Source organism: Sphingobacterium chungjuense, from assembly GCF_011316935.1.
GTDB classification, from domain to species: Bacteria; Bacteroidota; Bacteroidia; order Sphingobacteriales; family Sphingobacteriaceae; genus Sphingobacterium; species Sphingobacterium chungjuense.
In genome coordinates, this window is the sequence record NZ_WLYS01000005.1 from 1 (window position 1) to 218,859 (window position 218,859).

The following is a 218,859-nucleotide window of genomic DNA, read 5'->3' on the forward strand; positions in this document are numbered from 1 at the left end:
TGCGGGTCGCAAACTATCCCTCCGGCTCCACAAAACGAAAGCTCAACTGCAAAGTTGGGCTTTTGTTTTTGGCGGAGGTGATGAGCGCCCGATAAGAGGGTTCGAACAATTTCTTTGCGGGTTGCGTGCGGGGATTGCGGGTCGCAAACTATCCCTCCGGCTCCACAAAACGAAAGCTCAACTGCAAAGTTGGGCTTTTGTTTTTGGCGGAGGTGATGAGCGCCCGATAAGAGGGTTCGAACAATTTCTTTGCGGGTTGCGTACGGGGATTGCGGGCCGCAAAAATCCCTCCGGCTCCACAAAAGTAAAAGCTCAACTGCAAAGTTGAGCTTTTACTTTTGATCAGAAAGGCGTTATCCAAGTGCTAACTCACTAAAACAAGCCAAAAAGCTCAGCTTCTATCTTTTGGATTACCATGCCCAGATCTTCCGGATTTTGAGCGAAGTCCAAATTATCTTTATCCAAAATCAAAAGTTTTCCTTCTTTATAATTGCCAATCCACTTTTCGTATTTCTCATTGAGTTTAGAAAGGTAATCTAGGCGAATTCCCGATTCGTAATCACGGCCACGCTTCTGTATATTATTGACTAATGTAGGCACAGAAGCACGTAGGTAGATCAACAAATCCGGTGGTTGGATGTAGTGTACTATGCTCTGAAAAATATTGCTATAGTTTTCGAAATCTCGGGCAGACATCAGCCCCATATCGAATAGATTTTCTGCAAATATATAGGCGTCTTCATAGATCGTACGATCTTGAATCATGTCGATGTTTCTATTTTGCAACTCCACGATATGGCGGAATCGGCTATTCAAGAAGAATATTTGCAGATTGAAAGCCCAGCGTTTCATATCGCTGTAAAAATCTTCGAGGTACGGATTGTTTTCTACCGCTTCAAACTGTGGCTCATATTTGAGATGACGAGCCAATAATTCCGTCAAGGTTGTCTTTCCGGCTCCTATATTTCCTACTACAGCTATATGCATTTTTATATCTTCTTCAATCCAATAATTTCACGAACATCTTTGATGGTACGGTCTGCACTTGCGGCAGCTTTTTCTGCACCTAACTTGATGACTTTACTTAGGTAATCTTCATCCGCAGATATTTCTTCGATACGCGAACGCACGGGCTCTGTTGCCAATACCATATCTTCTGCCAATTGCTTCTTGAAGTCTCCGTAACGAATTGCACAATTGTTGTATAAATCATCGAAATGCGTATACGTATCTGCAGAAGATACTACTTTCATTAAGTCAAAAAGATTCTGAATAGATTCAGGTTTAGGTTGGTTTTCGATGGTTGGTCCGGAGTCAGAGACCGCACGCATTACCTTTTTACGAATTACCTCAGGGCTATCCGACAAATACACGCAACTGGCGTCGCCATTGGATTTACCCATTTTTCCTTGACCATCCAATCCCGGTATTTTCACGAGTTTGTCGGAATAGCTAAACGCAAAAGATTCTTTAAAATAATCTACCTCATACAAGCGGTTGAAGCGATTGCCAAAAGTACGCGTCATTTCCAAGTGCTGCTCTTGATCTTTGCCAACAGGAACTTTAGTGGCGTGATGGATCAAAATATCACAAGCCATCAATACAGGGTAGGTAAGTAGTCCCGCATTTACATTATCCGGATTAGCTCTTACTTTATCTTTAAATGCCGTTGCGCGCTCTAGTTCACCTAGATAGGCATTCATATTCATATAGAGATAGAGTTCGGCAACTTGTGGTACATCAGACTGTACATAGATAGTCGATTTCTCAGGATCGATTCCTGCTGCCAAATACTCTACCACTACTTGGCGTACGGTACGACTTAAATCACCCGGTGTCGGGTGCGTGGTCAACGAATGTAAATCTGCAATAAAGAAGAAACAATTGTATTCTTCCTGCATCTTTACAAAATTGCTCAGCGCTCCATAATAATTGCCCAGGTGCAACTTTCCAGTACTTCTAATTCCACTAACTACGGTTTCCATAATAAGGCGAAATTAAGAAAAAATCAGGTCTTCTGAAAGCTTAAAAGTCAAACTTGATCCGTGCACGTATGCCCCAAGTAGGTACATTGGGATGATCTAGGTAAGACAATCTTTTCACAGCATCTACGCGCAATATTTTGAAGATATTGGCCACACCAAAACTAGCTTCCATATAAGGAGACCCATCAAAGGTATATGAAGATACTACACCATCGGAATTGCGTTGCCAAGCATACACTTGGTCGCTCAAGTCTGGGTTGTTGCTGTCTCGTAAACCACCATAAATACCTTTAAAACTGAAAACTTCACGTAACTTTAGTCTTTTTAATAAAGGGATTTTGTTAAACAGAAATCCATTCATATAATACTGCACTTGCAAAGCAGCATGATGATCGGACACGAACTCCATAAAATTCATCAAGTTGTATGAACTCAACTGGTAAGCATATGTCTGGTTGGCGCGGTGTATCGTAAGCAATGGATAAGGAATGTTATTTCCCAAAATATAGGTGCCATCAATATTTACATCAGCATAACCAAACTGTGAAAGATATACGCGTTTAAAAGCTCCGGCTGTAAAGTTGTGGTAGTTATACTCTCCGTTCAATACATTCTTAAGACCAGCAGTATAATTTATATTGAATATCGGATATTCGTTGAATATCGGTGTACGGTAGGTTTTTCCTTGATAAAACTGTTCGTTAGGAGCCCAGCGAAATCCTAAGTTGAATTCTGTTGTATTTAGCTCTGAGATAGTACGCAGGCTACCGTCCGGTTGCATTTGCTGATACGAAAGTACACCGGCAGGCATCTGTTTCCAAACATTAATTCCTGATGTAATCGCAAAATTGCCTTCAAATTCGGCTTTATAATCCAAACGGTACTGGTAATTATAAAGATAGCTTAAATCTTCGCCACGTTTGAAAGAAAGCAATACGTTATCTTCCTGAATGAAGTCTAAGTTCTGACCAGGAATCTTGGTATCATACGAAGCCGATGCCCGGATATAGTGCTGTGGAAATTTATAAGGTGATTTTTTATTAAGGGCATAGGTGCCACTTACAAAATACTTCCATTGCTCATCCCTAGTTCCGTAAGCACCGAATGCTTCCATGTAAAAGCGTTCGCTGAACTGTTCTGTAGTTCGTCCACCGACGCGCAAACGTAATCCTTCTACAGGATTGTATGAATAAAAGGTATTGACAGGTCCGACTTCTACGGGACCAAATTGCTTATAACCTGCTAGGATTAATGCCGAGATATCCATCACTCGCTTAAAAGAAGACATGGTCTGTAATCCTTCAATATTAGCATACACATTAGCTTCGTTTTGCGAAAGTGGTTCTGGACGAAGGGTGTTCCAATCTATAGGTACTTCCTCTTTTGCAGACTTTGCTGGGGTGTTTTTTGCGATTTGATAGACGCTATCCGGCCGCACAAGTCCGCTTGTATAATCTTCGATCATCACTACACGCGTACCTCGAATACCTTTTCCCTTTTCGGAAAGTGAGAATTCGATATCTAAATGACTTTTAGCCAAGTAATACTTTTCTTGATTGTCGTTATTAAAGAAAAGCTCAATATTCAATCCGCGCACAAAGTTGAGGTTAATTTCCTTGTTTACAGTCATATTCGCATATTTCACCGCGTAATGACCGTCCATCGTGACGTGAAGCTTTCCTTTAAAAAGCAGGTTACTCTTATTGCGTGGGAAAAAGCTCAACTCCACTAATTTTTCATTGCCAACTGTCACCGTATCGGTGATATAAAATCGATAAAATGTCGGCGCTGTATTAGCAATAGGGCTCAGAAATTGATTGGTGAGAATGGTGACGTTGTTATCATAAATTTCAACTTCGTCATAAAGTCTCTGCAAGTAGCTACTTAACCCAGAATTGTCTACAAAGCGAGGGTCGAAATCGGCCTGTTTGTGAGCCAAGATCTCCTGCGCGGAAGTTTTAGGATCTTTACGGTAGTAATTCTTCGAATATTTTTCTTCCATAAATGCTGGAAGAACATAGGATGAATCGCTTGTACCTAAAGTATCTGATTGAAAAAGAAACTGATAATTCTTAAAGATCTTACGATTTTTAAACTTCTCGCTAAGGTTGCTCAAACCTAATACGAGCTTTTCATATTGGTTGTATTCTACATAATCTTGTCCCGTCAATCGGTTTTCATCCCGATGTGCGACCACCTGACGAATAAGCTCTACAGCTGGATTATTTTTATTAGAATATTTTACTTTTGGCGGTTTGACAGATACGGCTTCGATAGAATTTTGAGCATAAAGGAAGATATCTTCATATTGTTCTTTTTCGTCACTTAAGTCAACCTCGCGTGAATCGTAACCCACCGAACTAACCAACAACTTGCGTTGTGGACCTGAAATTTGTAAAGTAAATTCGCCTCGCTCATTGCTCGCAGTACCATATGATGTTAATCCTACTACATTAATACTTGCATAAGGAATTGCTTCCAAAGAATATCCATCCTTGATTTTGCCTTTTATGGTAATCGTTTGAGCAGCTCCTGAAAGTGCTGACAGTGCAGCTACAATTGCCGTTAATACTGTCCTAATATATGACCTATTCATAAATATAAAATACTATCTGACTATTATGGTATAAAGTTCAGCCAGATTAGTAATGCAAAGGAAACGCTATTTTGTCAATTAAAGAAGCAAGTTTTACACTTTGACTTTTTTATGATAATGGGTCAGTTGTTTGGTGCTTAATGCGCTTTATGTATACAATTAGTACGAACTTGTATAAAAAATGATTAATCAAATATTAAATGAATACGTGATCTGTCATCGACCCTCAGCTCGCAGCACCTAAAACTATAGAATTCAAATTAAATTCGCTATTGTCATCCCGCGAATATAACATGCTCATTGCAAATGTGCGAAACTGATTGTCCAGAATCCTGTTGCGATAAAATCTAGATGATTTGCGACTCGCTAAACTCACCCTTGGTCATTGTCTCTACATGATAAATTTAATATCTGTAACTGTTTTTAGAGAAGATAACACTCGAGCTGCAAGCAAGCGTAAAGTTTAGATAACGCATTTTATTAGGTACTACCAAGATTCACCGTCACCGGTATCTTTGCTCTTATTATCTTCTCTTTTGATAGGTGCGGAAGTCTTAGGTTGTCGTACATTTTCAGAATGAGCAGCAATCCAATGTTCAGTTGCAATTGCGTCAACTTGAATATTTGGGGCAATGTATTTAGATTTCTTTTTGTCTTTCATGGATATGGCAGTGCGGGATTCAGATTAGTAAAACCCAGAGTTAAAGTTTAAAAATTACAATTCAATGGTATTAAGGTGGTAATGTATCTAAATGCAAAATCATTTTCAATGCGCATGCCGCAAAACATAAATTTATAACATGTTCATGTCAGTTTCGATCCGTTGAATAGCAAAATATTGTTAGTGAAGTAGAAGGAAGAGTCGGCCTTGTTTATAATTTTAACTTGACCGCCTTAAATATCAGCATAAATCTATTTATTTAATGGCAACTAAAATGTCGTTCACCGTCCAAATGTGTTTTTAGATGACTTATAACCTGTTAAGATATTCCAACTGGGCAGTTTTAGAGACATAGTCATCTTGCGACAATAGCGTAACACCAAACAGAATAAATTTCTGGCTTTTATTTAGCGAGATAATACGTTAAATGATCAGCCCAACAGTGCTTTACTATCGAAGTATATGCTTTGAAAAGTGTACTAGTTTGTTGGTCAGATACATGATGTGTGCTACTACACCTATTTTCGTATTCATTTTTATCACTATCGGTGTCTAAATTATCATTTAGAATTTTATCGATGTATGCCTTACTATTTTCAAGTGTATCTTCGAGGCATAAGAAACCTTCTACATGCGGAGCAAGTTGCATGTTGGCTCTATACTCAGTTAGAGTGTTTACCACAAGTATAATACGCACGGTAGGTTGCAGATTTCGTATTGTCTCTATATGTTTTATAGCATGACCTTCCAGTATATTTAAATTTATAAATAATGTGAGTACTTTTTCAGCAGTTAGAATGACATTTACCTCATATAATGCTTCGGCCTCAAGCACTGTAATAGTATCAAAAGATTGTCTAGCCACAAGAATTGTACTATAGCGACATAGGCTGCTGGCGTCCGCGAATAAAACTTTCATACATGTAAGCTAATAATTACCCGAGAAAATTTGCAAATCATAATTATCTGTAATATCAATATTACAAATCAACTTCGCATTATAGCTAATTTTTGTCATTTTTTATTGCAAAAAAAATTACATAGTTGATTATCAGATAATAAGATTTTAAAACACGTATTAGTAGCCTTTTTTTATCACGGATAATTGCGATAAATACCTGTCGTATAGTTACTTTATGTTTGATTGTTCAATAATGGGATTAGCAGACCTGTTGACCGTTCAAAATTAAATGATACGCTATCTATGATTATGCTGAATGAGTTGTCTGCTAGGGGCCTGCTTCTCAACTTGTACCTGTGTTGGTATGCTAAAGCAAAATGTAGATCCTTTGCCTAGCTCACTGTTCGCCCAAATCTTTCCATTATGTCTTTCGATAATTTCAGCACTTATATATAAACCGATTCCGAAACCGGAAACAAATTCAGAACGCACGCGATAAAAGCGTTCAAATATTTTTCCAATATTGTCCTTGCTGATACCGATACCTTGATCGATTACACAAAACTCGATCTGGCCGTCCACCTCCTTGCAACTTATATTGATTTCGCTATCATTGGGCGAATATTTAATAGCATTATTGAGTAAATTAGATATAACAATACCAATTTTTATGCGGTCAGCACTTACGTCAAATTTGAACGGTTGACTAAAATTTATTTGACGTGTGCTCATCGTTACTTGATGCTCTTCAATTATTTCTTGTACGAGTTCTCCCATATTAAAAATACTTTGATCTAAAGTGATCTTACCAGATTCAAATCGCGAAAGATTTAGAAAGCCATTGATCATGGCTGTCATTTTTGATAACTGAACGACAGTTGATCCGGCAATCTTCTTTACAAATGTATTATGGTGTTCCTCGCCATGTCGACTCAACAATTGCACATAGCTATTTACAGATGTTAGTGGAGTTTTTAATTCGTGACTTACCATACCGATAAAGTCATTCTTACGTTGCTCATCTTTGATGTCTTCTGTTATATCCATCACAAAGCCTGAAAAAGCTTCAGTATAATCAGAGGTTTCCGCTATTTTGCCAAACGCCCTTAGCCATATTAGCCCATTATCATCAAAACGGCGCTGCGAATACGTCAAGTCAAATGGTGATTTTTTAGATCGTGCTAATTCAATTTCTTCGAGCACTATTTCTCGATAATCGTCACTTACTTGCGCCATAATCATCTCAAAGGTAATTGGTTCGCTATTTTTATAACCGAAAATACGTAGTAATGCTTCATTGTATATGAGTTTTTTACTGTGAGGCTCTATTTGCCAAGTGCCTAAGTTCGCTGCATTGATGGCCATATCCATCATAGTTTTGGTCTGTTGTATCTCTAACCTTGCCATTACTTGATCCGTCACTTCGGTAACAACCTGTAGTACACCCGTAATTCTGCCATCGCCACTCCAGAACGGTTGACAATCAAAATTGAAATAACCTTCTACGATTTTGCCTCCACGTTCAATCTGTGCCCAGCTCTCTTGACCGTAATATGGTTTTCCAGTAAGAAAGACATTGACTAATATTCCGATAAATGGTTGTCCTTCTAACTCGGGCATTGCATCCGATAGTGGCTTCCCAATGATCTGGCTATCTTTTCCCCATATTTCTAACATTTTTGGATTTACGATGTCTATAATCAATTGTTCGCCATGTAGTACCGTAATCGCAACAGGTGCTTGTTGTACCAATTCCCGAAATAAAGATGCTTGATAATGTGCCTCCTCCTTACTTTTCACCTTTTCGGTTACATCCAGAGCGGTTTGCATGATAGCATATATCTCACCAGCTTCATTCTTTATTGCTTTGTATTCATAATCAAAATAATAACGTTGTAATTGTCCAGCAGTAACCAGATCGGCGGCAATTGCTTCGCCGATATCATCAATACCTGTATTCCAGACGCGGCGTAACATGGAAACGAAAGGTTGATTGGCTATTTCTGGAAGTGCCTCAGACAATGTCTTTCCTATTACATCCCTCGGTTTGCCCCACGCTGCCAGCATTGCAGGATTAGCAAACTCAATTAGAATTTCTTCACCAGTATATACAGCAACAGGATGACTTGATTGGTTCAAAATCTCTAATATTTGTAAGGATTCTAATCTGTTATTATTCATTCTTCACAACGATAATTATTTTTTAATTATTGATTTAAAGTTTAAAATTGTTAAAATATTTTTCTTTATAGAAATATTTGAACTAGTTTTTTAATACTTTAACCAAATTTTTTTCCTACTTCCCGTATCGGTGCTAATGGTAACCTTTAAAATGGAAGTTTAAATGCTGTCATAGCTAAAGAATGAAATTATTATATTTAGCACTTAATTTGTAAGTAACAATTATCAAGCATGTTCATGATTTTCACATTGAATCGTTTTTACTGCCTAACCCTTGTAGGGATTGCTGGTATTTTAATATTTTCCTGTCAAGATTCAGAAAGCAATAGTAAAGCACAATTTAGTGCTGAACCAGCTATTCAGAAATTTCAATTAAGCGCTGAGCAAGCGAAAACAATCTTTGATATGCCGGTTCACTGTATTACGGTAGAATATCCGAATAAGCTAGGGCAATCTATTGGTAGCGATTCCGATCTAAAGCCGCCACGCGTCTTGCGACCGATATTCTATGGCTGTTACGACTGGCATTCTTCGGTACATGGTTATTGGTCTATCGTTAAATTAATGAAATCATTTAACGATCTGGATCAGCAAGGTGAGGTACGTGCTACATTAAACACGTTAATTACCGATAAGAATGCAGCTATTGAAAAATCTTTTTTTGAGGATAAAAACAATCTTTCTTTTGAGCGTACGTACGGCTGGGCTTGGTTGTTTAAGTTGCAAGAAGAACTGATTACTTGGAATGATGCCGATGCTAAAAGATGGAGCCAATCCTTGCAACCGATGGTGGATCTTTTGCGCGGTAAATTATTAGATTACTTACCTAAATTAGTTTATCCCATACGTAGTGGTAAGCATGATAATACGGCATTCGGATTGTCCTTGATGTACGATTATGCTCTCACGGCGAAAGATAAGGCATTGGCCGATGCCATTACAGAGCATGCGATACGCTTGTATCAAGAGGATAAAAACTGTGATTTCTCCTATGAGCCGAGCGGATCAGACTTTCTCTCACCATGTTTGGAAGAAGCTTACCTCATGAGTAAAGTGTTAGATACTAAAGCCTATAAAACTTGGCTCAACGAATTTTTACCCCAAATGTACCGTGAAGACTTTAAGTTGGAACCAGCTATTGTCAAAGATCGGACTGATGGACAATTGGTACATCTTGATGGCCTAAATTATAGTCGTGCAGCTTGTCTTTATGGTATAGCGCATCAAGTTCCAGAGCTTGCGCATCTGCGAGAAGTGGCAGACGCGCATTTAGCTTTTACCTTGCCTAATCTCGGTAAGGATGATGATTACATGGGGTCACATTGGTTAGGCACCTTCGCACTATATGCGATCACGCATCAATAAATAGTGTTAGCAGGCGAGGGGAATCAACGTGTTGTCCTCGCCTAATTCTACGGCTACCAATTGTACTGTTGTAAATCCGTCATCATGTGAAATGATGCGCGACAAATTTACGCCTTTGCGCGCAAGACTATTTAATACTGCAGTTCTAAAGGCGGCCTTTTGCGTGCCCCAAGAAGCATTTCGGACAAGATCGTTGTTTAAGTTTACCAGTTCCTTGATAGAGTAGTGGTGAAAATTTTGAACCAGATGCTGGTAAAGTTCGTGTGGAGTTTGCATACAATACAATTCTTAAAGGTGAAACCATCAATCGTATTCTGAACGGCCATTTAATCTGTTTTGGAATAGTTCCCGTATTAATAAGACCACCGTGGTTTGACTAACTCGGTTGGTATTGCACCGTGCAATTCTGAATACTCTACAAACTTAGTAGACTATTCGTTATTCTCCAAAAAAACTTTAAAATAATTTGTCAGCATTTGGTAATTTCAGATTCAAATCAAATGTCTTATTCATCAATTTGATGAAATGATCAGCAAGGAGCGGAGATTCTTCTTCCATATTTTGGTGAATGAAGAAATACAATTTCTGCAAACCAGCCTTTCGCCATTCACTAATGCGTGCTATCCACTCATCCAGTCGAGTGTAATCCGATGGTGCATTGGCTCCGACATAGCGCACGAATGCGATTGGCGTCGTAAGGCGCATATGCAATAAATCTCGTCGTCCTGCCGTATCTACAATGACATTGGTTTTATTTGTTTTCTCCAGCAAAGCGTAATAACGCTCGGCTACTTCCTTATCTGCAAACCAGCTTTCGTTGCGCACTTCTACCGCTAAGGGATAGCCAGCAGGGAAGTTTTCTAGAAAAGATTCCAGACGATCAAAATCTTTAGGTTTGTAATTATCGTGCATTTGAAGAAATGCCATACCCAACTTCTCTTCAAACAACACGGTTGAATCTACAAATGCTTTTACCTTTTCATCTGTATTTAGCAGGCGGCCATAGTGACTAATCGACTGGGGGATTTTTGGGAAAAACTTAAAATCTTTACCTGTTTTATCTTTCCAAGTTTCTACTTGATCCTTAGAGGGAGAGTTATAAAATGTGGCATTCAACTCGATCGAATTAAATTTCGTGGCATAATATGCCAATTCATCTTTGGTGCCTCTCGGATAAAATCCTTTCAATTCCTTTTTGTTCCATTTGGCGCAGCCAACATATACTTCAAAAGGCTCATCAGATTGATGCGCTTTTAGCAATTCTAGGGTAGCAGAAGGGGTTTTTGGTAAAGAAAAATCAATGGAAGAAGGGTCTGTAACGCTGCCAAATTTCATGTCTATTTATTTTGAAAAGTGTAAATGCTAAGGTAAGAAGAATTCGCCGTGTAAAAATCATCCTGAATATGTAACTTTGCGCCATGTCAGAAAAAATTATTATCCTCGATTTTGGGTCACAATATACGCAGTTGATCGCGCGTCGTGTGCGCGAACTGAATGTGTATTGTGAAATTCATCCATTTAATAACATTCCTGCCTTCGATGAGACGGTTAAAGGCATTATTTTTTCAGGTAGCCCTTATTCGGTTCGTCAGGAAGATGCACCACAGGTAGATTATGCTACCATGATGCGCGATTATCCTGTTTTAGGTGTTTGTTATGGTGCCCAATATCTAGCACAACATTCTGGCGGTGAAGTATTGCCTTCCGAAATTCGTGAATACGGAAGAGCAAATTTATTATTTGTTGATCAGGAAAACCCGTTGCTGACTGGCATTCCGACACAATCACAGGTGTGGATGTCGCACGGAGATACGATTAAAGATGTGCCTGCTACCTTTCGCGTAATCGCCAGTACGGATAAAGTACGCGTAGCAGCCTATCATATCGAAGGTACGCGCACGTATGGAATTCAATTTCACCCTGAAGTAACGCATAGTACAGACGGTCAAGTTTTGGTGAAGAATTTTGTGGTTAATATCTGTGGATGTACGCAAGATTGGACGGCTGATGCTTTCGTAGAGATGACTATTGCCGATCTGAAAACACAATTGGGTGACGATCACGTCATCATGGCGCTATCGGGTGGTGTTGATTCTACAGTAGCGGCTGTGCTATTGCATCATGCGATCGGTGATAAGTTGCACTGTTTCTTTGTTGATCACGGTTTATTGCGCAAAAATGAATTCCAAGAGGTATTGGATTCGTACGAGCACATGGGCTTGAATATTAAAGGTGTCAATGCGAAAGACCAATTTTATAGCAAATTGGCCGGCGTTTCTGACCCAGAACAAAAACGTAAAATCATTGGTGCATCTTTCATTGATGTATTTGATGATGCAGCAAAACAGATCCAAGCTGAATTGCCGGATGGCGTAGAAGCAAAATGGTTGGGTCAAGGTACGATCTATCCAGATGTCATCGAGTCCATCTCGGTGAATGGTCCATCGGCTACGATCAAATCGCATCACAATGTGGGCGGATTGCCAGATTATATGAAACTGAATGTCATTGAGCCCCTAAGAACCTTGTTCAAAGATGAGGTAAGACGCGTAGGAAAGACGTTGGAAGTAGATCCTAAAATCTTAGGAAGACATCCTTTCCCTGGTCCAGGCTTCGGTATTCGTATTTTAGGGGATGTAACGGCAGAAAAGGTACGGATTTTGCAAGAAGCTGATGACATCTACATTCGTAATCTTCGTGAGTCGGGTTGGTATGATAAGATCTGGCAAGCTGGTACGATTTTCTTGCCAGTACAATCCGTTGGTGTCATGGGAGATGAGCGTACGTACGAACATGTGGTCGCTTTGCGTGCTGTAGGTTCTTTGGATGGTATGACGGCAGACTGGATTCATTTGCCATACGACTTGTTAGCAAAGATTTCTAACGAGATCATCAACCACGTCAAAGGTATCAACCGCGTCGTATACGATATTAGTTCAAAACCACCTGCAACCATTGAGTGGGAATAAAATTAAAACAAAAATGAAGTGTACTTATCTAATAGGTTTTTTTGCAGCTGCTTTGGCAGTATCATCTTGTTCACCAAAAACGACAACAGGCGTTTTGCGTGCGCCTGGCCAATCGACGGGAAGAGTAGATGGCAAAAACGATCAATCAGAGGCTGATCGTGAAGATAAGTCGCGAGATACAGAAGTAGCGGTTAGTAGCAAAGCGAGAATGTATCCTGGCGGTACGATTGCTTTGCTTTTGCCATTTCAATTAGATCGTGTAGCATCTAGCGCGGTATCAGAAGAGGATGTGAAACGATCTGCTTTAGCGCTGGATTTTTACCAAGGTTTTCAGATGGGTTTGCAGCAGACTGCAAAATCGAATAAACGGGTCGAATTGCAGGTGTTGGATTCGAGAGATAACGCTGGGCATAATGCTAATTTGGCGCTCTCACAAGAGATTAAAGAAGCAAGTTTAATCGTTGGTCCGATTTATCCGGCCGAAATCAAAGCATTCAGCGCAAGTTTGCCTCCTAATAAACGGGTATTGCAAGTAAATCCATTGGCAGCTACCATGCCGACTGAGTTTAATTTGCCAAACTTAGTATCTGTAACGCCACCGATTAGTATTCATATGCGCGCCATATCTGCTGAGTTAGCCAAAAGTTACAAGGAAGGCGATGTTATTTTGATCTACAACTCAGCCAACAGCGATCACCAACAGTTTATCCAAGGGTTCCCGGCCGATATTAAAGAGCGTTTGCCTTATGCCGAGGTTATTTCGGTATCATCGCCATCAGAGCTAAACGACAAATTGAATTCACGCGTGGTTTATCACGTTGTTAGCGGTACTACGGATAGGAATCAGCTCAAAGCTATGCTTAATGTGATGGATGAGCGCTCACTGTCTGATAATTTGGAGTTTCGTCTGTACGGGCATCCACTTTGGAGCCGAGTAGATTTTAGTTCATACAGCAACTTTACCTTTTATCGTCCAGTTATTACTTCTGAGAGTCATCTAAATCCACTGTCATCAGCTGCACGAGATTTTCAGTCTGCATACAAGAATGCGTACAGTGTAGATCCATCGGATCATGCCTATAAAGGATATGATTCGGGTAGATATTTTGGCAATTTATTGCAGAAATATGGATCAGATTATGCGGAATACATCAACAAAGAAACGTTTGAAGGTTTGTATAGCAATTACAAATTCAATCGTAATGACCGTTGGGGTTACGTGAATTTTGGAGTAAGCCTAATGGAATATCGCTTCGGGCAATTTCAAGCTCGCTAAGAATAGGATATGCTGGAAAAACGGGTGATGCATCAAATCCGGAATGCCGTTAAGGCGCTGGAGGGTTATCAGTATGGCGAGCCACTGTCGCGATTTCTGACAAAGTTCTACAAATCGAATCGTCAAATGGGTTCGACTGATAGACGCGTGACATCACGTCTTTGCTACAATTACTTTCGACTTGGTCGCGCATTTACAGATCTAGCTATAGAGGAGAAGTTGGTCATCGCGGAGTTTTTGTGCGAGCAGCAAAGCGATGTGGTGGCCGTTCATTATCCTGCATGGAATTCGGAGATTACCAAATCAGTCACTGAAAAAATTGCTCTGGTCGAAGAACGCTATGGCAAATTCATCCACGAAGTTTTCCCTGAGCTAACGAACTTGTCTTCTGCCATAGACCCAGCTGAATTTTTGCCTAGCTTATTTATACAGCCCAAATTATTTATTCGGGTAAAACGCGAAAAGCTAGCTGAAGTATTGCAGATATTGAAACGTGCTGAGGTGGCTCATGCACATTTAGGTGAGCAAACAATTGCTTTTCCAAATGGATTTAATGTCGCTAGTATTCGCAAGATAGATGGTATGTACGAAGTACAGGATCTTTCTTCGCAAAAAACTCAATCCGATTTTCGTCTGCAAGCGGATCAGAAGTGGTGGGATTGCTGTGCTGCTTCCGGAGGAAAATCATTAATGCTACTGGATCGTTGTCCAGATATCCAGTTATTAGTTTCCGATGTGCGATTTACGATCTTGCGCAATTTGGAAGAGCGCTTTCAGCAAGCCGGCTTTCGACCAACAGATTACCGCCAAAAGATCTTAGATTTGTCCAAACCTGTCACTTATTTGATGCAAGGCGAGCAATTCGATGGCATTTTGGTAGACGCTCCTTGTAGTGGTTCGGGCACTTGGGGTCGAACGCCTGAAATGATGGTGCAGTTTGATCCAACATCTCTGAAACGTTTTACAGACTTACAGCGCAATATCACAAAAAATGTCCTCCCGTTTTTGAAGTCAGGAGGACAGCTTATTTATATAACTTGTTCGGTATTTTCCGAAGAAAACGAAGGGATGACTAACTATATCCAACAAGATCTCGGTTTGAAATTAACCAAACAAGAACATTTGCTAGGTTATAATGACCAAGCAGATTCCATGTATGTAGCTCACTTTCAGAAAGTCTAAAATAAGCGTCTAATCTTCTTCCTCATCAGCAGGGATGACCAATACCGGGCATTTCGATTTTCGAACGACAGATTCTGCCACTGATCCTGACAAGAAATGATCGAATCCAGTCCGCCCATTCGTGCCCATAATAATCAGATCTGCTTGCCATTCTGCTGCTGTCGTCAATATTTCATCGCGCACCGTACCTACGGTGTTAAATATCTGCACTTCTTTGGCTCCTGAAAATTGACTACGAAGACTTTCTAAACGCCGTTCCGCCGCATTGTGTTGTACTTCAGACACTTCGGGTACCACGATTGCTTGTTGTCCTAATAAGGGGTCTGCACCAAAGCTAGCTGGTGCTGTTACTGGTGTCACAGTCAATAGCGCTAATGTCGATTGCCATCCATCAACCAGTTGTTTGGCATATGCTGCTGCTTTATCAGAACAGGGACTATCGTCCAATGCGATCAGTATTCTTTCAAATTTGTTCTCCATTACCTAAGTAGCTTTAGTTATCTACTTAATAACACAAGCGATCGGGTAATTTGTTTGTTTTTGCATTACTAAAAATTGGGAGATATTAAGGAAAATCATCTTAGGAAGTAATCACAAATTACCAGTAACTTGCCGTAATGAAAAAACAAGCCGTTTGTAGTTTATCCGTGATTCCGCTTCGGTCGGAACCCTCGCATCGTAGTGAGCAAGTTTCCCAATTACTTTTTGGAGAATACTTTAGTGTATTGGAAGAGCGAGAGGATTGGATCATGATAAAATGTGCCGATCCGGCCTACGAAGGTTGGATACAACGCGGTCAATATGCCACGATAGCGGAAAGTTCCAACGATTTTCATATTGTTGACGTATGTGATGCCCTAGTGCAGATAGGCGATCATAAGCCATTTCCACTGCTGCACGGGTGTGTCTTGCCAAGTGCAGAACAACTGGTGTTAGATGAAGCAGCTTGCCGAATAGAAGGATCATTGCGCAAACCTTCGTTGTTAGACTTTGCGGACGAATTCCCAAAATTAATTGATTATTACCTCGGTGCGCCTTATTTGTGGGGCGGTCGCAGCCGCTTTGGCATAGATTGCTCCGGTCTGGTGCAACTAATCTATCGACATTTCGCGATTTCACTTTACAGAGATGCTTCTCAGCAAGCTTCTCAAGGAGACGTGGTCGATTTTTTGCAAGAAGTAAGATCAGGTGATTTGGCCTTTTTTGATAATGAAGAAGGGCATATTATGCATGTCGGAATATTGATCGATAAGGAAACAATTTTACATGCGTCAAGCTCTGTACGAATTGATCGCATTGATACCACAGGTATTTATCATAGCGAACTGAAAACATATACGCATCGCTTGCGCATCATTAAACGGATGCTCACAGATGAGCTGTTAAAACCAGAAGATCCTGTTAAATAATTATTCAACAGGATCTTTAGATCTTTTTTCGGAAATCCTACGTTATGCTGATGTAGTCGTTCTTCCCGGATAAGCGGCTAACGCTTTTTCCAAACAGACTAAGGCTTTCTTCAACTCGTCGGTATGCAATACATAGGCCAGACGAACCTCGTCTTTTCCGGCATCACTTGAGCTATAAAAGCCTGCTGCTGGTGCCATCATCACTGTTTCGTTTTCGTACTCGAATGATTCTAGCATCCATTGGCAGAACTTATCCGAATTATCAATCGGAAAGCGAGCTACTACGTAAAATGCGCCTCCTGGGTTAGGACAGAATACACCAGGCAAAGCATTCAATCCGGCTACCAACAAATCTCGTCTTTCCGTATATTCTTCTAAAACCTCATCAAAATAAGTTTGTGGCGTATCTACCGCGGCTGTCGCCGCAATCTGCGCTACGGCAGGAGGAGATAAGCGTGCTTGGGCAAACTTCAATGCGACTTGGTATAACTCTTTATTTTTGGTAATCAAACATCCCAATCGTGCACCACAAGCAGAATAACGCTTGGAAACCGTATCAAATATCACCACATGGTTTTCTAATCCATCCAAATGCATCGGTGAGATGAATTCTTTACCGTCATAACAGAATTCACGATAAGCTTCATCCGCAAAGAGATATAAATCGTATTTCAAGCAAAGCACTTTCAACGCTTCTAACTCTTCCCGTGAGTATAAGTAACCGGTTGGATTGTTTGGGTTACAGATCACAATGGCTTTAGTTTTGTCGTTGATGACTTTCTCAAAGGCTGCAATGCTTGGCAATGCGAATCCATCTTCGATGTGCGACATGATCGGGCGGATCACCACATCTGCCGGACAAGCAAAACCATTGTAATTCGCATAGAAAGGTTCTGGAATAATGATTTCATCGCCGGGATTTAAGCAAGCTTGCATCGCGATCGAGATCGCTTCTGATCCACCATTGGTTACTAAGATCTGATTCGCCGTGACATTGTAGGCCAATTTATTATAGTATTCAACCAACTTATTGCGATACGTACTCGTGCCTTCAGAAGGTGTATACGCCCACACATCAAAATCAATATCACGAATAGCTTGCAGCATGCCGGCTGGTGTCTTGATGTCAGGTTGACCGATGTTTAGGTGATATATTTTTTTTCCATCTTTCTTTGCCTGATCGGCAAAAGGCGTCAGCTTACGGATAGGAGAAGCGGGCATCTGATGTCCGCGCGATGATATAGTTGGCATAGTACTGTTTAATTTTGCGCTAAGTTACTAAATTCAGTGTTTAGGAAGTTGAGAGAGTTAACAAAGTTGATAAGGAAGTTGATAAACAAAAAAAGCTACTCTTATTAAAAGAGTAGCTTCTAGCTGTATTTTAATGCGCAGAGTTCTTTATTCTACGTTCCCTTTGATGGTCAAATTTTTAACCGGTGTATTGGTGTTGGATTTAACGATAAATGATTTTGTAAACGGACCTTTCACACTGGCGTCGTACGTCACGTTGATGGCACCAGTATCGCCTGGCTTAACAGGTGCTTTGGTAAAATCCGCTACCGAACATCCGCAAGTTGGTCTTACCTCCGAGATAATGATCGGCGAATCACCGCTATTGGTGAAAGTAAATTCGTACGATGCAGGCTTGTTGTGTGGAATCTTACCGAAATCGTGTGTCTCTGTATTAAAATTAAATGTGCCTTGTACCAACGACATCGATGTCAATGCTACGACGGCTACTAATGCTACAATTACACTGCTTATCTTTTTCATCTTAACTAGTTGTTTTACGTTTATTCTCTTCAATTCTTAGACCAAAAGTATATTTTTGAGTTGGTAAATTGTATTTTTTCGGCTTTTACATATAGAAATATTACACTATGTGGACGCAACACGAATCACTTTTATTTTTGATTTGGGTTGTAGTAAGCTCGCATCAGGCTAGAAATGTGTGATCATCAGTACGATAACCATTTCAGGTTTCGTATTGGTTTTCCATCAAAAAATCTGTAATTTTATTTTACTGTATTTGGGACGTGCAAGCGCGATTTAGTGTAATGCACACATCTATATATTTCATCTAATTCTATGGATATAGAAAAATCACTGTTTGATAACTTGCAAGAATTTTTTGGGTTTGATACGTTCAAAGGTGATCAAGAAGCGATTATTACGAATGTTTTAAACAAGAAAGACACCTTTGTCATCATGCCAACGGGTGGTGGCAAATCTATTTGTTATCAACTACCTGCCTTGATGAGCCAAGGAACTGCTATTGTCATTTCTCCATTAATCGCGCTGATGAAAAATCAAGTCGATCAGTTGCGTGCATTTGGTGGGAGTGATAGCATCGCACATTTCTTAAATTCGTCGTTGACCAAAAGTGATATAGCACGTGTAAAAGATGATGTGGTTTCGGGTAAAACCAAATTGCTCTACGTAGCTCCAGAATCTTTAGGCAAAGAAGATAATATTCAGTTTTTGCGCAATATTACCGTCTCCTTTGTCGCGGTAGATGAGGCACATTGTATTTCGGAGTGGGGGCATGATTTTCGTCCGGAATACCGAAAAATTAGACAAGTAATCAATGGGATTGGACAAGGAATTCCCATTATAGCATTGACAGCTACCGCTACACCAAAGGTACAATCGGATATCCGTAAGAATTTGCAGATGAACGACGCGGCGCTGTTCAAGTCGTCGTTCAACCGTACCAATCTCTATTATGAAGTACGTCCAAAACGCGACGTCGTGAAAGAGATTGTGCGTTTCATTCGCAACAATGCTGGTAAAACAGGCATTGTGTATTGTTTGAGCCGCAAAAAGGTTGAAGAAATTGCAGAAGTGCTTAATATTAATGGTATCAAAGCTTTGCCTTATCATGCAGGATTGGATGCCAAAGTACGTGCGGAAACGCAGGATAAGTTTTTGATGGAAGATGTGGAAGTCATTGTGGCAACGATCGCTTTCGGAATGGGAATCGACAAACCGGATGTGCGTTTCGTCATTCATCATGATATTCCAAAATCCATGGAAGGCTATTATCAGGAAACTGGTCGCGCTGGGCGAGATGGTGGTGAAGGAGTTTGTGTTGCTTTTTACTCTGAAAAAGATATCGAGAAGCTGACCAAATTCATGAAAGATAAACCTGTAGCCGAACGGGAAATTGGTACTCAGATTCTCAAAGAAGTTATTGATTATTCGGAATCTGCCGTTTGCCGCAGGAAGCAGATTTTGCATTACTTTGGTGAATCTTTTGACGAAACCGGCTGTAATAATATGTGCGACAATTGTCGCTCTTCGCGCACTTATCTGGATGCAGAAGCACCCATATTGCAAGTATTAGGATTTATCAAAGAGCAAGGTGATAAGTTTGATGATCATCATGTTATCAACGTGTTGATGGGGCAAAATAACCAACCCGTATCTTCTTACAAGCATGATACGCATCCACTTTTTGGCACGGGCAAGGAGCAAGGGGTGATTTATTGGAAATCTGTCATTCGGCAGGCCGAATTAGCAGATTTCATCAAGAAAGATATCGATCACTACGGGTTGTTGATGTTGACAGAGTCGGGAAGCAAGTATTTGTTAAATCCGTACCCGATGAAATTCGTTTTAAACAAACCTTTTGAAGCTGCCGAATCATCTGGTACTACTATGGGTTTGGTAAATCCTAATGATAGTGCCTTAGATACGGCGCTGCTACAATTATTGAAGGATTTGCGTAAGAAGATTGCCAAACAAAAATCTTTGCCGCCATTTGTGATCTTTCAAGATCCTTCTTTGGACGAAATGTGTACGCATTATCCGATCACAATCGATGAATTGAAACAAATTCATGGGGTAGGTAGCGGAAAGGCCATAAAGTTTGGCGCGCCTTTCGCAGAGCTGATCCGAAAATACGTAGACGATAATGGTATAGATCGGCCACAAGATTTAGTCATCAAAAGTACCGCCAACAGATCGGCCTTAAAGGTGTCGATCATTCAAAATATAGATCGAAAGATTGGGTTAGACGATATTGCTTCATCAAAAGGCATTAGCTACGAAGATATGTTGCGCGAGGTGGAATCGATTGTGAACTCGGGTACGAAGTTAAATATCTCGTATTTCGTGGATGAAATGATTGATCAAGATCGCCAAGATGAAGTGTACGAATATTTCTTATCGGCAGATATTGATACGGTAAAAAGTGCTCTTGATGAACTAGGAGAGGCTGATTATACGTACGAAGAGATTCAATTGATGCGCATCAAATTTATGTCGGAATTAGGCAACTAATCTGATGCGCAAAGACTTTTGGTTTAGCGCACGCGCCAAGCCAAAAGTCTTGATATTTTCTGCCCTTGCTGCATCGGGATAATCTCGACCTGCGGAACTTTATGATATTCTAACACCGAAACCAACGGTTTTAAATGATCTTTGTCGGCCACCAAAGCGGTACACCATTTCAATTGCTCTTTGTATTCCAAGCTATCGTAAATCAATTGAGTGACAAAAGCCTTTTCACCGCCTTCTCGCCACAATTCGTTCGCCAAGCCACCGAAATTCTGAACAGGTAAGCTTTTTCCTTTATGCAACTTCTCATTTTTATGGATCACTTTGTTCCAATGCTGCTCGCGTGAACTATAAAAAGGTGGGTTGCAGATGATGGCGTCAAATTGATCATTCGGACGAATGATTCCTTTTAGAATCTGTGCCGAATCTGGCTGATGACGCAATAGAATTCTTTTTTTCAATTCGGGATTGGCTTCTAGAATTTCATACGCATTATCAAGCGATGGCGCGTGTGTATCTGTTGCTACAAAGCTCCATGGGAATAACGAAGCCCCCAACAAAGGATATATCAAACTCGACCCCGTGCCGATGTCCAAGACACGCATGGGCTGATCATCTGGAATAAGATCGGCTAAATAATGCAAATAATCAGCACGTCCCGGAATCGGTGGACACAAACTATTGGCCAACAGTTTCCAGCCTTTTACCTGGTAATAAGCTGCTAATAGCGCTTTGTTCAGTATAAAAACAGATTCCGGATTTTTAAAATCAATGGATTGAGTGCCACGCGGAGTAGTTACTACGTGTTCAATTAATGCAGGCTCTGCTTTGAATAATTTTTTGAAATCGTATCCGTCAAGATGTCGGCTATTGTAATGGAAGGTCTGTGCTGTATTTGCCATAAGAATATTTTACGGGACAAAGATACCAATTCTGTTGCGTGTTTACCGATGTGTATCATATTCCATAGAAAAAGGCGGAGAAATTGAATTTATCCGCCTTAGATGTTTTCTAAAATATTTTTTACTCTCTTCTGCCGCCTGGGGTTTTATTAGTAATTGGCCCATTGTGCTCTCTTGAATTTTGTGCAGATGGGACTTCTGGGGTCGGTGGTACATAACCATCACCTTTTTCAGATTCGTGCTGTGCTTTTTTAGGGTCTTTATCTTCTGCCAATTTCGGGTCTTTGTTTGCATGATCTTGTGTGCTCATAATAATCTCCTTTTTTTGTTGTTCATTAGAAGAACAGGTAGAAGCACTAAATTGTTTTTTCTGTATGTTTACGTTTATGATCAGATGGTTTCTACTTATGCTCCTGTTGTCGGTGCAGTATATTGGTCAAGCGCAACAGGAGGAGTCCATTCAAAAGCTTTTTCAGGAATCTGCTGTTCTACGGCAGCACTTACATGGTTTCTCCCTCTACGATATAGAGGAACAGCGGTACGTTCATAGTGTAAATCAGAATGTACATTTTACACCAGCATCCAATACCAAAGTATTTACCCTTTTGCAAAGCTTGCAGCATGTCGGAGATTCCATTCCGGGCTTGGCTTATGTGGTACGAGGTGATTCCTTGATATTCTGGGGGACGGGAGATCCAACTTTTTTGCACCGTAAACTAGATACCCGAAAAGTCTATCACTTTCTACAAAAAACACCTTATAAATTATTTTATGCACCTGCGCAAGTACTGGAATCAGCGTATAGAGATGGTTGGGCAGCAGAAGATTATCAAAATGATTTTCAACCTGATATTAGTAGCTTTCCCATTTACGGCAATACCGTGCAATTTAAAAATGTACGAGGACAGTTGCGTGCAACTCCGCGTTATTTCGAAGCCAATATCAGTGTAAAGCCCGGTATTGGAGGTTTTGATATCATTCGGCATCCGCATGAAAACTATTTTGATGCCACGAGTTATCGCGTGCGTTCGGGCTTTGTATTTCATAAACCATTTATCTACAGTTCGGATATGTTTGTAACCTTGTTACAAGATACCTTGCATCGCCCAATCACGGTGCTTGCTGGCTATAGCATGCCGTCTGATGTGCAATATGTGTATTCTATGTCTACACGGAAATTGCTTCGCGAAATGATGTTGTACAGTGACAATTTTTTAGCAGAACAATTGTGCTATACGGCGTCCTTTCTGATGTTTACCCAATTTAATGCGGAGCGGATGCGCGAATACATGGCTACTACGTATTATTCGCTATTCACCGACAAGATTGCTCTTTATGATGGCAGTGGTTTATCTTTTTACAACAAGGTCACGCCAAGAAGCATGGTGGAGCTATTATTGATGATTCAGAAAAATGCTGGTTCCGACGAAGACTTACTTTGGTTGTTTCCAGCGGGAAGATCCAGCGGCACCTTACGTAATTTGTACTCACTGGTCAACGGCAAACCATTTGTTTGGGCAAAAACAGGTACCATTAATAGCGTATATGCACAGAGTGGATTTTTGCTAGGAGCGAGTGGCAAGCGCTATGCGTTTTCCTTTATGAATAACAATTATTTCGACAACTTAAAAGAAGTAAAACAGGAAATGGTACGCATTATGACCTACATCCACCAAAATTATTGATCGGGTCCCTTGCTCAAATTGTGGTATATTCGCTTTCAACTCTATGGATATTCAAACTTTACAAAAGGACAACCCCAAAACGATCCGTTCTTGGGCCATGTTTGACTGGGCAAATTCTGCCTATAATTTAGTCATCACCTCAACGATTTTCCCAGCCTACTACACGGCGATTACCTATACTGAGATGCACGGTGATGTGGTGTACTTCTTTGGTTATCCGATTGTTAACACCGCTTTGTCTAATTTTGCATTATCCATTGCCTATTTGATTATGGCTTTTGCGCTGCCTTTTGTTTCCGCGTATGCGGATGTACGCGGACGCAAGAAGTACTTTATGAAGTTCTTTACCTATTTAGGTGCTTTGGCGTGTATGGGGCTATTCTTTTTTCGGTTAGAGACCCTTGAACTTAGTATCTTTTTATACGCTTTTGCGGCAGCAGGATATATTGGCGGTCTGGCATTTAATAATTCTTATTTGCCATTGATTGCCAGCGTTGAGCAGCAAGATCGTGTTAGTGCGCAAGGTTTTGCCTACGGATATGTGGGCTGTGTGACACTGCAAATCATTTGTTTTGTGTTCGTACTAAAACCAGAATGGTTTGGCATTACCGACGCCTCTTTGCCAGCAAGACTTTCGTTCTTTTTGGTCGGATTGTGGTGGTTAGGTTTCTCTCAGATCCCTTTTCGTCGTTTGCCAGAAAGCCGACCTTCGGCGATGCCATCCGGTTGGACAATTGGCCAGAAAGTGCGTCAAGAATTTGGTAGCGTATGGCAGCGTATTCAAGAGATTCCAGCGATTAAACGCTTTCTCTTTCCATATTTCTTCTACTCTATGGGCGTACAAACGGTGATGATCGTTGCGACAGCTTTCGGCATGAAAGAGATTGGTCTAGAAATGTCGGAACTAATTGCAGCAATATTACTAATACAACTTATCGCAATAGGAGGCGCTTACCTCATGTCAAAATTGGCGAAACCATTAGGCAATACGACGGTGTTGATTGGTGTGGTTTGCGTGTGGATTTTTATTTGTGTGGCCGCATTTTTCATACAAACAAAAACAGAGTTTTACATTCTCGCGATGCTGGTGGGTGCGATGATGGGCGGTATACAATCCTTATCGCGATCCACCTATTCTAAGCTGCTACCTAGCAATATAGAAGATACGACCTCATTCTTTAGTTTCTATGATGTAACCGAGAAAGTTGCCATCGTGCTAGGCTTGTTTAGCTTCGCGATCATTGAGCAGGTAAGCCACAATATTCGGTATTCGGCACTGTTTATGTCGGTGTTTTTCATTGTAGGACTCATCCTCTTGATCAGTCTATATAGATTCGAACGTAAAGTCACAAAAAATACACATGCATAAAGTAGAATTATCTATTCCTGGAGTTATTGATCAATTTTATCCGCAAACCGCTTTCAACACGCTTCGTTTGCTAGAGCGTGCAGGATGTGAGGTTTCTTATAACCCACAGCAAACTACCTGTGGCATAGATCTGTATGAGGCAGGATATTGGGAAGAGGCGAAGGAGGTTGGGTCCAAGTATCTGCATGACTTTGAAGGTATCGATTATATTGTGTCACCTTCGCTGACCGAAGTGGGGATGGTACGCGATGGATTCAACGATTTGTTTACCAATTCTACCGATCACAACAAATGTCGGCAGATGCAACGTAATATCTTTGAAATCACTGATTTCTTAGTGAATGTCGTTCGAAAAGAGTATTTTGGAGCAGAGTTCGTGTCGTCGGCCGTGTTTCATTCCGCCTGCGCGCGTTGGAATGGCTATCAATTGCAAGACGAAGCGCTGCGCTTATTGAATCAAGTAGGGGGATTGGATTTGATCGTATCTGACTCAGACCATACTTGCAAAATAGGGAAAGCCACAAAAGCAGAGTATGTACCGCTGTCGGTATCTTGGGGAAGTGCCGTCGTACAGCACGCTTTGGACAAGAAAGCCGATTATATTATTTGTCAAGATCACACCTGCTTAATGCACCTGCAGGCAATTATTGAAAAACAAGGACTACCGATTCAGGCAATTCACTTGGTGGATGTGCTCACGGCCGGATGGCCTAATATATAGCGAGAATATCCATGTAAACCCTAAATAATATGAGTATGCAATCAAGAAAAACATTTTTACAAAACATGGGTCTGTTGGGAGCAGGCCTAGCATTGGCACCCATCAATAATCTATTTGGTCATTCCGTCAACAAACCTTGGTTCAGTATTTCGCTAGCACAATGGTCGCTGCACCGTACGCTGTTCAAAGGTGATTTAAAGAACATTGACTTTCCGGCATTCGCTGCCAAAGAATTTGATATTCACGCCGTAGAGTATGTGAGCCGCTTCTTTAAAGATGAGGTGCGAAATGCAACGTATTTAAAAGATCTAAATGCTAGAGCAGCGGATCACGATGTGAAAAATGTGTTGATTATGGTCGATGGAGAAGGCGAATTGGGCAATGCAGATGTATCCAAAAGAAAAACAGCCGTTGAAAATCATTATCAATGGATAGATGCTGCACAACAGTTGGGCTGCCACGCTATTCGTGTCAATGCGGCGGGCAAGGGTACACCAGAGGAAGTGGCCAAGCGCGTCGTAGAAAGTCTGAGAACTTTGGCTGTTTATGGTAAAGATGCGGGCATCAGTGTGGTCGTCGAGAATCATGGTGGTATTTCATCAGACGGTGCATGGTTGTCGAATGTGCTTAAGAATGTGGGTCACAAATATTGCGGTTCGCTGCCTGATTTTGGAAATTTCTATGAATATGATCGCTATCAGGGTGTGACAGATCTCATGCCATTCGCCAAAGGCGTAAGTGCCAAATCAAATGTTTTCGATGCGCAAGGCAATGAGGCCAATATCGATTACGCACGCATGATGAAGATTGTGCGCGATGCCGGTTATACGGGTTATGTAGGTATCGAGTACGAGGGAGATAAGCATAGTGAAATGGAAGGCATCAAACTGACCAAAAAATTACTACAGCGATTTCAAATGGCCTAATAGGTAAAAGATCTATGACATTGCAGCAGATGTGGCGTTATTTTTCTTTTCTTTGTAGACCTCACACCGCCTACCAATGTGCTCCGAAAGTCGTAGCATAGCGATGTGAGGCTAACAACTAATTAGAGATTGTTTTAAAACTTATATGAACCAACACAACGATGAAGGCCTAGTTCAACACTTGGCTAAGAAGGGTATTGACGACAAGATGGTCTTTGGGCATCCAGCAGGTTTGCTGGTGCTGTTTTTTACGGAAATGTGGGAGCGTTTCAGTTATTACGGAATGCGAGCCTTATTGACCGTGTTTTTAGTGTCAGAAATCGCCAAGGGCGGATGGGGCTGGAACAATGAAGAAGCGCTTTCTTTGTACAAATGGTACACCACTTTGGTGTACTTTACACCGCTCATCGGTGGTATTTTAGCCGACAAATTAACCGGTTATAAAAAGGCGATCTTAATCGGTGCCTTTGTGATGACCTTGGGTCATGCTTCCATGGCGTTAGAAGGCATTTCTGAGAATTTCTTTTACCTAGGTTTAGCCTTTATGGTATTAGGTAACGGTATGTTCAAACCCAATATTTCGTCCATGGTTGGTCAATTATATCCAGATTCAAGTGCTAAAAAAGATGCTGGTTACACGATTTTCTATATGGGGATCAATGCAGGTGCTTTTCTAGGATCGTTACTTTGCGGATATATCGGAGAGAAAGTAGGTTGGCATTATGGATTTGGATTAGCCGGTGTATTTATGTTTTTTGGCATGCTGCAATTCTATTTTGGACAGCGCATCTTTGGTGTAGTAGGAGATAAACCAGGACATCAGATTCCGTTGGAGACAGAAGTGTCGGAAATAATTGAAGAGGAAGTAACACCCAATCACGTGGTACGCGATCGCTTAATTGTGGCTGGCGTATTAATGGTTGCGAGTATTTTATTCTTTTTCGCGTTCGAGCAGGCTGGTGGGTCTATGACCATCTTTGCCAAAGATTATACACAACGCATACTTTCTGGTTCAGCAGCTACGAGCTTTAAATGGATCGATGCCTTGTTGACTCTAATGCCGATCGTGATTGTGACTTATGTACTCATCAGTTTGGCACGTAAAATAGTTCGGAAGTATCCTCTAACCATTTTCTTTACCATGTTATCTTTTGCTTCGATAGCGGTGCTAGGTTTTTGGAAGATCAATAATGAATTTAATTCGGAGGCGACTGAAGTAACGGTTTCTTGGTTTCAGATCTTAAATGCGTTCTTTATCGTGACCTGCGCTTCCATGTTCAGCAAGCTATGGGAAAAAGTATGGAATCCATCTGGTCCAATCAAGTTCGCGCTCGGTTTAGTATTAGTAGCGCTTGGTTTCGTTGCGATGGCTTATGGTAGCCGCGATATCCCGCAAGGAGCGTTAACAGCATCTGTAAGTATGTTGTGGCTGGTATTAGCCTATTTCTTCCACACGATGGGTGAGCTATGTATTTCTCCGGTTGGATTATCGTATATCAGTAAATTATCTCCAAAAAACTTGGTCGGATTGATTTTTGGATTCTGGTTTATGGCAACAGCGATTGCTAGTTATTTGGCTGGATGGTTAGGTGGCTATATCGATCAAATTGCCAATGCATATTCTATTTCGATTTTCTTTCTTATCATCGCCAGTTTACCGATTATCGTAGCCATCTTGTTAGTAATGTTTAACCCGATGCTAAAACGGATGATGCATGGAATTAAATAAGTGATCAAAATCAACATATACAGAAGCGCCTTCCAAAGGCGCTTTTTTTGTTTTTTAGAAGTAGATAAGTGTCTTCACTTATTTTTTTAACTTTGGGACTTGAAAATACATCCTTTTTATATCTTATGATTCCATCTTCACCTATAAATCCAATAGGCGCTACCGATAGCGAGCCGGAGAAGTTGCTATTGGGGCACTTTCCAGGATTATTTGTGTTGTTTTTCACAGAAATGTGGGAGCGATTCTCTTTTTATGGTATGCGCGTCTTGCTGATACAATTCCTCACCGCTTCCGTATTAACGACCAATCCAGGTTGGGGCTGGTCTGCTGAGCAAGCTGGTGCGTTATACGGTACGTATGCCATGTTATTGTACATCACCCCGATCTTTGGTGGTGTGATTGCTGATAAGTACATTGGATCGCGTGCTGCCGTCATTATTGGTGCGATTATTATGACTTTGGGACACGCATCCATGGCATTCAATTCGCCGATCATGTTTTTTATTGGATTGGCTGGTTTGGTGATTGGTACAGGCTTTTTCAAACCGAATATGCCCGCTATTCTGGGCGAAATGTATCGTTATCGACCGGAGAAGAAAGATGGTGCTTATACGATCTTCTACATGGGAGTGAATGCGGGAGCATTTTTTGGAATGATGCTTTGCGGTTATCTGGGCGAAACGGTGGGTTGGCATTGGGGATTTGGTCTTGCTGGTGTATTTATGCTTTTAGGTACGATTCAATTTTGGTTAGCAAAACCGATTACGGGCGATTTGGGTGTGCTGAAGAAGTCGACTACTTCCGAACAAAAAGAAGTGACGAATCTAGAAGAGGGCGAAACGAGTTACAATCGTTTTACCAAATTGGATTTCTTCCTAATCGTGTTGGTTTCTATCGTCGGCTTGACGTATGCGTTCAATGATCCTTTGTCTAAAAACAACGTGCTAGACATGTTTGCTTTCTTGGATACGGATAGCCTGCGCGGCCAGACTATTGTGGTCTTAGTAGCACTTGTTATCTTTTTAGGCTTAGTAGTTTCTCGTATTGTCCGGTATGCAAAGGTGGTAAGAGATCGCATGTTTGGTGTTATTCTATTGGCGGTATTCCTGATCTTTTTCTTCATGAGCTTTGAGCAAGGTGCTACATCGCTCGTACTGGTTGCACGGGATTACGTGGATCGGGAGTTGACAGGAAATAGCTTGTATGTATTTAATACCATTAATACCTTATTGACCATTGTGCCACTCATCATTATTTCTTGGGTGTTGGTTCGTTTGTCGATCATTACTTGGTCGAAGACGGCTGCTTCTAATATCATTCTCTTTATTTGTTTTATACTGATTTGGGGATCAGGGATCTGGATGTTGTACCGTGAATTCACAGCAGAAGTTTCTGCCATTAAAGTATCTTGGTTTTCTATTCTTAACTCCTTCTTTATTATATCATTAGCATCGACTATCTCCAGAATTTGGGATTCTAAATACAATCCGTCGGCAGCGGTGAAATACGGCTTGGGTTTGTTCTTTGTAGCGATCGGATTCTTAATTTTAGGTATGGGTTCACTGCAAGTCGGTTCTGGTGTGAAGATGTCGATGATATTCTTGGTATTGACCTATTTATTTCACACCATCGGAGAGCTCTTTATATCTCCAGTAGGCTTGTCTTACGTTTCCAAATTGGTGCCTGCGCGAATGTTGGCCTTCATGTTTGGGATGTGGTATTTGGCGATTGCTATTGCGCAAAAGCTAGCCGCTATTCTAGGTGGACAAGTAGAGGTTATTCAGCAGAATTATTCATTGAGTCATTTCTTTTTTCTCTTTACCATTATTCCGGCAGCAGGCGGTTTATTGGTGATCTTATTGAATCCATTGATCAAAAAACTGATGCACGGCGTCAAATAGCCTCATCTTAAAAATTACGTATGTCTAAAGAATTGACGTTAGAAGATATTCAGAATTTTGACGGGAAATACCCGAAACAACTGTGGTATCTCTTTTTAGTAGAAATGTGGGAACGCTTCTGTTTTTACGGAATGCGTGGGGTATTGGCCATCTTTATGGTCGACCAATTATTGTTGTCTGATCGCGATGCTAACCTAAAATATGGGGCGATTCAGGCCTTTGTATATGCCTTTACCTTTGTAGGAGGTATCTTTGCAGATAAGTTTTTAGGATTCAAACGCTCGTTGATCTTTGGTGCTTCGATGATGTTGCTGGGCAACGGATTAATTGCTTTATCACCACACGATTATTTCTACTTTGGAATAGCGCTAACCATTATCGGTACAGGTTTCTTTAAGCCCAATATCTCTTCGATGGTGGGCGACCTCTATAAAGAAGATGATCCGCGAAGAGATGCTGGTTTTGGGATGTTCTATTCTGGGATTAATGTCGGTGCATTATTAGGTGGTATTCTATGTGTTTATTTAGGGAAAAACTATTCATGGAATTATGCCTTTGGTGCTGCAGCTCTGGTGATGTTGATTGGATTAATCATCTTTTTGGCGACTAAAAGACATATCAAACCGATTGGAAATAGTCCGCTACTACACATGCCGAATTCAACGCGTATACGGACCGAGCTATTTGTGTATTTGGCGGCGCTGGCTAGTATTCCACTCATCTTTACGATGATTAACAATACGCGGTACACCGATTACTTTATGTACATCATCGGTCCGATTGCACTAGGCTACTTCTTCTTGCAGATGAAGAGAGAAAACGACTCGAAAGCGCGTCAGCAATTGATGGCTGCCCTGATTCTGATTCTATTTTCCATCTTGTTTTTTGCGATCTTCGAACAGGCAGGCGGTTCTTTAGCGCTCTTTGCGAATAACAACCTGCATGATAACCTATTCTTCTTCAATATAGATCCCAACGTGGTCAATAATGGAGCAAATTCCCTGTTTGTAATCGTTTTCAGTCCATTGTTAGGTTTGCTTTGGTTGGCCATGGCGCGGAAGAAAGCGGAGCCCAATACGGTGATCAAATTTGCTTTAGGTTTCGTGTTTTTAGGATTGGCCTACTATCTGTTTTTCGGAACACGCTTTTTTGCGGATGCTGAAGGCAAAACCTCTTTGGGCGTGTTTACCTTAGCGTATCTGGCGGTTACCATCGGAGAATTATGTCTGTCGCCGATCGGTCTATCCATGATTACGAAGCTCTCGCCAAAGCGTTTAGGAGGTATGATGATGGGTTTGTGGTTTTTGGCTAGTGCTTACGGACAATATGTAGCCGGATTGTTAGGTGCAGGGATGTCTTCTCCAGATGACAATGCTACTGCGTTAGACAAATTGATGGCGTACACAGATGGTTACCAGCAGTTGGCGATCTATTCTATCGTGGCGGCGATTATCTTATTTGCCCTTTCTCCATTCATCAAACGATTGATGCACGGCGTTAGATAGCAGATTTTATTTAGTACTTTTATCTTTTAGATCAATAATATACCGTGGCAGACAGTCTGATAATCATTCCTACATACAATGAAAAGGAAAACATAGAACGCATCATTCGTAAAGTGTTTTCGTTGGAAGGTGACTTTCATATTTTAATTGTAGATGATGGTTCACCAGACGGCACCGGGGTGATTGTGAAGGAATTGTGCGAATCTTTTCCGGATCGACTGTTTATAGAAGAACGTCGCGGAAAACTGGGCTTAGGTACGGCCTATATCCATGGTTTTCGTTGGGCACTAGCACGATCTTATGCGTATATTTTTGAGATGGATGCCGATTTCAGTCATAACCCAGACGATCTATTGCGCTTAAAAGAAGCCTGCATCACGGGAGCTGATATGGCGGTGGGATCGCGTTATATTCAAGGCGTAAATGTCGTGAATTGGCCGATGAAGCGGGTGCTGTTATCTTATTTCGCTTCCATGTATGTGCGCGCGATTATGCGTATTGATATTCAAGATGCGACGGCCGGTTTTGTCTGTTTCCGACGCGAAGTGTTGGAAACAATTCCGTTGGATAAAATTCGTTTTGTGGGTTATGCGTTTCAGATCGAAATGAAGTTCAAAGCCATCCAAGATGGATTCCGAGTGGTAGAAGTGCCAATTATCTTTACCGATCGTACGCACGGTACCTCGAAGATGAGTACCAAGATTTTTAGGGAAGCATTTTGGGGCGTTATAAGCTTGAAATGGGCGAGTTTGTTTAAGAAATCGAATAAAAGGGGGAGTAACTGATGAACGAAAATCTAGATCCAAATGCGGAAAGGCTAAGCCACACCGACAAAGACCTGGAACGTGTATTGCGTCCACAAACCTTTGAAGATTTCACGGGTCAAGCCAAGATCTTGGAAAACCTATCTATCTTCGTAAGAGCGGCAAAATTACGTAGCGAAGCTTTAGATCACGTCTTGTTGCATGGCCCTCCGGGCCTTGGAAAGACGACGCTTTCCCATATCATTGCTAACGAAATGGGAGTCGGCATCAAAATTACTTCTGGTCCGGTATTGGACAAGCCGGGCGATCTGGCTGGATTACTCACTGGCTTAGACGAAGGTGATATTCTATTTATCGATGAGATACATCGTTTAAGTCCTTTGGTCGAAGAATATTTGTATTCGGCCATGGAGGATTTCAAGATCGATATCATGCTCGAAACTGGCCCCAATGCACGTTCTGTGCAAATTAGTCTAAATCCCTTCACTTTAGTAGGAGCAACGACCCGCTCGGGTTTATTGACGGCTCCATTACGCGCTCGTTTTGGTATCAATTCTCGCTTGCAATATTACGATGTGAAGTTGCTGACGACGATTGTCGAGCGTTCTGCGCATATTATCCGCGTGCCGATTACCGAAGAAGGCGCTTATGAAATTGCTCGACGCAGTCGCGGTACGCCGCGTATTGCCAATGCCTTGTTGCGCCGTACGCGAGATTTTGCGCAAATCAAAGGGACAGGTAATATCGATAAAGCCATTGCACAGTTTGCTTTGAACGCGCTGAATGTCGATGAACATGGTTTGGATGAGATGGACAACCGCATATTATCTACTATTATCGACAAATTTAAAGGTGGTCCTGTCGGTCTTAAAACCATCGCGACAGCAGTAGGCGAGGATGAAGGAACTATTGAAGATGTATACGAGCCTTATTTGATTCAGGAAGGTTATTTGATGCGTACTTCTCGCGGTCGTGAATGCACGGAGTTAGCCTTTAAACATTTGGGGAAGCTTTATCCTCGGGGTAATACCCTCTTTTAGACGTATCACTGTTTTGTGAAGTGACTGCACTTCGCACCTAAGCACAAGATCTCTCCTAAAACAGCGCATCAGGCTGTTTTTGAAAAAAAATCCTTACAACTGGCTTTATTTAAGTGAATATTTATTAATTTTCACTTAATATTTCTATGCGCTATAGCGATATTGAATCGGTTATAAACCCAATTGTACACTAAAATCTCTAAAAATGGAATTTCTAGACGGCATGAATGCCCTAACGTTGGTCTTTGTCGCATTGCTCGTGTTGGCTATTGGCTACCGGTTTTATGGACTTTTCTTGGCTAGCAAAGTACTTCGATTAAACGCAGAAGTCGTTACTCCAGCCGTTGAATTTGCAGATGGTCGTGATTATGTAAAAACTGATAAGAACGTCTTGTTTGGTCATCATTTTGCGGCGATTGCTGCTGCTGGTCCATTAGTGGGTCCTGTTTTGGCGGCACAATTTGGGTATTTGCCCGGTACATTGTGGATTTTGATTGGCTGTGTGCTGGCTGGTGGCGTGCACGATATGGTGGTGCTATTTGCCTCTATGCGACACAAAGGGCAAAGTTTGGCTTCGATCGCTTCGAAAGAAATTGGTCCAGTGACGGGCACAATTGCTGGCGTTGCCGTGCTATTTATCCTTATTCTGACTTTAGCTGGCTTGTCGCTGGCTTGTATCAGCGCGATGCATGAAGCGTCTTGGTCACTCTTCACCGTAATCATTACTATGCCGATTGCGATTATTATGGGATTGATAATGCGTTATCGGAAAGACAGCGTTACATTTGCCAGTATCTTGGGCGGTATACTGCTGATTGCTGGTATCGTTGGTGGACATAATTTAATGCAAAATCCGTTTCTCAATGATCTATTTCACTGGGATGTATCCACCATATCCATCGCGATTGCCATCTATGGTTTTCTAGCGTCTGTATTACCTATTTGGTTTTTGCTCGTTCCACGTGATTATTTGTCCACCTATTTGAAAATTGGTACAATACTGATGTTGGCTGTCGGAATCATATTTGTGCATCCGACCTTAGAGATGCCGGCTTTGACCGAATTTATTCATGGTGGAGGCCCAGTAATTGGAGGTCCAGTATTGCCATTTATCTTTATTGTGATCGCTTGTGGTGCTATTTCTGGTTTTCACGCCGTTATCGCGACAGGTACGACGCCAAAAATGATTGGTAACGAAAAAGAAATACTTTTTGTCGGCTATGGTGCCATGTTAGTAGAAGGTTTTGTAGCCTTGATGGCGCTTATAGCTGCGTGTACGCTGATGCCTGGTGATTATTTTGCGATCAATACGCCTACGGCCGGTTATGCGCAATTTCTGATTGACAATCCACATCTTCATACCGTAGATCTTCCGCATTTTATGGAGAAAATCGGTGTTGATTTGCAAGGTCGTACAGGTGGCGCAGTTTCCTTAGCCGTAGGTATGGCGCATATTTTTAATAGTATTCCGTACATGGACGAAGTGATGGCGTACTGGTACAATTTCGCCATTATGTTTGAGGCGGTATTTATCCTGACAGCGATTGATGCCGGCACGCGTGTTGGTCGGTTTTTCTTACAAGAAATGCTGGGAAGCGTAATTCCCAAGTTCCGCGACAAAGACTGGATGCCAGGCGTTATCGTTGCCAGCTTTTTATTCACTTTTGCGTGGGGCTATCTTGTCTATACGGGAAATGTAAGCAGCATTTGGCCTTTATTTGGTATTAGTAATCAATTATTGGCGGCTTGTGGCTTGATTGTCTGTACGACCATGCTTTTGCGGATGGATCGAGGAAAATATGCTTTGTGTGCCGCTGTACCTGGCGTGATGATGGCACTGATCACTTTTTGGGCAGGTTATCTGCAAGTTGCGAATATTTATATTCCGGCAGGCGACTACCTATTGGCTAGTTTGGCCATTATTGCGATGGCATTGATGCTGATTGTATTTATATCCGCTTTCAGAAAGTGGTACGAGCTTTCGAAGAAAGTGCCGACCGAAGTAGATTTCTACGGCGAAAAGGTAAAAGAGCTGGTAGAACGATAGTCTATTAGGATCAGGATTTTGGGTTGCGATGTAATTGTTTCAATACTTTCTGTCCTCTGGATCGGATAGCGGGTGTGGTGCCACGCTCAAGCAATAAACTGATCTCTGATTCGAGCGCTTTTTTAATCCAATCGCTGCGAAGCGATAAAAAGTATAGCAATTCGATGGAATTGGCGACGACAGCGATGGATTTATCTGGTGTAGTTAACCAGTCGAATCCACAATTAATGAGTTCTTCTTCTTGATCTTCGGTGGTTGTATAGGAAGAACTATTGAGCGCCTGTAGATAGATATTACCTAGAATACGCTGCGCACCTTCTATGGTAATTCGTAAGCGATTATCTAGCAGAAAGTGGAAGATGGTAGGAAGATCTTCCGTATGTGCCAGTGCATATTTTTCCAAAAACCAGATGGCATGCAGTGCCAAATTACTTTTTGTCTGCTCGACTACGCAAAGCGATAACAATTTTTCCAGGTCGACATCCTTTTCGCGCAATGGGCTGATATCCGCGAGTTCATATTTTTGCAACCACAACATAAATCGCGTTTTCTGAATCTGATAGGCTTCGGATGCATTCATTAGCTAGGAGGTTGGAAAAAATTCGGGTGGAAGTTAACGAGGTACAACTCTTGGGTAGCACGCGTCAAAGCTGTGTAAAGCCAGCGCAGAAACTCCGTGGTGAGCATTTCATCATTCAAATAACCCTGATCGATAAATACCGCTGGCCACTGTCCACCTTGCGCTTTGTGGCAAGTGATGGCATAAGCAAATTTAATTTGCAAGGCGTTAAAATAGGGGTCTTTCTTGATAGCTTCTGCTCTTTTATTGCGATCTAGAATATCCGCATAATCTGCTGAAATCGATTCGTACAACTTTTGTAGCTGTTCTTGCGGCAGGTTAGGACTATCCACATATAGACTATCCAATAGAATCCGACATTGTATCGTGTCATGCTCATTGCCGTCCAGAAAATCAATCATCACATCGGCAAATCGGAAATCGTGCATCTCGTGTACATTAGATACTTTTCGGATTTGTGCCATATCGCCATTGGCAATAAAACCCGTATGCGATTCGTCGTGCTGCTGTAGCCAATAATAATTGTTTTTGACCACCATGATCAGATCGCCGCCCGTAATTTCTTCGTCCCGAAATAGGATCTGGTTACGAATATGCTGGTTGTACAAATTTGCTGCTTTGTTAGAGCGACAAATGACCATAGTATTCTCCAATCCAAATTTATCATAGCTGTAATGCAAGCCATCGATCAGGCGTTCGCCTGTCATTTGAAAGACGTCTCTATATGGACGGGTGATGAATTGTGGAAATGGGTATTCTGCTGTTTCATCTTCCAGTTTTATTTCCTGTCGGATTTTGGTAGCGTTGAATAAAATGCCGGAATTCTTGTTTTGCCGCACCACGTCTGTCAGCTCAAAATGAGACACATAAAGGTCGTAGCGGCTGGCCATATAATCCGGCCGCAAGGCCGGACTTTGCAGCATACCAACTGGCGGTAATTGCGCGGTATCTCCCACAAAAAGTAGCACGCAGCGCTCACCGCTTTGAACATACGTTATCAGATCTTTCAATAAACTACTTTGAAATACAGTAGCCGGATCATCCGATAGCATAGATGCTTCATCCACAATAAATAAGGTATCTTCATGTGGATTATCTGCTAAGGTGAAATCCATGGCAACAGAGGCGGCTGATTTCTTACGATAAATCTTTTTGTGAATAGTCAGTGCTGTACGTCCTGAGTAGCGACTAATGACTTTAGCAGCTCGACCAGTAGGAGCAAGTAGAACCGTCTTTTTTTGTAGTCTTGGTAGTACTTTTACCAATGCGCTGATGATGGTGGTTTTTCCTGTACCGGCATATCCTTTTAAAATAAATAGACTACGAGGATCAAAACGCGCTAGAAATTCTTCTAGCAGTCCAAACACCGCGCGCTGCTGTTCGGTTGGATTTTGTTGAAAGTATTGCTCTAAATAATCCCGTATTTGCACGTTCAAAGTTATTTAAAAGGTTGATCAATCCAATTTTAAAAGCTATTTTTGTTTATACTGTTGTTGTGTTATGCTACAAGACATGAACTATATTTCCGAAGATTTTCGTATTCAGCATTTGTCTTATTACAAATTGGTTATCCAAGCCGGTCATCAGGAGGATGTTTTGATGATTCTGGATGAAAATAATGCGGTGCAAGCTTATATCCGGTATGCGTCGGCAAGTCCCACTATGGATGCGACGCGCTTATTGGCTTTGCCTTTTCGGCATGTCTCTATCATGATTCCACAACATAGCTTCACTTTTGTGCCAGCGGAAGCGTACCAAGAAGAAGATGAAGATATTTATGGCGAATACCTCGTCAACAAAAACGATCAGGATATCTATACGCTAGATATGCTACGATTTGGTTCGCACGCGATCTATCAATTGGATTCTTTGTTGTATCAACGCTGGTTTGCCTTGTTCCCAGATGCTACTTACCTACCTGTCTTTCAAGTTTTATTTGACTTGATCCCAGAGCAGCTACCTACAAAAGGTGCGCAGTTGTTCATATACGAGCAAGCAAACTATATGCATGTGATTTTGCTGAAAGACGGTCAATTTTTGTTCTATAACAATTTTTACGTCACGAATGCGGAGGATTTAGGCTACTATGTACGTCGTATTATGAGTGATTTTTCTATCGATTCGTTGGAAAATATCAAGTTGGCTAATCTTGATAAAGATCATCCACTTTTGGCATTTGTACAAGAGTTTTCCAAACGGCTGGATAAAAATGATTTGACAATGGGTGAAAATGACAGTTCCAAAGTACATCCAAGTTCCCCCTTATTTGGTTTCTTATTTCAGCGTGAAGTATGCGCATAATTGGTGGTCGTATTGGCGGAATACGGATAAATCCGCCAGCTAATCTTCCTGTCCGTCCGACGACGGATATTGCCAAAGAAGCGCTATTTAATATTCTACAACATCGCCTCGATTGGGATGGTGCTATATGTCTGGATTTGTTTGCAGGTACGGGTAACATTTCTTTTGAATTGGCTTCGCGCGGAGCGAAATCTGTACTATCGGTCGACGCACATTTCAAATGCTTGAAATACATCGCCGAAATGGCGAAAGAACATCAGCTCGATGGCATTAGTACGCGCAAGGCAGATGTGTTCAAATTTGTGCAGCAGGAGCAAGGAGTGTATGATTTTATATTTGCCGATCCGCCTTACGATATCGATCGTTTGCCGCAACTAGCGCATATGATTTTGGATAATAATTTGTTGAAGCCCGAAGGAATTTTGGTCATCGAACATCCTTCTACACGGCAGATGCTGAGCCATCCTTTATTGCGCGAGGTGCGCAAATACGGATACTCTTCTTTTAGTTTCTACAGTCAGGACGACCTTTAATCTACGATGATGAAAAAGATAGCTGTATTTCCCGGTTCTTTCGACCCATTCACCCGTGCACATCAGGATTTGGTATTAAGGGCTTTGCCGTTGTTTGATGAAATCGTTATTGCCATTGGTGTGAATAATTCCAAGCAAGGCTTACTTCCTTTTGAAGTACGCGAAGAGGCAATTAAAGCTGTTTTTAAAGATGAATCGAAAGTACAGGTACAACGTATTCAAGGGTTGACGGTCAACTTTTGTCGCGAAGTGGGTGCACAATTTATGTTGAGAGGTTTGCGAAATGGGATAGACCTCGAATTCGAGAATGCCATTGCCCAGAACAATCTAATCTTAGCGCCAGAAGTCGAATCGCTCTTTTTACTTGCTCGAAGTGGGCTCGGCCATATCTCTTCCACGATTGTACGTGATATTTTGAAAAATGGCGGTGATGTATCTGCCTTGGTACCAGACGCGATTTTACCATTTCTTAAAACACCTGAATAAGGATAAGCTGCTTAACTGCGTAGTATCCGCACTTTCGTTCCTTTGATCTTCCCGTTATTTCCTTTTTGCAAAATAGTCGTGACGCTACTGCGCGTCACCGCTACAAAGGCATTTTTCTCTTTGACTTCGATCATGCCCACTTCATCTTTAGCGATGCCTGCTATTTTAAGTAAATAACCTACAATATCACCTTTACTCACTTTATCTCGCTTGCCAGCCGTGATCATTAAAGTAGTCATTTTGCTATTAGCAGGTAGTGGATATTCTTCTTCCAAAATCTCCTCTTGCATCGCATCCGTTAGGTATGGGAAGTCATCCTCCGGTTTGAGCATCAAATACACAGTACCTTTGGCCTGCATACGCGCGGTACGTCCGTTGCGATGTACAAAAGCATCTTGCTTGTAAGGAAGTTGATAGTGAATAATGGCGTCCACTTCAGGAATATCCAATCCACGCGCGGCCAAATCAGTGGTGAGTAAAATATGCGTACTGCCATTCCGAAATTTAAGCAGCGCCAGCTCGCGATCCGCTTGTTCCAGTCCGCCATGAAAAACATCATGAATAATATCGCGATCGGCCAATAGTTCACTAATGTGATCTACCGCTTCGCGATGATTGCAGAATATCAAGGTTTTCTGCTCGCTACCCAACTTGCAGATTAGTTTTAATAATGCTTTGAGCTTGTTCTGGGGACTAGCGGTCACCGTGCGGAAAGTTAAGTCGGGCGCATAGCCTTTTTCGTGCAGGTAATTGATCGTCTCTACGTTCTTTAGCGTAAGAAATGGAGGGATTTCTTCCAGTTCTGTAGCCGAAGTAAGCATCTGAAATGGAGTTCCCGTTTCTGCAACGATTTGTTCCATTTGCTCATGGAAACCCAATTCCAAGGACTTGTCAAACTCGTCCAATACCAATGTATCCAATTCCGAAAGATCAATATTATGACGCTCCAAGTGGTAAATGATTCGACCTGGCGTTCCTACCAATATTTGTGGTGCTTCTTTGAGTTTGTTTTTCTCAGTGCGGAGGTCGTTACCACCATACAGACAAGTTACTTTCGGATGGTTAGGCATTTTTCTAAGTACCTGCTCAATTTGCAAAGCCAACTCGCGCGTGGGGGCGATGATCAATGCTTGAATTTTTCCAGTAGCTTCATCACTTAACCTTTTTTGAATAATCAGGGAGAAGGCTAGCGTTTTTCCACTTCCAGTTGGAGACAACAGAAGCAAATCATTAGCGGCGTTGTACGTGCTCGATACTTGTTGCTGCATCTCGTTTAATGCCGTGATGCCCAAATTGGCTAAATATTGTTGTTCTCCCATAGCGGCAAAGGTAGCACAAATTAATGTAATGACATGCTAGGTGGTCTATAGCTTTATCAACGGTCGTTTTACATAATAATTAGCATCAACGAAGAGAAGATCACCAAACTCATAATGACCCAGCGGAAATGTTGTTCTTTGAGTACTTTTACGAGTTTAATGCCGATCAAACCACCCAGAAGAATAAAAGGTATGGAAGTGATATTTAGCAACAGGCCAGAAATCGTAAGATTCTGCCAGACAAAGGCCTGCAATGGAATCTTAATATAATTGAGAATCATAATAAACCAAGCACCTGTTGCTACGAAAGTTAATTTAGACATGCGTTTGGTCAATAAATAAACGGATAGTGCAGGGCCTGCCGCATTGCCAATCATCGTCGTAAAACCAACAATAAAGCCAAACAAGGGCGAATACCATTTTTTAGCGACAAGCTCTTCTGTACTTTCCTCCGTTTGTCGGGAAGACCACAGCATGATGCCAACACCAACTAGTATGCAGATTCCCATGGCTAATTTAAATATGCGGTCATCTATGCTATTTCCAAGCGCCAAACCAACCAACAAGCCAACTAATGCAGATGGCAATAATTTTGTGACTTCGGACCAAATTAGTGATTTACGGTAGTAAATCACTGCGATAAGATCTGCCATACACAGCATAATGAGCACGATACCCGTGGAATATTTAGCGCCGAATAATAACGCAAAAAATGGCACAGATACGGTGCCAATATTTTGTATGCCGGTCTTCGACATCCCGATCAGCACGGCACAAATGAGGTATAGAGACCAAGCTTGAGGCGAAGGAAGTAATTGTAATGCATCCTCCCAGGCAGTTTCTAGCATATTATTTTAGCAATGATTTGACCGTAGCAGCATCGATGTCTCTGTAATCCCGAATGTAAGCCGCGCAGGGTGGCAATTCTTCTTTTTTGTGAGATGTCAATACGCCTGTCACTTTCATGCCCGCGGCATTACCAGCGGTTACGCCAGAGAAAGAGTCTTCGAAAACCATGGCATTTTGTACAGGTACGCCTAGTGCTTCTGCTGACTTCAAATATACTTCCGGGTGCGGTTTGTGCAATTTCACATCTCCGCTAGAAAGAGTAGATTGAAATAAATCTCGAATTTCTAGCGCATCCAGTACCAAATCCATATTCGCCTGCGGTGCTGAAGTCGCTACTCCTAGCAAAAAGTTGTGCTGCTTGAGGTCGTGCAGAAATTCTACCAGACCTAATACCGGCGTAGCTACCGATTTATAAATTTCCCTAAACATCCCTTCTTTTTCCTGTTCTAGTTTAGCGATCTCTTGTGGTGATAATGGTTTTCCGAAGAAATGTTGCATGATATAGCTGTTGTGCTTACCATACATATGTTGCTCAAATGCCTCTTGTGTGTATGCTACGCTGTATTTGTCAAAGAATGCCTCGAATGCTTTTGCATGATAGGGGTTGGTGTCGGCAATTACGCCATCCATATCGAATATAACGGCAAAATTATTAGAGTTAGTATTTTTAGATTGTAAAGACATGTAATTTGGTTTTAAAGTCAACATCATACGATATGCATGACAATTGATACTGCATATTGGGTCACTTCTTACCATATCAAATACGCAGAAATCGGTCAAATATAGGGCAATTAGCAGCAATATTATAATCGATTTTTGAATAATTGATATTTGAAACGATTGGGTAAAATTCCATTCGAATCGCGCGATATTTCAAGTAAGTATATGGTGTACAAATGGGTTTTTCTCTGTCTAATATGGTATATTGTCATCTATTTTCTCCAAAAACAGAACTACTATGATCCAAAATTCGAATTCCTCTTCGGTGAAATGGCCAAATGCTGTCATACTACTGCTGATGGCTTTGCTTACTATTTTCGCAATTAGCCCTTGGTCGGCTTGGAGTTTCGATAAAAACTCCCATGCATATGGCTGGAACTTATTTAGTTATTTTACCATTCAAAGCAATTTTTTGGCAGTAATTACCTATGTGCTTGCCGCACTTTACATCTTCAAGCGGCAGGCCGCCACTAATTGGTTTCGCTATCTGCGTGGTGGGGCGGTGTTATATATGACTATAACTGGCCTGGTCGCGGCTACGCTCTTGCAAGGAGCTGAGGTGAACGCTACACCAGAAGTCTTTGATTGGAAAAACTTCGTACTCCACGAATTTGGGCCACTTTTTATTGTGTTGTGGTGGTTGATGTGGCCATCTAAATCTCCAACAACTTCTAGCCAAGCATTCGTCTGGTTAATATTTCCTCTACTGTGGACGATTTATACATTTATTCGCGCTCAGCTGACAGGTTGGTATCCATATCCATTTCTCAATCCGGAAAGAGTGGGAGGTTGGATGGGTGTGGCGATTTACGTATTCGCTATAACGATTGGTTTTCTTATCATTTCGCAGCTGATTGCCTGGATTAGTCGTGTGCGTGCTAATAATCATACGTTTTATTAAGCCGACGTTTTAAAGCACCACTCTAACTCATATATTTATTATAAATTTTTAAAAACTGCTTGCCAGCATACTCCGCTATGCTGGCCGTTTTGTAAGTAAATCGTACTCCTATACCAGCTGTTTTTCCACCAAAAATGTATGAAAATCCTTGAGGCGAACTTACAGAATAAAAGTACGGAAAAAAGGCACGCTTGTCCTTATTGGTATACTCTGAGTTTTCGCAGGTATTTAGTGCTTTAGATATAATGCGCAATTGCATGTAAGCATACGCATCATCCGGTAAGGATTGGTGCTCTACATGAAAGGCTTGTTCACTGATGCCGAGTGCTTCACATGCATTTTTGAAGGTCTTGATATCTGTGTAGTCTTTAAATACCTTCCTTTTAGAAGTTAAGTTGGTCGGTTGCGAAAGCTTAACTCCGTTAATAAATCTGTCGAATATATCGATAAACTGTCTGCCGACATAGGTTGCTTTTTCGGATGTTTCAGTACAAAGTCGTGAACCTACAAATGCACCAGCACTACCATAACCAAAGTCGCAATAGCTAAATCCTAAGGAAGAATGAACAGATGTGAACCAAGGGTAATACCAAAATTCGCCGAGCTCGTTCCCCTGTCGTATAGCCTGGCAAATCACTTCCAGCTCCTTATAAGCTTTTTGAGCATCGTCATCAAAAGTAGTCCGTTGTTCAAAGGACGCGGTCGTTTCGCCTAGGTAGGCGAGAGCATCCGCTAATGTTTTTATATCGGTATATGATATAGACTGACGCATAGCACGTTGAATTTGCTGTGGAGTCAAATCAATCTCCACATCCTTTCCCTTGTAATTTATCTTTTGTTTCATTTCACCGATATTTAAAGTGTGTATGTCCAAGAGCCGTGTCGTATGTAGTAAAATTGCAACTCCAACAAGAATTATCAATGCCGAGTACCGGATAGTAAAGCGATTTTATATCTATAAAGAAATTAATTATTTTTTTAGTTATTTAATAATCTAAATTACAAATTTTCCTATTTGTGAAGTATACCTAATATTTGCTATATTTAGTTATATCAAGATAGTTTCATCAACCTGTGACAAAAAAAGCAGATCTTGAGCGAGTTTCCACTCAAGTCTAATTATGTAAAAAAATTCGGATTATGGTGTTACCGAGTGATTCGATCCCGTATAACCAATTCGGAAGACGGGTCTATTCGTAGATTTCTTTTTTGCTGCAATAAAGTTTCCCAACTGACTAGACTGATTAAGACTAGTCGATCTTTTAATAATTTTTCGTGACCAATAGATTCACCCGCAAAAAGATCAATGCGCTGATGGCAGGTGGGATCTTGGCTTTTTACTTCGCTTAGCAAATCTACTTCTGCAAACTGAGTATCCACATCCCACAATATTAATCGACCTTGTGGGTTGGCGCCTATGAGCTTATCGACATATTTTAACAAGAATAAGTCTTCTTTAAAAAAGATGGGCATCACGACCTGATCTATTTTCTCCAAGCCTTTGTCAATCAAGACACCAACGGGAATATCTACTTTGGATAGCAAGCGATTGGTACGCTCATAGAATTTACTGCTGTATACGCCAGTTTTGCTGGTAAACAATTTCTCTGGATGTATGATGTTGGAGGTAAAACCAATGATTTTACCTAACAAACTGCCTTCGTAAATAGATTCACTTGTGCCAATCAATAGCATATCATATTGTCCTGACTCTACCTCATCTACGATCTCGTGATCAATATCACTCGAAATTCTAAATAAGGTCTTGATTGGCCTTTTCAACACTTTACTATCGTCCAGTATTTTACGAAAACATTCTGTTTCCTGTTCCTCTACTTCGTAATGGTGTAATTCGTTCGCAGGCGATACATGCAGTGCCGCTACTTGACACTTTTCTGGAGTGCCAGCTGTCAGCGCATTGGACAAGCGAAGTAAGGCTTGTCCAGATTCTGTTTTTCCAAAGCTAAATAAGATATTGAATTGGCTTTCAATCTTTTCAACAAACGCTGGTTTTTCCTTATCGCGGAAAGCCCAATTGATGAGGTCTAAAGCTGGGCCAGTCATAAACGTAGTGACCAAAGCCATCACGACCATCATCGAAAATAATTCGGCAGATAATACGCCCAAATCATAGCCGATATTTAACACCACCAATTCCATTAATCCACGCGTATTCATCAACGCACCAATGCTCAAACTGTCTTTCCAACCTTGCCCCATAAAGCGAGCTGCCAAAGCGCTACCAACAAATTTGCCTACGACAGCAACTAAGATGATCAAGCCAGTAATCAGCCACAGCGACGGATCATTCAATAAGCCAATCTGTGTACGCAAACCGGTAAATACAAAGAACAAAGGCAGTAATAATACTAAAGCGACGTCTTCTATTTTCTCAATAAAGATATTTCGAAATTTATTGTTTTCCGGCATAATAGCCCCTGCCATAAATGCACCAAACAAGGCGTGAATACCAATCACTTCGGTCGTGTAAGCCGAAAGAATCAACATCAGAAAAAAGATAGCCACAACAGGTTTGCTCAAGGTTTCTTTGGTTGAGTTTACCTGACCAATGCGTTGGAAAAAAGGTCTAACGATCTTGATCATGATCAAAACATAAGCTAATGCCAAACCAATGTTGTATAAGGCTGATACAAAAGAACCTGCCTTCACGATTGCAATCACGACGGCTAAAATACACCAAGCGGTAATATCATCTGCGGCAGCGCAAGTAATGACAACGGTGCCCAAGCGTGTTTTTTGCAAGCCACGTTCTTGTACGATCCGCGCCAATACCGGGAATGCTGTTATACTCATCGCAATACCGATAAACAAACTATAGGAAAGGAATTGCACATTATCTGGCGCATGATTTTCGTAAAGGAAATACGCTAGGCCAATTCCTAAGGCAAAAGGCAGCATAATACTGGCGTGACTGATGACGACGGCGTCGTGTGCCTTATTGCGCAATACATGCAAATCCAGTTCCATCCCCACGATAAACATAAACAAGATCAGTCCGATCTGACTCAAGAATTGCAAATTGCCTAAGGATTGCTGCGGAAACAATGCCCCAAAAAAATCAGGAAAAAAGAGTCCCAATAAGGAGGGGCCTAAGATAATACCAGCCAACATCTCACCAATCACGATGGGTTGCTTGATTTTCACACAGATCCATCCAAATAAACGGGCAGTCAGTATGATAGCTACGATCTGTATCAGTAAGATTGATAGCGGATATTGTAAACTTTCTTTGATCGATTTGACAAAATCAGCCCAAGCACCATTTTCTGAAGTTGGGATGAATACATCTCGTCCAGATTCTAATGCACTTCCTTGCTGGATGATCCAGTACATAAAGAAGCTAAATAAAATGACTATGGCAATATAGAAAACAGTCGAACGTAAGTTTTTCATGAACACGCTTATCAATAATTTTTTTGGATAATTCCATCCCAAGAATACGAATTAAATATTAATGGCAGCGTCATCAATTTTCAAATTCACGTAAAATCTATGTGGTCATGTTTGAAAAAGCCTAATAAATACGTCATATCGATACACAACTTTTGGTCAGGCAGAGAGATGTTTCGTACCTTTGTAATCAAATTTTACATTTGTACATATCATCATGGAATTGAACTTACGCCGTCCGTTGGCATTTTTTGATTTAGAAACTACCGGAGTCAATATCGCTACCGATAGGATCGTAGAAATTGCCATTCTCAAGGTATTGCCTGGTGGTGGTGAAGAGGTATTGTCCATGCGCGTCAATCCGAAACGTCCTATTCCTGCCGAGTCCACCTTTTTTCACGGAATCCGTGATGAAGATGTCAAGGATCTGAAAGGATTCGATGAGATCGGGCAGGAGGTAGCAGATTTTATTGGTGATGCCGACTTGGCTGGCTATAACTCCAACAAATTCGATGTGCCGATGTTGATGGAAGAATTCTTGCGCGCAAAGATTGCGTTTTCATTAGAAGGTCGATCTTTTGTAGATGTACAGAATATTTTCCACCAGATGGAGCAACGTACCTTAAAAGCAGCGTACAAATTCTATTGCCAAGATGATTTGACGAATGCACATACCGCAGAGGCCGATGTGCGCGCTACCTATTCGGTGCTAAAAGCACAATTGGATAAATACGAAGGAGTATCATTTGAAAATAAAGAAGGTGCCGTATCTACACCAGTAGTCAATGATGTAGAAGCGTTACATCAGTTCACTAATCTTAGCAAACCAGTGGATTTTGCAGGTCGATTGGTCTATGATCAAGACGGCGATCCTACTATTAATTTTGGTAAGCACAAAGGCAAAAAGGTGGTCGATGTGTTTGAAGTAGAACCAAGTTACTACGCGTGGATGCAAAACGGCGATTTCCCATTATACACAAAAAAGGTGTTGGAAAATATCTGGAATGAATACCGCAATGCACGCAAGGAACAAAAGGCCGCAGCACCGAAGAATACCGAGGCAGCACAGACGGCTAGCCGCCCAACAACGGATGCTAAAGGAAAAGTAGAGCGTACAAACGCACCACAATACAAGAAGAAGGAAAAGGCGGTACCCGTTACTTCCGACATGCTGAAGGCCTTACAAGGCAAATTTGGAAAAGAATAATAGCATACATTACATATGGAAACCAAACAAGAAATAGAACACGTACCTTGCCTGATTATAGGCTCAGGACCAGCAGGATATACTGCTGCAATATACGCTGCGCGTGCAGACCTCAAACCGGTAATCTATACCGGTATGGTACCCGGTGGACAGTTGACGCAAACAACTGAAGTAGATAATTTTCCGGGATATCCCCAAGGAATAACTGGCCCCGTGATGATGGAAGATTTGCGTGCTCAAGCCGAGCGTTTTGGTACACAGGTACGTTTTGGATATGTCAACAAAGTAGATTTTTCTACCGATGGCGGCATTCACACCGTAGAAATCGATAATACAAAAACGGTTACCGCAGATACGGTGATTATTTCTACAGGTGCTACTGCCAAATGGTTGGGTTTAGATTCGGAGCAAAAATACAATGGCTTTGGTGTTTCTGCCTGCGCCGTGTGTGACGGATTTTTCTTCAAAGAACAGGATGTGGCGATCGTTGGTGCTGGTGATACGGCCGCCGAAGAAGCGACTTACTTGGCAAAATTATGTAAGAAAGTACACATGTTAGTACGTCGTGATGAGTTTAGAGCTTCTAAAGCAATGGTGCACCGCGTGCTCAATACGCCAAATATCGAAGTACACTACAATTCGGAAGCACAAGAAGTGTTAGGTGATGGACAAGTGGTTACGGGATTACGCGTTATCAACAATGTTTCTCAGGAAGTCAAAGATCTAGATATTACAGGTTTCTTCGTTGCGATTGGGCATACGCCGAATACTGATTTGTTTAAAGGAATTTTGGATATGGACGAAACCGGTTATCTCATTACAAAACCCGATGCGACGGCTACGAATATCCCAGGCGTATTTGCCTGTGGTGATGTGCAAGATCATGTGTACCGCCAAGCTATCACGGCAGCTGGTACAGGTTGTATGGCCGCATTAGAAGCCGAACGTTATTTAGCGGCTAAAGAAGTTTTTGCATAGAACTTTCATAGCTTAACCAAACAAAACGCAAAAAGCGTCGTTTCCCTTAAAAGAAACGACGCTTTTTGTGTTTCTATATCACACTAATTAAAAATACGAATATGAAATCATTACTATTCATGTTGCCATTGGCTCTGGCCATATCTTGTACATCGGCTAATAAAAATAAAGCTGAATCAAATGATGGACCAGAAGTAAATCCAGCGATAGATTCGCTTCATGCGGCGAGCAATTTTTTAGATTGGCCCGGTAATTACAAAGGCACCATACCGGGAAAAGGTAAAGACAGTACGATTATGGAAGTAACTATCAATCGGGATAATACCTTTGCGGTAAAAGTGAGTATGAATGGTGGGGCAGAAATAATTGAAGATAAAGGCGAAATCAAATGGGAGAGCAATGAAACCTATATCGTGCTAAAAGGCAGTAAAGTAGATTATTCCTTTCGCTTAGGAGACGATGAAATAACGTTCTTGGATAATCCGGAAAATGTATCTGAAACAGCAACTCCGCAAGAATACCGATTGGTGAAACAGCAGGAATATGCTACGCACGATAAGCATCAGCGTTTCCCGACAGAATAGGGCAAGATGAGTGACCAATAATTTCTATAAAATTGTGTAACTTTGCCCTTATTTTTAGAAGCGTAGCTCTGTAGGCCACGTGGACTTAATTTTTTGAAAAACGATGAAATTATCTCAATTTAACTTTGATCTACCTGAATCGCTCTTGGCATCAGAGCCTAGCGAAAACCGTGACGAATCCCGATTAATGGTTCTTCACCGCGAAACAGGACAGATCGAGCATAAGATCTTTAAAGACGTATTAGACTATTTTGATGACAAAGATGTCATGATCCTGAACAATACAAAAGTGTTTCCGGCACGGATGTATGGTAATAAGGAAAAAACGGGCGCTACGATTGAGGTTTTCTTATTGCGTGAATTGAATAAAGAACTTCGTTTGTGGGATGTATTGGTAGACCCAGCACGTAAGATTCGTGTCGGTAATAAGTTGTATTTCGGTGAAGATGATTTATTGGTAGCAGAGGTGGTAGATAATACTACATCACGTGGCCGCACGATTCGTTTTCTTTTTGATGGTACAGATGAAGAATTTCGTCGTAATATCGAGATTTTGGGTGAGACACCCTTGCCAAAATACATTACCCGTAAAGCAACTCCAGAAGATAAATACCGCTACCAGACGATTTATGCTAAGAACGAAGGTGCAGTGGCTGCTCCAACAGCGGGATTGCATTTCTCTCGCGAGTTGATGAAGCGTCTAGAGTTGAAAGGAATTGATTTTGCTGAAATTACTTTACACGTCGGTCTAGGTACATTCCGTACAGTAGAGGTAGAAGATTTGACTAAGCACAAAATGGATTCGGAGCAAATCATCATTACGGATGAAGCGGCTCGCATCGTAAACAAAGCAATCGATGGCAAAAGACGTGTATGTGCTGTAGGCACGACATCTATGCGTGCTATTGAATCTGCGGTATCTGCCGATAAACATTTGAAAGCGAGTGATGATTGGACAAGTAAATTCATCTACCCGCCTTATGATTTCAGTATCGCGAATTCGATGATTACCAACTTCCACACGCCAGAATCTACACTTTTGGTGATGATCGCAGCGTTCGCTGGATATGAAAATACCATGAGAGCATACGAAGTGGCTGTAAAGGAGAAATACCGTTTCTATAGCTATGGAGACGCCATGTTGATTATCTAAATTAGCAAAATAATAATAACTTTGAGCGCAAGTCCTAATTCGACTTGCGCTTTTTTTATGTCCGACAAGTTTGTTATCATCGTTGCTGGAGGAGTGGGTTCGCGAATGAACAGCACTTTGCCCAAGCAATTTCATCTGCTGCGAAATTTGCCCGTATTAATGCACACGATTCGTCGGTTTGAGCAGGCAGACGTAGGATTGCATATTATAGTGGTATTATCGGCTAGCATGCAAATGTATTGGGAAGAACTTTGTCAACAACATCAGTTCACGGCAGTACATCATGTAGTCGTCGGCGGAGCGACAAGATTTCAGTCGGTGAGAAATGGCCTTGATTTTATCAAACGAAACTATACAGACACGCAATTAGCTAACGCACTCATTGCGGTACACGATGGCGCCCGTCCGCTTGTATCTGGTAGATTAATTCAGAATTTGTTCGCAGCAGCGCATACATTACATGCAGTCATTCCTGCCGTACAAAGTACCAATAGCATTCGCATTGGTGAAGTCGATAATAGTAAGTCGGTGAGGAGGGATCAGGTTTGGCAAGTGCAAACACCACAGATTTTTGCAGCCACTTTATTCTTTGAAGCTTACCAGCAGATGGAGGTAGATGATTTTACAGACGACGCTTCCGTGGTCGAAAAAATGGGCAATATCGTCAGCATCTTAGAAGGTGATCATTTCAATTTGAAAATCACACACCCTGAAGACCTCGATATTGCCCAGATATACTTGGATAAACTATCTACTTAGTTACGCATTTCCTCGTATTACACGTAATAGCACCACGATAATTGCGATAACTAATAGGGCGTGAATAATTCCGCCTGTGGCATATCCGCCCAAAAAGCTGATTGCCCAGATAATGACTAAAATAACTGCGATTAAATACAATATGTTTCCCATAGTGATTGATGTTTAATAAAACCTTTATTTGTTTAAATGTATCTTATCAACAAATAATCACCATATAGGTTTTTGAATAATTGCAAAAAACTAAAAATTGGGTTTGAGCAGATATTTATCGTAAAATCTAAAGATATGTTCCACCGCCTCTTCGGCGGTGTCTACCATTCGATACAGGTTTAGATCTTCTTCGCTGATGTAATGATTGCCCAACATCGTCTTCTGAATCCATTCAAACAAACCCGACCAGTACTCGCTGCCTACCATCACAATAGGGAAGCGCGCAATTTTACCGGTTTGAATTAAAGTAATTGCTTCGAAAAGTTCATCCATTGTGCCAAAGCCACCTGGCATCACAATATAGCCTTGCGAATACTTCATAAACATGACTTTACGCACGAAGAAGTAGTTAAATTCCAGCAGCTTATCGCGGTCAATATATTTGTTATGAAACTGTTCAAAAGGCAAATCAATATTCAATCCTACCGATTTTCCACCAGCTTCGTAAGCACCTTTATTAGCTGCCTCCATAATTCCAGGACCACCGCCAGAGATCACTCCATAGCCACGCTCGGCAAGCAATCCTGCAATATCTACCGCTAGTCTATAATATTGATGATCATTGGGCGTACGTGCTGATCCAAAAATGGACACACAAGGCCCAATTTTAGCTAACTTCTCGAATCCGTCTACGAATTCGGACATAATTTTAAAAATTTGCCAAGAGTCTTTTACTTTAATTTCTTGCCACGTTTTGTTCGCGAAGGAACGGCTTATTCTATCGTCTTTTGCCATAAAAAATATCGAAATCTCACTTTTATAATCTATAATTCTATTTTCTTGTCACGCTCGTTAGGCCGACATAAGCAATATAAGTATTTTCGTTGTCATTAAAAAAAGAACTGCCATTACCAGTTCTAAGGCTTATTCGGATATCTATTTTCTTTTGTAAATTTGTGCATGCATTTCTCATCTAAACTATTGGAGCAGGCTGTGGAAGAGTTTGGAAAGTTGCCTGGCGTGGGCAAAAAGACGGCTTTACGCTTGGTGCTACATCTACTCAAACAATCTAAGGAAGACGTCAACCGTTTTTCTCAAGCCTTCACGCAGTTGAAGGAGCATATCAAATACTGTAAACAATGCTTTAATATATCGGATACTGATACCTGCGAGATCTGCCAATCTCCGAAACGGGATCGCACAACGATATGTGTGGTAGAAGATACGCGCGATGTCATGGCGATTGAAAATACCAATCAATATCAAGGTGTGTATCATGTGTTGGGCGGATTGATTTCACCCATGGATGGCGTAGGACCTGCAGATTTACGAATCGATGGATTGGTAGATCGTGTGCGACAAGGGGATATCAAAGAAGTTATCTTAGCACTTAGCGCTACAATGGAAGGTGATACGACGATTTTTTACCTCTATCGCAAGTTGCAGGAGTTTTCGATTGAAGTATCCACCATCGCGCGTGGTATTGCATTTGGCGGCGAGCTAGAATATGTAGATGAAGTCACATTAGGTCGCTCCATCATGACTCGTGTGCCTTATGAACGTAAGGTAGGATAAGATGTATAAGTTGATCGTAAAAAATGGCGGTGATTTTTCCCAATCACCGCCATTTTTATTAGCTCCACATCTGCTGATCTTCGCGCAAGCTCGGATCGACCGTATAATGCTGTGCCAGATAGCGCTTGCTGCCGCTCTTTTTATCGAAGTAATAATCGATACGCCCAAGATTGACGCCTCCATATCCCATCTGGTTTACCAACGTGATTTCGCCATCCAGATTTTTTACTTCTGTCGGTCTGTCTAAGAAAGTGTGCGTATGTCCGCCGATGATCAAGTCAATTCCACGCGTTTGCGAAGCCATCACTAAATCAGAAACCTGATCCGTCTTGTATTCGTACCCGATGTGCGATAGGCAGATCACCATATCACATTTTTCTTCGCTACGCAATTTTTTGCTCAAATGGTTGGCAACAGGTATGGGATCTAAATATTTAACACCCTTGTGGTTATTCGGATCTACCATGCCGTCTAGTTTAATCCCGACCGCAAAGACACCGATTTTTAAGCCTGATCTTTCCAGAATGATGTATTCCTTCGTTTTACCAGCTAATATGGTATCACTAAAATCATAATTTGAGGTAATGAATGGGAAATTAGCTTTGTCGAAATGCTTGAGCAAACCTTTCAAGCCATTATCAAACTCATGATTGCCAAACGTGCCGGCATCATAGCCCATCTTAGACATCAGTTCCAATTCCACCTTTCCTTCAAATAGGTTGAAGTAAGGTGTGCCTTGAAACATATCTCCGGCATCAAGTAAGAGCACGTTTTGCTCTTCTTGGCGAATATTTTTAAGCAATGTACTTCTGCGAGCCACTCCACCTAAGCCTTGTAGCCTTGAGCCATCCATCGGGAATGGTTCAATACGACTATGTACATCATTGGTATGCAATATGGTAAGTTTAATTTCCTTTCCACGCTTTCCTTTTCCGAAGCTTGGTAACGTGCCTAACGTTGCTAATGCGCCTAGCGCACCTGCTTTCTTGATAAAGTTGCGTCTATTGTACAATGATAATTCTTTCATCGCGTTGTGCATTAACTAGTTTTCCTTGTTTGCTTAGAGATTCAATGTATGCGATCAATCCTTCGCGTACTCGCATTGACGTATCTAGACGTGCTACGGGCGTTCCGATGCCTTCGATATTATCACCACCATTGGCTAAGTAATCGTAGGTGACTAATTTGTAGGTTTTGTTTTTGTCTACTGGTTTGTCCTGTATTTTCATCGATACTAGTTGCTGATCTTTGATCGTAACAGACATGCCTGCGACCGGTTGTCCGTTGGTCTTCGCAATGAATTTACCAAGGACTAAAAGATCTTCTCCGCTCAACGTAAGTACCGTAATGGAATTCTCAAAGGGCATCAACTCAAAGACTTTACCGACCTGAATATCTCCCTGTGCGATATCTACTCGAATCCCACCTTGGGTGCCTAATGCACAGGAAACTTCCGGATCCAAGACTTTTCCGAGCGCTAATAGAGCATCTGCAAAGAAATTACCTGCCAAGCTCTGTCCATTCACAGTAGATCGCGGCAACATTTGTGCGGTTTGGCCAATCACGGTATCCATTTGCGCTTGCAAGCGTTGTTTGTATGGCGCAATGTAATTGGTAAAACTGGAATCGGGTTCTATGTGCTGATCGATTGCTAGCTTGGTGGGTTGATAGTTATTCTTCTGCCAATGTGTCGTCTTACAACCGCTGATAGCGAATAATAGAGCAGCACTACAGGGCAAAATAGATTTAAACGAAATATATATCATATTAAATGGTAATACGAGGCAAAACTATTAAGAATTATCGAAACAGTAGTCCGCCGTCCTATTATTTTTACGATAAATGAGAGGGAACTATTGCACTAGCAAATTGCAACCGCGAATATCGCTGTGGTCAAATCGACCTAGAATCTCGAATCGTCCATCGGAGTGCAATTTCCCTAAATCTTGGGTAGCGATAAAGGCACAGGAATGCGTGTTGGCTAGATCTATAATATTGATCGCACCTGTCTGCCGATTTTGTAACAACGTGAGTGGATCGTTGGTGTCACGCATCAACACTTTCATCCACGGGGGAGTTTGAAAAAGCCCATCTTGCTTGGCATAAGCCTGACTAAGCAGTTCGGTCATACCATATTCGGAATGTACATGCGGTACACCAAAACCCGCTCGCAGCAGATCGTGTAATTCTGTCCGAATCAGCTCACGACGGCGACCTTTCATCCCGCCAGTCTCCATCACAATCAGATCGGGAAAATCAATCGGATAGGCATCTATAAAATCGAGTAGGGCGTAGGTCACGCCGAACAGCATTGTTTTTATACCTCTATCTTTCAGCGTAGTAAGCGTTTGAAATAAGGCTTGATGATCTGATAGGAAATAACCGCTTTCTGGCACTCGGCTTTGGGAAATAAGGTCATTGACCATATAGATCAGCGAAGATCCTTCGCGTTCTTGATACGATGGCAATAAGGCCAAAATGGCCATTTCCGAAGGATCGCCATAAAATAGTTGAAAAGCTTGATTGTAACTTTGTTCATAGATCGAAGGATCGGCTACCAAGTGCTTACTGGTTACAGATCCTGTCGTGCCCGAACTCGTAAAAGTGATTTGAGGCTTTTGCCCTTCCGCGATCACGGATTGTGTTTTGAAAAACTCAATGGGTAGAAATGGAATCTCTGTATAATGATGTACATCAGATACATTTCTACCCAGATAAGTGATATATCGCCTGTAAATAGCGATATGTGCAGCCTGAAAGCGAAAAACTGCTAGCGCTTGGGCATTAAATGCTTCATCGTCACGAATGGTGAATATAGCGTTTGCTTCCGGCAACATTTCTTTATTTATTATAACATACCGCCGTCTACCGCCAATACTTGGCCGTTGACATAGCTAGATAAGTCTGAAGCCAAGAACAAACAAGCGTTCGCCACTTCTTCTGTCTCACCAGCACGTTTCATTGGAATACCAGCTTCCCATCCAGAAACCACTTTTTCATCCAAAATATCGGTCATTTCCGTACGGATAAAACCTGGCGCGATTACATTGGTACGAATATTACGAGAACCCAATTCTTTTGCAATGGATTTTGAAAAACCGATGATGCCTGCTTTAGAAGCAGCATAGTTTGATTGTCCTGCATTTCCCTGGATACCGACTACCGAGCTCATATTGATGATAGATCCTTTGCGACTTTTCATCATCACTTTGGTAGCTGCTTTGGTCACATTGAAAACAGATTTAAGGTTAATGTCAATTACATCGTTCCAAGCATCTTCACCCATACGCATCAATAAGCCATCTTTCGTAATACCTGCGTTGTTAACTACAATATCCAACGAACCAAAATCCGTCACAATATTAGCAATTAATTGTTCCGACTCATCAAATTTAGATGCATCCGAACGATAACCTTTGATCTGCGTACCATGCTCTTGTAACGCAACTTCCAAAGCTTGCCCCTTTTCTACCGAGGAAAGGTACGTGAATGCCACATTGGCACCATGCTGTGCGAATACCTCAGCGATTTTACGGCCTATTCCTTTTGAAGCGCCCGTTATTAATGCGGTTTTACCTGCAAGTAGTTTCATTTGTAATTTTTATTAGATTTTTTGTTTTGCATAGATTAAACGGCTCAAACTGTTTAAAATTGCAGGTGCAAAAATGTTAAATAATTGTTATAATAGCAACTTAACAGAATAATGATCGTCCGTAGATGGTCTTCTCATCTTCGCTTTGCTGTTTTAAAACTTAGTATTTCGAGCAAGCAGATATTGGGAAATTCTTATAATTAATGAAAGATTTGTGACAATTTGATTCGCAGAATCCTGCTTCAAATGTTAAATTTGCATCACACAAGATTACGATGGGTAAAAAGACGACAAAGACAGAAGTAGATGTAGTGTTGATCGGGGCGGGCATCATGAGTGCAACCTTAGGTACACTCATCCACGAGCTAAGTCCTGATATCAAAATTGAAATTCTAGAAAGATTGGATACGGTAGCTGCTGAAAGTTCAGATGCTTGGAACAACGCCGGTACAGGACACTCTGCTCTATGTGAATTGAATTACACGCCACAGCGTCCCGATGGCTCTGTGGATATCAGCAAAGCAATTTCCATTGCCGAGCAATATGAAGTTTCTAAGCAATTTTGGTCGTATTTGGTAGAACATAATGTGATCAAGAACCCCGAAGAGTTCATTCGTCGTGTACCGCATATGTCTGCGGTGTTTGGTGAGAAAGACGTTCAGTTCCTAAAAACACGTTACGATGCGTTAACGCAGCACAATCTATTTAAAGGAATGGAATACTCGGAAGACAAATCTTTGTTGAACGATTGGATCCCATTGATGATGCAAGAGCGTGATGCCCAGGAGCAGATAGCGGCTACTAAAATGGATATTGGTACCGATGTGAATTTTGGAACGTTGACGCGTGATCTGATCTCTTACTTAGATAAAAAAGAAAATATCAACCTTTCTACAGGCAGCGAAGTGAAAGATATCGAACGTTTGCCTGATGGTAGATGGCAGGTGGAAACCAAAGATCTTAAAACGGGAGCTAGAAAAAATATTCAAGCAAAATTCGTATTTATTGGGGCTGGCGGACATTCATTACTTTTGCTAGAAAAATCAGGTATACCAGAATCAAAAGGTTATGGTGGCTTTCCCGTTGGCGGACAATGGCTGCGTTGTACCAACGAAGAAGTGATTGCGCAACATCACGCCAAAGTATATGGAAAAGCTTCCGTAGGAGCACCACCTATGTCTGTACCACATTTGGACACGCGTTATATAGATGGTAAACAAGCTTTACTATTTGGTCCTTACGCTGGATTCTCTACCAAATTCCTCAAAAAAGGTTCTTACTTTGACCTCCCTGCGTCAATCAAATTATCGAACATACGTCCAATGCTATCCGCTGGATTAGATAACCTACCGTTGACCAAATACCTCATTACGGAAGTGATGAAAAAACCAAAGGATAAATTGGATGCCTTAAAGCAATTCATGCCGACGGCGAAGATGGAAGATTGGGAGATTGAGAAGGCTGGACAACGTGTTCAAGTGATTAAAAAACATCCGGTTCATGGCGGGATTTTAGAATTCGGAACAGAAGTAGTTTCTAGCGCAGATGGGTCGATTGCAGCGCTTTTAGGAGCTTCTCCAGGTGCTTCTACATCCGTAGCAGTAATGATTAACCTCTTAAAAAGATGTTTCCCAGATCGTGCTAAGTCAGATGCTTACCGAACTAAATTACGTACGATGATTCCATCGTGGGGCAAAAATCTGAATGACGATGCTGAGCTATGTGCCAGCACAAGAAAATGGACACACGATACCTTGAAGCTTAATTAAGCATTTACATACATTTTAGAGAGCCTGCTAGTCAGGCTCTTTTTATATACTCGAAAAGCGCCACAACACAGTTAGCGAACAAAAATGGATATTGTCACCTTCACCACATCTTTAGCGCAGGCATTCGAACAAACATCGTGGGTCGAGCGTTTGTCGGTGCTATTTGGCATCTGTCAGGTATTGTTGTCCAAAAACAACAAGATCGCGAATTATCCAGTTGGTATTATGGGTATTGTGCTGGGTATGGCCGCACTTTACGGCGCAAAGCTGTACGCCGAAATTTTACTCAATGTGTATTATTTGGTCATGAGCGCTTACGGTTGGTGGTATTGGACGAGCAATCGAATCCAAAGTGAGCAACCTATTACGATTGCCAATCGACGTGATTGGAGCATTGTGCTAACTATTGTGATTGGTGGCTTTGCATTGCTGTATTTTGCTTTACGATCCTTCACCGATTCAGATGTACCGTTGTGGGATGCTTGGGTTTCTTGCACCGCATGGGCAGGTATGTGGCTATTAGCACGCAGAAAGCTCGAGAACTGGCTCTTACTCAATTTGAGTAACCTTTTTGCCATTCCATTACTGGTGCACAAAGAACTGTATTTGTTTGCCTTACTGACCACTTTTCTCTTCATCGTTGCATTTATCGGCTTCGCCAAATGGCGTCATATCATGAAAACACAAAACACACATGCTTAGCCAAGATATCATCAATCTCATACAGGAACATCAAAGTTTTGGTACCAAAGCGGGAGTGCTGCCCGATGTAATATTGCAAAAAATCAGGGAAAATAGCTGGTTTGATCTTTGGGTACCAAAGGAATACGGCGGATTGGAGCAGTCTTTAGTCGATGGATGTCGATTATTAGAATCTTTAGCTTATTGGGATGGATCTCTGGGTTGGACAGTTACGCTGTGTGCTGGGGCAAACATGTTTGTCGGATTTATTGATTCTGCTACCGCAAATGCTTTATTCAGAACAGGCAATGTCTGTTTTGGTGGGAGCGGACGCGCATCTGGAAAAGCCATTAAAGTAGCAGGCGGTTATCGATTAACAGGTAGATGGTCCTATGCAACTGGCGCGCCACATCTTACGCATTTTACTTGCAATGCCATGGTGATTGATGCTGAAATGAAATCTTCTGAAAAACCTGAAGTCACAAAATCATTTTTCGTGCCGCGTGAGCACGTGTTGATCGAACCCGATTGGCATACATTTGGTTTGGAAGCTACGGCTAGTCACAGCTTTACGATAGAGGATGTCTTTGTGCCTATCGAAAACAGTTTTGAGCTTCATCCGGACGCTGCTATACACGCGGCTAAGCTGTTTCAATATCCATTTCAGCCATTTGCAGAATGTACCTTATTTGTTAATTATTTAGGTATGTATTCTAGATATACAGATATAGTTCAAAAGAATTTTTATATACGCGCACAGAATGGCGAATGGCAGGAAAAGCATGGTAAAACGTTTTTTAGAGAGTTGGACGTCGCTCAGCAGTTAGCAGAAAATACAAGAAAAAACTTGTACGATTTAATGTCAGAAAGTTGGAGCAATTTACTTCACAATAAGGAAGACGATAATATAGTTATTTATGAAAAAATCGGCATATTAACACGAGAAAGCTTACGTATGATGCGATCTCATGTACTAGATATGCATGTGAAATGTGGGATAGAGGCTGCTCAGTCAGATTCCGAGCTAAACATGTTGTTCCGTAATTTCTTTACGGCTACGCAGCACGCGCTGCTACAATCTTAGGCAAAAAAAAACTTAAACCGATCGGTTTAAGCATCCTACTACAAGTACCACTGGAGATATAGGTGTCTAATCTTCCAGTGGGTTCAAATCATCTCCGTCGTACAACCATTCTAGTGGTTGAATCGGCTCTTGAAATTCTAATTCTTCATCTTTAATCATAATATCTTTACTTTAATTATTTAAAGATAGTTATTCCATGTTTAATAATTATCACTTAGTTGTTATTTTATTGTTAATCAATTATCGTTTCGGCCTTCTGTTCTTAATCCTTAGGCTTGATAACTTGTACCACCTGATCACTGAAACTGGTGATATCCGATTTCAAACCAACCATAACAGTTAGCACATTGACAGGGTTTCCTTGAATATTTCTAAAATGGTGCATATAATCTAATTCAAGGCCTAAATAAAATCCACGAAATTTATAATCAGATCCTACACCAAATTTGACTGCAGGAGAAAAACTGTAAATTTTTTCCATTCGTGTACGATCGTTGCCAATATCATTAATTCGAGATTCGACGTCCATCGCAAATGCCGGTCCGGCATAAGCATAAGTATTCAATCTATTCACTTGCTTTCGAATACCGCCAGCAAGGCTAAGCGCATAGATCGTGGCCTGTCCATTTTCCAGCGTCCTGTTGTACTCTGGATCGTTCTCAAGCTGATTATAATTGAAACCTAAGGTAAATAGAGTGGGTATAATAAAGTAGCGAGGATTACGCAACGCTATATCCAAGCCAATACTTCCAGAGAATGCTTGTGCAGAAAGTGCATCTTTAGATTTTCCAAGCGGAAAGGCAATTCCTGTTCCACCAAAATAATAGATTTTATTATAATGCAGAGTATCTGGTCCGCTATAATGTATGGTGGTGGTATCAGCATCCGTTTGCGCACTAGCCTGAGCTATCCAAAGTACCGCTAGTAAAAATAGGACTAATCTTTTCATGAAAATCTGCATATAAAACAGATAACATGAAAGAGGGGAATAAAGTTTTTATAGCGAAAAATGTTTTTCTAATAGACTGCAAATATGTGGTATTTTCCCACTCTAAGTATATTTAAAGCGAATAAAACTATATTAAATCCATGTATTTAGTATATTTTATTTGTATGTTTGCGTTCTACCAAATCGAATATTTTACTCTTAAAAAAATGAAGTCATGAAATTATTACTTATGCAGCAGATGCGAATGCAGATCATTTAACAGCCAAGAATTTCGGCCATTGGTTTCTTGTTCGAATCGGCAGATATTGGACAGAATGACTGATCCGAAAATTCGCTGAACTACCGTGTTTTAACAAAAAAAATCATACAAGTACAATTGGCGTTGGCACTTGTTTTTCTCTATTATCTTACTCAAATTTATGGATAGCATACGCTTATCTCGATCTACTGTATTTTTCATTTGCCTCTCATTCTTTGTATTTCAATTGAGCGCCCAACAAACAGCACCAATTGTCAATGCAAAATTAGAAGGCGTTGTGAGAGACAGTATCAACGGTCGTCCTATAGAAGGAGCCACCGTACAATTAGAAACAGTAACACATCGTGCGAAGACTGATCACGAAGGATATTATCAACTAGTAACTGGACAAAAATTTCCAATCCAATTAACCATATCTTACATTGGATATAAAACAAAAACGGTAACCGTTTCCGAATCTCCGATCAATATCGTACTACAACCGTCAGAGGAAGAGCTGGAGGAGATCGTCGTGGTTGGTTATGGGAATCAAAAAAGAAAAAACTTTATTGGATCTATCGCTACTATTGAAGGTGATCGATTAGTAGATCGTCCGGTGCAAAGTTTCGATCAAGCCCTTATGGGACAAGCTCCTGGTGTGAGCGTGGCATTGCCCAACGGACAATTGAATAGTCCGCCCGTGATACGCATTCGAGGGACCAATTCTATTTCATTGAATTCTTCGCCCTTGATCGTTATAGATGGAATACCCGTCACAAGCGGACAAGTTTCTAGCACAAGAGCATCCAATAACCCATTGGCCGATATCAATCCCAATGATATCGAATCGATCAGCGTACTGAAAGATGCTGCCTCTACTTCCATCTATGGTTCAAGAGCTGCAGGTGGTGTTATCCTCGTGACGACCAAAAGAGGAAAACAGGCAAGTTTAAAAGCCAGTTACGATGGTTGGATTTCCATTTCTAATCCCACTCGAATTCCTAATGTTCTCAACGCAGAGCAATACACGGCGATCAAGAATGAATCGATCGCCAATGCGACTGCCATCGACGGAACGAATAGAAACCCCGTTTATTTCTTAAGTTATTTAGCCGACGGCTCATTGGTAGATACCGATTGGAAATCCTATGTATACAGAACAGGATTAGCGCACAATCAATCGGTTAATATCGCTGGTGGCACGGAGAAGGTTAACTATTATCTGTCTGCTAATACCACTGATCAATCTGGCTTTTTAGTAGGTAATGATTTCGCTAGAAATGGTGTACGATTCAACCTCGATAATCAAACGACTTCTTGGCTCAAACTTTCAGCAGGAGGAAATTATAGTAGCAGTAGCAATCATTCGTTTGACTCAAGTAGTTTACCTGGTGCTTCCATGACTACGACTGGTGCGACGCGGTTGGCGCTGGTATTACCACCTAATATTCCCGCTTACAATGAAGATGGTAGTTATCACCTCAACCCAAATAGCGGTACATTGGGATCAGGAGCTAATACGACAACTATTCCGCTCTATAATCCTGTATCTATTTTTGATCTTACGCGCAATCAATCCGACAATAGCCACTTCCTTGGGAACTTTAGCGCCACGGTAACGCCAGTAAAAGGATTGGTACTTACTTCGCTCTATGCCGTGGATCGCATCGATATTCAGGATGAAGCCTACCGCAGTCCGTTGCTGGGATCTGACGGATATAATACTGGCGGATCTGTCACCAACACATCTGTGAGTAGATTGAATCAAATATGGACAAGTACGGCGCAGTATAACGCAGCGTTATCGGTAGGACATACGATTAGTTTACTTGCGGGATCCGATGTACAGCGCAATAAGTTGTCCTCATGGGGAGCTACAGCCACACAAGCTACCGATGACTTCTTTGATTACTATCAAGGTGGTTGGCGCAATGTTGTGGCCGCTGGCAATCGGAGAGGAGAGCGCGTTTATGCTTCATTTTTCTCTAGATTCAACTATGAGTTTCAGAATAGATACCTGCTTACGGTCAACTTCCGCCGAGATGGAAACTCTGCGCTTGCCGCAGGTAGAAAGTATGGTAATTTCGGTGGTGCCGCTGTGGGTTGGTTACTTTCTGACGAATCCTTCTTTCAAAATTCTGGACTAGCACAGATCTTTTCTGATGTGAAACTCAATGCTAGTTGGGGCAGGGTAGGCAACGGAAATCTTGATAACGATTATAGCTCTTACGACCTGTATTCTGCTTCTCTGTATGGCAATGTGGGCACTTGGGCTATTAGTCAGCAAGGAAATCCGATGTTATCGTGGGAGACGAGCGATCAAACCAATTTTGGACTTAATTTCTCCACTTGGCAGCAAAGGCTAAAGTTTGAAGTCGCATACTTCAATAATAATGTCAATAACCTGATTCTGAATACACCACAATCGTTATCTAAAGGAATCCCAGGCAATACCATTTTAGCCAATGTAGGTGCCATGTATAACCGCGGACTCGAACTTGGTGTAAATGCAGATCTCATCAACAAGAAAGATTTCTCTTGGAATGTAGGTTTTAATTTCTCCGCGATCCGTAATAAGGTGACGGCATTGGCCGATGGCAATGCAGATATCATCGGTGCCACTGGAACTGGGAATACCAACGTAACTCGTGTTGGATATTCGATTGGAAGTTTATACGGATTGAAGACGGTTGGCGTGAATCCAGATAATGGACAACGTGTTTTTCTGAATGCCAAAGGTGAGGAGGTGCAATACAATGGTCTTGGGAAATGGACGTATTTGGACGGTACTAATGCCACAGCCTTATCAGGTAATGACTTTTACTTGTTGGGCAATGCGCTGCCAAAATGGTACGGTGGATTCAATAATCGAGTAGCGTACAAGAATTTAGAATTGGTACTCAACTTTACTTACGCTGGAGGTAATTATGTCATGAACCGTACACGTTCAACATTGACCGATCAGATATTTTTTAATAATTCAACAGAGATATTGGATCGTTGGACGGCACCAGGGCAGCATACCAATGTACCTCGTGTAGTTTCTGGAGATCGTATTTCCTTTGGTGGATCCACGCCGATATCAGAGCATGTGGAGAAAGCTGATTTCCTCAGATTACAGCAGGCTCAGTTAGCTTATACATTTAGTGATGCATTTCTTTCTAGTCTAAAGTTGAGTAAAGTACGTGTATTCGCACAGGTGAACAATGCTTTCCTATGGACTAATTATACTGGAATAGATCCTGAAGTTTCTTCCAACGGCGATTCGAACACGGCTCCTGGTGTAGAGTACAACACGGCTGGGCTAGGCCGCACATTTACCTTCGGTTTGAACCTTACATTTTAGAAAATCATGAACACAACAACAAATAAAAATAAGAAAAGGATTACAGGGCGTGTTTTACTTGTCGGAATTAGTCTGCTAAGTACGCTGGTTACACAGATTTCCTGCGAAAAGATTCTGGATACGCAGTCAGAGATTGCCATTAGTTCGTCGAGCGTATTTCAAACAGCGTCGCGGATTGAGGGGCTGGTAAACGGGAGTTACAAAGCTTTGAAGAGTGCCAATCTATATAGTGGTCGCTTGCTCATGTATGGTGATTTGCGCGGAGAAGAATTTGTAATACGTACCGAAAATGCACTGACAGGTGGATACGTATGGGAGCATACAACCACCAACCTCACTGGAGATGTCAATGAGTTGTGGGCACAATTTTACAGAGTGATTAATAGTACAAATATATTGATCGATGGTCTTAGCGCTACCACAACGGTGTTGACAGAAGAGAAGCGGCAACACTATCTTGGTGAAGCATATTTCCTACGTGCATTATCTTATTTCAATCTGGTGTCGTTCTATGGCAGACCATATGCTGATAATAATGGTACGTATCCAGCAGTTCCATTGCGTTTGCAACCAGAATCGTCTTCAGCGAATAATGATTTAGCGAGAAGCAGTACCGCATCAGTATATGCGCAGATTATTGCTGATCTGGATTTAGCGGAGAAAAACTTGCCGCTGACTTACGCAACACCTTTATTGAACACGACGAGAGCACACCGCAATACGGCTATTGCGCTGAAAACAAGAGTTTATCTCAACGCTCAAAATTTTGACAAGGTAAAGGAAGAAGCGCAGAAGATCGTGCCGCAAGAAGTAGCGCCATTCCAATCTACTAATGGCGTAACCAATAGATTGGTAGCAGACATTGCTACCATCTTTACGACTAACTACAGTTCCGAAGAATCTATATTCTCTCTACCGATGTCGGCTGAAGATCCACCAGCGGGATCTGCGCTTTCAAATGTGTTCTTTTACGCTCCCGACTTTGTGTTGAATAGCAGTTCGAATGGTATTATTTCAGAAGCATCGTGGCCAGAAGGAGATCGGAGAAGGTCTTTTGTTCGCTTTGACGAAACCTTACGACTCTATCTGCTGGCCAAGTAACTGAAAAGAAATCCAAACACGGATTATGTTCCCGTAATTCGTTACGCGGAAGTGCTACTTAACCTAGCAGAAGCAGAAGTGCGGAGTGCAAACGGGAATTTGCCGAAAGCCATTTCTTTGTTGAGATCTGTGCGCAATCGTTCGGATGCTAACTATGTCTTTCCGGAACAACGCCTGACATCGTCTAGCATTCTAGAAACCATTGGTAAAGAGCGCCGAATTGAATTTTTAGGCGAAGGGTTAAGGTCGTTTGACATCACCAGAAATCTACTTCCTTTCCCTACCAAACCTTCACTGAGTAGTTTTACTGCAAGACAAGTCAATCCTACAGATGAAGCTTACGTATTTCCATTACCGAACGGCGAGATACTCACCAATAGATTAATAAACAATTAAACACTTGATTTCATGAAGACATTATTCCACTCGATTGTACTGCTTTTCTTTAGTGTATCTTATATCCAGGCACAGAGTAAAGCAGATAAATTAAACTTGTCTGGCACCGTAGTGGGGCAGCCTAATGGCAAAATATACTTACAACGTTACGAAAACAAATCGTTTACAACGATCGACTCAACCAACGTCACCAATGGCGCCTTTAGCTTTAACAGTAAAGTGCAACTACCAGAAATATACGGACTTTCTCTAGAAGGATCTGGCGTGAATCCATTCGATTCGTTTATTATATTTCTAGACAAAAACCCAATTGTAGTTACGTTTGATCCATCACATGAATTTAAGAATACGGTTGTGAAAGGTTCTCACGAGCAAGATCTGCTAAAGGAATTACTCTCTAATCGTTCTCAAAGTTTGGAAGATAAATTGAAAGCTAATCCTAAATCCATTGCTGCTTTGTATTACCTTTATCGATATCAATCGTATAAGCTTACTCCAGCCGAATTACGTAGTAGTATCAAACTGCTAGATGCTGGCTTCAAGAAAACCGAATATGTAAAGGTGCTAAATGAACTTGCTGGTACTTTGGATGGTATCGCTGTCGGAAGTAAGGCACCAAACTTCACTGCGTATACTAAGGATGAGGTGAAGAAAGAACTTACCGACTATCTAGGACAAGGTTACGTGTTGATTGATTTTTGGGCGTCATGGTGTCCTCCTTGTCGCGCAGAGAATCCGCATTTAAGAAAAGTGTATGATCAGTATAAAGACAAGGGCTTGGAGATCGTTGGTATATCGTTGGATAAAAAGGTTGATCCATGGATTGCGGCTGTAGCGCAAGATAATTTGCCATGGCAACAAGTATATGATCCGAAAGCTTGGGCAGGCGATGCTGTGGTGAAGTATGGCGTGCGACTCATTCCTGCAAACTTTCTAATAGACAAAAATGGGGTGATCATAGCCAGAAACCTTAAAGGGGAGCAACTAGATGAACAATTGGCAGAGTTACTCAACAAGTAGTAGAGCATTCTTAAAATGGTTATAACGAAATCGGCGTATTCTAAGGAGAATACGCCGATTTTTAATGCTTTTATACTAGGAAACTATGATGCTTTAGGAAAACAAACCGAAATCTCTATCAACTTCTCGCCAAACGCTATGTTATAAAAAAGACCTGGACTGCGGACCTTGGTTGAATAACAAATCAATAACACTAAGATCTGGAACAAAACCTGTTTTCTCTTCAAATACCTGATAATACGGATTTGGATCTGTCATCAGACTTGGCTTTTGTGGTTTAGCATCTGTGCGCCAATCTATTTCGGCATCAATCTTCTTTACAAAACTCTCCGATAAGGCGATATCGCGATTGATTTTTAGTAATTTCAACAATAGCTCTAACTGTGCCATATTATAATCCAGCAGAAACTCGAATTCTTCGGTGTAGAAGCGAGTGAAATCATCCTCATAGTATTCGAAATAAGCAGAACTACGGTACGCCGTTTCTATACTCAGCCAATGTAAGCGCTGCCAAGGATGGTCGTAGTTAATGCGAATATCCTTTACTGGAACATGCATTTTCTTGCCGTGAACAATAGGGACAATCAGATCCAATCCACCATTTGCCGTACCGATACGCGTGCGCGTCCGGTACGTTTGTTTTGGGAAATGCTCGTGTTGTTCTATACAAATGCTTCCTTTATGTTGGTAAATAGCCTGAAAATAAGATACATTCGGCAGGTAAAAGGAGGGCAATAGTAATTGTTCTGTCATCGCTATAAATATCCAGTGTCAAGATGGGACAAAAGTAAGTTTATTTGAGGATATTTGTAGCTTAATCTACGGGCGACTTGATGAAAGAAAGAATATTGACGCTTATTTTGTACATTATTTCCTTGCTTCCGTTTTGGGTACTTTATCGTATCTCAGATCTGCTATTCGTGCTCATCTATTATGTATTTGGATACCGCAAGAAGGTCGTACTAGAAAATTTGCGCAACTCTTTCCCCGAGAAATCTGAAACAGAGATTAAACAGATCGCCCGTCGTTTCTTTCGTCATTTACCAGATATCATCGTCGAAGCAGTGAAGGGCAGAAGCATATCACGCAAGCAAGTGCTCGACCGGGTAGAATTGCTGAATCCCGAAGAAGTGTACCGACATTTTGAGCAGGGGCGAGGTGTGATGGGTGTCACCGCACATTATGCTAACTGGGAACTGGGTATTCATCGACTTTCATTAATGACCGAATATCCGCGATTAGTCATTTACAAGCCGTTATCCGATAAAGCTTTTGGCGGCGTGTTGAATGCGATTCGTAGTCGATTTGGTGCTACTTTGGTGCCGATGAAACAAATTCTTCGTCATTTAGTGAAGCTAAAGAATCAGCCTCATATATCTATGTTTGTAGCCGATCAGACACCTGGATATCAAGATTCTGACTATTACATGGATTTTTTGGGACAGGATACGCTTGTATTTACTGGTACGGAGCGCATTGCGAAAGCGATGGATGTAGCAGTGGTTTTCTGTGAAATACGTAGAAAGCCAAAACGTGGATATTATTCCTGTAAATTTACCACTTTGGTAGCGCATCCAAAGGAATGTGCTGATAAAGAAATTATACACCGACATACCGCTTTTACCGAACAAATTATCCGCGATGAACCTGCCTATTGGTTGTGGTCACACCGTCGGTGGAAAAGAAAAAGACGACAATAAATGACGACAAATTATCCTAAAGTTGCTATTGTGATACTGAATTGGAATGGAAGATATTTCCTAGAAAAATTTCTGCCTTCCGTTTTTAATAGTAGTTACCCAAACCTTAGTTTTGTCGTGGGAGATAATGCTTCCGTGGATGATTCTGTTGCTTTCGTTCGAGAATATTATCCTACTATACAAATTGTGCAGAATGCCGCCAATAAAGGCTTTGCCGGAGGATATAATGCTGTGCTAGAGCATGTAGATGCGGATTATTATGTGCTACTCAATTCGGATGTCGAAGTGACGGAAAACTGGATAGAACCCATGATCGCAATGTTGGAAAGTAATCCCAATATGGCGGCCGCACAACCAAAAATTCGTTCATTCCACGAACGCAACAAATTTGAACATGCAGGCGCTTCTGGAGGTTTTATTGATGCCTATGGTTACCCATTTTGCCGCGGACGAATGTTGTCGCATACCGAGGAAGACAAAGGTCAATACGATGATGCCATTGATATTTTTTGGGCGACTGGTGCCGCGTTATTTATAAAAGCACATGCGTGGCGTGCTTCTGGAGGTTTCGATGCCGATTTCTTCGCACACATGGAAGAGATTGACCTCTGCTGGAGGTTGAAACGTATGGGATTTCGAATTGGCGTTTGCCCCAGCTCCGTAGTATACCACGTAGGTGGTGGTACGCTAAATAAAAGTAATCCCCGAAAAACCTTTCTCAACTTTCGCAATAACTTAATGATGTTGCAAAAAAACTTGCCATTTTCGTCCGCCTTTCGGGTGATTTTTATACGCCTGTGGTTGGATTTGCTGGCTCTGCTGCAATTTCTATTTAAAGGTAAATTGGGTGATGTGTGGGCAATCAGTCGCGCCCATCAAGAATTCTTTTGGTATTTCTTCCGTACAGCATCTAAGCGTAAACATTTGTTAGGCCCTTTTCTTCGGCAGGGTTATTATAAAAAACTACTCATTTCTGCTTATTTTTTAGGTGGCAAAAAGAAGTTTTCTAGTTTATCTCGGAAAGACTTCATTCCGTAGAATTCCTATTTATTTTGTATTTTCGTCGACTATGTCGATGGATGTGAAACAACGGATTGCAGAATTGACTGCAACGCTAAATGAATACAATTACCAATATTATGTGTTGGCCAACTCAGCAATATCTGACTTTGATTTCGATCAGAAGCTAGCCGAATTAGATCGTTTAGAAAAAGCACATCCTGAGTTTCTAGATCCCAATTCACCGACCCAAAAAGTAGGCGGCGATATTACCAGCAAGTTTGAGACGGTGCCACATCGTTGGCCGATGCTATCCTTAGGAAATACTTACAATGAGCAGGAGCTTAAAGAATTTGACACGCGTGTGCGAAAAGCCGTAGGAGACGACGTGTCTTATGTGTGCGAACTCAAGTTTGATGGCTTGTCGATTGCGATCACGTATGAAAATGGACAAATGCAACGTGCGGTGACACGCGGCGATGGACTGAAAGGAGATAATGTGACCGAGAATGTGAAAACAATTCGGCGCGTACCACATCAGGTAAAAGCGAAAGGATATCCAGATTCGTTTGAGATTCGTGGCGAAATATTGATGCATAAATCGGCTTTCCTGCGTCTTAATAAAGAGCGAGAAGAAAAAGGCGAAGTGACTTATGCCAATCCGCGAAACTTTGCCTCAGGTACGATCAAGTTGCAAGACCCCAAGGAAGTCTCGAAGCGTCCTTTAGACTGTTTCCTTTACTTTCTATATGCAGATAATCGCAGTAAATTATTTAAAACTCATTGGGAAAGTCTGGAAGCCGCCAAAGCCTGGGGTTTTCATGTTTCTGAGCATTCTAAATTGTGTCACTCTATCGATGAGGTGCTGAATTTTATTCATTACTGGGATAGCGAAAGGCATAATTTGACTTACGATATTGATGGCATTGTGATCAAAGTAAATGATTACGCCCTGCAAGAGGAGCTAGGCTTCACCGCTAAATCACCACGTTGGGCCATTTCGTATAAATACCAAGCGGAACGTGCCGAAAGTATCTTGAAATATGTTAGCTATCAGGTCGGTCGAACGGGTGCCGTTACGCCAGTGGCTAATCTAGAACCTGTATTATTAGCAGGAACGACGGTCAAGCGTGCTTCTTTGCATAATGCCAACGAAATTCAACGTTTGGATTTGCACGAAGGCGATGCCGTTTATGTAGAGAAAGGTGGCGAGATCATTCCTAAAATCATGGGCGTGATTACCGAGAAGCGTTTGCCTGGATCAAAAGCCATACATTATCCTACCCATTGTCCTGAATGTAATACCGAATTGGTGCGACAAGAAGGCGAGGCGGTGCATTATTGTCCCAATCATGCTACTTGTCGCCCTCAGATCGTAGGTGGTATGCAGCATTTCATCGGGCGCAAGATGATGGATATTCAAGGTTTAGGAAAAGAAACCGTTGAAGCATTGTACAATAAAGGTTTGGTGAACAAAATCTCCGATTTATACACCTTAGCCGATCGCGCAGAAGATCTGCTAACGATGGAACGCTTCGGGCAGAAATCCATCGACAATATGTTGCAGGGTTTGCAGGAATCTTGCCAAAAGCCGTTTGAGAAAGTGCTATTTGCCTTAGGTATTCGCCACGTGGGCGAAACTGTTGCTAGAAAATTGGCGCAGCATTTCAAGTCGATTGATCAGTTAGCGAACGCTACTTTAGAGGAAATAGCAGCCGTTTCCGATATCGGTGATCGTATTGCCGATAGTGTCTATGTTTATTTGCACACGGCGGCCAATCTAGAAGAACTAGAACGTTTAAAAAAGGCAGGACTTCAATTTGCGGTCGAAGAAAAAGAAGTTGTGCTCGCTGGAGATCATTTATCTGGCAAAACTTTCTTAATTTCGGGCGTCTTTGCAGACCATAGTCGCGAAGAACTAACCTCGATCATTGAATCGCACGGCGGTCGAATGTTGAGTAGCATTTCTGCCAAGTTGAATTACTTGGTGGCAGGCGATAAGATGGGTCCAGCTAAATTGGCCAAGGCCGAAAAATTAAAGGTTCCGATTATTTCGGATCAGGAATTGTTTCAAATAATTAATCAGTAATAACAGTATATACAGATAATGAGAGAATTACATGGAGCGGGAGTCGCATTAGTGACACCATTTCACAACGACGGATCGATTGACTTTGAGTCATTAGCAAAGTTGATTGAGCATCAGATAGCGGGCGGAATGGATTATCTGGTTTCTTTAGGCACAACTGGCGAAGTAGCGACATTGAGCAAGGAAGAGAAATACGCCGTTTGGGAATTTACGGCGAAGCAGGTGGCTGGACGAGTTGCGCTGGTAGCAGGTATCGGTGGTAATAATACGGCCGAAGTTGCGGCAGCAGTGGCTAGCTTTGACCTATCTGGTTATTGTGCGATCTTATCTGTTTCTCCATATTATAGTAAACCGACGCAAGAAGGAATTTATCAGCATTATAAAGCTATTGCTGAAGCAAGTAAATTGCCCATTATTCTATATAATGTGCCATCTAGAACGGGTAGCAGCATTTCACCGGCTACCACGATACGATTGGCAAACGATTTTGCGAATATCGTAGCTACCAAAGAAGCTTCGGGTAGTTTTGCGCAGTTTAGTGAAATTATGCGCGATAAGCCAGCTGATTTCTTATTAATCTCTGGCGATGACCCAATTACTTTACCGATGATGGCTTTGGGCGCTGTGGGGCTTATTTCGGTGGTGGCCAATGCGTATCCAAAACAAATTGCTGATGTTGTACATGCTTGTGCGGCCGGAGATTATGCTGGCGCGCGCGCTACGCACAGCAGCTTGTTGGAAATCACAGATCTTTGCTTTGTGGATGCCAATCCATGTGGCGTGAAATACATTTTACAGGAAATGAATATCGGTATAGATCATGTTCGTTTGCCTTTGGTACCTGCGAGAGCGGTGACCAAAGAAGCTATCAAACGCAGCATGAGCGCCTTAGCATAACAAGCAAAAGCCTATCATTAAAATAGTGATAGGCTTTTGTTTGGTAAAAAATTAAAAGTGTTAATTTAACACTTTTAATTTTTTTTAGTACCTTTCGTCCAGCAATTGCGTTTTAAAATATACTAACCACATATATCTATGCTAAATTTTTCAGACCATCCGCATACGCGTCTCAATATTCTCACGGGCGAAAAGGTGTTGGTATCGCCGCATCGAAGCAAGCGTCCTTGGCAGGGACAGGTAGAAGACCTTGTGCTAGAGCAGCGTCCTGCTTATGATCCTGAATGCTATCTGTGTCCCGGCAACAAACGGGCAGACGGTACAGTGAACCCAGATTACACCGATAGTTTTGTTTTTGTCAATGATTTTTCAGCTTTGCTGCAAGATACACCAAACGAGCAGTATAATGATTCTGATTTGTTGCAAGCCGAGAGCGAGCGCGGTATCTGCAAAGTGATTGCGTTCAGCCCACGACATGATCTTACATTGCCTGAAATGGATCAAGAAGCCATTGAAGCGGTGGTCGATTTGTGGCAGCAAGAATTTGCGGATCTTGCCAAAAATGAATGGATCAAATACATTCAGATTTTTGAGAATAAAGGAGCGATTATGGGTTGTAGTAATCCGCATCCACATGGACAGATCTGGGCGCAGGGAAATGTACCCGTAGAAGTTCAGAAAGAAGACGCGCAGCAGAAAAATTACTTCGTAAAGCATGGCAAATCGTTATTGTCTGCGTATCTGGACCTAGAATTACGGAAGCAAGAACGCATCATCGTTGATAATGCACACTTCGTGGCCTTAGTGCCCTTTTGGGCAGCATGGCCTTATGAAACGTTGATCGTAAGCAAGCGGCATGTAAGCAACATAGCAGAATTCACGGCAGAAGAGAAAGCGGATTTGGCAAAGACATTGCAAGAGTTGACGATCCGATACGACAATATCTTTAGTACTTCTTTTCCGTATTCTGCCGGGATGCATCAAGCATCGGTCAATAATGGTGATCAATCGCATTGGCATTGGCATATGCATTTTTATCCACCATTGCTACGTTCGGCTACGGTCAAGAAATTCATGGTTGGCTATGAAATGATGGCCAATCCGCAGCGTGATATCACGCCGGAATTTGCGGCCGATCTATTAAAAAAACAATCAACTATACATTACAAAACACGTCAAGATGGGTAAGCAGAATACATTAAAGGAAAGATACCAAGCCCTATTTGGGGCGGAGCCCGATCTGATGGCCAAATCACCGGGACGGATAAATCTCATTGGAGAGCATACGGATTATAATGAGGGATTTGTGTTGCCGACGGCAATTGATAAAGCAATTTATGTAGCGGTAGCAGCGCGCGATGACGACAAAATTGTACTCTACGCCGAAGATTTTTCAGAGTATTTCGAATCTACTGTAGATACAGTTAGCCCATCCGATAAAGGCTGGCCAAATTATATCTTAGGCGTAGTCGATCAATTAAATAAGCTGAACTTAGCCGTCAAAGGATTTAATTTATATGTGGATGGTGATGTGCCATTAGGCGCGGGTTTGTCCTCTTCGGCCGCGGTAGAATGCGCGACTGGATTCGCGTTGAATGAGCTTTTTCATTTCGGCCTGAGCCGACAAGAGATTGCGAAGATTGGACAAATGGCTGAACATACTTTCGCTGGCGTGAAATGCGGCATCATGGATCAATTCGCATCTGTGCTTAGTAAAGAAGATTTTGTGATCAAGTTAGATTGCCGCTCACTCGAGTACGAGCATGTGCCTTTGCTTTTAGGAGATTATGAGTTGGTGCTGTTCAATACCAATGTCAAGCATTCCTTAGCATCTTCTGCGTATAATGATCGCCGTAATTCCTGCGAACAGGGCGTGGCTTGGTTGCAAAAAGCATATCCTGACGTGCTGAGCTTACGTGATGCGACGGTCGAAATGCTGGAAGCGGTGGTAAAACCCAAAGACGAGGAAGTATTTACCAAATGTAAATATGTAGTTGAAGAAAATATTCGCGTGGAGCTCGCTTGTGAAGCCTTGAAATCTGGTAATATCGAAGAGATGGGCCGCCAGATGTTTGTCGCACATCAAGCGATCAGTCAAGATTATCAAGTAAGTTGTGCCGAGCTCGATTTTTTGGTGGATTATATGAAAAATCAGCCCGAAGCGGTAGGAGCGAGGATGATGGGCGGTGGCTTCGGTGGTTGTACGATCAACATTGTGCAGAAAGGACATGCAGAGCGTATTGCGAGGCAAGTTTCACCCGCATACAAAGAAGCTTTTGGCTTAGAACTTGAACCAATTTTTGTAGCAGCTTCCGGTGGATCAACTTTGTTAGCATAATCCGTAGGTTTTTTATAAAATAAAAGCGGCCGATCAGATGATCGGCCGCGCTCGTTTTTATTAAGTTGATGTGATTTTACTGGTTTAATGTGAATTTGGCGACTTGCGTATCGCGTGAGTTGGTACCTACAAACACTTCAAATTCACCGCGCTCTGCTACCCACTGCAATTCCTGATTAAAGAATTTAAGATCTTCCTCTTGCAGGGTAAACGCGATTTTCTTCGTTTCCCCTTTTTTGATAAGTACTTTTTCAAATTTCTTTAATTCCTTGACCGGACGTGTGACCGAGCCAACTAGATCACGAACATATAATTGTACGACTTCTTCACCATCCCAGTTACCAGAATTGGTAACATCCACTTGCACTTCAATCGTACCGCCTGCTGTCATACTAGTAGCAGAAAGTTGTGGTTGTCCGTAATCAAATTGGCTATAGCTCAAACCAAATCCGAAAGGATATAATGGTTCATTGTCTACGTCAATATAATTCGAACGGAACTTTTCAAACCACTTTCCTTTTGCTAGCGGACGTCCGGTATTTTTCTGCGCGTAATACAGTGGAAGCTGACCAACATGCTTTGGAAAACTAGCTGGAAGTTTACCCGAAGGGTTCACATCACCAAATAGCACATCGGCCACCGCTTTTCCTGTCTCGGAGCCACCAAACCATACATTTAAAATCGCTGGTACGGATTCACTTTCACCCACAATCGTCATCGGACGACCCGCAAAAAGAACTAAAACTACCGGCTTACCAGTTGCCAATAGTCTTTGCAATAAACGTTGTTGAATTTCTGGAATACCAATATCTACTCGGCTCGAACTTTCGCCAGACATTTCAGAAGCTTCACCCAAGGCAGCAACAATAACATCTGCATCTTTTGTCGCTGCCACCGCTTCTGCTAAGATGGATTCCTCATCGCGTTCATCACGTGGGATGGTACGTCCAAACATCGTGGCTCGTTCTTGATAAGCGGCGTCTTCTACCAAATTCGAACCTAGGTGCGTGATGATTTCTACTTTGTTGCCCAATGCAGCACGCATGCCTTCCACCAACGAAGGTGTATTGGCATGATCGGCACTTACGCTCCAAGTTCCCGGCATATTGCTGCCCGTATTGGCTAATGGGCCAATCACAGCTAATTTGCCCTGTTTTTTCAGAGGCAAAAGCTGGTTTTCATTTTTCAGTAATACAAAGGATTTGCCGGCAGCTTCACGTGCTTTTTGCAAATGTGCTGGGGTATAGATATCCGTTTTTGCGCGCTTTGCGTCAGCATTTTTGTACGGATCGTCAAACAGACCAAGTCGGTACTTCGCTTCCAGCACCGCACGACAAGCCGCATCAATCCGTTCTTGCGCGACTTTGCCTTCTTGTAACGATTTCTCGAGCGTAGTCAAGAATCCTTCTCCGACCATGTCCATATCCATTCCTGCATTCAGCGACAGTTTGGATACTTCTTGCAGATCTCCCAAACCGTGTTCCACCAATTCATTGACGCCCGTATAATCAGACACCACTAATCCTTTGAAGCCCCAATCTTGGCGCAAGACATCGGTAAGCAACCATTTATTAGCGCTGGCAGGAACACCATTTATATCATTAAAAGATACCATGATAGATGCTACACCAGCATCCACCGCTGCTTTGTACGGCGGGAAATATTCGTTGTACATCCGATGCAAACTCATATCGGTGGTATTATAATCACGTCCGCTTTCTGCCGCGCCATACAACGCAAAATGCTTCACACAGGCGAGCATCGCATCTTTTGCACGCAGATCATCCGATTGTAGTCCGCGAACCATCGCTGCCGCAATTAGACTTCCCAAATAAGGATCTTCACCACTTCCTTCGGAAATACGTCCCCAACGCGCATCGCGACTAATATCTACCATTGGCGAGAATGCCCAATGGATTCCATCGGCCGTGGCCTCTTTGGCGGCAATACGTGCCGTTTGCTGAATCAGATCCAGATCCCAAGAAGCCGCTAAACCTAATGGGATAGGGAAGGCGGTGCGATAACCGTGGATCACATCCATGCCGAAAATAATAGGAATCTTCAAGCGTGATTGCTTCATCGCAATTTCCTGCGCACGTCTTGTTTTCTCTGGTGTGCTCAGGCTGAAAATACCGCCGATTTTTCCTTCGGCAATCTTTTGTTCCACTCCCGTGGATACGACCGAGCCTGTCACCGCTTCACCAGCAGTTACCAAGTTGAGTTGGCCGATCTTTTCCTGCAAAGTCATCTTAGACATCAAATCGTCTAAGAATCGGTTCATTTTGGCATCATTTTGCTGTGCTTGTGATAAAAAAGGTAACGCTAAAGCACAAATTATCAATCGAAATTTACTTTTGTTCATATTATTCGTTTTTGCTTAAAGGATTCTAGGTGAACTGAATCCTAGCTTTTTCAATCCGGCTTTGATCTCTGGCGCTTCCATAAATAGATTCCACAATAATCCAGAACGGTAATTCTCGATCATCACGACGATCGGACCTTGATCGATCGCCAAATAATGCTGCGGAAACCAATCTTCTGTTTCCGAGTACGCATCATAAAAACCATATTTTCCCCACACCTTAGTACCTAAAGAGTCCATTAGATAATGGGCGAATGAAATACTTTCTTCCGGTGTGTATGGCATAGACGAAAGCGCTGCCGTTGGGCTGATCACACCGTGATCGTTATCCGGATGATGGGCATCATATCCTTTCAGCGAATAGCTGGCCGTCAATCCCCATCCTTTATCCGCACCATAGCCTTTGTAACCTTTTGGGTTTTCTTCTGCGTAGGCAATATTGATTTTTGCATGATTGCTTGTCACATCCCAATAATTAGCGCAGCGATCTTGCAAACCTTTTGGATCCAATCCTAAATACGAGTAGTGCGCCCAAAAAAGCGGACCGATCTCACCCGGTCGTGCATTGTGCTTGATGCTCAACGGTATATTTAGCTTTTCTGCGGTGGAACGAATCTCGCCCGAACGTGCCCAACCTTCATGATATACGGCTGTATCGATCGCGTGTGTAGGAGAGGAGGCTGCCAAAATATAAGTGACCAACCCTTCGTCGTAACCGCGTACTGGATGATTCATGCCGAAGTCTACCGATGGACTCCAATGCCAGAAAATCACATTTTGTCCATTGGTATAATGGTTCCAGTTTATGCCTTTCCACAGTTCATCAGCGCTGCTAGCCACGGCTTGCTCATCTTCCGAACCATTTTTCAAGTACTCGCGAATCGTAATTAGAGATTGTGCGAGGAAGGCTGTTTCAACAATGTCACCGCCGTTGTCTTTTTCACTAAACGCTTGCACTTTTTTGGTATCACCATGGTACCAATGTGCCCACGCGCCTTGAAAGCGTTCTATTTCCGACAGGTAATTCATTATATGCGCTAATCTTTTTACGCCTTCTTCCCGAGTAATAAATCCTCTTTCAATTCCTGTGATGATGGCCATGAGGCCGAAACCACTGCCACCAATGGTGACCACATTTTGATCGTTTTTCGGATAAATTCCATCCAAATGGATGCGCTCACGCGCCATGCCTGAAGTAGGTTCAGCGCCCTCCCAGAAATACTGGAAGGTGTTGCGCTGAATCTCGGTGAGCAAAGAATCATCTTTGCTACTGTGCTCTGTTTGTGTTTTATCGTCGTTGGCTTGACTACCGGTATTATTCTGGCAAGAAAAAAATAGAGTTGCCGCGAATAAAGAGAGGGTAGCTGTTGTCAGTTTCTTCATATATTTCTAGTAATTCGCTCTTTTGTGTATAGTTACTATCGTTGTTCTAGACCGACTAATTGTGGTAAAATGTCTTGTTGTGGCAATGGATAAGGATAGAAACGCCCCGAAGCAGGATACGTTCTTCCTTCGTAGTTTAGCTCAGTTGTACGATCATGGCGGATCAGATCATAGAAGCGGATACCCCATTCTGAACCGAATTCAGCAAATTTTTCTGCTAACACATTATCCAATGTTACACCCGAAATGGCTCCCAATTTTGCCCGACCACGCACGAGATTAACCGCTTCGTCGGCGCTTAATGCGCTACTCGACGCGCCACTAACCAACGCTTCGGCATGCATAAGCAGGACTTCTGCGTAGCGAATCACGATCATGTTTTTATTCTCTCCATAATTAGTACGGTCCTGCGTCAATTGCGTGGACGGCAAATAGTGCTTGCCACTTAGGAATAAATAACGTGGGTGGTTGTTAAATACATCACCTTCACGTGTTGTATTGCTTACGAATGCTGGTAATTCAGCATGAGCCGGATCACTTTGTAAGGCTTCGATTCCGCGTGGTGTAAATAATACGGTAGTCTCTAAGCGATCGGTTTCACCACGATCCAGCATGAATTTGATATATTTCTGACTTGGTTCGTAGAAACCCCATCCTTGACTGGCTCCAGCACGAGCCGGCGTCCAGCTACTTGGGCCATAAAAATCCCAAGGGAATCGGTACGATGTACCTGTTCCAGTACCTAAGTCTGAATATTGGTATTCCAACAGGTTTTCGTTATTCAGCTTTCCAGGTATCTTAAATAATTGGTAGTAATCTTCCGACAAACTATACAAACCACTACTGATAATTTCACTCGTCGCCTCAGCAACGGCTGGATAATTCTTGGCTTCCAAATTGGCCATCGCTTTTACGGCTAATGCCGTGTGGCGGGTAACGCCACCGCGGATGTCTGTGCGTTGGTTTGGTCGCATATCGGGTAATGCGGGTAAAGCTTCATCCATTAATGTGGAAATATGTGCCATCACACCTGCGAAATCCGTAGGCTCTACATTAAACATATCTGCCGGCACCGAACTTGTTGGGATTAGAATTGTTCCCCACAAACGCGCCAATTGCAGCAATTCAAATCCCTGCATCACCTTAATTTCGGCAATGTACTGCTGTGCCGTTTGCTCAGAAGCTCCAGCCTCTTGGTATTTTTGAATTTCTTCTATAGCGCCCTGCCAATTGATTAAGTCCGTATAGAGATTTAACCAAGTGGAGTTGAGCATCCAGAAATTACGATCGTAACGGTAGTTGTCTGCATTGGCAAATAAGGGTTGATCACCAAGACCACCTGCATTGATATCATCTCCGCGAACACCGATCAATGGTACCGTTTCCCATTGCATGGTATATAAGTCATTGTATGCGCCACGTGCCAGCAATACCATATCGGCACTTTGGGAATAGTCGATCTCATCCGCGATAATCTCGTTCTCCAGTGGTGCGTCTAGCGAACAGGAACTGGTAAATCCTAGCACGAAAAGCGCTAGAAAGGCACGAGGTATAGTATATAATTTTTTCATTTGAGTCATTGTTTTAGTGCTACTTACAATTTAATCATTACGCCAAAAGTGTATACAGCTGGAATTGGGTACACCTCGCGGTCAATACCATCTGCTACTTCTGGGTTGAAGCCGTTGTATTTGAAGATAGTCAATGGGCGTTCTGCCGTAAATGTTAAACGTGTTTCTGGCCATTTGCTCTCGCTGCCAAAGAAAGTGTACGATAGGCGGACGTTTTGTAGGCGGAAATACGAGCCACTTTCCATAAAATAGCTGCTCATGTTTTGATTCCAAGCACGTCGCAAGCCAGATGCAGAAGGATACTGGTTCGATGTGCCTTCGCCTCTCCACATGTTTTCAGCTAGATCAGCATCAATGTTGGTGTCATTGGTGAAAATCATCTCGCCACGTTTACGGTTCAGAATACTGAAGCCAGACTGGCCTTGAAATAGTGCGGAGAAATCCAATCGCTTATAACTAAGACCTATGTTTCCTCCCCAAGTAAATGTTGGCAAGTAAGATCCTAGAACGGTACGATCTAGATCGTCGATCACACCATCACCGTTGACATCTCGGAAAATTAAATCACCTGGACGAAGGCCGTTGGCTTGAATAAACTCTGGCGTATACCCACTGTTTTGGATTTGCTGCTCATTTTGGAATACGCCGACCACATCATAACCAAAGAAAGCTTGATAAGGTTGGCCAAGGATAGAACGTTGTCTAAACTCTGCCTGTCCAGCATCCAAAAATGGTGCATCACCGAGACTACGTACCTCATTTTTCAGCGTAGCAATATTACCGCCTATGCTGTACGAGAAGTCCTCGTTGATATTGTCCTGCCAGTTGAGGTTCATTTCAAATCCAGTGTTGCGGAAAGCCCCCACACTACGACGCTCCGATCCACGAAGTACTGGTGGGATAATGTTTACCGCAAGGTTGCGCGTGTCTCTGATGAAATAATCTGCATTCAATGACAAACGGTTATTAAGAAACTGTGCGTCGATACCTACGTTGGTCTCTACTGTGGTTTCCCAGCTCGTGATTAAATCAAACAGGGGATTAAGGAAGCGACCCACAATACGGCCATCTCCAATCGCACCCGTGTTTTCTTGATATCTTGGGCGACCTGCGGCTGGATTGATGCCATCATTACCCAACTGACCCCAACCTCCGCGAAGTTTTAAGAAGTCGATTCCAGGTACATTGAAAAACTCTTCCTGTGATACCACCCAGCCTGCGCCGATCGTCGCAAAGTGACCCCATTTCTTTTGAAACTTGTTGTTACCGTCACTTCTCAATGTACCATAAAGTAAGTACTTGCCATCGTAGTTATAGGCTACCCGACCGAAGAAGGAAAGGAATTTCAAATTTGCATTTAATGTAGTCTCGTTGGCGTCACCAATGTCATTCAAATCAAAATCTGTTGCATTAGTAAGATACCAGAATTGTTCTGCCGCACGTGTCGGCGCTGGATTGATCGCTGTACCTCTAGCGAAAAGCAATTCGCTGTATTCGGTACGATACGAATGTCCTAAAACGGCGTTTAAGTTATGCTTGCCAAACTGATCATCGTAGGTCAAGAAGTTGTCCCATACCTGATCATAGCTGCTCGTATTATTTCTACGAATGGCTGATGGTACCTGAGTAACACCATCATTGTATCCCTGATCTACGCGACGTGTATTGTTAAATGCCAGACTGTAATTGTACTGCGTACGGAATTTCAGTTTGTTCTCGATGATGGTGGCTTCTAGATTGAAGTTACCTAATACTTTGGCGATATGGTTTCTGTTATCAACAAAATTCAATGGGAAAAATGGATTTTGTACTCCTCTATAGCCCAAAGATTGTGCATTGGCCAATCCAAGTGGTGAAGCGGCCGTGTTTTGTGGATCAAATACAGGTAAGGTCGGTACCGCGAAATAAGAGCGGAACCACGCCGTGTTTTCACCAACATATTGACGGGCGGTACTTACATTAAAGTTACCACCAACCGTCAACCAGTCACGCACACGACTATCTACTTTTGTTCTGAAATTCAAACGGGTGAAATCATTACGCTGCTCGTTCAGTAAACCTTCTTGATTGAAGTAACTTCCACCTATGGCATAGCGTGTTTTCTCGCTACCTCCACTAAAGGATAAGTTGTGGTTTTGGATAGGAGCTGGCGACATCACTTCGTTGTACCAATTGGTATTGACATTAGGCAGTGCTGGATTATTTGGATCGGCACCAAAGCGGTTGATCGCATTTTCAATAAATGCGATATCGGCAGCGCTTCCCGTTTCGTTGATGTAGCGAACAAATTGCTCGGTGTTGGCCATTTTTAAGACGTTTTGAGGATTTTGAATACCCCAATAACCATCGTACACGATTTCCGCTTCTTGATTGTAAGCACCTGATTTCGTTTCGATGATAATAACGCCATTGGCAGCGCGTACCCCGTAAATAGCAGCAGCAGAAGCATCTTTCAACACATTGATGGTGGCAATATCGTTCGGGTTAAGAAAGTCGATATTATCAAAAAACATGTTGTCTACCACATACAATGGCGCTGAAGCACCTTCGGCAGAGGTAACACCACGCAAGCGAACAGTTGGCGAAGCGCCAGGCGCGCCGCTACTCACAATTTGTAATCCTGGTACACGCCCTTGCAAAGCTTGCATAGGTTGTGCTGCGGGAGTTTTTACAATGTCATCAGCACGTACAGTCGCGACTGCGGTGGTGAGGTTACGTTGGCGTTGTGTACCGTAACCAACGACTACAATTTCTTCTAAAGTTTGGTTGCCGTCTTCTAGCAACACATTTAAGACGGTATCGCCTGCAGTGACTGTGACAGTTTTCGTTTCATAACCCAGGAAAGAAAATGATAGTGCATCGCCAGTGGTAGCGTCGATCGTAAAACGACCCGCATCATCTGTTTGCGAAATAGTAGATTTTCCAGAAATGCGAATGGTAGCACCGGGGATACTCATTTGCGATTGGCTGTCTTTTACTGTTCCCCGTATGGTGGTTTGGCCATACACTAGAAGGCTGCTGTATAAAAACAGCAAGGAGAGTAAGAGTGACTTCCTCATAGATAGTGTGTAATTAGAATAAGTGATTTAATTTATAATGGCTTTGATATTTATGTCCCAATCATCATATGTAGCCGGGGACATAACAAATATCAGCATATAAGGTTTTGTCAGGGAATTTTGTACTAGCACATCATTACTACGCCAGTGAGATAGTTGCTTTAAGCATTGATAATTAAATCTATTGACCTATATACTAGTATCTTACGATCTAATCTAAAATCAAAATCATCTTCTACAAATGAGATCTCGTAGTTTGTTTAAACGGAATATGTGTGGTAATGATGTAGTAGATTGCCTATATTTCTAGCAGAAATTCTGTCAGATTCTTGTTTGTTTCTAATTGCAGTTTCTTGCGCAGTCGATATCTTCGGATCTCAACACCGCGCAGACTGATGTTCAACAGAGAGGCTATTTCCTTGCTCGACATATTGAGCCGGAGGTAAGCGCAAAGCTTCAGATCGTTGGGTACTAACTCGGGGTAATCGGCTTTCAACTTCTTAAAAAAGTTGTCGTGAGATTCATTGAAACTGGATTCGAAGAGCTGCCATTCGCGCTCATCATTTTTAGCTTCGTCGATGAGCTTATTTACTTTCTTGAGTTGGTCTGAGCCGAGGGATTTGCCTTCGGCATCTTTAATATTTGCTACTTCTTCGTGTAAGGTTTTGAGCAGATCATTCTTGTATACCACATTGGTGGCCATATTCGATAACTCCCGCTTTTTGTTCACTAATTCCTGTTCCAGTTGTTGGTTTTTAAGCTGCATCATCCGCTGCGCATTCAACTCGTTTTCGCGTTCAAGAGCGCGTTGCTTTTCCTTTTGCAATTTCAGCTGTAGTTCCTTCTTTGCACGATGAAGCTTTTTCTTGTACCATTTACGGATCATTATAGTGGCGACGACAAGGAGCACGGCGTAGCAAAAGATAGCGAACCAGCTCCAATACCAAGGTCGAGCAATCTCGAAGGTGAAGGAATTGATGTCAGATATGTTTCCCATAGCATCCATACTCCGTACTTCGAATACATATTTTCCGTGTGGAAGATTGGTGAAGTCTTTGTATGCATCCGCACCCCATTCGGAGAATGTTTCGCTAAATCCGAGTAATCGGTGCTGGTATTTTACCGGACTAGCATCATACCAAGGCACGCTGTAGGCAATGCGTATATTGTTTTGACTGTAGGAAATAGATTGATCGCTGTCTAGTGGAATTAGTTCGGCTGTGCTATTCCAAAATCCAGTCACTAGCGGCGCGCCAATGCGGACCTCATCATTTTTCAAATCGCGCATATACAAGGCAAAACCATCATTGAGGCCGATGAGATCTATGTTCTCGCCAATGCGTAGCAGATTTTCGTAACCACTCATCATTCGTCCGGATAGGGGACGCCACGTGGTGGAGTCGATCTGCGCTGCGCCATCGTTTTGGAAACTGAGCTTGGCCAAATGTGAATCTTTGAAAAACCAAAAACTGTTTTTATGATCCGCTTGAATACGATTGGTCGTCGCGAATGGCCCTAATATCTTGTTCAACTCATCATAACGCGTAAACTCATTCAGCACATGATCAAACCGAAACAGACCGGTATCTGTTGCAAATACATGCTGGCGCCCCATATCGTAAATACCATAAATCTGGGTGTTTAGAGGCATCCCTTTGGTTGTCGAGTTGTGTGCTTTTAGGCTTGAAAAATCTTCCGCAAATTGTACAAAATGCAAATTATCTTCATTACCAACCCAATATCCTGTTTTGCTTTCTCGCATGATATATTTGATCGGTTGCTTGATCGATGGGTATTGCTGGATATGCTGGAATGGCTTCCTGGAACGGTTAAACAAAGAAAGTCCGGTGTAATTACCTTCTAGAATCAGATCACTATCGGGAATGGGATTCAATACCAAACTGCCTGTGTAATCGGATAGTCGATTGAGTCGATTTCCATCTACGGCAAAAACGCCACCATTATGGCCACAATATAGCACATCATCAATCTCTCGCAGATACCAAACCTGTCCATTCGAATTTTGCACAAATTGAAATTGCAGTGGCTTCTCGGAAAATACACCGCTCCATGCGCTTTTGAAAAGACCTTGGTTGGTTCCAAGATATAGTTCGCCTTGAAAAATAGCCGAAGAATAGACGGTGCCGAGCATGCCTGTCTGATCTGTATAGTAATAAAACGGTCTATGCAGATCCAGACGGTCAATCCCATTATCTAGTCCGATCCAAAGGTTTGATTGCCGATCCAGCGTTAAGCTTAAGACCGTATTATTCTGTAATCCAGTGTTTTTATTGATTTGCTGTACGATCTCACCTCGGGAATTGATGATAATCAACCCATTCTTAATGGTGCCGAAAGCATACAAATCTTCGCCGACCTGCAATGCGTTGTTAATTTGGTGCTGTTCGAATAGTGCCTGCGCAGTGGTGCGCCAAGGTCGAATACGCTCTTGCTGATCCATCAGGTAAAGACCATCTCGCTCCGTAGCGATTAAAGTTTGATTTTGCGCAAATGGCAACATACTTAGGATACGCTTTCCGCGTAGTACATCCTTTTCACGAACGGGCATAAGCTTGCCTTGTACGTATCGGTGTAAACCAGATGGTATTTGTTCAAAATACAACTCCTGACCGACTGCAAAAGAGAATAAAAATGGTTCTCCAGCTGCGCTGATGATCGATATTTTATCGCCATCTAATACGTATGCTTTCGAAAAAGCCTGAAAAATAATTCGCTTACCCTGCGTAATAATGCGCCAAATCTCGTCGTTTTTTAATGTTATTTCTGCTGGAACTAGGGAAGTTAAGCTTGTATAAGACAATCTTCCGAATCCATTATCAATCCAATAGCCAAATTCTCCTTTTCCACCAGTGTAAATGCGTCCGTCTGGAGTCGCGTTCACGCTGCGCATAGGCATTCCTTTTGTCGATCGATTCAAATGCCACTCTTGGCCGTCATAACGCAATAATCCTGCATTATTGGCTGCGTAAATGACGCCCTTCTTGTCGACCGAAAGCCCCCAATTTTGATTATCTGCGAGATAATCTGCTTTGCTGTAATGCGCCACATGCGGTTTGGCAACGCGAGGCAGCTCTTGCGCAGTCAGATATCTCGGAAAGCAAATAGCACCTAAAATGGCTATGTGATAGATAATGTTCAACATCCGATAGAGTTTTTGCAGCTACAAGTTGTAATGCTTGCGATAACGTTCAAAGGTTTGCCAATATTTGTCTTTATAGATGTCGTAACTGTGTATAAAATCACCGGCTTGTTCAGACAAAAGTTCATTTATAATCTTGGAGCAGATTCTAAATTCCTTACTCACAAAATAGATTTCTCGTACGCCGTCACCCGTTTGTTGGCCAATGTAAAGATAAGTAGACCCATCTTGCAAACTAGCGACCAACGCTTCATCTAGATTATTCAATGCGATCATGGTTTCGTCATCTGGAATACCATCAGCATGCGTAGATTGGTACTCCAAAGATATACGGATGATATAAGGACGAGAAGGTTTGTTTTCCCATTCCAATAATTGCGTGTTCATATACGCGACCAATGGAAATCCACCTTTTATTTCGCCTTTGTATACCGAAAAACTATCGTTGTTTTCGCTGGCGTAGTTGCTTTCGTATTCTTCAACAAATTCTGTTTTTCTCCAAGTCAGAAAATCTTGCAGGCTCGTAATGGGGATCAATTCTTGATCGGCAGAGTCTCTTCCCATGACCGTTACACTATCAATCAAGGTGATGGATTGTAGTTCTCCCAGATAGTTATCTAGAAAGATGTAAATACCGCTGGTGATGATTTCATCAGCATTTTCATTATAGTCGTCGTACACGATGGACAGATCAATCTCATCCGGATATATACGGTGTTCATTAGCAAAAAAATGCAAATTGTCTTTGGTGAACACATAATCGCCGACTTGTATAGAAGCATTTTCAATAGAGGTTGGCGGTTTGAGCGCTGTAAAAACCCAATTAGGTAGCACAGGTGCCATGGATACAATCTCTTCGGCAAAGACGATATTCTTAATGTTTCCATCGGGCGTAAGCACCAACTCGGCTTTAGATCCAAACAAACCTGTTAAGAAAAATATTCCAGGATGTAACTTAGATAGGCGAGGAGCTAGCAATTTAAAAAAACCATCTTCCACATTTCCCGCTTGCACAGCGTTAAAGAATCGTGCTTCATTCTTAATGAACCATTCCCAAAATTCACTGATCGCTTCAGGATCTTTGACTACATCTTTCCGACTATCCTGTTTCATGACCAAATTTTAAATAACGTCACCCTCAAGAGGCGCTTCTAAGCTAAATTAATAAAATCGAAGGAATATTGGGCGTTATAACAGACTATTTCTATATCCACAGTATTGGGCAGCGAACTATCACGAGTTTCCGATGATTTTGTATCTTTGCGCCAAGTTTAGAAAGCATAGCAAAAGACCGAATGGCAAATAAGAAAGCAAACCCGAAAGTAACTACACCCAAATTTGACAGACCGGTAGATACTTATTTCTATGAGATGGATAAAGCATTGCAAGGAAATAAAAATGTGTATGCTTTGGGGGTATTCCTAACATTCTTTAGCGTAATGGGCTTGATTTGGATGATTCCATTCCCGCAATTAGCTTTTTTAGAGCGCATGGAAGCGCAGACTTTTCTAAATTGGGGCTCTTTCTTTATTGCTATTGTGATTTATATCTACCTGAAGTTGGCCGCCACGTTGTCATACGCGATGTTATTTACGATCGGAGGGATGAGTTACCTGATTGTACAATTAGAATACGTGGAGCGCGATCACGGTCTGCCCGCATGGATGGTGTTTGCTGCATTAGCTCTTATTGGTTTAGTCCTATTATATCTACATTACCAAAAAGAGCAACCGAGCACCAAACCAGTTTCCTTTTTACGTCTACTAACCGTTGGCCCAATCTGGCTGTGGTCCAAAGTGTTTCAAAAACTAGGCTGGCGCTATTAGATTAAGTACTAGTATGCTGTTCGAAATAAGCGCGAACACTCTCTTCGTCTCGCTGAATCTGAGCTTGCAACTCTTCTAAACTTTCAAACCACTGATCGTGTCGGATAAAGTGTACAAAACGGACGCGAAGTGTTTTCTTGTACAAATCATCTTTAAAGTCCAATAGATTCACCTCGATTTTGCGACTCATATCATCGATAGTAGGTCGTGTGCCAATGTAGCACATGCCCTTCGCTACGCGCTCCGGTTGTGGCGAGATGTATGGCCCTGACTCAATAGAAGGCACACGCGGATAGATTTCTACCTCTACGGCGTAAATACCGTATGCAGGAATCAACTTATGACTTTCGTGCACATTGAGGTTTGCTGTCGGAAAACCAATTGTACGACCAATCTGATCTCCTTTTACGACAGTTCCTGTTAACTCAAATGGGTAGTCCAAGTATTTATTGGCTGTTGCAATATCCCCTTTAATCAGTGATTCGCGAATGCGTGTAGACGAAACGCCTACATCATCAATATCCTGTTTGGGAATTTCGCTGACCTGAAAATCAAATATACTGCTATACTTGGTGAGCTCTTGAATATTTCCGGCGCGATCTTTTCCAAAATGATGATCATAACCGATAATGATCGATTTGCAACCAATCTTATTGACCAACACATTGGAAATGTATTCTTCCGGAGTCTGTATCGAAAAATCTCTCGTGAATGGCGTGATAATCAAATGATCGATCCCTGCTAATGCCAAGCGATGCGTTTTTTCTTCGATGTCATTGATTAGCCGCAAGCTATCATCATCCGGATTAATTATCAATCGTGGATGCGGAAAGAAGGTTAGCAAAACGGTTTCTCCGCCCGTAGTACGAGCCGTTTCTACCAATTTGCTTAGTATGCGTTGGTGTCCGACGTGTACACCATCAAACGTACCAATGGTAACCACCGCATTGGGTATTCGTTCGAATTCGTCTAGACTTCTATAAATTTTCAATGTGAAGCTCTTTTAATTAATACGTTACTTCTTCCGACGTACTTTAATTATTGTTTTTGCGCTTTAATAGCGTGAATCAAATCTTGCAGGTTCCAGGCATCTTCTACGCTGAAATCACCGCTTTTTGTACGACACAGAGCCGATAAGTGACTCCCATTTTGCAATCGCTGACCAAAGTCGTTAGCAATAGAACGTATATAAGTGCCCTTAGTACATTTAATTCTAAAATAAATCTTTGGCAGCTCAATTTTTTCCACCTCAAAACTATGCACCGTGATTTGTCTTGGCTTCAATACCACTGTCTCACCACGACGTGCTTTTTCGTACACGCGCTCGCCATCAATCTTAATCGCAGAGTGTGCAGGCGGATATTGATCCTGTTCGCCTACGAATGACGCAGCCGTACGATATATATCATCTTCCGAAATAGCACTGATATCAAACGTTTGATCGATATCACTCTCTAAATCAAAGGTTGGCGTTGTAGCGCCTAAAGTAATCGTACCGGTATATTCTTTGTCTTCTGCCTGAAAACTATCAATCTGCTTGGTCATTTTTCCCGTACAGATAATTAAAAGTCCGGTAGCTAAGGGATCCAAAGTACCTGCGTGGCCCACTTTTAGTTTGAGCGGTTTCATGGTGTTACGCAACTTACCAACCACATCAAAACTCGTCCATTCGTAAGGTTTATCCACTAGCAAAAGCTGTCCTTCCGCAAAGTGAAACTGCTTTTTCTCCTCCATCATCAACTCCGAAATTCCTTATAAAATTTCGAGGCTATAACCACCAGCCATCAAAAGAATAATGATCGTTCCTATCGCAATACGATACCAACCAAAGGCTTTGAAACCATACTTGGTAAGGATACCTATAAAAGTTTTTATGGCAATAATCGCCACGATAAAACCAACCACATTACCGATAATCAATAAATTGATTTCATCCGAGCTGAATGCGTGACCCTCTTTCAAAAACTTGTACAACTTCACAATAGAGGCACCCAACATCATTGGGATCGCCAAGAAGAATGAAAATTCTGCAGCCGCTTTACGTGTCAGCCTCTGTGTCATACCACCTACGATGGTACTCGCTGAACGAGATGTACCTGGAATCAACGCTAGACATTGATAACAACCAATGATAAAGGCTTGTTTGTAAGAAATAGCATCCGAATCATCTGTGGTCGGTTTATTAAACCATTTGTCGACAAACAGTAAGATCACACCACCAATCACTAACATCACCGCTACCATAAATGGACTTTCCAACAAATCGTCGATGAAATCACTAAATAATAAACCAAGAATAGAAGCCGGAATACCTGCTACAACTAACTTGAAATAGAAATCAAAGGATTTAAAGAAACGTTTCCAATACAACACCAATACCGATAGGATGGTACCTAGCTGAATAATAATGGTGAACAGTTTGACAAATGGAGTAGGTTCGATGCCCATGAACGCGGTCGCGATAATCATGTGGCCAGTAGACGAAACGGGTAAAAATTCTGTAAGGCCTTCAATAATGGCCAAGATAATTACTTCTAAATAGGTCATTATCCTTCGTTGGATTTAGCGGGTTTTGGTTTATATAAAATAGCTACAAAACCTAGCGCAAAGCCCAGCACAACCACGAAAGGCGCGATAGTGATTTTTGTAAAACTATATAGGTCTTCGGTACCAATCATTAAGATAAATCCAATAGCTACCACTAAGATACTCAATACAAAGAGTTGGTAGTTTTCTTTCTTGAAAACGAAAGTAGCTTTGCTCGCAGAGCCAACCTTGGTGGTTGATTGCTTTTTTACTTGAGCCATATTTTAGATATTTTTTGGTGTCAAAATTTATATTAACGATACAGACTGGATGATTTTGCTTTTAGGTACTTCGTTACCGCAAAGTAGGTGCTTGCACCAGATATCAGGATGCCCAATATCACCACTGCCACGAAGATAAAGATGAATTCTAACCAATCGCGCAAGAATACCAACTCAGGTACTTGTTGTTGAGCAAAATGCAAGGTCAACAACAATAACAAGATCGCGATCAAGGAACCGATCAGACCGTGCACGATACCATACAAGATGTACGGTTGGCGGATAAAGCCTTTCGTCGCACCGATCAACTGCATGCTTTTTATCAGGAAACGTTGTGAATAAATCGCTAAACGAATCGTATTGTTTATTAATGCTACTGCAATGATTAGCAAAATTACCGCAAATGCAAGCACGACAATACCGATCACCCGAATATTTTGATTCACCATATCAATCAGGTTTTCCTGATACACGATTTCATTGATGCGGCTATTGCGAGAAACTTGCGTAATGAAAGCTTGAATACTATCATTATTGGCATAATCTTCGTTCATGTATACATCAATAGAAGGTAGTAGCGGATTGTGACCAAGGTATTCGACAAAATCTTCACCCAAATCCTCTTTTAAGTTTTTAGCGGCTAATTCTTTGCTGATGTATTCGGTACGTAATACATGTTTATTGCGATCCAAGTCTTTTTGCAATGCCAATACATCGCCTTCATTAACATTGTCATTGACAATCACGTTGAGTACGATATTTTCCTTGACGTATTTAGACAGGTTTTTAGCGTGAACTAGGATCAGTCCTAGCAATCCTGTCATCAAAAGTACCAATGCAATACTGATAACAGTGGATACATATACCGATTTGGTCTTTTTTCTGGAGGAGCCTTCTTCTATTATTGACATATGTTCTTGCGATCTTATATATACCCTGCGAAAGTAATCATTATTGCCGACTATAGAAATAGGCGTTAACATAATCTAACACTTTTCAAGCGCCATTTTGGGTTTGTAGTCGCTATAATCTTAATAAATCGTTATTTTCGCACTTGTTATAAGTTCATTGCATTTATTATATGGAGTACAATCATAAAGTCATTGAAAAGGGATGGCAAACTTTTTGGGCAGAAAACGGCACATTTCGCACGAGCGAATCTACCGATAAGCCAAAGTATTACGTGCTAGACATGTTTCCTTACCCATCAGGAGCGGGCCTGCACGTCGGTCATCCACTTGGATATATCGCCTCAGATATCTTTGCACGATTCAAAAGATTGAAAGGTTTCAACGTGCTTCATCCAATGGGTTATGACTCTTTTGGTTTGCCAGCAGAGCAATATGCTATCCAGACGGGACAGCATCCGGCGATCACGACGGAGGTGAATATTGATCGCTATCGCGAGCAATTGGACAACATCGGTTTCTCCTTTGATTGGTCGAGAGAAGTGCGCACCTCCGATCCAGCGTATTACAAATGGACGCAATGGATCTTCATGCAGTTATTTCATGCTTGGTACAACAAAGACGCGGATAAAGCAGAATCAATAGATACTTTAGTTGAGCGATTTCAACAAACAGGTAGCGAAGGAATTAATGCAGCTTGTGACGAGGATGTAAAAACGTTCACCGCGCAAGAGTGGGCGGCCTTTATGCCGGAAGAACAATTGCAAGAATTACTTAAATACCGCTTAGCTTATCTGCGTGAAAGCACGGTAAATTGGTGTGCAGCCTTGGGTACTGTATTAGCAAATGATGAAGTGATCAATGGCGTTTCTGAGCGTGGCGGATATCCTGTCGAGCAGAAAAAAATGATGCAATGGTCGATGCGGATCACGGCGTACGCCGAACGTTTGTTGACCGGATTAGATACCGTGGATTGGCCAGAGCCTTTAGTAGAGATGCAGCGTAACTGGATTGGAAAATCCATCGGCGCGACGGTGCGTTTTCCGCTGCCGCAATTAGATACCAATATTGAAGTATTTACCACGCGAGTGGATACCGTTTACGGGGTTAGTTTTGTGGTTCTGGCACCGGAGCATGAATTGGTCAGCACTCTGACTACAGACGAACAACGCGCTGCCGTTGAAGAATATATTGCGACCACTTCGAAGAAATCGGAGTTGGATCGTATGTCGGATGTAAAAGCAGTATCAGGTGTTTTCACAGGTGCTTACGCTAAGCATCCGCTGACTGGTCAGGATGTACAGATTTGGATCGCCGATTACGTGTTAGCTGGATATGGTACCGGCGCGGTGATGGCCGTACCATCGGGCGATCAACGGGATTATTTATTTGCCAAGCATTTTGATTTACCTATTATCCCAATTTCAGATTCCCAAGACATTAGCGAAGCGGCCGACCCGAATAAAGACGGTCGTTACATCAATTCCGAAATCATCAATGGCTTGACGTATGAACAAGCCGTTCCGGCGGTAATCGATCAGTTGCAAGCGTTAGGATTGGGTAAAGGGAAAATCAATTACCGCATGCGCGATGCGATCTTCGGTCGTCAGCGTTACTGGGGCGAGCCAGTTCCGATCTATTTCAAAGATGGTTTGCCTTATTTGATTGATAAAGAAGAGCTGCCTTTGTTGCTTCCTGAAGTAGATAAATACTTGCCAACCGAAACCGGCGAACCACCTTTAGGTCGTGCGCAAGATTGGAAATATCAAGGCAGCAATATGTACGAATTGAGTACGATGCCCGGTTGGGCAGGTTCGTCTTGGTATTGGTTTCGCTATATGGATCCTAAAAATCCAAATACATTTGCTTCTCGCGAAGCGGTGGATTACTGGAAATCGGTCGATTTATACATCGGTGGTTCGGAGCATGCTACCGGCCATTTATTATATTCCAGATTCTGGAACAAATTTTTGAAAGATTGGGGTTGTCAGGGAGAAGAGGAACCTTTCAAAAAACTGATCAATCAGGGAATGATTCAGGGACGCTCCAACTTTGTGTATCGCGTGATGGACGCCGAAGGTAAAGGGACAAATCAATTCGTTTCCTACGGATTGAAAGGGGATTACCAAACGATGGCCCTGCATGTGGATGTCAATATCGTTTCCAATGACGTGTTGGATCTGGAGAAATTCAAAGCTTTCCGTCCGGATTTTGCTGACGCCGAATTTATTTTGGAAGATGGCAAATATCATTGTGGCCATGAAGTGGAGAAAATGTCGAAATCTAAATTCAATGTGGTAAACCCTGATGATATCATCGAACAATACGGCGCAGATACCTTACGCTTATACGAAATGTTCTTAGGCCCATTAGAGCAATCAAAACCTTGGAATACGAATGGGATAGAAGGCGTCTATAAATTCCTTAAGAAGCTGTGGCGTTTGTTTCATGATGCGGAAGGTAATTTCCATATCTCTAATGAAGAACCAACAAAAGCAGAATACAAAGCGTTGCACAAGATTATCAAAAAGGTGGAAGATGATATCGAGCGATTCTCTTTTAATACCTCGGTATCTGCCTTTATGATCTGTGTGAATGAGTTGACAGATTTGAAATGTAACAAGATCAAAATTTTGCAGGACTTGGTGATTACCTTACAACCTTATGCGCCGCATATTGCAGAGGAATTATGGTGCTTAATGGGACAGCCTAAAGGAACAATCTCTTATGCTTCTTATCCAGTATTCAATCCAGCATATTTGGTAGAATCGGAGTTTGCGTACCCAGTTTCTGTAAATGGAAAAACTCGTTTGAATTTGCCACTCGCATTGGATCTAGACCAGAAAGCGGTAGAGGAGATCGTGTTGGCTAATGAAGAGGTGCAGCGTTATATCGATGGTAAAGCGATTCGTAAGATCATCTTTGTTAAAGGTAAGATTATCAATATTGTAGTGTAAACCAGCAGTAGCTTATTATGAAAGCGGCGCTGGAGTAGATCCAGCGCCGCTTTTTATGGTTTTAGCCTTTATTACGCGTAGTTACGACAAGGTGATCTTCTCGTTCAGAATTTTGATGCTGTTTAAGCTTAAATGTGACGCGCGCAAAGTTGGTGACATATAGAAGGTGAAGATTGGCAAATTCTTTTTTCCTACATTTCATATAGAATATCCTTAACTAATCCGTTTCAGGTGCTTGCTCCAATATTCCTTTTAGATAAATCTCTTGAATCAAAATCATAATAACCACTAAAATCGGTGTTGCAAATAGAATACCCCAAGCTCCCGATATACCCGCCATCAACAATTGGAAAAATAAAACCAGTGCTGGCGGTAATGAAAGCATTTTCTTTCTAACGAAAGGTCCGAAAACACCAGATTCTAATAATTGTACTAACAAGAATAAACCAATAAGCCACAATGCCATTTCAGGGCCATCCATCAGACCAATTAGTGCGGCAGGAATCAATGCCAATGTCGGCCCAATATTAGGAATAAATGTCAATGTACCGCCAATAATCGCTAATATCAACCACAATTCAGCACCGAGAATCAATGCACCAATCGCGGTTAATGTAAATACAAAAGCCATTTCCAACATCTGCGCTTTCAACCATACTTTGAGGTCATTTCCCATTTTGCTCAAGATATGATCTGCCTTAGGTTTATAATTATTGGGTACAAGCGCTACGATACCGTTCTTGTATTCTTTCGGAGAGATCATCAAAAATAACCCCAGAAAAATGACCGCATACAAATCTCCAAAAAAGCCAAAAGTAGATTTAAACAATGAACCAGCATGTTGCATCACTTGGTCTCCGTTTTCTTCTAAAGACGGAGTAGCATCTTTTATTTTGTCGCCCCAACTCTGATCTTCTAAGTAAGATTCTACCGACTTTAGCGTCTTTGGAATACCTTCTTTAAATTGCTCGTATTGTTGAGCCATCGTATTACCGATCAGATACGTAACTCCCGAAATGAAACCAAATACCAAAAAAAATGCTAGCGTAAGCGTAACACCTTTATGCCAACCTGTCCAACCATGAATGCGATTGGAGATAGCTTGAAAAAAGATTGAAAGTAGAAGACCACCGAACAATAGAAGCAATATGCTAAATGTTTTCACGAATAGCGAAGCGAATAAAATAAACAACAAAACGACAAAGGAGATCAGCGAAGTTTTACGCATGATGGCTTTTTTTTCCGATTTTTCCATAATACCGTTACAACAATGGATACTGGAAAACGTTTTATCTTTTACTTATAAGGAAACTATTGGGCTTGATCTGTACTACAATAGAAAAAGACCGCGTGAAACGCGGTCTTCAAAAGTTTATAAATATGAATGCTTGATAATCAGCGATCAGCGGTTTTATTAACCTTCCAATTCCATAATCTCTTCGGCCAATTGCTCCCATCTTGTTTGCAATTGCTCCCAAGCTGCTTTAGAAGAATTATATTCTCGAGTAGCTGTTTTGAGCTTTTCGGCGTCTGAAAAGACCGCTTCCGTAGCTAACGCAGCTTCTAATTGATTGACCTCTTTTTCTGCTGTGGCGATCTGAGCTTCCAGCTGTGCGAGTTCTTTATTTTTCTTTTGCAGCTGCGCTTTCGAGTCGTCTGTCAGTACCGGCTTAGCTTTTTTCTCTGCTTTTGGTTTTTCTTCCTTTTTCTCCGCTGCAGCAGGTTTTGTTACCCGCTTGCTACTCCAAGCTTCGTATTCTTCGTACGTACCCGGATATTCTTTGATATCTTTTTCTTCGATATACCAGATTTTGTTGGCTACATGATCCAAGAAATAACGATCATGGGAAACCACGATCAGCGTACCTTCGTATTGTTGTAAAGCCTGAATCAAGATATTCACCGACGCCATATCCAAGTGGTTGGTGGGCTCATCGAGTACCAAGAAGTTCGCATCCGCGGTTAATGCTTTCGCTAACGCAACACGAGATTTCTCTCCTCCGGACAAGACTTTGATTTTCTTGAACACATCGTCTCCGGTAAATAGGAAACAGCCCAAAATCGAACGGATTTCCGTTTCCGTATGTTTAGGAGCGAAGTTTTGAAGCTCTTGTAAAATAGAATTTTCCAAGTGCAAGGCTTCCAGTTGATGCTGCGCAAAGAAGGTTTGCGACACATTATGTCCTTTTACCGTCGTGCCTGTAAATTCAGAATCATCATCAGCCACAATGCGTAGCAAGGTAGATTTTCCTTTACCGTTGGCACCGATCAAAGCGATTTTATCACCCTTTTCGATTAAACCATCTGCATTGCGCAAGATTTCAATATTTGGGTAGCTTTTCGAAATGTTTTCTAAAGTCACTACATGGCGACCAGAAGGTTTGGAAAACTTAAAGCTGAAGTTTACTTCTGGGTTATCGTCATCCACGTCCGAAATCTTCTCCATCCGATCCAATGCCTTGATACGTGATTGCACCATCTTGGCTTTCGATGCTTTCGAACGGAAACGCTCAATCAGTTTTTCTTCTTGCTTGATCTTCGCCTGCTGATTCTTAAACTGATTGCCTTGTAGTTCTTCGCGCAGCGACTTTTCCTCCAAATAGAAAGAATAGTTACCCGCATACAAGGTCAATTTGCCTTTACGGGATTCTACCGTTTTGTTGATGATTTTATCGAGGAAATAGCGATCGTGAGAAACGATGATAATCGCGCCTTCGAATGAACCCAAATAATTCTCTAACCACTTGATAGAAGGTAAGTCCATGTGGTTGGTGGGCTCATCTAGTAGCAAGATATCAGGAGTTTGGAGTAGAATTCGGGCTAACATCACACGCATACGCCAACCTCCAGAGAAGGTGGCCAAAGGGCGCTTTTGCTCTTCTTCGGAGAAGCCCAAACCCGCCAAAATTTCGTTTGCACGAAACTCAATGTTGTACCCGTCTAGCGCTTCAAACTCCATTTGCTTGTCGCTCAATTTGTTCAGGATATCATCCGAATAGTCGGTTTCTAATTTCTGCAACAAATCTTCTATTTCTGCATGCAGCTGATTTTGGCGTTCAAACGCTTCCATCGCCACCTGTACAATATTCTTTTCGGAATGGTAAGATAGCAAGTCCTGATTCAGGTAGCCGATCTTCAGATCTTTGGCCATGGATACCGTGCCTGATGTTGGCGTGTATTCACCTACGATAATCTTGAGTAAAGTAGATTTTCCTGTTCCATTAGCGCCAATAAGCCCTACTTTGTCGCCCGGTTTGATGTGCCAATTGGCATCATCGTACAAAGCCCGAGAGCCTATTTCAAAAGTTAAATTATTAATCGAGATCATTTCCGCAAAAGTAGTGAATATTTCTGCTTCTTTGGCTAAATTTGCCGTACTATGTATAAACTTGTCAAACCATTGTTTTTTAAAATGGATCCGGAGTCGGCGCATCATTTGGTGACCGGCGGATTGACCAAAGTGTCTAAAATTTGGGGCTCAAAAGCAGTATTGAAAGCTTCTTATTCGCTAGAAGATCCTCGTCTGGAACGGGAAGTATTCGGTTTGAAGTTCAAAAATCCGGTCGGACTTGCTGCAGGATTTGATAAGAATGGATCGTATATAGAAGAGATGGCTTCTTTCGGATTTGGGTTTATCGAAATCGGAACCGTAACGCCAAAACCACAACCTGGGAATGATAAGCCGCGCATGTTTCGCTTGATTCCTGATGGCGCACTCATCAATCGGATGGGTTTTAATAATCAAGGCGCTGATGTGGCGGCAGGTCGCTTAAAACATCTAAAAAATAAGGGCAACTTAATCATTGGTGGCAATATTGGTAAGAATAAAGTGACGCCAAACGAGCAAGCCGTAGACGATTATCTATACTGTTTTCACTCATTATATAGTTATGTCGATTACTTTGTGGTGAATGTGAGTTCGCCCAATACACCAGGTTTAAGAGAATTGCAGGAGAAAGAACCGCTGATGCATATCTTAAACACATTGCAAGCCGCTAACTCACAAAAGGATGTGGCTAAACCAATCTTACTAAAAATAGCTCCAGATCTAACTGATAGTCAATTGGATGATATTGTGGAGATTGTACAAGAAACAAAGATTGCCGGTGTCATAGCCACGAATACAACGATTTCACGTGAAGGATTGAAAAGTGATCCGCGATTGGTACAAGAAGTAGGCGGTGTGAGCGGAAAACCACTGACCAAACGCTCGACAGAAGTGATCCGTTATTTGGTTCAAAAATCCAACGGAGCATTTCCTGTGATTGGTGTTGGCGGTATTCACTCGGCTGCTGATGCACTAGAAAAATTAGAAGCTGGTGCCGCCCTGATTCAATTGTATACGGGCTTTATCTACGAAGGTCCGGGTTTGGTGAGCAAAATTTGCAAAGCATTACTCAAAAAGTAATTCATTCGCTGTGCTCAAAATCGCCTATCATCCAGCTTATGTCCATCCGGTGCCCGACAATCATCGGTTTCCGATGGCGAAGTACGAATTGATACCAGCGCAATTGATGCACGAAGGATTGGCTACTAAAGAAAACTTCTTTGAACCATTATTGGCAGATCGCGCCACGCTTTGCTTGGCACACGATTCCGAATATGTGGATCATTTGCTCCATCTTACCTTGGATGCCAAAATGATTCGCCGTATTGGCTTTGCCTTATCCCAATCCTTAATTATTCGCGAGCGATTGTTAGTCGACGGTACGATCAAAGCGTGTCATTACGCGCAGCAATACGGCGTGGCTTTCAATGCCGCCGGAGGTACGCACCACGCTGGGCGTGATTTCGGGGAAGGATTTTGTTTGCTCAATGATCAAGCGGTTGCCGCGGCGTATTTACTACATCAGAAGCTTGCGAATCGAATTTTGATCGTGGATCTGGATGTACATCAAGGAAATGGCACAGCACATATCTTTCGGGATCATCGGGATATTTTTACTTTCTCGATGCACGGAGAGAAGAATTATCCTTTCGTAAAAGAGCAATCGCATCACGATGTGGGATTGAATGATGGCATCGGTGACGCGGATTATCTCACGCAACTGTTGAACACACTGAAGCCTGTTTTTGAAAAAGTAAAACCTGATTTCGTCTTTTATCAAGCTGGCGTAGATGTGTTGGCCACCGATAAGCTGGGCAAATTAGGATTGACAGCGGAAGGTTGTCGGCAACGCGATGAAATCGTATTCGATTTGTGCCGCAAATTTCAAGCTCCTGTACAAGTCAGCATGGGCGGCGGGTATTCCGAAGTTTTGCGTCATATTGTGGATGCTCACGTGAGCACGTATCGTACGGCGATTGACCTGTACAATTTATAACTATATTATTATTTAAATTTCAATAAGCATGTTTTTTCATCAGGACGCTACGTTCGAATCCTTATCTATACATCGCGTGGGCAATAAAGCCCGCGACGAATATTATGCCTTGTCAGAACAGCCGATTGACTTGAGTCAAGACGAGGTGTTGCCGGATTTGCTGATGCAATATTTTATGAAACCTTTTGCGAAAGTGAAAGAAGTGTATCGCTTCTTTCACCCGAACGAAGATTTGCAGCTCAATGAAGTCTATCATTTCGCGCATGCTTTTTTCGAGGGGAAAATGCCTTTTCATGAATTTTCGGAGCAAGTAACAAAGCATTTATACGAAGTATCTTCGCATCCCAATATTAAATCCGGTGAATTGTACGTGGTCGCGTTGAAGAATATACAAATGGAAGGCGAGGAGGGATCCGCTGTGGGGATTTTCAAATCGGAGAACAAAGAAACTTATCTGAAAGTGTTTCCTGATCAGGGCGGATTTGGACTGGAGTACGAACAAGAAGCCATCAACATCAATAAGCTGGATAAAGGTGTAGTGATCGTGAAAGCGGACGCCTGGGAAGGATACAAAGTATTGGTAACGGATCAAACTAATGGTTCAGACGCCGTGTATTGGAAAGATGATTTCTTGCAATTGCGCGTACGCGACGACAACTTTCAGCAGACGGGTAACTTCCTCAAGGTGTACAAAAACTTTGTCAACGAAAAAATTGATGAAGTGTTTGAAATGGACAAAGCGGAGAAAGTAGATTTGCTCAACCGATCGATGAACTACTTCAAAGCGCACGATACTTTTGAAGAAGAAGAATTTTCCGGCGAAGTGTTGGGCAATGCCCAAGCGATCTCTTTGTTTAAGGAATACCGTGAGCAAGTAGGAGAGGAATTAGATATGCCATTCCAAACGAATTTCGATATTGCTGCTGGAGCGGTTAAAAAAATGGCTTCTGACTATAAATCAGTCGTTAAATTGGATAAAAACTTTCATATTTATATTCATGGAAAGCGAGATTACATCGAACGCGGATATGATGAGGATCGTGGAATGAATTATTATAAATTGTATTTCGACAACGAGCAATAGCTTATGCGGTCAGCAGGATCAAAAAATAGGCTCTATTTTTGGGTAATAGGTGTTTGTATTGTATTAGGCATCGTCGGGTATGTATTCGTGCAAGATCCTGCTCGGGTAGAATGGCTTTACTCCAGAAACTTTTATCCGCTTTATAGCTATTTGCCGACTATCCTGTTTAGTTGGCTTCCATTCAGTCTAGGTGATCTCTTCTACACGTTCGCAATACTAGGGTTGCTGCTGCTAGTCGTCAGAGGAATTCGATTCTTGATTCTCAAAAAATGGGAGCAAGCCGGCCGATCAGGGCTACAATTTGTTTGCACAATTTTATTGCTGCATCACTTCTTTTATATTAGTTGGGGACTGAACTATTACCGCCAACCTTTGGCAATGACCTATGCGTTGGATGTAGCAAATATCAGCACTGAAGATTATGAAATAGTATTAGATAGTCTGATTCGGCGAGCTAACGATTTGCGAAAACAGGTAGATGTATCTACTGTTGTTAGCGCTCGAAACATGCATCAACTGGAGCATGTGATGGCAATGGATACTACGTTCAACACCATATTAAGTAAAAAGCATATCAATGCAAAGACTCCTGTATCGAACACTTTGGCCTCTTATTTTACAGTAAACGGTTATTTCAATCCCTTTACACATGAAGTGCAGGTCAATGAGCTAATTCCTTGGCCAAGTTTTCCATTCACGGTAGTGCATGAATTGTCTCATCAGATGGGAATTGGTTTTGAAGATGAATGTAATTTTATAGCTTACCAAGTGCTATCCGAACATCCGAACCCATGGTATGCCTATAGTGCACATTATGCGGCCATTCAATCTTTGCTCCGGTCAATGCGCTATACAAAGCCGCAACTGTTCGATACGTATTTTAGGAAATTGGATGCTGCAATCGTGCGCGATATGCAATCAGAACAAGATTTTTGGTCTAATTATAGCGGTCCGGTCAATTACATCTCTGGAATAGTATATAACCACTATTTGCAACACAATAATCAGCCTGAGGGTACGCAACGCTATGGCATGATGAATCGCTTGATCGTCGCTTGGTACAAGAAGGAGAACATCAAGTAATACCTTATGCAACCGGGAGCTAATTCACATCGCTAGTTTTTTGACATTGCTTCTAAAGCGGCAATGTGAAGCTAAATGTAGAGCCTTTGTCGACTTCACTATCCACCCATAACGTCCCGCCATGCTTTTCAACAATCTGCTCGCAGATATACAAGCCTATTCCCATTCCTGGAAAATGCTGCTGAATGTGGCGAGCGCGATAGAAACGCTCAAATATCTTTTTCTGATCATTCAAACTGATACCCATTCCAAAATCTTGGACGGAGAATTTGATGTATTTGCTAATTACGGAAAGTGAAACTTTTATTTTTCGAGCTTTGGGCGAATATTTCACCGCGTTGGCTAGCAGATTTTTCACCACCTGACTGAGTTGCGCTTCATCCCCAACATAGGACCCATCAATACGACCCGACAGTATAATTTCATGGCTATCCGTTGTGCGACTCATAGATTCGACAGCTTCCTCTACCATATTATTGAAGTCAAAGGCTTCGCGATGCACTTCCAGATTGCCCGATTGTATTTTAGAAACGTCTAATAGCTCCGCAATCAACCTATTCAGCCTATCCAGTTGGACATTGGCTTTGTCCATAATATCGATGATTTTGGCATCCGAGTCTTTCGGAAGCAAACGTGTAGCATACTGTAAATACCCCTTGACTGTTGTCAGTGGTGTTTTTAGTTCGTGACTTGCCACGGCCAAGAAATCGTCTTTACGCAATTCGATCGCGCGTCTATCCGTAATATCTTCAATCGCCAATAGGATACGATCTTTGTAAGCGCCTTCTAATTCTATACGGTGTGCATTGAGCAACATGAGCTTTTGACCTATATGCGGGAAGTTGTGCTCCACCTCGAAGTCAAGCACTGGATTGTTTGTCGGAAGAATCTTCTCCAATAATTCTCTTAAAGCCTCGATGTTCCATTGTCCATTTCCCAAGTCGAACAATTTTCTGTTAATCGTTTCCGATTTATTGACTTTAAAAGTCCGCATAAACTCTTCATTGGCTGTAAGCACTTTTAAATCAGAGTCCAACACCAGTAAGCTTTCACGAACAGTCTCCACAATACTTTGCAAATACTCTTGACTCAACTGCAGACTGGCGGTACGTTCATCGATTTTTTGCTCCATCAATTCGCGCTCCAATTGCAGTTGTTGTTCCGCTTTTTTGCGCGAAGTCACATCATTCTGGACACCGATAAAGTGGCTTACATTACCTTCGCTATCTTTTATAGGGGATATGTACAGTTCATTCCAGAATAGCTCTCCATCTTTATTGTAATTCCGAATTTCCACATTAGCATGTTTTCCATCTTTGACGGCCTTACGCAATTCTGCACGTACTGACTGCTGTCTATCCTCGCGCTGCAAAAAACGACAATTATGACCAATGATCTCCTTACGGCTATATCCACTAATCCGCTCAAAAGACTTATTGCAGTATACGATCGGGTTGTCAGGCAGGCTATTATCGGTAATAATAATACCTGAAACACTAGCATCAAGCGCGGCATGATATAAGGGACTTACATCTGTCGTGCTCAAATTTGGAGCAATTGTTTGTGATGGATCAAATTCGTTTTTCATAGATGTATTTTTACAGATTATCACCAAGAGCTTGACATGAGAGCCCTATCGTTCCAAGCCATCAAGCAATATTGTTGTCGCTATGTGCTCACAATAATCTTCTGGATTACCAGCTGTTAACGCGCCCAAGTAAGCATTTGTAGCCCAACGTGAGCGCTTTGTAATGATGTCATTATTGATGAGCTTCTCCCGCACTTTTTCCGACAATGATCTTTTCAATTTGTTTTCAAATCGATTGTAGTGCTCATTAAAAACTATATCGTTCATTTATTTTTAATCGTTGTGTAATTGTATGCAACGATTGCAACTTTGAGGCCAAACATGGATTGTATTACCGCAAGCCATTCGATTCTTAAAGATTACGCATTTATAACGAATGGCTTACGTATCTATACTTTTAATAAGTAATAGCAGGTATCTAATTTTGACTTACGCAATACAGGCAAAGCCACGTTGAATACCGGTACACCTTCCTTTGTCTTACCTTCTAAGGTGCCGGCGTGGGCATGTCCGTGAAAGGCAGCAATCACATTACCTCGATTGATTGGCTCCGCTAGGCGAGAAGATCCTAAAAATGGAAATAATACTTCGGGCTCACCAACAACTGTTTCTTTGATCGGTGCATAATGCAATAAGGCAATCTTTGGTATATCGGGATGTTCTTGATCTAAACGGGTAAGGGCACGTTCGAGCTGTAAAGACTCATTGACCACTTCGTGTACAAATGATTTCATCATGTCCTCGCCAAAAACAGATAGCATGTACTGATCAAAACCGCCACCAAATCCTTTGACACCTGCAAAACCCACGTCGGCCAACACGGTAGATTCGCCGTCAAGTATGGTCATTTTGTGTTCGGTCAAGATTTGTTTGATGATCTTTTGCCTTCCTTTTTCGTAATCGTGATTGCCTAGCACACCAACGACAGGAATCTGTAACGCCCGCAGATCCTCCGCTAAGATCGACGCTTCATCCTCATCGCCTGTATCCGTCAAATCACCACAAATTACTAATACATCTGCTTGGTGCGATACTTCTTCAAAAATCGCCTTCATCTTTCCGCGATCATTCATCTTGATATGTATGTCCGCCATAGCGGCAACTCTTTTCGGAGCACGTTTTGCATTCATAATTATTTAAATTGTGGTAATGGTATATGATTTATAATTCCATTCTTTAATATCTACCTGGTATTGCGTCTGATCGATCAGCGGTCCGCGACATACCTTTTCTACTGGCGCCGGAAGATCATACTGCTCGAGTGCACGCGCGATCAATTCATCAAATAACCATTTTGGTATAATGGAGCGATAATCTGCGGGATATACAAATTGAAAGGTAAGCAGTTGTGCCAATAGAATATGCCAGTGTCGATCCATTCGTGACAACAAATGCTTCCAATCAACATGTTGGCCATAGCGCAATAGTATATGATTCACATCGGCACTATCGTTACGTTCTCGATTTTGCACATACAATTTGCACCAAATCAATTCTTCTACAGGAATAAATTTCACGGGAAGTTCGGCGAACTCACCTTCGCTCGCACGTTCGTACCAGCCATCATCCACTGTACAAATGTTGTTGACGGTATCAAAGATGATATCAATAAAGTATTCACCGTGGAAAACCTTCGCCAACCAACGTACATCTGTGAGCTCGGTGCGGTATCCTTTTTCGGCAAAGGCTTTCAAGATTTTTGGATATTCGCTGCTTTTGCAAAAGATATCCAAATCTTTTGTATCTCTAAATATGCCTGTATATTGAAACATAGCGAATGCTCCGCCCAACATAAACTGACAGTCATTATCGTAAATTAACTGCAAGGCATCCTTGTAGAAGGCTTGAGATTCTAATTTCTGTTTTTCTGTTTCTATCATATCACTAATCCTCCATTATACGGCTAACAAATCTTCTAATACGCGCTCGTCTTCACCTGGGAATCCGCGATCGGGAATTGGCGGCATATGTATTGTTGGATCGCCTTCTTCTAATGGGGTGGGGTGATCGCGCTCTTCTGGATCGGGCACGTCCTCATAATCAGGAATCGCAAAAAGGGGATTTCTTCTATTATATGTCGTGGTACTCATAGCTCTTTATTTAGTAGATGTTTAAAAACGTCGCTTAATCATAACAGCGCAAAGCTGAAATGGTTGTTGCATAAATAAGCTTATTTGCTACAGCATACATTGAGCACTGCATAAATGGCAAACATGTCACTAGAAGATTTGTTGTACAAAAAGCTATGACGAAAAAGACTTACCATGCCATGCATACATGGTTTATAGGCATATTGATGTGGTCGGCACTGCCACTTTATGCACAACAAGACAGTATATCTGATAATAGTAACAGCGCTGATACGACATCTATTGTTAGAAATGATTCAATAGATACTACAAAGCAAGCCTCTGGGCAACAACCCGTGGTCGTCGATCTGAAATTAAACGCGCTACAAGGGCGAGTTGTCGCCTTGGCGCAAGAGATTGATAGTGCCAAAGCGGATCAAGACACGTTGCGAAACAATGTGGGGATTTTGGATTCTGCCATGCAACCATCGACCGTCTTCTTGAACGACAAGGTTCGGGACATCACCGTATTAAAGCGGGAGATAAGCCGATATAGACAGGATTTACAGATACAACGTCAAAAGCAAGGCACATCTACTAATAATGACAGCAATCGTGTAGATGGGGTTTTGCATGAATTGCAATTAGGTATAGAAGATTCACTAATGGGTCTTGATAGGCGATTAGATGGACTTTTGGCCAATCTGGTACAGATTCGCGAAAACCTGACGAATCCTATATTGACAGATTCCTTAGCGTTAGATTCTAGCTACAGTGCCACCATGGACATGCCAACAAGACGACGCGTGATGACCTCCATTCGCAATAACTTGGATAGTGATAAACCATTGGAGCAGTTTTTTGATTACGCCGCTTGGAGTAGTCGTGTCTTATTGATTTTACTCACTTTAGGATACCTATATTGGATTTTCCGATTAGGTAAAGAGGAAGAAAGCACTAACCAACGGTGGCGTCTGTTTAAGCATTTTCCACTCTGGATTCCGTTGGTCAAATCCCTTATTTTCTTTTTAATCTTATTGCCGTTAACCGCTTATGTGATTCCTATTTTCATCATACAGATGAGTTATCTCATCATCTTTATGCTGCTGTATGGCTTACATTATAGTCAGTTTTCAACGGCCCAAAAGAATGCAGTTCATATCGTATTTGGTGTATTTCTATTACTTATTGTCGCTAATCTTATTATTTCACAGGCGTTGTGGATCCGATTGGTAGCTGGCGTGTTAAATATTTTTGGTTTAATAATCACATGGCGTATCGGTCAACCTACTAAAGAAGGTGAGCCAGCCAATCATATCAAACCCATTGCCAAGTGGGCGATCTTGCTTGGATTCACTGTCTCCATCATAAGTAATATCTTTGGCTATGTATATTTGGCACGCATTAGCAGTATTGCAGCCAGCGTAGGACTTATTCAAGCGCTAGCTTTGCGTGCATTCAGCACCATGCTGTTGAAAGATTTAGATCAGCATTATAATAAGGTTTCACAGGAAAATCTGATCCGCCGATTCGATCTGCAACGCATGCTAGGAAGTTTGAACAGGCTGATTTCGTTGGTATCCTTTATAATCGTTGCCATTGTGTTGGTCAACAATTTAAACATCACGACACGTACAGCAAACTTTTTGCAAGGTGTGCTTTATAAAGAACATACTTTAGGTAGTATCACCTTTAATTATGCCAACTTATTACTGGCTGCCTTAGTTTTATGGGGTTCCAATTGGTTGCAAAAGAATTTGAAGCATCTGTTGAATGACCCATCTTCGGATGAGTTGCAGATGAAACGAATGACTTTATTTCCGCTATTTAGGCTAATTTTAGTTGTCGTAAGTTTTTTCTTTGCAATCAGTATTCTTGGATTGGGATTGGACAAATTGACCGTGATTGTAGGTGCACTAACGGTCGGTATTGGTTTTGGTTTGCAAAACATCATCAACAATCTCGTATCCGGTGTGATATTGGTCTTCGAAAAACCATTCAAGATCGGTGACTACATAGAGTTAGCCGATAAAAAAGGGCAGGTGCTGGAGATCGGAATTCGCTCTAGCGTACTATTGACAGATCAAGGTGCAAAAGTGATTATTCCAAATGCCGACCTATTTTCAGGTCGCTTGGTCAATTGGACTTTTTCATCCACCGATATTAGAGTAAATTTAGATTTATCGATCACAGGCAGTAACAACATTGATGATGTAAAAGAGCGTTTGCGTAATCGTCTGAAAAACGATCGGTTTGTAGATAAATCCATTCCGATAAAAGTGTACACCAAGGATATCCAGCCAGATACGTATAAAATTTCTATCCAAGTGGGCGTCAAAAATGTAAGACAAATTGAGCGATTTAGAAGTCAGTTTTTAGAAGGAATGAAAGAAGAATTACATACATTGGACGTGAATATTGCGTCTGTATAACCGTTGGAGAATATAAAATGAGTGATCAACAAACAATTATGCTGGAGACCTTGCGTCAATCTAGCGTGGCAACGGCTATTTATACGTCGACGGCATTGCATATCGGATTTATTAATGAAGGTATGCTAGGTATCTGGGAACATACTAATGATAATGAAGTCATACAATTTCCAGATCTACTGCCCGACGGAGATCAGCAATATCTTGCGAGCTTACTTTCCGATGTTTGGAATCAAGGAATCCCGTTTCGCCTGACGGCCTATCCTGTAGCCATGAGTACTAATAAAACTGGTAGCAGGCTGTATGCAGATATCTATTTGCAGCCAATCCTGAATTCGAATGGCACAACAGAGTCTATGATCCATACAATGCAAGAAGTACAAAACCCCTTGGTGGATTTGCACATTGGCAATATGCAGAGCAAAGACATATTGGCCGACGAAAAGTTGCAACAATGGAGTCGTGCGCTTTCGCACGATCTACGCAACCCGCTATCCGTTGCGAAGTTAGGAATGCAATACATGCAATCTCGTAGGCAAATGACGCCTGAAGAACATCAAAAATGGGTGACGATGGTGATCGATGCTTTGCAAAGTGTCGAAACCTTGATTACGGATGTAGTAGAAGTGAGCCGTAAAGAAGCCCCTTCAGCCACCGCGACCAATGTTTCTTGCCTAGTTCATGCAATTTATAAACGAAATCCCTTACTGCTAGGGCAGGATACGAGTAAATTGGATTTTGGCAGTATGCGAGCTGTCACGGCAGACTCAAATCTATTGTATGCCATATTCAATTTAGCGATCCAAAGTGCTGGCCAATTGTCCGATGGTACTTCGCATTTCCCTGTGATAATTACCTGCAATCAAACCGCTAACCAGGTACAGTATAGCCTGAAGTATGGTGATTGCGAGAAAGAGCAAAAATTGGTCGGCTTAACCGTTTTAGAGTACTGGATACAGCAAATCAAAGGCGCAGAGATCGTACTGGATTTAGCCAATAAACAGCTAATCTTAAATTTTCCCATTTTATAATTTTATTTTTCGCCAAAATAAACTTTCTGGTATGAGAATTGGTCTATAATAGTACAGACAAGTTAACCGCATTTTTGGAAGAAAAGAAGTGCAGTATTAGGCGGCTGCAACGTATAGATAGCAGATAATTATGGCACAGAAAAAAGTTTTCATTTGTGATGATGATAAGGGAATAACAGATATGTTGGAAATGGTATTGGAATTGGAAGATGTAGACACCATCACCGAGACCGATAGCATTTACGCTTACGACAAAATGATCGAGTTTAAACCGGATATTCTAATTGTAGATCTATGGATGCCGGTAGTGACAGGAGATCAGTTAATTAAGAAAATTCGCGCTAGTGAAGAGCTCAAGCATATTTTTATCATTTGTATTTCTGCAAGTCGCGATGGTTTGCAGGTAGCGAATGAAGCGGGAGCTAATACCTTTATTGCGAAACCTTTCGACGTGGACGAATTTTTGACGACTGTTGAAAATGCGGTAATTAGCGCCGCCTAAATAGCTGGCTCTATTTCAAGCATTGCGCAGTAGAAGTTTGGATACTACACTAATTTTCTAAATTGTTCTGATTGTGATAAATTAGATATTAACAACTAGAGCCGAGATATTACTATCTCGGCTCTAGTTGTATTAAGCAATTTGTTTTTTCAACTTACGATTCTAGGAATTGAATCAAATCTTTATTCAATTGCTCGGTGTGAGTGACATTCAGTCCGTGTGGCGCATCATCATATACTTTGAATTCACTTCCGGAGATTAGCTTCGCGGCCTGTTCTCCTGAAGTAGCGATTGGCACTGTATTATCTTCCTTACCGTGAATAATTAGCGTAGGCAAGGTGATTTTCTCTGTTTCAGCTCTAAAATCAGTATCCATCCAAGCCTTTGCCGCTTCAATCGTAGCCTCCGCATTCGCTGCAGATGATACTGCCAAATCTGCATCTAATTGAGATTCTGGAACGGCATCAGGTTTCTTATCTACATTGTAAAATTGCTGGTGAAACTCTTTCAAGAAGGCCATGCGATCCTCTTTCAAGTTTGCTAAAATATCATCCAAATCTTCCTGTGGCACGCCATCAGGATTATCATCCTTTTGTTTTACCAATGGAATAATCGACGCTACGAATGCTAATTTGGAGATTCGATCTGTTCCGTAATTAGTTACATATCTAATCACTTCACCACCACCCATCGAAAATCCAACCAATGTAACTTCTTTCAAATCCAATTCTTCCAGTAATGCATGTAGATCAGAGCTCAAGCTATCGTAATCGTACGCATTGCCGGTAGTTGAATCACCAAAACCACGACGATCATAAGCAATAACACGATATCCCGCATCTGCCAATGCGCTAATTTGGTTATTCCATGAGGTATGACTCAAAGGCCAACCATGTATTAAAACGACCGGCTTACCTGATCCTTGATCTTGGTAATGAATATCTACTAATTGTCCGTCATTCTTATTTGTAATTTTTGCCATATTGATTTTATTATAAGTTTAATTTTCAATTCGTTTTTGCGATGATGTATGTATTGCGCCCATGCTCCATAATGCCAACCAGATCAATGGCGGTTGGAAAAAAAGACGGATAAATCGGGCCTTATCGGTATTTAAACCAAATGCATTTCTACGGTTTTGATATTGAGCCCAATTTCCTGGGAACACTGCTATTAAAAAGGAGCCAATCAACCAACCAATTTTTGGATCCCGATGTCCTCGCCAGAGAATAAGCAGTCCGAGTAAAATTTCGACATAACCAGACCAGACTACCGTCTGATCTTTTGTTGCCGGAATCCATTTAGGCACTTGCGCTCGAAAGGCGCGACGGCCAAATGTAAGATGTGCTATACCCGCATACACAAAGAATACACCTAATGCTATTCTTCCAATATGTCTACCTATTCCTAGTTTTTGCCTTTTTGTCCCTTTCATCATGTTGTTTTTTAAACTATGCTGGCACTTTTCGAAAAGATTCACGTGCCCAGATCCGGTGTTTTGCCACCGCTTTTACAAACTCGTCTAACTGCTGATCGGCTGTTTCTACTAAGATTCCCCAATCGTCGTCATTTTTTTTGATGTACGTGTGGTTCAAGATTTCCTCTGCACCAGCACCGAAGGCTATCGGCTTACAATGTCTATATACCTCATTAACAAACTGAAACACGTCTGGTTCTTCCGATAATGATTTAATCGACTTTTCACCACTAGGTATGAATAATGCATCGTATAACACAGAAGCTTCGGTCAAGAAACTATGCTCAATCGGCATTGTATTTCCTTGCTTAGTTTTTACGGAGCCCACTTTTGGCCCGATCAATACCGGCGTAGCACCACCTTCCTCCAATGGGATGGTCAGTTTTTCCAATGATTCTTCGCAAACACCATCTGCTACAAGTACAGCGACCTTTTTAGTTTTGATACCTTCCACTTTATTAAACTCCATACTCAATGCTTCTGATTTTTCTACTTCGGGCTTGTTTGGGGTTATTGGATAATCTGCATGATTTTGCTTGGCATAAAACAGGGTTTCTTCTGCCAGACCATTTGGCACTTCTAATCCCAAATTATCGGCGACTTGTTTTGCTAAATCTGTGTCTACTTGCGAAAGGATTCCCAAATAGCGTTTTCTTACTTCAACTAAATTTATCTTTCCTAATTCAAAACTAAAGGCGCTAACGATATGCGATTTTTCGGGCTCAGACTGGCTATTATAAAACAAGGTAGCTTGCGTGAAATGATCCGCGAAACTATCTGATCTGCCACGCACTTTAGTTTCTGTCGTTTCCTCTGGAAAAGAATCAAAACCTTGTCCTTGTATCATGGCGTGGAATGGACATCCACCGCCCATACTGTTTGGAAAGTAATTGGCCTTACCTTTTGCAATATCGTGTCGCATATGTCCATCACGCTGATTGTTGTGTATCGGAGCAACCGATCTATTGATCGGTAATTCGTGAAAATTGGCGCTTCCTAAACGGCTGAGCTGCGTATCTGTATAAGAGAACAGACGACCTTGCAAAAGTGGATCACTTGAAAATTCGATGCCGGGCACAATATGCCCCGGGTGAAAAGCAACCTGTTCTGTTTCCGCAAAGAAATTATCTGGATTTCTATTCAAGGTTAGCTTACCTACCCGCTGCACAGGAATCAACTCTTCCGGAATGATTTTAGTTGGATCCAACACATCAAATGAAAAGCCGTCCGCTTGCTCTTGTGTAAAGATCTGTAAACCCAATTCCCATTCAGGATAATTCCCAGCTTCAATGTTTTCCCACAAATCACGGCGATGAAAATCGGGATCGAATCCCGAGATTTTCTGTGCTTCGTTCCATGCCACACTTTGCATGCCTAATAAAGGCTTCCAGTGAAACTTAACAAAATGCGATTCATTTTGCATATTGATGAGGCGGAAGGTATGTACGCCAAAACCCTCCATTGTACGATAATTTTTGGGAATCCCACGGTCGGACATCGCCCACATCATCATATGTGCTGATTCTGGCATGAGGGATACAAAATCCCAAAAGGTATCGTGCGCGGAGGCGGCCTGCGGAATCTCATTATCTGCTTCTGGTTTTACCGCGTGTACGAGATCTGGAAAGTTCATCGCATCTTGTATAAAAAAGACAGGTATGTTATTCCCCACCAAATCATAGATCCCCTCGTCAGTATAAAATTTTACGGCAAAGCCACGTGCATCACGCGCCATATCGGTCGATCCTTTAGACCCAGCGACGGTTGAAAAACGCACGAAAACAGGCGTTTCTTTCGCCGGATTTTGCAGAAAATCGGCTTTAGTATATTTTTCCAGTGATTCGTACACTTGGAACACACCATGTGCGCCACTACCACGAGCATGCACGATGCGCTCTGGAATGCGCTCATGATCAAAGTGGAAGATTTTCTCTCGTAATATAAAATCTTCTAATAGAGTAGGCCCTCGTTTTCCTGCTTTTAGTGAATTATTGTTGTCATGTATGTTCAACCCTTGATTGGTTGTCATATTGGTCATGTTATTATTCACGAGGTTAGAGTCCATTTGCTCTCGCTTGGAGTTTCTTCCATCTTTACCAATTGCCATAATTATCTTATTAGGTTTTTATGTATATCTTATTATCTCTTTATAGTACTTCTCAACCGGCGCTGCAATGGGCATAAATCCTGCTTTGATCTTGCACTTTGCATTTAACATCATTGTCAATGATTGAACAGTTGCTACAGGCAATAGTTTGATAAATCAACCACCTAAAACACATACGGGTAGTATTACGTCTACGGCAAGCGTACATGCCGCAAAGTACCGGAGGTGACTTCGTGATCTGTACTATTTGAAAACATTCAGGAGGCAAAAGCGTCTATTGCTATGAGAGACTCGCATACTGAAATGCACAAAAACACAAAATTGAAAAACATGGAGAATAAAGAGACACCAGGATTAGTGAATCCACTTACCCGATTTCAACAGCCACCATATCCAAAACAGCAACAACCATTTCCGGGATTAGCCGGTAAGATGGATCCTATTCCAGATCATGGCGAAACTTCGTACGTAGGATCAGGCAAGTTAAAAGGTCGCAAAGCCTTGATCACGGGAGGTGATTCTGGTATTGGCCGTGCAGCGGCTATTGCCTATGCTCGTGAAGGTGCTGATGTTGCTATCAATTATCTACCTCATGAGGAAGAAGATGCACAAGAAGTGATTCGGTATATCGAAGAAGCAGGTCAGAAAGGTTTTGCAATTCCGGGTGACATCACAGACGAAGCTTTCTGTGTACAGTTAGTGGAAGATGCAGTGGCGCATTTGGGCGGATTAGATATATTAGTCAATAATGCGGGGAAACAAAAGAGTCACGATTCCATCGAAGACATTGATTCCAGAGATTTTGATCTCACGATGAAAACGAATATTTACGCGCCTTATTGGATCACCAAAGCAGCTTTAAAGCATTTGAAACCTGGATCTGCGATCATTGCGACTTCGTCTGTACAGGCATACGACCCATCGGCTAACCTTTTCGATTACGCCCAGACTAAAGCCGCAAATGTTGCTTATGTAAAGTCCTTGTCGAAACAATTAGGACCTAAAGGTATTCGCGTAAACGGTGTTTCACCAGGTCCAATCTGGACACCATTACAGATTTGTGGTGGTCAGCCATCCGATGCGATTCCAGAATTTGGCGCTACGGCACCGTTAGAACGTGCAGGGCAGCCTGTTGAGTTAGCTGGAGTTTACGTGCTGCTAGCAGATACCACCTCAAGTTACTCACACGGACAGATTGTCGGCGTAGCCGGCGGTTATGGCCACCCGTAGAAAAATAATAATGAGTGATTATTAAATGTTGTCCATACGACTGGGTAGTCGGTATGTGGTGCGCCCACAGCCGACTACTTTTTTGGTATACTATGTGCAGTAATAAAAAGAAAGGATTCGCATGAATAACAATCAAACTGTGTTAGATAAAGCCATTGACAAAGCATTGTCCTTCGTAGAAAGTAAACATAGTGAGGAATTGGACAATAGTTCTTGTGTACGTATTGGAATCTATGTACATCGGCGTCAACCGCCGCTACCACCATTGGGGATCAATTATATCATCACGTTCAAACGTGGAAAAGATCAAGAATGGCAATATGAAAGCCACGAACGGCACATTCCGTCCGTGGACTATGCAAAAATCACCAATGTCGATCCAATATTGCATTATTGCGGATAATGCACTGCGCATTATCCGCGATTAAATACCTTTACAATTTCTCGCAGCTCTTTTATTCTGCTGGCGTCAAAATCTCCCGATTGCATTTGCCAGCTCCAATTTCCTTCGGTCGTTGCAGGCGTATTCATTCGAGTACGCTCATCCAGATCTAAGATATCTTGCATGGGTACAATGGCCATATTTGCGCTAGAGCCATAAGCTAATCGAAGCAAAGCATCATTGATGGAGTTTGCATTGACTTGTTGGCCAGCGTAGCGCTTAATATTCTGACGCACGGTTTCATCCGTTTCCGTCTCGTACCAGCCACGCGTCGTATTATTATCATGCGTACCTGTGTACACCACATAATTCTCCTCATATTGATGTGGAATGTGTGGGGAGGATGCGATATCATCACCAAAGGCGAACTGCAAGACTTTCATACCCGGCATTTTCTGTTCGTCGCGCAGATCATAGACCGCATCGTCAATGTCACCCAGATCTTCTGCAATGAAAGGTAGTTCGCCAAATGCCTGACGGATTTTGGCAAAAAGAGCTTTTCCGGGTGCTTTTTTCCATGCGCCTGACTTGGCAGATTCGGCACTAGCGGGCACTTCCCAATAAGCAGCGAATGCCCGAAAGTGATCCAGCCGTATCATATCGAACAACGCGACGTTGCGCGCTATTCGTGCCGTCCACCATCTAAAACCGGTTTTTTTGTGCGCTTCCCAATTAAAGACTGGCATGCCCCACAATTGTCCATCTGCATTGAAATAATCGGGCGGCACACCTGCTACCGCTTTAAGATTGCCATCTTCTTCTAGCGCAAATAGTGAAGGGTTAGCCCACACATCCGCCGAATCGTGACTCACATAAATGGGAATATCACCTAAGATAGATATATCGCGTGCATGGCAATAGCGGCGCAATTTTGCCCATTGTTTGTCGAATATATATTGTAACCATTTTTGAAACAAGATAGCAGATTGATGCTGGTTGGTAAAGCTTTTTAAGGCGTCTGCATCGCGCATGCGATAAGCCTCGTCCCACGAATACCAAGCTACATGATCCTGTTTTTCGCGAAGTACGACATAAAGCGCATAATCATCCAACCACTTACTTTCCGACCTACAAAACTGCTGAAATTCTACGTCGCTTCTTACATCAGATTGGTCGAAAGCGGCTTGCAAAAGCGGCATTTTATAGGCTTCTGCTCGCTCAAAATCCACCTTATGATGCTTAGGCTTCTTTTTCTTATTAGGATATGATTGACCGTATTGTTGCGTAATCCCGAGCTGATCCAGATCAATTAATAGCGGATTCCCAGCCATCGCACTCCACGTACTATAAGGCGAATGAAACTGATCTTTCGCGGTAGGCCCAAGAGGTAATACTTGCCACCACCGTTGTCCGGCGGCAGCCAATTGATCAGCAAAGTTATAGGCTTCTTTGCCTAAATCACCAATTCCATTTTTTGATGGGAGCGAGGTGATGTGCAATACGATGCCTGCACTTCGCTTATTAACGGTAGATTGGCCTTGCAGCACGGCGATTGGTAAATCTTCAAAAAGCGTATTGATGTCGATCTGTTTTGCATCTGTGCGTACAGCAGACCACGCATGTCGCCATTGGATTTCCTGATCTGCCGGTAATACAATATGCGTATCCTCCCAATCAAATTTTCGAAAATCTTCATGGGTCGATTTAGCAATAGAAGCGAGGTGTAAAGGTATGGCAACCAGCACCCAATCTTGACGATATTTGCGCGCATAAGCCAATATATGACGTTTGTATTTGCCAGCCACCTCCACAGGTTGGTACATGCCATCGCGGAATACATCGGCATAATCAGCTCTCATTCGCAATAAGTGATGTAGTAGCGCTAGCTTAATTTTGCCCGAATGCCTTTCTTCCCACAATGTCGAAATTTGTTCTTGTAATGAGGAAGCCTTTATTTTTTCCAAATACTTTTGTCGCAGCGCATAATCTACTGGTCGTCGATTATCTGGATCTACAAACCCTAGTTCCCATAATTCAGAACCTTGATACACATCGGGGATACCGGGACAGGTTAATTTTAGCACTAGCTGATTTAATGAATTGCTGATGCCAAAATCAAGATATTTAAGCAAGAAGTCGTGAAATTTCGGGAAGAATGCCTGTTTTTTATTCAATAAATAGCTGGCAAAGGATTTGAAACTATCCTCGTATGCTTCATTGGGCGCAGCCCAATCCGAGCGCTCTTTGCCTTCCCTTAAATATTTTTCCAAATAAGCATATAAGCGCGAATCATAATCGTCATACGGTGTATCTGGCATAGGATACGAGCCAAACAACGATTGGTATAAGAAATATCGATCGTTAGGATGCGGTAAATCTTGCTTGTAGCTATTGGCTAAATCGGCTTCCCAAGATTTTACCGCTTCGATCCATTGTTCAGGTATCGCACTAAGTACTTGTAAACGCGCGCGTTGATCTTCACCTCGCTTCGTATCGTGCGTAGCACTTCCATTCAATGCTTCGGGCCATTTGGCTTGCCGATCAAGCATTGCTTGGTGAAATTTCTTCTTCGATAAACCAAAGTTCTCCGGGTGATCGCCGACCTCATGCCGACCAATATGGCGATGGTAGGTATACATCAAGGTATCTTCCACACCTTTAGCCATTACTGGACCTGCAAATTGCATGCATCGTGCAAAAAACAACGCAGTTTTTTCTGCCAATTCATGCTCATTAGTAGATTGTGCTTTGTCAAATATTGCCGCAAGTGCTTTTACTGCTTTTTTATTCGCAGCCTTATTTTTTAGCATTTGTTCGAAGACAGAATCCATTAGTTTTACAGACGCATCCGCTAGTGGAAATTGCTCATCGTACAAACGATACACAGGAAAATAAACCAGAAAGCCGGCAATAGCTTCTTTCATGTCGCTTGCAGTAAGCGAGGTATCCGCAGGAAGCAATTCCAGCTGAAGCAGGTAGTGGTACAAATTATCGATCTCGCCGCCCATGTGGTTTTTCAATATGGCCGCCTTTTTCTGGAGTTGTAGCGTATGTACATCCGCTGTGATACCAGTCAGCTCATGATAGTACGCCGTCAACAACTTTTCGCTTTTCTCATTCGTCAGTACGTTATTGCATAACGACAAAAACTCATAACCCGTAGCGCCTTGAATCGGCCATTCTTCCGGCAATTCTTCGCCCGTTTCTAGGATTTTTTCGGCGACGATGTAGGTTTCTGCACCACAAAGCGTACGGAGATCACGTAGGTATTTTGATGGATTGTACAATCCATCAATATGATCAATACGAAGTCCGTCGAAAATACCTTTATCTATTAGTTCTTTTATTAATGAATGCGTATCTGCAAATACTTCTGGCCGATCTACATTCATACAAATCAGACCATTCACGGTAAAGAATCGCCGGTAATTGATCTGCTTATCCGTTTCTTGCCAATGGCACAGACGATAATTTTGCTGTTCTAATAATGCGCTCATCGCGTTTGCATCCAACCGGAAATGAGCTAAATGTCGCTGTAGTTGGTTACGAGCTTTCGTGCCAGTAAATAACTTAGCGAGTGATTTATACACATTTTTTCGTCCTGACATCTCATCAATAGGCTGTCCTTGCAATTGTTGCATCAGCTCCGCCCAATCGTCTTTTTGATCGCTATCATCGAACAATCCTTGTAATAGATAGGCGTAGCTAGATGGTGCGAGTGGAAAAGACTGATCGTAATACTGAATCACGAATTTACCTTTATCGAACTGGATGCTTAGTTCTTCGTCTTCGCATGCTTGACGCAAAGATTTCCCTAATACAGGCACCATCATCTTGCCGTCCATCAGCTCACTACTGAAACTAGTATCGAAATAGGATTGATAGGCAGAATCAACACCATTTTCCAACAGATCCATCAACCACGTGTTGTCTGGATGAAAAGCCATATGATTGGGCACGATGTCTTGCAGCCACGCCATTTGATGCTGACTTAATTTCTTTTTAAGCTGGATCAATTGGTTTTTAGTGCCGATCTCTGGGTTGATGCGATGGCTACTGATACCATCATAACCGTGCGTACTACCCGGCGTAGCAGCCAATAGTGGTGATGCATAAATAGTATGAACGCCTAGCTGTTGTAAGTACGACGTGATTTGCTCCAAATTGGATAATTTGAAATCCTGATGGAATTGAATGCGATACGTATTGTGTGGATGAGGCATGACAAAGTCCTAAATAGATTATTTATAGTTGTTGAAAGAAAACGCCAGTAGTTGCAGGAATTGTGACCTCGCCATTAAAGAGATCAGCAGTCGGTCCAGAACCGCCCCAAGCTGGATCAGAAGTATCCCAAATTCGTTCCCACGAATAAGCACTATCTAAACTCACCGTTTGTGCTGCTGATGAAAAGTTTAGTAGGCCAACCATTAATTGATCTTCAAATGCGTAACTTAATACAATAACCGACTTGGGTTCATCGTATTGTACGGTAACCAATGATCGATCTACTTGACGAAGGATACTATTCGCTTTGCGGAAACTGATTAAAGCTTCGTAATAGGCCAACATCTGCTGATGCGCCCCTGAGTCTACTTCATCCCACTTTAAAACACAGTCGGCAAAAGTGTTTTCCGACTGAGGGTCGGGAGCTTCGGCATCCGAATGAAATGATTTAAACTCTTCTTTGCGACCTTTTCGTACGGCTTCAATCAACTCCTCATCGCTATGATGTACGAAGTATTGGAATGGGGTAGAAGCCGACCACTCTTCGCCCATAAACAACATCGGTACAAATGGTGAAGCCATCACTGTAAGCGCCATCAATCGTTGCATGTCGGCAGAGAAGAGCATGCTCGAGCGCTCGCCCAGCATACGATTGCCGGTCTGATCGTGGTTTTGAGAAAACACGATGAAATGGTCTCCCGTAATACCAACAGTATCCGTCCCGAAGAATTTCTGCCGATGTTCAGAGTATTGACCAGTATACACGTAAGCATGTTGCAAGGATTTCGCTAAATCGGCGACACCGTGAAAATCACTGTAATAGCCGTCGGGTTTGCCACCAGCAGCTACGCGTAAAGCGTGATGAAACTCATCGACCCATTGCCCATCCATAGCAAAGCCATTTTTCTCTAAGGATTCCAAATAACGTCTGTCATTCAGGTCACATTCCACGATGAGATAATGATCTCGCTCTTGTTCCTCGATCCAAGCATTTGTCTCTCTCCGGATATCTTGCAAAATATGCGAGGCGCTCCAATCCTTTAAGGCATGTGCCGCATCGATTCGCAAGGCGTCTACATGATAATCTGCAAACCACATACGCACATTAGCGAGTACAAAATCGCGCACGCCATTGCTATATGCATCATCAAAATTGATCGCGCTACCCCAAGGTGTGCCATATTTGTCAGTAAAATAAGGGCCGTAATTGGGTGCGTAATTTCCTTCTGGTCCAAAGTGATTGTATACCACATCCAAGACTATAGCGATGTCTTGTGCGTGCGCTGCATCGACAAGCTGTTGAAATGCTTTTGGCCCGCCATAGGAGTCTTGCACCGCAAAAGGAAATACCCCATCATAGCCCCAATTTCGTTCGCCGGGGAATTGCGCAATCGGCATGATTTCAATCGCATTAATCCCCAATTTTTTGAGGTAAGGTATTTTGTCGATCGTTCCTTGGAAATCATGCGTATCCGTAAATGTGCCTATATGCAGTTCATAGATGATCAAATCTTTCATCGCAGGCACTGTATATCCGCCGTCTGTCCAATTAAAAGAGAGATCAACAACTTGGGATGCGCCATGTACACCTTCTGGTTGATAGTACGACGCTGGATCGGGATAGGCTTCGCCATCCAGTACAAATTGATATCGATCACCCGCTTTTATGGCATGTGTCTTGGTTTCCCAGTAACCGTATTCTTTACGATCCAGCGTGATGAGCGTTTTTTGATCTTCCACTTGGCATTGCACGATTTTTGCCTTTGGCGCCCATACTGAAATATGGGTGCCGTCGGCTGTGGTGCGAACACCGATATGATTTCTATTTGGTGTATTCAAAACTGCTTGCTTTAAATGTTGCTATTTGCTTTCAGCACGATGATGGACCGACCTTGTACCGTTACTTCATCGCCAGGATTAAAGGTATCGTGCTCGTCAATGGTATCATATTCAGTATTGATCACTTTCGTCCATTCTTTTCCGTATTTATCTGAAGGCAATTTGTAACGAATAGCTTCATGATATGCATTGAATAAGATGTAGAAGTTGTCATCGGTAATCTTTTCGCCATCGTCATTGAGGGAACGAATACCATTTCCATTCAAGAAAACAGCTAAAGAACGCGCAAAGTCATGTTGCCAATGCTCATCACTCATCTCCTGACCTTCTGGTAAGAACCAAGCAATATCCTCTAAACCTACTCCTTTGATCGGCATGCCTTGAAACCACTTACGACGGCAAAAAGAAGGATGCGCTTTACGGAAAGCAATCAGTTGCGCGGTAAATTTTTGCAAGCTTTCATCGCGATTTGCCCAGTCCAACCAGGAGATCTCATTGTCCTGGCAATAGGCATTGTTGTTGCCGTCTTGTGTGCGTGCAAATTCATCGCCCGCCACGATCATTGGCACACCTTGCGATAGCAACATCGTGGTGAGCATGTTGCGCATTTGTTTACTACGTAAAGCATTGATTTCGTTATCTTCCGTCGGTCCTTCAGCACCACAATTCCACGATCTGTTGTGGCTTTCTCCGTCTTGATTGTTTTCACCGTTGGCATCGTTATGCTTTTCATTATACGACACCAAATCATTTAAGGTAAAACCATCATGCGCTGTGATGAAGTTAATACTGGCCGTTGGCCGGCGATAATCATCTTGGTATAGATCGGAAGATCCCATAAAGCGCTCAGCAAATTCACCCAACATAGAATCTGCTCCGATCCAATAATCACGCATACAATCACGGTATTTACCATTCCATTCTGTCCATCCAGCTGGGAATTTGCCTACCTGATAACCACCTTCACCAATATCCCAAGGCTCGGCAATTAATTTGACCTGAGAAATGATCGGATCTTGATGAATTACATCAAAAAAGGAACTTAATTTATTGACTTCGTGCAGTTCACGCGCCAATGTAGATGCCAAATCAAAGCGGAATCCGTCGACATGCATTTCCTGAATCCAATAGCGCAAACTATCCATGATCAATCGTAAAACATTTGGCATCATCGCGTTTAGCGTATTACCCGTACCTGTATAATCCATATAATAGCGCGGATCTTCGGTCAAACGGTAATAGGCCGCGTTATCAATTCCACGGAATGAAAGCGTCGGTCCCATTTGGTTACCTTCGCCCGTGTGATTATACACCACGTCAAGGATCACTTCCATGCCGGCTTGATGCAATGCTTTGACCATTTCTTTGAACTCACGCACTTGTTCACCTTCTATACCATTCGCAGCATAACGAACATCCGGAGCGAAGAAACCAATCGTATTATAACCCCAATAATTGGTTAATCCTTGATCTTTCAAATGCCGATCGGTGATAAAATGATGAATGGGCATCAATTCGATGGCAGTAACACCCAAATTCTTCAGATACTCAATGGTCACGGGATGCGCCATTGCTAAATAGGTTCCTCGTATTTCTTCCGGAATATCTGGATGCATTTGGGTGAATCCCTTAACATGCGTTTCGTATATAATACTTTTGTGCATCGGAATTTTTGGTGATTTCACACCTTCCCAGTCAAAAGATTCGTCGACCACCACAGACTTTGGAATGTAGGGCGCACTGTCTAATTTGCTAAAACTTAAATCTTCTTGTTCATGACCGACCTCATAACCGAAAAGGGAATCATCCCATTCTAAGGTGCCAGCGATCGCTTTTGCATATGGGTCGATCAACAATTTATGAGCATTGAATCGATGGCCGGCAGCTGGGTCAAATGGCCCGTGTACGCGATATCCGTATAATTGCCCGGGCTGTATACCTGGAATAAAGGCGTGCCAAACCTGATGTGTACGTTCTTTAAAACGAATCTTAACGCTCTCGGTAGGATCGTCGGTCTTGTTGAATAAACATAATTCTACTCCTTCTGCATTTTCAGCATAAATAGAAAAGTTTACACCTTCACCATTGTAGGTGGCGCCAAGTGGGTATGGTGAACCCGTCAGTACTTTTGTCTTCATATAAATATTAGTCTCTCTGCTAGTTTGGTTGCGAATTCTGCAATCTTTTATCCGGCAAGATTTATCCTGCGAGATTTATCTTGCGTTATAACAGTGATTCCAGCAATTTGTTCGTTAGCAATCAGGATATAAAAATCCTATAATTAATCTTTAAAATTCCTTCACATGTGCAAATATTAATCAAGTAGTTTTAGACATAATCTCGGTCACAGACGTTCCTTATTTCGACGTTCCTTAGCGTATCTAAATCGAAGGCAGCATAAAACCGATCCTGATTGCGTGTTATACGTTATGTATCGCGCATAATACCTGTTTATTTTTTTAGTGTCGATTATCTAATAGACCCTCAAAATGGAAAGATCGGCTTCAAATCTACGCGCATCACATATTCAAGCAGTTCTTGATCAAATTATCGTTGGCATTGGAGTGTCGAAGGTATATTTTCCGACCCTTGTTTTGTAAACTTTGTGGCGTGAGGTTTGTTATAAAGATACCGATCAGTCGGATCAATTTTTAGGTGAGTTTGTAGGAGAGGGATCCTGAGAAATGAATAAAAGCCAGGCGCAATGCCTGATCAAGATATAAGGAAAATTGACAGATACTATAACTAAGAAATATTATGCGAATCGGAATTACATTCTCTTCTTTTGATTTATTACACGCAGGCCACGTAAAAATGCTGGAAGATGCGAAAGATCAATGTGACTATCTAATTTGCGGCCTGCAAACAGACCCAACTTTGGATAGAGCAGAGAAGAATAAACCCACACAAACGGTAGTAGAACGCTACATTCAGTTAAAAGGTTGCAAACATGTAGACAAGATCATACCATATGCTACTGAACAGGATTTGGAAGATATACTTCGTTCTTTCAAATTTCATGTACGCATATTAGGTGATGAGTACATGCATAAAAACTTTACAGGAAGAAGTTACTGTGAAGAGAAGGGCATCGAATTGTATTTCAACCGTCGTGAAAATCGTTTTTCCAGCTCTGCATTAAGACAAATCGTATTTGAGAAGCAAGGTGAAATGGAAGGTACGATCTTACCATTCAAAGAGCCAATCGCGTTGCAGAATACTATTAAGAAAGTTTTGCTTAAAGGATAGAAAAAGGGATAGTTGATGAAAATTGGAATTACATTTGGCGCATTTGATATGCTGCATGCAGGACAAATCATGTTTTTGGCACAAGCACGAAAACAGTGTGATTATTTAATCGTAGGATTGTGTACAAACGGGCAAGTAGATTCTGCACGTAAAAGCAAACCTGTACAATCACTCGTTGAGCGCTTCATACAATTGGAAGGCAATCCTAGTGTGGATGAGATTATTCCCTTTGAGAATGATGATGATTTAGTCGATTTGTTGCAAACAATGCCAACGGATATCAGGTTTGTGGGCAGCGAATATGAAAATGCAGCATTCACCGGAAAAGAGTATTGCCACGAGGCAGGGATTGAGATCTGCTACATCAATAGATCGCACCGTTTTTCCGCAAGATCATTGCGTAAGATCGTGGCAGAAAAACAGGCGGCTAAGTTGATGTCACAATAAATTATAGCTAAGCAAAAATCACACTAATACTATCATATATTTAAAAGGCATTCAAAACAATGAATGCCTTTTTTCATGTTGTAAATTCTCGGCATTTTCAATAAATTGCCTCATTCAATTTTACAACCAAACAAACATGAAAATACTTAAACCTTTAGCGCTAGCATTTCTGTTGCCAGCGCTGGGCGCAAATGCAAAATCGCTTGCTAAAAAACCTACGGGATTGAATCCGCAAGCTCTGCAAATTTTGGCACAGGATACAACGTCGTGGTCACAAACCCTACCATTTGATGATGGCGTAATTACTGGAAAATTAGAAAACGGGTTTCAATACTACATCCGTAAAAACGTAGAACCAGAGAATCGCGTGACGATGTTTCTTGCGGTTAAAGTAGGCTCTATTTTAGAAAATGAGAAAGAATTAGGCTTAGCCCATTTCTTAGAGCATATGAACTTCAATGGGTTGAAACATTTCCCCAAAAATGAGTTGGTGGATTACTTACAGCGCGCCGGGGTACGTTTTGGTAGTGATCTCAATGCCTATACAGGATTCGATGAAACGGTCTACCAGTTGCCTATCCCTTCGGACGATCCAGAATTGCTTAAAAATGGATTGCAGGTGATGCGCGATTGGGCGCAGGATGCATTATTGGACGAAGAAGAAATAAATAAAGAACGTGGTGTCGTATTAGAGGAGATGCGCGGATCGCGTGGTGCACAGCAACGGATGCGTGATCAATATTTCCCGTTGATGCTCAATGGATCTCGGTATGCGGAGCGTTTGCCGATAGGAACGGAGGATATTGTCACGAACTTTAAACCCGAAACCATTCGTGAATTTCATCAGAAGTGGTATCGCCCAGATTTACAATCCATCATCGTAGTCGGAGATATTGATCCAAAAATGATCGAGCAGGAGATCAAGCGCTTGTTTGGTGATATGAAACAACCAAAATCTCCGCAGGATCGTAAGAAGTACACCGTTGATTTGTTAAACAAAAATCAGTTTATGGTAGTTACTGATCCCGAAATGCAATATACCGTAGGACAAATCTTTATCAAACATCCTGAAGAAAAAGTTAAAACGGTAGGAGATTACCGACGCTCATTGCTCAAATCTACCTACAACGAAATGATCAATAGCCGACTAAGCGAATTGATGCAGTCTGCGGATGCACCATTTTTGCAAGCTGGTATCGGCATTAGTGAATTTTTAGGTGGGTTAGATAATCTATCTGCTTATTATGTAGCTAAGCCCGGAGCGATTGGAGACGGATTTAAATCTGTTGTGCGTGAACTCGACCGAGTAGACGAATTTGGTTTTACGGAATCAGAATTTGCTCGTACAATCGTTTCGATGCAGAAAAATAATGAACGTGCTTACACCGAGCGCGACAAACGCCGTTCAGACAGCTACGTAGATGCTTACTTGAGTCATTTTCTGAAAGATAATCCCGCTTTGAGTGATGAAGATAGCTATCGGATCAACAAAGAATTGCTACCCACCTTAACACTAAGTGAAGTAGAATCGATCGGCAAGCAATATTACGTAGATCAGAATCGCGATGTACTATTTCTAGCTCCCGATAAGGAAAAAGCCAACTTACCAGATGAAGCCGCTGTAAGCGCTTGGTTTCAAGAAGTGAATCAGGAAACGTTAACGGCTTACGATGATAAAGTTTCTGACTTACCATTGCTCGCAGCAGAGCCTGCAAAAGGTACGGTGGTAGATCGTCAAAACATCGATGTGATCGAGGCAAAATCTTGGAAATTGAGCAATGGTGCCACGGTAGTTCTAAAACCGACCAAGTTCAAAAACGATGAAATTTTGATTCATGCATTTGGTCCAGGGGGTACTTCATTGTATCCAGATGCCGATTATTTTAATGCTTCTAATGCTGCCTCATTGGTAAACAGTAGCGGGTTAGGGCAGATGACTACTGTTGAGCTACAGAAATATTTGTCTGATAAGAAAGCCAACATCAGTCCGTTTATCGGAGAGCGCACGCAAGGAATTTCTGGCTCTGCAGATAAGGAAGGTTTGAAAACAGCTTTCGAAATGATTTACGGCTATTTTACAGCACCTCGTATCGAAGATGATGTATTCAAAAGTACCATTAGTCGTGCGGTTTCATCGATGGAAAACCGCGAAAACAATCCTTCATTCGTATTCAGCGAAACAATTCAAAAGAGTTTGTATGGCGATAATGTACGTCGCATTCCAGCCAATGTAGCCGATATACAATCGATCAATAAAGATAAAGCTTTAGCTATTTTTCAAGAGCGATTTGCCGATGCATCGGATTTTACTTTTATGATCGTTGGCTCATTTACCGAAGAGGAAATCACACCCTATATTGAGCAGTACATAGCCTCTTTACCTAATACGGATCGCGATAATGCTGCGAAAGATCTACAAATTGTAGAACCAGAAAAAGGTTTTGAGAAAATCGTACACAAAGGCAAAGAAGAAAAGGCTCAGGTACGCTTGTCGTTTTATGGTGATTATGCTTACAATGAAAAGGAAAACCTAAATATGGACGCACTGGAATCGGTTTTGTCGATCAAATTGATTGAGCGTCTGCGCGAAGACGAAAGTGGTGTATACGGCACGGGGGCTAGTGCGAGCTATCGTAAACAGCCAAGTGGACGATACGGCTTCCATATCGGATTTGGTACTAGTGTTGATCGATACAAATCATTGATTCAGTCTGCATTAGACGAAATTCGTAAGGTAAAAGAAAATGGACCGACCCAAGTGGATTTGGATAAATTTTTTATCGAGCAAAGACGCCAGCACGAGGTCAATTTGAGAGAAAATAGTTTTTGGCTTAATTCTTTGAATGAGGTGATCAGTAATGAAGAGGATTTCAAATCTATTATCAACCTTCAGGAGGATATACAAAACGTGACCGTGGAGTCGGTGAAAGCAGTAGCCAACAAATATTTGGACGAGACGAAATTGTTCAAATTCATCTTGTTACCAGATGCCAAATAAGCGATAATTGGATCGTATATTACTAAAAAGGGCTTTCATCTGAAAGCCCTTTATTATGTACATTAATCGTTGAATTTTCTCTTTTGTCGCCGGTACAACATAAATATGACGATAGCCAGCAACAGAATGCCAATTAAAACATAACCGGTTGGTGATGATTCAGTTCTATTCACAGATGGAGTTTGCGCAACCAAATTGGAAAGAAACCCGCTCAAGACCAACCCACACAACCAATTTTTCATAATTATACGATTTAATAACCAATTTGAATCTACTCAAATTAGCTTTAAAAAGCAATAGTGATGCCAACTAATTTTTATTTCGCTCTGATTTAACAAATTTTACCAGATCGGCTACATATTCTGGAGAAAAGTCGAAACGAATCCCCGCTGCTTCGTATATTTTACCAATAGGCTGTGTGTAACCTAGCTTCAATGCGGCAAGATAGTGCGTTAGCGTCTTATCACGATCGGATAAGTAATTTTTCCAAACAGAAATAGCACCCAATTGTGCAAAACCGTATTCGATATAGTAAAAAGGAACTTCGAAAATGTGCAATTGTTTATGCCAAAGGTATTGTTGCGCCTCATCGTGGCTCGTCCAGTCGGCAAAACCTTGACCAAACTCTGTATATATTCTCTTCCAAGCTTCTGTGCGCTGCACCGGTGTGTGCTCTGGATTAGTGTATAGCCAATGCTGGAATTTATCGACCGTAGCCACCCAAGGTAAGGTCGAAAGCACATCTTCCATTTGTTCTCTCTTGGCACGAGCGAGATCATCGGGATTTGGAAGGAAGTGATGCCATTGTTCCATGGATAATAGTTCCATAGACATTGAGGCCAATTCTGCTACTTCCGAAGGCACATCCTTAAAATCATTCAGGGCCAAATCTGCACTGATAAATGTGTGGATCGCATGGCCGCCTTCATGCACCATCGTGGTGAGATCGCGCATCGTACCCGTTGCATTCATAAATATAAAAGGTGCGCCTGACTCGTAAAGCGGATAATTGTAGCCACCTGGCGCTTTGCCTTTTCGGCTTTCTACATCGAATAATCCATTTGCTTTCATCGTGCTAATGCACTCGCCCATATAAGGGTGCATAGCTGCAAAAGCTTGTTGCGTTTTGTCAATCAATTCTTGACCCGATTGGAAAGGTTTTAGCGGCGCCAGATTATCCGGATCTACCTGCGTATCCCAAGGCTTCAGTGTCTCCAGCTGCAATTTGTGTTTGCGCTCTACGGCCAGTTCCTGCATTACCGGCACGACATGATCTGCTACAGCAGTGTGGAAGGCCTCACAATCGGCTACGCTGTAATCAAAACGGCCCATGGCCACAAACATGTAATCACGGTAATTAGCAAATCCAGCATTCAGCGCAACCTGATGACGTAGTCGTAGCAAATCCTGAAAAATATCTTCTAATGCTTGAGCCTGTTCCAAGCGCACTGCAGTAATAGCGTCCCAAGCTTCTTGGCGAACGGCACGATCGGTATCTAACAATCGTGTGGCGGCTTGTTGCATCGTGTATTCTTCGCCACGGAGCTTCACGGTCATACCGCCTACAATAGCTTGATAGGCCTGTTGTTGCAGTTGTATTTCGGTAAATAGGGAGATATTTTCTGAGCGAAAAATCTCTAAAGCTTTTTTCACTTTCCGCAGATAGATGAAGTATTGATCTTGATCAAGTTTATCCGTCCATGGATTAGCCATCAGCTTCTTATCTAATTCATTTTGGATAGGCGCAATTTTTGGCTCAATTTCCGTCGTGAAATAGCGAAAGTTTTCTGCATATTCTTCCTTGTCGGTATGGCAGGTCATCTGGATGTAGCGCCAAGCCTGATCCTCTTGTATTACAGCATCCAACTCGTTGCGATCGAGCATCCACTTTTCTAAACTTGCTAAGTCGTTGATCTCACGGCTCAGTAATTCGTTGTATAAAACATCCAAATTCTCCCACACAATGGGTAGATCATGCGGTACATATGTTCTTGGCTTTGCCAGTGTAGTCTTCATATTATGTTTATTAGTAATGATGCACGAAATTACTTATTTTTTAGATAGCTTAATTGCTGGATCAAGCATGCGAAAAAGCGCATTGAAATAACTATATTTGCCGATTATAAAAAGAGAGACGGTAGAACCTAGTATGGAGCATATACGCAATTTTTGCATCATCGCGCACATTGATCACGGAAAGAGCACCTTGGCCGATAGATTGTTGGAATTCACCAACACCATTACGCAGCGCGAAGCGCAAGCGCAATTATTGGACAACATGGATTTGGAGCGGGAGCGGGGCATCACGATCAAAAGTCATGCAATCCAAATGGATTTCATGCGTGACGGACAAAAGTATACGCTCAACTTAATCGATACACCAGGCCACGTCGATTTTTCGTACGAAGTATCTCGTTCTATTGCGGCTTGTGAAGGTGCTTTACTAATTGTAGATGCTTCCCAAGGTATTCAGGCACAGACTATTTCCAATTTATACTTAGCGCTCGAGCACGATCTGGAGATTATTCCAATCTTAAACAAGATGGATTTGCCAGGGGCAATGCCAGAGGAAGTGAAAGATCAGATCGTTGATTTGATTGGTGGCAAGCGCGAAGATATTATTCCAGCTTCTGGAAAAACAGGGCTAGGTATTCCAGCTATTTTAGATGCGATTATTGATCGTATTCCTGCTCCAGTTGGCGATCCAAAAGGAGCCTTGCAAGCCTTGATTTTTGACTCAGTATTCAATTCCTTCCGCGGTATCATGGCCTATTTCAAAGTAGAAAATGGCGAAATCCGCAAAGGCGACAAAGTAAAGTTCGTGGCTACAGGAAGAGAATATTTTGCGGATGAGATCGGTACCTTAAAGCTCAACCAGGTCGCTAAAGATGTGATCAAGACGGGTGACGTAGGTTATATTATATCTGGAATTAAAGAAGCCAGAGAAGTGAAAGTAGGAGACACCATCACGCACAAAGATCGACCTTGTGCTTCTGCTATTCAAGGTTTTGAAGAAGTAAAGCCGATGGTTTTCGCGGGAATCTATCCGGTGGATACCGAAGATTACGAAGAGTTGCGTGAATCGATGCATCGCTTGCAATTGAATGATGCTTCGCTGGTGTTCGAACCAGAATCTTCTGCGGCCTTAGGATTTGGTTTCCGATGTGGATTTTTGGGAATGCTCCACATGGAGATTATTCAAGAACGTCTCGAGCGCGAATTCAATATGACGGTGATAACCACCGTACCCAACGTGTCTTACAAAGCTTACCTAACGAAAGATAAGGAAGAAATCGTGGTGCACAACCCATCTGATCTTCCAGATCCAAGTAAGCTCGACATCATCGAAGAGCCGTATATCAAAGCAAATATTATTACTAAATCTGATTTCGTAGGGCCAGTAATGTCTTTATGTATTCAGAAAAGAGGGACGATCGTCAATCAATCTTATCTGACTTCTGACCGGGTAGAATTGGTATTTGAAATGCCGATGGGAGAGATTGTATTCGATTTTTATGATAAATTGAAAACAATATCCAAGGGCTACGCTTCGTTTGATTATCATCAGATTGGCTATCGTACATCGGATTTGGTTCGTTTGGATATTCGATTGAATGATGAGCCGGTAGATGCGCTATCATCGCTTATTCACCGAAGCAATGCGTATGATTTTGGTAAGAAGATCTGTGAAAAACTAAAAGAACTATTGCCTCGCCAGCAGTTTGAAATTCGTATTCAAGCTTCCATCGGTGCTAAGATTATTGCGCGTGAAACCATTTCAGCCTTGCGTAAAGATGTAACGGCTAAATGTTACGGTGGTGATATCTCGCGTAAACGTAAGTTGCTGGAAAAACAGAAAAAAGGAAAGAAACGCATGCGTTCGGTAGGTAACGTGGAGATTCCACAATCGGCGTTTATGGCGGTTCTCAAATTGGACTAATCTAAAATTTTAAGATCATAAATTATACAATATGCAATTACTAGACGGTAAAGTCGTATCGGCCAAGATAAAAGAAGATATTAAGCAGGAAGCTGCTGAATTTTTACAGGAAAAAGGTCGTAAACCGCATTTGGTCGCTATTTTAGTGGGTAATGATGGTGGAAGCGAAACGTACGTGGCCAGTAAAATGCGTAATTGTGAAATGGTTGGATTCGATTCCACCAATATTCGCTATGATGTAGAAATTAGCGAAGCTGAATTGATCGCTAAAATCAAAGAAATCAATGCGGATGCTACGATTGATGGCTTAATTGTGCAATTGCCATTGCCACCGCATATTGATCCAGAAAAAATTACAGAAGCAATCGACTACCGCAAAGATGTGGATGGTTTTCACCCAGTAAACTTGGGAAGAATGCAACGCAATTTGCCTTGTTTCATTCCGGCTACGCCGTACGGAATTATGTTGATGTTGGAACATTATAACATTGATACAGCAGGCAAGAAAGCCGTAATTGTAGGTAGAAGTAACATTGTGGGTTCGCCGATGAGTATCTTGCTAGCACGCAATACGCAGCCAGGAAACTGTACCGTAACGATAACACACAGTCGCACGCAAAATCTTCGTGAAGAAGTATTGCAAGGAGACATCGTCGTTGCTGCGATTGGCAAGAAAAACTTTGTAACTGCTGATATGGTCAAAGAAGGCGCTGTCGTTATCGATGTCGGTATTAACCGCGAGACCTCTACAGAAACCAAATCGGGCTTTAAGTTGTATGGTGATGTGGATTATGAAAATGTAGCACCAAAGGCATCTTGGATCACCCCAGTTCCCGGAGGCGTCGGTTTAATGACTATCGTTGGTTTGCTAAAAAACACACTCGAAGCCGCCAAAGGCACCATCTATAAAGACTAATATTTGGTATAAAAATTGCCCTATTATGAGCGTAAACTTAAATTTTACGCTCATGTACAAATCTACCATTTTTATCGCCGCACTTTCTGCGACTATGCTAGTCGGGTGCAATCAAAATCAACAACAGGATAGTTCCGCTGCGAAGGATGCAGATACCATATCTGCCACACCTGGGCAGCGCTTGGATGATGCTATCGAAAAAGTAGAGCAGAGTGCCGATCGCACCAGTCAACTAGCAAAAGAAGAAGTGGATAAAGCGGAAGCTGCTATGGAAAAAGCGAAGCGCGATCTCGCAGATGCTAAACAACGTGGCGATGCCAAAGCGGAAAGCGAAGCGCAAAAAGCATTAAACAAAGCAACTGGCATCTGGGAAAACACCAAAAAAGCAGCTAATCGTGCTGTAGATGCGACAGAAAAAGCAGCCCGCAAAACAGGACAAGCTGTAGATACATCGGTACAAAGAGCCAGTCGTAAAGTAAATGATTTGTTCGATAAAGACTAATAACCCCTTATTTACTTCATAATCTCCTATTTATGCCACTAACTTCTAAATACGCTGCATTAATTAATCTTTTGAATGATCTACAAGTAGATCAGCTGGATATACAGGAGGAAAACAATGTATTGCACATTTCAGGTGTCACTCCTTCGGTAGATGCCAAGCACAAGGCTTGGGATTTGTACAATCGGATCGATCCAAATTATATTTCTGAAGATCTTGCGCTCGAATTACGAGTGATCACAGATGATGAGCTCAAAATCGTAAGCATTAATTGTGTAGACGAACCTTTTGTAGCTTTACGGCGAGGGCCAGGCGTCAATCAGCCCACAATTGCCGAGCTGAAACATGGTGATCCCGTTCAGATCTTGGGATTGACTGGTCAAAACTGGTGTTTGGTTAAAATTAACGATTTACTGGAGGGGTACGTTTACGTCGATTATCTATCGGTCTAGGTGTTATTTATTTTACGGAAATAAGACCTTACGATTTGGATTTATTCCAAATAGTATTTAGATTTGTTCCAGTTAGATAAATATGATCTGTCCCTTAGCAAACGTAGAGAAGGTGTTCGATACAGAACACGGTGTGGTATACCAATGTAGCCGTCAAAACTGCTATTGGTTGGAATTTCAGGGTACAACTACTGCTTTTAAAATTTCTGATCTTTTCTTGTTCAAGAAACGCATTGACGCGATCGATATTGAAGCGATGTTATCTGAATCCTCCAGATCATATGACTTTGAAATCGTAATGCCATTCCGTACGGAGCGGTGTTATTTGCTTAACGTATCTGACATTCTCAATCTAAAAGAGATACTTGCTGGAACTAAGTTTATGATTCAGCTCAATAGCGAAGTAAAACGCTGTCTCCGTCGTGGTTGTGTGATTGCCTAAAACACATTTATAATTATACTGATTCTAAAGAACTTACAGATCTAAAGTGTAATTTAGACTGAATTCGTATTGTACTTTTTTTATCCTAATTGCTGCCGGCTGCTGTATCTTTGTATCAAACAAAAGCAAGGTACATCCTGTTATCACGGTGTATTTAGTTTTTATAAAATAGATATAACATGAAAGACTTATTAAAATTAAAATCTTCTTTAGCAGAAGAGATAGAAAACATATTGAATGCACAGATTAAAGTAGAAGCTCACGCATCTGCTTTGTACCTAGCGATGTCTAGCTGGTGTGATGATCAAGGTTTTGATAACGCAGCGGCTTTCTTCGCACGTCAATCTGACGAGGAACGTGCCCACATGTTGAAATTATTTAAATATGTTGGTGATCGTGGTGGTCGTGCCATTTCTCCAGAAATCACCAATGTACCTACAGACTTTGAGTCTTTCCGTGGTGTATTTGAGCAAACGTTGGAGCAAGAAATGTTCGTTACCGAGCAGTTCAATAATATTGCTGACCTGTGTATGAAATCAAAAGATTACGTTACGTTTAACTTCGTGCAGTGGTTCTTAGAAGAGCAAGTAGAAGAAGAGTACGTAGCACGTCGTATCATCGAGTTATTTGATGTGATTGGTGAACAAGGAACAGGCCAGTGGGAAATTGATAGACACTTGGTAAAAGTGACGTTTGACGAAGCATAGTCACTTTGGAGTTTTAATGATGCTTTTCTGTGATTGAAGAGTAATACAAAACTTAGCATAATTATAACAAATGGTAGTGAGCAATAGCTGACTACCATTTTTGTTTTTGTGGTTTGGGACAGATCAATCCGTTTTATTCAGCTATATTTCCTAAATCCTGATATACTTTTGGTTCGAAGTCTGATGGCGTTTTCGCATGAGGTACGATGTTTTCAGGATCGACCAAGGCAACGTTGTGTCCATCTGCTCGCAATCGGTCGATACCATCCAATAACATGCGTCGGCCTACATCATTGACCAACGAGATATGACTTAGGTCTAAGATAATCGTACCGCTGTCTTGATCTTCTTCTTGTAATTTACGTAATAGACGTTCGGCGTCCGTAAACTGCAAAACGCCATGTAATTTGTATACTTTTACATCTGGTCGAATTTGTTCGACATCATGATCATTGACAATAACGCGCGAAGAGGGGACGCCTTCTAACAAATGCAAACCCATATCACGAGACATCTGTTGCATAATATCTATGCCACGCACACTATTGCCAAACCGATCTAGCTTAGGAGAAAAAACCGCAAGTCCAACTTGACCGGGCAACACACCAATAATACCACCTGATACACCGCTTTTAGCTGGAATGCCAACATTTGCCAGCCAGTCGCCAGCAGCATTGTACATGCCGCAAGTCGTCATCACGGTCAACACCTGACGAACGGTTTGATGGCTCAAAATACGTTCACCTGTTCGTGGTAGAACGCCATCGTTCACCAGCACGCTCATCATATTCACTAGATCCTTTACCGTCACATTAATAGAACATTGCTTCACGTAGCTTTCCACAATTTCGACCGGGTCGCTCTCCAAAATATCAAAATTCCGCAGAGAATAGCCGATGGATAAATTCCGGAAAGCAGTTTCTTTTTCAGATTGGAAAATAGCAAGATCAAAAGACAATTCTCTCCCGGCCAACTGGCTAAAAAACTGCCGAACGGTTTCTGCGCGACAATCGTTTTCTGCTTTTGGTATTAAAGAATGTACGGTAATAGCCCCTGAATTGATCATCGGATTTTTTGGTTTTATCCGGTCATCTGTCTGATCAAGCGAGATCTCATTAAATGCTTCGCCCGAAGGCTCGACACCAACTTTCTGCATCACCGCTTCCAATCCAAGCTTTTCTACGACGTAGGCGTAGGTAAATGCCTTCGAGATGGATTGTATGCTAAACTCATAATCATCGTCGCCAACGCTATAAAGCAAGCCATCTAGGGTTATCAGTGCGACGGCTAACTTATTCGGATCTGCAGAAGCAAGTTCTGGAATATAATCGGCCAACTCGCCACCTTCGGCAGCTTTACAGTTTCGTAATAGATCGGAAAGGTAATCAGGAACAGGTGTATTCATCAGTAATATATAGTAATCGTGTGATATGCCTTTGGTGCAGATCTCCATACCACAATATCCGATCCTAATTTTAAAGATAAGGTATTAAACTTCGTATTACTGAAAAGTATGTCGAAATTGTAGAGGAGATAAGCTTGTTTTCTTTTTGAAGAGCGTGCTAAAAGATTGTGCATGTTCAAAACCTAACGCATAAGCGATTTCACTGACTGATAGTGTTGTGGTAGACAGCTTTTCTTTTGCCTTTGAAATGAGCTTTTCGTGAATATGTTGCTGTGTATTTTTTCCTGTATGCATCCTAAGCAGATCACTCAAATAATTGGAGGAAAAGTTCATCTGTTCAGCCAAATGATGCACAGACAATAAAGTCGATACATCGCTCGCGAAATAATCATCTAGTAGCTGCTCGAACTTTGATAGCAGATCGTGATTGTTATTTTTACGCGTTAGAAACTGTCTCTCATAAAAACGATTGGAGTATTTTAATAAGCTTTCAATATGTGTAAGCACAATCTCCTGTGTGTATTTATCAATGTGCTGATACTCTTTGTCAATTTTGAGCAATATATCAATTAAGTTTTCCTCTTCCTCGGCAGATAAGTGTAGTGACTCATGCACCGCATAATCGAAAAAACCATACTGATGTATGGTATTTGCAAGCTGGTGTTGTAGCAAGAAATCTGGATGAAAGACGAGCAAATAACCAGATCCGCATTCTATCTTTTGCAGATCCAGTTGCTGCACTTGATTAGGCCTCGTAAAACTTAATATCCCTTTGTCGTAATCATAATGCTGCTGCCCATACCTTATTTTGCCTTTCACAGCGCGTTTCAGCGCTACGCAATAAAAGCGATTCACGAAACCATTCCAGACATCATCTTCTAAAAAGATGCTATCACTAAGATTGATAACCGTAACCAATGGATGCCGTGGTTCTGGTAAGGACAGCAAGCGGTGAAATTCGGATATGGAGTTGATCGACTGCATACCCAAATCTAATCAATTAATCCCATACTGAACTCGTCATACGCCGCTCCTGTATTCGTGCCAATTGGCACAATGCTTTCCAGCTTCTCCATATCAGACGAAGTGAGTTCAATCTCTGTCGCCTGAATATTCTGTTCCACGTATTTTCGACGTTTTGTACCAGGTATAGGTAGTATTTCTTTGTGGATAACCCAAGCTAATGCTAATTGTGAAGGCGAGATGTTTTTGTCTTCTGCCATACTTTTGATCGCATTGACCAGTTCAATGTTTTTTTCGAACATTTCTCCCTGAAAGCGTGGGATCGCCCGACGGAAATCATCTTTTGGTAGATCATCCAGCGTTTTAATATCACCCGATAAAAATCCACGACCCAAGGGGGAGTACGCCACAAAACCAATACCCAACGTTTTTAGCGTGTCTAATATGCCTCGAGATTCTACCGTTCTTTCGAACAAAGAATACTCGCTTTGTATTGCAGTGATCGGATGTACAGCATGCGCTCGTTTAATAGTTTCTGAGGATACTTCGGATAGGCCCAAATATCCTACTTTTCCCTCTTTGACTAATTCACTCATGGCTTCTACCGTTTCTTCGATGGGAGTGCTTTTATCCAGTCGATGTAAATAATAAAGATCAATGTAGTCCGTTTTGAGATTTCTTAATGACCGCTCGATAGACTTTTTTACATATTCCTTTTTACCATTGATGGCCCAAGTTGCTTTACCATGATCATCTATTTCCCAACCAAATTTGGTTGCTAGAATAAATTGATCTCGCTTTCCGCTGATAGCTTTAGCAATAAGTCGCTCATTGGCAAAGGGACCGTACAGATCTGCCGTATCCAAAAAGTTGCCTCCCAGCTCTAGTGAACGATGAATGGTAGCAATCGCTTCTTGCTCATCTGCTGGGCCGTACATATGTCCATCTTCGAAACCAGTCATTCCCATACATCCTAAACCGATCATGGGCACCTTCAGTCCTTGACTGCCTAATGCGATTTGTGCTTTTATCATAGTTCTAAATTCGCACAATTACTGTTTAGCTACGTAAGCAGATCAAGGAATTTTGTATGCAAATCGCGGAATGGTTGAACGATAGTAGGATAGAGCGCTTATGATATACTTATAGGTAGTCGTGAGATAATGCGTTTAAGATGAAGCTCATGTAATCGATTCATCACTATTTAATGCAGGGTTACTCGTTTGCCAGTCTTGGCCGACTCTTTTGCTGCTTCGAGGATTTTCACCACGATCAGATTGTTTTCTAAGCTGGATAAATCTTGTCCGGGTTCGATTTCTTGGTTCAATACGGCTGCTAAATAGTCGAGATGGTTGCTAAGATTAGTTGGTAGCGAATTGGCGGTTGTTTCGTGATAAGGAGCACGTTCATTTTCTCTTATTCTAAGCTTTGTTGGATTCACCGCTTGTATGTAACCGGTATCACCAAATACTTCCATATCCTTAATTGAAAATGGCCAATTCCATGATGCTTCGACAATTCCGGTTGCTTCAGGATATTCTAAAAGAATAGTCGCGTCATCATCTACATTCGGATAAATGTCTTTCTTGAGTTGGCGTGTAATGGCTGTGACCGCTATCGGTGCTTTTCCATCCATCAACCAGGTCATGAGGTTTGCACCATAACAACCAAAATCCACAATCGCACCGCCGCCATTCTGTACGGGATCCGTTAGCCAGCTCAGAAACTCCTTACTCACGTTAATTTCTTTTGGCCCTTGATGCCCATCATGTACCACCATTTTCCTAATCTTTCCGATCTCTTTGTTGATTTTGATTTTCTCATACACTTCCTGATTACTGGCGTACCATGTGGTTTCGTAGTTTGTCAACAAATGGATATCATGCCGTTTCGCCAATTGTGCCATACGTTCCGCTTGCTTTACTGTTGTTGCCAAAGGCTTTTCGACCATCACCGATATACCTAGTGGTGCTGCTGCTTCTACAACGGCGAGATGTTCATTGATAGGATTATAGGCCAACACGACATCTGGCTTTCGCATTTTGAGCAACGCGGATAGATCTTCATTAAAGAGCGAATCAGCTAGTTTGTACCGCTGCTTAAAGCGGTTGATCAGATCGCCGTTACTTTCGGAAATACCCACGATATTAACTTCCCCTTTTTCGTAGCTATTCATGATCAGGTAAATGTGATCATGACTTAGGCCGGCCACTACTACGTTCAGTTTATGCTGTGCCATGGCATTCATTCCGGCAGGGGAGAAGGCTAGGATGCACAGCGCACAAAATGCTATGAGGGAGAATTGCTTTTGCTTCATGTTTATCAGGTTAGATCGCAATGTAACGTTTTCTGTGCAGAATACATTTTAGCGTTATAAATATCTATCCGTTTCCTTTATTTCGAGATCATTAATGCTGGCATAGCGTCTTTTCATCAGGCCATTCTCGTCAAACTCCCAGTTTTCATTGCCATAAGCTCTAAACCATTTGCCTTCTTTGTTTCGATATTCGTATTCGAACCGAACAGCAATCCTGTTGTCGGTATGAGCCCAGTATTCTTTTCTAAGTTTGTAATCCAGTTCTTTTTCCCACTTCGCGGTTAAAAATTGGACAATCTCTTCCCGTCCGTTGACAAAAACGTCGCGGTTTCGCCACTCACTGTCTATGGTATATGCCAAAGCAATCTTTTGAGGATCTCTGCTGTTCCAAGCGTCTTCTGCCATTTGAGTTTTCTGCTTTGCGGTCTCCACGGTAAATGGAGGCAAAGGGTGTTTCTGTTCCATTGCTGTAAAATTTAAATTAAACTATCTATGATTTTTTTTGATTTTTCGACCAATTCATTTGATTTAAATAGTTGACTTTCAATGATGGCACTTTCAAATAGGAGATAGATATGTGCAGCTAGCAATTCGTCTCCAATTTCTTTTTCAAAAAAACTTCTTAAGTCATTTTTGTGCGCCTGTATCACGGAAAGTATGGCGTTTTGCGCTTTGGATATTTCCGACAGGATATTTAAAAAACTACATCCCCTAAAATTCTCTTTCTGGTTCATCTGAATGATGAAATCAAAGGCGGTCAACAGTTTTTCTCTGCTATTCGCAGACTTCGCGACAAAGCTTAAGAGTTCAGAAAACCAGTATTCATGTCTGGCATTTAGAAATGCAACGCAGAGCTCGTCTTTTGATTTAAAATGCTGATAAAAGCTCGCCTTGGCTACCTTAGCTTCGCTAATAATCTGATTGATTCCAGTGCTATTATATCCTTGTTGGTGAAACAGGAGGGAAGCGGTATGTATTATTCTTTCTCGCGGACTGCTCATGCCTTTTGTTATTATGTAAGCAAATGTAGATAAGTTATAATAAACAGACAAGTCTGTCTACAAAATTTAACATTTTGTTTACTACACACCCAACTGCTTGTAAAAACTACTAAACTGATCTGCATGACAATGCTAATTCCTCATCCTGCTTCCTACTACAATTAAAGCGGATAATTGTATACAAAAGAAATACGAAACCAAGCAGGTGTGTTCTTTGTTGAGTTTCTATGCCACTTGATCCAGAAATTGCAAAAGCCATCTTGTCTCTCACCGCTGCGCGTGGTGCAGAGAAAAGCATTTGTCCATCGGAGGTGGCGCGCCACCTCTATCCAGACAATTGGCGTGATCGAATGCAAGATGTGGTTGATGTAGCGATCGCAATGCACAGAAAAGGTGAGGTGCTGGTCGTACAGCACGGCGAACCCGTGGATGTAAACCAGATCAAAGGACCAATACGCATTAAAACTACTTGATTCGACCAATTTTATGGTAAAAAACCGCAAACCGAGTTATCTCAGCTTTGACAAAGATAGTTACCCTTGGAAACCGGATATCGACTATCGCGAAAATCCAGAACAGTATCGCGTAGGCAAAGGAGAACAAGGCGTACTGATTTGCGAACCTTACAAATCAGAAATCGGGCAATATTGGCGATTTAAAACGGAGCAGATCGCTGTAGAAAGTAGCGACAAAATATTTGAACTATTTGAAGCGTATGTGAAAGCAGACGATTTAGTAGGAGCTGACATGGCTCGAAAATATTTACAGATGGGCTATACCCGAGCCAGGCGTTATGCAAACTATAAAGGTGGAAAAAAATATGATGAGCAAAACGACTATGCCCTGTTAGAGCGTGGTACAGGCGATCTTGAAAAAGCAGCTGCTGCAGACGTATTTTATGACCGATGGAAACAAGCCGAAGCAAACGAAAAATATGCCACCATGAAAAAACAGTGGAAGGATGAAAGGGGTTAATAAAACGAACTTACCGCAAAAGATCTGTTTGACCTGCGGCCGGCCATTCACGTGGCGCAAAAAATGGGAAAAGGTGTGGGATGAAGTCAAATATTGTTCACAACGATGCAAAATAACGCGAGTAAAGTAATCTACATCTTGACCATCCAATTGGATGAGGCTAATCAATCGTACTTCGATCACTTAAGGGATCGGCATTTTCCTAGCGAGCGTAATTACCTCAAAGCGCATTTGACGCTATTTCACCAACTACCTGATACTGGACATACTTTTGAGATCCTACGAAATATAGCGAAGAATCAGTTTGATATGGAGGTTGTTGGCCTGATGCATTTGGGTGCTGGCGTCGCTTTTAAGATAATGTCTACAGCGTTGCAAGAATTGCACGCACATTTAAGTCAGGTATTTGCAGCGGTTCTGATCCCACAAGACAAGCAAGGTTTTAGACCGCACATTACAGTGCAAAATAAGGTGACTCCGGCAGCATCAAAAGAATTGCTATCACAATTGGAAAAGACCTTTGAACCTTTTACTGTCCGCGCAACTGGTCTGGATCTTTGGATTTATCAAGGTGGACCTTGGCAACATCAGGAAACATTTGATTTCCTATAAGAATACGCAAGCTTTGGTAAACGTGGGAGGAAGGTTTTACTACAAATCCTAATCTTTCGCTTCGCTTACGGCATTTCGTTTTCTCACTTTACTTCTTGTACTGATCACGTGACCGATATACATATAAGAAGCTCCTATTACCACGATCCATGCGATTAGCGGCGGCATATACTCTTTATAAAAGAACACAAATGCTACGGTGAAGCCAATTATGAAGGCAACAATTATATAGATCAGCACATAAGCCGTCTTAGACTCATAAAAAGATGGTGGTTTGGTGATGATGGAGTGATTTTCTGCGACTGCTTGCTCATTCCAACGTTCTATTTCGCTGAGAAAATCTTCTTTAAAGGCGAGAAAGTCATTGCTTTTTGTTCTCATGCTCGCGAAAAGTCTTGTCTTACTACCATTATTTAGTGAAAGTTTCATACAATAGTAGTAACGAGTCCAAGGAAAACTGTAATGTCGGATATTACTCCAATCTATTTTAAAATCATCTGCTTTACTCCATGGATAACGTCGCTGCCAATGCCATTTAATACCGTTTTGATTGATTGATAATTGGATTCTACCCGCGCCAAGTCGCCATCCAAGTAAGTATCCTGTAAGCATGTACACACCTATTACTAGAAGGGCTTGATCCTTACTCAAGCTATAAAAATAATACTCTATCATTGAATATTGTTCGAATCCAAATAGGCGAAAAGCCATAATGCTTACGATAAAAGTGAAAAAGACCGAAAGGTGTCTCATGGGAGATCGTACTTGCACAGCATATGTACGAGTGGAAGAAGCTGTTCTCGAATTCGTCGTCATGATCTTATAAAAGTAACAGAAACTGGGTAATTGCTTAAAATGATATCACTTCAATTTCCGTTAGCGGCATGCAAAAAAGAAATCATTGTCGTGAACATGACCTTAGCCGAAACATTTTACTGCAATATCCATTAAATATAATTTCTTAATATACTTAAAATTACGAGTTTTACAATTGTTTTGAGTTTACAATTAACAAATTCAGAAGTGACACAACATAATGCTATTAACCATATAATTGATTATACACTGCTACAAGTTAAAAAAATTAACATAATTTACTATCTTTACTGTATTGAATTATAGACTTTATTGCACGTAGAATTTAAATAACCTAAAATATATGCTATGCAAAACCAAGGCATTGACGAAAAATTATTGTCTGACGAAGAGTTGCTAAAAAGAAGAAAGAAGGTGCGGAATCTGTCGATTTTGTCAGGTTTTATAACGGCTATATTTCTAATCGTCATCGTAAATTTAGCCCTTAAAACCGACCAGTTTTTGATGTTGATTGGGGCAGCTTTTATACCCCTAAGTATTTTGCCGCTGCGCATAGCCTATAAAAGAACTGATAAAGAAATCAAAGCGAGAGGTCTAGATTGATTCGCCACATAAAACACAACTCCTGAAGAGTTGTGTTCTATAATAAACGACTGCCTGCTTCTTTAATTATTTGATATTAAAGTGATATGCTCCGATATCAGGTAGTTGAAGTTTAAAATTTTGTTCATCTCCACGTCATGAGGTGCATTCTTCATTTGCGAGGCCGTGACATTACCGTAGATAAATAGGTGCGTCTTGCCGACTTGGTAATATTTCAGGGAAAAGAATGATCCAATAATGGCCTGATCATTTTCAAAATCGTAACTGATCGTGTATCCCACAACATTGTCTTTCTCCTCTTTCACCAGAACCATGTTTTCATTTTCTGCTACAAATTTTTTCATATCAAAGCCTGCTGGATCAGTCGATACCCAGATGGTCAGCTGTTTTAACCCATAATCTTCTGCGTGTTCTATGTCGTAGATCTTTGAATGATCTTTAAACGTTCCTATTTTTATATCGCCAAATTTTTCATTTTTAAGATCTCCTGATTCATATAGTGCGATCTGCTCTGGTATCTGCAAGATGATGTCGCTATCATACGTATCATCAAATATTGTATCCACTTTGGTGTTCAGTTTTTCCAACGGTAGTAGTTTAATAGGCGGTTGCTTTTTTAAGCTAGCTTTCAAGGAGATAATTTTGTTTTGCACCTCTCTTTCATAGGCAAAAGCCTCCGCAATGTCCTGATCATACTGCTCTTTATCGACTTTTTCAAACTCGATGATCGTGTTCTTGGATTTGGATGATGTCGCATTATCCTTGAATTTAATGAGAAAGCTACTATTGTGGAATGTGTAATCGTACATTTCGTAATAATCCTTTTCGGTAATATCGAGCTGTTTGAGATTAGTGAAACTATCTAGGTTAATTTCCAGCTTTTTGGGATAGTCGAAATGCAGGCTTCCATTCTTTCTGACAAAGTGAAAATTGTAATCCAATATCTCTTCCATCGACATGGCTGTTAGCCCTACAAAGGGTTCATGATCTTCCCGATAAATGGTTTTGATTCGGTAATAGGTTTCCTTTTCCTGGCAAGAAGACTGCAACGTAGTTAATGAAGTGAACAATAAGGAGAGGATAATTATATTTTTCATACGCAATTTACTCAAGTGATCTGTTGCTGTATATCAGGCACTCGCTTGATGCAAAGTAGTATTTACAACGATAGTATCGCCCAACGGTTTATTATTTACAGGTAATCATTTACGATTCGTATTTGATGCTCACAAGCACTTCCTAAATCTACGCCGACAAAATTTCAACTATGCCTGCTATTGTTCGCGTATAGTAGGATTTTAATAAATCGCATACCATGCCAAAACGCCGTTGCATCGCATTGGACGTATTACGAATAATAGGTGTTGCTCTTAACAAATCGTAAATGCCTTTTTGCGAATTGTAAACGATCAAGTGCTAAAAGCCCGTTATGGCTTAACTTTCGAAGTAAGATCAGAAAAGTCAAGATGAGCAAACTAATCTGTATAGCAAAAACCATGAAGATACTATGTTATCTGCTGTTCCCTTTTTGGCTCAGCGCTCAGGACCATCTTACGGAAGAAAAGACTTCTCAAGCGATGATTCATTACCAAGATAAAGAATATGCGCAGGCCGCAAAGCTCTATGAAGAAATCTTGGAGAAAGACTACAAAAATAGCTATTTGCTCACTCAATGTGGGCTCTCGTATTATCATCAACAGAAATTTCAAGAAGCGAAAGAGAAATTTAGATTAGCCACGCTTTATGGAAATGTAGACGATAGAGAAACTATGGCGCTATACCATTCTAATCTATCTGCGGCCTATTCCAATCTAGATGATGATGAACCTGCTTTTGAACATGCAGTTAAAGCTTATTATTTGGATAAAGAAAGATTGTGGAATGCCGCATCCATGGCGCAAAATCTTGGCCGATATGACGACTGTCTAAAGCTCATGAATGAGGCGGAGGAGGGAACATTGCATAATGCCTACCGTACGCTCTATGGCAGATCGTATTACAGAAAAGAGGAATTTAGAAAAGCAATACAACAGTATAAAACCTTTTTCGACCATTATGATCCGAATGATGACACCGTGCCGCTGGTTATTCGAGACGATCGGAACTTTTACCTGTATTCATGCCTTCATGTCTTAGCAAAAAGTGATGATGAGCAGGAGGTAAATGAGATCATCGATCAAGTTATTCAAGTGCAGAAAGCTCATCCTATGGTGATGTATCGTCAAGATATGCTCGCATTTTTTACCATTCCAAAAAATATATGTAAAACCTACGGGTTAGACGTCGAAATGTCTAAGAGGCTTTTCTATGCTTGGGTAAATGATCCGAATAAATATGACGAGTTGCTATTTAGCTTCTACGCGCTGAATGCGTATCATGACACCTACCAGTTAACAGCTAAATATTTGCAGGATGATGTGGGCGAATTGGAGCGGGAATTTCACGAGATTCATTTTTTATCCGCACTGCATCTTTATTTACAAGATCGCAAAAAGCAGCAGACATCTGCCAATGACGAAAGGTTGGAGGAGTTATTATTTCTGTTTGATGATTTTTTTGAAGCAGATCGAATCTATTCTGACGACGAATTCATGGTGATACCTCGAATTGAAAATCTGCTGATGGGCTTGCTGGCGGCTTTTCGATCTAACTATGCTAAGGGGGAAGAACAGGAAAGAATCGCGCCGGTATTAATAAAATTCCTTGAGAGACTTCCCAACGAATCGATAAGAAACAAAATTAAGGATGACTTGGGCTATAATTAGTCATCCGGTGAAAACGAATAAAATATGAATAGAGGAACAGCAGAAAACCGTCATTCTAAATTGATCACTTATGGAATAATAGCCATTGTACTGATCGCTGCCATTGCTTTTGGCGTACATACATATCTCAGATCATCTGTGGATACAACAATACTGAGAAACGCAAAGGATACGACTAACATAAAAGATAGTATGCAACCTACCGGTGCTAATCTAGGAGAATTGCATCAACAAGATACAGTGGCTATAACAAAATTACCGATCGATTGGGATGGCGACAACTCGCCATGGAGTGCGTACCGAGTGATTGGACATGCAACTGATTTGACAGCGAGAAATCTACAATTTGGCGATAAGGTGTGGGTAGACGACGATCAATCCGAAGAAGCATATAAAGTGGTGTTGGCTAGACCTGTGGCCAATAGCAATAGCAGGTCTACATTTCGATTGAATAGTGATTTGCTGATTGAGGAATATCGATTTGATAAGTACAAAACCAACTTTTCTTTAGCGCCATTTACCACGCTCTCATCGGGCGTCAAGAAAATCTTGCTGGATGACAATTATAGTGACGGAAATGCCTACAGTCTGACACAAAATGAAGCTAGGAGCAAGTCATCCGTCGCTTTTGGAGATTTCGACGAAGATGGCATTCTAGATGTCGCCGTGATTATGGATAATAACGAAAAGCAAATTAGTCGCTTACTGATCATTTGCTCTAATAAAGCGACACAACAACCGTATATCGCTTTCGCAGAAAATTACAATGATAAGATGCGTATTCGATCGTTTAAAGAAAAGGCAAAAATATACATGAATACTACTGAATTTGTGCCAGCGCCACGAGACGGTGTGATTCTAACTGCCGACGACGTGGTACTCGCTATCGTGTATGATACCGTATCGCAAAAATTTAAGACGTATTTTCAAGAATAATGATTCATCATTAGGTTTTTAACCCTTAATCTGTTAGGATGGCCAAAAGAATTACCGCGTTAAAATGCCCGCAATGCGGAAGTGTTAAAAAACAATCCGTCAAGGAAGATCACTACATATGCAATCATTGCGATACCGAATATTTTTTAGATAATGACGATATCAATGTCAACGTAAATCATCATCATCGCGGTTTTGAGCGTCGAGGCGCTCAAAACACCACCAAGAAGAATATGGCCATTATAGCTGTTGCGATAGCTTTGATTTTTTATGCCCTAATTAGTAGCATTTTATCCAATACTACATCCAGCTCCGATAAAAGCTCCGGCAAAGATATTTACCAAGATCATGTGCGAGATCAAATGGTGTATACAGGCGCAGATGGCAATCCCAAAATCTTATTTTCAGTCGAGAGAAGGTACGGTGCTTACAGCAAAAAGTCCGATGAATACCTGTTGCTATTCTATGATCCAATCCGAGGAAAAATCATACAAGAACAGAAACCAGAAGCAAAATGGGGAGATAGCCCGTCGTTGAGATACCGAAAATTTGCAGATGGCAATACCTATCTTATTGCAGACGGTAATAATCAATTATATAGGTTGGATAGTGAAGCGGATAAACTGTTGGACGTGTCTGCTCAAATATTTGGTTCGAAGCCAGAATTTGCTGCCGGATTGGCTACGCTAAAGTTTACCAACGACAACTATGGCGACGGGCTTGATATCATGACGAATGATGGAAAAGAGTTTATGTATTTTCCTATTCCCCAAAAGATCTATGCCGAGCGGAAGCTGTTTTTCCAAGATTCAGAGGAATTGAGTACGCTGCCAAGCGACGCGAAAATCAAAAAGTATTATATCTTTTCCGAGAAAAGCTCGTCTTATCCCGAGGAACCTATCCAACTCATTCAGTACGATTATCAGGAAAAGTCGGGTTTTCCGATTCGATTGCCGTATGGCGCCGAATGGAAGGATGTCCGAGATTATCGCTACTCCAATAATGTCACCTACAAATCGGTGTTTAGTAGTCATGATAAAAGAGTGGTGAGTTTCAAAGATCTGACGCCAGATCGTATGTATTTCAAACCGACCGTGATGTATCAGGAAGAAAATCGCCTGTACATCAAGACCTTGCCCAATGCCAATCCCGAAAATACGGCGTTATTACAAAAGATCGATACGGAAACTGGTCAGGTAATTTGGACCTACAAGCCCGACGCGGTCAAGTCTGAGTTTAGCGACCTCAGCGTATACAAAGATGGTATTGGATTGTACGTTTACAGTTTTGGATCGCCCCGTGTGCGAAAATTTGTATTACTCGGTGATCAGGATGGTAAACCTTTTAAAGAGATTGATCTGGATAATTTTAAACTTAACTAGTTGGTGATATGAGTCTATTTAATTTTTTCAAGAAGCAACTCTCCACGGTAATATCATGGAATCCACAGCAAACGGATATGCTACTTTGGAAATATCCCGCAAAAACCGATGAGATCAAAAATGCTAGTAAATTGATCGTTGGCCCAGGTCAGGGTTGTATTTTGGTGTACGAAGGCAAAATAACTGACGTATTGGATCAGGAAGGAACCTACACAATCAAAACAGACAATCTGCCATTTATCACCACTTTACTCAAGGTGATGCAATTAATGGAGAGTGAGCACAAAGTGGCTTTATTCTTTTATCGGAAAGCCGAAGTCGTCAATCAAAGTTGGGGAACATCGTCGCCTGTAAAATACGTAGACCCCATCTATAAGATTCCGGTGAAAATGAGTGCTTTTGGGAATTTCTCGTATCAAATGATCAATCCACACAAAGTTTTTGCCGATTTGGTAGGTTCTACGAATGAGTTTACCACCGAATCTTTTCGGGATATAGTGCAATCCAGAATTCCTTCTTTATTGATAAGCTATCTGGCCAATCAAAAGATGTCATATACGGAGATTGATACGCAACTGACAAGCATTATGACTGAAATGCGAACTCAGCTTATTAGCGAGTTTGAGAAACTCGGTGTTCGTATTACAGATTTCAGAGTGGAGGGTAATAGTTTTGATGCCGATACAGAAGAAAGAATTGGTCGTGTGGCTGATGTAACGATTGATGCGATGGCAGCAGCTGAAGGTGGCTTAAGTTACGAACAATTAGAAAAACTGCGTGCGCTGCGTGATGCTGCGCGCAACGAAAGTGGCGTAGCTGGTGCGGGAGCAGCTTTAGGAGCGGGGCTGAGTATGGCAAATGTATTTAATAAGTCGATCGACGAAGTGACTACCCCAAGTCGAAATGCAGATCCCATTGCGCAATTGCAAAAGCTGAAACTTTTACTGGATGAAAGCATCATTACGCAACAAGAATTTGATCAGAAGAAAAAAGAATACTTAGAAAATCTATAACGACATAACGTATGAAATACATTATTGTAGCCATTTTTATACTCTCTCTTTTGAGTGTTTGCTTTTTAAGTTTGAACTATATATGGGCATGGTTCCCCGTAAATTATGGGGATGTGATGAAAGTGGCAATTTCCATATTGATTCTGTTGTTGGTGATGACCGGATTGGTGATGATCTTCTCGGGTGCTTTTGCACAAAATCCGAACCATCCAAACGTGGGCAAAAAATGATACCAGAAAAGAGCTCAATATGAAAAGTAGATTGCTATACACCATTGCTGCATTTTTATTCGTCACGATCTTTTTCACGGTTGGATTTATTTATCAATTTTCACATGGCGCCAAGATCGGAATTGCCACATTAAAAAATATTGTCATTGATCGGGCGCTGTGCCTAAGTATACCTATCTCAATTGCTTATTTTGCAATCCATTCGGTGGTTATTACCCAGAAAAACAGATGGGTATTGGCTATTATGATCTTACTCATTTTAGGAACATTATATGCTGTGTTAGGCTATTTTTTTCTATTTCACATTGTATTAGTGGGCTTGTTAGATAATCCTTTTGTTGATTGATTCGCTGCTGTTTCCTACAGTCTGGAGGAGGTATAGAAGGCAGTTTCGGCACTGGTTTAGTAGATGATATAAATGGCGTGGTCGCGAATATAATTCTGCGTAATGAAACAGGAGCGGAGATGGTGCTCGCAGACACCATTCAAAATCCAATTTATCTGCAACGCTTTGCGCTGCGGGATCACGAGAATCACTTATCTCCGCATCTCGGTATTCAAATACCGGTAGAGATCAGTATCACCGATGTGCTCTAAAATATTATTGTGCTAATAGCAGACTTATGGTTATATATTTTTTTATCAGACTGATTATTGGAATAGCAGCCTTGTCGATTCTTGGTTTCTACCAGATGAACAACGATTTTGGCGGAGGTAACAATGGTATGGGTTTAAAATTATGGTTATACGTAGCTCTGGCCATATTAGTCATTGAAGCATTATACTTGTTCGTAGAAATGCTGATTCTTGCTTATAAATCCAACTTCCGTTTTGCCGCGATTAATCTGGTTCTTCTCGTTATAGGTATATTTGTTTTCCTGTTTTTGGCTTCCCGATAATTCACTCATTATTACATTTTAAACTCTTTTATCATGACTTTTAAATATTGTACCGTTTTAGTTTTCTTCCTGTTTCATCTCTCCATGTCTCGTGCACAGGAGGTAATGTTGCCAGAAGTGTTGGATGCGGACAAAATATTGTTTGATGGCAAATTACATCGATTCCTTTCTGTACAGGAGTTTGGAGCACACTTCCAGCAAGCAGACAGTACCAGACTAATGATGGAATTGGAACCTTGTAGTTACGTTTTTGAGTATCCTGATGGGAGCAAAGATGCAGACGATGAATATTGGTATAAAGATGGCTCTCGTTTTGAGCGAAGTAAGGAAAAATTGGCCGTTGATGAATTTCGCTTTACTAAAGATCATTTTATCCTTTATGATGGACTAAGATTAGATTCATCTACCACGTTAGCAGAACTGCGAAAACATTTTCCAAACGCAGTTTACGCGATGGGAGAAATAGAGGTGTATGGCGAAGGTAAACTACAATTGATCATATTCCGCGAAGATGATGAAAACCTATCTGATGGGCACATTCGTCTATTCCTTAAAGACGGGAAGTTATCTTTCATACATTGGTGGTTTCCATGCTAGGCGTGGTGTGCTATTTCCATTAACAGCGCATTAATATTTGAAAAATTGGTGCTACATTAGGGAAGTATTTAACGCAGTGCTGGTTTGCTATATAACGGTAGCAACCAGACATGCGGAAGTCTGACATTAAGAGCCAAGAAAACTCAGACAATTACCGAAAAACATACTTAAATTCAAAAATAGCATAATGGAAACGCACCAAATAATGATTTGCGCATGATCAACGTGGTGATTATCGAAGACGAACCCGCTATACGCAACGAGATAAGCTACTTATTGCAGCAGGAAGAAGATGTTGCAATAACTGGCTGGAGTGATAATATCGGCGATGCAATTACCTTGCTGGAGCAGCAGCCACCTGATCTTATATTAATGGATATTCAATTGCGGGATGGTACCGCTTTTGATATTTTGAATCAGCTGAAAACTCCACCGCAGAATATCATTTTTATCACCGCTTACAATCATTTCGCTATTAAAGCGATAAAATATGGGGCGCTTGATTATTTGCTCAAGCCAATTGACCAGACCGAATTGAAGGAAGCGCTCGATCGCTACCGGCGCCGTCACGAAGACAATCCACAGTGGATGCAGCAATTATCGCTTGCGCAACATACGATGGAGTATAAGCAACTTCCAGAACACATTGCTCTAAACTCCGTTCATAACATTCGAATTATACCAGTCAATGATATACTCTACTGCAAGGGAGATGGTCCGTATACGCATTTTCATTTACAAAATGGAAAAGTGGAACTGACGTCAAAACCTTTAAAATACTTTGAAGAATTGCTTCCCAGTCCTTATTTTCTGCGTACGCATCAGTCGTATTTGGTCAACAAGCAGTACATCTCTGCCGTGCATCGATCTGAGTTTTTGGTGTTAGAAAATAACGTGGAAATACCTATTTCTTTGCGGCGAAAGAACTTTATTATTGAACAACTTTCTCCGTCGAAATGATGCGTACCTTCTTTCCCTTATTTGTACTGCTCATATTTTTCATGCAAGCCTGCGAAGAGCACGCTAATAGTACGAACCAGCTTGCATCCGATCTTACTGAACAAATACTGGCACTCGAAAAGGCATCTGTTACACCAGATAGCTTTGACTCGCTGAAAAGCGTCTGGCAAGGATTGTACAGCAATCCAGCGTTACATTTGGATAGCGTGCTGTATACCAAGGTAAACTATCATTTGGCGCGACTATACGGGATGAGAGGACAGGACTCTGCAAGTTTCTTTGTGAAGCAAGCGTTGGATTACATCGAGCCGACAAAAGGCAACTTTGATGAAAAGGCGTTGGTATACAATGGGATGGGCAATATCTTGAGCATGCAAGCCAAAGCGCACGAAGCGGGTTATTATTATAATCAAGCGGCTGCGATTGTACTATCCGACAGTTTGGTCGAACTCTCACCCGAAGCCAAATCCGTTATGTTGCTGTCAGCAGCGCAAAGTAACAATGCTACGTATCAACTATCTTTGGCCGAACGAATGATTCGCCAAGCAATCCCCATTTGTGATTCGTTACCAGCAGGACACATCAGTCATCAACGCGTTTTAGTGCAGATGATTCACGTATTGCGAGCACTAAAACAGCCGGCAGACAGTATAGCACCTTATCTGACGAAATTAGAAACACTTCATCTGCACTATCCCTCGCAATACAATCCGGCCTATCTATATGAGTCGAAGGTTTTTTATTTTGAAAAGACCAATCAAACGGATTCTCTGCTGCGCTATCAGCTACTCAAGACGCAGTTGGATGAAGAAAAAATTCGGTCAACTGAAACTCATGCTACGGATATCAACAATTTGTTTCTGGATTACTGCAATGTAGCAACCACTTACTTGTTACTAAATCAGGTAATTCCTGCGGGAAATTTTTTGCAAAAAGCAGCCACGCTAAAAAGAGAAAACAAGGAAAAGATGTTGGCGCGGAACGATATCTATTACCAAAAGGCAGTTTCCTCGCTGTGCAAACAAACAGGACGAAAAGACGAAGCTATCGCACTCTTGAATCAGACCATAGATTTGGAAGAAAATATCTACCAAGAGCAAAACACACAAGCGGTCGCCGAAATGAATGCCTTGTATCAGCTGCAAGCTAAAGATCGATCTATCCAGACCTTACATGAGAATATCAAAATCAATGACTTACGGCTGGAACAAAACCGCCTTTGGCTGATTATTTCTTTATTATCGTTGGGACTGTTGGCATTCCTAATATTCTTTTTGTACTACCGTCAACAGCAGCGGCGAATCCGGTCGGAACGAGAAAAGGTGATTTTACAGCAACAGCTGTTGCGCACGCAGATGGAACCGCATTTTATCTTTAATACGCTTGCTGCATTGCAAAGTTTTGTACGTCTAGATCAAAAAGAACGCGCCATTAAATACTTGAACCGTTTCAGTCGGCTTTTGCGAAGTAGTTTGGAGTTGAGTCGAGAGCAATTGGTACCACTGAGTGAAGAGGTAGAAACGTTGGAAAATTACCTGAGTTTACAACAGATGCGCTTCGAGCAAACGTTTACCTACCAGATCAAGAGTCCCGAAGATCAAGATTTGACAGCGATCATGATACCACCGATGTTGATACAACCTTTTGTGGAGAATGCCATTGTCCATGGTATGGATATGGAAACGGGAACGGGCTATGTCGTAATTGAATTTTTATTACACGAGGATATCTTGGAAATCAAGATTAGCGACAGTGGTAAAACTGTCGCGGCGGGAGTCGTGCCGGATCACCGATCATTATCCAGCACAATAAGTCGCGAAAGACTCCATTTACTAGGCAAAAAGGCAAAACTAAAAATCAAGGCGACTGCAAATGGTGGTACGATTGTCACCCTTCATATTCCGGTTCGAAATCAGTGCAAAACGGTGTAATGGAATTTTTAGGAATCGCTTCATTTAAGGCTTAAATGATAAAAAAATGTAGATAATTAACCTTATTCGAGGTTTAATTTTTGTATTTAATCCATTTTTTTCTTTGAGATCACATATGCAACATACAAACTCCTCAACTATTGATTATCAGCCCTTGCGCCGACTACTGTTAATTGAACTCTTGGGTTCTCATCCCAGCTATAAACGACAAAAGCCTCAACTTTCGTTGAGGCTTTCGTGATCCCGCTGGGATATTTTGCGTCGATATGCCCCATACGCGAGGCCGCAAAGAATATGTTCGAGCCCATCCTCACGCTTCTGTTCGAATCGGGCGGAAACAAAGAAAGCAACTCTAAAAGAGTTGCTTTCTTTGTGATCCCGCTGGGATTCGAACCCAGGACCACTACATTAAAAGTGTAATGCTCTACCAGCTGAGCTACGGAATCGAACTTCTCATTTTCGAAGTAACCTTCGTTGTTTGAAGTGATGCAAAGGTACGTTTTTATAAGACAATTGCAAATATCTTTTTCAATTTTCTCGTCTTGCAGTACTATTTACTTAGGATTTTCCTTTCGGTATTGCGTATAAGATTCACTGATATAGACCCTTAAATCTTCCGGGCTAGCACTTTGAATAAATGATAAACTTGGTCTATAGCCGTCTCTAAATAGAGGGATCTCATCATCCGTAAGTGGTGTAAGAGAACGAATCAGTTGATTGGTGAATACACGATCTACCGTACGGTTGTCTCGTTCAGCGATCAGAATGTCTAGATTACTACGCGCTTGCTTACCACGTCTTCCAAATAAACGAGAAGGAGAGACCCGAAGTCCACCACGTTGTTGGCTTGCTTCAGCGGCCTTGCCATCATTCTTTGCGCGCGCAATTTCTGATGCTAGCCGGCTATCTGATAGGCGGGTTACGTAGACTTCGTTGATCACCAAAGTTTCTGGATCTCTCACCAGATAGACGCGACGAAGTGCTTGTTCGTAGATAAAAATGGTATCAGCTTCATATCCACCACCTGATAAACGCAGATAATCATTGGTTTTTGCTTCAATTTTGAAATTACCATCACTATCAGTCTCCGTTTGCTTATTAGTGCTCAGGTTTTTGACTAATATACCACGCAGCTTATTGCTACTTTCAAGGTCATATACTACGCCCTTTAATTCCTGACCCCAAGCACGAAGCCCAGAGGTCAGGAATACAATTGCCAAGATGGTAATGGATAAATACGTTCTTTTCATTTTTAGTTGGCTCTCCAAGTATTGTTTTCTTGATTAATATCTGGATACACGTGATCCGGATCGATAGTGACTGACGTCAATCTTTCTGTAGTTTCTAACGTAAATGACCAGCTTTTGTTTCGTTCCCAAATATCTACAGGCAATTTTTTGCGCACTTTTTTTCCACTTTCGGTCGTCGCTTCTACGACAACAGGTAAGGCCAATTTTTGCAAGTTGCTAATTTTGATTATGGCCCCTTTTTCTGGCGACATTTCTACGTACCGTACTTCATCAATCGCTTGATCCAATAGCCAATTGTGTTGAAACCATCCACGCCAAAACCAAGCAAGATTTTCACCTGTTTCATTTTCGATTGTGCGGAAGAAATCTTCTGGTGTAGGATGCTTGAAGGCCCAAGCATGCACATACGCTCTGAATGCCGCATCGAATCGCTTAGCACCAATAATCTCATCGCGCAATAAGCGTAAGCCAAAGCCAGGTTTGTAGTAGGCTAGGATTCCTAAATTACGCTCGCGCATGTTTTGAGGCGAACTCATAATTGGCTCCAAGCCTGGTACAGCAAAAGCTGTTGTCATACTATTACGATCACCTATGCGACGCTCATATTCACCGTTGTTAAAAGCGGCAGTAGAGAGATCATTAATGAAAGTATTAAAGCCTTCGTCCATCCAAGCGTGTAGGCGCTCGTTGCTACCGACGATCATCGGAAACCAATTGTGTCCAAACTCATGATCTGTAACTCCCCACAAGCTACCTGCTTTTGCTTCGCTAGAACAAAATGAAATGCCAGGGTACTCCATACCACCTACATTGGATGCTACATTGACTGCGACAGGGTAAGGATATTCAAACCATTTTTTAGAATAATACTCAATCGAAGCTTTGGTGTATTCGGTAGAACGCTCCCAAGCATTGGTGCCGTTACTTTCTGCCGGATACGCAGACATGGCCATGGCAGTTTTGCCGCTAGGAAGATTTATTTTCGCCCCATCAATGATGAATGATTTTGAAGAAGCCCAAGCTACGTCACGGGCATTTTCTAAGCGGTATTTCCAGGTTAGTTCCTTCTTGCCGCTTGGACGCGATTGTTTATTGGATACTTCAGCAGCACTACGAATCATCACGGTCTTGTCGCTCTTTTGAGCGTCTTTATAACGTTTTAATTGCTCACTTGTCCATACATCTTGTGGGTTCAACAGTTCGCCACCCATGACTACGATATGATCTGCCGGAGCGGTAATTTCTAGATTAAAATCTCCGTACTCACAATAAAACTCTCCTGGGCCAGTATACGGAAGTGAATTCCAACCTTGCACGTCATCGTAAACGTAAACGCGCGGATAACATTGCGCGATAGCGTAGATATTGCCTTGTTTTGTTTCTAATATCCCAGTACGATCAGCACCATACTTCGGGATGTTGTATGCGTATTCGATCGTCAGCGTGGTCTTTCCACCATTTGCCGCTAGCGGCTTGGCAAAATCAACGCGCATACGCGTGTCGTTGATCGTATACTTAGTGTCGTTTTGCCCATTAATAGTTACGGAAGCAATGTCATATCCCCCTTTGAAATCGTTACCTGCACTGCCGTAGCGACTATTTGAAAGAGGTACTACAGCTTGTCCAACAGAATTTGGCTCGAAGAGGTTTTGATCCAACTGCAACCAAATGAAATCCAACGCGTCCGGACTATTGTTGGTGTACGTGATCGTTACTTGACCCGACACCCTGTTAGCCTGATCATCTAGACGAACTTTTAGATCATAGCTGGCGGCATTCTGCCAATAGCTGTGACCAGGACGACCACTTGCTGAGCGATATGGAGAGCCATTATTGTTATAAAATATAGGGTGGAAAGCTTCTGTATAGTTGTATAACGACTCTGTCGTCTGTTGTGCTTGAAGGCTTAAAGTGCTGATGGCCATCCCAGCCATGGCTACACAGGATAATAGTTTATTCATTTGTATGCGCTTTTCTAAAGGGTTGTTTCATAAGTTTTTTCGTCGAATCCAACGATCAAGCCTGATGCGTGTTGGATTATCGGACGTTTGATCATGCTATTGTTAGCGGCAAGGATTTCATTCGCCGACGGCGCATCTACAATTTGCTGCTGTACTTCGGGTTCGAGCTTCCGCCAAGTTGTCCCTTTCTTATTTAATAAGGTTTCGTAAGAAACGTGTTCTTCCCACGCGGCCAACTGGGTGACGGTAGCTTGTTCTTTCTTGAAATCATGAAATACAAAAGGTTTGTTATGCTGCGTGAGCCAATCCAGTGCTTTTTTTACGGTGCTGCAATTTTTGATGCCGTAAACATGTAAAGGAGAATTATTGGATGCTGTCATGTCATAAAGATATTAAATAATCGTTTATAAGGGTATAAGCAGGCATAAAACTTGTCGATGGGTTATTTGTTATTATAGCAGATAACGAGATACAAAAACTTAAATTGATTGTAAATCTTGAATATAGTTTGTATTTTAATAAGAAATTTTGAACAGATGCACCTAGACACTATTCACCTCGAAGTAACCTACAATGCGCCCGTAGAACGTGTGTGGCAGGCATTAACCGAACCAGATCAGATTCGGGAATGGTGTTTTGATGTACCCAACTTTATGGCGGAGCAAGGCACTGAATTTGAGTTCCATAAATTAGGGCATAAACGAATGTTTCTGCATCGTTGTAAAATTTTAGATGCAAAAGATAAAAAGCGTTTGCAATACACGTGGAGCTATCCAGATTTGCAGATTGGCGAATCCGTCGTGACTTGGGAACTGATCCCTCGCGGTGCGGTTACTTCTGTACGATTGGTGCACGAACATTTGCTTAATCACAAAGATGGCGGAGAAGCGTTTACAATAGATAGTTTTGATTCGGGTTGGAATAACATATTGAAGCGTTCATTAGCAGACTATTTAGAAAAATAAACATGGAATTTAAACATATCCCTAAGGGAAAAAACGGAATCATCCTAGCTTTAGAAGATGATGTACAATACGGTGAGGTTACGTACGTTTCTCGTACTGAAAACGAAATCGTTATAGACCATACCGAGGTGGAATCTTTTGCTCGTGGCAAAGGTGTTGGCAAAGCACTTATTGCGGAGTTGGTAGCCATAGCACGGGCAGAGAATTGGAAAATCGTTCCTGAATGCCCATTTGCACTTGCTGAGTTTGAAAAAAATGATTCTTATGCCGATTTACGAGCTTAAACGTCATAATTTCTGTGATATAAGTGAGCATGACTCACTTTTTTTGTTTTCTTTGTAAGCTGACAGATTTTTAGAATTGGCACCCGAATAGTATAATGGATGATATAGTCTCGTATTTCGCCTCACTAGATCCCTTAGTGGCGGCTTTATTTGCTGGTTTATTTACCTGGGGCGTTACGGCGCTAGGTGCTGCTTTGGTCTTCTTCTTCAAGGAAATCAATCGGAAGTTTTTAAACATGATGCTGGGATTCACCGGTGGCGTCATGATTGCTGCGAGTTTCTGGAGTTTGCTACAACCTGCTATTGAAATGAGTGGGGGCGAAGGCTTTAAGAAAGTCATGCCCGCGGCGATCGGTTTTGTCGCTGGTGCTTTGTTTATTTTTGGGTTGGATAAGTTGATGCCGCATTTACACATTAACTTTTCCAAGTCAGAGGGACCGAAATCTTCCTTGCACCGTACTACTTTATTAGTTATTGCGATCGCACTACACAATATTCCAGAAGGCTTGGCTGTAGGCGTGCTCTTCGGCGGTGTAGCCTACGGGTTGGGTGACGCTACTATTACTGGAGCAGTATTGTTGACGATTGGTATTGGCTTGCAAAATTTCCCAGAAGGAGTAGCTGTTTCGATGCCACTGCGGCGAATGGGATTGAGCAGATGGAAAAGCTTTACCTACGGACAGCTTTCTGCTATCGTAGAGCCGATCTTTGCGGTGGTGGGTGTGCTTGCCGTTGGCTTTTTTGTGCCAGTATTGCCATATGCACTAGCTTTCGCTGCTGGCGCAATGATATTTGTCGTAATCGAAGAAGTTGTGCCAGAAACACAAGCGGAAGGACATTCCGATGTACCAATCTTAGGATTTGTGCTGGGATTTGTTGTGATGATGGTATTGGATGTCGCCTTGGGCTAACATCCAATTCATCTAAGTATTATAATTCTTTGCGTAGCCGCGCCACAGGGATATTCATGGCTTCGCGGTATTTGGCCACCGTGCGTCGTGCAATAGAATATCCTTTTTCTTTCAGAATATCGGTTAGCTTCTCATCCGCCAATGGCTTACGTTTATCTTCGTTAGCAATGCATTCTTCCAAGATTTTCTTCACTTCTTTATTAGAAACTTCTTCACCAGAATCGGTCTGTATCGCCTCTGAGAAAAAAGATTTTAGTAAAAATGTACCAAATTCAGTCTGAACATATTTAGAATTAGCCACACGCGAGACAGTCGAAATATCCATCTCTATACGCTCCGCAATATCTTTTAAGATCATGGGTTTGAGCAAGCGATCATCACCTTTCAAGAAGTAATCATATTGATACTCCATGATCGCATTCATCGTCTTTAGCAATGTCTGTTGTCGCTGTTTGATCGCATCGATAAACCACTTGGCAGAATCGAGCTTTTGCTTCACAAACTGCACAGCATCTTTCATCTTTTTATCGTTCTTCTCTGCCTTTTCGTAGTGCGCAAACATCTCTTGGTACGATCGAGACACACGCAATTCTGGCGCATTGCGTCCATTCAAAGTAAGATGTAGCACACCATCATTATTAGAAATATGGAAATCAGGGATCACGTGCAGCTGTTTGCCTGCGACAGCGCCCGAATCACCCGGCTTCGGATTCAATTTTAAAATCTCTGCAAAGATCTCGCGGAGCTCTACCGAATCCACGCCCAGCTGCTTCTCAATTTTATCGTAATGTTTCTTAATAAATTCCTCTAGGTACTTTTCGATCACAATCACTGCCTTCTGAATGATTGGATTAGTCGTATCTTTTTTACGAAGTTGGATCAGCAAACATTCTTGCAAATCTCTAGCACCTACACCAGCAGGGTCGAATTCTTGCACTACTTGCAAGATCTCTAACACATCTTGCTCTTCGGCAATCACATTCTGAGAAAATGCTAAATCATCAATTAACGAATGTATTGGTCTTCTCAAGTATCCATCATCATCAAGACTACCAATAATCTGTAATCCAATCTGATATAATTTATCACTCAACGCCAAAAGATCCAATTGGTTACGCAGATTTTCATAAAATGAATCCTGTATGGCCACGGGAATTTCTTTACGATCATCCTCATCGTCTCCAGAATAAGAGGAGCTATATTCGTTAAAATCGTCTTCTTGTATATATTCTTCTACACTGAATTCTTCTTCCGTAGAACGCTCTTCCATTTCAAAATTATCATCTGGATCGCGATCTGGATATTCTTCTGTGGGCTCACTCATATTGGTAAGACTACCATCTTCCAAGGCAGGATTCTCCTCAAGTTCTTCCTTTATGCGTGCATCTAATGAAACTGTCGGCACCTGCAATAGCTTGATAAACTGAATTTGCTGCGGCGATAGCTTTTGTAAAAGTTTTTGTTGTAAGGTCTGCTTTAACATTAGATGAATATGTTTGATATGGTAAAAGTAGCTAATTTATACCACAATCGTTTAAATGATTGCGTAAAATACTTATTTAGGTACAATTATTGCTTAAGCGTCATATTTTTATACACTTTGTCCCTTCTAATTGTTAAAAAGCCTTAAATTGCTCCAATCGAGGAGATCTTTTTTTTAATATTGAATCGCAGTTTATCAAACTAATTACCCATTTTTACCACATGTTTAAAAGAGTGAAAAATCAGGTTTTGCGATGGATATTAATTCTAGTATATGCCGTTATTCTATTCACCTGTGCTATACAGCTTAATTTCCTTGGATTATTTGGTTATTCACCGACTAAGACTGATATTGTCTTGCCTACCTTAAACGTTAGTTCTGAGTTATATACCGCAGATTCGGTCTTGATAGGGCGTTATTTTCGAGAAGACCGAGATCCCGTTGCATTTGATAGTATCTCGCCAGCTATCTTAGATGCGTTGATCGCTACAGAAGATGTTCGATTCTATCAACATAGTGGTGTAGACTTTCGGGGTTTAATAGGTAGTGTTATATCCACCTTGCGCGGTAGTGATCGCGGGGGCAGTACCATTACCCAACAATTATCCAAAAATCTGTACAAAACACGTTACCAAGAGTCGCAAGGGTTATTAGGAAAGATTCCCGGTGTTGGCATCCTCATCACCAAGTACAAGGAGTGGATGACTGCTTTTAAATTGGAAAGCCGCTATTCTAAGCAGGAAATCATTACGATGTATTTGAATACGGTTTCCTTTAGTAATAATGCCTACGGAATCAAATCTGCTTCGCTACGTTATTTTAATAAATTTCCTTCCCAAATTGTAGACAGAGAAGCAGCAGTACTAATTGGGATGCTGAAAGCGACTACATTATACAATCCGATCCGCAATCCTAAAAATGCTTTTAAACGCAGAAATGTGGTGCTTGGTCAGATGCTTAAAGAAGGTTATTTGACGGAGGCTGAACATACGCAATTGTTAAAAGATTCGTTGGGATTAAACCTGAATTATAATGACGTGACCAGTTCTAATGATTCTTATCTACGCACTGCGGTAGAAAAGTGGTTGGACAAATGGTCCAAAGAAAACAATATAGATATCTACACGAGTGGCCTAAAGATCTATACCACGATAGATTCGCGTATGCAACGTATTGCGGAGGACAATATGGCGGACCGGATGCGCGAATTGCAAAATAGGTTTGACAATGTGTGGCGCGGAAAAACACCCTGGCGTGATAAAAGCGGAGAGGTAGTGCCAAACTTCTTGGAGGATCAGGCGCGTAATCTGCCGATCTACAAAACCTTGATGGCGCAGCACGGTAATAACGAAGAGCAGGTGTTTAACATCATGCGCCAAACCAAAGAGATGAATGTCTTTACGTGGGATGGCATGGAAAAACGTGAGCTATCGACCATGGACTCATTGCAGCATTATTTGACTATGTTGAATATGGGCATGATGGCGATGGATCCGTATTCGGGTGAAGTGAAGGTATGGATCGGTGGTATAAATCATCGCTTTTACAAGTTTGACCACGTGAATCAAGCGCGCCGTCAAGCCGGCTCTACCTTCAAACCGTTTGCATACATGACCGCACTGGAGTCGGGGATGGCCCCTTGTGATAAATACGAAGACAAGCCGGTGCGGATTGAGTTTATCAACGATAAAAAAGAAAATGAGGTCTGGGAGCCGAAGAATGCGGATTGGAATTTTTCACATCAACAGATGTCGCTTCGCTGGGCCATGGCCCGTTCGCTTAATAGCGTGACAGCACAGATCACGAACGATGTCGGTTGGGATAATGTGGTGAAGATGGCGCACAAATTGGGAATCACCAGTCCGCTGGCATCTGTGCCCTCCGTAGGTTTGGGGTCAAATGACGTATCCGTTTTTGAGATGGTACGTGCCTACGCGGCATTTATGAATAAAGGCAAGCGAACTGAACCTATTCTGGTATCCAAAATTGTAGATGCGAATGGTCGGACAATTGCGGAATTTGAATCAGAACAAAAACAAGCTATTTCTCCAGAAAATGCTTGGCTGATGAGTTATATGTTGCGTGGTACGATTGAGGAACCAGGAGGTACATCACAAGCATTATGGGAATGGGATCTTTTTAAAGACAACAACGAAATCGGAGGCAAAACAGGTACTTCTTCCGATTATGTAGATGGCTGGTACATGGGCGTCACCAAAGACTTAGTAGCAGGTGTGTGGGTAGGATGCGATGAGCAAAGTATACATTTTACCAGCTCGGCTAATGGCGAAGGCTCTAAAACCGCTTTACCGATCTATGCTTCTTTTATGGAAGAATTATATAAACATCCTGAATTGGGAGTTACCTTTGGTAAATTTCCTGAAGCGACTGTCGATATAAAAAAATCTTATTTGTGTCCAAGTCCGAGAATCCGAGTACAAACCGACTCGATTAGTACAGAGCTGGACGAATTTGACATAGAGATGCCGGACTTTGAGGAAATCACTTTTCCTGATATTATCGGGCCAGAATTATAATAGCGTTTTCTCGCGAACTCGCTGCTTCGTACATAGTGCACTATACTTGATCTGTCGCCACAGGTCGATCCTTATATTATGAAATATATGAATGATATGATTCGCCATCGTTCCTTTATCCCTGTGCTTTTGGGATTTTTATTTTGTCTGCTTACACCTACTGTTGGATGGGGTCAGTATTTCGGACAGAACAAAATGCGTTACAAGAAGCTGAATTTTAAGGTATATGACACCCCTCACTTCAACGTTTACTATTACTTAAATAATGATTCGATGATGCATTGGTTAGCCAAAGAATCTGAAGTATGGTACGAGATGCATCAGCAAGTTTTTCAAGACACCTTCCTGCGCAAAAATCCAATTATATTCTATAATAATCATCCCGACTTTCAACAGACAACAGCTACACAAGGTGAAATCGGTGAAGGTACGGGTGGTTTTACCGAAGCATTCAAACAGCGTGTCGTGATGCCGATTGCGCAATCCAATCACCAAACGCGCCATGTTTTGGGTCATGAGTTAGTGCATGCTTTTCAGTATCGGATGCTGATCGAAGGCAATGATAGTACACGATTAGAAAATGTAGGCAACCTACCATTATGGATGGTTGAAGGTATGGCCGAGTATTTTTCGATCGGCAAGAAAGACGCCTTTACCTCGATGTGGATGCGTGATGCCTATGCCAGAAAGGATTTTCCGTCACTACAACAGATGACTCAGCAGTCTCACCGCTATTTCCCATACCGATATGGCCAATCATTTTTAGCGTTCATTGGTGCTACATACGGCGACACGGTGATCATGCCCATGTTTATAGAATCTGCCAAATATGGTTACGAGACGGGGATGAAACGCGTATTTGGATACGATGCGCAAACTATTTCTACGCTTTGGAAGAATTCCATGGAAGATACCTATCGTAAGCTTGGAAAAGACACCACCACACGTCCAATTGGTACACCACTGTTGACACGAGCCAATGCAGGCCGAATGAATGTGTCGCCAGCCATTTCACCAGACGGGAAATATGTCGCTTTTCTATCGGAGTTGGATCTTTTCGGTATCGACCTTTTTCTAGCCGACGCAAAGACCGGCCAAGTACTCAAAAAACTAGGGAGCAGGCAGACTAATAAGGATATCGACGCTTTCAGCTTTATCGAATCTGCGGGGGCATTTTCACCAGACAGCAAACGATTCGCTTTTAGCGTATTCAACCAAGGTAAAAATAAGTTGATGATCATCGATGTGGAGAAGCGAAAGCAAGTGGGCTTGGTAGAGATGGAGGGCATTGCACAATTTGCCAATATTACTTGGTCCCCAGATGGTGAAACGGTCGCATTCTCTGGGCTCAAGAATGGACAAAGTGATATCTATACCTACCACTTTTCCAGCAAGAAACTCATGCAATTGATGGATGATTACTATTCGGATGTGCAGCCCAGTTTTTCACGTGATGGACGGTACATCGTATTCAGTACCGATCGTGTGGCGTTGCAATCCGAAAACCGTTCGGTGGATATTCCGATGAATTTGGCCATATATGACTTGCAGGAAAGTACCTTTAAAAATATAGAAATCTTTGCAGGAGCGAATAACCTCAATCCACATTTCTCGGCAGATGGATCAGCAGTCTATTTCTTATCGAATAACGATGGCTTTCGCAATATGTACCGGATTACGTTAGCATCTACAGAAGTGGAGCGACTCACGGATTACTTTACGGGTATAAGTGGTATTACGGAGTATTCGCCCGCGATGAGTATCTCGGCACAAGATGAGATTGTATATTCTTTCTTCAAGAACAATGAATATAGCGTTTATCGTGCGCATGCTGCAGATTTTAACCCGGTTTCAGTGGATCATCAAGTAGTCGATTTTAAAGCGGCCATGCTATTTCCAGATGAAGATCGTGGCATAGATGTCGTGAACTATAATCTAAGAAACTTTAATGCGTATCAACGGATTTCATCTTCACAGATCAACCCAACACCTTATCGACCACAATTCAAGCTGGATTACCTCACCAACACCGGGATGGGAATGGCAGTAGGAAATCGGTATGGCGCAGGAATGGCTGGCGGTGTCTTTGGGACATTCTCCGATATCTTGGGTTATAATCAGATCATGGGTGCACTCAATGTGAATGGGGAAATCTATGATATTGGTGGACAGGTTGCTTATATTAATCAGCAAAATCGTTGGAATTGGGGATTCTCTGCATCGCATATTCCTTTCCGGTATGGATTTACCGAGTTTAATGTCCAAGATTTAGGCGCTGGTAATGAGTTAGTTGAAAACACGTATCTCATGCGTCAATTTCAGACACAGCTCGAAGGTTTTGTAGCCTATCCATTCAATCGCAATCATCGCTTCGAAGTGGGAGCAGCCTACGCTCGTTATGGTTTTAGAGCAGAGCATTGGCGGTTCGGCCGAAATACCGGCATTAGCGATCGCCGTGCCATGAGTGCCGATGATGCCATGCGATTGGGATTAGGGAATTTAGAATCCTTTGCCATGCCACAGGTTACCGCTGGTTTTATTGGCGACAATACCATATTCGGAATTGCAGCACCTTTGCAGGGTTATCGCTATCGGATGACGGTCGGACAAAGTTTCGGCGAATACAATTTCCAAGTGTACAACTTCGATTATCGTCGTTACGAACGACTCAAACCTATCACATTAGCAGCACGTGTTTATTCTTATATGCGCGTAGGCGAGGGCGAGGATCGTTTTCAAGGATTGTACATCGGTTATCCTTTTCTAATGCGTGGTTATGAGCGTATTCAAGATCTTTCTGGTCGCGTTACGTTTAATGATTTGGTGGGCTCGCGTATGGCGGTGGCCAATTTTGAGGTACGATTACCATTTACAGGTCCGGAAGGTTTAGCGATTTTTAAATCTGGACTTCTGTGGTCTGATCTTAACCTCTTTTTTGATGCAGGTTTGGCGTGGAGCCGTGGCAATACGGTTCGATGGAGCAAAAGTGATTCTGATCGCATTTTGGTCAACAATCCGAATGGCGAATCCCTGTATGAATATGATCCACAAGTGCGTGCACCATTATATAGTGTCGGTGTTTCCATGCGTGTCAACCTGTTTGGCGCGATGATATTAGAACCTTACTATGCCATACCATTATTGCGCAGTCGTTCGCAGTTCGGACACTTCGGATTAAACTTTGCGCCGGGCTGGTAGTCTATTTATCAAATAGTTACACAATAGGGTTATTTGAGTCGCCGTTTACGCAGTTCGCTGTCCAAACGGCGATTTTTTTTGACATATAATTGTGTGATGTCTAAACGATACGTTCTTCAGCTGGTAAGATAGTTGATCCACGATATTGTAAGGTGGCATCTAGGACAATTCGATTCTCAATTAACTCTACACCATCAATTAGTCTTAATAATAAGTTTGCTGCCTTGACTCCCATCTCGTGCAATGGTTGTTCAACAGTGGTTAACTGAGGGTGTACAATAGTAGAAAGCGCTGTTCCTGAAAAACTTGCTATGGCCACATCTTGTGGAATGCGTAAGCCTTTTTCTCTCAAATAATTCATAGCGCCAATGGCCAAAGTATCCGTAAAAGCAAAAATAGCATCGAATGACTTCTCCGCGATCAACAATCGAGCAGCAGCATTTCGGCCGTCTTCAAAAGTCAAGCCAGCTCGAACAAGCAAAGCAGGATCGAAATTTAAGCCAAATTTAGTGTGTGCATCGCGATAAGCCCGTGATCGCTCTACAGAATTATAGATATAATCTGGTGCTTGAAGATGCACGATCTTTTTACGCCCTAAGTGAATTAAATGTTCCATCATCAGCATCGATTTGGTATAGTCATTCACCATTACCCTTGGAGCGTCCAATCCCGAGAGTATCCTATCGTAGAACACTAATGGAATACCGTTGTATTGAAATTCCCGACAAAGATCAAGATTATATGTTTGGTGACAGGCACTGATAATGACACCATCCACTAACGCTTGTTGCATCATCATGAGGTTTTTACGTTCTATTTTAGGATCTTCTCCAGACTGTGCGATGATCACGTGATAACCATCATCAGCTATAGCATCCTGAATGCCTTCGAGTACACTCGATGCAAAAGGTGTTACCATTTCTGGAACAATTACACCGATAGTATAGGATCGACCGGACTTTAAATTTCTCGCTACGCGATTAGGTTTGTATCCCAAACGTTGTGCGGCTTCTTGTACTTGTTCCCGAGTTTCTCTGCGCACGTTTTTATCGTTGGTAAGTGCTCGAGAAACGGTCGAAGTGGAAAGTAGAAGATGCTTAGCAAGATCCTTTAGAGTGGGCTGTTTCATTATCGGTTTAATTCGTTAATCCAAATGTAACGTATATTGTTTACTTAAGCAAATTGCAATCGTTTGCAGATTTTGGGAACGTTTGCGGGAACGATTGCTTTGTGTTTTCTCTCCAAAGATTTCATTTAAAATAATATGTTTACTTCTCGATAACTATTATAGACCATGACTACAAAAGAGATAATCCATCAACCCTTGGGGGTTGCTCAGACTGGTATTGACCGAACAGCTATCAAATCTGGAATTGTGCACATTGGTGTCGGTAATTTTCACAGAGCACATCAACAGTATTACACCAATCTATTATTAACTCAGCCAGATCAGCAAAACTGGGGAATTTGCGGTATCGCATTACTTCCTACTGACGAGAATCTGGTGCGAGCGTTACAGGCCCAAAACGGATGGTATTCGCTAACGATCTGCGGTCGTGATGGCAAAGATGATTTGCAAGAAATTAATTCTTTAGTCGAAATGATTTGGGGTGTAGAAGTGCCGGAAGCCGTAATCGATAAAATAGCGTCTCCAGATATCAAAATCATTACCCTAACGATTACAGAAGGTGGCTATAATATAGATAGTAATGACGGTACTTTTCAGATAGATAACCCTACCATTCAAGAAGATCTATTAAATCTTAAAACCACTAAAACAGTTTTTGGATTTGTTGCAGCTGGTTTGCGACAAAGAATGCATGCTGGAGGCGCGGGATTGACCATCCTATCATGTGATAACTTGCAGCATAATGGTGATACGGCCAAAAAGGCATTTACATCATTTATCAAAGCGCAAGATAAAAGCTTGGCAGATTGGGTTGAGCTGAATGTTACTTTTCCTAATAGTATGGTGGATCGCATTACCCCAGTTACGCGACCAGAAGATATCAAGTGGCTCAATAGTAAAAATAAACTCGATGACCAAGCACCGGTCTATTGCGAAGATTTTGTGCAATGGGTAATCGAAGATAAGTTTATAGCTGGGCGACCTGCGTGGGAAAAAGTAGGGGTAGAATTTACAGATGATGTAGCTGCGTTCGAAAATATGAAACTCAGTTTACTTAACGCATCGCATTCGTTATTGTCGTACCCCGCATTTTTGTCTGGTTATCGAAAAGTAGATGAAGCTATGCAAAACATACACCTACATCAGTATCTGTCTGATTTAATGAATATTGATATCACACCGTACGTGCCAGCACCGCAAAACACAGATTTGGACTTATATAAGCAGACACTCTTAGAAAGGTTTGCCCATCGCTCAGTGAGCGATCAAGTGAGCCGTCTGTGTTTTGATGGTATTTCTAAATTCCCAGTTTATCTGATGCCAAATCTTAATAAAATGATACAAGACGGCAAAGATTTACAAAGGGTGGCGTATGGTATAGCTACTTATCGACATTACCTCAAATATAAAATCGATGATAAGGGACAAAGCTATGAGATAGCAGAGCCGTGGCTTTTAGATACAGACCGACCGTACATAGAATCGGACGATCCGTTACAATTTTTAGATTTCAAGCCATTTAGGGATAGCTTCTTATCATCATCAAAAGATTTCAAAACGCTCTATCTTTCTTATTGCACTGCTATCAAAGAACAAGGTGCTCTGGAGGTACTAAAAACAATTGCATAATTTTTATTTTATGAGAAAGCAACACAGTATTTGGCCTTACGCCATTGTGACTTTTATTTACTTTATCGTGGGCTTTCTTACCACGGTGAATGAGCAGCTACAAGCGCCACTTAAAGTCACTTTTTTAAAAGAAGCAGGTAGCTATTCTAATACACTCACCACATCCATTTCATTCTTTTTCTTCTTAGGTTATTTGATTAATAGCACACTAGGGAGTAAGTGGGTAAACCGATTTGGATACAAAAATACTATTATTCGCGGGTTACTGTTTATCATATCTGGACTATGTTTTTATATGTTATCTACATGGGTTGGCTTGCACTATCCACATTACGTTATCCAAGTATCTGATGTAGTGGTACCATATGGCTTTATTATTTTCATTATGGGATCTTTCTTAATGGGTACTTCAGCAGCCGTCATTCAAGTAGTGGTTAATCCGTACGTTGCCTCCTACGAATTGGCAGGTACCAATGATGTGCAACGATTAAATATAACAACTGGTATAAATTCTATAGGAACTACGTCAGCACCATTTTTTGTCACCGTGATCATGTTCAGTGGTATCTCAATCGAGAGTATACAGATTCAACAACTACTGCTGCCGTTGGCAGGCTTGATTTTCTGCGTACTTGTGGTAACATTATTCACACTAAAAATTCCTATTCCCGATATCGCAGACACTAGAAGTACAGACAGCACTTTATTGCCACGAAGTATGTGGTCATTTCAGCATTTTGCACTTGGTGTCGCAGCTATCTTCTTCTATGTTGGTACGGAGGTAGCGATTGGAGCCAATCTCAATTTATACGCTTTTGAATTGTTAGAGTCAGGTTATCCAGTTACATTTTTTGGAAGTACAGAATTGATCATCGCAGGTAGAGATCTTGGTATCCACGCTTTACTTTCTACACTTTATTGGGGAGGTTTTTTAGTAGGTCGACTGGCCTCTAGTTTTCTAAAAAATGTATCTGCTCGTAACCAATTAATCGCCACCACCTCCTTAGCAAGTATTTTAGTAGTCGTAGCTATGGTATCTAATAATATATGGTTCTTGGTGGCTATTGGTTTATTGCATTCTTCTATGTGGAGTTGTATTTATTCTTTATCTATCAAAGGTTTAAAGCAATATACTTCTAAAGCTTCGGGCATATTTATCTCTGCTGTATTTGGAGGTGCTGTGTTCACTTTACTGCAAGGTGGCTTGGCAGATTGGTTTGGATCATGGCGTTGGACTTGGACACTCTCTCTTGTCTGCGAACTATTGATGCTAGGATATGCTTTAGTTGGTTCACGACCACGCGAGCAGGATATTATTAGTTAAAAAACCATATACTTTATTTTTTTAAGATGAGACAGCTATTAGTGTGCCTCCTCATGTCCCTTGGCATCTCTGCTCATGGACAAAATCTACATTCGTCGCTGCAGCTGCGCAATAGTCACTTATGGCGGGGATTGGAAGTAGCGACGGGGCTAGTTTATACAGGAAATCTCGAACTTACTGGTGATAATTTTTATGGCGGTTTTTGGGCTGGGGGAGATGCCACAGGAAGCTATAAGGAATTTAATCATTATGTGGGATATCGTAATGCAAAGAATAGATTTAGGTTAGAATTGTGGGATATCTACAATTTTTCACCTGAAGCAGCTTACAACAATACCGAATACTTTAATTATAAAGCGGCTGAAACGGGACGATTTTGGGATTTTAGAAGCTTTTATACCATCAGCAACGATTTCCCATTAGAACTAAGCTGGAATGCGATTGTCTTTGGTAGAGATCGTAATGCGGATAACACGAGCAATAAATACTCATACTTTGCTAGTATGGAATACCCATTTCTTAGGAAAAGTGATCTTGTGGTAAGTGGCCGGGTTGGCTACGCTGACGCGTTACGATCTCTAGGTGAGCGCAATAACTTTTTTGCTTCACGTAGCGGACTAAGTGAAATAAGTTTGATTGTCATTAAACCGATACCAGTGGGTTCTTGGAATATTCCAATAGGTATTTGGGCTATGTGGAATACGGTCGATCAAAATGCCTTCTTACAATTCTCGGTACAAGCATTCTCATTTTAGCGTTAAGTGGGAATGCTCATTTTAATCAATAAATACAAATTTGTCTCACTTTAAAGGATTTCGGCATTTAGAAATCAATCTCAATAACAAGTTAAAAGCATTGTATTGATTACTGGCAAGCGTTTAGATGTAAAAGCGCGATAACGGCAATTACTAAAAATGGTAGTGTAAATAATGATTTTAGTGCTGGTACTTTTTTAAACATAAACAAATATTTGGTAGGAAAAATTAACGTGCTAAAATATAACTTAAACCTAAACTCATTTTACGGTTTCCCGCAAAGATTACATGCAAGTATAAATCAGTAGATTAAGTACGGTACAATAATGTTGAAATTTTCATATTCATACTAACTTTCTGAATATAAAACGTTATAACATGTATATTGTTTAGGATATTAGGCAAAAAGAGCAATTTCTTATGAGGAACAAATATTACACACAATAAGCAGGTTGGTACTGATTAATTTTTTTTGATCACGCTCCATTCCGTTCACCTGAAATTTGAAGAACATTCGAATTCGTATAGTGAGCTTTTTGAATCTATTCCAAAGATTATCGAATGTTCGCAAACGATGAATTACCAAATACACTGTTTCTAGATGTAGATTACTAAATATTCGCTAACAATCTGATTACCAATAAGGATATGTCTAATAGCGAAATTATTGATGAACAATAGCTAATAAGAAATAGTATTATATCCAGCACTAAAATTTCGTTATAAGCCCATCATTAAACGTGCTTGCTGAGTATGTTGCTTCTATCTCCTTGGGCAAAATACCCTGTAGCTGTTGATCTACAATTTAAAAACATCAATGGATCTACAAAGAGTTAATTTACAATAAACTATACATATTTGCTTTCAGAGAATTAGGTGTTAATTACAATTTTCGATGCGTATGAAAATCCTTAGCTACACAAGTTTTTTAAGCTGGTTATTTAAGCTCTCGGGACAAGGATTTCATAAAACGATTTTAATTGCGCTTAGAGTAATGTGTCAGTTTATCATAACATATTTAATTAAAAGAAAGTGAAAATATGAAAGGTTTTAAAAAGAAGGTTTATTTAGCTCCTATGATCATATTGTCGTATATCGCCATGGAATCAAACTTCAGCGCCGGCTCGGTAGTAGCGGTCACAGTCGGAAATAACGGAACTCCAACTGTTACGGATTGGCAAGAAAGAGAGACTGATGAGATTTGGAATTTTTAATGGGAATAATTTAGTATAAGCAGAATGAAAAAGTTTATTTACTTACTCACCATTTTGGGAACACTAGGTTTGGTTAGCTGTAATGACAAAATTTTGGAAGATAAGCCCGGAAATATGATGTTACGAGTCGATGTACAAGGTGTTTCTGAGGCGTTAGATATTGAATCAAATTCTGCTCCTCGATCAGCTACTGTCAGAAATACGTCCTCAACGGTTCCAAGTAATACCAATGGTTTCCATGTAGATTTCTCGATATCTCAGGATGCTATAGTGCCCAATTCTGAATTTACATCATCGGCAAATTCACAAAATGACTATAAACAGCGTGCATCTACAATAAATAGAGCTACCCAACCTATGCAAACTGGATATACGTACCGAATTCTACTATATAATAAAAATACAGGACAGCTTTGGAAGACTGAGCAAGGCACTTCAGGTACAGCATTATCAATAGAAGGTCAGACAGGCGAGAGCTATTTGTGGTACGCCTATTCTTACAACAATGATGATATGTTACCTGAACCAGCAAACATTGCAAATCCATCAGTAGAAACGTCTATTGTTAAAGATTTTCTCTATGCAACAGGCGAGATCAATATACCTGCAAATTCGGAAATAGACTACAACCTCCCGATTACTTTTGACCACAAGGTAACACAAATTCGTGTAAAAATAGATGCTACAGTACTAGCAAGATTCGCAAGAATTGATAATCTAAATGCATCATTTGATAATAATAGCTATATTAAAAAAGGTCTATTTAGTATAAGGGATAATCAAACAACGAATATTGAAGTGGTTCCCACGGAAACTATTTTCAACGCATCATCATCTAATGATACTTGGGAAGCTAACTATTATACTATTGATCCTTCAGCTGTAAGTTCCTATAAAATCATTATTAATGATTTACCTGTAAAATTCGATGGCGTAAGTGAAGATATCTCAGAAAGAAATCTTGCAACATATTTTGGATCAGCTAATAAACCAACCTTTACCAGTAACTTTGCCGCTCCTGTTGTTGGACAACGACTTTCAACGACGCTGCGGCTAAATTATCAAGTAGCGCCATTACGCATTTTACATATTTCAAATAATACCAGCTATGGTTATGCACTTCAACAAGGGCCATCGTGGGACTTTTTAAATTCAAAAGTGAACTTTGGCGACTTACCGGAAAGTATTGTAAAAATGGGGGTGTGGGCTCCTGGACAAGGTAGTTGGTCCGGTGGAAATCAGACAGACAATAAATCACAGAACTGGATACAATTTGCAGCTACAACTGCATTTGATAACCAACTAGCAAGCAGATTGGCCGCAACAAACACAACAAACAGGCCGGACATAGTTATTCTAGGATATAACATGACTAGTGTACGACCAGTTGTAGCTCAGGCATTAAATTCTTATTTAAATGATAAGGGGGTTGTCATTATGCTGCTTCAAGACGCTGCGAACGCTTATACGCAATCATTTTTCAACACTATGTTTGGAGTTTCAAACATAGGCACCAATTCAAGCGGAAGTAGTGGAGCAATGTACCCCATAGAAGGGGTTGATCCAGATGATGAAATATTAAATGGACCTTTCGGAGATGTTCGAGGAAGACACTGGGGAGAAGATGCCGGTACGACACTAGGGATTACAAATTTACCTTTATCTGCAGTCACGGTTTACTCGTATGGTAATGCTATTAATAGATCATCGGTAGCCACTAGAGTTACGATGTTTAAACACAATACTAAAAGTTTCTTTTATATAGGAGATGGTGGTTTCGTCTCTTACAACGGAGGGAATAGCAATACGATCTGCCCTTTTAATTATGATCCTGTTGCAAAGAAACCATTACCAAAGTCTTACGGTAACGCGGGCTCTGGATATTCAGCAGGATCATTAGGTGCTTACAATAGCATTGTCATGGCTAATGTAATGGCTTGGGCAGTTGAAAAAGCCGAGCTTGAAGGTGTTAGGACATGGAAATATGCAGGGCCTCCAACACCTTAAATCGATGCATTCATACTAATTTTACAGCCAAATGATTGGTGTAAAAGAATGAATTTTCAAAGGTTATATCCACAAAAGGACAAGAGAATTTCATAACAGAATTCTTTTGTCTTTTTGAACAATTTACATCAGTAACAAATACATCAATCAATCTCTTTTGACGGTACTACAAATTATACTTAGTGCTCCCTATCTTTTAAAGTATAGTATAAATTATGATCTTTTTTAAGAATAAAGAAATAATTGTCGACTTGACTGTAATCAAAACATCAATAAAAAAGCTAAAAATTATCAAAAAGTAATGTCAGATAAACGTCTTGTTTATAAAATAATTTACATGCGTTGACATTGCCAACATAATTATCCCATCATATACAAATACTTACAAATAAACCAAAGCATGGGATTTTTCACAGAATCTATAATCACAATTTTTTCTACTTATATAGCATTAAATTTGTTGTAAATTTATTAAAATAGAAATTAATTGTACATAATTTGGAAATTTTTAATATTCTTCACTTACTTCAATAAGTATATTTTCCCTATTCAGTAAACTCATAAAATAGCCTTAAAATAATGATAAAACCTGATTTGATGCTGTAGTCTTAACCCTACAAATCGAAATTATATTAACACTTGCGCCAGTAAAGTATCAATAAACTACAGATATTTGCCTTCTATAAATGTTTAGTTTGATTAAAATATTTTCAAATATTTATAGAGGGAAAAATATATACATCCTTAAAATCAAATTGATTGGATTTACAAGCATCAACTTGTAGATAAAAAACATTTTTTCTTCTTGTAAAACAAATTCAATCACATAAAATGGATTTAAATAAAAAAAGTAAACGTATTACAACAGGTGTTTATAAAAAACACTATTTGTCACCATCAATTTCAGTCACTTTAATCACGATGGAATCAGCCTTTGCAGCAGGTTCAATAGTCAATATAAAGGTGGAAGACAATAACATACCATATGTCGTAGAATGGGAAGAAAGGCAATCAGAGCAGACTTGGAATTTTTAATCAAAACATCATATAGGTTATATAGTATGAAAGCTCTTATTTATATATTCGGCATCATAGGCACAATTTGTTTGGCAGGTTGTTCGAAGGATTATTCCGTAGCACAAGTAGGGAATATGATGTTAAGAATCGATGTTGCGGGTGTAACAGAAAGTATTGTTGTCGCTAACGCCGCCAATTCTAGAGCCACCACAAATACTACATTCAGCAATATTTCGCGGACTTCTACCACTACTATGAACAATGATAATGGAGGGTTTTATGTAGATCATGTTATGAGTCAAACTTCTGTAGGCTCCAATGTCGAAAACATCCGAGCCGCATCAGCAGAGGTTACTGATTCCGATAGATCATCGACTATAAATCGTGCGGCTATTCCTATGCAAAATGGATACAGATACAGAATTTTATTATACAATAGAAACAGCGGACAACTTTGGCGTACAGTTCAAGGCACTGCAGGCACACCTTTGTCAATGGAGGGACAGACAGGTGAGACTTACCTGTGGTACGCCTATTCTTACAACGACAGCGAGGCTTTACCAGAACCGGCAAACACGAATAATCCATCCATTGAAACATCTATTAATAGAGATTTTTTGTATGCAAGTGGTGAGATAACTATTCCTACAAATACGCAAGATGATTATAATCTTAGTATTGTCTTCGAGCGTAAAGTCACGCAAGTACATATAAAGATAGATGCCACAGTATTAGCTAGGTTTGCTACGATCAATAATCTTAACGCCGCATTCGACAGGAATGATTACTTGAAAAAGGGAGTGTTTAGCATCCGAAGCAATCAAATGAACGCAGTTGAAGCAGTACCTACTGAAGTTATTTTCAATGCTCCATCTTCAGATAATACTTGGGAAAGAATCTATTATACTGTGGATCCGGCATCAGTAAGTACATATAATGTAGTGATAAATGATCTACCCGTAAGATTTGATGGTGTTCGTGAAGATATTTCACAGCGAAATTTAGCAACCTATTTCGGCGCAGCTAATAGACCGACTTTTACCAATGAATTTGAAAATGCAGCGATCGGCCAACGCTTATCAAGTATCTTAAATCTTAATTATCGAGTCTCTCCTTTACGAATCTTACATATTTCGAGTGGGGCGTCCTATGGTTATGCTTTAGAAAGAGGTCCAGCTTGGGATTTCTTAAATGCCTCAGAGAATTTTGGAGATCTTCCAGAAAGTATCGTCAAAATGGACTCTTGGTCACCAGGATTAGGTAGTTGGGCAGGAGGAAATCGTACGCAAAATGCCGCTGAAAATCGGATGTTGTATGCCGCTACAGCTGCTTTCGACAATCGATTGACGGCTAGATTGGCTGCTACCAATAATACAAACAGACCTGATATCGTGATCATAGGGTACAATATGATTAACATACGACCAGCAGTAGCTCGAGCGTTAAATAATTATTTAGACAATAACGGTGTCGTCATCATGATGCTGCAGGACGCCGCAAATAACAATACACGATCATTTTTCAATACGATGTTTGGAGTTTCAAACATTGGCGCTATTAGTAATGGTACCGCTGGAGCGATGTATCCGATTGTAGGTAATGATCCAAATGACAAAATATTGAATGGCCCATTCGGGGATGTCCGTGGACGGCATTGGGGTGAAGATGCAGGAACCACGCTCGGACTTACAAACATTCCATTGTCTCAAGTCACCGTATATTCAAATGGCAATGCTATCAACAGGTCATCACTAGCCAATAGGGTTACGATGTTTAAACACAACACTAAAAATTTCTTCTTTATTGGAGATGGTGGGTTCGTATCGTACAACGGGGGTCGAAGCTTCGTTATTTGCCCATTTAATTATGATACACGTGCGAAGCGACCTCTACCTAAAGCATATGGTAATGCTGGCTCTGGCTATTCAGCTGGCTCGAGGAATGCGTACAATAGCGTAGTCATTGCGAATGTAATGGCTTGGGCTGTAGAGCGAGCCGAATTGCAAGGTATAAGACAATGGAGATACGCCGCACCACCAAGGCCATAATTCTAACCAAAAGTTTTGAATACCATTGGTCAGCCGCAGTCCTAGGCACTATATTAAATAAAAGTCGTCAATGTGAGAGGAGGGAATTCATTTCAGAATTCTCTCTTTTCTGTAGTACCTACTGTCAAGCATCTGAATTTCGACGAGATGATTAGAATGATACAATGCAAAAAATTGTTAACTTCATACATCCACAAGCGTACTATTTTGCTTTTAGTCTTATTCACAAAATGATGCATCCTCAACACTTCCTATTCGCATTTATTCCAGCTATTCTCCTTTTTTTTGGCCATGTTAATGAATCCAGTGCACAGCATAAGGGTCTACTTCCGGGTTTTGATGCCATTGAATGTGAGGAAATTTTAAAATTGAACAAAGCATTGCTGGACACCGTGTCAGACAACAAGTTTGAAGACATGTTGGCCGGTTATAGCATGTATTATCGCTCACCAAGCGTTGGTCTCGACAATCGAGCAGACGTCTGGATCAGAAATGATTCTACCGTGGTATTAATTATCCGAGGCACGACCCGGAAGCAAGAATCCATCTTGGCCGATTTTTACTGCGCCATGATACCTGCAAGCGGCAGCATACAAATGCAGAAGGGTCACGATTTTTCCTATACATTAGCTAGGGATGATCGCGCTGCCGTGCATGCGGGTTTTTTGATAGGTTTTGTTTATCTCGCCGATCATCTGGAGAATACATTGCAGCAGTTGTATGCTGCTGGCTATCGGCAATATATTGTAGGTGGGCACTCTCAAGGCGGTGCGTTGAGTTATTATTTCAGTGCATGGCTAATGCAAAAGCGTGAACACGGTGAGATGAAAGATATTTCGGTAAAAACATACGCTAGTGCGGCACCAAAAATGGGGAACAGGTATTTTGCCTACGATTATGATAATGCAAATCGATCGGAGTGGAGCTTCAGCATTGTTAATACGGCCGATGCCATACCAGAAATGCCATTGACAACGCAGCAGTTAGATATTGATATGAATGAACCAAACCCGATCGTCGGATTATACACCCGCATAGACAATTTACCATTCTTCAAACGATTCTTCTTAAAGCGATCATTCAACATAATGAAGAAGCGCGCAAAAAAATCATCTGATGCCTACCAAAAATATTTAGGGAAATATACCGGTCGCTTTATCACCCGTTTTTTACCCGAACTAAAAATCCCCGAACCCGTCAAAACGACTTATTTCCAACGTCCGGGTGTGCCAATCATTTTATCCGCCAACAAAGCATACTCCGATTTCTTTGCGGACAACGCACGCTATTTTCACCACGGTATTGATACCTATCGTTTTTTACTGCGACAATATTATGATGGTTTAGACGAGTATGCACCTTTTGTAAAAAGGTAAACGATACTCTAGTAATCGTCTTCAGAATTACGGTATTCATCAAGAGTTAATATGCACTTAATCCGCATATAATACTAATAGATCAATTTTGGTGCTGACCATACAAAAGCACGTCATGGTATCATGTGATTTCGATTTTGATCTTCTTTATAAAGAACACGCAGCAACATTACTGAATATTGCCATCCGTAAGTTGGGCGATAAAGATCAAGCAATGGATGTGGTACAAGATTTATTTGTCGATCTTTGGCAGCGCAAATCCATGATCAACATTACTTCCGAACCGCGGAATTACTTGATCTCAGCGCTTTACCATAAAATATTCCAGCATTTCCGAAAAGTCGGTGTCAATGATAAACATATCGCCCATTTTACCTTATTGCAAACTGTTGATCACGAACAGCTGGAAGAAGCGGAGTTAGAGGAAAATCATGAATCGATGATCCAACACATTGACCACTCCGTAACGCAGATGCCTCCCCGCATGCGTAGGATATTCCAATTGAAGTATTACCAATCTTATTCCAATCAGGAGATTGCTTCTTTACTCGGTATATCCAATCAAACAGTCAAAAACCAACTCTGCAAGTCACTCGATCAGGTCAGGAAAGAACTAGCCGAAAAGAAGGTGCATGATACGGTTTTCCTATTGCCGATGCTCTCGTACTTCCTGCTACGATAGGTGTTTTTAAATTAAGATAAAGTTGATCTTTTCTTAATACCAATTCTATGGTACGATCGCATCGTTTGAGCTACTACCATATGTATGTCCAAACAATCGCCCGAATTACAACAGTTGATCCAGCGCTATCTGGAAGGAAAGTGTACTGCCGAAGAAAAAGTCCAACTACAACACTGGATAGCATCTTTGAAAGTTTCCGACGAATCGGCCACCACAGAAGATCTGCTTCGACTTAGAGACCGTATTGATCGCATTACCCAACCAGACGAAGTACGTGTAAAAAGAATCCAATGGCCAACCAAGTATGGTGCCGCAGCAGCTTTACTATGCATAGGCGTAGCAAGTTTCTATGTATTGCGTAATAGCCTAGTTTACAAAAAGCACACCGCATCACAGATTGTCGAATCGAAATTTTCTGACGGTGTAAATCGACTACGTGTATACCACAATCATGGCAGTGATAACAGATCCGTCATGCTCTCCGATGGCAGTAGCGTCACCTTGACACCACAGAGTAGCATTCACTTTCTCGACAATTTTGAAGCCGATAATCGCCAAGTAACATTGTCCGGAAAAGCACGATTTGATGTGGCTAAAGATGCGTCGCGTCCATTCTCGGTCATCACGGGAGATATTCATACTACAGCACTCGGAACGGTGTTCTGGGTTACCCGTTTACACCATGAATCGCTTCCCATCGTAGAGCTTCTGTCCGGAAAAATAGCCATCACTAAAAAATCCAGTTTGGGCAATCGAGAATTGCTCGTTACACTAAATCCAGGTGATAGATGGGATAGCAAAGGATTACACCTCGCGCCAAATACCATACAGAAACCAGAAGCCAGCATCAAGAAAGCGCCTGCACAAGAAGCAGAAGTAGTCATGTTAGGCTTTCACCACACTCCATTAAGAGAAGTTTTCGACACGCTTGCGGCACATTTCCAAACCCAATTCTCCTATTCAGAAAGCGACTTGGAGGGGATGACTTTCTACGGTAATTATACGGACAAAGTTGTCTTGGACGATATCATCAAGCACATAATGTTGACCCACGAAATACAGATTACTTATCAAGAAGATACCGCTACGTATGTCGTATCTATACCATCCAATCTCCAAACAAACGATCAAATTTAACAAACCAATGCGTACAAAACTCAATCCCAAGCCCTTTCTGAAATTCGGGCTCATCGGTGCATTTTTAAGTTTGCTATTATCCACCGTACAAGCACAACAGCAGGGCGAACTCGTCGTTCTCGTTCAGAACAAGGAAAACAGCGCGATCTCCAGTGCGACCGTGCGAATTCACAATACTAATCTCAAATTGGAGCGATTGGGCTCATCCGATGCCGATGGTCGTGTCGTGTTTCAAAATCTTCCAGCAGACAGCACTTATTGTATCACCGTTAGTTACGTGGGTATGTTGCCAAAAGATGAGTGCGCTATCATTATTTCCAATGGCAAACGAAGTAGTGCCATCATGGTACTCAAAGACCCCGCACTCAATGAAATGGATCAAGTGGTCGTGACCGCGATCGGTATCAAGCAGCAAAAGCGAAAACTTGGCTATGCTACCCAGGAAGTGAATACCGAAGTGCTGCAAGAAGCTAAAACAATGAATATCGGTACGGCTTTAACGGGTCAAGTGGCAGGTTTGATTGTGAACAATCCTACTGGTATCTTTCAAGCACCGACATTCAATTTACGGGGCCGCAGTCCGATGATCGTGGTAGATGGTATCCCCGTAGAATCTGAATTGTTTGACATCCCAGCACAGCATATCGAGAATATCAACGTCCTAAAAGGTACAGCCGCATCGGTGCTATACGGTTTCCGCGGTCGCGATGGTGCGATTATGATTACCACTAAAAATGCCAAGGTGGAAGGTTTGGAAGTCACCATCGGAACCACCAATATGATGTCGGCTGGATTTACGGTATTTCCAGAATCACAAACCGAATTTGGTAGCGGATCCAACGGCCAATACGAATTTTGGGATGGTGCTGATGGCGGTATTTCCGATGGCGACATGACTTGGGGACCAAAGTTAAATACCGGATTATTGCTACCGCAATGGAATAGTCCAATCCGCGACAAACAAACTGGAACGGTAATTCCTTGGTATGGCGATGTGAGCGGAACGCTCTATGACGACAAATCGCGCTACGAACGCGTGCCTATCGAATGGCGATCATACGACAATTTGCGTGATTTCTTGGGAACGGGTATCGTGACTGAGAACAACTTCACCTTATCGCATAAATCTGAGAAACTAAGCTTGTTTACTTCTGGTAAATATGCCTATCAGAAAGGTCAAGTACCCAATACGAGCTTGAACTCCGGTGGTATCAACATCAACTCCAATTATCGTTTTACACCAAATTTGAATTTAGACATCAACTTTTCCTACAACAAGGTGAAGTCACCAAATTTTCCACGATATGGTTACGGACCCAAAAACCACATGTACACCATACTGCTTTGGATGGGAAATGATGTAAACGGACAAGACTTGGCTAACAATCTATACATTCCAGGACAGGAAGGATATCGCCAAGCCAACTACAACTATGCTTGGTACAACAATCCCTACTTCGCTGCCAATGAGCTAAATCAAGTTTTTGACCAAGACGTGGTACACGCACAATCCAGATTGAACTGGCAAGTTTCCTCCAAGTTCAATGTGCAAGGACGTATTGCTGCTCGCCAAAAAACCACGTTTGAAGACATGCAAAGTCCGAAATCATACATGAATTACGGTGATTCGCGAAATGGCGATTACAAAATGTGGAACAATGGACAGTTGAACTTCGATGCCGACGTATTGGCCACGTACAGCGATCAGTTTAGCGATAATTTTGGCTTGAATATTAATGCGGGTGCCTCAACATTCAAGCGTACGTTGTCTAATGCATATCAATCGACCGACGGATTGGTTGTGCCATTCATTTATAATCTGGGAAATACCCAAGGACCGGTACGCGCTACCAATGCCAATCATACATCCATCACTAGAAGTGCCTATGCATCCGTTAACTTCGATATCTTTCGCTCTACGTATTTGAATTTTTCAGGTCGTAATGATTGGTCATCGACTTTGTCGGCCGAAAACAATTCCTATTTCTATCCGTCAGCGTCCTTCAGTACGATCGTGTCTGATTATATCCCGATGCCACGTGCGATTGATTACGTGAAGCTCTATTCTTCTTGGGCTTCGGTATCGTCGGCCTTAGATCCATACAGTATCCGCGCGGTGTACAACAAAGCGTTGACATATGGATCTACACCATCCGTTAGTTATCCAAGCGGCATCATCAATCCTAACATCCTGCCCGAGCAATCCAATACTTGGGAAATGGGTTTGGCTTTTGCTTTCTTGAAGAATCGCCTGAATATGGATGTGACCTATTATGATATGCGCGATCGCAATCAGATTATTCAACTTGAAAACTCCGATGCTTCTGGATTCGCTACGCGAATGGTAAACGGTAATGTCTATCGTACGCAAGGTATGGAAGTGATGTTGGGTGCACGCATTATCGAAAATGATCATTTTTCGTGGCGTACGGCAGTCAACTGGACGCGTTCTGTACGCAGACTGCAATCGATCTACGGCGATCAAGCACGCTTTGGCAACCTGTATCAAGGAGATCGCGCTGATGCTTATTACGATCAAGTTTGGCAGAAAAATGCCGATGGTCAGTTGATCCTCAATCCAACGACAGGAATGCCGATTCGTGATCCTTTCCCACGTTATTTGGGCTATTTCAATCCGGATTGGCAGTTTGGTTTTAGCAATACCTTTATGGTCAAAAATATTCGCATACAAATGGATATTGATGGGTCTATTGGTGGGGTGATGCGTTCTCAAACGATTGAAAAAATGTGGTGGGGCGGTAAACATCCTTCTTCCACACTGTACAGACAAGAAGAATACGATGCAGGACAAAATGTTTATAGACCATCTGGCGTCATAGTCACTGGCGGTGAGGTAAAGTATGATGTACAGGGAAATATTACGGAAGATACACGTACTTATGCGCCATTTACCGATGCCGTAAGTTGGCAGACTTGGTCACAGATTTATCCTTATCAGGCACGTGTTACGGAGAGCGAAAGCAGCACATTTGCCAACGTGTATGATCGTTCATTTGTAAAATTACGTAGACTTTCTGTAGGATACGATTTAAATAAATGGCTGAAATCAAGCAAATTCAAAGCACTGGATGCCTCCGTATTCGGCACGAACTTATGGGTTTGGAAAAATATTCCTTACATCGATCCAGATTTTGGTATTGGTAACGACGACAACCTGCAAGATCCATCTACCAGATACCTTGGCGTATCTCTTAACCTTACTTTTTAATTTTTCGATCATATGAAAAAGCTTAGAAATACGATTACTATAGCCAGCTTGCTGCTGCTAACCACCTTGTCTTCCTGCGAAAAGTTGACGGAGGTAAATATCGACCCGAACAATGCTTCATCCACACATCCTCAAGCTTTGCTGACCAATGTGGAGTGGAATGTTTTCAACACGTGGCGTGGTACATCACCCTTATACACACTCAAGATGATCTTACAGACCGATGGCGAGAATGCCAATCAGATTTATAATTGGCAGCGTGGCAGTTTCGATCAGTACAATGATCTTCGTAATGTGACCAAAATGATGGAAGAAGCTTCCGCTATTGATGAGCCGACTTATTTGGCATTAGGCAAATTCTTTCGCGCCTATTATTTCTATAACCTGACACTCACTTTCGGTGATATTCCCTATAGCGAGGCATTGCAAGGGGAATCGGCTGGATTGTATTTGCCCAAATACGACGAGCAAAAGGCCGTTTTTGTGGGTATTCTTGATGAATTAGCCGAGGCCGACGAATTGCTGCAAGTCAATCCCGACCTGATCGCCGGAGATATTATCTATGGTGGGAATGCGAGTAGCTGGCGCAAACTGATCAATAGTTTCCGCCTAAAAGTATTAATGACCCTGTCTAGCAAAACCGCTGATGCGGACTTAAATATTGTGCAGCAGTTTGCACAAATTGCGAATAACGGCATATTATTGGAATCCGATGCAGACGATGGTCAACTCGTTTACCTAGATCAGCAAGACAATCGCTATCCAGAGTTTAACTCCAGCGGTTACGGATCGGGCATGTATATGGATTCTACCTTCATTCGTCGTTTGCAAGATCATCAAGATCCGCGCTTATTCGCCATTGCATCACAAACACGCTTAGGCCGTGAAGCCGGAGCTGCATTAGATGATTTCACCGCTTATGAAGGCGGAGATCCTATCGTACCTTATGCATTGGTCAACGATAAAGCCATTGCTGGAAGACTTTCAAAAGTGCATGATCGCTATACCATCGACCCGACATGCGAACCCATGGTATTAATGGGTTATGCCGAGCAACAGTTTATCTTAGCGGAAGCGGTTGTACGCGGATGGATTCCCGGCGACGCGGTTACGCAGTATAATGCTGGCGTGCGCGCGGCTCTCAACTTCTATGCAAAGTATGCCAAAAATTTGGGTCAGTACTTTAGTGCCGAGCGTGTAGATGCTTATTTGCGGTTGCCTAATGTTAATTTAGCGAATGCGACGACTACGGAGCAGCGTATCGAACGTATCATGATGCAGAAATATTTACGTTCCTTTCATCAAGGTGGTTATTCAGCTTACTTCGATCATTTGCGCACAGGTTATCCAACCATGCGCAAAGCGGCCAATGTGCGTACCGCTTACCGATGGATGTATCCACAGAAAGAGTACAATCAGAATACGGCTCAGGTAGATGCAGCGATCCAAAGACAATTTAACGGCAATGATGCCATTCAGCAAGAAACATGGTGGACAAAATAATGGTATCTTACACAGAAAAACAGCATGGATAGTAGAAGAGCATTTTTAAAGAAAGCAGCGATGTTGGGTGGCGCAACGGCCGCTTATCAATTCCTTCCTAGTTCCATCGCACGCGCATTGGCCATTGAAGTCGAAGCGGGAACAACCTATTTGGATGCCGAGCATGTGGTATTCCTAATGCAGGAAAACCGATCATTTGATCATTGTTTCGGCACGTTGCGTGGGGTTCGTGGTTTCAGCGATCCGCGCGCCATTCGCGACGGCGACGGATTACCTGCTTGGGTGCAGAAAAATGCGCAAGGTGAAGCTTACGGCCCATTTCGCTTGGATATAGAGCAAACGAAAGCCACTTGGATGGGTTCTTTACCACATAGTTGGAAAGATATGGTGGAAGCTCGGAATAATGGCAAGCTCGATACTTGGCTAGAAGCTAAAAAAGCCGGAAACAAGGCGTATCAGCATTTGCCTTTGACCATGGGCTATCACACACGTCAGGATATTCCTTTTTACTACGCCTTTGCGGACGCATTTACGGTGTGCGATCAACATTTCTGTTCCTCACTCACGGGTACGAGTGCCAACAGATCGTATTTCTGGTCTGGCACGGTACGAGAAGAACCACATAATCCAGAGTCGGTGGCGCACGTGGAAAATGGACAAATTAATTACCGCGATGTGCAATGGACGACCTATCCCGAACGATTAGAGAAAGCAGGTATTTCATGGAATGTATATCAAAACGAATTAAGCTTACCCGTAGGATTTGCAGGGGAGGAGGAAGATTGGTTAGCTAATTTCACCAATAACAACCTAGAGTTTCACGAACAATATAAAGTGCGATTCCATCCAGCGCATCGGCGCTGGATGGAAAATACGCTAGCATCTTCCAAAGCAGAGCTAGAAAAGCGGAGCGATCAGCAATCGGAGCAGTATACGAAATTGAAGCAGCAAATCGAGCGGCTCACGCGAGACTTAGAAAACTATTCCGCTGCTAAATTTGAGCAACTAGATTCTTTTAGCAAGAGCATCCATCGGAAAGCGTTTTGCACGAATACAGCCGATCCAGATTATCACCAATTAGCTTCGCTAAAATATCAGGATCAAGAAGGAGAGAAGAAAGTCCAAGTGCCAAAAGGGGATATCTTCCATGAGTTTCGAAAAGATGTCGATGCGGACAATTTGCCAACCGTATCTTGGTTAGTGGCACCTTGTCGATTTTCTGACCATCCTGGTTCACCTTGGTTTGGTGCGTGGTACGTATCCGAAGCATTGGATATTCTGACGAAGAATCCTGAAATCTGGAAGAAAACCATTTTCATTTTGACTTATGATGAGAATGATGGCTATTTTGATCATGTGCCACCGTTTGTGCCAGCACATTCCGATCGCTCATTTTCGGGTTTAAATCCCGAAGGCATGGATACCCGATCGGAATATGTAACAGCAGCCCAAGAAAAAGTGCGCACCGGAAAACCAGAAGCTACCTTAGATAGTCCGATTGGCTTAGGGTTTCGCGTACCGATGGTTATTGCTTCTCCTTGGAGTAAAGGTGGGTGGGTGAATTCTGAAGTGCTCGATCTCACATCAAACATTCAGTTTTTAGAGCACTTTATTGGCCGAAAATTTGGTAAAGAAGTATTGGAAAACAATCTATCTGATTGGCGAAGGGCGGTTTGTGGTGACCTCACTTCGGCTTTTCGCCCAGCAGCATCGAAAGACACAACGCCGCAACTGAAGCCTGTAGATCGCGATGCCGAAGTCGCGCGTATTTATGCCGCAAGCATACAGCAACTTCCTGGAGATGTAGCAGCTTTTTCTAAAGACGAATTGCAGACCATACGCCAAGGTGGTTTGGCGCAAAGATTACCGAAACAGGAAAAGGGCACAAAATCAGCAAATGCATTGCCTTACGATGTAGATGTTAATTTATCAGTGGATGCTGCGCAAAAAGAAATTGTACTGGAGATGCGCTATCACGGTCGAGTAAAATGTGTTCAAAAAAATAAGGCAGTTCCGCTTTGTGTGCGAGCGCTCGCTCCATATCAAGATCATGATAATCCCGCAGCGATTTGGAACTTTACCGTTCAGAATGGCACAACAATCACGTACCGCTGGCCTTTACAGAATTTTTCTACTGGACGATATCATCTGGATCTACATGGTCCTAATGGATTTTACCGCTCATTCATGGGTTCGACGCAGCACATTCCATCCTCGGCAGCGCATATCAGTTTACAAGAAGGAATAGAAGCGCTAGAAATTGCATTGCCAGGTGGGAGCGGAGATTGGAAAGTATCCGATGTATCGTACGATGATCAAACCATTATTCAGAAAAAAGGATCGATTGGCTTTATGGTCAATTGTGATAGAACAAATGGTTGGTATGATTTATTAATAGAACATCAAAAAGATCCGACACTGCGTTATCGCTATGCCGGGCACGTAGATACTGGGCAACATAGCAAAACAGATCCATTAATGGGAAGTTGATCTTTTAAATAGATTGAGACGTTGAATTTGGCACATTTCTAATGCCCAGTTTACAGATTATTATAAATAAAAAAGAGCTTTTGATCAATGATCGAAAGCTCTTTTTTCTGATGTATGTATGATTTTAAAATTGTTGCTCGTTGTTATCTCCTTCAGGGATATCGAGGATGGCTAGTAACAATAGGTACTCGCCTCTATCTAATCCTAGTGCTTGTGCGCGGTTCTCTTCGTTGTTTGCTTCTTTCATATCCTTTGTGATTATATGTTCGTTTCATAAGGATTTGCAAAGCCAATGCCAAAAGTATGGGAGTTGAATAGATCACGTAATGTAATGCATGACTTCACGTAAAGTGAACCACGAGCACGTACAATCCGCAATTACCCGATGCGATCAGCGATAGCGTCCCACAATTTGGAGCGTACCTGCAGAGCTCGTAAAGCAATATCTTGCATTTCTTGCCATTTCTCATCGTCGTCAACAGCCAGCTCCGAGATCATCTGCATAGCCAATGGACCATGCTCATCTCCATCTAGTTCGATATGGCGTTGGAAGTAATAAATAAATTTAGACATATCTACTGCTGGTGATTTCGCCTGTAATTCTTTCAGGATCGAGGTAAACATATCTGGAATCAAGTCTTCGCGACCAAATGTGAATGCCGCTGCAATCTGATGCGGTTTTCCACTTTGGATAATCGAAAAAGTAAAATTTAAAAAGTCTTTGATACGTGAATCTAATTCGGATTCAACTATTGCCTTTTGAATGTCGGAAGACGCCTTTGCACGCACCACAAAATCTAAGATTCCTGTTATGTTGGCGCCCATAGTTTCCATGGCATCTAAGTACATTTCAAAGTGACTCAACCTTCTACCATCGATATATAAATCGGATTCCTCGGCTAAGACGATCTCATTAATCAGATATCTGGTATTTGGCATCGTACTAGCAAACCATGGTACGGAAGTACAAGTGAGTTGTATCTGTAAAGCTTTTAATAAAGACATAAAGTCCCACACGGCATACACATGTCCTTCGGTAAAAGCTTGCAAATCTTCCACCGTAGTAATTCTTGCATACAATGGATGGCGTAATAAAAGCTCGCGCTCTTGGGCGATAGCTGCTTGTAGTTTTTCGATCCTAGACATGGGTGCAAAGATATTATAAAGTTTGTATGCTATCTTAGATATTTAGTGTGTAGAGTGGGTTTTTAACACTCAGGTGATAAACAAAATAACCACCTATGCCGTAGCACAGATGGTTATTTGATCTTGTCGCGCTATTTCGTTTTATTGTACTGTTGGAAAAGCTAGACCCATTATCGGCTTGCTAAAGTTACTAGAAGCTTTTGTTGCTCTACCTGTTTCTAAGTTGATGCTATATAAGCTGTGTCTGCCATCTACTTCTAACGATGCCATAATATACTGACCATCAGAACTGATATCAAAACCGCCAGCAGCAGTAATATTCATTCCTAAATCACCAACTAACTCTAATACACCGTCGTTAGGCGGCGATTGTTTGTATAATCTATTCGTTGTTACATCAATCACATATAGATCTGTAGTCGTTGCATCAGATGTGTTATTGGTATAAGCAGCTGCCGTTACTTTTGCATTAGCCACACCATTCAACTCTCCATCTACGAAAGCTACAACTCCAGTTTCTGGGTGCAAGCGCAAGTTTTGGCCATTTGCTGTAACCAAACGAATACGATCTACAGTAGGATTGAAATCAAATCCTATCTCAGTGGCATCCACGCCTGGCATGAAAGGAACTAAACCAACAGCAGTAGCGGCACCAGTTTGTGTATTAATCGTATAGATTCTATTGCTGCTACCTACCGCGTACAACGCACCTCCGACAGGACGAAAGTCGATACCTAAGATTTTTTCGTTACTTTCTGTTCCAGTAATTGTCCATTCTTGAACGGAGTTACGCACGTTTTGCGCATTGTAGCGAATCAAATGATTGTCGCCATCAATAGCATAAAACTCAACATTTGGACCCATAATGTCATTGTCGACGGTGTTGTCGTCCGAGCAAGAAGTAGTAATTACGGCACCAGCCAACAAGGCTAACGCCATCGATAAGGTAGTTTTCTTTTTCATAGTAGTTTTAATTATTAATAGTATTTGTGTTCTTCTCAATAGGTGTCATAACGACTAATGCTGGAACAGACCTTCATTATTTTTGTTTGGAAAAAAATTAATTATAACAAGATTATGCTACTACGATCGTCTTGCTTCAAAAATGATACTGCAACACAGCATCATTTAAAAAAATATTTTATTTAGCAAAATAATCTCATTATCATGAGGTTATAAAGCATATCACTTAACACATTTTTTGTAAGACGCCTTACAGCATTCGGCTGTGGATCGCTACATCATTATAGAGCACCCAACATCCGTAAAAAAGCTTTAATTTTACGGGAGAGCCTTTTTTTACACAATAATTTCAGGATACAACGTTATAATGTTAACTTACAATTATCGGTTAACGAATATTTTGTGTCACTGCCTTTTTAGTTTGCGTGCGTGCCTGTTAGACATTTTATCTTAATCATATCATTACTACTTTTGGTAGGTCTTGCAAGTCAGGGCCAAGCTCAAGTACGAGGTAAAGTTATTACAGGTACAGTGATAGATTCTTTGGGAATTGGATTAAAGGGTGTGAATGTGTACTTGCAGACAGATCAAGACACATTATATACGGTAACGAATGCACAAGGAATTTATCGTTTGCGTGGTGTAGTAGGATCAGAGGTCAAGCTAATTTATTCCATGTTAGGCAAAGAGCGTCAAACTGCTTTTGTTAGTTTGTACGAACACGATCCCAGCCCCTTAGTCTTATCACCAGTCGTATTGGTTGCTGGTGTTTCTTATATCGATCCAGTACAGGTGTTGCGCACGATTCCAATTGTACATAAAGGAGATACCACGGTTTTCAATATGTCTGGCTTTTCGTATATGAAGCAGTCTTTGCTGGAAGATGTATTACGAAGTTCACTGCCTGGGTTCAATGTTTTGCGCGATGGGACCACCTTCTACAATGGCCAAGTTATTACTTCGGTGCAAGTTGATGGTCGCAAGTTTTTTGGTGGTGATGTGCTCACGGCGACACGTAATCTGCCCGCCGATTATATTAAGCAGATCGAGGTAATCGATCACTATGGCGATATGGCGGAAATAAAAGGTATAAAAAGTAGCACACCCGAAAAGATTATCAATATCATCCTGCACGAAGACCGAAAGAAAATCATGTTTGGGCAGGCCACCGCTGGTGGCGGTACTAATGATCGTTATTTAGGAAGCGTTGGTTTAAACAAATTCGACCGTGGACAAGAGGTTTCGATTATCGCCTCTTCTAATAATACGAATACTAGTCTATTTACATTTGGCTCGCCCGATGGGGCAGGCGGACGATCAGCCAGTCTCTCGGATATTGGAGATTATGCAGATCAAGCCGACGGATTAAATACCATTAATTCCTTTGGTGTCAATTTTTCTGACAATGTTGGTCAGCGAAGCACACTAACGGGAAGCTATGCGTATTCCCGTCGGAAAAATGAAACCGTCGGAAACTCCTTATTGCGGTCTACCTATGATGGTTATCAGATTACCAAATCGGAAGATTTTACCTCGATCAGTGATGATCGGACACATAAATTCGATCTTGAATTAAACTCTACATTTAAAAACAAAGATTTATTAAAAATTACCCCTTCTATTGTCTTGAATAGATCCGTGCGGGATAACAAGCGAAATATCTTAATCGACAATTTTCAGGTCAAAAATGACGGTTGGTATCAAGATTCTGCCACCATAGAGCGCCCTAATTATCAACTCAACGCACTATATTCCAAATATTTTGAACATCCAAAAAGAAAGCTGATAGGAGATATTCGTGTGGGATACAATCGATTAGATAAAATTGAGGACGTATCGGAGCAATATGAGATTTTTGACAATACGGGAACGGAACCTACTTTTAGCCGCTTCAGTCAGGAGCAATTGGTAAATCAGTACGATGCGACTAAATCTATGCGTGCCGCGATATCTTATGTAGAACCTTTTTTTGATCATAGCTTGTTGGAAATCTCTTACGAGTATGACCTTACTAACATAGAAATGTCGCGACGGGTTCGCTTACCTGGGGAAGCTAATTTGCCGATTATAGATTCTTTGGGTCTTAATTACGAATACCTTTTTACGAGCAATCGAACAGGATTATTATATCAATACGAACCCAATAAGCGGTTCCGTGCCAATTTGGGCTTTGGTGTACAACCATTACGACTATCTGGCGCGGTTGCCAATGATACGCTACAATATCGATATGATAATATTAATCTCATTCCATCCGCAATGATGCGTTATCGATTCACGGATGAATTCGATTGGCAGTTTACTTATAATGGACGGAATAGTCAACCCAACTTTCTGCAAATTGCACCGATTAGAGATAACACCAATTCCCGTTTGATTATCGTCGGAAATCCTTTATTACGGGCCGAATTTGTCAATCGATTATCGACTATCTTGCGTAAATCTATTGCCAGCAAAGGCCAATATTTGGAACTGAATTTCGCCTATAATTTTACTAGCAACAAAATCGTAACATCCAAGACCGCCAATTCTGACGAGACGGTGCAAGAAGTTTCTTTTGTGAACACCGACGGTTATTATGAATTGAAAAGTTATTACACCTTCAATACCCCTATATTCAATGATAAATTCAATCTAGAAACAACCGGTAATCTAGATTATTTTAATAATATCGTTTTTGTCAACGCAGAACGTAGCCTCACTCGGCAGTACTTATTTGCGCAAAATATGCAATTGCGTTACAGCTGGGACGAGTATTTTGAGTCCGTTTTTAATGCAAACTACCTATTAAATCAAGCCAATTTTGAGCTACCACGCCGGCAACGCATTGCTGCGCACTCGGCTTTGTTCAGTTTGGGCGGCAGAGGTTATTTGAGTAATCGCTTTATGCTAGGCGCAGAGATGTCACAAAAATGGTTTCGCGGCTACGTGCAAGACATCACCGATGTGAGCCCTACGATCATCAATACGTATGTCGAGTTTTCTTTTTGGAAGAATAAAATGGCTTTATTGCGGCTAGAATGTTTTGATTTGTTAGACCAAAATAAAAATGTGGGTGTGGTGACTGAGTATGTGGGCAACGATATCTTCGAATCCCGTAACAACCGATTAGGCCGCTATTTCATGCTGACGCTCAATATGCGCTTGCAACGTTTGCCGAAGTAGGCATCTACCTAACAATACATTTACAGCAACATCATGATTTCATAACATGCCCAAGTAGGCAGCGAATAGGGTAAATGGTAGTTTTGCAAGCAAACTATCTAATTCAAGATGAATATTTCAAGTGTACTTTTGAGTGTAGGGTTGTGTCTCTCGCTAGGCGCATACGCACAAGATCAGGTGTCGGGTGTGGTTTTCGAAGATAGCAACCACAATGGTAAGATGGACAAAGGGGAAACCCGCTTGCCCAATGTTGCGGTAAGTAATGGTCAGGAAGTCGTGACGACCAACAATAAAGGCGAATACGAACTGCCTGTAGGCAATGACAATATCATTTTTGTCATCAAACCCAGTGGGTATACATTTCCGAAGAACAAAAACAAGCTACACCAATTCTATTACATACACAAACCGCAGGGTTCACCAAAAGAACTAAAGTACGCTGGTTCTGAACCGACAGGACAACTCCCGAAATCGGTAGATTTTGCTTTGCACAAACAGGATGAATCTGAACGATTCAATATGTTTGTCTTTGGCGATCCACAAACTTACGACAAGAGAGATCTTGCCTATTTCCAGAAAGGAATCATAGAAGATATTGAGTCAACAGATCACATTTCTTTTGGATTGAGCTTAGGCGATCTGGTAGGAGACGACTTGAGTTTACATCCAGACTATCAATCCACCATGGCAGCGCTTAACTTGCCTTGGTTCAACGTGATGGGCAATCACGATATGAACTACGATGTGACGGTAGATTCTTTGTCTGACGAAACATTTGAAAAGAACTTTGGCCCGGCCAATTATTCCTTCAATTACGGGAATGCCCACTTCATTGTTTTAGATAATATTATTTATCCTAATCCAGCAACAGGTAAAGGTTATACAGGTGGTTTTCGAGACGATCAATTGACCTTTTTGGCAAATGATCTTCAATTAGTGCCTAAGGAAAAATTGATTGTCATTGCCTATCATATTCCATTATTTCTGAACGATAAGTCTTCTACACATTTCCGCTCGGAAGATCGTCAGCGCTTTATGGATCTGTTAGCGCCATTTCCAAATACACTGTCACTTTCTGCACATACGCACTTTCAAACGCAGGTATATTTCCAAAAAGAGGATGGCTGGAAGCGAGAAAAACCACATCATGAGTACAACGTAGGTACGACCTCGGGAGATTGGTATTCTGGAGAAATGAATGCGCAAGGTGTACCGCTTTCTACCATGCGTGATGGTACGCCAAAAGGATATGTCACGCTTACCGTCGATGGCAACAAGTACGCCTTTGATTATAAAGTAGCTGGCAAACCAGCAACCTATCAGATTGCACTAACTGGAACAGAGAAGGTCGCGGAGGAATTTGTAAGAAGTCATGCTTTGTTCGCTAATTTCTTTGTAGGTCAAGAAACAGATAAGGTAGAGTATAGCGTAGACGGCGGCAAATGGAAAGATATGGAGTATGTACAAGAAGCGGATCCAGATTACACCTTTAAAACACTATCGTACGATCAAGCGAAAGAAACTGTGAAGTCAGGTAAAAGACCTTCCAATGCTGTGCCATCAACTCACTTATGGAAAGTGAGGTATCCTAAATTAGCTGTAGGTAAGCATGAGATTGAAGTACGCGCGACCGATATGTTTGGCAAAGAACATCGCGCAACCAAAACAATTGAAGTAATGCCGTAAATAGGCTTATTAATTTATTGCATTATCTATCTTCTATAACTTCACGTATCTAGCTTGCATAGTGCGTGGAGTTATACAAAGATACCACAGGCTTTACCGCTGGGTGCAAGTTCAACCAATTTGGGTTTTGCCGTCTTACTAAGCGTTCGCGCTGCATGCGAGTATAGGTTTGTAGCTCCTTCAACCGATCCACTGCGCCACTTTCCGTCGCATACGTTTCCTCATACACGATTCTCGACAATTTCGTCGTCAAGTTCAATTGCGTTTGCTGTGCCATAGTGATATGATGCAAAACATCCAAAAGATTATTCGTCATGAGTACTTCTAAATATCTTCTGTTGCTATCGGTAAGGATGACTATCTTATACATATCGTTATTTTGTTTGCTAATTGACAGACTGCAGTTTGGTAATCTATCATATTATTACTAATTTTATTGGCACAATATTACTAATAAATTTAGTCTTTCAAAAATTTACTAAAAAAAATGTCAAACATATCTACCAATCTCAAATACCTGCGCAAGAAGAAAGGGCTTACTCAACAGCAGTTTGCGGATGCGTTAGCTATTAAAAGAGCTTCTGTAGGAGCGTATGAGGAAGATCGCGCAGAACCAAAATACGAGCTGCTAAAAAAAATAGCAGACTTCTTTGAGCTGACGATGGATGAGTTGATTGATCAGGTCATCGATGAGCATTGGAAACCAACTGCCCGCGGTAATGCAGCCAACTTGCGTGTGCTAAGCATTACGGTAGATCAGCACGATAATGAGAATATAGAATTGGTACCCGTCAAAGCAAGCGCAGGGTATATGAACGGCTACGGTGATCCAGAGTATGTGCGCGAATTACCCCGCTTTTCTTTGCCGATGTTTAATCAAGGTACGTATCGCGCTTTTGAGATCAAAGGAGATTCGATGTTGCCCTTGCCAACAGGTAGTATTATTATCGCCGAATATGTGGAAAACTGGACGGATGTCAAGGTGGGACAGACCTACGTGGTCGTTTCTAAATCGGATGGCATTGTGTACAAACGGATCGGTCAAAAATTTAAAGAAGAAAAGGGATTGCGCTTGGTATCAGACAACAAATCGTATGAGCCTTATTGGGTAGAATCTGCCGATGTATTGGAAGTATGGAAAGCAAAAGCATTCATCAGCACAGAATTACCAGAGCCTAATCCAGAGCCTTCTTTAGAAGCACTGAGCTCTATGATGGCGCAAATGCAAAAAACGATCAACGCTGTAGCCGATAAGAAATAGTTTTAAGTACCTAACAATGCGTTTGTCAATGTATCTGCGTATTCCAACACGTGGAGCGTAATGGTTTGTAAGAAGTGGTACATAATATCGGGATTGAGTTAATAATTCGATGTATTATCAACAATAATAGGAGTACCTATCACCATGTGGTAGGTATTTTAGGTTAATGGGCTTTGCCTATCGGCGAATAGCTATTATTTTTCGGCTAAAAATCCTAATCGTTGAAGCGATTGAATTTTTCAAAATGAATCGGTTTAGATAGTGTCATTTTTACAAATAAGTCGTAATTTAAAGCAGTAATTCGAAAATAGTACTGCGATAAGATGACAGATATGACGCCCAAAGACGATAAATTAGAACAGACAAATGCCAACACAACCTCGGAAGAACTGCAAGATGAGATACATCACGTTAACAATCCGGTATTAGAACTCCCGACTATTGAAAAGAAATACCTCGGTAAAGTCACTGGATTTGTCAAAGACGGCTCGTCTTTTTATTTTACCGACGGCAAAGCCAAAGTCGAAATCAAACTTTTTTCGGATGAAATCATTCGGGTGCGTTTAGCGCCAGAAGGTGTTTTTTTAACCGATTTCTCCTACGCGACGGTGAACGTATCGAACGGCCCTACTTCTTATACGATGGAGGAGCGTGAAGATAGTTATCAAATCACCACGGCTCGGACTTCTTGTATCATACGTAAAGCTGATTTTCATATCTCATTTGCCGATACCGAAGGCAAGGTCGTGAATCAAGATGCGAAAGCCATGCATTGGGAAGAAAATCCAGACTTCGGTGGCTATTATGTTTACTGTACCAAATCTGCTCCTCAGGACGAAGTGTTTTTTGGACTAGGAGATAAAGCTTCCAATCTCAACCTGCGCGGTCACCGTGTCAAGAACTGGAATTCGGACACCTATTCTTACGCATTCAATCAAGATCCACTTTATAAAACCATTCCTTTTTACCTCGGCGTTACCGAAGGTCAATCGTATGGTATTTTCTTCGACAATACCTTTAAGACTTATTTTGATTTTGCTGCAGAACAACCAGACCAAACCAGTTTCTGGTCGGAAGGTGGCGAACTACAATACTATTATATACAAGGACCGCAAATGATTGATGTAGTACGTCGCTATCATCAACTAACTGGTACGCACTATTTGCCGCCGTTATGGGCGATTGGCTATCATCAATGTCGCTGGAGTTATTATCCAGAAAAAATGGTGCGCGATGTCACCACCGAGTTTCGCAAAAGGCAGATTCCTTGTGATGCCATTTATCTGGACATAGATTATATGGATGGTTATCGTTGTTTTACATGGAATGCCAAATATTTTCCTGATCCGCGTAAGATGATAGCCGATTTGGCGGCCGACGGTTTTAAAACGGTGGTCATGATAGACCCCGGTATCAAAGTCGATGAGAATTATTGGGTTTTCCAAGAAGGCCAAGCCAATAACTATTTCTGCCGTCGTGGAGATGATTATTTTATGGAAGGCTTTGTATGGCCAGGCCGTTGTCAGTTTCCAGATTACACCAATCCTAAGGTCCGCGAATGGTGGGGCGGCTTGTACAAAGGTTTAGTGGAAGATGGCGTAGCTGGTTTCTGGAATGATATGAATGAACCCGCTGTATTTGGCCGTGGCACATTTCCAGACGATGTCCGCCATCACTATGATGGCTATCGCGGATCGCACCGCAAAGCACACAATATCTATGGTATGCAAATGGTGCGCGCCACTTACGATGGCTTAAAAAAGCTGTATCGCGACAAAAGGCCATTTACCATCACACGTGCCGCTTATTCTGGCGTTCAGCGATATTCTTCGGTATGGACCGGTGATAATATCGCCACTTGGGAACACTTGCGCATTGGATTACTCCAATTGCAACGACTTTCTGTATCCGGACTTTCGTTTTGTGGTACAGATATCGGCGGATTCACGGGAAATCCAGATGGCGAATTATATACACGTTGGATGCAGTTTGGCGTGTTCTCCCCATTTATGCGCGTACATTCTGCAGGCGATACGCGCGATCGCGAACCATGGAGCTTTGGACCAGAATGGGAAGCTATTTGCAAAAAGTTCATTGAGCTGAGGTATCAACTTTTACCATATATATACACCGCTTTCTGGCAGCAACATAAATATGGTGATCCGATTTTGCGGCCTATCGCCATGTTGGAACAGCACATTCCGCAAAACTTACGACGAGAAGAAGAATTCGCCTTCGGCGATCATATAGTAGTTTCTCCTGTCCTAAATCCGGGTCAGAGCAGCAAAACAGTGTATCTACCAGAAGGTGATTGGTATTATTACTTTGATAATACGGCTTACGCGGGTGGTCAGGAACATCAAGTGGCTACACCGTTAGATGAAATGCCCATCTTTGTGCGCGGAGGAAGCATGATTCCCGAATATCCCATTATGCAATATACTTCAGAGACAAAGATACCCGTGTTGACACTTCGCTTTTTCTTTGCAGAAGGTCGATTCAACTCTTATCTATATGATGACCAAGGAGAAACATTTGGTTATGAGAATAAAGAGTACTCTTGGAAACATTTTATTGTGGAAGCAACATCGGATTCTCTGAAAGTCTCTCAGTTAGCTGAAGGACACTACACCTCGTATCATTCCCAGTACAAGATTTACTTAATTGGTCTTTCTGTGGAAGTGTTGGATATGAAAGTTGACGGTGTGCTGGCGTCCGTGGAGAAAGACGAACGAGGCAGCTATATCGTAGTAGATCCTGCATTTAAGAAAATAGTTTATCAGGCGTAGAACAAACGTTACAATACTATGTTGATTAGCGTAGGAATGTAATACGAAAGGCATCCTAAATCAGTATTTTTAAGCATTAGATAACAACAATCAAAATATGGGAGAGCCTGTGGTGGCATTTACCTTGTTCACCGAATACGACATAATGTTGTTCCGTTCCGGAAAACACTACAAATTATACGAAAAACTAGGTTCACGTACGGTTCAAGTCGATGGAGTGGATGGTGTATATTTTGCGGTGTGGGCCCCCAACGCTAATTATGTATCAGTTATAGGAGATTTTAACGGCTGGAACTCATCATCCCATCCATTAAAGGTACGCTGGGATGAAAGTGGAATTTGGGAAGGTTTTATTCCTGTATTAGAAAATGGCACAACCTACAAATACCACATCGGAACTCCGATTGGTGAGGTGCTAGAAAAATCAGATCCATTTGCCATCCGAACGGAAGTACCGCCGCGCACCGCTTCCATAGTTGATACGACTTGGTATACTTGGGAAGACAAAGATTGGATGGGAAAACGCAAAAGTCGGAACGCCTTAGACAGCCCCATATCGGTTTATGAGATGCACTTAGGATCCTGGATGCGCGATCCCAACGAAGCAGATCGATTTTTAAATTATAGAGAGATAGCAACGAGTTTAGTGCCCTATATTCAGGAAATGGGCTTCACCCACGTCGAATTTATGCCCGTGATGGAGCATCCGTATTATCCGTCTTGGGGCTATCAAATCACCGGTTATTTTGCCTGCACATCTCGCTACGGAAGTCCACAAGACTTTATGCATCTGATCGAAGCATTACACCACGCAGATATTGGTGTAATCTTAGACTGGGTGCCTTCTCATTTTCCGGGTGATGCGCATGGTTTATATAAATTTGATGGTACGCACTTATTTGAGCATGCTGATCCAAAGAAAGGATATCATCCCGATTGGAAATCCTATATCTTCAACTACGGCAGGAATGAAATCAAATCCTTCTTGATCAGCAATGCGTTATTCTGGCTGGATCTTTATCATGTGGATGGTTTGCGCGTAGACGCGGTAGCATCGATGCTATACCTCGATTATTCGCGCAACTATGGTGAATGGGAAACCAATGAATTTGGTGGCAACGAGAATTTAGAAGCCGTTGCATTTCTAAAAGAATTTAATGAAGCGGTATATACCCATTTTCCCGATGTGCAAACCATTGCCGAAGAGTCCACTTCTTGGGCTGGCGTTAGTCGGCCGACTTTCCACGGAGGATTGGGTTTTGGAATGAAATGGATGATGGGCTGGATGCATGATACCTTGAGTTATTTCAAAGAAGATCCCATCAATCGCAAATACGCACACGATCAGATGACTTTTGGCACCGTATACGGTTTTCATGAAAATTTCATGTTACCGTTTTCACATGATGAGGTCGTGTACGGCAAGCAATCGATGTTGTATAAAATGCCGGGTGATGATTGGCAACGCGTGGCCAATCTACGCACGTTGTACTTGTACATGTTCACATTTTTGGGAACAAAACTGCTATTTATGGGTGGAGAATTCGGGCAAACAGCCGAATGGAATGTGGATCAATCCTTGGATTGGCATTTACTAGAGTACGCACCGCACCAAGGCGTCAAAAAGTTAGTTGCATCACTCAATGCACTCTATAAATCGGAACCCGCATTATACGAAAAAGCATTTAGCCCCGAGGGATTTGAATGGGTGGAGATGGGTGACCGCGATCAGGGCGTATTTGTCTATCTCCGCAAAGGACATGATCGCGAGAATGACTTGCTAGTTGTCCTGAACCTGACACCGGTGGTAAGATCACAATTCCGGATAGGCGTCCCTCAAGAAGGTATTTGGCAACCGATATTCAATTCAGACGAAACCGACTATTACGGCAGTGGCATCAGCGCAGCAGAATCAAAATCCGATAAAATTCACTGGATGCACCGCGATCATTCGATCGCGATAGATTTGCCGCCATTGGCTGGTGTGGTATATAAGCAAAAGCAGACGAAAACTAAAAAAGCTAAGCGCATAAACTAAGATGATGAAAGTTATCCATTTGAGTGTAGAATGCTATCCTGTGGCCAAAGTGGGAGGATTAGCGGATGTAGTCGGCGCACTTCCTAAGTACCAACGTACGATGGGCATCGATGCATCGGTTGTCATGCCTTGGTACGACAGACCATTTTTACAAAATCAAGAAACAATCTCTGTTGCTACAGGCACTATTGAGCAAGGTAACGAGCACTTTGATTACGAAATACTTAAAGAGAAAAATGAAAGTTTGGGATTCCCGCTGTATTTCATACGGATACCGGGCAAATTAGATCGTCCAGAGGTATATTGCTACCCCGATGAAGCCGAGCAGTGGATAGCGTTTCAACATGCTTTTTTAGATTTTCTGAATAAGCAAGATGAGCTTCCAGATGTAGTACATTGTCACGATCATCATGTCGGATTGACGCCTTTCTTAATGCAACATGGTTTAGTGTTTCGCGAACGCTTGGCAGAGATTACCACGATATTCACGGTGCACAACGGACAATATCAAGGCTGGATCGATTGGAATAAAAGTCCATTGCTACCAGCGTATGATGATTGGAAATGGGGTTTGCTTGAGTGGGATGAAGTTATTAATCCGATGGCAGCCGCCATTAAATGTTGCTCGGCGTACAACACAGTATCCGAAGGATATTTACAAGAGCTCTTTGACGATGCTAATGGTTTGCAAGACCTATTTAAAATGGAATCCGGCAAAGCCGAAGGTATTGTGAATGGTATTGACGAAACGGTTTGGAATCCAGAAACAGACCCTAGTTTAGATAAAAACTATGGAGTTAGTACGATCCGATCGGGCAAAAATGCGAATAAGAAATGGTTGGGTAAGGCATATGGGGTTGATTTTTCGAAGCCCCTCATCGTCTTTATCGGTCGTTTTGCTTTTGAAAAGGGCGCCGACTTGCTTCCGGCGATCATAGATGAAATATTTGCAAACACCGAAGAGGATTTTGGTGTATTTATATTAGGATCTGGTGATGAGGAGATTAGCGCACAGTTGGAAGCACGGAAATCGCGGTACGAAGGCAGATTAGCTACATTCTTCGGCTATAATGAGGAGTTGTCTCACCGAGTATATGCTGCGGCAGATCTGTTGCTGATGCCATCGCGCGTGGAACCTTGCGGACTAAATCAGCTTTATGCTATGAAATATGGTACGATACCGATTGTACGCAATACAGGTGGTCTTCGCGATACCGTGATGGACGTAGCTGCAGAAGGAGGATACGGATTCGTCTTTGATGAAGCTGAGCCATCCGATGCGGCAAACTGCACCGTTCGAGCGCTTGATATCGTGCAAGACAAGAAAAAGTTAGATCAGATCCGAAAAAAAATCATGAAGTTAGATTACTCTTGGGAGCATTCTGCCTTGAAGTACGAAAAATTATACAACCGTTTTGTTGAAGAGAAGTTATGATACATAAAGTAGTTTCCATTGTGCTAGGTGGCGGTCGCGGTACACGCCTATATCCATTGACAGATCAGCGATCCAAACCCGCAGTTCCTATTGCAGGCAAGTATCGTTTAGTCGATATTCCTATTTCTAACTGCCTGAGCTCGGGTTTCAACAAGATTTTTGTATTGACGCAGTACAACTCGGCCTCGCTCAACAAGCATATCAAGAATACGTTTAACTTCAGCGTATTCAGTACCGGCTTCGTTGATATTCTGGCAGCAGAGCAGACGAATGAAGGTGATCGCTGGTACGAGGGAACTGCAGATGCTGTGCGACGCACGCAAAAAAACTTAATCGGTATCGATTACGATTATATTCTCGTGCTGTCGGGTGATCAACTGTATCAAATGGATTATTCCAAACTGATTGATTTCCACGTCGATTCAGAAGCAGAAATAACATTGGCAACTATTCCAGTTACAGCGAATGATGCCACCGGATTTGGTATCCTGAAAGCCAATGAGAAAAATGAAATTGAATCTTTCATCGAAAAACCATCGACCGATCTGTTGGTCGACTGGGCTTCCGATGTTCCAGAACACCTAGAGAATGAAGGACGTAAGTACCTCGCTTCTATGGGTATATATGTTTTCTCAAAAGGAGTATTGAAACAATTGCTGGAAGAAAATCCAGGGATGGATTTTGGGAAACACATCATTCCAGATGCGATTGGAGTGAATCGTGTCATGAGCTACCAATTCGAAGATTACTGGACGGATATTGGTACGATCAGTTCATTTTTCGAGGCTAACATTGGGCTGACAGATGATATTCCGAAATTCAATTTATTTGATAATCCGGTATTCACACGTGCACGTATGTTGCCGCCTTCTAAATTTGGTGGTACAACTGTAGATAACAGTATCGTAGCCGATGGTTGTATTGTACATGCTGATAAAATTAGCCGATCGGTGATTGGTATTCGCTCTCGCATTGGTATTGGTACGGTAATCCGCACCACGTATATGATGGGAGCAGATTATTATGAAAAGCTAGATGATTTGATTGAGCTTTACCATACGCAAGAACCGCCTCCAATTGGGGTTGGTGAACGCTGTTATATTGAAAATGCGATCTTGGATAAGAATTGTCGCATTGGCAACGATGTCCGCATCAAAGGCGGTGGAAAACTGGAAGACGGTGACTTTGAAAAATATTCCATCGTAGATGGGATCGTCATCATCAAGAAAGGTGTTATTATCGAACATGGTTTTACGATAGGATAGACGATCTAATTTACTCGGCTGCTGGATTAGCATCCGAGTAAATTAGCGTTTATTACTTGATCAAAACTAGATCACTTGATAATGCACCAATGCATTCCAGATCCCATCCTCATCCACATGGTCAGTCACATAATCAGCACTTTCTTTCACGGCAGGATTAGCATTTCCCATAGCAATTCCTACACCAGCATATTTTAGCATCTCCATATCATTACCACCATCACCAAAAGCCATCGTTTCGGAAACATCAAAACCAAAGTGGCGGCAAAAGGCTTCTATACCGACTTTTTTACTTTGTCCGCCCGGATTCACATCTGCAAATGTTTCTATCCAACGGGTAGCGATTGAATTGGGCATAATGTTCGCCATAAATTCGTCTTCCTGATCAGGATGAATGAAGACGTTCACTTGCAAAATGCTGCCCGTATCCAAGGTGTCAAAATTGGTAAGCGGCGGAGTAGGAAGATTCACTGCCTCGTACATCATATCAATTTCCGGTGTAACATGATGAATAGTTACTTCTTGTTCTGACATCAGCGAGAAGCTAAGCGGCGTTTGTTTGCTATGCGCAATCAATCGCTCTACATCGGCTGGATCCATCGTCGCACGATGCAAAATAGTATCATTCTCGGCAACGACACAATAACCACCATTAAAGGTGCTGTAGCCGTCAAATCCCAAATGTTTGATATGATCCAGATTATTAATAGAACGACCCGTAGAAACGATCACCTTGATTCCTTTCTTTTTCAACTCTTTTATAGCATCTAAAGTAGATTGTGGTACAGCATGCGTATTAAAGCTAATTAAAGTACCATCGATATCGAAGAAAACTGCTTTTATAGTAGGTAAGTGCATGTACAAACATATCAATATTTGCGGTCATATCCTATGTGGCAACATAGGAAGAGCCTATAATTAATAGTAACTTTGCAACATATGAAATTCATACAGAAGTCGGACGTATTGGAACTGCTGAAAAAGCATATATCTTCTACAGAATTGGTGAAAGCAACGTTGGGAAGTTATAAGGGAGCAGAGGTGGATTTAAAGAATCTATATCTTAAACCCGTCAGCATAAAAAATAATTACCAAATATCTTTCACGTATCGTTATGCCCGACGCGATATCGTGAAAAACTACGATGTTACGGTAGCTACGGAGATGCTCGAAACGTTCTGTGAGCGCGAGGAATTTCATTCCATTTCTTTATTTCTACAACAAGAAAATATCTTCTTGCATTTCCATCCTAAGAAAGGATGGAGCTACCGCGTAGAAGTAGTGGAAAATTGCTGTGTACCTAATCTGGAACACAACAAACAGAAAGAGCGTAAGATTACAGACACTAAAAGTGCCTACTGGCATGAATTGCGATTGACCGATGCTGATGGGAAAGTGTATAAAAACGCACACGACAAATGGAAGCAAATCAATCACTACATCGAGATATTAAGCACGAGCTTGTCCGAATTACCCGAAAGTGAAACACTACGCATCGTAGATATGGGAGCAGGCAAAGGTTACCTGACCTTTGCGCTACATGATTACCTCACACAGCAAACGAATAAAAAGATTGAAACGGTCGGTGTGGAATTTCGAAAAGATTTGGTCGATCTATGTAATCAGATTGCAGCGAAGTCAGCATTAACCGGTTTACAATTTGTAGAAGGAACTATTGAAGCATACCAACCGGCTGCGTCGATGGATATATTGATTGCCCTACATGCCTGCGATACTGCGACTGACGATGCGATCTATAAAGGAATTCAGCATGAAGCGAATCTTATCGTCGTAGCACCTTGTTGCCACAAGCAGGTACGGAGAGAGTTAGAACGTGTAAAAGCAAAAAACGAGCTTAATTTTATGACACGGCACGGTATCTTTATGGAGCGCCATGCCGAGATGTTGACGGATAGTATTCGTGCCTTATTGTTGGAATACCACGGTTACCAAACCAAGGTGGTCGAATTCATATCCGATGCACATACACCTAAAAATGTGCTGATCGTTGGACTGCGTAAAAAGATTAATCCGGCTAGACAAAACGAGATCCAAGCCAAATTAAAGGATTTAAAATCCTTCTTCGGACTTGAATCTCACTATCTCGAGCATCTACTAAAAGATGCCAATCTGTTGGCGGATTAGAAGCTTGCGCTTAACCCGCCGTAGAAATTTCTGGTAGGCGATGGATTAAAATATCTTCCGCCAAAGGCGTTGATATCGTTACCCAAACTATAGGTTTGATTGAGCAGATTATCTCCGCCCACAAACACTTGTAGTTGCCATTCGCGACCGGTCGGAATCTGCCAATGTGCTTTTGCTTGGAGCAGATTATAGCCATTGGCGAATGCCGTATTTGCGTCGTTTAATGGAATCGATGAAGTATGGTTGTGCATGATGTTGATTCCTGTGCCATATGGGAATTGTAGATTGAGGGAGTTGACAGACATCCACGTCGGGATAGAGGTGACTTTGTTGCCGCTATGATCGACATTTTCTCCACCTTCCAATACAGTATATGTCTGGAATTTATAATCCTGATACGTCAGTGCGGCGGACACGTTCATTGCACGAATAAAGCCTGTCTGGCGTGGCGTGATCAGCTGTCCCATTAATAACAACTCAATACCCCGTTGATTGATATTTCCAGCATTCACGAAGAACTCTGCACCATTTTCGCGAAGTTGGCGTACGATTCCTTCTTTCAGTCGATAGTGATAGGCACTTAGATCTACTAACCAACGTCTATTTTTCGTTTCAGCGCGAACGCCCACTTCGCAATTATATCCACCTTCCGCTTGTAGATCAGCATTGATCTGATTGTCCGAAGAGCGAACTTCGGCGATGGTCGGTGGCGAATATCCTTTAGATACAGAAGCCCGTGCCGCGACTTGTGGTGTCATGAGATAGGAGAGTGCGAATCTAGGCATCCAAGTCGCCCCAAAATTAATATTGCCACGGTTATTGTCTACGGCTGGAAATCGTTGCGTAAAGCGGATATCGTTATAATTCAATCCGATGGAGGCTTCGGCGGTCAATTTTTGCAAAATGGTAGCGGCGGCTCTATAGAAGTAGAAATGCTGACCATTTCGCAAATCATCAAAGCTTTGTGGATCGCCTTTCACGCCAGCGAGATTATCGAAGTTTTCGATTTTATACCAACCGGATTGTGCTTCCATGCCCAGTTGCATCTGCCAACTGATCCATTCTTTCTGTTGTGGTGTGTACGAAAAGTAAGTACGAAAACCGGCATTGCGCTCATCACGATGCTCATAGTTGGTGATAAAAGGATTTTGGAAATCTGTAAAACTACCAAATATAGCCGCGCTGTGCATCCATCGCTCACTGAGCTTATACTCGTGTACAATACCTGAGATCAATGTTTTATTATAAATCGTAGCCTGTTGATCTACCGCCCCAGGCATCGTAGCAGTAGCGGGTCGTGCTTGTCGCGGATTCGCATCAAACTGTGCTTGCGTGAGTCCACCCGGCGTATTATATGAAAGATCAGAATAAATGGCTAATAGCTTCAATTTGGCTTTTGGATGATATTGCCATTGATGTGCAGTTTGCAAATACAATCTTTTCATGCCGGTATGATCGCGATAGCCATCAGATCGCATATACGCTTGATCGAATGAAAATTGATACGTATCGCTCACCTGCTGTCGGTGGCTCAATTGCTGGTTAAACGTACCAAACGATCCACCAGAAAGCAAAACTTGTGTTGCGGGATCGAAATTATCAAATCCGTAAGGTGATATGCGAACCACACCGCCCGAGTTGGGGCCAAAAAGTGAGCCATCTGGTCCTTTGATAATCGTGATTTGTTGTAATCCCACCGGATCCAAACTGTTCAAATAACTATTTCCACCGGCATCCGTTAGTGGAATTTCGTCGATATAAATTTTGGTATTCCGCACGCCAAATGGAGAGCGCAACATACTTCCACGCAATGCCAAACGATAGCTACCTGGTGAACGCTCCTCCATGCGTACACCGGGTGTGGTGTTGATCGCTGGCAAAATAGTGCCCGGCATTTGCGCCGTCAGCATATCGCGCGTTATCACTTTCGCAGACGAGGTATGCTCTAAAAAAGGTTGGCTATTAAAGTAAGAACGGATTTTCACTGGAGCTATTTCATGCCGGGTACTATCTTGTTCCGTTTGTGCAAACAATGGGTTGGCGAGAAAGCATAATAGGGCAGAGCGCCAAAGATGGATTATCGGAGATTGCATAATTAGTTAGTAGTGATCATTAAAATTAAAAGGCTTCATTCAAACCCAGGAAGAACCCACGCTGACCAAATCTCCCCATAGCGTAATCGATACACAGATTGGTACGTGTAGTTTTGTTAAACAACACGCGTAGGCCGGCACCGCCAGCAGGTTGCCAATATCGGAAAAGTTTGGTTCCCATTTGATCGTTTGCCGTTTGTGCGTTAGCAAAAACAACTCCGCTCAAAAACCTATTTTCCAAAATTGGAAAACGGTACTCTAATTCCGAGTAATAAAATGAAAGTCCTTTGAAGTAACCAAAGGTATATCCACGGCCACTTCGTGCGTAAGCATCTTTGCCCGTTCCCGGAAGATCCAAATACGGTAAGTAATCATTGCCCAATTTAAAAGATCCTAAGCTCCAAAAAGCCAGCACATGATTTGATTCATTTTTAGATAGATTCCAATATTTTCTAAAATCGGTGACCAATTGATAGGCGCTATGTTGGCTTCCCATCCAAGTTTGATTGGATCGCAATACCACATCGGCATAAATTCCCTTATAAGCATTGTTGGGATTATCACGCGTCATGTATTGAAAATTCAGCATTAGCCCATTATTGTTATTCTGCGTATCATCAAAGCCATTCCACTCGCTATAAATCCGATTCGGTGATATATCTTCCTCGTTGTTCACAGAAATACCACGTTTTAATTCAAAAAATACCCCAGCACCCACAAACATCCCCGGTAATAATTGCTTATAAAGACGTTCATTAAAATTGTAGACATTATAATTATACGTAAAGCGTTGTCTATCCGGGTTATTTAATATCAATTCGTCTGGCGTAGGATCCGGCAACGGCTGGCCAATGCCTAGACCATAGTCCAAACCTACCATGCGCGCAATATTGATATTCCCTTTCAGGTTCCACTTATTTTCTTTGGTGTAGATATCATGATTTAAGTAACCAACAATGATTCCACGGGTGGTAACAGATAATGCGGTCGCAAAGACAGACATCGTCGTATTTTCACGATCACCAAAAACATGACCGGCAACCATCTTGACGCCGATCTGCGCCCCAATACTAGGATTATAATTGACATTGGGTAAATAAGCCACACCAGATCGTCTCTTTGGTGTATTTGTGGTGTATTTTCGCGGAAAAATACTTCGATACGCATCGACAATATCATAGGCATCTTGATCTCCACGAATAGTGTCTGCTCTGCTGATCGTATGCACGGTGTCTTGCGTGGTACTCAAGCTATCAGCTTGCGCATAGACTTTTGTAGTAACTAATAAAAAGAGAATGAAAGCAAAAAAGCGATTAAGCATGATTTCTTTAAAACGATTTAAAATTTGTCGTACATGCCCAAAAATCCCGTTAGGCCGCCGGTATGAATTATGACTACCTGATCGCCAGGAACAAAGTAATCTTGTTTTACCAGATCAAACAAAGCATAAAAAGCTTTGCCTGTGTAGGTCGGTTCTATCATAATGCCCGTATTTTGCACGAAGTCTGTAACGAAAGCGAGTAGCTCTGCAGTATATTTAGCATATCCTCCAAAGTGATAATTTGTATGGAAAGTAATGTTTTCTGGATTTACACCAAGAGATTGCACATCACTTTTTAAGAAATCGCCACCTTTTAGCACTGGAATACTATGCACCCGTGTTGATAAATTCTGCTCGAATACGCCTGTAGCTAATCCAGCTACCGTAGTTCCAGTACCGCTAGCCACAAAAATATGCTCATATTCCTGAGGTAACTCTTGCACGATCTCTTTACAGCCGAGTGTAGCATCTACGCTAAATCCACCTTCCCCAATATATACAGCATCCTGCACCGAAAAGTTTTGCTCATAAAGCATTTCTTTATCACGGTAGCTAGCTCGGTCTACAAATTGTAACTTCATGCCATATAATCTGCACATCGACAATACCGGATTGCTAACCATTTCACCACGCACAAAACCATGTGTTTTAAATCCAAATTTAGCGCCTGCACAGGCTGTCGCCAAAAGATGATTAGACCACGCACCGCCAAAAGTTACCAAGGTTTTTTTTCGGTCTTCCAGCGCTTGCATAAGAATATATTTGAGTTTGCGCCACTTATTTCCAGAAATAAAAGGATGAATCAGGTCATCGCGCTTCACCGAAACCTGTACTTTGCGTTCGCGAAGAAGAGGTAGGTCGAGTACCTCTACTGGGCTATTGAAATGGAAATCCAACGACATCAACCAAAGGTACTATTTCTTTCTGCATCCTTTATATTTTCAAAAAATAGGTACTTTTGCAGCATGGTTGATCACTTAGAGGAAGAACACGACGAGCAGGAACTTTTTGAGCACATCAGAATTGTCACCGACAAAAAGCAAAGCCCACTGCGGATAGACAAATTTTTGATGAATCGGGTAGAAAACACCTCTCGAAATCGCATACAAAATGCAATCGATGCTGGTTCGGTCCTTGTAAACGATAATTTGGTAAAATCCAATTATAAGGTAAAGCCATTGGATGTTATCTCTGTGGTTTTTCCAGATCCACCGCGAGACACCGAAGTATATCCCGAAAATATTCCTTTGAATATTGTATACGAAGATGATGACGTGCTATTGGTCAATAAAGATCCAGGCATGGTGGTACATCCAGGTTTCAATAATTATACGGGTACGTTAGTCAACGCGCTAACCTATCATTTAAATCAATTACCTACGATGCCTGGCAATACCGGTAGACCGGGTTTGGTGCATCGGATTGACAAAGATACCTCTGGGCTGCTTGTTATTGCTAAAAATGAGTGGGCGATGACCTATTTGGCAAAACAGTTTTACGAACACAGTATTGATCGTAAATATGTCGCGCTCGTATGGGGAGATATTGAAGAAGATGGCACCATCACTGGATATATTGGGCGTGAACTGAAAGATCGCCGCATTATGACAATGTACGATGATCCAGAAAAAGGGAAATGGTCTGTCACGCATTACAAAGTATTGGAACGATTAGGTTATGTTACGTTGATTGAGTGTGTGTTAGAAACAGGACGTACTCATCAGATTCGCACACATTTAAAATCCATCGGTCACCCGCTTTTCAATGATGCGTCTTATGGTGGTGCCAGTATCAGAAAAGGCACTGTATTTGCTAAGTACAGACAATTTGTAGACAACTGCTTTTCGCTTTTGCCAAGACAGGCGCTGCATGCACGAAGTTTAGGATTCGAACATCCAACTTCCAAACAAAAGGTTGCTTTCGAAGTACCATTGCCAGCAGATTTTCAATCGGCATTGGACAAGTGGCGTGCATACGCCACGACAAAAGAAGAGTAACATTCTATTACGTAAAACTTATATGCCCATACACTATATAAATGCTAATGGTAGTCTGGTCGCAGAAAATAGCCCGATACTATCTATAGAAAATCGGGCTTTTCGTTATGGCGACGGTATTTTTGAAACCATGCTTTGGCGAGGTGGCGACATTCGCTTTCTTACACAACATGTAAAGCGATTGCAAGAATCTTTACAGATGCTGCACATCGAAGATCACGTACTGTACGATGCTTATTTTATTCGCACGAAGACGGAAGAATTGATTCGCAAAAACAATTTGATGGGAAAAGATGTCCGCATCCGTCTTATTGTTTATCGTGCTGGCGATGGTTTGTATGCGCCACAAACGAATAAATCAGCATACACCTTACAAGCGGACCTGTTGACGGCGCCGACCAAAGACAAGAAAGTTGGATTAATTGTAGGACTATATGATGAATATAAAAAGGCGTACAGTGAATTGTCTAAATTGAAGTCGATCAATGCGTTAGTGTACGTGACAGCTGGTTTGTATAAAAACAAATTTGGCTATGACGATGTGCTTTTGCTAAATCAGGAAGGATATTTATGCGAATCTTTGACATCCAATATTTTTGTGTATTACGACAAGACATTGTATACACCCGCGATTAGCGAAGGTTGTGTACAGGGTGTAATGCGTCAAGTCGTCATGGACATGGCCAGCGAAGAGGGAATTCCTGTGGTAGAGGCGCAAATAAGTCCAGATATTATGAAAGAAGCCGATGAGATATTTTGTACTAATGCCGTGCAAGGAATACAATGGGTGATGGGGTACAAGCAGAAACGATATTTTAACATGATAGCTCGCGTATTGCAAGATAAACTAAAGTACTTTAGTTACGATACTCAGTCCTAAATCGACCTCGTTAACAAGATGTTATGTGAGTGTTATGGCTTAAGTCAAATCAGCATGTTTTCGAATAGCTTGATCAGAATTTATTAATTTGGCATAAAAAAAATCACTGTATGAAGATACTGTATGCTGTACAAGGGACAGGTAATGGCCACTTGTCCCGCGCCATGGATGTCATACCATGCCTTCAGCAGCATGGCGAAGTAGATGTGTTGATCAGCGGCATCCAAGCCGATCTCACCTTACCATTTGAGGTAAAGTACAAGCTACATGGACTAAGCTTTATCTTTGGCAAGCATGGTGGCGTAGATTTGTGGCGTACTTTTATGAGCTCGACGGTTCGCAAGTTTTCTAAAGAGATCAATAGCCTCCCCGTAGATCAGTACGATTTAGTGATTAATGATTTTGAGCCTATATCTGCTTGGGCATGTCATCTTAAAGATATTCCCTGTATTGGCTTGAGTCATCAAATCGGTGCGCTGGATCCTTTAAGTCCCAAACCTCCCGAATCGGATACCTTGGGCAAATTTATTATGAAGAATTATGCGCCAGCATCTATATCTTACGGGTTTCATTTTAAATCCTATTCCGATCGTATTTATACACCCGTGATCCGCCAATCGGTTCGAGAATTGGATGTCGCAGACCGTGGTCATTACACCGTTTACTTACCTTCTTACGACGACGGACATCTGCTGAAACATTTATCGCGATTTGAAGATGTCAAATGGGAGGTGTTTTCTAAGCACAACAAAAGGCCATTTGCGCTCAAAAATGTAAATATCAACCCTATTAATAGTGATGCTTTTGTAAAGAGCATGGCACAATCTTCAGGTGTGTTATGTGGTGCAGGTTTTGAGACTCCCGCAGAAGCCTTATATTTGGGCAAAAAATTATTAGTTATCCCAATGAAAAACCAATACGAGCAACATTTGAATGCCGCTTCGTTAAAGGAAATGGGAGTACCAGTGATCAAAAGTTTAAAAAGAAAATACGAATACGATATTGAGTCTTGGTTGTACAGTAAATCTCGGGTGGCGGTAGATTATCCTGATAAAACTGCTCAGATCATTGCTCAAATCATCGAAAAACACAAATAATACATGAAAATTATTGCTGGATCAGCCTTTATAGCTTTATTCGCGCTTAACACTTCTGCGCAACAATTACAATCTGGTGCCGATTCATTGTCCTATGCTTTAGGACAAGATATTGCACGTTCTATAAAATCTATCGGTGTGCCCGTCAATGCCAAGATCGTCAGCGAGTCGCTTTCGAAAGCATTAGCTGGCGAAGCCAGTTTATTCGGTGAACAAGAAGTGCAGCAGATTATTCGTCAGCAACTAATGGCCGCTCAAGAAGCTAAGACTGCCATTTTCAAAGAAGAAAGCAACCGTTTTTTTGCGGAAAATCAAAAGAAAGATGGTGTGGTTGCTGATTCTTCCGGAATACAATATATGGTATTGCAGCCAGGCACCGGCGAGCGACCGACTAAGGAAGATGAGGTCACCGTACATTATATCGGTAAGCTTCTCGATGGCACTACTTTCGATAATTCATACGATCGGGGAGAACCTATTACTTTTAACTTAGATGGCGTAATTCCAGGCTGGCAAATCGCATTACCCATGATGCAAAAAGGTTCAAAATATCGTTTCTTTATTCCGTACAATCTAGCGTATGGCGAACGTGGATCTGGCGCCACTATTCCGCCATTTAGCACATTGATTTTTGATATTGAATTGTTAGGTATCACGCCGCAGGAAGGCTAGATATACGCCAAGTTTGGCAAAAAATATGCAACTTTAATGTGGTGTTTTTCGCGAAGACACCACATTTTTTGTATTACCACCTTTTTACTACTTCAAAAACTATTGATAAACATGAGATCACTATCACTTTTTATAGCAATGAGCCTAGATGGCTATATTGCCAAACCTAATGACGACCTCAGCTTTCTCAAAATCGTGGAAAAAGAGGGTGAAGACTATGGTTACGAAGAATTTATATCTGCAATCGATACGTTAATTATCGGACGAAAAACATACGATTACGTTGTTCGGGAAATTGGCAAGTCATATTACGATAATGGAAATCGTGATGTATATGTGATTACAAAAACAGATCGACCTAAAGAAGGTCGGACGACTTTCTATACGGGCAGTCTGACAGAGTTAGTCGATCGTCTGAAAACCGAAAATGGAAAAAATATCTATTGTGATGGCGGTGCCCAAGTAATCAATGAATTACTCAAACACCAGCTGCTAGATGAACTTATTATATCTGTAGTCCCGATTATTCTAGGAGCGGGGACAAGGCTGTTTCAAGACGGTATTCCCGAACAAATTCTCGAATTGAAGGCGACCAAAACTTTCGAAACTGGATTGACGCAAATACATTATAAGGTAAAACAAGAAGTAGAACTGAATGTGATGTAAATCAACAAATCGTTGAATAATACCAATATCTAAGTAATCAGTACCACGATTTATAGTAGTTCTGCCGTAACTTTGAGGTATGAAGAATGACATACCTATTTACAACATTCAAAGTATCGGCGGATTTCAACACGACGATATTTATGTAGGTAGGTTTGGTTCGTATTCGCAGACGCATCAACATCTTCATCATCCACATCGGCACAACTTCTTTCATGTCGTACTATTTACAGCAGGAAGCGGCACCCATTCCATCGATTTCGAACAGTTTGAGGTGCGGCCTTGGCAAATTTATTTTATGATACCTGGCCAAGTCCATAGCTGGAGTTTTGATGAACCTGCTGATGGCTATGTGCTCAACTTCTCTACAAGCTACTTCCAATCATTTTTATTATTATCCGACTACATACAACGTTTCATCTTTTTTCAAGGTATAACCAAGGATTCTGTCATACAAATTCCGTTGGATAATCAGGAGTCAATCAAAACCGGCTTTGAGAAAGTACTTCGAGCAGGAAGTGAGAAAACCATCTTCAGCGAAGATCATATTAGAGTACTTCTCTTGGATATGTTTATGCAAATATCACACATCGGTGTACAAAACTCAGAAAGCTACATTCCAAACTATAACTATCTGTTATTAAAAAACTTTCAAAGATTGATTGAGGTCAATTTCACAACGATACGGCTACCTAAAGATTATGCGCAATTACTATATATCACGCCTAATCATCTCAATGCCTTGTCCAACGATTTGTTAGGTATGTCAGCAGGAGAGGTGATCCGAAAGCGAGTATTATTGGAAGCGAAGCGCCTGTTAGTCAACTTAGATTTAACGATCAGCGAAATTGCATTACAACTCAATTTCAGTGACAATTCCTACTTCACCAAATTTTTCAAAAAATATGAAAAATTAACACCGGACGAGTTTAGAAAAAAGTCTTTTAAAAAAGAGGATTATGGAAAATATAGAAAATAGTACAAGCACTACAAATAAAAGCACAACGCAGACGTTTACAATACCTACAGAATTTAATGCCGCATTACATGCTAAATGTCCTAAATGTAGACGTGGGGATATATTTGCCAATTCGATGTATGGATTTAAGGCACAAAAGATGCATATCTACTGCCCGCACTGCGAGTTTAAGTTCGAAAGAGAGCCTGGATATTTTTATGTTTCTATGTTTGTGAGTTACGCCTTCAACGTAGCGCAAATGATTACCATAGCGGTAGCCACATACATTCTGACAGGAAATCTTGAAAATGTTTGGTTGTATCTTGTGACGATCTTTATTGGTGTGTTTTTATTGGCTCCATTCAATTATCGATATTCTCGAGTCGTCTTATTATACTGGTTGAGCCCAGGGTTGCATTATGATCCAGCGAAGAGCAAAGATGATCCTTATAAATATAGCGAGGGGTAGCATAAAAGACATAAATCAATGATCTTCAAAGATCTACTATTTCACAGGAAATGGCTGAAGTTTTTGACTTCAGCCATTTCCTGTTTTCTACTATATAAAACTGTATTACAACACTTTACTCACCTTAAAGTAATCAAAAAAAGCAGGTTCATCGACGCTTCCAGCATGGATAAGTCCAGGTCGTGCCACGCGGTCCCAACGCGTGAGTGCTGTAGCATCCACCACTTCGTGATTTATTTTTTTCCAATCTTTACCATCTGCGCTGGTGAAGAAATCACAGTGGACGCCATGGTTCACCTCGACTTTCAGATAGGCCGTATTGGCCTCATTTTTATTCGTGGCTAACACCTTTTCTTTCCCATCTTGTACCGATTTTAAAGATACTTCACTGCCTTGTACACTCAGAAATAGAAGATTTTTGTGATCGCCGTAAAGCGTTAATCCTTTGGATGCTGTATTTTGGTTGGTAACCTGAGTTTCAAACGTGTAATGTGAAGCCGTTGGACGAACACACATGACGGTGCCATACTGATTATCGGACGTCGGAATGCCTTTCAATTGCAGTTGCTGATCTTTGAGTTCATACTGATTAATAGCATATGGATAATTCCAAGTCCATTCAGGCTTCAGCTTTTGGCCAGCAAACGAATCTTCAAAATCTTTCGTTTGTTGTTTCTGAGTCGCTTTGCTAATGGTTTGGTTTCTGATGGCTTCTTTTCCAGTTACAAAATATGGCCAGCCATCTACATTGATCTTGATTTGTTGCAGCATCGGCTGTCGACCTTGGTATACATCATCCCCAGCCAGATAACCATGACATAAATAATATAGTTCATCATCTAATCCTCTAACTGCCGTTCCATGTCCCACAGATACATATTCGGTACCACCAACTAAGATTGGATTTCCTTCGTATTTCTCATAAGGACCAACAAAGTTTTTTGCGCGAGCCACTCGCACATCATAATTACTTTTTGGACCACAACAATCCCGCGCAGCATAGATTAAGTAATGATAGTCGCCTTCCTTGTAATGATATTGACCTTCCATACCAATACCTTCATCATCCCGTAACATCGAAAAATGTTCACCTTCCAATCGTAAACCATCAGCGGATAACTTACTTCCTACAATTTCAATATTTCTATCATCTAACCCGTATGCTTTCCAGGTGATATACAATTGTCCATCATCGTCAAACACAAAAGCATCAATCGCTTCCTTTCCGTGTTCGATAATGATGCCGTGATCTACGAACGGACTTTCGGGTGTTTCCGCGACGGCTACACCAATGCAACTGATACCATCGCTCCGTCGACGAGCGGTGTAATAACAATATAACTTTCCATCCAATTCATAAAGCTCCGGTGCCCAAAATGAGGAAATCGTCCATTCGGGCTGAACCTCAAAAATATGTCCGATCTGTTTCCAGTTCACCAAATCATTGGACTTGAAGTATGGATAGAATGGCGCCCATTCGGAGGATGTAGAAGTAGCGTAATACGTATCATTCACGCGAATAACGCTAGGATCGGGTAGGTCACCCGAAATCACTGGATTAGTGAATTTTTGTTGCGCAGAACAAGATAAGACTAAACACAATAACAATAGGGATAAAAAGTACTGATTAATTATATTCATAAGTATGATGCATTTTGCACGATTAAGCAATTGTTTATTGATGCAGGTAAAACTTAGAAAAAGGTCTTACCAATCCAAGTTATTAAGTTACTAATTAGAATCTGTTATCAAAACTGGAAAGCTTTTACCACCATTTGCAACAATACTTAGATAGTCGAAAAAACTCTAGCATCTAAACCTAGAAAATATCACATCTTTTGGCAATTTTGGTGCATGTAAAGGGCAGTTTATTGAAACAAATAAGACAACAAACTTTGCTTATTTTATTGAATTTAGCTCTCTGGAAGATAATATTATAAAATCAATCGTGCTTTTTAATGTCAATCAAGTGTGATTTTAGATGACACTGTAAGTGTCCCAAAAAAACAGACAGCTTAAAACTGAACTACAATGTTTAAATTTAAGTTGAAAATGAAGAAGACACGTTTTACAGAAACCCAGATTGTCCGTGCCCTTAAAGAGGGTGAAGAAGGA

Annotated in this window: 185 protein-coding genes, 1 tRNA gene and 1 riboswitch; of the genes, 108 read left to right on the forward strand and 78 right to left on the reverse strand. The window is 41.7% G+C overall.

What is annotated here, in order from left to right; translation table 11 throughout:
- A partial coding sequence (locus GKO22_RS16590) for a hypothetical protein (protein ID WP_206367897.1) occupies positions 1-328 on the forward strand: 328 nt, incomplete at its 5' end.
- Between the two features lie 44 nt (positions 329-372).
- On the opposite strand, the gene GKO22_RS12765 is transcribed toward GKO22_RS16590, so the two are convergent.
- From GKO22_RS12765 to GKO22_RS12790, 6 genes are all read right to left on the reverse strand, one after another.
- Positions 373-987, reverse strand: a complete 615-nt coding sequence (locus GKO22_RS12765; protein WP_166335631.1) for a deoxynucleoside kinase — start codon at positions 985-987, stop codon at positions 373-375.
- A 2-nt stretch (positions 988-989) separates the two neighbouring features.
- Entirely contained in the window at positions 990-1,985 is a 996-nt protein-coding gene (gene trpS / locus GKO22_RS12770; RefSeq protein WP_166335632.1) for a tryptophan--tRNA ligase, read from the reverse strand.
- A 40-nt stretch (positions 1,986-2,025) separates the two neighbouring features.
- A complete protein-coding gene (locus GKO22_RS12775; RefSeq protein WP_166335634.1) occupies positions 2,026-4,581 on the reverse strand; it encodes a DUF5686 family protein in 2,556 nt (851 codons plus the stop codon).
- A 487-nt stretch (positions 4,582-5,068) separates the two neighbouring features.
- Complete coding sequence (locus tag GKO22_RS12780; protein ID WP_166335635.1) at positions 5,069-5,242, reverse strand: hypothetical protein; 174 nt, start codon at positions 5,240-5,242, stop codon at positions 5,069-5,071.
- A 403-nt stretch (positions 5,243-5,645) separates the two neighbouring features.
- On the reverse strand, positions 5,646-6,161 hold the full coding sequence (locus tag GKO22_RS12785) for a hypothetical protein (RefSeq protein WP_166335637.1): 516 nt from the start codon (positions 6,159-6,161) through the stop codon (positions 5,646-5,648).
- A 279-nt stretch (positions 6,162-6,440) separates the two neighbouring features.
- The gene (locus GKO22_RS12790; RefSeq protein WP_166335639.1) at positions 6,441-8,324 is read right to left on the reverse strand and encodes a PAS domain-containing sensor histidine kinase; all 1,884 of its coding nucleotides are present in this window, start codon (positions 8,322-8,324) and stop codon (positions 6,441-6,443) included.
- A 237-nt stretch (positions 8,325-8,561) separates the two neighbouring features.
- Between GKO22_RS12790 and GKO22_RS12795 the strand changes: the two genes are divergently transcribed.
- A complete protein-coding gene (locus GKO22_RS12795; RefSeq protein ID WP_166335641.1) occupies positions 8,562-9,689 on the forward strand; it encodes a DUF2891 domain-containing protein in 1,128 nt (375 codons plus the stop codon).
- A gap of 6 nt (positions 9,690-9,695) precedes the next feature.
- Here GKO22_RS12795 and GKO22_RS12800 read toward each other — a convergent pair whose 3' ends face one another.
- A complete protein-coding gene (locus GKO22_RS12800; protein WP_116775626.1) occupies positions 9,696-9,965 on the reverse strand; it encodes a 5-oxoprolinase in 270 nt (89 codons plus the stop codon).
- A gap of 46 nt (positions 9,966-10,011) precedes the next feature.
- A riboswitch (SAM-I-IV-variant riboswitch) is annotated at positions 10,012-10,108 on the reverse strand.
- A gap of 37 nt (positions 10,109-10,145) precedes the next feature.
- Positions 10,146-11,024, reverse strand: a complete 879-nt coding sequence (locus tag GKO22_RS12805; protein ID WP_166335643.1) for a DUF72 domain-containing protein — start codon at positions 11,022-11,024, stop codon at positions 10,146-10,148.
- Positions 11,025-11,107: 83 nt separating this feature from the next.
- Between GKO22_RS12805 and guaA the strand changes: the two genes are divergently transcribed.
- From guaA to GKO22_RS12820, 3 genes are read left to right on the forward strand one after another with little or no spacing between them, the layout of a single operon-like run.
- A complete protein-coding gene (gene guaA, locus GKO22_RS12810) occupies positions 11,108-12,658 on the forward strand; it encodes a glutamine-hydrolyzing GMP synthase (RefSeq protein WP_166335645.1) in 1,551 nt (516 codons plus the stop codon).
- 13 nt (positions 12,659-12,671) lie between these two features.
- Entirely contained in the window at positions 12,672-13,934 is a 1,263-nt protein-coding gene (locus tag GKO22_RS12815) for an ABC transporter substrate-binding protein (protein ID WP_166335647.1), read from the forward strand.
- Positions 13,935-13,943: 9 nt separating this feature from the next.
- Positions 13,944-15,116 carry an RsmB/NOP family class I SAM-dependent RNA methyltransferase gene (locus tag GKO22_RS12820; protein ID WP_166335649.1) on the forward strand — a complete coding sequence of 391 codons (1,173 nt, stop codon included), beginning with the start codon at positions 13,944-13,946 and terminating at the stop codon, positions 15,114-15,116.
- Positions 15,117-15,125: 9 nt separating this feature from the next.
- On the opposite strand, the gene GKO22_RS12825 is transcribed toward GKO22_RS12820, so the two are convergent.
- Complete coding sequence (locus GKO22_RS12825) at positions 15,126-15,596, reverse strand: universal stress protein (protein WP_166335651.1); 471 nt, start codon at positions 15,594-15,596, stop codon at positions 15,126-15,128.
- Positions 15,597-15,733: 137 nt separating this feature from the next.
- Between GKO22_RS12825 and GKO22_RS12830 the strand changes: the two genes are divergently transcribed.
- Complete coding sequence (locus tag GKO22_RS12830) at positions 15,734-16,525, forward strand: C40 family peptidase (protein WP_166335653.1); 792 nt, start codon at positions 15,734-15,736, stop codon at positions 16,523-16,525.
- A gap of 42 nt (positions 16,526-16,567) precedes the next feature.
- Here the strand turns inward: GKO22_RS12830 and GKO22_RS12835 are convergent, their stop codons facing one another.
- Together GKO22_RS12835 and GKO22_RS12840 are read right to left on the reverse strand one after the other, a co-directional pair.
- Positions 16,568-17,776, reverse strand: coding sequence for a pyridoxal phosphate-dependent aminotransferase (locus GKO22_RS12835; protein ID WP_166335655.1), 1,209 nt, complete (start codon positions 17,774-17,776; stop codon positions 16,568-16,570).
- A 147-nt stretch (positions 17,777-17,923) separates the two neighbouring features.
- Positions 17,924-18,298: a DUF1573 domain-containing protein gene (locus GKO22_RS12840; RefSeq protein ID WP_166335657.1), complete on the reverse strand. Its 375-nt coding sequence runs from the start codon at positions 18,296-18,298 to the stop codon at positions 17,924-17,926.
- 315 nt (positions 18,299-18,613) lie between these two features.
- Here GKO22_RS12840 and recQ point away from each other — a divergent pair, with 315 nt between their 5' ends.
- A complete protein-coding gene (recQ, locus tag GKO22_RS12845) occupies positions 18,614-20,809 on the forward strand; it encodes a DNA helicase RecQ (protein WP_166335659.1) in 2,196 nt (731 codons plus the stop codon).
- A gap of 23 nt (positions 20,810-20,832) precedes the next feature.
- Here recQ and rlmF read toward each other — a convergent pair whose 3' ends face one another.
- Both rlmF and GKO22_RS12855 read right to left on the reverse strand, forming a co-directional pair.
- Entirely contained in the window at positions 20,833-21,708 is an 876-nt protein-coding gene (gene rlmF, locus GKO22_RS12850) for a 23S rRNA (adenine(1618)-N(6))-methyltransferase RlmF (RefSeq protein ID WP_166335661.1), read from the reverse strand.
- A 121-nt stretch (positions 21,709-21,829) separates the two neighbouring features.
- Positions 21,830-22,018, reverse strand: a complete 189-nt coding sequence (locus GKO22_RS12855; protein WP_166335663.1) for a hypothetical protein — start codon at positions 22,016-22,018, stop codon at positions 21,830-21,832.
- A 76-nt stretch (positions 22,019-22,094) separates the two neighbouring features.
- Here GKO22_RS12855 and GKO22_RS12860 point away from each other — a divergent pair, with 76 nt between their 5' ends.
- From GKO22_RS12860 to GKO22_RS12905, 10 genes are all read left to right on the forward strand, one after another.
- On the forward strand, positions 22,095-23,393 hold the full coding sequence (locus tag GKO22_RS12860; RefSeq protein WP_206367898.1) for a D-alanyl-D-alanine carboxypeptidase: 1,299 nt from the start codon (positions 22,095-22,097) through the stop codon (positions 23,391-23,393).
- A 43-nt stretch (positions 23,394-23,436) separates the two neighbouring features.
- The gene (locus GKO22_RS12865; RefSeq protein WP_206367899.1) at positions 23,437-24,762 is read left to right on the forward strand and encodes an MFS transporter; all 1,326 of its coding nucleotides are present in this window, start codon (positions 23,437-23,439) and stop codon (positions 24,760-24,762) included.
- Positions 24,755-25,483, forward strand: coding sequence for a (Fe-S)-binding protein (locus tag GKO22_RS12870; protein ID WP_166335667.1), 729 nt, complete (start codon positions 24,755-24,757; stop codon positions 25,481-25,483). The genes GKO22_RS12865 and GKO22_RS12870 overlap by 8 nt, the downstream gene beginning before the upstream one ends.
- 35 nt (positions 25,484-25,518) lie before the next feature.
- Complete coding sequence (locus tag GKO22_RS12875; protein WP_166335669.1) at positions 25,519-26,409, forward strand: sugar phosphate isomerase/epimerase family protein; 891 nt, start codon at positions 25,519-25,521, stop codon at positions 26,407-26,409.
- 145 nt (positions 26,410-26,554) lie between these two features.
- Positions 26,555-28,138, forward strand: a complete 1,584-nt coding sequence (locus GKO22_RS12880; RefSeq protein ID WP_166335671.1) for a peptide MFS transporter — start codon at positions 26,555-26,557, stop codon at positions 28,136-28,138.
- Between the two features lie 125 nt (positions 28,139-28,263).
- A complete protein-coding gene (locus GKO22_RS12885) occupies positions 28,264-30,039 on the forward strand; it encodes a peptide MFS transporter (protein ID WP_166335673.1) in 1,776 nt (591 codons plus the stop codon).
- Between the two features lie 20 nt (positions 30,040-30,059).
- Positions 30,060-31,544, forward strand: a complete 1,485-nt coding sequence (locus GKO22_RS12890; RefSeq protein WP_166335675.1) for a peptide MFS transporter — start codon at positions 30,060-30,062, stop codon at positions 31,542-31,544.
- Positions 31,545-31,588: 44 nt separating this feature from the next.
- On the forward strand, positions 31,589-32,329 hold the full coding sequence (locus GKO22_RS12895) for a polyprenol monophosphomannose synthase (RefSeq protein ID WP_166335677.1): 741 nt from the start codon (positions 31,589-31,591) through the stop codon (positions 32,327-32,329).
- Positions 32,329-33,348, forward strand: a complete 1,020-nt coding sequence (gene ruvB, locus GKO22_RS12900) for a Holliday junction branch migration DNA helicase RuvB (RefSeq protein WP_166335679.1) — start codon at positions 32,329-32,331, stop codon at positions 33,346-33,348. Before GKO22_RS12895 ends, ruvB begins: the two co-directional genes overlap by 1 nt.
- Before the next feature lie 205 nt (positions 33,349-33,553).
- Positions 33,554-35,395, forward strand: coding sequence for a carbon starvation CstA family protein (locus GKO22_RS12905; RefSeq protein WP_206367900.1), 1,842 nt, complete (start codon positions 33,554-33,556; stop codon positions 35,393-35,395).
- Positions 35,396-35,405: 10 nt separating this feature from the next.
- Here GKO22_RS12905 and GKO22_RS12910 read toward each other — a convergent pair whose 3' ends face one another.
- Both GKO22_RS12910 and GKO22_RS12915 read right to left on the reverse strand, forming a co-directional pair.
- The gene (locus tag GKO22_RS12910; RefSeq protein ID WP_166335681.1) at positions 35,406-35,975 is read right to left on the reverse strand and encodes a hypothetical protein; all 570 of its coding nucleotides are present in this window, start codon (positions 35,973-35,975) and stop codon (positions 35,406-35,408) included.
- A complete protein-coding gene (locus GKO22_RS12915; RefSeq protein ID WP_166335954.1) occupies positions 35,975-37,405 on the reverse strand; it encodes an ATP-dependent DNA helicase in 1,431 nt (476 codons plus the stop codon). Before GKO22_RS12915 ends, GKO22_RS12910 begins: the two co-directional genes overlap by 1 nt.
- Positions 37,406-37,487: 82 nt before the next feature.
- On the opposite strand from GKO22_RS12915, the gene GKO22_RS12920 reads away from it, so the two are divergent.
- Genes GKO22_RS12920 through coaD form a run of 3 tightly spaced genes read left to right on the forward strand, consistent with a single transcriptional unit; the run spans position 37,488 to position 39,295 of the window.
- Positions 37,488-38,276, forward strand: a complete 789-nt coding sequence (locus GKO22_RS12920; RefSeq protein WP_166335683.1) for a DUF3822 family protein — start codon at positions 37,488-37,490, stop codon at positions 38,274-38,276.
- Entirely contained in the window at positions 38,267-38,809 is a 543-nt protein-coding gene (gene rsmD / locus GKO22_RS12925; protein ID WP_166335684.1) for a 16S rRNA (guanine(966)-N(2))-methyltransferase RsmD, read from the forward strand. Before GKO22_RS12920 ends, rsmD begins: the two co-directional genes overlap by 10 nt.
- 6 nt (positions 38,810-38,815) lie before the next feature.
- A complete protein-coding gene (coaD, locus tag GKO22_RS12930) occupies positions 38,816-39,295 on the forward strand; it encodes a pantetheine-phosphate adenylyltransferase (protein ID WP_166335686.1) in 480 nt (159 codons plus the stop codon).
- 11 nt (positions 39,296-39,306) lie between these two features.
- Here coaD and GKO22_RS12935 read toward each other — a convergent pair whose 3' ends face one another.
- The 3 genes from GKO22_RS12935 to GKO22_RS12945 form a co-directional block, all read right to left on the reverse strand.
- Positions 39,307-40,614 carry a DEAD/DEAH box helicase gene (locus GKO22_RS12935; RefSeq protein ID WP_166335688.1) on the reverse strand — a complete coding sequence of 436 codons (1,308 nt, stop codon included), beginning with the start codon at positions 40,612-40,614 and terminating at the stop codon, positions 39,307-39,309.
- Positions 40,615-40,682: 68 nt separating this feature from the next.
- On the reverse strand, positions 40,683-41,462 hold the full coding sequence (locus tag GKO22_RS12940; protein WP_166335690.1) for a sulfite exporter TauE/SafE family protein: 780 nt from the start codon (positions 41,460-41,462) through the stop codon (positions 40,683-40,685).
- A gap of 1 nt (position 41,463) precedes the next feature.
- Complete coding sequence (locus tag GKO22_RS12945; RefSeq protein WP_166335692.1) at positions 41,464-42,147, reverse strand: HAD family hydrolase; 684 nt, start codon at positions 42,145-42,147, stop codon at positions 41,464-41,466.
- Positions 42,148-42,424: 277 nt separating this feature from the next.
- Between GKO22_RS12945 and GKO22_RS12950 the strand changes: the two genes are divergently transcribed.
- The gene (locus tag GKO22_RS12950; protein ID WP_166335694.1) at positions 42,425-43,087 is read left to right on the forward strand and encodes a Pr6Pr family membrane protein; all 663 of its coding nucleotides are present in this window, start codon (positions 42,425-42,427) and stop codon (positions 43,085-43,087) included.
- A gap of 22 nt (positions 43,088-43,109) precedes the next feature.
- Here the strand turns inward: GKO22_RS12950 and GKO22_RS12955 are convergent, their stop codons facing one another.
- Positions 43,110-43,931, reverse strand: coding sequence for a hypothetical protein (locus GKO22_RS12955; protein WP_166335696.1), 822 nt, complete (start codon positions 43,929-43,931; stop codon positions 43,110-43,112).
- A 302-nt stretch (positions 43,932-44,233) separates the two neighbouring features.
- Positions 44,234-46,501 (reverse strand): cation:proton antiporter, encoded by a 2,268-nt coding sequence (locus tag GKO22_RS12960; RefSeq protein ID WP_166335698.1) that lies wholly within the window; start codon positions 46,499-46,501, stop codon positions 44,234-44,236.
- Between the two features lie 214 nt (positions 46,502-46,715).
- Between GKO22_RS12960 and GKO22_RS12965 the strand changes: the two genes are divergently transcribed.
- From GKO22_RS12965 to GKO22_RS12985, 5 genes are all read left to right on the forward strand, one after another.
- Complete coding sequence (locus tag GKO22_RS12965; RefSeq protein ID WP_166335700.1) at positions 46,716-47,705, forward strand: 3'-5' exonuclease; 990 nt, start codon at positions 46,716-46,718, stop codon at positions 47,703-47,705.
- A 15-nt stretch (positions 47,706-47,720) separates the two neighbouring features.
- Positions 47,721-48,683, forward strand: a complete 963-nt coding sequence (gene trxB, locus GKO22_RS12970; protein WP_166335702.1) for a thioredoxin-disulfide reductase — start codon at positions 47,721-47,723, stop codon at positions 48,681-48,683.
- A gap of 101 nt (positions 48,684-48,784) precedes the next feature.
- Positions 48,785-49,267 carry a copper resistance protein NlpE N-terminal domain-containing protein gene (locus tag GKO22_RS12975; protein ID WP_166335704.1) on the forward strand — a complete coding sequence of 161 codons (483 nt, stop codon included), beginning with the start codon at positions 48,785-48,787 and terminating at the stop codon, positions 49,265-49,267.
- A 103-nt stretch (positions 49,268-49,370) separates the two neighbouring features.
- Entirely contained in the window at positions 49,371-50,420 is a 1,050-nt protein-coding gene (gene queA / locus GKO22_RS12980; RefSeq protein ID WP_066752070.1) for a tRNA preQ1(34) S-adenosylmethionine ribosyltransferase-isomerase QueA, read from the forward strand.
- A 57-nt stretch (positions 50,421-50,477) separates the two neighbouring features.
- Positions 50,478-51,179, forward strand: coding sequence for a 2-C-methyl-D-erythritol 4-phosphate cytidylyltransferase (locus GKO22_RS12985; protein ID WP_166335706.1), 702 nt, complete (start codon positions 50,478-50,480; stop codon positions 51,177-51,179).
- On the opposite strand, the gene GKO22_RS12990 is transcribed toward GKO22_RS12985, so the two are convergent.
- Both GKO22_RS12990 and GKO22_RS12995 read right to left on the reverse strand, forming a co-directional pair.
- Positions 51,180-51,332, reverse strand: coding sequence for a lmo0937 family membrane protein (locus GKO22_RS12990; RefSeq protein WP_116775662.1), 153 nt, complete (start codon positions 51,330-51,332; stop codon positions 51,180-51,182).
- Between the two features lie 90 nt (positions 51,333-51,422).
- Positions 51,423-52,127, reverse strand: coding sequence for an LOG family protein (locus GKO22_RS12995; RefSeq protein ID WP_166335708.1), 705 nt, complete (start codon positions 52,125-52,127; stop codon positions 51,423-51,425).
- Between the two features lie 165 nt (positions 52,128-52,292).
- Here GKO22_RS12995 and recR point away from each other — a divergent pair, with 165 nt between their 5' ends.
- Complete coding sequence (gene recR / locus GKO22_RS13000; RefSeq protein ID WP_166335710.1) at positions 52,293-52,907, forward strand: recombination mediator RecR; 615 nt, start codon at positions 52,293-52,295, stop codon at positions 52,905-52,907.
- A 58-nt stretch (positions 52,908-52,965) separates the two neighbouring features.
- On the opposite strand, the gene GKO22_RS13005 is transcribed toward recR, so the two are convergent.
- The 4 genes from GKO22_RS13005 to fabG all read right to left on the reverse strand — a co-directional run bounded on the left by GKO22_RS13005 (position 52,966) and on the right by fabG (position 56,499).
- Entirely contained in the window at positions 52,966-53,934 is a 969-nt protein-coding gene (locus tag GKO22_RS13005; protein ID WP_166335712.1) for a metallophosphoesterase, read from the reverse strand.
- A complete protein-coding gene (locus GKO22_RS13010) occupies positions 53,909-54,673 on the reverse strand; it encodes a 5'-nucleotidase C-terminal domain-containing protein (RefSeq protein ID WP_166335714.1) in 765 nt (254 codons plus the stop codon). The genes GKO22_RS13005 and GKO22_RS13010 overlap by 26 nt, the downstream gene beginning before the upstream one ends.
- Positions 54,674-54,760: 87 nt before the next feature.
- Entirely contained in the window at positions 54,761-55,744 is a 984-nt protein-coding gene (locus GKO22_RS13015; protein ID WP_166335716.1) for an acyl--CoA ligase, read from the reverse strand.
- Positions 55,745-55,755: 11 nt separating this feature from the next.
- On the reverse strand, positions 55,756-56,499 hold the full coding sequence (fabG, locus tag GKO22_RS13020; RefSeq protein ID WP_166335718.1) for a 3-oxoacyl-[acyl-carrier-protein] reductase: 744 nt from the start codon (positions 56,497-56,499) through the stop codon (positions 55,756-55,758).
- A gap of 275 nt (positions 56,500-56,774) precedes the next feature.
- Between fabG and GKO22_RS13025 the strand changes: the two genes are divergently transcribed.
- From GKO22_RS13025 to GKO22_RS13035, 3 genes are all read left to right on the forward strand, one after another.
- Positions 56,775-58,268: a malate:quinone oxidoreductase gene (locus GKO22_RS13025; protein ID WP_166335719.1), complete on the forward strand. Its 1,494-nt coding sequence runs from the start codon at positions 56,775-56,777 to the stop codon at positions 58,266-58,268.
- 84 nt (positions 58,269-58,352) lie between these two features.
- Positions 58,353-58,970 (forward strand): nicotinamide riboside transporter PnuC, encoded by a 618-nt coding sequence (gene pnuC, locus GKO22_RS13030; protein ID WP_166335721.1) that lies wholly within the window; start codon positions 58,353-58,355, stop codon positions 58,968-58,970.
- Positions 58,963-60,033: an acyl-CoA dehydrogenase family protein gene (locus GKO22_RS13035; protein WP_166335723.1), complete on the forward strand. Its 1,071-nt coding sequence runs from the start codon at positions 58,963-58,965 to the stop codon at positions 60,031-60,033. The genes pnuC and GKO22_RS13035 overlap by 8 nt, the downstream gene beginning before the upstream one ends.
- Before the next feature lie 262 nt (positions 60,034-60,295).
- Here the strand turns inward: GKO22_RS13035 and GKO22_RS13040 are convergent, their stop codons facing one another.
- Positions 60,296-60,982 carry a hypothetical protein gene (locus GKO22_RS13040; protein WP_240920305.1) on the reverse strand — a complete coding sequence of 229 codons (687 nt, stop codon included), beginning with the start codon at positions 60,980-60,982 and terminating at the stop codon, positions 60,296-60,298.
- A gap of 419 nt (positions 60,983-61,401) precedes the next feature.
- On the opposite strand from GKO22_RS13040, the gene GKO22_RS13045 reads away from it, so the two are divergent.
- From GKO22_RS13045 to GKO22_RS13060, 4 genes are read left to right on the forward strand one after another with little or no spacing between them, the layout of a single operon-like run.
- Complete coding sequence (locus tag GKO22_RS13045; RefSeq protein WP_166335725.1) at positions 61,402-64,566, forward strand: SusC/RagA family TonB-linked outer membrane protein; 3,165 nt, start codon at positions 61,402-61,404, stop codon at positions 64,564-64,566.
- Between the two features lie 6 nt (positions 64,567-64,572).
- On the forward strand, positions 64,573-65,667 hold the full coding sequence (locus GKO22_RS13050; protein ID WP_166335727.1) for a RagB/SusD family nutrient uptake outer membrane protein: 1,095 nt from the start codon (positions 64,573-64,575) through the stop codon (positions 65,665-65,667).
- A complete protein-coding gene (locus tag GKO22_RS13055) occupies positions 65,668-66,063 on the forward strand; it encodes a RagB/SusD family nutrient uptake outer membrane protein (RefSeq protein WP_240920312.1) in 396 nt (131 codons plus the stop codon).
- 12 nt (positions 66,064-66,075) lie between these two features.
- Positions 66,076-67,083, forward strand: coding sequence for a TlpA disulfide reductase family protein (locus GKO22_RS13060; RefSeq protein ID WP_166335731.1), 1,008 nt, complete (start codon positions 66,076-66,078; stop codon positions 67,081-67,083).
- Between the two features lie 141 nt (positions 67,084-67,224).
- Here the strand turns inward: GKO22_RS13060 and GKO22_RS13065 are convergent, their stop codons facing one another.
- Positions 67,225-67,836, reverse strand: coding sequence for a WbqC family protein (locus tag GKO22_RS13065; protein WP_166335733.1), 612 nt, complete (start codon positions 67,834-67,836; stop codon positions 67,225-67,227).
- An 80-nt stretch (positions 67,837-67,916) separates the two neighbouring features.
- Between GKO22_RS13065 and GKO22_RS13070 the strand changes: the two genes are divergently transcribed.
- The 6 genes from GKO22_RS13070 to galK all read left to right on the forward strand — a co-directional run bounded on the left by GKO22_RS13070 (position 67,917) and on the right by galK (position 75,106).
- Positions 67,917-68,783 carry a lysophospholipid acyltransferase family protein gene (locus GKO22_RS13070; RefSeq protein WP_166335735.1) on the forward strand — a complete coding sequence of 289 codons (867 nt, stop codon included), beginning with the start codon at positions 67,917-67,919 and terminating at the stop codon, positions 68,781-68,783.
- On the forward strand, positions 68,784-69,821 hold the full coding sequence (locus GKO22_RS13075) for a glycosyltransferase family 2 protein (RefSeq protein WP_166335737.1): 1,038 nt from the start codon (positions 68,784-68,786) through the stop codon (positions 69,819-69,821).
- A 31-nt stretch (positions 69,822-69,852) separates the two neighbouring features.
- Entirely contained in the window at positions 69,853-71,871 is a 2,019-nt protein-coding gene (gene ligA, locus GKO22_RS13080; protein WP_166335958.1) for an NAD-dependent DNA ligase LigA, read from the forward strand.
- Positions 71,872-71,889: 18 nt separating this feature from the next.
- Entirely contained in the window at positions 71,890-72,768 is an 879-nt protein-coding gene (gene dapA, locus GKO22_RS13085) for a 4-hydroxy-tetrahydrodipicolinate synthase (protein ID WP_166335739.1), read from the forward strand.
- 138 nt (positions 72,769-72,906) lie between these two features.
- Positions 72,907-73,956 carry a UDP-glucose--hexose-1-phosphate uridylyltransferase gene (locus GKO22_RS13090; RefSeq protein ID WP_166335741.1) on the forward strand — a complete coding sequence of 350 codons (1,050 nt, stop codon included), beginning with the start codon at positions 72,907-72,909 and terminating at the stop codon, positions 73,954-73,956.
- Positions 73,949-75,106 (forward strand): galactokinase, encoded by a 1,158-nt coding sequence (galK, locus tag GKO22_RS13095; RefSeq protein ID WP_166335743.1) that lies wholly within the window; start codon positions 73,949-73,951, stop codon positions 75,104-75,106. Before GKO22_RS13090 ends, galK begins: the two co-directional genes overlap by 8 nt.
- A gap of 76 nt (positions 75,107-75,182) precedes the next feature.
- On the opposite strand, the gene bglX is transcribed toward galK, so the two are convergent.
- The 6 genes from bglX to GKO22_RS13125 form a co-directional block, all read right to left on the reverse strand.
- Positions 75,183-77,468, reverse strand: coding sequence for a beta-glucosidase BglX (gene bglX / locus GKO22_RS13100; protein WP_166335745.1), 2,286 nt, complete (start codon positions 77,466-77,468; stop codon positions 75,183-75,185).
- A gap of 15 nt (positions 77,469-77,483) precedes the next feature.
- The gene (locus tag GKO22_RS13105) at positions 77,484-78,851 is read right to left on the reverse strand and encodes a glucoamylase family protein (protein ID WP_166335747.1); all 1,368 of its coding nucleotides are present in this window, start codon (positions 78,849-78,851) and stop codon (positions 77,484-77,486) included.
- Positions 78,852-78,886: 35 nt separating this feature from the next.
- Positions 78,887-80,422, reverse strand: coding sequence for a RagB/SusD family nutrient uptake outer membrane protein (locus tag GKO22_RS13110; RefSeq protein WP_166335749.1), 1,536 nt, complete (start codon positions 80,420-80,422; stop codon positions 78,887-78,889).
- Positions 80,423-80,445: 23 nt separating this feature from the next.
- Positions 80,446-83,481, reverse strand: coding sequence for a SusC/RagA family TonB-linked outer membrane protein (locus GKO22_RS13115; protein ID WP_166335751.1), 3,036 nt, complete (start codon positions 83,479-83,481; stop codon positions 80,446-80,448).
- Positions 83,482-83,779: 298 nt separating this feature from the next.
- Entirely contained in the window at positions 83,780-86,644 is a 2,865-nt protein-coding gene (locus GKO22_RS13120; RefSeq protein WP_166335753.1) for a ligand-binding sensor domain-containing protein, read from the reverse strand.
- A gap of 18 nt (positions 86,645-86,662) precedes the next feature.
- On the reverse strand, positions 86,663-87,754 hold the full coding sequence (locus GKO22_RS13125) for a DUF695 domain-containing protein (RefSeq protein ID WP_166335755.1): 1,092 nt from the start codon (positions 87,752-87,754) through the stop codon (positions 86,663-86,665).
- Between the two features lie 182 nt (positions 87,755-87,936).
- Between GKO22_RS13125 and GKO22_RS13130 the strand changes: the two genes are divergently transcribed.
- Entirely contained in the window at positions 87,937-88,467 is a 531-nt protein-coding gene (locus tag GKO22_RS13130) for a DUF962 domain-containing protein (protein ID WP_166335757.1), read from the forward strand.
- Between the two features lies 1 nt (position 88,468).
- Here the strand turns inward: GKO22_RS13130 and GKO22_RS13135 are convergent, their stop codons facing one another.
- Genes GKO22_RS13135 through GKO22_RS13155 form a run of 5 tightly spaced genes read right to left on the reverse strand, consistent with a single transcriptional unit; the run spans position 88,469 to position 92,185 of the window.
- Entirely contained in the window at positions 88,469-89,458 is a 990-nt protein-coding gene (locus GKO22_RS13135) for a bifunctional riboflavin kinase/FAD synthetase (protein WP_166335759.1), read from the reverse strand.
- Between the two features lie 47 nt (positions 89,459-89,505).
- Entirely contained in the window at positions 89,506-90,204 is a 699-nt protein-coding gene (truB, locus tag GKO22_RS13140; protein ID WP_166335761.1) for a tRNA pseudouridine(55) synthase TruB, read from the reverse strand.
- Positions 90,205-90,219: 15 nt separating this feature from the next.
- Complete coding sequence (locus GKO22_RS13145; protein ID WP_166335763.1) at positions 90,220-91,014, reverse strand: undecaprenyl-diphosphate phosphatase; 795 nt, start codon at positions 91,012-91,014, stop codon at positions 90,220-90,222.
- Positions 91,014-91,274 carry a DUF3098 domain-containing protein gene (locus GKO22_RS13150; protein ID WP_166335765.1) on the reverse strand — a complete coding sequence of 87 codons (261 nt, stop codon included), beginning with the start codon at positions 91,272-91,274 and terminating at the stop codon, positions 91,014-91,016. The genes GKO22_RS13145 and GKO22_RS13150 overlap by 1 nt, the downstream gene beginning before the upstream one ends.
- Before the next feature lie 32 nt (positions 91,275-91,306).
- Positions 91,307-92,185 (reverse strand): cell division protein FtsX, encoded by an 879-nt coding sequence (locus GKO22_RS13155; RefSeq protein ID WP_166335767.1) that lies wholly within the window; start codon positions 92,183-92,185, stop codon positions 91,307-91,309.
- Positions 92,186-92,355: 170 nt separating this feature from the next.
- Here GKO22_RS13155 and leuS point away from each other — a divergent pair, with 170 nt between their 5' ends.
- Positions 92,356-95,139 (forward strand): leucine--tRNA ligase, encoded by a 2,784-nt coding sequence (gene leuS, locus GKO22_RS13160; protein ID WP_166335769.1) that lies wholly within the window; start codon positions 92,356-92,358, stop codon positions 95,137-95,139.
- 217 nt (positions 95,140-95,356) lie between these two features.
- On the opposite strand, the gene GKO22_RS13165 is transcribed toward leuS, so the two are convergent.
- A complete protein-coding gene (locus GKO22_RS13165; protein WP_166335771.1) occupies positions 95,357-96,367 on the reverse strand; it encodes an AI-2E family transporter in 1,011 nt (336 codons plus the stop codon).
- A 186-nt stretch (positions 96,368-96,553) separates the two neighbouring features.
- Complete coding sequence (locus GKO22_RS13170) at positions 96,554-98,467, reverse strand: ABC-F family ATP-binding cassette domain-containing protein (RefSeq protein ID WP_166335773.1); 1,914 nt, start codon at positions 98,465-98,467, stop codon at positions 96,554-96,556.
- Positions 98,468-98,518: 51 nt separating this feature from the next.
- On the opposite strand from GKO22_RS13170, the gene GKO22_RS13175 reads away from it, so the two are divergent.
- The 4 genes from GKO22_RS13175 to GKO22_RS13190 are packed head-to-tail and all read left to right on the forward strand — an operon-like array spanning position 98,519 to position 102,630.
- Entirely contained in the window at positions 98,519-99,547 is a 1,029-nt protein-coding gene (locus GKO22_RS13175) for a quinone-dependent dihydroorotate dehydrogenase (protein WP_166335775.1), read from the forward strand.
- A 10-nt stretch (positions 99,548-99,557) separates the two neighbouring features.
- The gene (locus GKO22_RS13180; RefSeq protein WP_317165713.1) at positions 99,558-100,463 is read left to right on the forward strand and encodes a histone deacetylase family protein; all 906 of its coding nucleotides are present in this window, start codon (positions 99,558-99,560) and stop codon (positions 100,461-100,463) included.
- 28 nt (positions 100,464-100,491) lie between these two features.
- Positions 100,492-101,547: a nucleoid-associated protein gene (locus GKO22_RS13185; protein WP_166335777.1), complete on the forward strand. Its 1,056-nt coding sequence runs from the start codon at positions 100,492-100,494 to the stop codon at positions 101,545-101,547.
- Between the two features lie 3 nt (positions 101,548-101,550).
- Positions 101,551-102,630, forward strand: coding sequence for a DUF3810 domain-containing protein (locus tag GKO22_RS13190; protein ID WP_166335779.1), 1,080 nt, complete (start codon positions 101,551-101,553; stop codon positions 102,628-102,630).
- Positions 102,631-102,682: 52 nt separating this feature from the next.
- Here the strand turns inward: GKO22_RS13190 and GKO22_RS13195 are convergent, their stop codons facing one another.
- The 5 genes from GKO22_RS13195 to GKO22_RS13215 form a co-directional block, all read right to left on the reverse strand.
- Complete coding sequence (locus tag GKO22_RS13195; protein ID WP_166335781.1) at positions 102,683-104,218, reverse strand: sensor histidine kinase; 1,536 nt, start codon at positions 104,216-104,218, stop codon at positions 102,683-102,685.
- 45 nt (positions 104,219-104,263) lie between these two features.
- On the reverse strand, positions 104,264-104,485 hold the full coding sequence (locus tag GKO22_RS13200) for a DUF1896 family protein (protein WP_166335783.1): 222 nt from the start codon (positions 104,483-104,485) through the stop codon (positions 104,264-104,266).
- A gap of 122 nt (positions 104,486-104,607) precedes the next feature.
- On the reverse strand, positions 104,608-105,312 hold the full coding sequence (locus GKO22_RS13205; RefSeq protein ID WP_240920306.1) for a metallophosphoesterase family protein: 705 nt from the start codon (positions 105,310-105,312) through the stop codon (positions 104,608-104,610).
- 42 nt (positions 105,313-105,354) lie between these two features.
- Positions 105,355-106,098 carry a nucleotidyltransferase gene (locus GKO22_RS13210; RefSeq protein ID WP_166335787.1) on the reverse strand — a complete coding sequence of 248 codons (744 nt, stop codon included), beginning with the start codon at positions 106,096-106,098 and terminating at the stop codon, positions 105,355-105,357.
- 15 nt (positions 106,099-106,113) lie between these two features.
- On the reverse strand, positions 106,114-106,308 hold the full coding sequence (locus GKO22_RS13215) for a hypothetical protein (RefSeq protein ID WP_166335789.1): 195 nt from the start codon (positions 106,306-106,308) through the stop codon (positions 106,114-106,116).
- 155 nt (positions 106,309-106,463) lie between these two features.
- Between GKO22_RS13215 and GKO22_RS13220 the strand changes: the two genes are divergently transcribed.
- The 3 genes from GKO22_RS13220 to GKO22_RS13230 all read left to right on the forward strand — a co-directional run bounded on the left by GKO22_RS13220 (position 106,464) and on the right by GKO22_RS13230 (position 110,252).
- Positions 106,464-108,719: a mechanosensitive ion channel domain-containing protein gene (locus GKO22_RS13220; protein ID WP_166335791.1), complete on the forward strand. Its 2,256-nt coding sequence runs from the start codon at positions 106,464-106,466 to the stop codon at positions 108,717-108,719.
- A 17-nt stretch (positions 108,720-108,736) separates the two neighbouring features.
- Entirely contained in the window at positions 108,737-109,750 is a 1,014-nt protein-coding gene (locus GKO22_RS13225) for a histidine kinase dimerization/phospho-acceptor domain-containing protein (protein ID WP_166335793.1), read from the forward strand.
- A gap of 130 nt (positions 109,751-109,880) precedes the next feature.
- Positions 109,881-110,252, forward strand: a complete 372-nt coding sequence (locus tag GKO22_RS13230) for a response regulator (protein ID WP_116775704.1) — start codon at positions 109,881-109,883, stop codon at positions 110,250-110,252.
- Between the two features lie 154 nt (positions 110,253-110,406).
- On the opposite strand, the gene GKO22_RS13235 is transcribed toward GKO22_RS13230, so the two are convergent.
- Genes GKO22_RS13235 through GKO22_RS13245 form a run of 3 tightly spaced genes read right to left on the reverse strand, consistent with a single transcriptional unit; the run spans position 110,407 to position 113,836 of the window.
- Positions 110,407-111,234 carry an alpha/beta fold hydrolase gene (locus GKO22_RS13235; RefSeq protein ID WP_166335795.1) on the reverse strand — a complete coding sequence of 276 codons (828 nt, stop codon included), beginning with the start codon at positions 111,232-111,234 and terminating at the stop codon, positions 110,407-110,409.
- An 18-nt stretch (positions 111,235-111,252) separates the two neighbouring features.
- Positions 111,253-111,690: a DoxX family protein gene (locus GKO22_RS13240; RefSeq protein WP_240920307.1), complete on the reverse strand. Its 438-nt coding sequence runs from the start codon at positions 111,688-111,690 to the stop codon at positions 111,253-111,255.
- A gap of 13 nt (positions 111,691-111,703) precedes the next feature.
- Positions 111,704-113,836, reverse strand: a complete 2,133-nt coding sequence (locus GKO22_RS13245) for a catalase (protein ID WP_166335797.1) — start codon at positions 113,834-113,836, stop codon at positions 111,704-111,706.
- Positions 113,837-114,166: 330 nt separating this feature from the next.
- Here GKO22_RS13245 and GKO22_RS13250 point away from each other — a divergent pair, with 330 nt between their 5' ends.
- A complete protein-coding gene (locus tag GKO22_RS13250) occupies positions 114,167-115,066 on the forward strand; it encodes an SDR family oxidoreductase (protein WP_206367904.1) in 900 nt (299 codons plus the stop codon).
- Between the two features lie 121 nt (positions 115,067-115,187).
- Positions 115,188-115,469, forward strand: coding sequence for a hypothetical protein (locus GKO22_RS13255; RefSeq protein WP_166335801.1), 282 nt, complete (start codon positions 115,188-115,190; stop codon positions 115,467-115,469).
- 11 nt (positions 115,470-115,480) lie between these two features.
- On the opposite strand, the gene treY is transcribed toward GKO22_RS13255, so the two are convergent.
- From treY to glgX, 3 genes are read right to left on the reverse strand one after another with little or no spacing between them, the layout of a single operon-like run.
- Complete coding sequence (treY, locus tag GKO22_RS13260) at positions 115,481-119,671, reverse strand: malto-oligosyltrehalose synthase (RefSeq protein ID WP_166335803.1); 4,191 nt, start codon at positions 119,669-119,671, stop codon at positions 115,481-115,483.
- A 22-nt stretch (positions 119,672-119,693) separates the two neighbouring features.
- Positions 119,694-121,511, reverse strand: a complete 1,818-nt coding sequence (gene treZ, locus GKO22_RS13265) for a malto-oligosyltrehalose trehalohydrolase (RefSeq protein WP_166335805.1) — start codon at positions 121,509-121,511, stop codon at positions 119,694-119,696.
- A gap of 11 nt (positions 121,512-121,522) precedes the next feature.
- Positions 121,523-123,649 carry a glycogen debranching protein GlgX gene (gene glgX / locus GKO22_RS13270; protein ID WP_166335807.1) on the reverse strand — a complete coding sequence of 709 codons (2,127 nt, stop codon included), beginning with the start codon at positions 123,647-123,649 and terminating at the stop codon, positions 121,523-121,525.
- 619 nt (positions 123,650-124,268) lie between these two features.
- Between glgX and GKO22_RS13275 the strand changes: the two genes are divergently transcribed.
- From GKO22_RS13275 to GKO22_RS13285, 3 genes are all read left to right on the forward strand, one after another.
- Positions 124,269-124,760 carry an adenylyltransferase/cytidyltransferase family protein gene (locus GKO22_RS13275; RefSeq protein WP_166335809.1) on the forward strand — a complete coding sequence of 164 codons (492 nt, stop codon included), beginning with the start codon at positions 124,269-124,271 and terminating at the stop codon, positions 124,758-124,760.
- A gap of 15 nt (positions 124,761-124,775) precedes the next feature.
- A complete protein-coding gene (locus GKO22_RS13280) occupies positions 124,776-125,207 on the forward strand; it encodes an adenylyltransferase/cytidyltransferase family protein (protein WP_166335811.1) in 432 nt (143 codons plus the stop codon).
- 136 nt (positions 125,208-125,343) lie between these two features.
- Positions 125,344-128,205: a M16 family metallopeptidase gene (locus GKO22_RS13285; RefSeq protein WP_166335813.1), complete on the forward strand. Its 2,862-nt coding sequence runs from the start codon at positions 125,344-125,346 to the stop codon at positions 128,203-128,205.
- A 62-nt stretch (positions 128,206-128,267) separates the two neighbouring features.
- Here GKO22_RS13285 and GKO22_RS16915 read toward each other — a convergent pair whose 3' ends face one another.
- Both GKO22_RS16915 and GKO22_RS13295 read right to left on the reverse strand, forming a co-directional pair.
- The gene (locus tag GKO22_RS16915; protein WP_116775715.1) at positions 128,268-128,447 is read right to left on the reverse strand and encodes an LPXTG cell wall anchor domain-containing protein; all 180 of its coding nucleotides are present in this window, start codon (positions 128,445-128,447) and stop codon (positions 128,268-128,270) included.
- 67 nt (positions 128,448-128,514) lie between these two features.
- On the reverse strand, positions 128,515-130,221 hold the full coding sequence (locus GKO22_RS13295) for a M3 family oligoendopeptidase (protein ID WP_166335815.1): 1,707 nt from the start codon (positions 130,219-130,221) through the stop codon (positions 128,515-128,517).
- 133 nt (positions 130,222-130,354) lie between these two features.
- On the opposite strand from GKO22_RS13295, the gene lepA reads away from it, so the two are divergent.
- The 6 genes from lepA (at position 130,355) to GKO22_RS13325 (ending at position 135,164) form a co-directional block, all read left to right on the forward strand.
- A complete protein-coding gene (lepA, locus tag GKO22_RS13300; RefSeq protein ID WP_166335964.1) occupies positions 130,355-132,145 on the forward strand; it encodes a translation elongation factor 4 in 1,791 nt (596 codons plus the stop codon).
- Between the two features lie 31 nt (positions 132,146-132,176).
- Positions 132,177-133,061 carry a bifunctional 5,10-methylenetetrahydrofolate dehydrogenase/5,10-methenyltetrahydrofolate cyclohydrolase gene (locus GKO22_RS13305; RefSeq protein ID WP_166335817.1) on the forward strand — a complete coding sequence of 295 codons (885 nt, stop codon included), beginning with the start codon at positions 132,177-132,179 and terminating at the stop codon, positions 133,059-133,061.
- A gap of 25 nt (positions 133,062-133,086) precedes the next feature.
- Positions 133,087-133,563, forward strand: a complete 477-nt coding sequence (locus GKO22_RS13310; protein ID WP_166335819.1) for a hypothetical protein — start codon at positions 133,087-133,089, stop codon at positions 133,561-133,563.
- Positions 133,564-133,595: 32 nt separating this feature from the next.
- Positions 133,596-134,015 carry an SH3 domain-containing protein gene (locus GKO22_RS13315; RefSeq protein WP_166335820.1) on the forward strand — a complete coding sequence of 140 codons (420 nt, stop codon included), beginning with the start codon at positions 133,596-133,598 and terminating at the stop codon, positions 134,013-134,015.
- A gap of 82 nt (positions 134,016-134,097) precedes the next feature.
- Positions 134,098-134,457, forward strand: a complete 360-nt coding sequence (locus tag GKO22_RS13320) for a DUF6686 family protein (RefSeq protein ID WP_166335822.1) — start codon at positions 134,098-134,100, stop codon at positions 134,455-134,457.
- Positions 134,458-134,636: 179 nt separating this feature from the next.
- Positions 134,637-135,164, forward strand: a complete 528-nt coding sequence (locus GKO22_RS13325; protein WP_166335824.1) for a ferritin — start codon at positions 134,637-134,639, stop codon at positions 135,162-135,164.
- Positions 135,165-135,297: 133 nt separating this feature from the next.
- Here the strand turns inward: GKO22_RS13325 and GKO22_RS13330 are convergent, their stop codons facing one another.
- From GKO22_RS13330 to GKO22_RS13355, 6 genes are all read right to left on the reverse strand, one after another.
- The gene (locus GKO22_RS13330) at positions 135,298-136,569 is read right to left on the reverse strand and encodes a glutaminase (protein WP_166335826.1); all 1,272 of its coding nucleotides are present in this window, start codon (positions 136,567-136,569) and stop codon (positions 135,298-135,300) included.
- A gap of 96 nt (positions 136,570-136,665) precedes the next feature.
- A complete protein-coding gene (locus GKO22_RS13335; RefSeq protein ID WP_166335828.1) occupies positions 136,666-137,553 on the reverse strand; it encodes a helix-turn-helix domain-containing protein in 888 nt (295 codons plus the stop codon).
- An 8-nt stretch (positions 137,554-137,561) separates the two neighbouring features.
- A complete protein-coding gene (locus GKO22_RS13340) occupies positions 137,562-138,566 on the reverse strand; it encodes an aldo/keto reductase (protein ID WP_166335830.1) in 1,005 nt (334 codons plus the stop codon).
- Between the two features lie 170 nt (positions 138,567-138,736).
- Positions 138,737-139,849: a Gfo/Idh/MocA family protein gene (locus GKO22_RS13345; protein WP_240920308.1), complete on the reverse strand. Its 1,113-nt coding sequence runs from the start codon at positions 139,847-139,849 to the stop codon at positions 138,737-138,739.
- A 54-nt stretch (positions 139,850-139,903) separates the two neighbouring features.
- Positions 139,904-140,314 carry a nuclear transport factor 2 family protein gene (locus GKO22_RS13350; protein WP_166335832.1) on the reverse strand — a complete coding sequence of 137 codons (411 nt, stop codon included), beginning with the start codon at positions 140,312-140,314 and terminating at the stop codon, positions 139,904-139,906.
- Between the two features lie 11 nt (positions 140,315-140,325).
- A complete protein-coding gene (locus GKO22_RS13355) occupies positions 140,326-140,850 on the reverse strand; it encodes a TetR/AcrR family transcriptional regulator (RefSeq protein ID WP_166335834.1) in 525 nt (174 codons plus the stop codon).
- 227 nt (positions 140,851-141,077) lie between these two features.
- On the opposite strand from GKO22_RS13355, the gene GKO22_RS13360 reads away from it, so the two are divergent.
- The 4 genes from GKO22_RS13360 to GKO22_RS13375 are packed head-to-tail and all read left to right on the forward strand — an operon-like array spanning position 141,078 to position 142,437.
- On the forward strand, positions 141,078-141,323 hold the full coding sequence (locus GKO22_RS13360) for a DUF3253 domain-containing protein (RefSeq protein ID WP_166335836.1): 246 nt from the start codon (positions 141,078-141,080) through the stop codon (positions 141,321-141,323).
- 13 nt (positions 141,324-141,336) lie between these two features.
- Entirely contained in the window at positions 141,337-141,825 is a 489-nt protein-coding gene (locus tag GKO22_RS13365; protein ID WP_166335838.1) for a DUF4385 domain-containing protein, read from the forward strand.
- Entirely contained in the window at positions 141,812-141,955 is a 144-nt protein-coding gene (locus GKO22_RS13370) for a DUF2256 domain-containing protein (RefSeq protein WP_166335840.1), read from the forward strand. Before GKO22_RS13365 ends, GKO22_RS13370 begins: the two co-directional genes overlap by 14 nt.
- A complete protein-coding gene (locus GKO22_RS13375) occupies positions 141,931-142,437 on the forward strand; it encodes a 2'-5' RNA ligase family protein (RefSeq protein WP_166335842.1) in 507 nt (168 codons plus the stop codon). The genes GKO22_RS13370 and GKO22_RS13375 overlap by 25 nt, the downstream gene beginning before the upstream one ends.
- A gap of 48 nt (positions 142,438-142,485) precedes the next feature.
- Here GKO22_RS13375 and GKO22_RS13380 read toward each other — a convergent pair whose 3' ends face one another.
- A complete protein-coding gene (locus tag GKO22_RS13380) occupies positions 142,486-142,818 on the reverse strand; it encodes a hypothetical protein (protein ID WP_166335843.1) in 333 nt (110 codons plus the stop codon).
- A 783-nt stretch (positions 142,819-143,601) separates the two neighbouring features.
- Between GKO22_RS13380 and GKO22_RS13385 the strand changes: the two genes are divergently transcribed.
- The gene (locus tag GKO22_RS13385) at positions 143,602-143,856 is read left to right on the forward strand and encodes a hypothetical protein (RefSeq protein WP_166335845.1); all 255 of its coding nucleotides are present in this window, start codon (positions 143,602-143,604) and stop codon (positions 143,854-143,856) included.
- A gap of 62 nt (positions 143,857-143,918) precedes the next feature.
- Here the strand turns inward: GKO22_RS13385 and GKO22_RS13390 are convergent, their stop codons facing one another.
- The gene (locus GKO22_RS13390; protein WP_240920309.1) at positions 143,919-144,953 is read right to left on the reverse strand and encodes a hypothetical protein; all 1,035 of its coding nucleotides are present in this window, start codon (positions 144,951-144,953) and stop codon (positions 143,919-143,921) included.
- A 399-nt stretch (positions 144,954-145,352) separates the two neighbouring features.
- Here GKO22_RS13390 and GKO22_RS13395 point away from each other — a divergent pair, with 399 nt between their 5' ends.
- Genes GKO22_RS13395 through GKO22_RS13425 form a run of 7 tightly spaced genes read left to right on the forward strand, consistent with a single transcriptional unit; the run spans position 145,353 to position 150,779 of the window.
- Complete coding sequence (locus GKO22_RS13395) at positions 145,353-146,621, forward strand: tetratricopeptide repeat protein (protein ID WP_166335847.1); 1,269 nt, start codon at positions 145,353-145,355, stop codon at positions 146,619-146,621.
- 24 nt (positions 146,622-146,645) lie between these two features.
- Positions 146,646-147,557: a hypothetical protein gene (locus tag GKO22_RS13400; protein WP_166335849.1), complete on the forward strand. Its 912-nt coding sequence runs from the start codon at positions 146,646-146,648 to the stop codon at positions 147,555-147,557.
- 38 nt (positions 147,558-147,595) lie between these two features.
- On the forward strand, positions 147,596-148,939 hold the full coding sequence (locus GKO22_RS13405) for an Rcat domain-containing protein (protein ID WP_166335851.1): 1,344 nt from the start codon (positions 147,596-147,598) through the stop codon (positions 148,937-148,939).
- 8 nt (positions 148,940-148,947) lie between these two features.
- On the forward strand, positions 148,948-149,952 hold the full coding sequence (locus tag GKO22_RS13410) for an SPFH domain-containing protein (protein ID WP_166335853.1): 1,005 nt from the start codon (positions 148,948-148,950) through the stop codon (positions 149,950-149,952).
- Positions 149,953-149,963: 11 nt separating this feature from the next.
- Positions 149,964-150,182, forward strand: a complete 219-nt coding sequence (locus tag GKO22_RS13415; RefSeq protein ID WP_166335855.1) for a hypothetical protein — start codon at positions 149,964-149,966, stop codon at positions 150,180-150,182.
- 19 nt (positions 150,183-150,201) lie between these two features.
- Complete coding sequence (locus GKO22_RS13420) at positions 150,202-150,528, forward strand: hypothetical protein (protein WP_166335857.1); 327 nt, start codon at positions 150,202-150,204, stop codon at positions 150,526-150,528.
- On the forward strand, positions 150,525-150,779 hold the full coding sequence (locus GKO22_RS13425; protein WP_166335859.1) for a hypothetical protein: 255 nt from the start codon (positions 150,525-150,527) through the stop codon (positions 150,777-150,779). Before GKO22_RS13420 ends, GKO22_RS13425 begins: the two co-directional genes overlap by 4 nt.
- Positions 150,780-150,961: 182 nt before the next feature.
- Here GKO22_RS13425 and GKO22_RS16760 read toward each other — a convergent pair whose 3' ends face one another.
- Positions 150,962-151,090 (reverse strand): hypothetical protein, encoded by a 129-nt coding sequence (locus GKO22_RS16760; RefSeq protein WP_262886496.1) that lies wholly within the window; start codon positions 151,088-151,090, stop codon positions 150,962-150,964.
- 24 nt (positions 151,091-151,114) lie between these two features.
- Here GKO22_RS16760 and GKO22_RS13430 point away from each other — a divergent pair, with 24 nt between their 5' ends.
- The 3 genes from GKO22_RS13430 to GKO22_RS13440 all read left to right on the forward strand — a co-directional run bounded on the left by GKO22_RS13430 (position 151,115) and on the right by GKO22_RS13440 (position 154,569).
- Positions 151,115-151,678, forward strand: a complete 564-nt coding sequence (locus GKO22_RS13430; RefSeq protein ID WP_166335861.1) for a hypothetical protein — start codon at positions 151,115-151,117, stop codon at positions 151,676-151,678.
- A 216-nt stretch (positions 151,679-151,894) separates the two neighbouring features.
- Positions 151,895-152,638, forward strand: a complete 744-nt coding sequence (locus GKO22_RS13435) for a LytR/AlgR family response regulator transcription factor (RefSeq protein WP_166335863.1) — start codon at positions 151,895-151,897, stop codon at positions 152,636-152,638.
- Positions 152,635-154,569, forward strand: coding sequence for a sensor histidine kinase (locus tag GKO22_RS13440; RefSeq protein ID WP_166335865.1), 1,935 nt, complete (start codon positions 152,635-152,637; stop codon positions 154,567-154,569). Before GKO22_RS13435 ends, GKO22_RS13440 begins: the two co-directional genes overlap by 4 nt.
- 373 nt (positions 154,570-154,942) lie before the next feature.
- Here the strand turns inward: GKO22_RS13440 and GKO22_RS13445 are convergent.
- The 4 genes from GKO22_RS13445 to GKO22_RS13460 form a co-directional block, all read right to left on the reverse strand.
- Positions 154,943-155,015: transfer RNA gene (locus GKO22_RS13445), tRNA-Lys, on the reverse strand.
- A 108-nt stretch (positions 155,016-155,123) separates the two neighbouring features.
- A complete protein-coding gene (locus tag GKO22_RS13450; RefSeq protein WP_166335867.1) occupies positions 155,124-155,819 on the reverse strand; it encodes a carboxypeptidase-like regulatory domain-containing protein in 696 nt (231 codons plus the stop codon).
- A 2-nt stretch (positions 155,820-155,821) separates the two neighbouring features.
- Positions 155,822-157,780 (reverse strand): M1 family metallopeptidase, encoded by a 1,959-nt coding sequence (locus GKO22_RS13455; RefSeq protein ID WP_166335869.1) that lies wholly within the window; start codon positions 157,778-157,780, stop codon positions 155,822-155,824.
- 14 nt (positions 157,781-157,794) lie between these two features.
- Positions 157,795-158,160: a Spx/MgsR family RNA polymerase-binding regulatory protein gene (locus GKO22_RS13460; protein ID WP_166335871.1), complete on the reverse strand. Its 366-nt coding sequence runs from the start codon at positions 158,158-158,160 to the stop codon at positions 157,795-157,797.
- A gap of 156 nt (positions 158,161-158,316) precedes the next feature.
- Here GKO22_RS13460 and GKO22_RS13465 point away from each other — a divergent pair, with 156 nt between their 5' ends.
- The 3 genes from GKO22_RS13465 (at position 158,317) to GKO22_RS13475 (ending at position 159,940) form a co-directional block, all read left to right on the forward strand.
- A complete protein-coding gene (locus GKO22_RS13465) occupies positions 158,317-158,745 on the forward strand; it encodes an SRPBCC family protein (protein ID WP_166335873.1) in 429 nt (142 codons plus the stop codon).
- A gap of 2 nt (positions 158,746-158,747) precedes the next feature.
- Complete coding sequence (locus tag GKO22_RS13470; RefSeq protein ID WP_166335875.1) at positions 158,748-159,029, forward strand: GNAT family N-acetyltransferase; 282 nt, start codon at positions 158,748-158,750, stop codon at positions 159,027-159,029.
- Between the two features lie 95 nt (positions 159,030-159,124).
- Positions 159,125-159,940: a ZIP family metal transporter gene (locus tag GKO22_RS13475; protein ID WP_206367905.1), complete on the forward strand. Its 816-nt coding sequence runs from the start codon at positions 159,125-159,127 to the stop codon at positions 159,938-159,940.
- 19 nt (positions 159,941-159,959) lie between these two features.
- On the opposite strand, the gene rpoN is transcribed toward GKO22_RS13475, so the two are convergent.
- The gene (gene rpoN, locus GKO22_RS13480; protein WP_166335877.1) at positions 159,960-161,423 is read right to left on the reverse strand and encodes an RNA polymerase factor sigma-54; all 1,464 of its coding nucleotides are present in this window, start codon (positions 161,421-161,423) and stop codon (positions 159,960-159,962) included.
- Positions 161,424-161,671: 248 nt separating this feature from the next.
- Between rpoN and GKO22_RS13485 the strand changes: the two genes are divergently transcribed.
- Positions 161,672-163,960: a transglycosylase domain-containing protein gene (locus GKO22_RS13485; RefSeq protein ID WP_240920310.1), complete on the forward strand. Its 2,289-nt coding sequence runs from the start codon at positions 161,672-161,674 to the stop codon at positions 163,958-163,960.
- A 78-nt stretch (positions 163,961-164,038) separates the two neighbouring features.
- Positions 164,039-167,158: a basic secretory protein-like protein gene (locus GKO22_RS13490; protein WP_240920311.1), complete on the forward strand. Its 3,120-nt coding sequence runs from the start codon at positions 164,039-164,041 to the stop codon at positions 167,156-167,158.
- 100 nt (positions 167,159-167,258) lie between these two features.
- Here the strand turns inward: GKO22_RS13490 and GKO22_RS13495 are convergent, their stop codons facing one another.
- Complete coding sequence (locus GKO22_RS13495) at positions 167,259-168,287, reverse strand: LacI family DNA-binding transcriptional regulator (protein ID WP_166335881.1); 1,029 nt, start codon at positions 168,285-168,287, stop codon at positions 167,259-167,261.
- 165 nt (positions 168,288-168,452) lie between these two features.
- Between GKO22_RS13495 and GKO22_RS13500 the strand changes: the two genes are divergently transcribed.
- The 13 genes from GKO22_RS13500 (at position 168,453) to GKO22_RS13560 (ending at position 188,698) form a co-directional block, all read left to right on the forward strand.
- Positions 168,453-169,916, forward strand: coding sequence for a mannitol dehydrogenase family protein (locus GKO22_RS13500; RefSeq protein ID WP_166335883.1), 1,464 nt, complete (start codon positions 168,453-168,455; stop codon positions 169,914-169,916).
- 10 nt (positions 169,917-169,926) lie between these two features.
- Positions 169,927-171,240, forward strand: coding sequence for an MFS transporter (locus GKO22_RS13505; protein WP_166335885.1), 1,314 nt, complete (start codon positions 169,927-169,929; stop codon positions 171,238-171,240).
- 26 nt (positions 171,241-171,266) lie between these two features.
- Complete coding sequence (locus tag GKO22_RS13510) at positions 171,267-171,995, forward strand: hypothetical protein (protein ID WP_166335887.1); 729 nt, start codon at positions 171,267-171,269, stop codon at positions 171,993-171,995.
- Positions 171,996-173,071: 1,076 nt separating this feature from the next.
- Positions 173,072-173,209, forward strand: coding sequence for a hypothetical protein (locus GKO22_RS13515; protein WP_166335889.1), 138 nt, complete (start codon positions 173,072-173,074; stop codon positions 173,207-173,209).
- Positions 173,210-173,233: 24 nt separating this feature from the next.
- Positions 173,234-175,216: a hypothetical protein gene (locus tag GKO22_RS13520; protein ID WP_166335891.1), complete on the forward strand. Its 1,983-nt coding sequence runs from the start codon at positions 173,234-173,236 to the stop codon at positions 175,214-175,216.
- Positions 175,217-176,047: 831 nt separating this feature from the next.
- A complete protein-coding gene (locus GKO22_RS13525; protein WP_166335893.1) occupies positions 176,048-176,251 on the forward strand; it encodes a hypothetical protein in 204 nt (67 codons plus the stop codon).
- A 116-nt stretch (positions 176,252-176,367) separates the two neighbouring features.
- A complete protein-coding gene (locus tag GKO22_RS13530) occupies positions 176,368-178,281 on the forward strand; it encodes a hypothetical protein (RefSeq protein WP_206367906.1) in 1,914 nt (637 codons plus the stop codon).
- A gap of 164 nt (positions 178,282-178,445) precedes the next feature.
- On the forward strand, positions 178,446-179,657 hold the full coding sequence (locus GKO22_RS13535) for a lipase family protein (protein ID WP_166335897.1): 1,212 nt from the start codon (positions 178,446-178,448) through the stop codon (positions 179,655-179,657).
- 115 nt (positions 179,658-179,772) lie between these two features.
- A complete protein-coding gene (locus tag GKO22_RS13540) occupies positions 179,773-180,339 on the forward strand; it encodes a sigma-70 family RNA polymerase sigma factor (protein ID WP_166335899.1) in 567 nt (188 codons plus the stop codon).
- Between the two features lie 84 nt (positions 180,340-180,423).
- Positions 180,424-181,476, forward strand: a complete 1,053-nt coding sequence (locus tag GKO22_RS13545) for a FecR family protein (protein WP_166335900.1) — start codon at positions 180,424-180,426, stop codon at positions 181,474-181,476.
- A 7-nt stretch (positions 181,477-181,483) separates the two neighbouring features.
- Positions 181,484-184,705, forward strand: coding sequence for a SusC/RagA family TonB-linked outer membrane protein (locus GKO22_RS13550; protein ID WP_166335902.1), 3,222 nt, complete (start codon positions 181,484-181,486; stop codon positions 184,703-184,705).
- A gap of 12 nt (positions 184,706-184,717) precedes the next feature.
- Entirely contained in the window at positions 184,718-186,208 is a 1,491-nt protein-coding gene (locus tag GKO22_RS13555; protein WP_166335904.1) for a SusD/RagB family nutrient-binding outer membrane lipoprotein, read from the forward strand.
- 24 nt (positions 186,209-186,232) lie between these two features.
- Positions 186,233-188,698: a phosphocholine-specific phospholipase C gene (locus GKO22_RS13560; protein WP_166335906.1), complete on the forward strand. Its 2,466-nt coding sequence runs from the start codon at positions 186,233-186,235 to the stop codon at positions 188,696-188,698.
- Between the two features lie 124 nt (positions 188,699-188,822).
- Here the strand turns inward: GKO22_RS13560 and GKO22_RS16765 are convergent, their stop codons facing one another.
- From GKO22_RS16765 to GKO22_RS13570, 3 genes are all read right to left on the reverse strand, one after another.
- A complete protein-coding gene (locus GKO22_RS16765) occupies positions 188,823-188,945 on the reverse strand; it encodes a hypothetical protein (RefSeq protein ID WP_262886497.1) in 123 nt (40 codons plus the stop codon).
- A 131-nt stretch (positions 188,946-189,076) separates the two neighbouring features.
- Entirely contained in the window at positions 189,077-189,844 is a 768-nt protein-coding gene (locus tag GKO22_RS13565) for a DUF3050 domain-containing protein (protein WP_166335908.1), read from the reverse strand.
- A gap of 141 nt (positions 189,845-189,985) precedes the next feature.
- Positions 189,986-190,807, reverse strand: a complete 822-nt coding sequence (locus tag GKO22_RS13570; protein ID WP_166335909.1) for a DUF4394 domain-containing protein — start codon at positions 190,805-190,807, stop codon at positions 189,986-189,988.
- Between the two features lie 429 nt (positions 190,808-191,236).
- Here GKO22_RS13570 and GKO22_RS13575 point away from each other — a divergent pair, with 429 nt between their 5' ends.
- Both GKO22_RS13575 and GKO22_RS13580 read left to right on the forward strand, forming a co-directional pair.
- Positions 191,237-193,972 (forward strand): outer membrane beta-barrel protein, encoded by a 2,736-nt coding sequence (locus GKO22_RS13575; protein WP_166335911.1) that lies wholly within the window; start codon positions 191,237-191,239, stop codon positions 193,970-193,972.
- A gap of 108 nt (positions 193,973-194,080) precedes the next feature.
- Complete coding sequence (locus GKO22_RS13580) at positions 194,081-195,658, forward strand: calcineurin-like phosphoesterase C-terminal domain-containing protein (RefSeq protein ID WP_166335913.1); 1,578 nt, start codon at positions 194,081-194,083, stop codon at positions 195,656-195,658.
- Positions 195,659-195,707: 49 nt separating this feature from the next.
- Here the strand turns inward: GKO22_RS13580 and GKO22_RS13585 are convergent, their stop codons facing one another.
- The gene (locus GKO22_RS13585) at positions 195,708-196,028 is read right to left on the reverse strand and encodes a GIY-YIG nuclease family protein (RefSeq protein WP_166335915.1); all 321 of its coding nucleotides are present in this window, start codon (positions 196,026-196,028) and stop codon (positions 195,708-195,710) included.
- Between the two features lie 117 nt (positions 196,029-196,145).
- Between GKO22_RS13585 and GKO22_RS13590 the strand changes: the two genes are divergently transcribed.
- From GKO22_RS13590 to GKO22_RS13610, 5 genes are all read left to right on the forward strand, one after another.
- Positions 196,146-196,919, forward strand: a complete 774-nt coding sequence (locus GKO22_RS13590) for an XRE family transcriptional regulator (protein WP_166335916.1) — start codon at positions 196,146-196,148, stop codon at positions 196,917-196,919.
- A gap of 323 nt (positions 196,920-197,242) precedes the next feature.
- Complete coding sequence (locus GKO22_RS13595; protein ID WP_394352162.1) at positions 197,243-199,708, forward strand: glycoside hydrolase family 31 protein; 2,466 nt, start codon at positions 197,243-197,245, stop codon at positions 199,706-199,708.
- Positions 199,709-199,805: 97 nt separating this feature from the next.
- Positions 199,806-201,746 carry a 1,4-alpha-glucan branching protein GlgB gene (gene glgB, locus GKO22_RS13600; protein WP_166335918.1) on the forward strand — a complete coding sequence of 647 codons (1,941 nt, stop codon included), beginning with the start codon at positions 199,806-199,808 and terminating at the stop codon, positions 201,744-201,746.
- Between the two features lies 1 nt (position 201,747).
- Entirely contained in the window at positions 201,748-203,181 is a 1,434-nt protein-coding gene (locus GKO22_RS13605) for a glycogen synthase (protein ID WP_166335920.1), read from the forward strand.
- Positions 203,178-204,446 (forward strand): glucose-1-phosphate adenylyltransferase, encoded by a 1,269-nt coding sequence (locus GKO22_RS13610; protein WP_166335922.1) that lies wholly within the window; start codon positions 203,178-203,180, stop codon positions 204,444-204,446. The genes GKO22_RS13605 and GKO22_RS13610 overlap by 4 nt, the downstream gene beginning before the upstream one ends.
- 66 nt (positions 204,447-204,512) lie before the next feature.
- Here the strand turns inward: GKO22_RS13610 and GKO22_RS13615 are convergent, their stop codons facing one another.
- Positions 204,513-205,304 carry a Cof-type HAD-IIB family hydrolase gene (locus GKO22_RS13615; protein WP_166335924.1) on the reverse strand — a complete coding sequence of 264 codons (792 nt, stop codon included), beginning with the start codon at positions 205,302-205,304 and terminating at the stop codon, positions 204,513-204,515.
- A gap of 81 nt (positions 205,305-205,385) precedes the next feature.
- Here GKO22_RS13615 and GKO22_RS13620 point away from each other — a divergent pair, with 81 nt between their 5' ends.
- Positions 205,386-206,591, forward strand: coding sequence for a class I SAM-dependent methyltransferase (locus tag GKO22_RS13620; RefSeq protein ID WP_166335926.1), 1,206 nt, complete (start codon positions 205,386-205,388; stop codon positions 206,589-206,591).
- Here GKO22_RS13620 and GKO22_RS13625 read toward each other — a convergent pair.
- The 3 genes from GKO22_RS13625 to GKO22_RS13635 are packed head-to-tail and all read right to left on the reverse strand — an operon-like array spanning position 206,588 to position 210,907.
- The gene (locus tag GKO22_RS13625; protein ID WP_166335928.1) at positions 206,588-208,684 is read right to left on the reverse strand and encodes a TonB-dependent receptor domain-containing protein; all 2,097 of its coding nucleotides are present in this window, start codon (positions 208,682-208,684) and stop codon (positions 206,588-206,590) included. The genes GKO22_RS13620 and GKO22_RS13625 overlap by 4 nt on opposite strands.
- 25 nt (positions 208,685-208,709) lie before the next feature.
- The gene (locus GKO22_RS13630; RefSeq protein WP_166335930.1) at positions 208,710-210,005 is read right to left on the reverse strand and encodes a BamA/TamA family outer membrane protein; all 1,296 of its coding nucleotides are present in this window, start codon (positions 210,003-210,005) and stop codon (positions 208,710-208,712) included.
- Positions 210,006-210,022: 17 nt separating this feature from the next.
- Complete coding sequence (locus GKO22_RS13635) at positions 210,023-210,907, reverse strand: 1-aminocyclopropane-1-carboxylate deaminase/D-cysteine desulfhydrase (protein WP_166335932.1); 885 nt, start codon at positions 210,905-210,907, stop codon at positions 210,023-210,025.
- Positions 210,908-210,970: 63 nt separating this feature from the next.
- On the opposite strand from GKO22_RS13635, the gene GKO22_RS13640 reads away from it, so the two are divergent.
- The 7 genes from GKO22_RS13640 to GKO22_RS13670 all read left to right on the forward strand — a co-directional run bounded on the left by GKO22_RS13640 (position 210,971) and on the right by GKO22_RS13670 (position 216,744).
- Complete coding sequence (locus GKO22_RS13640) at positions 210,971-212,002, forward strand: RluA family pseudouridine synthase (protein WP_166335934.1); 1,032 nt, start codon at positions 210,971-210,973, stop codon at positions 212,000-212,002.
- A gap of 22 nt (positions 212,003-212,024) precedes the next feature.
- Positions 212,025-212,882: an aminotransferase class IV gene (locus GKO22_RS13645; RefSeq protein ID WP_166335936.1), complete on the forward strand. Its 858-nt coding sequence runs from the start codon at positions 212,025-212,027 to the stop codon at positions 212,880-212,882.
- Between the two features lie 110 nt (positions 212,883-212,992).
- Complete coding sequence (locus tag GKO22_RS13650; RefSeq protein WP_166335938.1) at positions 212,993-213,979, forward strand: glycosyltransferase family protein; 987 nt, start codon at positions 212,993-212,995, stop codon at positions 213,977-213,979.
- Between the two features lie 3 nt (positions 213,980-213,982).
- On the forward strand, positions 213,983-214,651 hold the full coding sequence (locus GKO22_RS13655; protein WP_166335940.1) for an FKBP-type peptidyl-prolyl cis-trans isomerase: 669 nt from the start codon (positions 213,983-213,985) through the stop codon (positions 214,649-214,651).
- 111 nt (positions 214,652-214,762) lie between these two features.
- Positions 214,763-215,317 carry a dihydrofolate reductase family protein gene (locus GKO22_RS13660; protein WP_166335942.1) on the forward strand — a complete coding sequence of 185 codons (555 nt, stop codon included), beginning with the start codon at positions 214,763-214,765 and terminating at the stop codon, positions 215,315-215,317.
- Between the two features lie 79 nt (positions 215,318-215,396).
- Entirely contained in the window at positions 215,397-216,296 is a 900-nt protein-coding gene (locus GKO22_RS13665) for an AraC family transcriptional regulator (protein WP_166335944.1), read from the forward strand.
- Between the two features lie 139 nt (positions 216,297-216,435).
- Entirely contained in the window at positions 216,436-216,744 is a 309-nt protein-coding gene (locus tag GKO22_RS13670; protein WP_317165715.1) for a DUF983 domain-containing protein, read from the forward strand.
- 105 nt (positions 216,745-216,849) lie between these two features.
- Here GKO22_RS13670 and GKO22_RS13675 read toward each other — a convergent pair whose 3' ends face one another.
- Positions 216,850-218,385 (reverse strand): family 43 glycosylhydrolase, encoded by a 1,536-nt coding sequence (locus GKO22_RS13675; RefSeq protein WP_166335948.1) that lies wholly within the window; start codon positions 218,383-218,385, stop codon positions 216,850-216,852.
- Positions 218,386-218,859: the final 474 nt, after the last annotated feature.

Coding starts and splice junctions, on each gene's coding strand:
- GKO22_RS12765 (WP_166335631.1), bottom strand. CDS start 987: ATGCATATAGCTGTAGTAGGAAATATAGGAGCCGGAAAGACAACCTTG.
- trpS (WP_166335632.1), bottom strand. CDS start 1,985: ATGGAAACCGTAGTTAGTGGAATTAGAAGTACTGGAAAGTTGCACCTG.
- GKO22_RS12775 (WP_166335634.1), bottom strand. CDS start 4,581: ATGAATAGGTCATATATTAGGACAGTATTAACGGCAATTGTAGCTGCA.
- GKO22_RS12780 (WP_166335635.1), bottom strand. CDS start 5,242: ATGAAAGACAAAAAGAAATCTAAATACATTGCCCCAAATATTCAAGTT.
- GKO22_RS12785 (WP_166335637.1), bottom strand. CDS start 6,161: ATGAAAGTTTTATTCGCGGACGCCAGCAGCCTATGTCGCTATAGTACA.
- GKO22_RS12790 (WP_166335639.1), bottom strand. CDS start 8,324: ATGAATAATAACAGATTAGAATCCTTACAAATATTAGAGATTTTGAAC.
- GKO22_RS12795 (WP_166335641.1), top strand. CDS start 8,562: ATGATTTTCACATTGAATCGTTTTTACTGCCTAACCCTTGTAGGGATT.
- GKO22_RS12800 (WP_116775626.1), bottom strand. CDS start 9,965: ATGCAAACTCCACACGAACTTTACCAGCATCTGGTTCAAAATTTTCAC.
- GKO22_RS12805 (WP_166335643.1), bottom strand. CDS start 11,024: ATGAAATTTGGCAGCGTTACAGACCCTTCTTCCATTGATTTTTCTTTA.
- guaA (WP_166335645.1), top strand. CDS start 11,108: ATGTCAGAAAAAATTATTATCCTCGATTTTGGGTCACAATATACGCAG.
- GKO22_RS12815 (WP_166335647.1), top strand. CDS start 12,672: ATGAAGTGTACTTATCTAATAGGTTTTTTTGCAGCTGCTTTGGCAGTA.
- GKO22_RS12820 (WP_166335649.1), top strand. CDS start 13,944: ATGCTGGAAAAACGGGTGATGCATCAAATCCGGAATGCCGTTAAGGCG.
- GKO22_RS12825 (WP_166335651.1), bottom strand. CDS start 15,596: ATGGAGAACAAATTTGAAAGAATACTGATCGCATTGGACGATAGTCCC.
- GKO22_RS12830 (WP_166335653.1), top strand. CDS start 15,734: ATGAAAAAACAAGCCGTTTGTAGTTTATCCGTGATTCCGCTTCGGTCG.
- GKO22_RS12835 (WP_166335655.1), bottom strand. CDS start 17,776: ATGCCAACTATATCATCGCGCGGACATCAGATGCCCGCTTCTCCTATC.
- GKO22_RS12840 (WP_166335657.1), bottom strand. CDS start 18,298: ATGAAAAAGATAAGCAGTGTAATTGTAGCATTAGTAGCCGTCGTAGCA.
- recQ (WP_166335659.1), top strand. CDS start 18,614: ATGGATATAGAAAAATCACTGTTTGATAACTTGCAAGAATTTTTTGGG.
- rlmF (WP_166335661.1), bottom strand. CDS start 21,708: ATGGCAAATACAGCACAGACCTTCCATTACAATAGCCGACATCTTGAC.
- GKO22_RS12855 (WP_166335663.1), bottom strand. CDS start 22,018: ATGAGCACACAAGATCATGCAAACAAAGACCCGAAATTGGCAGAAGAT.
- GKO22_RS12860 (WP_206367898.1), top strand. CDS start 22,095: ATGATCAGATGGTTTCTACTTATGCTCCTGTTGTCGGTGCAGTATATT.
- GKO22_RS12865 (WP_206367899.1), top strand. CDS start 23,437: ATGGATATTCAAACTTTACAAAAGGACAACCCCAAAACGATCCGTTCT.
- GKO22_RS12870 (WP_166335667.1), top strand. CDS start 24,755: ATGCATAAAGTAGAATTATCTATTCCTGGAGTTATTGATCAATTTTAT.
- GKO22_RS12875 (WP_166335669.1), top strand. CDS start 25,519: ATGCAATCAAGAAAAACATTTTTACAAAACATGGGTCTGTTGGGAGCA.
- GKO22_RS12880 (WP_166335671.1), top strand. CDS start 26,555: ATGAACCAACACAACGATGAAGGCCTAGTTCAACACTTGGCTAAGAAG.
- GKO22_RS12885 (WP_166335673.1), top strand. CDS start 28,264: ATGATTCCATCTTCACCTATAAATCCAATAGGCGCTACCGATAGCGAG.
- GKO22_RS12890 (WP_166335675.1), top strand. CDS start 30,060: ATGTCTAAAGAATTGACGTTAGAAGATATTCAGAATTTTGACGGGAAA.
- ruvB (WP_166335679.1), top strand. CDS start 32,329: ATGAACGAAAATCTAGATCCAAATGCGGAAAGGCTAAGCCACACCGAC.
- GKO22_RS12905 (WP_206367900.1), top strand. CDS start 33,554: ATGGAATTTCTAGACGGCATGAATGCCCTAACGTTGGTCTTTGTCGCA.
- GKO22_RS12910 (WP_166335681.1), bottom strand. CDS start 35,975: ATGAATGCATCCGAAGCCTATCAGATTCAGAAAACGCGATTTATGTTG.
- GKO22_RS12920 (WP_166335683.1), top strand. CDS start 37,488: ATGAACTATATTTCCGAAGATTTTCGTATTCAGCATTTGTCTTATTAC.
- rsmD (WP_166335684.1), top strand. CDS start 38,267: ATGCGCATAATTGGTGGTCGTATTGGCGGAATACGGATAAATCCGCCA.
- coaD (WP_166335686.1), top strand. CDS start 38,816: ATGATGAAAAAGATAGCTGTATTTCCCGGTTCTTTCGACCCATTCACC.
- GKO22_RS12935 (WP_166335688.1), bottom strand. CDS start 40,614: ATGGGAGAACAACAATATTTAGCCAATTTGGGCATCACGGCATTAAAC.
- GKO22_RS12940 (WP_166335690.1), bottom strand. CDS start 41,462: ATGCTAGAAACTGCCTGGGAGGATGCATTACAATTACTTCCTTCGCCT.
- GKO22_RS12945 (WP_166335692.1), bottom strand. CDS start 42,147: ATGTCTTTACAATCTAAAAATACTAACTCTAATAATTTTGCCGTTATA.
- GKO22_RS12950 (WP_166335694.1), top strand. CDS start 42,425: ATGATCCAAAATTCGAATTCCTCTTCGGTGAAATGGCCAAATGCTGTC.
- GKO22_RS12955 (WP_166335696.1), bottom strand. CDS start 43,931: ATGAAACAAAAGATAAATTACAAGGGAAAGGATGTGGAGATTGATTTG.
- GKO22_RS12960 (WP_166335698.1), bottom strand. CDS start 46,501: ATGAAAAACTTACGTTCGACTGTTTTCTATATTGCCATAGTCATTTTA.
- GKO22_RS12965 (WP_166335700.1), top strand. CDS start 46,716: ATGGAATTGAACTTACGCCGTCCGTTGGCATTTTTTGATTTAGAAACT.
- trxB (WP_166335702.1), top strand. CDS start 47,721: ATGGAAACCAAACAAGAAATAGAACACGTACCTTGCCTGATTATAGGC.
- GKO22_RS12975 (WP_166335704.1), top strand. CDS start 48,785: ATGAAATCATTACTATTCATGTTGCCATTGGCTCTGGCCATATCTTGT.
- queA (WP_066752070.1), top strand. CDS start 49,371: ATGAAATTATCTCAATTTAACTTTGATCTACCTGAATCGCTCTTGGCA.
- GKO22_RS12985 (WP_166335706.1), top strand. CDS start 50,478: ATGTCCGACAAGTTTGTTATCATCGTTGCTGGAGGAGTGGGTTCGCGA.
- GKO22_RS12990 (WP_116775662.1), bottom strand. CDS start 51,332: ATGGGAAACATATTGTATTTAATCGCAGTTATTTTAGTCATTATCTGG.
- GKO22_RS12995 (WP_166335708.1), bottom strand. CDS start 52,127: ATGGCAAAAGACGATAGAATAAGCCGTTCCTTCGCGAACAAAACGTGG.
- recR (WP_166335710.1), top strand. CDS start 52,293: ATGCATTTCTCATCTAAACTATTGGAGCAGGCTGTGGAAGAGTTTGGA.
- GKO22_RS13005 (WP_166335712.1), bottom strand. CDS start 53,934: ATGAAAGAATTATCATTGTACAATAGACGCAACTTTATCAAGAAAGCA.
- GKO22_RS13010 (WP_166335714.1), bottom strand. CDS start 54,673: ATGATATATATTTCGTTTAAATCTATTTTGCCCTGTAGTGCTGCTCTA.
- GKO22_RS13015 (WP_166335716.1), bottom strand. CDS start 55,744: ATGTTGCCGGAAGCAAACGCTATATTCACCATTCGTGACGATGAAGCA.
- fabG (WP_166335718.1), bottom strand. CDS start 56,499: ATGAAACTACTTGCAGGTAAAACCGCATTAATAACGGGCGCTTCAAAA.
- GKO22_RS13025 (WP_166335719.1), top strand. CDS start 56,775: ATGGGTAAAAAGACGACAAAGACAGAAGTAGATGTAGTGTTGATCGGG.
- pnuC (WP_166335721.1), top strand. CDS start 58,353: ATGGATATTGTCACCTTCACCACATCTTTAGCGCAGGCATTCGAACAA.
- GKO22_RS13035 (WP_166335723.1), top strand. CDS start 58,963: ATGCTTAGCCAAGATATCATCAATCTCATACAGGAACATCAAAGTTTT.
- GKO22_RS13040 (WP_240920305.1), bottom strand. CDS start 60,982: ATGAAAAGATTAGTCCTATTTTTACTAGCGGTACTTTGGATAGCTCAG.
- GKO22_RS13045 (WP_166335725.1), top strand. CDS start 61,402: ATGGATAGCATACGCTTATCTCGATCTACTGTATTTTTCATTTGCCTC.
- GKO22_RS13050 (WP_166335727.1), top strand. CDS start 64,573: ATGAACACAACAACAAATAAAAATAAGAAAAGGATTACAGGGCGTGTT.
- GKO22_RS13060 (WP_166335731.1), top strand. CDS start 66,076: ATGAAGACATTATTCCACTCGATTGTACTGCTTTTCTTTAGTGTATCT.
- GKO22_RS13065 (WP_166335733.1), bottom strand. CDS start 67,836: ATGACAGAACAATTACTATTGCCCTCCTTTTACCTGCCGAATGTATCT.
- GKO22_RS13070 (WP_166335735.1), top strand. CDS start 67,917: ATGAAAGAAAGAATATTGACGCTTATTTTGTACATTATTTCCTTGCTT.
- GKO22_RS13075 (WP_166335737.1), top strand. CDS start 68,784: ATGACGACAAATTATCCTAAAGTTGCTATTGTGATACTGAATTGGAAT.
- ligA (WP_166335958.1), top strand. CDS start 69,853: ATGTCGATGGATGTGAAACAACGGATTGCAGAATTGACTGCAACGCTA.
- dapA (WP_166335739.1), top strand. CDS start 71,890: ATGAGAGAATTACATGGAGCGGGAGTCGCATTAGTGACACCATTTCAC.
- GKO22_RS13090 (WP_166335741.1), top strand. CDS start 72,907: ATGCTAAATTTTTCAGACCATCCGCATACGCGTCTCAATATTCTCACG.
- galK (WP_166335743.1), top strand. CDS start 73,949: ATGGGTAAGCAGAATACATTAAAGGAAAGATACCAAGCCCTATTTGGG.
- bglX (WP_166335745.1), bottom strand. CDS start 77,468: ATGAACAAAAGTAAATTTCGATTGATAATTTGTGCTTTAGCGTTACCT.
- GKO22_RS13105 (WP_166335747.1), bottom strand. CDS start 78,851: ATGAAGAAACTGACAACAGCTACCCTCTCTTTATTCGCGGCAACTCTA.
- GKO22_RS13110 (WP_166335749.1), bottom strand. CDS start 80,422: ATGAAAAAATTATATACTATACCTCGTGCCTTTCTAGCGCTTTTCGTG.
- GKO22_RS13115 (WP_166335751.1), bottom strand. CDS start 83,481: ATGAGGAAGTCACTCTTACTCTCCTTGCTGTTTTTATACAGCAGCCTT.
- GKO22_RS13120 (WP_166335753.1), bottom strand. CDS start 86,644: ATGTTGAACATTATCTATCACATAGCCATTTTAGGTGCTATTTGCTTT.
- GKO22_RS13125 (WP_166335755.1), bottom strand. CDS start 87,754: ATGAAACAGGATAGTCGGAAAGATGTAGTCAAAGATCCTGAAGCGATC.
- GKO22_RS13130 (WP_166335757.1), top strand. CDS start 87,937: ATGGCAAATAAGAAAGCAAACCCGAAAGTAACTACACCCAAATTTGAC.
- truB (WP_166335761.1), bottom strand. CDS start 90,204: ATGATGGAGGAGAAAAAGCAGTTTCACTTTGCGGAAGGACAGCTTTTG.
- GKO22_RS13145 (WP_166335763.1), bottom strand. CDS start 91,014: ATGACCTATTTAGAAGTAATTATCTTGGCCATTATTGAAGGCCTTACA.
- GKO22_RS13150 (WP_166335765.1), bottom strand. CDS start 91,274: ATGGCTCAAGTAAAAAAGCAATCAACCACCAAGGTTGGCTCTGCGAGC.
- GKO22_RS13155 (WP_166335767.1), bottom strand. CDS start 92,185: ATGTCAATAATAGAAGAAGGCTCCTCCAGAAAAAAGACCAAATCGGTA.
- leuS (WP_166335769.1), top strand. CDS start 92,356: ATGGAGTACAATCATAAAGTCATTGAAAAGGGATGGCAAACTTTTTGG.
- GKO22_RS13165 (WP_166335771.1), bottom strand. CDS start 96,367: ATGCGTAAAACTTCGCTGATCTCCTTTGTCGTTTTGTTGTTTATTTTA.
- GKO22_RS13170 (WP_166335773.1), bottom strand. CDS start 98,467: ATGATCTCGATTAATAATTTAACTTTTGAAATAGGCTCTCGGGCTTTG.
- GKO22_RS13175 (WP_166335775.1), top strand. CDS start 98,519: ATGTATAAACTTGTCAAACCATTGTTTTTTAAAATGGATCCGGAGTCG.
- GKO22_RS13185 (WP_166335777.1), top strand. CDS start 100,492: ATGTTTTTTCATCAGGACGCTACGTTCGAATCCTTATCTATACATCGC.
- GKO22_RS13190 (WP_166335779.1), top strand. CDS start 101,551: ATGCGGTCAGCAGGATCAAAAAATAGGCTCTATTTTTGGGTAATAGGT.
- GKO22_RS13195 (WP_166335781.1), bottom strand. CDS start 104,218: ATGAAAAACGAATTTGATCCATCACAAACAATTGCTCCAAATTTGAGC.
- GKO22_RS13200 (WP_166335783.1), bottom strand. CDS start 104,485: ATGAACGATATAGTTTTTAATGAGCACTACAATCGATTTGAAAACAAA.
- GKO22_RS13205 (WP_240920306.1), bottom strand. CDS start 105,312: ATGGCGGACATACATATCAAGATGAATGATCGCGGAAAGATGAAGGCG.
- GKO22_RS13210 (WP_166335787.1), bottom strand. CDS start 106,098: ATGATAGAAACAGAAAAACAGAAATTAGAATCTCAAGCCTTCTACAAG.
- GKO22_RS13215 (WP_166335789.1), bottom strand. CDS start 106,308: ATGAGTACCACGACATATAATAGAAGAAATCCCCTTTTTGCGATTCCT.
- GKO22_RS13220 (WP_166335791.1), top strand. CDS start 106,464: ATGACGAAAAAGACTTACCATGCCATGCATACATGGTTTATAGGCATA.
- GKO22_RS13225 (WP_166335793.1), top strand. CDS start 108,737: ATGAGTGATCAACAAACAATTATGCTGGAGACCTTGCGTCAATCTAGC.
- GKO22_RS13230 (WP_116775704.1), top strand. CDS start 109,881: ATGGCACAGAAAAAAGTTTTCATTTGTGATGATGATAAGGGAATAACA.
- GKO22_RS13235 (WP_166335795.1), bottom strand. CDS start 111,234: ATGGCAAAAATTACAAATAAGAATGACGGACAATTAGTAGATATTCAT.
- GKO22_RS13240 (WP_240920307.1), bottom strand. CDS start 111,690: ATGATGAAAGGGACAAAAAGGCAAAAACTAGGAATAGGTAGACATATT.
- GKO22_RS13245 (WP_166335797.1), bottom strand. CDS start 113,836: ATGGCAATTGGTAAAGATGGAAGAAACTCCAAGCGAGAGCAAATGGAC.
- GKO22_RS13250 (WP_206367904.1), top strand. CDS start 114,167: ATGGAGAATAAAGAGACACCAGGATTAGTGAATCCACTTACCCGATTT.
- GKO22_RS13255 (WP_166335801.1), top strand. CDS start 115,188: ATGAATAACAATCAAACTGTGTTAGATAAAGCCATTGACAAAGCATTG.
- treY (WP_166335803.1), bottom strand. CDS start 119,671: ATGCCTCATCCACACAATACGTATCGCATTCAATTCCATCAGGATTTC.
- glgX (WP_166335807.1), bottom strand. CDS start 123,649: ATGAAGACAAAAGTACTGACGGGTTCACCATACCCACTTGGCGCCACC.
- GKO22_RS13275 (WP_166335809.1), top strand. CDS start 124,269: ATGCGAATCGGAATTACATTCTCTTCTTTTGATTTATTACACGCAGGC.
- GKO22_RS13280 (WP_166335811.1), top strand. CDS start 124,776: ATGAAAATTGGAATTACATTTGGCGCATTTGATATGCTGCATGCAGGA.
- GKO22_RS13285 (WP_166335813.1), top strand. CDS start 125,344: ATGAAAATACTTAAACCTTTAGCGCTAGCATTTCTGTTGCCAGCGCTG.
- GKO22_RS16915 (WP_116775715.1), bottom strand. CDS start 128,447: ATGAAAAATTGGTTGTGTGGGTTGGTCTTGAGCGGGTTTCTTTCCAAT.
- GKO22_RS13295 (WP_166335815.1), bottom strand. CDS start 130,221: ATGAAGACTACACTGGCAAAGCCAAGAACATATGTACCGCATGATCTA.
- lepA (WP_166335964.1), top strand. CDS start 130,355: ATGGAGCATATACGCAATTTTTGCATCATCGCGCACATTGATCACGGA.
- GKO22_RS13305 (WP_166335817.1), top strand. CDS start 132,177: ATGCAATTACTAGACGGTAAAGTCGTATCGGCCAAGATAAAAGAAGAT.
- GKO22_RS13310 (WP_166335819.1), top strand. CDS start 133,087: ATGAGCGTAAACTTAAATTTTACGCTCATGTACAAATCTACCATTTTT.
- GKO22_RS13315 (WP_166335820.1), top strand. CDS start 133,596: ATGCCACTAACTTCTAAATACGCTGCATTAATTAATCTTTTGAATGAT.
- GKO22_RS13320 (WP_166335822.1), top strand. CDS start 134,098: ATGATCTGTCCCTTAGCAAACGTAGAGAAGGTGTTCGATACAGAACAC.
- GKO22_RS13325 (WP_166335824.1), top strand. CDS start 134,637: ATGAAAGACTTATTAAAATTAAAATCTTCTTTAGCAGAAGAGATAGAA.
- GKO22_RS13330 (WP_166335826.1), bottom strand. CDS start 136,569: ATGAATACACCTGTTCCTGATTACCTTTCCGATCTATTACGAAACTGT.
- GKO22_RS13335 (WP_166335828.1), bottom strand. CDS start 137,553: ATGCAGTCGATCAACTCCATATCCGAATTTCACCGCTTGCTGTCCTTA.
- GKO22_RS13340 (WP_166335830.1), bottom strand. CDS start 138,566: ATGATAAAAGCACAAATCGCATTAGGCAGTCAAGGACTGAAGGTGCCC.
- GKO22_RS13345 (WP_240920308.1), bottom strand. CDS start 139,849: ATGAAGCAAAAGCAATTCTCCCTCATAGCATTTTGTGCGCTGTGCATC.
- GKO22_RS13350 (WP_166335832.1), bottom strand. CDS start 140,314: ATGGAACAGAAACACCCTTTGCCTCCATTTACCGTGGAGACCGCAAAG.
- GKO22_RS13355 (WP_166335834.1), bottom strand. CDS start 140,850: ATGAGCAGTCCGCGAGAAAGAATAATACATACCGCTTCCCTCCTGTTT.
- GKO22_RS13360 (WP_166335836.1), top strand. CDS start 141,078: ATGCCACTTGATCCAGAAATTGCAAAAGCCATCTTGTCTCTCACCGCT.
- GKO22_RS13365 (WP_166335838.1), top strand. CDS start 141,337: ATGGTAAAAAACCGCAAACCGAGTTATCTCAGCTTTGACAAAGATAGT.
- GKO22_RS13370 (WP_166335840.1), top strand. CDS start 141,812: ATGAAAGGGGTTAATAAAACGAACTTACCGCAAAAGATCTGTTTGACC.
- GKO22_RS13375 (WP_166335842.1), top strand. CDS start 141,931: ATGCAAAATAACGCGAGTAAAGTAATCTACATCTTGACCATCCAATTG.
- GKO22_RS13380 (WP_166335843.1), bottom strand. CDS start 142,818: ATGAGAACAAAAAGCAATGACTTTCTCGCCTTTAAAGAAGATTTTCTC.
- GKO22_RS13385 (WP_166335845.1), top strand. CDS start 143,602: ATGCAAAACCAAGGCATTGACGAAAAATTATTGTCTGACGAAGAGTTG.
- GKO22_RS13390 (WP_240920309.1), bottom strand. CDS start 144,953: ATGAAAAATATAATTATCCTCTCCTTATTGTTCACTTCATTAACTACG.
- GKO22_RS13395 (WP_166335847.1), top strand. CDS start 145,353: ATGAAGATACTATGTTATCTGCTGTTCCCTTTTTGGCTCAGCGCTCAG.
- GKO22_RS13400 (WP_166335849.1), top strand. CDS start 146,646: ATGAATAGAGGAACAGCAGAAAACCGTCATTCTAAATTGATCACTTAT.
- GKO22_RS13405 (WP_166335851.1), top strand. CDS start 147,596: ATGGCCAAAAGAATTACCGCGTTAAAATGCCCGCAATGCGGAAGTGTT.
- GKO22_RS13410 (WP_166335853.1), top strand. CDS start 148,948: ATGAGTCTATTTAATTTTTTCAAGAAGCAACTCTCCACGGTAATATCA.
- GKO22_RS13415 (WP_166335855.1), top strand. CDS start 149,964: ATGAAATACATTATTGTAGCCATTTTTATACTCTCTCTTTTGAGTGTT.
- GKO22_RS13420 (WP_166335857.1), top strand. CDS start 150,202: ATGAAAAGTAGATTGCTATACACCATTGCTGCATTTTTATTCGTCACG.
- GKO22_RS16760 (WP_262886496.1), bottom strand. CDS start 151,090: ATGAGTGAATTATCGGGAAGCCAAAAACAGGAAAACAAATATACCTAT.
- GKO22_RS13430 (WP_166335861.1), top strand. CDS start 151,115: ATGACTTTTAAATATTGTACCGTTTTAGTTTTCTTCCTGTTTCATCTC.
- GKO22_RS13435 (WP_166335863.1), top strand. CDS start 151,895: ATGATCAACGTGGTGATTATCGAAGACGAACCCGCTATACGCAACGAG.
- GKO22_RS13440 (WP_166335865.1), top strand. CDS start 152,635: ATGATGCGTACCTTCTTTCCCTTATTTGTACTGCTCATATTTTTCATG.
- GKO22_RS13450 (WP_166335867.1), bottom strand. CDS start 155,819: ATGAAAAGAACGTATTTATCCATTACCATCTTGGCAATTGTATTCCTG.
- GKO22_RS13455 (WP_166335869.1), bottom strand. CDS start 157,780: ATGAATAAACTATTATCCTGTGTAGCCATGGCTGGGATGGCCATCAGC.
- GKO22_RS13460 (WP_166335871.1), bottom strand. CDS start 158,160: ATGACAGCATCCAATAATTCTCCTTTACATGTTTACGGCATCAAAAAT.
- GKO22_RS13465 (WP_166335873.1), top strand. CDS start 158,317: ATGCACCTAGACACTATTCACCTCGAAGTAACCTACAATGCGCCCGTA.
- GKO22_RS13470 (WP_166335875.1), top strand. CDS start 158,748: ATGGAATTTAAACATATCCCTAAGGGAAAAAACGGAATCATCCTAGCT.
- GKO22_RS13475 (WP_206367905.1), top strand. CDS start 159,125: ATGGATGATATAGTCTCGTATTTCGCCTCACTAGATCCCTTAGTGGCG.
- rpoN (WP_166335877.1), bottom strand. CDS start 161,423: ATGTTAAAGCAGACCTTACAACAAAAACTTTTACAAAAGCTATCGCCG.
- GKO22_RS13490 (WP_240920311.1), top strand. CDS start 164,039: ATGAAATATATGAATGATATGATTCGCCATCGTTCCTTTATCCCTGTG.
- GKO22_RS13495 (WP_166335881.1), bottom strand. CDS start 168,287: ATGAAACAGCCCACTCTAAAGGATCTTGCTAAGCATCTTCTACTTTCC.
- GKO22_RS13500 (WP_166335883.1), top strand. CDS start 168,453: ATGACTACAAAAGAGATAATCCATCAACCCTTGGGGGTTGCTCAGACT.
- GKO22_RS13505 (WP_166335885.1), top strand. CDS start 169,927: ATGAGAAAGCAACACAGTATTTGGCCTTACGCCATTGTGACTTTTATT.
- GKO22_RS13510 (WP_166335887.1), top strand. CDS start 171,267: ATGAGACAGCTATTAGTGTGCCTCCTCATGTCCCTTGGCATCTCTGCT.
- GKO22_RS13515 (WP_166335889.1), top strand. CDS start 173,072: ATGATCATATTGTCGTATATCGCCATGGAATCAAACTTCAGCGCCGGC.
- GKO22_RS13520 (WP_166335891.1), top strand. CDS start 173,234: ATGAAAAAGTTTATTTACTTACTCACCATTTTGGGAACACTAGGTTTG.
- GKO22_RS13525 (WP_166335893.1), top strand. CDS start 176,048: ATGGATTTAAATAAAAAAAGTAAACGTATTACAACAGGTGTTTATAAA.
- GKO22_RS13530 (WP_206367906.1), top strand. CDS start 176,368: ATGATGTTAAGAATCGATGTTGCGGGTGTAACAGAAAGTATTGTTGTC.
- GKO22_RS13535 (WP_166335897.1), top strand. CDS start 178,446: ATGCAAAAAATTGTTAACTTCATACATCCACAAGCGTACTATTTTGCT.
- GKO22_RS13540 (WP_166335899.1), top strand. CDS start 179,773: ATGGTATCATGTGATTTCGATTTTGATCTTCTTTATAAAGAACACGCA.
- GKO22_RS13545 (WP_166335900.1), top strand. CDS start 180,424: ATGTCCAAACAATCGCCCGAATTACAACAGTTGATCCAGCGCTATCTG.
- GKO22_RS13550 (WP_166335902.1), top strand. CDS start 181,484: ATGCGTACAAAACTCAATCCCAAGCCCTTTCTGAAATTCGGGCTCATC.
- GKO22_RS13555 (WP_166335904.1), top strand. CDS start 184,718: ATGAAAAAGCTTAGAAATACGATTACTATAGCCAGCTTGCTGCTGCTA.
- GKO22_RS13560 (WP_166335906.1), top strand. CDS start 186,233: ATGGATAGTAGAAGAGCATTTTTAAAGAAAGCAGCGATGTTGGGTGGC.
- GKO22_RS16765 (WP_262886497.1), bottom strand. CDS start 188,945: ATGAAAGAAGCAAACAACGAAGAGAACCGCGCACAAGCACTAGGATTA.
- GKO22_RS13565 (WP_166335908.1), bottom strand. CDS start 189,844: ATGTCTAGGATCGAAAAACTACAAGCAGCTATCGCCCAAGAGCGCGAG.
- GKO22_RS13570 (WP_166335909.1), bottom strand. CDS start 190,807: ATGAAAAAGAAAACTACCTTATCGATGGCGTTAGCCTTGTTGGCTGGT.
- GKO22_RS13580 (WP_166335913.1), top strand. CDS start 194,081: ATGAATATTTCAAGTGTACTTTTGAGTGTAGGGTTGTGTCTCTCGCTA.
- GKO22_RS13585 (WP_166335915.1), bottom strand. CDS start 196,028: ATGTATAAGATAGTCATCCTTACCGATAGCAACAGAAGATATTTAGAA.
- GKO22_RS13590 (WP_166335916.1), top strand. CDS start 196,146: ATGTCAAACATATCTACCAATCTCAAATACCTGCGCAAGAAGAAAGGG.
- GKO22_RS13595 (WP_394352162.1), top strand. CDS start 197,243: ATGACAGATATGACGCCCAAAGACGATAAATTAGAACAGACAAATGCC.
- glgB (WP_166335918.1), top strand. CDS start 199,806: ATGGGAGAGCCTGTGGTGGCATTTACCTTGTTCACCGAATACGACATA.
- GKO22_RS13605 (WP_166335920.1), top strand. CDS start 201,748: ATGATGAAAGTTATCCATTTGAGTGTAGAATGCTATCCTGTGGCCAAA.
- GKO22_RS13610 (WP_166335922.1), top strand. CDS start 203,178: ATGATACATAAAGTAGTTTCCATTGTGCTAGGTGGCGGTCGCGGTACA.
- GKO22_RS13615 (WP_166335924.1), bottom strand. CDS start 205,304: ATGCACTTACCTACTATAAAAGCAGTTTTCTTCGATATCGATGGTACT.
- GKO22_RS13620 (WP_166335926.1), top strand. CDS start 205,386: ATGAAATTCATACAGAAGTCGGACGTATTGGAACTGCTGAAAAAGCAT.
- GKO22_RS13625 (WP_166335928.1), bottom strand. CDS start 208,684: ATGCAATCTCCGATAATCCATCTTTGGCGCTCTGCCCTATTATGCTTT.
- GKO22_RS13630 (WP_166335930.1), bottom strand. CDS start 210,005: ATGCTTAATCGCTTTTTTGCTTTCATTCTCTTTTTATTAGTTACTACA.
- GKO22_RS13635 (WP_166335932.1), bottom strand. CDS start 210,907: ATGTCGTTGGATTTCCATTTCAATAGCCCAGTAGAGGTACTCGACCTA.
- GKO22_RS13640 (WP_166335934.1), top strand. CDS start 210,971: ATGGTTGATCACTTAGAGGAAGAACACGACGAGCAGGAACTTTTTGAG.
- GKO22_RS13645 (WP_166335936.1), top strand. CDS start 212,025: ATGCCCATACACTATATAAATGCTAATGGTAGTCTGGTCGCAGAAAAT.
- GKO22_RS13650 (WP_166335938.1), top strand. CDS start 212,993: ATGAAGATACTGTATGCTGTACAAGGGACAGGTAATGGCCACTTGTCC.
- GKO22_RS13655 (WP_166335940.1), top strand. CDS start 213,983: ATGAAAATTATTGCTGGATCAGCCTTTATAGCTTTATTCGCGCTTAAC.
- GKO22_RS13660 (WP_166335942.1), top strand. CDS start 214,763: ATGAGATCACTATCACTTTTTATAGCAATGAGCCTAGATGGCTATATT.
- GKO22_RS13665 (WP_166335944.1), top strand. CDS start 215,397: ATGAAGAATGACATACCTATTTACAACATTCAAAGTATCGGCGGATTT.
- GKO22_RS13670 (WP_317165715.1), top strand. CDS start 216,436: ATGCATATCTACTGCCCGCACTGCGAGTTTAAGTTCGAAAGAGAGCCT.
- GKO22_RS13675 (WP_166335948.1), bottom strand. CDS start 218,385: ATGAATATAATTAATCAGTACTTTTTATCCCTATTGTTATTGTGTTTA.